The following is a 229,636-nucleotide window of genomic DNA, read 5'->3' on the forward strand; positions in this document are numbered from 1 at the left end:
ATGGGCGGATGCCCGGAGGGGATGCCCGCGGAGCGGAAGCGGCGGAAACCCTGTCCCGGGGTCACGCCGTGGTGTCGTGCTGAACCGACCGGCACGGGGCGGCTGCGTCACCAGGCCGCCCTCGTACGTGTTGAAGCGACATTAACCCGCCGGTAACTAGTGCGCCAGAGCGCGGAGATGTGACCTGTACCGCCCAAATGTACCGATCATCGATCATCGATCATCAATCGCGGGGAACGGCCCCTGGCGGCGGCCACGGCCCCCTAGGGTGGCCGGGTGAACGACGTGCTGGAGCGCCTGCGGGCGGAAGCCACCGGTTCGCCGGAGTACCCGGAGTACGAGACGCTGCTCGCCGCCGGCCCGGAGGGGCTGGCGGCCGCCCTGACCTCGGCCGGGCTGCCCCTGTGGGCCCGCGAACTGGCCGCGTACCGATTGGGGCTGGCAGGGGACCGCCGCGCCTTCGAGTCCCTCGTGCTGCTGCTCAACCACCGGGACCCGCCGCGCTGCGCGGCCGCCGCGGAGGCACTGGCCGTACTCGGCGACCCGCGCACCGCCCGCGCGGCCGCCGCACTCGCCACCAACGGCCTGCGCACCGCCTACGCCCTGCAGCCCGTCCGGCTGCTCACCGCCCTGCGCGCCCCGGAGTCGGTCCCCGCCCTGATGACGACCCTGTCCCGGCTGCTCTCCCCACACGATCCTTACTGGCGGGTCGCCCTGGCCTGCGTGGAGGGCCTCGGCGCCCTCGGCGACCCCCGCGCCCGGGAGCTGCTGACCCGCGCCCAGGCCCACCCCCGCCTCGCGGTGGCGGCCACGGCGGCGCTGCGCGCGCTCGGCTGACAGGATCGGCGCATGACTGATCACCAGACCGGCCACCTCACGCGCATACCCGCACCCGAGGGGGTCGCCCCCGCCACCGGCTACGCCCACGTCGTCCTCGGCACCGGGCGGTTCGTCGCCGTCTCCGGCCAGTGCGCCCTCGACGAGCGGGGCGCGGTCGTCGGCGAGGGCGACCCCGCCGCCCAGGCCCGCCAGGTCTTCGAGAACCTGCGGCGCTGCCTGGCGGCGGCCGGGGCGACCTTCGACGACGTCGTGAAGCTGACGTACTTCGTGACGGACGTCGCGCACCTCCCGGCGGTACGGGAGGCGCGCGACGCCGTCATCCCCGCCGACCGGCTGCCCGCGTCCTCGGCCGTCCAGGTCGCGGCCCTGTTCCGGCCGGAACTGCTGCTGGAGGTGGAGGCCTTCGCGGTACTGCCGGCCGGCTGATCCTCAGCCCCGGAAGCCGAGCAGGCCGTGCAGGGCGGCTCCGCCCGCCGAGGGCGGGACCGCGCGGGTCGCCGCGGTCGGCTTCGGGGCGGCCTGGGCGGGGCAGGTGGCGTCCGCGGCCCGGCCCGTCAGCAGATAGGACGCGACCTTCTCGTCCAGGCACTTGTTGCCGCTGAGCGAGATGCCGTGGTTGCCGCCGCCTTCCTCGACGACCAGGGCGGCGCCCTTCAGCTTCTCCCGCATGCTGAGCGCCCCCTGGAACGGGGTGGCCGCGTCCTCCGTCGCCTGGAGGAGGAGGGCGGGCGGGAGGTCGGCATTGGTCACGTCCGGCGCCTCGAGCGGCTCCGTGGGCCAGAACGCGCACGGAGCGTTGTACCAGGCGTTGTTCCAGGTCATGAACGGGGCCTCGGCGTGCGTGCGCCACATGTCCGCGCGCCACTGGTTCCAGTCCTTCGGCCAGGCAGAGTCGCGGCACTGCACCGCCGTGTAGACGCTGTAGCCGTTGCCCGCGGCGGGATCCACCGCACCGAACCGCTCGTACGCCGCCACCAGCGGCTTCGGGTCCTTCTTCACGGCGAACGCCGCGAACGCCTCGGCGAGGCTGGGCCAGTAGCCGTTGAAGTAGGCGCCCGGCATGTAGGTGTCCTCCAGCTCGGCCGGGCCCACCTTGCCGCCCGCGGGCGTCTCGCGCAGCGCCTCCCGCATCGCGTACCAGCGCTCCTCGACCTCCGCCGCGTCGGTGCCGAGCCCGTAGGCGGCGTCGTACTTCGCCACCCAGGCCAGGAAGGCCTTGTGGCGGGAGTCGAAGGCCCGGTCCTGCGCCAGGTTGTCCTGGTACCAGACCCCGCCCGGGTCGACCACGGAGTCCAGGACGAGCCGGTGCACCCGCTGCGGGTGGAGCTTGGCGTACACCGCGCCCAGGTAGGTCCCGTAGGAGTAGCCGAAGTAGCTGATCCGCTCCGCGCCGAGGGCCGTGCGCAGCAGCTCGATGTCGCGGGCGGCGGAGACGGTGCCGATGTGCGGCAGCACGTCCGCGTGCTCGGCCTGGCAGGACTCGGCGAAGGACCGCACCCGGTCCAGGTTGGCCCGCTCGGTCGCCGCGTCCAGCGGTACGGAGTCCGGCCGGACCGGCGTGAAGTGGCCCGCCCCGCAGTCGAGGGCCGGCTCGCTCTTGCCGACGCCCCGCGGGTCGAAGCCGATCACGTCGTACCGGGCGGCCACGTCCTTGGGAAGGGCGGACGCGATGAAGCCCGCCAGGGTGCGCCCGCTGCCGCCCGGGCCGCCGGGGTTGACCAGCAGCGGGCCGGCGGAGGTGGCGGCGGTGTGCGGGACCCGGGTCAGGGCGAGGGAGATCTGGCGTCCGGAGGGCCGGGCGTGGTCGAGGGGGACCTTGAGGGAGGCGCACTGGAGCGTCGGGTAGCGCGGGGTCGCGCAGTCGGTCCAGTGCAGCGCGGCCTGCTTCGGCGCGGCGGCCGGGGCCGCCGGGGCGGCCGAGACCGGGCTCGCGAGGACGGAGGCGACGGCGGCGACGGTGGAGATCGACAGCAGGACAGCGGCGCGCTTCTTCAAGGGGTGGAGCATGGGGCCTCCCAGCCGAGGGTTCTGGGCGGAATCGTCCCGGAAACCACGACCGGAAAGCGGGATTGGACCGCCTATTGGCCCGATGTGATGACCTCTCGGGGGTGACGGGCGTCAGAGGAGGGTGAGCTGGGCGGGCTCGGCGGCCGCCGGGCGCTCGGGGACGACGGTCCGGCGGGCCGGCCCGCGGCCGCTGGGGCCGATGCCGAATTCCGCCGCCAGCTCGTGGACTTGGCGGGTGATCTGCCGCTGGTACCAGGTGGGCGCGTACGAGCCGCCCGCGTACATCCGTTCGTACCGTTCCACGAGGTGCGGGTGGTGCTCGCCCAGCCAGGCCGTGAACCACTCGCGCGCCCCGGGCCGCAGATGGAGTACCAGGGGTGTCACGGAGGTGGCCCCGGATTCGGCGATGGCCCGGACGGTGTCCCGCAGCTGCTCCGGCGCGTCGCCGAGGAAGGGGATGACGGGGGCCATCAGCACCCCGCACTCGATCCCGGCGCCGGTCAGCGTCCGTACGGCGTCCAGCCGGGCGGCGGGAGAGGGCGTCCCCGGCTCCACGGTCCGCCACAGGCCGGTGTCCGTGAAGCCGACGGAGACGGAGATCCCGACCTCGGTGACCGCGGCGGCCTCCCGCAGGAGGGGGAGGTCCCGCAGGATCAGCGTGCCCTTGGTGAGGATGGAGAAGGGGTTGGCGCGGTCGCGCAGCGCCTCGATGATCCCGGGCATCAGCCGGTAGCGGCCCTCGGCGCGCTGGTAGCAGTCGACGTTGGTGCCCATGGCGATGTGCGCCCCGGTCCAGCGGCGCGAGCCGAGCTCGCGGCGCAGCAGCTCGGGGGCGTTGGTCTTGACGACGATCTGCGAGTCGAAGCCGATACCGGTGTCGAGGTCCAGATAGCCGTGGGTCTTGCGGGCGAAGCAGTACACGCAGGCGTGGCTGCACCCGCGGTAGGGGTTGACCGTCCATTCGAACGGCATGCGCGAGGCCCCGGGCACCCGGTTGACGATCGAGCGGGCGCGGACCTCGTGGAAGGTGATCCCGCGGAACTCGGGGGTGTCGATCGTGCGCGTCACGACGGCGTCGGCCCCGAAGAGCGCGGTCGGGCCCGTGGGCCCCTCGGTCAGGTTGTCCCAGCGCATCGGCGCCTCCCTCGGTAGCTGGGGCCGAGAATAGAACAAACGTTCCCATGATCGTGCCGGAGGTTCCCCGCCCGGCCCGTTCCCGGCGGCGGATTTGGGCGACTGACCCGGAGGTGGTTGGCTTCGGCGTGACGAGCGATCACAACTGCTGGAGGAACAGCTATGGCGCAGGTCGAGGCCACCACGGAGCGGATCATCGCGGCCGACGCGGAGACCGTGTTCGACGCGCTGGCGGACTACACCGGGACCCGCGGGAAGCTGCTGCCCGAGCACTTCAGCGAGTACGAGGTGCGCGAGGGCGGCGACGGCGAGGGGACCCTGGTGCACTGGAAGCTCCAGGCCACCAGCAAGCGGGTGCGCGACTGCCTGCTGGAGGTCAGCGAGCCCACCGACGGACAGCTGGTGGAGAAGGACCGCAACTCCTCCATGGTCACCACCTGGCTGGTCACCCCGGCCGGCGAGGGCAAGTCCAAGGCCGTGGTCACCACCGTGTGGAACGGCGCCGGCGGCATCGGCGGCTTCTTCGAGCGCACCTTCGCCCCCAAGGGCCTCGGCCGCATCTACGACACCGTGCTCGCCAACCTGGCCGCCGAAGTCGAGGCCTGAGCCCGGGCGCCCGGCGCGCCGGACGGCTCACCGGATCGGGTGGATTTCCCCCGGCCCGGTGAGCCGCCGTGCCGGGCGGCGCGGAGACGTGCCCCACGTCCCGGAGACCGCTTAGGCTGGGTCTCCGTCTCCGCACCGACCGCCCGGGGGCCCGATGAAGATCCTCATCTCCGCCGACATGGAGGGCGCCACCGGCGTCACCTGGCCCGAGGACGTGCTGCCCGGGGCGTCCCAGTGGGAGCGCTGCCGGGGGATGTTCACCTCCGACGTGAACGCGGCCGTGCTCGGGTTCTACGACGGCGGCGCCGACCAGGTCCTCATCAACGAGGCCCACTGGACCATGCGCAACCTCCTCCTGGAGAAGCTCGACGCCCGCGCCGAGATGCTCACCGGCCGCCACAAGACGCTCTCCATGGTCGAGGGCGTCCAGCACGGGGACATCGACGGGATCGCCTTCGTCGGCTACCACACGGGAGCCGGCTCCGAAGGGGTCCTCGCCCACACCTACCTCGCCAACTCCATCACCGGCGTGTGGCTCAACGGGACCCGGGCCAGCGAGGGACTGCTCAACGCGCACGTCGTCGCCGAGTACGGGGTTCCGGTCATCCTGGTCACCGGCGACGACCTGACCTGCGCCGACGCCGCCGGATACGCGCCGGACGCGGTGACCGTCGCCGTGAAGGACCACGTCTCGCGCTACGCCGCCGTCTGCCGGACCCCGGCCCGCACCGCCGCCGACATCCGCGCGGCGGCCAAGGAGGCCACGGCCCTGGCGGTCCGGCGCGATCCCGTGCCCGGCGCCGGCCCCTACACCGTGGAGGTCGAGTTCGACGCCGAACACCTGGCCATGGCGGCCACGGTGGTCCCGGGCGCCGAGCGGTGCGGCGAACGCAGGATCGCGTACAGCAGCGAGACGATGTACGACGGGATCCGCACCTTCAAGGCGGTCACGACGGTCGTCGCCGCGGCCGTGGAGGAGCAGTATGGCTGACATGCCCGCAGTCACCGTCGAGGTCGCCGCCGAGGTCGCCGCCGAGGTCCCCGACCAGGCCCAGGACCGCGCCCCGGCCGACGCCGTCGACGAGGCCGCCCTCGACGAGGCGGTCGAGTTCACCTCCGGCCTCATCCGGATCGACACCACCAACCGGGGCGGCGGCGACTGCCGCGAGCGCCCCGCCGCCGAGTACGCCGCCGAACGGCTCGCCGCCGCCGGACTGGAGCCGGTCCTGCTGGAGCGCACGCCGGGCCGCACCAACGTGGTGGCCCGGATCGCGGGTTCGGACCCGTCCGCCGAGGCGCTCCTCGTCCACGGCCACCTCGACGTGGTCCCGGCCGAGGCCGCCGACTGGAGCGTGGACCCCTTCTCGGGGGAGGTCCGCGACGGCGTGGTCTGGGGCCGCGGGGCCGTCGACATGAAGAACATGGACGCGATGGTGCTGGCCGTCGTACGGGCCTGGGCGCGGGCCGGTGTGCAGCCGCGCCGGGACATCGTGATCGCCTTCACCGCCGACGAGGAGGACAGCGCGGTCGACGGCTCCGGCTTCCTCGCCGACCGGCACCCGCACCTCTTCGAAGGCTGCACGGAGGGCATCAGCGAGTCCGGCGCCTTCACCGTGCACCCCGGCGACGGGCAGGCCCTCTACCCGATCGCCGCCGGTGAACGCGGCACGGCATGGCTGAAGTTGACCGCGCACGGCACCGCCGGACACGGCTCCAAGCCCAACCGGGCCAATGCCGTGACCCGGCTCGCCGCCGCCGTCGCCCGGATCGGCGCGTACGAGTGGCCGGTCCGCCTCACCGGCACGGTCGTCTCCTGCATCACCGAACTCGCCGCCCTCCAGGGCCTGTCGGTGGACCCCAGGGCCCCGGGCTTCGACCTCGACGGCGTCCTCGGCAGGCTCGGCCCGGCCGCCGCCCTCGTCGACGCCACCGTACGCAACAGCGCCAACCCCACGATGCTCACCGCCGGTTACAAGCTCAACGTGGTCCCGGGCCAGGCCACCGCCTACGTGGACGGCCGGATACTGCCGGGCGGCGAAGCCGAGTTCATCGCCACCCTGGACGCGCTCACCGGCCCCGACGTGCGGTGGGAGTTCCACCACCGCGAGGTCGCGCTCGAAGCCCCCGTGAACGGGCGGACCTACGGGATCCTGCGCGAGTCCGTCGAGCGGTTCGACCCGGACGGGCACGTGGTGCCGTTCTGCATGGCGGGCGGCACCGACGCCAAGCAGTTCTCCCGCCTCGGCATCGCAGGCTACGGCTTCTCCCCGCTCAAGCTGCCGCCCGGCTTCGACTACTGGTCCCTGTTCCACGGCGTGGACGAGCGGGTCCCCGTCGACGCCCTGCACTTCGGCGTCCGCGTCCTCGACCACGCGCTGCGGACCTTGTGAGCGGGACCCTGTGATGGCGGGGGCGACCAGGCCCTACGGAAGCTGGCCCTCACCCATCGCCGCCGAACTCGCCGCCTCCCTCGACGGGCGGCCCGAGTACGTGGGCACGGTCGGCCCCGAGGTGTGGTGGACCGAGCCCCGGCCGCGGGAGGGCGGCCGCCGCGCCCTGGGACGTGCGCAGCCGGGTCACCGAGTACGGCGGCCAGCCCTGGGCCGGAGCCGAACGGGCCGAAGGCGGGCCGCTGCTGGTCTTCGTGCACTTCGCCGACCAGCGGCTCTACGCCTACGAGCCGGACGCGCCCGGCGACGCGGCGAGGCCGCGGCCCCTGACGCCCGTCTCCGCCGTCGGCGGCGGACTGCGCTGGGCCGACCCGGTGCTGCGCGGAAGCGAAGTCTGGTGCGTGCTCGAGGAGTTCACCGGTTCCGCGCCGACCGACGTCCGCCGGGTACCGGTCGCCGTACCGCTGGACGGGTCGGCGGCCGAGGACCGGTCCGCCGTACGCGAACTGACCGACGACCGGTACCGGTTCAGCACCGGGCCCCGGCCCTCCCCGGACGGGCGGCACGCGGCCTGGCTGGTGTGGGACCACCCGCGGATGCCCTGGGACGGCACAGAACTGCGCCTGGCCGAGGTCACGCCGGACGGGCGGCTCGAGCGGGCCCGTACCGTACTGGGCGGCCCTGCCGAGGCCGTCGCCCAGGTCGAGTGGACGGCCGGCGGAGCCCTCCTCGCGGTGAGCGACCGCAGCGGCTGGTGGAACCCGTACCGGGTGGATCCGGCGACGGGCGACGCGGTCAACCTCTGCCCCAGGGAAGAGGAATTCGGCGGACCGCTGTGGAAGCCCGGGCTGCGCTGGCTCGCGCCGCTGTCCGGGGGCACCTCCCAGGCCGAAGGCTCCGGGGGAGGGCTGGTCGCCGTCCTGCACGGACAGGGCTCCTGCGTACTCGGCGTCCTCGACCCCGAGAGCGGGGACCTGGTGGACGCCGCCGGACCGTGGACGGCCTGGCAGCCGACCCTCGCCGTGAGCGGCACCCGCGTGTACGGGGTCGCCGCCAGCCCGCGCAGCGCGTACGAGGTGGTGGAACTGGACACCGCCACCGGGCACGCCCGGGTGGTCGGCGCGCACGGCGTGGATCCGGTCGACCCGGCCTACTACCCGGAGCCGCAGAGCCGGACCTTCCTCGGCCCCGACCACCGGGAGATCCACGCGCACGTCTACCCGCCGCACCACCCGGCCTGCCGGGCCGCCGCCGACGAACTGCCCCCGTACGTGGTGTGGGCGCACGGCGGCCCCACCGACCACGTGCCGCCCGTACTCGACCTGCACATCGCGTACTTCACCTCCCGCGGCATCGGCGTCGTCGAGGTGAACTACGGCGGCTCCACCGGCTACGGCCGCGCCTACCGGGAGCGGCTGCGCGAGCAGTGGGGCGTCGTGGACGTCGAGGACTGCGCGGCGGTGGCCCTGGCGCTGGCCGCCGAGGGCACCGCCGACCCGGACCGGCTCGCCATCCGCGGGGCCAGCGCGGGCGGCTGGACCGCGGCGGCCTCACTGGCCGCCACCGACCTGTACGCCTGCGCGGCGGTGATCTACCCGGTCCTGGACCTGCTCGGCTTCGCCGAGGAGACCCACGACCTGGAGTCCCGCTACCTCGACGGCCTGGCCGGACCGCCGCAGACCCTCGCCGTCCGCTGCCGCGAGCGCTCGCCGGTGGCCCGTGCCGACCGGATCACCGCCCCGTTCGTCCTGCTCCAGGGGCTGGAGGACCCGGTCTGCCCGCCCGCCCAGGCGGAGCGGTTCCTCGCCGCCATGCGGGGGCGGTCGGTGCCGCACGCGTACCTGGCCTTCGCGGGCGAGGGGCACGGCTTCCGCCGGGCGGACACCATGGTCCGCGCGCTGGAGGCCGAACTTTCCCTGTACACCCAGGTGTTCGGGATCGAACGCACCGACGTGCCCCGGCTGGACCTCGAGTTCTAGGCGGCGTGCAGCCAGATGCGGAGCGGGCCGAGCGGGGTGAAACCGGCGCGGACGGCGGCGTCGAGATCGTCCCCCGACTCGTAGCCGACGACCGGCAGTTCGGGCCAGCGGGCGGCGATCGCGTCGAGCGCGCCCGACCAGGCGGCGTCGGTGTCGGCTTCGTCGTGCGCGAACAGGTTTGACAGGCCGACCACCGCGCCGCTGCCCCGGTGCGCGACGGCCCCGGCGGCGATCCGGTCCCCGGCGCGGCCCGCCAGGAAGACGATGTCCCGGCTCGGCAGGGCCCGGTGGAACAGGCCGGTGCTCCGCTCGCCGTCCCAGGCGGCCTCCCACTCCTCCAGCCCGGCGGGGTCGGTGACCGCCGACCACTCCAGGCGGGAGCCGGACCCCGCGGCGGGCGCCGCGGTCGGGCGGTGGATCCACCGGGCCTCGAACAGCACCTCGAAGCCGTCCCCGGCCAGGTCCAGGTCGGCGAAGCTGTCCTTGACCGAGCAACCGGGGCCGTCCGTGTCGATCCCGGCCACCAGCGCCGCCGCCGAGGCGCCCGGGGCGAGGGTCACGGCGTCGGGGTACAGCGGCGGGGTCCGGCGCGCGCTGGTCCAGGCGTCCGGGGCGAACGCGCCGGCCGGTCCGTGGCCGCGCGCGACCGCGTCGCACCACTCGGCGTTGTCGCGCGCCGCGGCGAGCAGGAGTGCGTGAGTGTCGGGGTCGGTGATCACACCGGGGATCCTGTCACACCTCCTAACCTGGGCGGATGACCTTTTCCACGTACCTGCGGGAGGGCGCGAGGGTGGGCCTGCGGCCCTTCCGGCTCGCCGACGGGCCCGAGTTCACCGCACGCGCGCACGAGAGCCGCGCACTCCACCACCCCTGGCTGTTCCCGCCCGCCACCATCGAGGAGTACGAGCCGTACGCGACCCGGCTGACCGAGGGCGAGGGCGAGGGCCGGGCCGGGTTCCTCGTGTGCGAGCTCGGCACCGGCGCCCTGGCGGGCTTCGTCAACATCAACAACATCGTGCGGGGCGCCTTCGAATGCGGGGCCCTCGGCTACGGAGCCTTCGCGCACGCCGCCGGCCGGGGACTGTTCCACGAGGCGCTGCGCCTGGTCCTCGCGCACGCCTTCGCCCCGCCCGGCGGGGGAGGCCTCGGCCTGCACCGCCTGGAGGCCAACATCCAGCCCGGCAACACCGCTTCGATCGCGCTCGTCCGCGGCGCGGGCTTCCGGCTGGAGGGACTCTCCCCGGACTTCCTCCACGTCGACGGCGCCTGGCGCGACCACGAGCGCTGGGCCGTCACCGCCGAAATGCCGATCCCGTAAGCGGCTCGTCGGCCAGGATGGGGCCATGCGATCCCTCGTGCTTCTCGATGCCCCGTCCAACCTCGGCCTGCGCCCGCCCGCGCCCGGTACCGTACCCGGCGTCTACAAGCTCGCCGGAGCCCTGCGGGAGCAAGGGCTGCTGGCCCGGCTCGGCGCACGCGAGGGCGGGGTGGTGGTCCCGCCGCGCTACGACCGCGGGGACTGGAAGGAGGGCGACGGCGTGTTCCACGCCGACGCGCTCGCCGCGTACACCGTCACCCTCGCCGACCGGATCGAACGGCACCTGCGGGACGGCGAGTTCCCCGTGGTCCTCGGCGGGGACTGCTCGATCCAGCTCGGCGCCTCGCTGGCCATGCGCAGACTGGGCCGGTACGGACTGGCCGCCATCGACGGCTCCGCCGACTTCCGCCACCCCGGCAACGAGGCGGTGAACGGGCCGGTCGGCGCCGCCGGCGGGGAGGAGCTCGCCCTCGCGACGGGGCGCGGGCAGGCCGCTCTCAGCGATCTGGAGGGCCGCTCCCCGTACCTGCGCGACGAGGACGTGCGGCTCTTCGGGATCCGGGACGGCGACGCCGACCTCGCGGAGCTGCGCACGGCCGGGATCCGCGTCGCGACCGTCGGCGAGCTCCGCGAGCGCGGCCCCGGACCGGTGGCCCGGGCGGCGCTGGACGGGCTGCACCCGCCGGCCGCCGCCGGCTTCTGGGTGCACCTGGACGCCGACGTGCTGGATCCGAGCGTCATGCCGGCCGTGGACAGTCCCGACCCCGGCGGCCTGCTCCCGGACGAACTCGCCGAACTGCTGGGCGTATTGGTGAGCTCGCCGCGCTGCGTCGGGATCAACGTCACGATCTACGACCCGGATCTGGATCCGGACGGCCGTGCGGGCGCCCTGCTCGCCGACCTGGTCGCGGGCGCCTTCGCATAGGCCTTTGCGTAATCCTGACCGGTGGTGATCTGCGGAACCCCTGTGCAGAGGCCGCCGCTGCGTGTTCCATTTCCCTCATGGCCACCACCGTCCGACGCGCCGTACTGACCCTTCCCGCAGCCCCGTTGGGGCCCGAGAACCCGCTGCCCGCCCTGCGCGCGCCCGACGGGGTGCACGACCTGGGCGAACGGTCTCGCGACGGGCTGCCGCGCGACATGGCGCGGCAGATCGGGTACGAGCCGCTGCGCTCCCTGCTGCCGGTCCGGATCCGGGACGGGTACGGGCGGGAGCGGTCGGAGCGGGAGTTCGAGTCGGTCGTCATCGAGAACGAGCACCTGCGGGTCACCGTGCTCCCGGGGCTGGGCGGGCGCGTGCACTCCCTCGTGCACCTGCCCACCGGACGCGAACTGCTCTACCGCAACCCGGTGTTCCAGCCCGCCAACTTCGCCCTCAACGGCGCCTGGTTCTCCGGCGGCATCGAGTGGAACACCGGCGCCACCGGCCACACCACCCTCTCCTGCGCCCCGCTGCACGCCGCGCTCGTGCCGGCCCCGGACGGCGGCGTGATGGTCCGGCTGTGGGAGTGGGAGCGGCTGCGCGACCTGCCCTTCCAAGTGGACCTGTGGCTGCCCGGGGACTCGGAGTTCCTCTACGTCGGCGTCCGCGTGCGCAATCCGCACGAGCGGCCCGCGCCCGTCTACTGGTGGTCCAACATCGCCGTACCCGAGGCCGCGGACACGCGCGTCCTGGCCCCCGCCGACGAGGCCTGGCACTTCGGCTACGAGCGCTCGCTGCGCCGCGTCCCGGTACCGGAGTGGGAGGGCGCGGACCGCACCTACCCGCTCCGCAGCGGGTACCCCGCCGACTTCTTCTACGAGGTCCGGGACGGGGACCGGCCCTGGATCGCCTCCCTCGGCGCCGACGGGCACGGGCTGGTGCAGACCTCCACCGCGCGGCTGCGCGGGCGCAAGCTGTTCGTCTGGGGCGCGGGCGGCGGCGGCCGCCGCTGGCAGGAGTGGCTGACCGAGCCGGGCACGGGCGGCTACGCGGAGATCCAGGCGGGACTGGCCCGCACCCAGCTGGAGCACGTACGGCTCGAGGGCGGAGCCGAGTTCAGCTGGCTGGAGGCGTACGGGCCGCTGGCCGCGGAGGCCTCGGCGGTGCACGGACCCGACTGGGCGGCGGCCCGCGGCGCGGCGCAGGACGCGCTGGACGCCGTACTGCCGCGCGAGCGCGTGGACGCGGCGTACGAGGCGTGGCGCGGCTGCGCCGACACCGAGCCGGGGGAGCGGCTGGCGGCCGGTTCCGGCTGGGGGTCGCTCGAGGTGCTGTGCGGAGGCTTCAAGCTGCCGGGCATCCCGTTCGAGGAGTCGATGCTCTGCGAGGCCCAGGAACCGTGGCTGGAGCTGTGGCGCACCGGGGTCTTCCCGGCCCCGCGCCGGGCGGCGCCGCCGGGGCCGAGCCTGGTCGCCCCGCACTGGCGGGACATGCTGGAGACCGCCCCGGCCCAGCCGCTGACCGAGTACCACCTGGGCGTGGCCCAGTGGCACGCCGGAGACGTGGCCCAGGCGGTACGGAGCTGGGAGCGCGGGCTGGCGCTGGCCCCCTCGCGGTGGCCGCTGCTGCGCTGCCTGGCGGTGGCGGACGCACTGGCCGGCGACCTGGCACGGGCCGCCGACGGGTACGCCGCGGCCTTCGACGACCTGGCCGCGGAGAGCCGCGGCGGCGAGCCGTGGACGGCCGCGGAGTGCGCGCTCGGGCAGGAGGCGATGGCGGCCCTGCTGGCCGCCGGCCGCCTGCCCGAGACGCGCCGGGTCTGGGACCGGCTGCGGCCCGCCCTGCGCGAGCGGGGCCGCTTCCGGCTCCTCGCCGCCCGCCTCCTGGCGGCGGAGGGCCACGTGGCGGCGGCCCGGCGGGTCTTCGAGGACGGTTTCGAACTGCCCGACCTGCGGGAGGGCGAGGAAACCCTCGGCGAGCTCTGGTCGACGCTCACCGGCCGTCCGCTCCCGCCCCGCTACGACTTCCGCATGCGCCCGCCGGGCTGAGCGCCGTCGTACGGCGTCAGACGCGGTGCACGGTGTGCAGCTTCTGCGCGTACGTGCCCGTCCCGTCGAGCAGGGAGGCGCCGCCCAGGTCGGACATGGTCGGTCCGTTGCCGGTCTTGCGGCTGGAGAGGAAGCGGCGCTTGCCGGCGGCGTCCAGGCCGAGGTAGATGCCCACGTGGTCCACGGTGGCGGTCACCGTGTCGTCGCCGGAGTCGGCGTTGAAGAGGAGCAGGTCGCCGGGCTGGAGCAGCTGCGCGGCGGGCGGGTTCGTACCGGCGGTCTGGTCGATCCGCGCACCGGGGGCGTAGTCCACCATGTCGCGGGACTTGCGGGGGATGCGGGTCTTGGAGGTGTCCGCGCCGGCGGCCATCGGGACGCCCATGTGGTAGCCGTACACCATGCGCGTGTAGCCCGAGCAGTCGAGGTTGCCGACCTGCTTGCTGGAGGGCCCGGTGTAGGTGCCGTCGGGGAAGGTCCAGCCGAGGTTCATGTACTCGTGGAAGTCGGCGCCCTCGTAGCGGAAGCCCTGCGGGTCCAGGTAGCCGTATCCGGCCTTGCCCAGTGCCTGCTTGCCCGCGGCCGGGCCCGTCCCGGCGGTGACGGCCGGCGCCCCGGCGAGGAACATGGCCGCGTACGCGAGGACGTCCGGGGTGGTGGAGGCGGCCCAGCCGCGCACGGTCTGCTCCAGCTCCGGGGTCCAGGTCCCGTCGAAGGGCGCGGGCAGGACCCGTACCCACGTGGTGTGGGTGACGGCCGGCGGCTGCTGCCAGGTCGCGGCGTCCACCTGGAAGCGGCTGACCACCAGCTTGACCGGCAGGTTCGTGCAGCCCTGGTTGGCCAGCGCGCGCAGGCCCACGCGGCCCTTGGCGAATGTGGAGTCGGTGACGTCCGCGGCCCACGCGGCCGGCTCGGCGGAGTCCGTGCGCCAGGCCTTGACCTGGATGCGGGTGCCCTCGCGGCGTACGCGGACCGTCCAGTTCGTGCCCGCCGGAACGCCGGTGGCCAGGGTGGTGGCCGTGGTCAGCTGGGTGACGGTGTCGGCGACTTCCTTCTCCACGCGCAGTTCGACCGCGCCGGAGGTCAGGAAGGACAGCCTGGCCCGGTAGTTGTTGTGGGTGTCCTGGTAGCCGAAGGACAGGGCGTACGAGCAGGCCTGGCCGGTGGGCACCTTGTCGAACTTCGCGACCGCGCGGACGTCGACGTCGGTGACCTCGTCGTCCCGGAGGGTGGCGTGGCGGCTGGCGTAGTCGGTGGTGAGCGCGATGACCGCGCTGCCCGGCACCACCGAGTAGTCGGTGTCGGCCGGCCCGAGCGTGGACCAGCTGCCGCCGCCGGGCGAGGTGCCCCAGTACTTCCGGTCCGCGACCGGCAGCGTCAGGTCCGGGAGGGTGCGCTGGAAGTCGTCGGCGAAGGACTGCTTGTTCTCCGTGAAGGTCCGCTCGGGGCCGGTCACGACGACGGTGCGCGCCCCCTTGGTCAGCACGGCCACCCGGGTGCCCCCGGACGTGACCTCCGTGCGCTCGGGCGTTCCCGGCAGCACGTTCGCGGACAGCGGGCCGAGGGAGACCTGTGCGAAGTAGGACGGCTCCAGAGGCGGCATGCTGACCGAGGAGCGCGGCGAGGTGAGGGACGGCGGCACGGGCGCGCCCGCGAGCAGCGCCGGCGCGGCGGCGGGGACGGCGGCCGGCGCGGTTGTTCTGGGCGAGGCCGCGGCGGTCAAGGAGCCGAGTGGGACGGTGGCGGCCGCGGAAGCGAGGACGGCCAGGACGTTGCGACGGGAGGCAAGTGACATGCGGTCATGATCGGGCAAGGCGATAAATCGATACGGGTCGCCCCCGGCCGGCGTCCCGTATCGGGGCTCGCGAGGCATATGCCCCTGCGCGGTCCGGCTGGCAGGGCCGTGCGGGGGCGAGGAGAGTGGGCCTAGGGCCCGACCGAACGACGGGGCCTCAGGGGGAACGGAACGGTCACGCCAGGATGGTGGGAGCCATGCCGGAATCGCTGCTGGAGCAGCACGCCGAGGCGCTGAGGCTCTTCGGGGAGCGTCTGCGCGCCGTCGCGGACGGCCAGTGGGACGCCCCGACCCCGTGCTCGGAGTGGAGCGTGCGGGATCTGGTCAACCACGTCACCGGGGAACAGCTCTGGATCCCGCCGCTGGTCTCCGAGGGCCGCACGGTCGAGGAGATGGGCGACGCGTTCTCCGGCGACGTGCTGGGCGAGGACCCGGTCGCCGCCTGGGGCCAGGCCTCCGCGGCCGCGCACGCCGCGTTCGCCGCACCCGGTGCGCTCGACCGGACCGTCAGGCTCTCCTACGGGCCCGCGCTGGCGCGGGCGTACTGCTCCGAGCTGACCGCCGACTGCGTCGTGCACACCTGGGACCTCTCCCGGGCGATCGGCGCGGACGACCGGCTGCCGGACGGCCTCGTCGAGTTCTCCATCAAGGAGGTCATGCCGTACGCCGACGGGCTCGCGGCGAGCGGCATGTACGCCGCTCCGCTCGAGGTCCCGGCCGGGGCGAACGCGCAGACGAGGCTGTTGGGACTGCTGGGGAGGCGCGGCTAGCCCCGGCGGGAGGTCCGGAGGTCAAAATCGGGCGTAATGCCGTAATTAATCGTATAAAGGTCAGGGCTGGAGGAGTGCAGCGGGACGAGCGCGGAAGGCGGGCGACGGTGGAGGGGATGCAGCGCACGACGGCGGAGGGCCGCGGCCCGGTCCGGTACGGCCCGCCCCCGCCGGAACCCGGCCTGCCCGTGCTCCCCGAACTCGTCACCGTCCTCGCCGCGGCCGCCGGGCGCTCCGCCCCCGACCCCCCGGGCGGCGGGCAGTCCGTCCGCGAGGCCGCCTGCCGGCACTGGGGCCGCCGCGGGCTGGCCACCGCCCCGGAGAACGTGGCCGCCGGCCCCGGAGCCCCCGCGCTGCTGCTCGCGCTGCTCGGCGCGTACGGCGGCGACGTGATGCTGCCCCGGCCCTGTCCCGCCTGGTGGACCCCGCAGGTCCGGCTGCTGGGACGGCGGGCCTACCACGTGCCGACCCCGGCCGAGTGCGGCGGCATCCCGGACCCCTACGCCCTGCTGGAGACCGTACGGCGGGTACGGGCCGAGGGCGGCGACCCGCGCGTACTGCTGCTGTCGGTCGCCGACGACCCGACCGCGACCGTGCCGCCGCCCGAGATGCTGCGCGAGGCCTGTGAGGCCGCCGAATCCGCCGGACTCTTCGTCGTCAGCGACGAGAGCTGGCGCGACACGGTCCACCGGCCGCACGACACCCTGGTCCTGAGCCCCGCCGAGATGCTCCCCGACCAGGCGGCCGTCCTCGTCGACCTGTCCGGGGCGCTGCTGCCCGCCGGGTGGCCCGCCGCCGTGGTCCGCTTCCCCGACACCATGCGCGGGACCTGGCTGCGCGCCCGCACCCTCGACGTCCTGACCGCCACCGGCGCGCTGGTCGCGGGTCCCGTCGCCGGGGCCGCCGCGCACGCCCTCGACGAACCCGACGCCGTCGCCGGACGGGCCTGCGCGGCCGCCGCCCTGCACGGCGCGGTCGCTGCCGCCGTCCACCGGGAACTCCTCGCCGTCGGGGCGCTGGCCCGGCCGCCGCAGGCCGGCCGGCACCTCTACGCCGACCTGACGCCGCTGCGGGAGGGGCTCGCGCGGCACGGAGTCGGCGACGCCATGGAGCTGGAGGACTGGCTCGGCGGCCGGCTCGGCGCGCCCACCCCGGGAGGCCAGCGGTTCGCGGACGAACCGGTGGCCCTGCGCGTGAGGCTGTCGACCGGACCGCTGCTGGGCGCCACCCCGGGGGAGCGGCTGGCCGCGCTCACCGCCCGCGACCCGCTCGCACTGCCGCACGTCCGGCGCTCCCTGGACCTCCTCGGATCAGTCCTGGCCGGGCTGGCCTGATGCGAACGGAGACACTCCGATGACGGACCGGACGCGAACCCCCGCCGCCGCCCCGCTCCCGGCCGCCGCGCCCGCGCCGGTACGGGCCGATCCCGGCGTCCGGCAGCCCGTGGCGGCCCCGGCTCGGCGCGGCTCCGTGCGCCCGCTCGGTGAGCACCGGCACTGGCCGCGCTCCTTCGCGGACCGGCTCACCACCCCGCTTCCCGGGGTCCGCGGCTTCGCCCGGCTCGCCCGCGAGGGTGCCTTCCGGCCCGGCCCGGAAGGTCTGCGCGGCATCCCCGACCTGCCCTACGAGCCGGCCCCACTGCCCCCGGCGGGCCCCGGCTCGGTCTGCGTCACCTGGGCCGGGCACGCCAGCTGGGTGCTGCGGACCGGCGGGCTGACCGTACTGACCGACCCCGTCTGGTCCCGGCGGATCCTCGGCACCCCGTCCCGCATGACGCCCGTCGGGGTGCGCTGGGAGGACCTGCCGCCGGTGGACGCGGTGGTCATCAGCCACAACCACTACGACCACCTCGACGCGCCCACCCTCAGGCGGCTGCCGCGGCACACCGCCCTCTTCGTCCCGGCCGGCCTCGCCCGCTGGTTCCGCCGCCGCGGCTTCACCCGGGTCACCGAGCTCGACTGGTGGGAGTCGGCCGAACTGGACGGCGTGCGCTTCGAGTTCGTACCGGCCCACCACTGGTCGAAGCGCTCGCTGATCGACACCTGCCGGTCCCTGTGGGGCGGCTGGATCCTGACCGACACCCGCAGCCCCGCACCGCGCACCCTCTACTTCGCGGGCGACACCGGCTACGGCCACTGGTTCGGGGAGATCGGCCGCCGCCACCCCGGCATCGACCTCGCGCTGCTCCCCATCGGCGCCTACGCCCCGCGCTGGTGGCTCGGCGACGTCCACGCCGACCCCGAGGAGGCCGTCCAGGCCTTCCTCGACCTCGGCGCCCGGCGGATGGCACCCATGCACTGGGCCGCCTTCGTCCTCTCCGCCGAGCCGGTCATGGAGCCCCTGCACCGCGTCCGCGCCGCCTGGTCCCGCGCGTCCCTGCCCCGCGACAACCTCTGGGACCTCCCGATCGGAGCCTCCCGCAGCCTGGACGGGCCCTAGGCCGTCTCTTCCTTGCCTGACCCACGCCGCCGGCACCGCCGGAGCGCCGTCAGGGTGCTCACGCACCCCTCGTCCCGCCCGGGCGGATCCGGCGCCAGAGGGCCGGGCCCGCGCTGATCAGCAGGGTCAGGGCCACCGCCAGGGCGACGCCCTTCCACGGCTCCGGGAAGAGCGAGCCGCCCAGGATGCCGATCAGGCCGTACGCCGCCGCCCACGCGAGACAGGCCGGGCCGTCGCCGCGCGCGAAGCGGCGCAGCGGAAGCTGCGCCAGCAGGCAGGCCAGCATCACCGGGATGCGGCCCGCCGGAACCAGCCGGGAGACCACCAGGACCAGTACCCCGTGCTCGTCCAGTCGCGCCTGCGCCTGCTCCAGCCGCTCGGGCGTGGCCCGGCCGCGCAGCGCCTCCAGCCAGCGCGATCCGCCCCGCGACCGCACGCCGCGCCGCCCGAGCCAGTACAGCGCGATGTCGCCGGTGAACGCAGCCAGCGCCGACACCGCGAACACCAGCAACACTCCGAAAGGCAGCGAGTCCTGATGGAACGCCACCACCGCAGCCGAACTCACCAGCGCCCCCGTCGGGATCACCGGCACCAGCGCACCGAGCGCCACCAGCACGAACAACGCCGGGTAGCCCACCGCCTGCTGAGCGGTCTCCGGCGACACCTGCCCGGCCGCCGCCGCGACCTCGCGCCAGGTCACGGCAGCCGCACCGGTTCGCCGTGGGCCGGCACCCGTACCGTCACCTTCGGCGCGAGCCGCGCCGCGCGGTGCGCGAACTCCTCGCCCGGCGCGTGGAACTCGTGCGGGCGCACCGCGTCCATCCCGATCGGCCAGTACGTCCCGTAGTGCACCGGGACCGCCGCGGCCGGGGCCAGCTCGGCCAGCGCCCGCGCCGCCCGCCCCGCGTCCAGATGCCCCGGACCCAGGTACGGACCCCAGCCGCCCACCGGCAGCAGGGCCACGTCCACCGGTCCGACCTCCTCGGCCATCGTGTCGAACAGCCCCGTGTCCCCGGCGAAGTAGGTGCGGGCCGCGCCCTGGACCACGTACCCGAGAGCCGGCGCGTGCTGCGGCCCGAACGGCAGCCGCCGGCCGTCGTGCAGGGCGCTGACCGCCCGGACCCGTACGCCGGCCCGTACGGTCACCTCCTCGCCGGGGACCACCTCCGTCACCGTCAGCCCGCGCAGCCCCGCGATCCGGGCCAGCCCCGGCACCGCCCGCCGCGCACCCCTCGGGACCAGCAGCCGCGTACCGGGCGCCAGTTGCGCGAGCGAGGGCAGGTGCAGGTGGTCGGCGTGCAGGTGCGAGACCAACACCACGTCGGCCCGCGCCGCCTCGGGCGGCGGCACCGCGCCGCGCCGCCGGCGCAGATGGGCCAGGCGCCGCGCGAACAGCGGGTCCGTCAGCAGCCGAACCCCGGAATCCTCGACCGTGCACGTGGCATGACCCCACCAGGTGATCTCCACCGGCACCCGGCCCTCCCTCCCTCACCGCACCGCTCCCACGACCCTAAAGGCTGCCCCGCCGATCCGCCCGGAACCGGAACGCCGCCGCCCCTCCTCCCCGGCGGCGGATCGGAGTAGGGTCGGGCGGCATGGAAGAGCTGCGCGTGGCCGCGATCGCCAGCCTGGCCCCACTCGAGGAACTCGACGCCGACCCCTTCGCCGTCGACACCCGCAGCCAGCACGCCGTGTGCGCGCGCTGGGCCGCCGACCGCGGATACGTCGTCACGCGGCAACTCCTCGTCTACGGGCTGCGCGCCGACCACTGCGGACTCTGGTGCGACATCGACGCCGGGCAGGTCGACCTCTTCGTCGCCGCCAACCACCGGGTGCTGTCGCGCGCGCTGGGCTCCGTCGAGGAGTTCACCGCCGAGTGCGAGCGGCGCGGGGTGCGCCTGGAGACCGCCGGGCACCGGGAGCCCCCGTACACCTCGGCGATGAAGGCCGAGGTGCACCGCCGGCTGTCCATGCCGACCGCGGGCTACGACGGCACCTGAGCCGCGGGTCCTGCACATCCGTGCGCCGTCCGTGCCGCCCGGCCGGGTGAGCCGCGCTGTGCGAGCCTGGAGGGCGGGAGCGGCTCGCGGGAGGTTGCGGCGGTGTGGCGAGGACGGTGGCGGACCGCGGGCGGCGCCCTGGTGCGGGTGGTCCTCGTCTGGGCGGTGTCCACCCTGACGATGCTCGCGCTGGCCGGGATCCTGCCGGACTTCAGGCTCCAGTCCGGTGACGGCGACAGCATCACGCAGATCGGGCTGGCGGCGGCCTGGGGCGCCGGGGCCTTCGGCCTGCTGAGCGCGCTGGTCTGGCCGGTACTCGTACGGGCCCTGCTGCTGGTGCCCGCCCTGGTCCTCGGACTGCTCGTCTTCTTCCTCAACGGCTCCCTGCTGCTGATGGCCCTCAGCCTCGTCCCGGCGGGGCGCGGCGAGGTGGCCCCGGAGACCGCGGTGGTGGTGGCCGCCGTGATGTCCGCCGTGGCCTCCGCGACCTCGACCGCGCTCGCCGTGCGCGACGACGAGGCGTACCGGCGGCGCCTCTACCGCCTCGCCGACCGGCGCCGGCGCCGGCAACCGGGGGCACCTCCCGGGGGAGGCGGCCGGGGGAGGGCGGGCGCGCCGGGAGCCGACGCGTCCGCGCCCGGGCTGGTCTTCCTCCAGCTCGACGGGGTCGGGTACGAGACGCTGCGCCGGGCCGTGCGCAACGGCCTGATGCCGACCGTGGCCGGCCGGCTGGACGCCGGCCACCGCATCGCGTCGTGGCGCACCGACTGGTCGAGCCAGACCGGCGCCAGCCAGCTCGGCATCCTGCACGGCTCCACCTTCGACGTGCCCGCGTTCCGCTGGTACGAGAAGGAGACCGGCGAGGTGGTCGTCTGCAACCGCCCCACCAGCGCCGCCGAGCTCCAGCGGCGCGCCGTGCGGCGGACCGCGGACGGCGGGCTGCTCACCCTCGACGGGGCCAGCCGCGGCAACCTGTTCAGCGGGGGCGCGGACCAGCTGGCGCTGGTGCTCTCGGTGTCCGCCCGCCGGGGCCGTGCGAACCGGTCCCGCGCGGGCTACTTCGCGTACTTCTCCGATCCGGCCAACGCCGTCCGCACCGCCCTGTCCTTCGTCGCCGAGGTGGCCCGCGAGATGGGCCAGTCCCTCCGGGCGCGGATCCGCGGGGACCGGCCGCGGGTGGCGCGCGGCGGGCTGTACCCGCTGATCCGGGCCTTCGCGACCGTGGTGGAACGGGACGTGGTCGTGGCGGCCGTGATCGGCGACATGCTGGCCGGGCGCGCCGCTGTCTATGCCGACCTGGTCGCCTACGACGAGGTCGCGCACCACTCCGGCCCGCACGGCCGGGACGCCGACCAGGTGCTGGCGCGCCTCGACCGGAGCCTCGCGCTGATCGCCCGGGTCGCCGAGCACGCGCCGCGCGCGTACCGGATCGTGCTGCTCTCCGACCACGGCCAGAGCCCGGGCGAGACCTTCCTCGGCCGGTACGGACTGACCCTCAAGGACCTGGTCCGGGCGGGCTGCGGACTGCCGGTCTCCCGCCGGGCCGGCCGCACCCCCAGCGGTGCCGAGGCCCGGGCGGCCGTCCTGGCGGCCCTGCACCGGCCGGTGGAGGAGGGTGAGGAGGCCCATCCGCGGCGGGGGTCGGAACCGGTGGTCCTGGCCTCCGGCAACCTCGGGCTGATCTCCTTCCCGGCCGTCCCCGGCCGGGCTTCGCGCGAGCGCATCGAGCGCGCGCACCCGGCCCTGCTGGCGACCCTGGCGAACCACCCCGGAGTGGGCTTCGTCCTGGTGGACGGCGTGGTGCTGGGCCCCGGCGGGGCGGAGGCACGCCTCGACGTGCCCGGGGAGGCGGAGGAACTGCTCGCTCCGTACGGCCCCGGGGCGGCCGCGGCCGTGCGCCGGACCGACACCTTTCCGCACGTCGCCGACGTGATGGTGAACTCGGCCTACGACCCCGATACGGGCGAGGTGCACGCCTTCGAGGAGCAGATCGGCTCCCACGGGGGCCTGGGCGGGGAGCAGGGGCACCCGTTCCTGATGTGGCCGACGGAACTGTCGGACCCGGGCGGCGAGCTGGTGGGCGCCGAGGCGGTGCACGGGGTACTGCGCCGCTGGCTGCGCGAGGCGGACGGGCCCCAGATCCCGGTGATCCGGTCGGCGGGCCTGTCCGGCGAGGAGCCGGTGGAGGATCCACGGCCGGAGGCGGCCGTCGACGGAATACTTCCTTCCGCAGGGGACCCCGTGCCGGACGAAACCCGGTGATTTGGTGCGGCCTTGACCGTGGTCAACCATGTGGTGACCTGCCCACCATGTGAGACATCCAGAGGCGCACCACCGATGACCAGCACCGCAGCCCCGCCTACCGCGACTTCCAGGACGGCGGAGCCCCACCCGCACGGCGACCGGCGGTTCGGCCTGCCCGTCGCCACCTGCCTGGTCATGGGCAACATCATCGGCGGCGGAATCTTCCTCCTGCCGGCCTCGGTTGCACCCTTCGGCACCATCAGCCTCGTCGCCTTCGCCGTGCTCACCCTCGGCGCCGTCGCGCTCGCCCTCGTCTTCGGCCGCCTCGCCCAGCGGCACCCGCAGACCGGCGGCCCGTACGTCTACGCACGCGCCGCGTTCGGCGACTTCGCCGGCTTCCTCGCCGCCTGGAGCTACTGGATCACCACCTGGGTCTCCAACGCTGCCCTCGCGGTGGCGGCCGTCGGCTACCTCGCCGTCCTCTTCCCCGCGATCGGCACGCACAAGTGGTCCCTGTGCCTGGCCGCCCTCGCCGTGCAGTGGCTCCCGGCGCTCGCCAACCTGGCCGGCACCCGGTACGTCGGCGCCGTCCAACTCGTCTCCACCATCCTGAAGTTCGCCCCGCTGCTGCTCGTCGCCGTGGGCGGCCTGTTCTTCTTCGACCCGGCCAACCTCGGCCCCTTCCGCGCCACCGACCAGAGCGCCCTCGGGGCCGTCTCCGCCTCCGCCTCGATCCTGCTCTTCAGCTACCTGGGCGTCGAGTCCGCCGCCGTCAGCGCAGGCGAGGTGCGCGACCCCGCGCGCAACGTCGGCCGGGCCACCATCCTCGGCACCATCGGCGCGGCCACCGTCTACCTGCTGGGCACCCTCGCCGTCTTCGGCCTGGTCGCCCACGACACCCTCGTCTCCTCCCAGGCCCCCTTCACCGACGCCGTCAACGCCATGTTCTCCGCGGAGGGAGGGGCCGGCGGGACCTGGGGCGGCACGGTGGTCGCCTGCGCCGCCGTGATCTCGATGGTCGGCGCCCTCAACGGCTGGACCCTGCTCAGCGCGCAGACCCCGTACGCCGCGGCCAAGGACGGGCTCTTCCCGAAGGTCTTCGAGACGAAGCGGCGCGGGGTCCCGGTGGTCGGCGTGGTCGTCACCGTCGTCCTCGCCTCCGCGCTGACGGTCTACAACACCGCATTTCCCGGTGAGGGGGCCGGCTCGCAGGGGGTCTTCGAGATCCTGGTGCTCGTCACCACCTTCACCGCCACCGTCCCGTACCTGCTCTCCACCGCCGCCCAGCTCTACTTCCTGCTCTCGGGACAGTCCGAGCGCGTCCACCGCGGGCGCCTGATCCGCGACGGCGCCCTCGCCGGCCTGGCCTTCGCCTTCTCCATGTGGCTGGTGGCGGGCTCCGGCTACGCCGCCGTCTACCAGGGCGTGCTCTTCCTCTTCGCGGGGGTCGCGGTCTATGCCGTGATGGCCGCCCGCAGGAGGCGCGCAGCGGTCTCACCCGCGGGGTAATTTGGAAGGAGAGGACAGCAAGGGGGGCTCTAAGGGGTCGCCATGTCCGCGATCAGCAACACCATCGACATCGACCGCAGGCCCGAGGACGTCTACTCCTACGTCACGGACCCCACGCACCTGCCCGAGTGGCAGGACAGCGCCGTGTCCGCCGTTCCCATGGGCGACCTCCCCGTCCACGTCGGTTCGAAGGTCATCGTCACCCGGCAGATCGGCAAGCGCAGGATCCCCACGACCATGGAGTTCACGGAGCTCGACCCGCCGAGAAGCTGGCACATCCACGGCGTGGACGGGCCGGTCCGGCCGGACGTACGGGGCCGCATCGAACCCCTCGACGGCGGGGCCCGCTCCCGCGTCACCCTGTCCGTCGACTTCGAGGGCCACGGCATGGGCAGGGCCCTGGTCCCCCTCGTGGTCAAGCCCATGATGCGCAAGGAGATGCCCCGGGGCGAGGAGAAGCTCAAGCACCTGCTGGAGCACTCCGCGAGCTGACTTCCCGGCTGACTTCCCGGCTGACTTCCCGAGCTGACTTCCCGACCTGACTTCCCGACCCGACCCCGCACGTCGTCCCGGGCGCCTGAAAACGGGGTGCTTCGGGGTGCGTGGTGTGCCCACACTGGGCGCCCACGCACCCGGACTCCCGAGGACATCCACGCCCGTGCAGGCTGCCGTCACCGTCACTCCCGCCCAGATCCCCGAACTGCTCCTCGGCCTCGCCACCGTGCGGCCCGTGTTCCTCTGGGGCGCGCCCGGCATCGGCAAGTCCTCGCTGGTACGGAAGTTCGCCGACTCGCTCGGCCTGGAATGCGTCAGCCTGCTCGGCACCCAGCTCGCCCCCGAGGACCTGATCGGCGTACCGCAGGTCCGTGACGGCCGGTCCGTCTTCTGCCCGCCCGAGGCCATCGCCCGCGACGAGCCGTACTGCCTCTTCCTCGACGAGCTCAACGCCGCGGGCCCCGATGTCCAGAAGGCCTTCTACTCGCTGATCCTGGACCGCCGGATCGGCTCCTACGAGCTGCCCGCGGGCTCCATCGTCATCGGCGCGGGCAACCGCGCCACCGACAACGCGCTGGCCCGGCCGATCGCCTCCGCCCTCGTCAACCGCCTCACCCACGTCCACCTGCAGGTGTCCGCGCGGGACTGGCTGGTCTGGGCCGGCGAGAACGGCATCCACCCCTGGGTCACCGACTACCTCACGGACCGCCCCGACCACCTCTGGTCGCAGCCGCCCAAGACGGAAGAGGCGTTCTCCACGCCGCGCTCCTGGCACATGCTCTCCGACGCCCTGCACTCCTTCGGGACGGGCCTGGACGAGCAGACCCTGAAGGTCGTCGCGCACGGCACCCTCACCCCCGCGCACGCCGTCTCCTTCTGCGGCTACGCCAAGATCGTCCGCCATACCTTCGGCATCGAGGCGATCATCAAGGGCGACGCGAGCTGGCCGCGCCGCCTGGAGGACCGGGACCTGCTGTACTACCTGGCGGAGGCCTTCCGGGGGCGGCTGGTCAAGGAACTCCCCGCCGACAAGAGCCATGTCTCGCCCGCCCTGCGCGAGACCGCCTACCGGGCCAAGTCGCTGCTCGTGCAGCTCGCCGAGATCTCCGTCGAGGTCGCCCAGACCGTCATCGCCGACGACGCCGACGGTCTGCCGGTGCTGCCCGGCTGGTTCCTGATCGAGGCCGCACGCGACATGCCCCGCCTGGTCGAGGCCCGCCGGTGAGCCGGACCTCGCGGAGCAAGGCGGCCAAGGCGGCCACGGCCGATCCGGCCGCACAGGCCTTCGCCGAGGGCCTGGCCCTGGTCAAGCGGAACCCGGCGCTCGGTGCGGTGAACGGCAAGATCTGCCGCGGGACCGGATGCGCGGCCACCCCCGCCGGGGGGCTGGTCGCCGTCACCTCCAACGGCATCCTGCACGTCCACCCCACCAAACGGGCCGATCCCCGGGAATGGGCCTGGGCGATCGCCCACGCCCTGCTCCACCTGGGCTTCGGCCACGTCCCGGCCGCCAAGGAGGACGACCGCTCCCAGCCCGACCGCTTCGACCTCGCCGCGCGGTGCACCGTCGTGAACCGCTTCCTGCTGACCTTCCCGGTCGGCCGGGCCCCGGACCACCTCCCGGCCGAATACCCCGGCGGGGACGAGGAGCTGCTCGCCGCCCGCTGGCGCCGCGACGGCATCCCGCCCGCCTACGAGAACTGCGGCACCGCCGGGGACCACCCCGACCAGGTCCTGGTCGGCTGGCCGACCCCGGCCCTCGCGGTCCCCGACTGGGAGACCGCCTTCGCGCACGCCCTCACCCGGGCCGTCTCCGCCACCATGGCCGCGGCCGGCGGCCACGAGGGCCGCACTCAGCGCCCGTGGGACCGCGCGCTGAACTGGTTCGTCTCCTCGTACCCGCTGCTCGGAGGGCTGGCGGCCGGGCTGACCGTCGTCGCCGACGCGGACCTGGCCCGCGCCCAGGACATCGCCATCGCCGCCGTCAGCGCCACCGCCGGGGAGATCTACATCAACCCGCTGCGCACCTTCGACGACGAGGAGTGGCGGTTCATCCTGGCCCACGAGATGCTGCACGCCGCCCTTCGCCACGGCGAGCGCCGCGGAGCCCGCGATCCGTACCTGCACAACGTCGCCGCGGACTACGTCGTCAACGGCTGGCTGGTCGAGATGGGGGTCGGCAGCATGCCGGAGGGCCTGCTGTACGACCCGCTGCTGAAGGGGCTCTCGGTCGAGGAGGTCTACGAACGGATCACCGTCGACCTGCGCCGCATGCGACGGCTCGCGACGCTGCGCGGCAAGGGCGCCGGGGACATCCTGGGCGAGCCGCTCGCGCACGGCGCCGGGCGCCCGTACGCGGACCTCGACGAGTTCTACCGGCGCGGCCTGGTCCAGGGCTTCGACCTGCACGTGCACGGGGAGCGCGGCCTGCTGCCCGCCGGACTGATCCAGGAGATCCGGGCGCTGGCCCACCCGCCGGTGCCGTGGGACGCGAAGCTCGCCCGCTGGTTCGACGAGTACGTGCCGCGCCCCGAGCCCGTGCGGTCGTACGCGCGCCCGGCCCGCCGCCAGGCCTCCACCCCGGACATTCCGCGAGCGGGCAGGTACTTTCCGCCCCAGGAGCTGGCCCGCTGCACGTTCGGCGTGGTGCTGGACACGTCGGGTTCGATGGACACCGCCCTGCTCGGCAAGGCGCTGGGCGCCATCGCCTCGTACGCGGAAGCCCGCGACGTACCGGCCGCCCGCGTCGTCTTCTGCGACGCGGCGCCGTACGACGCGGGCTATCTGCCACCGATCGAGATCGCGGGCCGGGTGAAGGTCCGCGGCCGCGGCGGCACCGAGCTGCAGCCGGGCATCGACCTGCTGCACCGGGCGGAGGACTTCCCGCCCGGGGCCCCGGTCCTCGTGATCACGGACGGCTGGTGCGACACCCTGCGGATCCGGCGCGAACACGCCTTCCTGATCCCGCAGGGTGCCTCCCTGCCGTTCGCACCCCGAGGGCCGGTCTTCCGACTGGCCTGAGGGCTTAGTCGAGGTAGTCGCGCAGCACCTGCGAACGCGACGGGTGGCGCAGCTTCGACATGGTCTTGGACTCGATCTGGCGGATGCGCTCACGGGTGACCCCGTACACGCGGCCGATCTCGTCCAGGGTCTTCGGCTGGCCGTCGTTGAGGCCGTAGCGCATGGAGACCACGCCCGCCTCGCGCTCGGAGAGCGTGCCCAGGATCGACTGGAGCTGCTCCTGGAGGAAGGTGAAGGAGACCGCGTCGGCCGGCACGACCGCCTCGGAGTCCTCGATGAGGTCACCGAACTCGCTGTCGCCCTCCTCACCCAGGGGGGTGTGCAGGGAGATCGGCTCGCGGCCGTACTTCTGGACCTCGATGACCTTCTCGGGGGTCATGTCGAGTTCCTTGCCCAGCTCCTCCGGGGTGGGCTCGCGGCCCAGGTCCTGGAGCATCTGGCGCTGCACGCGGGCGAGCTTGTTGATGATCTCGACCATGTGGACGGGGATGCGGATGGTGCGCGACTGGTCGGCCATGGCACGCGTGATCGCCTGCCGGATCCACCAGGTCGCGTACGTGGAGAACTTGAAGCCCTTGGTGTAGTCGAACTTCTCCACGGCGCGGATCAGGCCGACGTTGCCCTCCTGGATCAGGTCCAGGAAGAGCATGCCGCGGCCGGTGTAGCGCTTGGCGAGGGAGACCACGAGGCGGAGGTTGGCCTCCAGCAGGTGGTTCTTCGCGCGGCGGCCGTCCTCGACGAGGATCTCCAGCTCGCGCTTGAAGGCGGGCTTGTGGTCCTCCTCCTCTTCGAGCTTGTACTCGGAGAACAGGCCCGCCTCGATGCGCTTGGCGAGCTCGACCTCCTGCTCGGCGTTGAGGAGCGGCACCTTGCCGATGAGCTTGAGGTAGTCCTTGACGGGGTCGGCGGTGGCGCCGGCCACCATGACCGTCTGCGCCGGGGCGTCGTCCTCGTCGTCGTCGGACAGCACGAAGCCCTGGGCGCCCCCGGTCTTGGGGGTCTCCTCCTCGGCCTCGTCGGCGAGGTCCTCGGCTGCCCAGTCCTCGCCCTCGACCGCGGGCGTCTCGCCCTCGTCGGCGTCCTTGGCGCTGGTCTTCTTGGCCGCCGTCTTCTTGGTGGCGGTCTTCTTCGCGGCGGTCGCGGTCTTCTTGACGGTGCGCTTCTTCGGCTCGGCGGCGGCCTCGGCCGTCGCCTCGTCCTCGGTGGCCGACGGAGCGGATATCGCCGCAGCGGTGGCCGGGGGCGCGGCGGCCGCGGTCTTGCGCGCGCCGATGGGGCGCGGCGCCGCGGCGGCCTTCTTGGCCACGGTGCGGGCGGGGGCGGCGGCTGCCTTGCGGGGCTTCTTGGCAGCAGCCTTGGTGGCGGGGGCGGCGCTGACGTGGAGGGCGACACCCTCCTCGTCCAGGACCTGGTTCAGGCTGCGCAGGACCCGCTTCCACTGGTCCACCGGGATGCGGCCGGCCTCGAAGGCCTGGCGCACGTCGTCACCGTTGATGTGACCCTGCTCGCGGCCGCGCTCGACGAGCGCGACGAGGGCCTCCGATTCGGCGATCTCCGGAGGGAACGTACGGGACGGGCTGAGCGACACAAGGAGCCTCTCGTTGCGAACAGATAAGGGTGGGCGGGACATCATCGCGCGAACTCGGGAAACAGACCCGAGGGGGGTCTGTATTCCGGGGCCGCGCGATGACACCTGTCGGTTCATCGCATGCCCGAGTCGATTCGTTACGCGCTGAATTGAGTGACCTGCGCCACGCTGTGCCCGCGCAACCAAATCCGAGCCCATCCGTCCGCCCCCGACGGTCGGCCCGTTGTGCGGGCTCCGACGCGGAAGCGGGCGGTGCGCGCGACGAACGGGCCTTCGCGCGCGATCTGTTCGTGCAGGTCGCGCAACCGGTCCCGGTACTGCCCGACCGTGAAGCCGGGCACCATCCAGATCACCTTCCGGAGAAAGTAGATCACGGCTCCGATGTCGTGGAACTCCGTGCGCAGCCGTTCCGCCCGCAGATCGACGGCTTCGAGGCCGGCCTTCGTGGCGTCGGTCACCCCGTCTCCCCCCCCAGCTACCTCCCCCGGGGAGCTGCCCGGGGGGCCGGGCCGCCGCCGACGGGGGCGGTGGACGCGTCATGCACCCATCGTCGCAGGTCGTGTGCCGGTGAGCCACCGGATGTGTCGACTACAGTGGATGCGGGCCGTGACTGGCGTTCGGGTGGATCACCACCGGGGAGCGGCCCGGCGTACGTCTCGTACGCCGACTGCCGCGCGCCTGGGCGAACCGCGAACCGCGACCGCGTACCGCAGCGACGTTCAGGAGACCCCGTGACGACTGCCCAGACTGCCCCTGCCTCTGCCCAGCTGATGGACGGCACCGCCCTCGCCCGCCGCATCTCGGAGCAGACCGCCGCCTACGCGGCGAAGATCACCGAGCGCACCGGCACCGCGCCCTGCCTCGCGACCGTGCTGGTCGGTGAGGACCCCGCCTCCGTGACCTACGTGCGCATGAAGCAGAACCGCTGCGCCAAGGCCGGGATCACCTCCCGCCACGTGGAGCTGCCGGCCGAGACCACCACCGAGGAACTGGTCGCCACCCTCACCGCGCTCTCCGAGGACCCGGAGATCAGCGGCATCCTGCTCCAGCACCCCGTCCCGCACCACATCGACGAGCGCGCCGCCTTCGAGGCCATCGCCCCCGGCAAGGACGTCGACGGGGTCACCATGCACTCCTTCGCCGCCATGGGCTTCGGACTGCCGGGCTTCGTCTCCTGCACCCCCGGCGGCATCATGCGCCTGCTCGCCGCCTACGACGTGGACCTCACCGGCAAGCACGCCGTGGTCGTCGGCCGCAGCGCCATCCTGGGCAAGCCGGCCGGGATGCTGCTGCTGGAGCAGAACGCCACCGTCACCTACTGTCACTCCCGCACCCAGGACCTTCCCTCGATCGTGCGCCAGGCCGACGTGCTGGTCGCCGCCGTCGGCAAGGCCGAGTTCATCCGCGGCGAGGACATCAAGCCGGGCGCGGTCGTCCTGGACGCCGGCTACAACGAGGGGAACGTCGGCGACGTGCACTTCGAGTCCGCCGCCGCCCGCGCCTCGCTGATCACGCCGGTACCGGGCGGGGTCGGCCCGATGACCATCGCCGTACTGCTCGAGCAGACCGTCCAGGCCGCCGCCGCGCAGGCCGGGCTGGCCCTCGCCGACCTCTGAGCCCAGCCGAGCCGAACGCCCCGGGCCCCTGGGTCCGGGGCGTTCCGGTCTGCTCAGATCCCGGCGGTGGCAGCCTCCCGGGCCGCGGCCACGATGGGGGAGGCGCGGAACTCCCGGGCCAGGGCGTCCAGCGGGCCGCTGTCCAGCCGGTGCGGGTCCGGGTGCCCGCCCTCCGCGGCGGCCGCCCGCCGCCGGCAGGCCGCGGCGAGCATGGCGGCGTCCGCGACCACGGCGGCCCGGGCCTCGTCCAGTCCCTGCCCGCGCGCCGCCTCGTACGCGGTACGCCGCACGGCGGGATCGAACCAGGAGGCCAGCGCCAGGATGCCGTCGTCGATCACGGACTCGCGGTGGACGAGGCGGATCCCGACCGGCGTCCACCAGACCAGCGGCACGGTCCGCGCCCGGGCGCCCGCGCACCCGCGCAGCGCCTTCCACAGCGGACGCAGCCGCCGGTACCGGCTGAAGTCCTGCCAGGCCGCCGACCCGCCGACCAGCGGCACGATGAACCCCGTACCGATCAACAGGGCCGCCCCGGAGGCCAGCGACAGGGCCACGTCCGCCGGGACCACCCAGTCCCGGCCGGCCCAGCAGGCCGCCACCGAGGCCCACTTCGAGGCGAGGTAGGCCAGGTCCAGCAGGCCGCCGCACACGATCAGCGCCAGCCCGGTGCGCAGCGGGCGCAGCGAACGGTCCGCGCGCCACAGCCACTTGCCGCACAGCAGGGTCAGCGCCGAGGTCCCGACGGTGTGGGCCAGCAGGAAGCAGACGATCATCTCGCGGATCCACGGCGTCGTGGCGTAGTACGTGTCCAGGTCCCGGACCCGTTCCACCGGCGCGTCGCCGATCACGAACAGCACGACGATCGCCACGGTCACCGCGCCGAAGACGGCCACCGTCAGCCGGGTGGCCCGCCGTACGGCCGCGGGCGGGCCGCCGCCCCACTGCAGGACCAGGACCACGCACGCCCCCGAGAAGACGGTGATCAGGCCGAACACCAGCGGCGCGGAGAAGTTCACCACGCCGGTGAGCCGGTTGACCGTGGAGATCGTCGACGGCGACGCCAGGAACGTGAGCGGGGCGCCCACGACGAGCAGCGCGCACGCGGCCCGGTTCAGCGGCTGGTCCCCGCCCCGCCGCAGCGTCGGCGCCTTGATCAGCAGGGCCAGGAGCATGACGGATCCCGGCAGGAAGCGCAGGATCCCCTCGCTCACCGGGCCTGACCGACGGGGTCGGCCGGGCCGACCGGGTCCACCGGGTCCACCGGGTCCACCGGGTCGGGCGCCACCGGTCCGGACGGGCCCGGCACCGGGCCGAGCCCGGCGACGGCCCGCTCGGCGGCGGTGAGCGGCGGGGCCTTGAGCGCGCCCCGATCAGAGGCGCGCAGTACGTGCCAGACCACCGACGGGTGGAGCCAGTGGGTGGGAGCGCTGCTCATGGTGAGCACCTTGAACAGGGCGGCGGTGAGCGCCTCGTGGGTGGTGGCGCCCGTCATCAGCCGGTTGACGTAGCCGTTGAGCAGGCCCGTCCCGGCGCGCGGCTTCATCCCCGTGGCCCCCGGATAGAGGATGTCCTGCGAGGTGGCGAGCTCCCAGGCGGTGCTCACCTGGGGGGCGATCGCGCGCTGCGCCTCGCGGCCGAAGCCGGGGTGGGCGAGCCCCTTCTGCCGGAGCAGGGAGCGGACGGCCAGCAGCCCCTGCGCGGCGACCGTCATGCCCTGGCCGTACAGCGGGTTGAAGGTGGCCACCGAGTCGCCCACCGCGAAGAAGCCGTCCGGCAGTTCGGCCTTCTCGAAGTAGATCCGGCGGTTGGCGGTGCCCTGGGTGACGGCGACGTCCGTCAGGGGCTTCTTCCCCTCGAGGAGTTCGCCGACGAGCGGGTCCCGGATGCCCTTCGCGAAGGGGATGAACCGGTCGGGGTCGCCGGTCGGCTGGCCGCCGCGGGTACCCGAGAGGGTGGCCTGCCACTGGCCGTCCTCGATGGGCACGATCGTGGCCGTCTGCCCGGGGACGGGCACCCTGGGGTCCGACTGCACGTTGACGATGGGGAAGCCCATCTCGTGGGCGCCGGCCGGGGCTTGGAAGATCCTCGTCGCGTAGACGAGGCCGGAGTCGACCTCGGCCTGCCGGATGCCGGTCACGCCCAGGGCCTGGAGCCAGGTCCGGGCGCGCGAGCCGCGCCCGCTCGCGTCGACCACGAGGTCGGCGGCCAGCAGAACGCCCGACTCGTCGGGGGTGTCGACCCGGACGCCGGTGACGCGGGCGGCGGTGCCCTCCAGCGCCCGGACCCGGCTCTGCTGGAGCGTGGAGACGCCCTTCAGGCCGGTCACCCGGGCGCGGACCACCGAGTCGAGGAGGTCGCGGCTGCAGGAGATGTTGAACTGCTTCTCCCCGACGCGCGGGATCCAGCCCTGCGCGGTCTTGGTCACCAGGTCGGTGGGCAGGCTGCGGCGGATGGCGCCCGCGCCCGTCCAGTCGTCGGTGATGCCGGGCAGGATCTTCTCGATGGCGCGGGCGCCGCCGGACCACAGGAGGTGGGTGTGCCGGGCCTGCGGGAGTCCGCGCCGCGGCGCCGGGCCCTCGGGCAGCGGGTCCGCGTCCACGACGGTCACCGTCGCGTACTCGGCGAGGACGGCGGCCGCGAGCAGGCCGGCCAGACTGCCGCCGATGACGACGGCGTGGCGGGGCGGGGAAGACTGGGGCATCGTGTCGTGCTCTCTGTCGGGGCCGTGCTGTGAGGGCATCGGCGCGAGGGGTGCGGCGGCTGGGCGGGCACCGGTCACCGTCGTGACACGGGGCTCCCCCAGCCGAGCGAGGTCTTGATGCGCTCGATCGCCTCGGGGAACTGCTCTTCCCGGGGTGGAGGCAGGTACGGCCTGAGGAGTTTGCCGAGGTGCAGGCCGAAGATCTCGGCCCGGATCTCCGCCGGATCGCCGTGGTCGGCCCGGGCGGCGGCCTGCCGGATGACCTCGGTCAGCCCGGCGTCGGAGTGCAGCAGTCCGGCGAGGTCGCCGTGGCGCCCCGTCAGGCGTGCGGCCACCGCCATGCCGGGCCCGTGGCTGTCGCAGGTTCCCTCGTCGACGTGCCACAACTCGTGGCAGGCGATGACGAGCTGGTGCTCGGGGCGGGTGCGCTCCTCGATGACGAGCAGGTCGCGCTCGGCCATCTCCAGCCACAGCCCGCTGGCGGTGTCGGGCGGGAAGGAGGCGAAACGGAAATCGACCTTCCGGCCGCCGCGGCGGCGGGCGTACGCGGCGCACAGGCGCCCGATGATCTCGCCGGCACCGGCCGGCGGCGTCAGGCGCACGTCCGCCAGCAGATCCCCGGCGAGCCCGCGCATCGCCCGTGTGGTCCTCATCGCGCTCCCCCCGCGGCGGCCGGGCCATCGGTTGTCGGGCCCTCGGTCGTCGGGTCCCCGGCCGCCGGATCCTCGCCGGTGCCGCCGCCGGCTGGCCGGCCGAGCTGGCCCTCCCGGGCGAGCAGGTCGTCCAGGTGGTCGGCGAGGGACTTCCAGCCCCGCGGGGAGAGCCGGCCGGCCCGGGTGACGATGCTCCGTACGTCGTGCGCCCGCAGCACGGCGAGCATCGGGTTCTCCTGCTGCCGCTCCACGCACTCCAGTTCGCGCACGATGTCGGTGAGCGCGGTGCCCAGCGCCTCGGTGTCGTCGGACAGCAGGAAGCCGCCCTCCACGCCGAAGAACCGCTGGATCCCGGCGGCCGCGGCGAGGTTCGGCAGGCCCTCGCCCTGGACGAGGCGGGTCAGCGACTGCCCGGAGGCGTCGAAGGACCTGGCGATGGCGGAGAGGGAGTGGGGCTGCCCGTCCTCCCGTACCCGGGTGCGGCGCAGGTGCTCGAACCGCTCGCGCACCTGCTCCTTCAACGGGAGCCCGGGCGGCCTGCCGTCGAGGGTGAGCCGGATGACCTGCGGGGTGATGCCGGTCAGGTGGGAGAGGTGCGCCAGATCGTCGCGACCCTCCGGGGTGAGGGCGAGCGCCCGTTCCACCGCGCTCTTGCAGTCGGCCAGCAGGAAGCCGGCGTAGACCCCGAAGAAGCGCTGCACGCCGGCCGCGTGACCCAGCCGGGGCAGTCCGGTCCCCGCGTTGAGGGGGCCCAGTGAGGCCCCGGGTGCGTCGAAGTCGTCGGCGATGGCGGCGAGCGGCCACTCCCGGCCGTGCTTGTCGCGGCGGGTGGCGCGCAGCCGCAGGAAGCGCAGGTGCACCCGTTGTTCCAGGGGCAGTTCGGCGACCCGGCCCGCGATGACCGCGGGTATCCGGCCGGGTTCGACGCCGGAGAGGTGACTCAGGCGGGGGATGGCCAGTAAGGGGGCCGGATCCTGCCCGTGCCGCTCCGACAGCTCCTCCACGCGCCGCCGGAGCGCGGCGAGATCGGGTCGGGCGGCGGCTCGCACCGGCTGCTTCTCCGTAAGTCGACAAGACGTTCGAGGGGCTGGGCTGCGTGAAGCCTAGCCGCCCGCCCCACGCCGAACCAGCGGTAACGCAACATTTCCTGCCGTACGGCTCAAAAAAGGTTGGCAAGCCACGGAGTTGGCACGCGGCAACGGAAGAGGCGCTCAGCAGGCCGGGACGGCCCGCTGAGCGCCTCTGTGGATGGTCAACGGATCAGCAGGGCATCTTGGATCCGTCCAATGCGGACTCCACGCTCACCACGAACCTCGCGGGTCCGGTGGACGAGACCCGGAGCAGCGCGGGTTCGCCCGCCACCTCCTTGCGGAAACAGACACCGCTGTCGCGGAACCTGTCCGGGGCCTGCGCCCGGGTACCGACCGCTTTCCAGCCGTCCTTCGCCGCGGTGTCCCAGTAGTGGGCTATCAGCGGCTGTGCGTCCCCGTCATGGGTGTAGGCGCTGTCCGCGGTGACCCAGGGATCTCCGCTGTCGTCCATGCACTCCACCGAGGTCGACTCCGCCACCGGCGTGGTACCGGCTGCGGCGGCGGGTGTCGCCGCCGCGACCTGAGCCATCCGCTCCACCGCCTTGTTCTCCTCGCACGAACCTTCCGAGCCGTAGAACAGGGCGTACAGCGATCCGGCCACCAGGGCGAGGGCGCTCACGCAGCCGAGGGTGACGGCCAGCCCGAGCATCAGCCCGCGCCGCGGGGATCGTGTCGGAATCACAGGCTTTCTCCTTTCCGGTCTACCAGTACCGCTTCAGGTAGCCCCACTTGAGGTAGAGGCGTGCCGTGAAGTAGAGGTTCGTCCAGAACCAGCCTGAGTAGTACCAGGCCGTCATGGCCCAGCGGTACCTGGTGGCGAAATACCGGGCGACGCTGTTGTTGTGCTGGTCGATCTTGGTGTCGTCCCCGGTCTGGCCCCATTCGTGCGCGTCTCCCAGCCGCTTGGCCGCTCGGGCGCCGAAGAAGAAGGTGAGACTCGCCTGCCACATGAAGTGCCGGATCGCGTTGTTGGTCCGGCCTTTCCTGAACGCCGCGAGCAGCATTCCGGAGATCGCCGAGGCGAGGGCGCAGCCGCGCCATCCGAGCGACATGCAGGCGTTGGCCTCGATGATCTTCTTGCGCCAGGACTTGGAGATCCGGCCGTCGAGGTCCTGCTGGTTGACCGGGTCGGCGTTGGCGTACTCGTACGCGTTCGCGCTGCCGCCGTAGACCGGGTCCGCGGAGAGGAAGCGGCCGGTGGACGGGTTGTAGAGACGGGCTCCCATCAAGGTCAGACCGCTCGGCGTCTCGCTGGAGCGCTGGTGCGCGCCCAGCCAGCCGTAGCGGGCCACGGCCTGCCCCGCGCGGGGCTTGCCGTACTCGTCGGCGTCCAGCGCCACGGGTGCCTGCGAGACGTTCAGCGGCAGCTGGACGGCCACCGAGCCCTGGATCGTCGTCAGGTGCAGGACGACGTCCCCCGTCTTGCTCGTGGTGGTCAGGCCGCCGGCGGTGGCGACGTTGCGGGTCACCGCACCGCTCGCGGTGTCCTCGACGATCCAGCGCGGGTTGTCCGCGTCGTCGCTGTAGTGGTTGACGCGGGAAGCGGTCTGGGTCCAGACGGAGCCGTTGTACGACTCCTTCGTCCACCCGCGGTAGCGCTGGGCGGCGTCGAGGCCCCAGGTCTGCCGCTGGTTGGACAGGGTCTGCTGGCGGGTGCGGTCGGTGTTGTAGTAGGCGACGGTCCCGTGCCCCGGGACGGTGGTGGTGCGCCCGAACTCGTCGTAGGCGTAGCCGCTGTCGACGAGCCGGTCGGCGCTGTCGTAGGTGTGGGTGGTGGTGGTTCCGCCGGTGGCCGGGCAGTCCGCGCCGGGGGTACCCGCCGCCGTGGTCAGGCCCGTGCGGTTCGAACGCCCGTCGAAGGTGTAAGTGCGACGGGTGCAGACGGTGTCCGCCGTGTCCTCGACGGACGCCAGGCGGCCCGCGGTGTCGTAGCGGAAGCGCTGGTCGGACAGACCGGCGTGCGCCGTGATCTGGCCGTGGACGGATTCGTTCACGGTGTCGCTGTACACGACGGTCGAGTCGCTGTCGCGCACGTAGCTGCGGTGCGTGACGTCACCGCCCGAGTCGGTGCTGACGTTGAGCGTGTACCCGCCGGGCAGCTTCTCGCTGCGGACGGCTCCCTCCGCGTCGAACGACGGCCGGAACTCGCCGGCGACCGAGTCGGTGGTCTTCGTCGGAAGGCCCCGGGGTTCGACGGCGTGGTCGTAGGTGTAGGTGACGGTCGACGGCACGCTGTCCGCGACCTTGACCGGCCGGTCGAGCAGGTCGTACTCGGTGGTGGTGACACCGCCGTCGGCATCGGTGTAGGAGATCGTCCGGCCGAGCTTGTCGAACTGCTTGACGATGGTCCCGCCGGTGGGCGAGGTGTTCTTGACGGCCCGGCCGGTCACCGCGTCGTACTCGGTGGTGGCCTCCGGGGCGGCCTGGCCGGAGCCGCCCGCCGTCGTGACCTTGGTCGTCCGTCCGGCCGCGTCGTACTCGGTGGTGGTGGTCCGCGTGGACCCGTTCACCGTCTCGATCCGCTTGGCCGGGTTGCCCCACCAGCTGTACTCGGTGGTGGTGGTCGGCAGCTTGGCCGGGTTCGACCCGCCTCCCGTGATGTCGCCGGCCGGACCGACCGAGCAGACCAGGTCGGCCCACTCGGGGCGGCCCTGGCAGGTGCCGGTGCCGGTCGCCGACCAGTACGTGGTGACGCGGGTGGCGGCGTCGCTTCCGTTCGCGCCGGGGAGGAGCTGCTTGGAGACCCGGTTCTTGCCGTCGTACTCGGTGGTCTCCGTGATGGCGAGGCCACCCGGGTCCCTGACGGTCCGGATCGGCAGGCCCCTGGTCCAGTCGTACACGGTCTCGGTGGCGCGGGGCTCGCCGAGTACCGTCGGGTGCTCGCGGACCTGGGCGCCGACGGTGGCCTTGGTCACCTGGTCCTTGACCTTGGCGGAGCCGTCGGTGGGTCGCCCGGCGTCGTACTCGAGGACCGACCAGTCGCGGGCGGTCACCGAGGTGCCGGCCGGGACCAGCAGGGTCGCTCCGTTCTTCAAGTCGGCGGTCAGGTCGACGCGGCGCAGCGGTCCGAGCTTCCCGAGCTGCCGCTCTCCGGCCGCGTCGAACGCGGTCGAGGTGCTCAGCTGGTGGGCGCGCTCGGCGCTGGTGAGCTGGCCGATGCCCAGGTTGGCCTGTGCTGCCTGGTCAGCGGGGCTCGTGCCGAGGGCGAGGGCCCGGTTGGCGGCCGAGAGCTCACGGACGGTGTTTCCGTACCGGTCGTACTCGGTGGTGGTGATGTGTCCGCCGGGCGCCGCGCTGTTGACGGGCCGTCCGGAGGCGCCCAGGTAGGTGATCGACGCCCGAGCGTAGGCCGAGGCGGCGAGTGACGTACCGGAGTGGGACGAGGGAACGGCGTCGGCGGGGAACACGGCGGTCGCGTCGGTGGGTGCGCCGGTCTGCCCCCATGCCTTCACGTCGGCCGCGCCCATCGGGTACGGGGCCGCGGCGCCGTTCAGCGGGACGCCGTAGACGATGCTGGTGGTCGCGGTGCCCAGTTCCTCGGCCGCCGTGCCCGGCTTCAGACCGGAACGGGAGGACTTGAGGAGCATGCCGTCACCGGCCGTGGGCGAGGATCCCGCCTGGCCGTACGTGAACGACCAGGGCAGTTCGGACTTGGCCTGCAGCCAGTTGATGCGGTCGGCCGCGTCGTAGGCGTACTGCGTCTGGGTGCTCTGCGCCAGGTTGGGGTCCCACTGCTGGCGGAGGTTGCCGCCTGCGTCGTAGCGGTAGGTGGAGACCGCCTTCGAGGTGGCGTTCGCGGCGCCGGGCTCGGTGGACCACAGCCGGATCTCCTTCACCTGGCCGGCGAAGTCGCCGAAGTCGGCGGAGGTGCTGTATCCGGTGGCGGTGGTGGCGGTCGCGTAGACGAACTCCAGCGAGCGGCAGCCCTTGGTCTGCGGGGTGGTCGCGCAGGCCGAGGCGGTCGCGGCGGAGGTCGGGGCGATGACCCGCTTGGGGCGGGCCAGCTTCTTGGTGTCGACGGTGACCGTTTCCGAGACCACGGTGGTCGTCGAATTCTCGACTCCGCTGACCAGGGTGCTGGCGACCTGCCAGGTGGTCATCGCCGGGTCCGCCCGGGTGAACTCGGTGACCGTACCGCCGTCGTCGGTCAGCGTGAACGAGCCGCTGACACTGCCGGTCAGGGTCATGCCGCCGGCGCCGGGCTCGGAGACCCAGCCGTTGCGCGCCGCGTTGGCGGTGAAGTGCAGCGCGTCACCCGAGGTGGTCACGACGTCCACGGCCGTGTCCGAGACCCGCGCGACGTGCGAGTAGTCGGACTGGACGATCTCGGCCGCCGTGCCGGAGGCCCACTCCTGGCCGAAGATCGCGGCCTGGCCCTCCTGCTTGGTGCCCTTGTGCGGGTCGCGCGAGGACGTGGTGCGGGAGACGGCCATGCCGAAGGCGTTCACGTCGGTGGCCGACACCTCGTAGTCGCCGGTGAGCAGGTTCAGCGAGCCCGGGCCGACCTGGCTGGTGGCGGCCCCGCTCGCGTTGCGGTCGACGACCACGACGAGGGGCTCCGTGGCGCCGGTGGCGCCACCCGGTCCGGTGAAGTCGGCCTTGATCTGGACGCTGCCGTCCGGGTCGACCGTGTCGGTGGCGTTCCAGACCAGGGCGGGGGTGCGTCCCGCGGTCAGGGACACGGGCCATACCGTCAGCGCCGTGCCGCCATTCGTGACGTGCCCCGGCGGGATCTGGACCCAGGGGTCTGCCTCGGAGCGGCGCCACGAGAAGGACGCCGCGTCGTACTTGGCGCCGTCGGCTTCGGCGGTCAGCGGGAGCCGACGGGCCGAGCGCTCGCCGTCCGCGGGCTGGACGAATCCACCCGGTCCGGCGTGGAAGGTGTACTCGACCGCCTCGGACTCGTTGTCGGCCTTGTCGACGGTGCGCACCAGGAGGGTGTGGGTTCCGTTCGACGGCGGGGTGACGGACAGGGTCCGCGTACCGGGGGTGCCGTCGGTGGGCACACGCGTCCACTCGGCGCCGTCCAGGGACCATTCGAGCCACTGGTGATCCGTGCCGGAGGGCGGGGAGACGGTGAAGTTGCCCGCCTGGCCGACGCCCTTGACCCAGGCAGCGGACGGGTAGTCCGTCGAGGTCAGCCCGTTGGGGGCGGAGGGGGCGGCGGTGTCGACGGTGAACGTCTTCAACGCCGACCAGCCCAGGTTGTAGTGGGTGCCGTCGTAGGGGGAGGAACGGAACTTGTACGTCTTGCCGTTGACGAGCACCCCGGCGGGGACGGTGACCGGGGCGGGTTGCCCGGACGGCACGAACGCGGAGCGCAGGATGTCGCCGACCTGGGTGTCGGTGGCCGAGTCGAAGATCTGGTAGGCGCCCTGGATCTTATCGCCGTTGGCGTCGACGAACGTGTCGCGCAGGGTCGGCGTCACCGTGTTCACCACGTAGGCGCCGCCGTAGGAGAAGAACGGCGGACCGGCCTCCTGCTTGGTGCCCGTGCGCGGCCGGTAGTTGTAGGTGACCGTCAGCTTGGGGACGTTGGAGGCGGCGTTGGCGGAGTTGACCCGCTTCCACTGCTTGATGTTGGCCTCGTCCGTGGCCCGCAGGCCCATGCCGGAGTACGCCCACTTGTTGTTGGACCAGTGCTGGACCAGGTTCGTGACGTCCGCGTTGACCCAGCCGTCGGGCTGCGTGCCGCAGCCCGGGTTGCCCTTGGTCTCGGTGGAGGTCGCCATCTTGGTGACCATCGCCGGCTGGTTTGTCCAGCGGGAGGCGGTGGAGGCGTTGTTGGCGGTCCACACCTCCCAGGGCTGGGCGGTGCAGTCGGTGTTGCCGGAGTGGAAGTTCCACAGCGACAGCTTCGCGTCCGAGATCAGTGCGTCGGCGACCGGGGCCGTGTTCCAGGTGATGAAGGAACGGGCGGTGCGGAAGGTTCCGTCGGCGTTCTTCGTGCCCGGATTGCCGAGGTCCAGCTCGGTGTCGTTGGACCAGTCGACGGTCTCGCCCTGCTGGACGTAGGTGTCGAACAGGTTGCCCAGCGCGGAGGTCGACGGGTCGACGGTCACCGGGTACTTCGTCGCCGGGTCCGCGAGGAAAGCGGCGTCGGGGGTGATGACGAGGTCGGCGCCGTCCTTGGTCGTGACGACCTTCAGGCCGACCTTGGCCCGCCGGGTGTGCTCACCGGAGGCGGCGTCGACGGTGGCGTCCCACATGACGGGGGCCGGCATGGTCGCGGTCTGCTTGGACTTCTTGTCGGTGAACAGCACGCTGCCGTCCGGCTGCTGCTCGACCTTCAGACCCTTGGTCTTCAGGGGCAGCGTGTAGCCGAAGCCCGCCTCGGGCTTGGCCTTGACCTCGACGAACTGCTCGAAGCCGGTACGGGTCGCCTCGACGATCACGTCCGCGCCCGGCACGGCGCCCTCGTACGTGGCCCGCGTGCCGTCCAGCTTCGGCGTCGGCAGACCGCCGCGCCACTGCAGCGTGATCGCCTCGTCGCCGGAGCCCAGCGTCACCAGATCGGTGGCCTCGGCAGGCTGCGCCGTCTTCAGGAAGGACACCTTCGCGGCCGTCTTCCCGGACAGGCGCAGGCCCTGCGGATGGGCCTTGGAAGCGACCGAACCGTCGGGCGCCGCCGCGAGGTTCACATCGACGTCGCGCCACTCGCCCGTGGCGGCGTCCTTGAAGCGGATCGGGCCCGCCGCGACCTCGGTGGTCAGCGACCCGTCCTGGTTCACCCAGGTCGTCGACGTCTCGGAACGCTCCGAGAGCGCCTCCACGCGGTGCTTGTACAGACGCGCGGCCACCCGGGCCGAGGGCACGTCCGCCGCGGACTGCGCGGTCTCCTTGGTCTGCTTCGCCTTGTCGGCCGCGGGAGCGGGGGCGGCGACAGCGGCCTCGGCTCCGTAGATCGTCGAGACGGTCATCACGACAGCCAGCGCCGCCGCCGTGGCACCCAGACCGGCCGGTGCCCTCAACGGCGAACGGACGCGCCCCGCGGGCCCGTCCGGTCTTCTTCGGTAACGCAAGATCCCCCCAGGGGATGACGATTCGACCGCCGTGCACGTCGCAAGCGATCACTGGCTTGAAAGTAGCCGCCCCTACAAGATCAAAAATGGTCACCAAGGGTGCGAAGTGATCGATTCCCGGAAGCGGAATGACATCTCATTTCGGTCACGGAGGCACCTGTTGGGCCGAGGTGCGCCCAACTCACGCAAAACTACTGTTCGGTACGTTCTCCGGTGCGTCCGTCGGGCCCGCCCGGGGCCGCGCCTTACCTCCGGGGTAATCGACCTGCCGGGGGCCGGGCCCGCACAGTGGAGGCATCGGGTTCCGGGGCCGCGCACTCGGTTCCGGGACCCGTAAACCCGTACTCCATCCCCGCGTTCGACCTCGACGGAGGCTGATTTCCCATGTCCGCAACCCTGCTCGGCAGCATCGCCCGCACCGCCGAGCCGCAGGCCATGCTGCGCCGCTTCCTCGCCCTCGACTCCGTGGTCACCACCGGCAACGGCCTGGCGTACGTCGCCTTCTCGGCCCCGCTGGGCCGGCTGCTCGGGGTCGGGCAGGGGCTGCTGCTGGAGCTCGGGATCCTGCTCGTCGCGTACGGCGCCGCCGTCGGCTGGCTTGCCTCCCGGAGGCAGCCGCCGGCCCTGCCGGTCAAGCTCGTGATCGAGACCAACTACGCCTGGGCGGCCCTGAGCCTGGCCGCCCTCGCCCTCTGGTTCTCGCCGACCGCCGCCGGGGCCGTGTGGATCCCGGCGCAGGCCCTGACCGTCGCCGGGTTCGCCCTGCTCCAGCAGCTCGCCCTGCGCTCAGCCGCCAAGTGAGCGCAGGTACTTCACCGTTGCCGGGTCGGCCGGGAGCATCGTCTCGATGGCCAGCTCGGCGACGGTCACGTCCATCGGTGTGTTGAAGGTCGCGATCGAGGACACGAAGGACAGCACGTGGCCGTCGTGCTCGATGACGAGCGGGAGCGCGATGTACGGGACGGGCTCGTCCGCCTCGCGGTCGTCCGGCCGCTCGGCGACCGGATAGGCGGACACCTCCTCGTACAGCGCGCGCAGCGGCTCGGACCGGGCCAGCGCGATCTGGCGCTCCATCTGCGCCAGCAGGTGTCCGCGCCATTCCCTGAGGTTGCGGATCCTCGGAGCCAGGCCCTCGGGGTGCAGGGTGAGCCGCATGGCGTTCAGCGGCGGGGCCAGCAGGTGCTCCGGCAGCCCGTCCATCAGCATCAGGACGCCCCGGTTGGCCGCGACGACGTCGTACGTGGCGTTCACCACCAGCGCCGGGTAGGGCTCGTATCCGGTCAGCAGCCGCTCGATGCCCTCCCGCAGCGTCCCCATCGACGGGTCGTCCAGAGCCGTCTGCGCGTAGTGCGGGGCGTAACCCGCCGCCAGCAGCAGGGCGTTGCGCTCCCGCACCGGCACGTCCAGGCGGTCGGCGAGCCTCAGCACCATCTCCTCGCTCGGCCGGGACCGCCCGGTCTCGATGAAGCTGATGTGGCGGGACGAGGAGTCGGCGCGGCCCGCCAGTTCCAGCTGGCTGATCCCGCGCCGCTCCCGCCACGTACGGAGCAGGGCGCCGACCGTGGGCATCGTGGTGGTCATGCGCCCGACGGTAGCCGAGCGCGTCCGGCGGGTCAGCCCAGATCGAAGGCGTTCCGCAAGCCGAGACGGTAGCGCCACAGGTCGTGCCGCTTGGCGGACTCGACCTCCGGAGCCCGGTACAGCGGTTGGACCGTGCACCGCGAGGCCTGCGAACCATCGCGGTCCAGCAGCGAGTTGACCGCTGCCCGGGCGGAGGCGTTGGCCCCCTCCATCGTCGCCAGGTCGATGTCGACCGCCACGTAGTCCCCGCTGAGGAAGAAGTTGGGGATGCGGGTGCCCGCGCTCGGCCGGTTGTGGAAGGTGCCGGTCGGGTGGATCAGCAGCTCGTCCTCGTTGGTCGGGTTCGGGGTGCCCAGCCCGTCCACGCCCGGGTCCAGGAACCACGAGTGCAGCGCGGAGTCGCTCAGCAGCGTCTTCCCGGTGTCGTTGAGGGAGGCCTTCAGCTGGGCCCACACCTCGCGCGCCACCTCCTCGCGGGTGCACTGCTTGGCCGTCTTCCCGTACAGGATCCCGGGCTTGTCCCATTCCGAGATGTCCACCGACAGGCAGTCGACCGCGGTGCCGTCGCCGTAGTCGGCGGGGAAGTCGCGGGCGGGCCAGTGCTCGGCCTGCTGGATCGCCGTCAGCGACCAAGCGGAATCGATGCAGTTGAGGTGGCCGTGCACCAGCGGGGCCCGTTCGGTGAGGTAGAACTGGATCCCGGTCATCCAGTCGGTCTCCAGCTTGTCGCAGCGCCCCAGCATCGGATCGGCGGCCCGCAGCGCGGCGCCCCAGGTCCGCCGCGCGTGCTCGACGGGCAGGGCGGAGACGTAGTGGTCCGCGGTGACGGTCTGCCGCGCGCCGGCCGGGTCCAGGACGGCGACCCCGCTCACCCGGCCGTTCCCGTACTGCACCTCCCGTACGGTCCAGCCGATCTTGAACTGCACGCCGAGGGTGCGCAGATGCGCCTCCCAGGGGTCGATCCACGCCTCGTTGGTGGGCAGGTTGAGGATCCGGTCCGGCGGGCCGTCGGCGCCGCGCCCCAGCAGGTTGAAGACGAAGGCCTCGCCGAGGGTGCCCACCGTACGGGTGGAGGCCTCCTCCGCCTTGGTCGCGACGATGTTGCGGGTGATGCCGACGGCGAGGATCCGCTGGTACTCGCCCGACATCTGCGCCGCGCGGACGAAGTCCCACCAGGGAGTGTGCTCCCAGACCTGGTCGCGCCGCTCGTCGCAGCTGGTGAGGAAGACCAGTACGCGGTTCACGAAGTACGCCGTCTCGTGCAGCGGCAGCCGTACCAGCGACTGCAGGATGCCGGTGAGGGCGCGCCGGAGCTCTTCGGGCGTCAGCTCGGCGGGGGAGTGCTCCGGCCAGGGGATCGGCGCGCGCAGGTCCTCGCGGCCGGCCGCCCGGGCGAACATCATCTCGCGCGGGGCGACGAGGTTGTCCCACACGCCGTTCGCGTTCCCGGGGAACGGGATGCGCCGCATCGTGTCGGGCAGGTTGTGGTAAATGCCCGGGATGAAGCGGAAGCCGTGCTCGGCGGGCAGCGGCCGGCGGCCGCCCCGGGCGCTGCCGGGCACGTCCATGCTGCGGGCCTTGCCGCCGAGCGCGCGGCGTTCGTACACGGTGACGGCGTAGCCGCGCTCGGCGAGTTCGTGCGCCGCGGTCAGCCCGGCCACCCCGCCGCCGAGGACGGCGACGCGCCGGCCGTTCGGCGCGCTCCCGGTTCCCGCTCCGGTCGCGGCTGCCGCCGGTGCTGCCGCCAGGCCCGCGGGCAAGGCGCCGCCGGCGGCGGCGGCCGCCGCGGTGCCCGCGATGAACGTACGTCTGGAACTGCCTGTGCTCACCATGGAGGTGTCGCCCCTTCGTCCCCTTGTTACCGCTGGTAACGGTCACGTCCGGCGCAGGAGCATAAGGGGGCCGGGTGGGGCGCGGAAGGCTCGGAAAGCACCCGCGCGCACTATGGCGCGAAAGGGTTGTTCCGGCGCGCACTGTGGGAACCTTGACTACACGTCACGGGCAAGGACGGAACAAAGGAGCCGGTGGATGCCGAGTGAACCGCTGTCGCAGAAGGAGATCGAGGACCGGTTGCGGGAACTCCCCGGCTGGGCCTTCGAGAACGACCGGATCTTCCGTACCTACCGGCTGGGCACGCACTTCGCGGCGAGCGCCCTGGTGGCCCACATCGCCTCGGTCCAGGAGGAGTTGAACCACCACTCCGACCTGACCCTCGGCTACAACACGGTCCGGCTGTCGGTGAACAGCCACGACGCGGGCGGCGTGGTGACGTCCAACGACTTCGAACTCGCCGAGCGCGTCGAATCCCTCGCCCCGGCGCACGGCGCGAGCTGATGCCGATACCGCGCCCGGCCGCCGAGACGGCTCCACGGGCCGCGGCCAGGACCGCAACCCCGCGCGGGCTCGCTACACCGGCTCCAGGCGCCACCACTGGGTCGGGGAGTCGGTGTCCTCGCCCTGGCGGGCGCGGCCCTGGGGGTCGGCCTCCAGGGGGAGGCCGCTGATGCACGCGATCAGCGAGACCACGCCCGGGGCGTCGAGGTGCTCCTCGACGATCCACTCCTGCGCGCCGAAGGCGTTGGCGCGCCACACCTGCACCCGGGCGCCGCTGTCCGTCGAGGCGTTCGCCACGTCGAGGCGGCGCTCGTTGTCCTCGCTGACCACGTGGAAGACGCCGCCGCCGCTGTGCACCGGCGAGATCCGCCACCGGCGGGCGGCCTCCGGCGCGGGCGGGCCGTCCGGTCCGACCCGTACCCGGGAGGCGCCCTCCAGCTGGAGCACCAGCCCACTGTCCACGTTGCGGATGCGGTAGAGCCCCTCGGGAAGTTTCACGTGGACTCCGCTCACACGTCGAAGACGGCCGGGTCCGGACCGATCCGCCGGGCCGCCGCGCCCGCGCCCAGGGCGTCCAGCGCGGCGACGTCGGCGGCGTCCAGCTCGAAGCCGAAGACGTCCAGGTTCTCCCGGATCCGGGCCGGGGTCACGGACTTCGGGATCGCCACGTTGCCGTGCTGGACGTGCCAGCGCAGCACCACCTGCGCGGCGCTGCGGCCGTGCTTGGCGGCGATCTCCGTCACCGCCGGGAGCGTCAGCAGCTCCTTGCCCTGGCCCAGCGGGGACCAGGCCTCGGTGGCGATCCCGCGCTCGGCGTGCACGGCACGCAGTGCGTCCTGCGGGAACAGCGGGTGCAGCTCGATCTGGTTCACGGCCGGCACCAGCGCACTCGCCGACGCCAGCCGGTCCAGGTCCGCCGGGCGGAAGTTCGACACGCCGACCGCCCTGGCCCGGCCGCTCGCCGCGATCTCCTCGAAGGTGCGCCAGATGGAGAGGAAGTCGTCGCGCATCGGACGCGGCCAGTGGATCAGGTACAGGTCGACGTGGTCGAGGCCCAGCTTGCCGAGCGAATCGTCGAAGGCGCGCAGCACCGCGTCCCGGTTCCAGGTCCGCTGCGGGCCGTTCCACAGCTTCGTGGTGACGAACAGCTCCTCGCGCGCCACCCCGGAGGCGGCAAGACCCCTGCCGGTGCCGGCCTCGTTGCCGTACACGGCCGCCGTGTCGATGCTGCGGTAGCCCGCCTCCAGCGCGGTCGCGACGGCCCGGTCCGCCTCCGCGTCCGGCACCTGCCAGACACCGAAGCCGAGCTGGGGCATGAGCGTGCCGTTGTTGAGCTTGACGGTGGGGACCTGGTTCACGTCTGGTCGTTCCCTCGGGTCGGTGGCGGGGGCGTACGAGGGGCCACAACCGGCCCCCCGTGCACCGTATTCCCGCCACCCCCGGACGGTTCACGCCGTCCCGAGGTACGCCTCCCGTACGAGCGGATCCGCCCGTACCTCGGCCGGCGGGCCCTCGGCGAGCACCGCTCCGAGGTCCAGTACGACCACCCGTTCGCACAGGTCCATCACGAAGGCCACGTTGTGCTCGACCAGCAGCACCGCGCAGCCCTCCTCACGCGCCAGCCGCCGGACGACCGCCGCGAGCTGCTCGCGCTCGGGGGCCGACATCCCGGACGCCGGTTCGTCCAGCAGCAGCACCCGCGGCGGATCGGCCACCGCGCGGGCCAGTTCCACCATCCGTCCCTGCCCGACGGGCAGCCCGCCGGCGTACGAGGTCCCCAGCGCGCCGATCCCGCAGTCGGCCAGCACCCGCTCGCCCCGCTCCCGGCGGGCCCGCTCCCGTGACCGCCGGGCCGGGAAGGCGACCAGGTCGGCGGCGAGTCCGCCCCCGCCGCCGCGCCACTCCTGGGCCACCAGCAGGTTCTCGGCCACGCTGAGCTGCCCGAACAGCTGCTGGCGCTGAAACGTACGGCGCATCCCGTGCCGGGCCCGCCAGACGGGGGAACGCCGGGTGATGTCCACCCCGTCCAGCAGCATCCGCCCCTGGTCGGGCCGCCGGATCCCGGACAGGACGTCGAACAGCGTGGTCTTCCCGGCCCCGTTCGGCCCGATGAGCCCGCACACCTCGCCCGCCCGGATCCCGAGGTCCACCCCGGTCAGCGCCCGGACCCCGCCGAACCGCACGCTGACGCCGTGGGCCTCCAGCACGTACGCGCTCCCGCTGCCGCTCATGTCGCCATCCCCAGGTAGGCCTCGGTGAGCCGGTCCGCCTCCACCTCGGCGCGCGGGCCGCACCAGGAGACCCGGCCCTGGGAGAGGTAGGCCACGGTGTCGGCGATCCCGAGGATCTCCGCCGCCTTCTCCTCCACCAGGAGCAGCGCGGTCCCGGCGTCGCGCAGTTCGGTGAGCAGGGCGTACACCTCCTCCACCACGCGCGGGGCGAGACCGAGCGAGGGCTCGTCGGCGATCAGCACCTCGGGCGGGCGCTGCAACAGCGGCGCCAGGGCCAGCATCTGCTGCTCCCCGCCGGACAGGGCGCCGGCGGCCACCCCGCGGCGTTCCGCGAGGCGCGGGAAGCGGTCGTACACGGCGGTCCGGGCGTCGGGCTCCCGCAGGTACAGCGTCAGGTTCTCCTCGATGGTGAGCGAGGGGAAGATGCCCCGGCCTTCAGGGGCGAGCAGCACCCCGGCACGCGCCCGCCGTACGGGCCCGTCGCGGGTGGCGTCCCGCCCGCGTACGCGGACCTCGCCGCTGGTGGCGGGCAGCAGCCCGGCGGCCACCCGGCAGGCGGTGCTCTTGCCGGCCCCGTTCGGCCCGAGCACGGCGAGGATCTCCCCTTGCCGGACGGCGAGATCGACCCGGTGCAGGACCAACCCCCCGTCGTACCCGGCCGCTACGCCGCGCAGCTCGAGGGCGGGCCCTGCGGGGCCTTCCCCCACCCCGCCCCAGACCCCGGCCCTCAAACGCCGGGCGGGCTGGAATCTCCCTCCGGGCAATTCAGCCCCGCCGGCGTTTGAGGCGCGGGGGTTCGGGGGCGGAGCCCCCGCCGGGTCCGGGGCGGAGCCCGGGGACGGGGGGCTGGGGGCGGAGCCCCCGGTTTCGGGAAGGGGCGGGGTGGGGGAGAGCCCCGCAGGGCCCCCGACCCCGGCCCGCCGCCGGGCCAGCCGCACCGGCACGGCCGCGCAGTACCCGTCGGGGTCATTGGCCAAGGCCAGTCCCGCCAGGCCGAACAGGATCACCGGCAGGTGCGCGGACGATGTCACGTAATCCGCGAGCAGCCTCGGGGCAACCGCGAAGACCAGCCCCGCCACCACGGCGTAGGCGGGCCGCCGGACCCCGGCCGCCACCACCACCGCCAGCCACACCAACCCGGTCATCGCCGTGAAGTCCGTCGCCGTGATACGGGTGTTGAACGACGCGTACATCACCCCGCCGAACCCGGCCAGCCCCGCAGACAGGGTGAACAGCAGCAGCTTCGTCCGCAGGACGGACACCCCCGAGGCCATCGCCGCCGCGGGCGCCGACCGTACGGCCAGCATCGCCCGCCCCGACGGGGAGCCCCGCAGCGAGCTCAGCCCGGCGGCCACCAGGGCGACCAGGACCACCAGGGCCACCCCCAGCGCCCGGTCGTCGGACAGGTCCACCGGCCCGAACACCGGCCGCGGGATCGGCCATCCCGAATCCCCGTTCCGCAGCCACCGAAGCTGGAACAGCACCTGGTCGGCCAGGAACGCCAGCGCCAGGGTCGCCAGTGCCAGCGACCGCCCGCCCAGCCGCAGCGCCGGCAGGGCGACCAGGGCCCCCAGTACGGCGGCCGCGCACGTCCCGACCGCCAGCGCCGCCACGAACGGCCAGCCCCGGCTCATCAGCAGTCCGGCCACCAGCGCCGCGCCGGTCACGAAGGTGCCCTGGGCCAGCGAGACCATCGCCCCCAGCCCGGTCACCACGGTGAAGGACATGAACACCAGCCCGATGGCCAGCCCCTGCGCCAGCAGCCCGCTCCAGAACGGCGTGGTCACGGTGTAGAAGGCCACGCACAGCAGCCCGCCGCCCGCTGCCCACACCCCCCACCGCCGCCCCCACGAGGCCCCGGCCAGATGGTCCACCGGCGGGGCGTCCACGGCCGCGACCCCCGCCGTCCGCGCCCGGCGCGTCAGCACCAGCAGGCCCCCGAACAGGATCAGGAACGGAACCGCCGTACGGAAGCCGGTGATGCCCTCGGCGAAGGACGCGTACCCGGCCACCAGGTTCTGCAGGACCCCGAGCCCCAGCCCGCCCGCGAAGGCGAGCGGCACGGACGCGAACCGCCCGATGACCGCCGCCGTCGCCGAGACGAACAGGAACAGCGTGAAGTCGTGCGCGGACAGCCCCAGCAGCGGCGTCGCCAGCACACCCGCCAGCCCGGCCAGCGCCGACGCGATCATCCAGGCCGCCGACGACAGCCGGTCGGCGCTGATCCCGCGCAGCTCGGTCAGCGAGCGGTTGTCGACGGCGGCCCGCAGCAGCAGCCCGAGCCGGGTGTGCCGCATCAGCACCCACAGGGCCACCGCCACCACCGCCGTCACCACCCAGGTGATCAGCTGGTCGGAGTCGATGCCGACGCCCTCCGCGAGCTGCCAGGACGTCGCCGGGCTCGGCCCGACCCCCGGCAGCCCGAACTGGTTCTCGGCGGGCTTCACGGGCGCGCCCGCGTCCGCCAGCAGCTCCACCACCCACAGCCCGGCCGCCGGCAGCGCCACCAGCAGCCCGATGGTCGCCACGATCTGCGCGGTCTCGCCGACCCGCGCGAGCCGCCGGAACATCAGCCGGTCCAGCCCCCAGCCGAGGCCGGGGGCGAGGACGAACACCACCAGCAGCGCCGCCGGGACGGCCGGCCAGCCCAGGCCCGAGTGCAGCTCGTAGAAGGTGAGCGCGCACAGGTAGGCGGTGGCCCCGTGCGCGAAGTTGAACAGCCCGGACGCCGAGTACGACAGCACCAGCCCGGTGGCGAGCAGTGCGTACAGGGCCCCGGAGACCAGGCCGCTCAGTACGAAGACGAGCAGATCTCCCATGCCGCGGCCCTACTTGAAGGGAATGGGCTCGTGGCACTTGAACGGGACGGAGACCTCGTACGTGCCGTTCTTCAGCTGTACGAGCGCCCCGCAGCCGAAGCTGTCCTTCTGCCCCTTCGGCTCCGCCCGGTCGCCGACGAGCGTGCCGGTGTCGGAGAAGCGCTGCGCGGCGGCCTGGAAGGACTCGACGGTCAGGTCCTTGCCCGCGGTCTTCGCGATGGACACGAACAGGTCGGCCGACATGTACCCGGTCAGCATGTGCATGTTGAGCGGCACGTCCTGCCCGCCCGCCGCGGCCTTGATGTCGGCCTTGAACTGGGCCATCCGCGGGCTGTCCGACTCGAAGGGCTCGAACTGGATCAGTACGTGCACCCCGTCCAGCGCCTGCTTGGTGGCCTCCTTGGCGAGCAGGCCCGGGTCGTAGTCGGTGGGGTCGGAGAGCAGCCCCTTGTAGCCGCCGCGCTTGAGCGCGGTGAACAGCCCGATGTTGTTGGGGGTCTGCATGACCGAGACCACGGCGTCCGGTGCCTTGCCGCCGTTGCTCCCCAGGATCTCCTTCACGTACGCCGACCAGTCGCTCGGCACGGCGGTGGCGGGCACCGAGGCCTTGGCGTAGGAGACGGTGAACCCGGCGCTGGCGAAGCCCTGCTGGAAGGTGCGGATGCCGAACTTCCCGGCGTCGCTGTCGTTGGCGATGACCGCTACGGACTTGCCCTGCGCCCCGCCGAGGAGCTGGCCGATGCCCTCGGGCCAGGTCTGGTTGAGGGTGCCGCCGGGCGTGGGGACCAGGCAGCCGTTGAAGCCGTAGATGTACTTGGGCCCGCAGAAGGAGGGAAGGGTGCCCCAGCCGAAGGTGGGAACCCTCTCCTGCTCCAGGAAGTCGGCGCCCGAGAACGTCACCGAGCTCATGGGGGAGACCGCGAAGACCTTGTCCTGCTGGACGAGTTTGCGGGCGGCCGCCATGTTCTTCGCGGGGTCCTGGCCGTCGTCCTCCGCGCCGAGGTAGTCGATCGTGCGACCGTTGACGCCTCCCTCGGCGTTGGCTCTCATGTACCGCGCCTTGGCGCCGAGATCGGTGTCCTTCTTGCTGTAGCCGCTCGCGGTGGTCATCGACACGATGCCGCCGACCTTGATCGACCCGGCCGTCACGCCGCGGCGGTCCCCGGGCGCGTCCCCGGAGCCGCCGGTCCCGTTGCCGTTGGTGGAGGCGGAGTTGCAGGCGGAGACGAGTGCGAGGGCCGCTGCCGCGGCGGCCAGGGTGCGGATCGGTCGCAACATCTGGGGATCCCCTCCGGTCGGAATCCCCGCATTCTGTGCGCGACCTGACGGATCGTCAATATCAATGGCAGGAGTGATGTGACGAACCGTCAGGGCTGGCGGGCGCGGCGGCCCGACCCCGGAACCGGCCTGCTCACGACTGGTACAGGGCCGCGACCTCCATCGCGTACGCCTTCTCGATCGCCCGGCGCTTGAGTTTCAGCGAGGGGGTGAGCAGCCCCCGCTCCTCGCTGAACTGCTCGGGCAGGACCCGGAAGGTTCGGATCGCCTCCGCCTGCGAGACCAGGGTGTTGGCCGCCACCACCGCCCGCCGGATCTCCGCCGACAGGTCCGTGTCGTGCACCAGCTCCGCCGGGGGCCGCTGCGGCAGACCGCGCATCGACAGCCAGTGCGCGATGCCCTCCGGGTCCAGGGTGATCAGGGCCGCGATGTACGGCCGGTCGTTGCCCACCAGCACGCACTGGGCCACCAGCGGATGCGAGCGGACCCGCTCCTCCAACGCGGCCGGCTGGACGCTCTTGCCGTTGGAGGTCACCAGGATCTCCTTCTTGCGGCCGGTGATGGTGAGGTAGCCGTCCGCATCCAGCCGCCCCAGGTCCCCGGTCGCCAGCCAGCCGCCGCGCAGCACCTCCTGAGTGCCGCGGGGGTCGCCCAGGTACCCGGAGAAGATGTGGCCGCCGTGCAGCCACACCTCCCCGTCGTCCGCGATGTGCACCGTGCCGCCCGGGATCGGCCGGCCCACCGTGCCGTACTTGGTCGCCCCCGGCGGGTTCGCGGTGGCCGCCGCGCAGGACTCGGTCAGCCCGTACCCCTCGAAGATCGTGATCCCGGCCCCGTCGAAGAACAGCCCGAGGCGGCGCGACATCGCGGACCCGCCCGACATCGCGTGCCGCACCCGGCCGCCCATCGCCGCGCGGACCTTCCCGTACACGAGCTTCTCGAAGAGCTGGTGCTCCATCCGCAGCCCGGCCGAGGGTCCCGGCCCGATGCCGAAGGCCCTCTGCTCGCGCGCCTCCGCGTACCGCACGGCCGTCTCCACCGCCCGGTCGAAGGGGGCCGTACGCCCCTCCGCCTCCGCCTTGCGGCGGGCGGCCGCGAAGACCTTCTCGAAGACGTACGGGACCCCCAGCACGAAGGTCGGCCGGAACGCGGCGAGGTCCGGCAGCAACTCGGCCGCCGTCATCACGGGCTGGTGCCCGAGCTTGACCCGCGACCGGACGGCGGCCACCTCCACCATCCGCCCGAAGACGTGCGCCAGCGGAAGGAACAGCAGCGTGGACGGCTGCTCGCCGGGACCGGCCTGGAAGACGGACTCCCAGCGGCTGACCATCGTGTCGGCCTCGAACATGAAGTTGGCGTGGGTGAGCACGCATCCCTTGGGGCGCCCGGTGGTCCCCGAGGTGTAGATGACGGTCGCGACCGCGTCCGGGGTCACCGCGCCGCGATGACGGTGCACGACGTCCTCGGAGACCCCGCGCCCGTCGGCGACGAGGGTGTCCACGGCCCCCGCGTCGAGCTGCCACAGCAGCCGCAGCTGAGGGAGCCGGTCGACGACCGAGCCGACCGTCATGGCCTGGTCCTCGTTCTCGACGACGCACGCCGTGCACGCGGAGTCGTGCAGGATCCACTGCACCTGCTCGGCGGAGGAGGTCGGATACACGGGGACGGGCTGGGCGCCGATCGCCCACAGGGCGAAGTCGAAGAGGGTCCACTCGTACCGGGTACGGGACATGACGGCGACCCGGTCCCCGAACCGCACCCCCTGGGCCAGCAGCCCCTTGGCGAGCGCCAGCACCTCGGCGGCCAGCTGCCCGGAGGTCACGTCCTGCCAGACGCCGCCGGTCTTGCGCCCGAGCACCACCCGGCCCGGTTCCTCGCGCGCATGCCGGAAGACGGTGTCGGCCAGCCCGCCGACGGGCGCGCCCGTGACGACCGGTGGGACGGTGATCTCGCGCAAGGCCCCGCTCCTCTCCGTGCGGCGCGGCGACGCTACCCCACGCCGGACGGCAGTTGATCAGCCCGCGGATACCTCCACAAGACCTCCTCAGCGGAACGGTTGTGCCCGGGCCGACGGGTCACCCCGTGCGGCTGAGGCGGTCCGCTCCCGAGAGGACGGCCGAGGCCAGCGCCTCGGCGGCGGCCGAGACGCGCGGGCCGCGCAGCAGCGCGAACTCCACCGAGCCCAGGTCGGGAAGTCCGCCGACCCGGACCAGCCCCGGCGGGATCAGCCCCCGGGTGTGGGCCATCACGCCCAGCCCGGCCCGGGCCGCCGCGATCAGCCCGCTCAGGCTGCCGCTCGTGCAGGCGATCCGCCACGGCCGGCCCTCCCGCTCCAGCACCTCCAGGGCCCGGGCCCTGGTGATCCCCGGCGGCGGGAAGACGATCAGCGGCACCGGGCGCTCCGGGTCCACCCGCAGCCCCTCCGCCCCGATCCACACCATCCGGTCCCGCCACACCAGGCGCCCCCGCTCGTCGCCCGGCCCCCGCCGCTTCGCCAGCACCAAGTCGAGGCGCCCCGCGTCCAGCCGCTCGTGCAGCGTCCCCGACAGCTCCACCGACAGCTCGAGGTCCACCTCGGGATGCTCCTGCCGGAACCCCTCCAGAATCTCCGGCAGCCGCGTCAGCACGAAGTCCTCCGAGGCCCCGAACCGCAATCGCCCCCGCAGCCGGGTCCCCGTGAAGAAGGCCGCCGCCCGTTCGTGCGCCTCCAGGATCGTGCGCGCGAAGCCCAGCAGCGCCTCGCCGTCCTCCGTCAGCTCCACGCTGTGCGTGTCCCGTACGAACAGCAGCCGCCCCGTCGCCTCCTCCAGCCGCCGCACGTGCTGGCTGACCGTGGACTGCCGTACGCCCAGCCGCCCGGCGGCCTGGGTGAAGCTGAGCGTCTGGGCCACCGTGAGGAACGTACGCAGCTGGACGGGGTCGTACATGCCTCACAGGCTATCCGTGCCCATCACGGAACGCGATGACAGTGAGTGCGGTGTACGGGTTTCCCGATCACCGTCCACCCCCGACCATGAGAGGAGACCGCCCGAGACGACCCGAGATCGTCCGAGACGCCCTCCCGAGAGCAAGTGAGCACCCCGCCCATGCGCCGCCCGCACCTGCCCGCCCGGCTGCCCCTGGACCCCTACATCCTGGCGCTCCTCGGCACCGTCGGCCTCGCCGCGCTGCTCCCGGCCCGCGGCCCGGCCGCCACCGTCGCCGACGGCGCCTCCACCGCGGCCGTGGCCCTGCTCTTCTTCCTGTACGGCGCCCGGCTCTCCACCCGCGAGGCCCTCGAGGGGCTGCGCCACTGGCGGCTGCACCTCACCGTGCTCGCCTGCACCTTCCTCCTCTTCCCCCTCCTCGGCCTCGCCGCCCGGAGCCTGGTTCCCGGGGTGCTCACCCAGCCGCTCTACAGCGGCCTGCTCTTCCTCTGCCTGGTCCCCTCGACCGTCCAGTCCTCCATCGCCTTCACCTCGCTCGCCCGCGGCAACGTCCCCGCCGCGATCTGCGCCGGCTCCTTCTCGAGCCTCGCCGGCATCCTCCTCACCCCCCTCCTCGCCGCCGGCCTGCTCGGCAGCGACGCGGGCGGCTTCTCCCCGGACTCCCTGCTCAAGATCGTCCTCCAGCTCCTGCTGCCCTTCCTCCTCGGGCAGTTGCTGCGCCGCTGGCTCGGCGGCTTCCTCGTACGCCACCGGCCGGTCCTCGGCTACGTCGACCGCGGCTCGATCCTGCTCGTCGTCTACGCCGCCTTCAGCGCGGGCATGACCGCCGGCATCTGGCACCAGGTCAGCCTCCCGCGCCTGGGCGGCCTGCTGGTGGTGGAGGCCGTGCTCCTCGCCGTCATGCTCCTCGTCAGCTGGTACGGCGCGAAGCGCCTCGGGTTCGGCCGCGCGGACCGCATCGCCATCCAGTTCGCCGGGTCGAAGAAGAGCCTCGCCGCCGGACTGCCCATGGCCAGCGTGCTGTTCGGGGCGCAGGCGAGCCTCGCGGTGCTGCCGCTGATGCTGTTCCACCAGATGCAGCTGATGGTCTGTGCGGTCCTGGCCCGCCGCCGCGCCCAGGACCCCGCGGATCCCGAACGCGCCGCCGACCGTGTGGCAGAGGTCTCGCCTCCGTCCCAACAGGCCACCGGTCAGGCCCGATAACGTTCGGTGGTGACCTGGATACGCCCGAACGGTGCCCACGCCGAACGCCCCTGCACCCTGGTGGTCTGCCGCGGCTGCTGCTGCGGCGACCCCCGCAAGAACCCCGGCTCCGACCACGCCGGCCAGCTCGCCCGGCTGCGCGAGGCCGCGGCCGCCTCGGAGGGCCGCCTCGCCGTCCGTACGAGCGACTGCCTCGGGCCCTGCGCCCAGGCCAACGTCATCGTGGTCCAGCCCACCACCGAGGCCCGGCGCCGCGGAGCCCGCGCGGCCTGGTTCGGCTGGGCCCTGGACGACACCGCCACCGACGAGATCATCGCCTGGGCCGCATCCGGCGGTCCCGGCGCCACCCCGGTGCCGCCGACCCTGGACCTCCACCGCATCGACCCGCCGGCCCCCGCCCCGCCCGCCCGCTCCACCCGCCGCACACGCCGCGGGCGCTGAGCCCGGCAGCCGCGCCGGCCCGGTGGTCACACCGTGATGCGCTCCTCGCCCGCGTAGATGTTCATGTTCGGGCCGCGCAGGAAGCCGACCAGGGTCAGGCCCGATTCCAGGGCCAGGTCCACCGCCAGGGAGGACGGGGCCGAGACCGCGGCCAGGATCGGGATGCCCGCCATCACGGCCTTCTGGGCGAGCTCGAAGGAGGCCCGGCCCGACACCAGCAGGACCGAGCCCGTCAGCGGGAGGCCGCCGGACTGCAGGGCCCGTCCGACGATCTTGTCCACCGCGTTGTGCCGGCCCACGTCCTCGCGCAGGTCCAGCAGCTCCCCCTCCGCCGTGAACAGGCCGGCCGCGTGCAGCCCGCCCGTGCGGTCGAAGACCTTCTGGGCCGCGCGCAGCCGGTCCGGCAGCATGCCGAGGAGGTCCGCGGAGATCCGTACGGGGTCGGCGGCCGTCGCCGGGAAGCGGGTCGCCGTGCGGACGGCGTCCAGGCTGGCCTTTCCGCACAGGCCGCAGGAGGACGTGGTGTAGACGTTCCGCTCCAGCGTGATGTCCGGTACGGGCACCCCGGGTGCCAGCTGCACGTTGACCACGTTGTAGGTGTTCGAGCCGTCCTCGGCCGCCCCCTCGCAGTAGGTGACGGCCCGCACGTCCGGGGCCGCGGCGAGCACCCCCTCGCTCACCAGGAAGCCCACCGCCAGGGCGAAATCGTCACCCGGGGTACGCATCGTGATGGCCAGCGGCTTGCCGTTCAGCCGTATCTCCAGCGGCTCCTCGGCGACCAGCGTGTCCGGACGGACCCCCACCGCGCCGTTCCGGATCCGGACGACACGACGGCGCTCGGTGACCCGTCCCATGGCGATCAGTCCACCCCTTCGGTTCTTGCCTGCGGCTCTTGCACGTATCCGACAACCTCATTGTCGCGGTTCCGCCTCCCGCACCGCCCCCGGCTGCCGGATCCTCGGGAATCTCCAAATTCCGGCCCCGGAATCCTGTCGGGTCACACGCACACGTACCCGTCAGTAGCAGGCAAAGCTGGGTGATCCTGCACTTCCGTACAAAGGGGGACCCCGCCCATGACCGGTTCACGCGTGGTGGCGCTAGGGCACTACCAGCCCGCGAAAGTGCTCACCAACGAGGACCTCGCGGCCATGGTCGACACCACGGACGAGTGGATCCGGTCCCGGGTCGGCATCAAGACGCGCCACATCGCGGGTCCGGACGAGCCGGTGGACGAGCTGGCCTTCCAGGCGGCGGGCAAGGCCCTGGCCGGCGCCGGCCTGACCCCGGACGACATCGACCTGGTCCTGGTCGCCACCTCCACCGCCATCGACCGCTCGCCCAACATGGCCGCGCGCGTCGCCGCCAAGCTGGGCATGGGCGGCGGCCCCGCCGTGATGGACATCAACGTCGTCTGCTCGGGCTTCACGCACGCCCTGGCCACCGCCGACCATGCCATCCGGGCCGGCTCCGCCTCCCGCGCCCTGGTCATCGGCGCCGACAAGATGACCGAGATCACCGACTGGAGCGACCGCAGCACCTGTGTGCTCACCGGCGACGGCGCCGGTGCGGCCGTCGTCGAGGCCAGCGACGAGCCGGGCATCGGCCCGGTGCTGTGGGGCTCGGTCCCGGAGATGGGCAACGCCGTACGGATCGAGGGTTCCCCGCCGGTCTTCGCGCAGGAGGGCCAGTCCGTCTACCGCTGGACCACCAGCCAGCTCCCGCCGCTCGCCCGCAAGGTGTGCGAGAAGGCCGGGGTCCTCCCGGAGGACCTGGCCGCCGTCGTCCTGCACCAGGCGAACCTGCGGATCATCGAGCCCCTCGCCGCCAAGATCGGCGCCGTCAACGCCGTCGTCGCCCGCGACGTCGTCGACTCGGGCAACACCTCGGCCGGCAGCATCCCGATGGCCCTGTCCAAGCTGGTGCAGCGCGGCGAGATCCCCACGGGCGCCCCGGTCCTGCTCTTCGGTTTCGGTGGCAACCTGTCCTACGCGGGCCAGGTCATCCGCTGCCCGTAAGCCGGGCGAGACGCATCGTCTCGCTATGCCCGTCGCTGTATGCGTGCAGGTCAGCACGGCGTGGCGGACCGCGGCGGCTCGGATAAGTGGTCGGAGGCCCGCCGATCCTTTGCTATTGTTGTCCATGTCGCCGCGGGAAACCGGGGCCGACCACCTGGTCCGGGTGGCGGAATGGCAGACGCGCTAGCTTGAGGTGCTAGTGCCCTTTATCGGGCGTGGGGGTTCAAGTCCCCCCTCGGACACAAAAGGTCAAACGACCAAACAGAGCCGGTCAAAGCGACATCATGTCGCTTTGACCGGCTCTGTTGTTGTGCCCGAACGTGATCTGGCCTCCCGGCATGGTCGGAGTGCGCACTGCAGCACGGTGTCGCCCGACGTGCCGGTGGTGGCGGCGATGCCGCCGCCCTCGGAGTCGCGGTTGGCCGAACGTGCCGCCGAGGCCCTCCGGTTCCTGCGCCGGCGGCAGCGCAGGCCCCAGGTACGTGCTCGTGCGGCATCATGGGCGCGAGTGGGCCAAGGGGAGCAACGTGTCGCAGGACGAGCCGCGCAACAGCAGTGTGATGGTCGGGCGTTACCGCTTGGGGAAGCGGCTGGGCAGGGGTGGGATGGGCACCGTCTGGGAGGCCTCCGACGAACTGCTCGGACGCTCGGTGGCCGTCAAGGAACTGCACGTCGGGGACGGAACGCAGTTCCGGGGCGCCGTGCGCGAGGCGCGCACGGTGGCGCAGATCAAGCATCCGCACGTCGTCGTGGTCCACGACGTCGTCGAGCACGAGGGGCGCCCCTTCATCGTCATGGAGCTCGTCGAAGGCCGTTCGCTCGCCGACCGGCTCGCGGCCGACGGGCCGCTGGATCCCGCCGAGACCGCCCGTACCGGGCTCGCCCTGCTCGGTGCGCTGAACGCGGCACACGCCCGTGGCGTGCTGCACCGCGACATCAAACCGGCCAACGTGCTCCTGGAGGCGGGAACCGGCCGGGTCGTGCTCACCGACTTCGGCATCGCCCGCCTCGCCGGATCCACCACCATCAGCGAGACGGGCGCCTTCGTCGGCTCTCCCGAGTACACCTCGCCCGAGCGCATGCAAGGTGCTGGCGCGGGCCCCGCGTCCGACCTGTGGTCCCTCGGCGTGCTCTTGTGCGCCGCGCTGACCGGGGCCTCGCCCTTCCACCGGGATTCGCTCGGCGGCGTCCTGCACGCCGTCGTGTACGACGAGATCCGGCCGCCGGAGCAGGCGGGGCCGCTGCTCCCGGTGATCCTGGGGCTGCTGGAACGCGACCCGGAGCGGCGGCTGGGGACGGTCCAGGCCGAGCGGCTGCTGTCGGCGTACGTGACCACCGGCACGCTGCCCCTCTCCGACCTCTCCGACCTCTCCGACCTGGTCTCCGGCCCGAAGCCGCCCCGGCCGGCCCGCCGCCGTACCTGGCTGATCGCGGCGGCGCTCGTCGCGGTGGCCGCCGCCGGTGGCGTGACCGCGGCATCCCTGGCCGGCGACCGTACGGCGGGCCGGGCGCCCGGGGCAGGCCCGAGCGCCCCCGCGACGGCCTCCGCGACTGCCGCACCCGCCTCGCCCGGCGCCGGTGCGCCCGTCCCGCAGGCACCGGCCGGGGCGACGCCCGAGCCCGCGCCCCCCGGATACCGGATCCGCGCCGATCCGCAGGGCTTCGCCCTCGCCGTACCCGAGGGCTACCAGCGCACCACCGACGACCAGCGGGTCTTCTACAGCTCCCCGGACGGGGCGATCCGGATCGGCATCAAGGTGAAGCCGTCGGCGCCCGAAGGCCCGCTCGGCGTGATGCGTCGCGCCGACGCCGCCGGCCCGGACACCAACCCCGGGTACCGCGACCGGTCGGTCCTCGCGACGACGCACAACGGACTGCCCGCCGCCCTCTGGGAGTTCACCTGGGACGGCTTCACGCGGGCCGAGGGAGCACGGCACACCTTCGACCTCTGCTGGGACGAGAACGGCCGCATGTACGACGTGTGGGTGTCCGCCCCCGTCAGCCGGCTCGCCGAGGCCCGGAGCCGCTTCGACGCGGCGCTGGACTCCTTCGTCCCGGCCGGGGCGGGGTCCGCGAGCCCTTGATCACGTGCCCAGGACCACCAGACCCGTCGGGGTGGCCAGGGTGCCCGGGGCGACCTGGGTGAAGGTGTGCGGCAGGGACAGGCACGGCTGGCCGGTGTCCGGGAGGGCGTCGAAGAGGTACGCCGCCGCGGAGCCGGTGTCGCTGACCAGGTGGGGGCCCGCGGGGGAGCCGGTCGACCCGGTGAGCGGGGTGCGGAAGAGCCGCCGGAGGTGGCGCAGGGTCTCCGGAGTCAGCGGCGCCCGCCTGGGCTCGGGCCGGGCCGGTGCGGCCGGGGGCTCCGCGCCCGGAGCGGCCGAGGCGCCCGAGGCATCCGCAGCGCCCTGGGCCGCCTGGGCCTCCGCGGCGGAGGGAGCCGCCGGGGCGTCCGGAGGGATCGCGCCCGACAGAAGCAGTGCCAGCAGCACCGGGACGGCCTTGCGGCGCAGGGCCTCGGTGGCGGAGGCCAGCCGGTGCGCATGGGCCGCGGGCAGCGAGAGCGCGAGGCTCCCGGCGGCGTCGCCGATGGCGATCGGGACCGCCGCGCAGACCACGCCGGGGGAGTATTCGAGCAGGTCGAAGACGGGCGCACCCGGTGCCACCGCGTCCAGGGCGGTGAACAGGGCCCGGCTGTCGGTGATCGTCCGCGGGGTGAGCCGGGCCGGGCGGTGCCGGGCCACGTGGTCGGCGCGGAGGTCGTGGTCGAGCTGGGTCAGCAGGCACTTGCCCACGGCGCTGGCGTGGGCGGCGGCCCGGAAGTCCACCCACTCCCGCACCGGCGGGGCGCCCGGCCCGTCCGCCATCTGCGTGATCCGCACCTCGCCGTCCGCGTACCGGCTCAGGTAGACGGCGGCGCCGGCGCTGTCCCGGGCCAGGGCCAGGGTGCGCTGGAGCTGGCCCGCGAGACCGTGGCCGCCCGGCGCCGCGAGCCGGTCCAGGGCGGGCCCGCGCGCGTACACCCCGGCGGCCGGGCGGTACGCGTACTCCTCCTCGCACAGCATCGACAGCAGCGGGCCGAGCTCCTCCTCGGTGAGGCCCGACGTCCGCGCGAGCTGGGCGGCCCGCACGCCCAGGGGGTGCTGCTCCAGGACCCGTACGACGGCCAGCGCCCGCCGGGCCTCCGCCAGGGCCTCGCCGGTCCCGGCCTGGACGACGGTCCCGCGCGCCGCCGCCGTCAGCGCCGGGTGGCGCAGCGGGCCGGCCGCGAGCGGCGGTGCGGGCACGGCCGCCGGGGCGGCGGCCGGGGCAGGGGTGGCCCATGCCGCCGGCGGCCGGAACGCGGCCAACACCCCGGGCAGCCCGGGCCGGGGCAGCGGCACCGGGCCCAGGTCGGGATCCTCCAGCTGGTCGACGTACCGCAGGACCGCGGCCTGCGCGCACAGCCGTACCTCGCGCAGATCCCGGCGGCCGCCCGGCCGGAAGCCGCGACGGCCCAGCTCGCGCGCCCACAGCCGGGCGTCGTGGTGCTCACCGCGCCGGGAGTGGTCGAGGAAGAGGCAGTACGCGGCGTGGGCGGTCCGCGCGCTGCCCGATCCGGCGGCGAACTGCCACCAGAACCGGGCGCCTTCGCGCAGCCCGGCCAGGTGCAGCAGACAGCCGAAGACGACCGCGCCGGCCAGGTCGGTGTGCCCGCCGGAGAGGAAGGAGCCGAGCTGTGCCTCGGCCTTGGGCGCGCACACGGAGGCCAGGCAGGCGGCCTTGAGGTCGCGCCGGGCCCGTTCCGAGTCGAGCGGGCAGTCCCGCGCCGGGTCGCTCCAGCCGAACACCGACCGGCGGCGGGCGCGGTGGCCGGGGGCGGGCGCGTGCGGGGTCGCGCGCAGCAGCCGGGCCTCGGCCGCGCCCAGGTCGTAGTGCGGATAGCGGTCGCGGACGCTCGCCCGGGCGAGGAACTCGGCCAGGGAGCGGGGGGTCGGTTCGCCGTTCTGCGATGGCCGGCGTTCGGTGGGCTTCATGATTCGGCTGATTCGGCTGATTCGGCTGGGTCGGCGGCGTCGGAGGCCTCCACGGACGTGTCGAGCAGCCGGGCCAGGCGCCGGTGGGCCTGGCCGAGGTACGAGCGGACCGTGGCCTCGTCGACGCCCATCACGGCCGCGGCCTCACCGGGGGAGCACTGGAGCCCGTACCGCAGGAGTACGGCGTCGCGCTGCCGCTCGGCGAGCCGGGAGACGGCGGAGTAGAAGCGGATGGTGTCGGTCAGCACCTCGTACTGGTCGGCGTGGGCCTCCTTGAGGGCCGCCTCGAAGGCGCTGATGTCCATCGGCTCGGGCCGGTGCGGCTGCCAGGGGTGGCGCCGGTGCTGGCGCTCGACCAGGCACTGCTTCAGCACGGTCCACGCGTAGGCGTCGAGCCGGTCCATGTGGAGCATGCGCAGCCACTCGCCCATGATCGAGTCGAAGGCGGCGTCCACCGCTTCCTCGGCCGCCTCGTCGGAGCCCAGCTGCAGATACGCGAAGCGCATGTACGCGGGCCGCCGATTGGCGTGGAAGGCCCAGTACGACAGGCGCGCCGTCGGATCCCACTGGCTCATGGGCGTCGGCCGACGGCGTCGGCTCGGCAGTCCCACGGCCCCACCGGACTCCTCCGGTCCGCCATCGCTCACCGTTCCACCTCATCCCCTGTGCCGCGGAACAGGAAATCAGCGCGGGCGCACTCGGAGGGCGCAGAGGAGAATCCTGGAAATATTACGTTCGGTGATGACCGACTCGTGATCGATGGCGATCGGGCAGGCGTGCAACCAGCGCGTATGCATATGCCGGTCGCAGATGGCAATGCACGGCGCGTGACGATCTCGGGGCCTGTAGCATGGGCGCCATCGCGAGGGCCGTGACGAAGAGGTCACCACCCTCGCTTTTGCGTTACGTCCACCCCGAAACAAATGCGGCGCGGGGCCTTTCGGCGGTTCGATACGATGAACCGCACTCACGATCCGTCACGTCACGTGGTACCGCACATTACGAAATGGAGCATCCGAGGATGGCTCGACACCTGATCACCAGCGCGCTTCCCTACATCAACGGGATCAAGCACCTGGGCAACATGGTCGGGTCGATGCTTCCGGCGGATGTGTACTCCCGGTACCTCCGCCAGCGCGGCCACGACGTCCTCTACATCTGCGCCACCGACGAGCACGGCACCCCCGCCGAGCTCGCCGCCAAGGAGGCCGGTCTGTCGGTCGCCGAGTTCTGCGCGCAGGCCCACGACGCCCAGAAGGCGGTCTACGACGGCTTCGAGCTGTCCTTCGACTACTTCGGCCGCAGCTCCTCGGAGCAGAACCGCGAGATCACCCAGCACTTCGCGCGCCGGCTCCAGGAGAACGGCTTCATCGAGGAGCGCGCGATCCGGCAGGTCTACTCGCCGGTCGACGGCCGCTTCCTGCCGGACCGCTACGTCGAGGGCACCTGTCCGCACTGCGGCTACGACAAGGCCCGCGGCGACCAGTGCGAGAACTGCACCCGCGTCCTGGACCCCACGGACCTGATCGAGCCCCGTTCGGCGATCTCCGGCTCCACCGAGCTGGAGGTCCGCGAGACCAAGCACCTCTTCCTCCTGCAGTCCAAGCTCCAGCACGAGGTCGAGGCCTGGGTCTCCGAGCACGAGGCCGAGTGGCCGCAGCTGGCCTCCTCCATCGCCCGCAAGTGGCTGACCGAGGGCCTGCACGACCGTGCCATCACCCGTGACCTCGACTGGGGCGTCCCGGTCCCGGCCGACACCTGGCCCGAGCTGGCGGCCGAGGGCAAGGTCTTCTACGTCTGGTTCGACGCCCCGATCGAGTACATCGGCGCGACGAAGGAGTGGGCGGACCTCGACGCCTCCCGCGGCGACTACAAGTCGTGGTGGTACGAGGCGGAGGACGTCCGCTACACGCAGTTCATGGCCAAGGACAACGTCCCGTTCCACACGGTGATGTTCCCCGCCACCGAGCTGGGCACGCGCGAGCCGTGGAAGAAGGTCGACTACGTCAAGGCCTTCAACTGGCTGACGTACTACGGCGGCAAGTTCTCCACCTCGCAGAAGCGCGGCGTCTTCACCGACCAGGCGCTGGAGATCCTCCCGGCCGACTTCTGGCGCTACTTCCTCATCGCCAACGCCCCCGAGTCCGACGACTCGTCCTTCACGTGGGAGCACTTCACCGCCACGGTCAACAAGGACCTCGGCGGCACCCTCGGCAACTTCGTCAACCGCGTCCTGACCTTCTCCCGCAAGAAGTTCGGCGACGAGGTCCCCGCCGGCAGCCCCGCCGGCGAGGCCGAGGCCAAGCTGGGCGAGCAGATCGCCGAGCTGCTCGCCGAGTACGAGGGCCACATGGAGGCGCTCCAGTACCGCAAGGCCGCGGCCGCGCTGCGCGCCCTGTGGTCGGCCGGAAACGCGTACCTCGACGAGAAGGCGCCCTGGCTGGAGGTCAAGACCGACCTGGAGGGCGCGGCGCTCACCCTGCGCACCGCGATGAACCTCATCCACCTCTACTCGGTGGTCTCCGAGCCGTTCATCCCGGCCTCGGCGCGCACCATGCGCTCCGCGTTCTCCCTCGCCGACGACACGGCGGCGTGGATCACGCCGGAGCAGGCGAAGTCGCTGGACGCGGTCCCGGCCGGTACGCCGTTCACCGTGCCGCCGGTGCTCTTCGCCAGGATCACCGAGGAGGACCTGGAGTCCTACCGCGAGCGGTTCGGCGGTTCCCCGGAGGCCTGAGCGCCGTAGCGCGAACGTCGTGAGGGGCGCGGCCTTTTGGTCGCGCCCCTCACGCGTTCCCGGTCCGGCCTTGACCTCAAGTGCGGTTGAGGCCGGAGGATTCCGTCACGGGCAGGACCACTGGCACCGAAGCCGGAGCCCGCAGCGGAGGGACGTACGCCATGAACACCGACTCCAGCACCGGCACCGACTTCGACAGCGTCTCGGGGGCCAAGGCCGAGGCCCGGCGCGGCATCGAGGCCCGGCCCCGCCTCGACCGGCCCGGAGTGGGCACGGTGATGGCCAGTACCTGGAGCGTCGGCACCCCCGAACGCCAGCGGGCCGCCGTCGACGCCATCGCCCGGGCCTGGACGAGCCGCCCCTGGCCGGCGGCCGGGCTGCTGTCGTACACGGTGCACATCGGTACGGACGGCGACACCTTGTTCCACTACTCGCAGTGGACGGACCGGGCCGCCTACGACGAGTTCTTCCGCAGCTCCCGGGACGACCGCAACGCGGAGATCGACGCGGCCGTGCCCGGCATCGAGCGGATCGCCCTCCACGAGTACACGCCGTACCGGTCCTTCCGGCCGGGCGCCGGCGCTGCCGTACCCGGGGCGGTGGTCGTCGTGGGCGCCGAGTTCGACGGCAGCGACCCCGACGCGCCGCGCGCCTGGGTCGACCTGGTGCTCGATGCCGTGGCGAGCGACCCGGCCCCGGCACCCGGCGGCATCTCCGCCGCCTTCCACCTGGGCACGGACGGCAGGCGGATGCTCAACTACGCGGAGTGGGAGAGCGTGCAGGCCCATGTGGAGGCGCTGGCCGCTCCGGGCACCGGCATCGGCTCCCAGACCCCCGAGTGGCGCAAGGTCCTGGCCTTCCCGGGCGTGACGGCCAACCCGTTCCACCGCTACCTGCCGGCCCTGACCCTGGCGCCCGGCGCCGAGTGACCCCCTGCCGGCTCGCCGCTTCCGCGAGCGGGCAGGGAACGCCGGCCGAACCGCGTCAGGCGGGGACGGTCTTCAGCTCCTGGTCCCCGTCCGAATCGAACGGCGGGTGGGTGACGGTTCCCCGCACCAGGCAGTCCTCGAAGAAGCCGAGGCAGCGCAGGTGGTAGGCGCGGGCCGCGTAGCCCAGGCTGATGTTGTGGCCGGCCTCCGGCTGCCGGTCGATGTGCACCCGGGGGGCGGCCTTGAGCCGCGATCGCAGCTCGGCCAGCGCGTCCCGGTCGTACCGCCACCACGGCTCGTGCTCGGCGAACGTGAACCGTACGGGCACGCGGACGCGGCCCGCGGCACTGCGGAAGACCTCGGGCCAGCGGGCGATGTCCGCCTGCTCCCGGGGCGGGACGGGGGCGACGATCGAGCCGCAGGTGGAGAAGGTGCTCGGCGGGTAGAGGCGCAGCGGCCCCCAGCTGCGCCGGCCTCCTCGGGACGCGCCCGTTCCCGTGAAGGCGTCCGGTGCGTAGCGGTGGCCGCAGCCGGAGACCTCCATGCCGAGCAGGTCGGGCGGGGCGTGGTCGGCGGCGGTGAGCAGGGCGACCTTGCCGCCGAACGAGTGGGCCAGGAGGAACGTGCCGGCCCCCGTCGGATACCGGGCGCCGAAGTCCCGTATGGCGGCGGCGAGGGCGGCCGCCTGCTCGGCGACCGGCTGTCCCTCGGGGAGCGCGTCCGCGGACCGGCCGTAGCCCGGCCGGTCGACGGCCACGACCGTGTACCCGAGCCGGGCTCCCAGGGTGAGCAGGGAGAAGTCGGGCAGGGCCTGGCTGTCGAAGTACCCGGCGCTCATGCCCGCGCCGTGGACGGCGACCACCGTCGCCCGCGGCGGGCCCCCGGAGGGTTCGCTGAGCAGGGCGGACAGGGCGGTGCCGCCGGCGTCCAGGTCGATCCGGCGCACCCCCGGAGACAGGCCGGCCGGTGCGGCGCTCATGCCGGCACCGCCCCGGGGCCCGTCTTCCGGATCGGGCCCGCGGTCGGCTCGGCGCCGACGATGATGACGTCCGTGTCCACGGGAGCATCCTGCGCTCGGATTGTCGTATTCATGACGTGACGCGCCGAACCCGATCCGATCTGCTCGGTCAATGATCTTGTCCGGTCTGCCGCGTGTCGAAGCGGGGCCGTGATCGTTTCTTCAGCCGTAACCCTCATGAACCTCATGGACCTCATGTGCGCTGCGGAGATCGGGAGGACACGCGGTGACCGCTTGGCAGTACCTCGCCGGGGCGGGCCTGGTGGCCGCCCTCTGCCCGTTGCACGGGCACGTGGCGGTCGCGGGCGACGGGCACGGCCGCGGCGCCCGGGTCGACGTGTGCGTGCCGGGCGGGGAACCGGGGCGGCCCGTGTTCCGGCCGCCCTCGGTACGGACGGGCGCGCCCGGAGCCGAGCGGCCCACCGTGCACCACCCGGGGCGGTCCCCGGAGCCGCCCGCCGCCGCGGACCGGCCCGAGCCGGCGCGGCCGCCCGCCGCGCCGGAGCCGCCGAGTCCGGCGGGGCCCGCCGCGGAGGCCCGGGCCGGGGGGACGCAGCCGCCGGCGCCCGCGCCCGATCCCGGGTCCGCTCCCGGACCGGACCGGGCGGACGCACCCGCCCCGCCCCGGCCCAGGGCCGCGGCCGCGCCCGTGAGCGCCTTCCACGTGCGTCCGTACCGCTCTGTCGCCCTGGACCGGCGCGGCCCCGGCGGGATGTCCACCGTGATGCTCATGGTCGTCGTCACGACCCCGGCCGTACTGGCGGCCGCCGCCCTGCGCCCCCGCTCCAGGAGCCGCGGCTGACCGACGCCGCACCTCCACGTACCGAACCACCCCACCGAGCCACCCCACCGAACCATCACGGGAGAACCCACGTGTCCGAATGGCTGGTCCTGGCCATCGCCATGGCGCTCGTCTGCGCCCTCGTCCTCGCCATCACCCTGATCCGGCACCGCCGGGTCGCGGACGACGAGGACACCAGCGAAACCCCCGATGTCATCGAGTACATGACCATGATGGTGGGCGTGGTCTACGCGATCGTGCTGGGTCTGGCCATCGCGGGCGTCTGGGAGGCGCGCGGAGCCGCCGAGGACAGCGTCCGCCGCGAGGCCCAGGCGCTGTACGAGGTCACCCAGCGCGCCGACGTCTACCCGGCCGCCGTCCGCGACCGGATCCGCGGCGAGGTGGACGCGTACGTCGCCCACACGGTCGCCGTGGACTGGCCGCTGCTGACCTCCGGGGAGGGCGCCTCGGCCGAGGGGGCGCAACTCCTCGGCAAGCTGCGCAGCGACGTCACCCACCAGAGCCCGGCCACCGAGCTCCAGGCGCAGGCCTACCAGCCGCTGCTGGACCACATCGCCGCGGCCGACGACGCCCGCCACTCGCGCACGCAGAGCTCGGATTCCACGCTGCCGAGCGTGGTGTGGTTCGGGCTCCTCGTCGGCGGGGTGGTCACGGTCGGGCTGATCTTCACCCTGCAGATCAGCCGCTCGGGGCGGGAGCTGCTGCTGGCGGGGCTGTTCAGCGCGCTGATCGTGTTCCTGCTGTTCATGGTGTGGAGCTTCGACGCGCCCTACGGCCGGGAAGGGAACGACTCCGCCGGCCCCTTCCAGGAGCTGTTCCCGGCGACGGCGGTGGCCGCCGCGCGCTGAGCGCACGGCCGTTGGGTCCGCCGCTCAGGCGTGGCCGCTCCCGGACAGCGCGGCCTGCTGCCGGACCGCCTGCACCACCGGCGAATGCCGCAGGGCGTGGGAGATCCGCAGCAGGTCGCGCGGCCCGTCCGCGGTGTCGAGCACGGTCTCCTCGCCGGCCCCGATGACCTTGCCCTCGGGGTCCGCCGAGCGGGCCTGTACGGCGGCCGCGACCATGGCGGCGTCGGCGACCGCACGGGCGGTCGCCTCGTCGGCCCCCTCCGCGAGGGCGCGCTCATGGGCCTCGTCGCGCAGCCGCCGGTCGAAGTACGGGCCGAGGTGCAGGAATCCGTCATGGATGTCCGACTCGCGCTGGATCACGCGCAGCTCGGCGGCGGACCACCAGGCCATCCGCACGGACGGGGTGCCGCCGGGCGCGGAGATCTGCACCTCCTGCCACAGCGAACCGAGCCTGCGGTACGTCGTCCAGGTCTCCCAGTTGTCCGACAGCCGCTGGCACACGAGCGGGAGCACGAAGCCGATCGCGCTGATCAGCGCTCCGACGGAGGCCAGCGGCGGGGCGACGAGCGTGCTGAGGAAGTCGAGGTCGTGGCCGGCCCAGCGGGCGATGACCGCGGACATCTTGGTGGCGTCGTAGCTGAGGTTGAACATGTAGCCCGCGACGATGATCATCAGGCCGACCCGCAGCCAGCCCCGCACCTGGAGGGACCAGCGCCAGCACATGGCCACCATCACCACCGCGGCCACGTTGTGCGCCGCCAGGTAGAGGGCGATCATCTCGCGGATGTACGGGGTGTTCGCGTAGTGGGTGTCGAGGTCGCGGAGCCGCTCCTCCGGAGCGTCGCCCAGGGCGAACAGCACGACCAGGGCCACGATCACGACGCTGTAGCCGAGGATCCAGCGCCGCGAGGTGCGGCGGGTCTCCTCGGGCGGTCCGCCCCGCCAGTTGACGACCAGCACCAGGCAGGACGCGCTGAACGCGGTGATCAGGCAGTACACCAGCGGGGCGGAGATGTTCGGCACCCCGGTCCAGCGGTTGACCGCCGCGATGGTGGGCGGGGCGGCGAAGGCGAACACGGCTCCGGCCAGCGTCAGCAGTGCGCAGACCGAGCGGAGCAGCGGATCACGCCAGTTGTGGCGCAGGGCCGGCAGCTTGAAGGCGAGCGAGACCGCCATCGCGGCTGCCGGTATGTAGTAGTCCTGGCCGTTCAACGATCGTTCCTGTGCCCCCGATAGCCCAGCGCTGCCTCGATCCGGCCCGCCAAATGGTCCCGCTGTGCCGGCGCCCGGTGGCTCGCCGACCCGGCGAGCCAGGTACGGCACCGGCTGCCCAGCAGTAAGCCGAAGGTCTCGGCCTCGCTCTCCTCCCGTACGTCGGCACGCGTGCGCGCGGCGACGCGGCGGACGGTCTCGCCGATGTCGGCCTCGTCGGACAGCAGCCTGGCGGCGACGGCGGCGCCGTCGACGTGGTGGCTGCAGTGGCCGGCCTTCATGTGCCACAACTCGTGGCCCAGGATCACCAACTGGTGGTCGGGTGCCGTGCGCTCCTCGATGACCACGAGATCGCGGTCCGCCATGTCGAGCCACAGGCCGCTGGCCGTCCCCGGCGGGAACGAGGCCATCCGGAAGTCCACCCGGCGGCCGCGGTGTCTGCTCATGCCCTCGCAGAGGGCGGCGTAGAGGTCCACGGGTTCCACGGGGGCGGTCAGCCGGATCCCGGCCACCAACTCCCCGCACAACCGCCGCTGCTCTCTGCCTATGCTCACCGTTCTCCCCGTCGGCGCGGATCCGGATCAGGACTCAAGGATCAGACCCAGATGTTTCGACTGGGTCAGGATTCGTTCGGTTTGACGCTTTCGAGGAGCATGTCCAGCCATTCGGTCACCTTGTCCCGGTGCTTGTCGCTGGGCAGTTGAGCGGCTCTCCAGGCGATGCCCCGCACACCGTGGTTCTGGAGGAGTCTTGCCAGCGGATCGCCCGCCGAAGCGGCTGCGGCCGGTACGTTTTCCCGCGCGCGGCCCGCGAAGTCCTGGAGCAGCTGCTGCTCGGTGCGCTGGAGCGCGTCGGTGAGGGCGTCCGCGTCGTGGGCGGTGAGGAATCCGGCGTGCACCCCGAAGAAGCGCTGGATCGCGTCGCAATGCTCCATGGTGGGGCGGCGGTCGCCGTTGATCAGGGCGCCTGCCTGCTGCCGGGACATCCCGGCGCCGTCCGCGATCTCCTGCTGCGTGTAGCGGCGGCCGTTGGGTTTGACCCGGGTGCGCCGCAGCAGGTCGAGGCGCTGGAGGAACCGGGTCTGGAGATCGGGTTCGCCGGCCGGCCTGCCGTCGAGCAGGATCCTGACCACGTCCGTGGGCACGCCGGACGCCTCCGAGAGACGCCGCAGGTCGAAGACCTGGTTCAGGTCGCGGCCCAGCTTGCCCGCGAGGTCGGCGACGCGCGTGACGGTGGCTGCCAGGGGTGCGTGGGCCACCGCGACGGGAGCCGGGAAGCCGTCTGTCACCAGGGGTTCTCCTAGTTCGCACGAAGTCGGTACGGGCACATGGTCGGCTTCTGGAATCTAGCCGTTATCGCCCCGAAGGGCTAGAACGTGCCACAGCTGTGGCGGGAATGAGCTGTCAAGAGGCTGGAATTGCCACAATAGTTGACACTCGAATGAAGTCGGTAGCAGGATCGCCACACGGAAATGAAGATCCAGACCGTGAGGAGGGGGAGCTCTCGGTGCCACATCTCGCAGCGGTGGGCCCGGCCGACGGCCTCGCCCGAGCCGGTGAGGAGCGCCTGGCGGGCGAGGAGTCCGCACGCGGCGCCGTGCGGTCGGAGCGACGCAAGGAGATTTTGCGCCAGCGCCGCGAGGAGCTGGGGCTGAGCCAGGAGGACCTCGCCGCTCGGCTGCGCATCAGCGTGCGCGCGTACGGCAATTGGGAACGCGGCCTGGTCAAGGAGTGGACGGACCGCAAACTGCTGGCCCTGGCAGAGGCGTTGGAGATGAGCGAGCGGCAGTGCTTCTGGCTCTTCCGCGTCATGGTCGACCGCGACCCCCCGCCCACCTGGCGGGCGGCCGAGGAGAACCGGCTGCCCGAGGACCCCGCGCAGCGCGACTACCTGTGCGACTACGCGGCCCTCATGGAAGCCGTTCCCTACCCGAGCTTCCTGGTGGACCACCGCTGGGACGTCGCGCTCACCAACTCCGCCTTCGACCAGCTCTTCCAGTCGGTCCGGCCGCATCCGACGGCCCTGCCCGACGACAACTTCCTGCGCTTCGTGCTGTTCCACCCGGACGCCGCGGCCGTGCTGGAGGACCACGAACCGGGCTGGTGCGTACCGCTGCTGGCCCAGTTCGCCACCGCGCTCGCCGCGGCCCCGGAGGACGAGGGGCTGCGCAGCATCCGCCAGGAGGTGGCCCGCGATCCGTTCATGGAGGCGGCCTACCGCTACGGGGTGCCGCACTGGCTGAGCATGCGCGGAGCCGCGGCGGCCGAACAGGACGGGGCGGTGCGGACCGTGCGCCACCCCGACCCGCGGCGGGGGCTGGTGCGCTGCCGGATGGTGGCCGAGACCAGTCGGATGCTGGACGGGATGGGGCTGACCCGGATCACCCTGATCCTCTCGGCGCCGCAGGGCGCGCCGCTGGGTCCGGTCCGGGGCGGCGGGACCGCCCAGCAGCAGGGCGCCAGACTGCGCGCCGTGCCGTCGCTGGGGGAGTGAGCGGCCGGGGGAGACTGGTCCCCGTAGGTCGCGCGCCGCGGACGCCGTGCCGGTCCCGTGTCGCCGATCGTGGCACTGGTGTCGGTGAAGGGCGGTAAGGGCGTGCGGCTGACGATCCTCGGCGGGGGCGGTTTCCGGGTACCCCTCGTCTACGGAGCGCTCCTCGGCGACCGCGCCGAGGGCCGGGTGACCGAGGTGACCCTGTACGACGCGGATCCGGCGCGGCTCGGCGCCATGGCCCGGGTGCTCGCGGACCAGGCGGCCGCCGCCGGGGTGCCCGACGCCCCGGCCGTCACGGCCACCGGCGACCTCGACGGGGCCCTGCGCGGGGCCGACTTCGTGTTCTCGGCCATCCGGGTCGGCGGTCTCGAGGGGCGGGCCGGCGACGAGCGGATCGCGCTGGCCGAGGGGGTGCTGGGCCAGGAGACGGTGGGCGCGGGCGGGATCGCGTACGGCCTGCGGACCGTGCCGGTGGCCCGGGAACTCGCGCGCAGGATCGCCCGTGGCGCTCCCGACGCCTGGGTCATCAACTTCACCAACCCGGCCGGCCTGGTGACCGAGGCGATGGCCGAGGAGCTCGGCGAGCGCGTGATCGGCATCTGCGACTCGCCCGTGGGGCTCGGCCGGCGCATCGCCCGGCTGCTGGGCGCCAGGCCGCAGGAGGCCTGGATCGACTACGTCGGCCTGAACCACCTGGGCTGGGTGCGCGGGCTGCACGTCGGCGGCCGCGACGAACTGCCCCGGCTGCTGGCCGACACCGAGGCGCTGGAGTCCTTCGAGGAGGGCCGGCTCTTCGGCGCCGAGTGGCTGCGCTCCCTCGGCGCGATCCCCAACGAGTACCTGCACTACTACTACTTCAACCGTGACACCGTACGGGCGTACCAGGAGGCCGAGCAGACGCGCGGGGCCTTCCTGCGCGACCAGCAGCGCGGGTTCTACGCCGAGGCGGGCCGGGCCGGGCTGCCGGCCGGGGCGGCGCTGGCCGCCTGGGACCGGACCCGGGCCGAGCGCGAGGCCACGTACATGGCCGAGAACCGCGAGGCGGCGGGTGTCGGCGAGCGCGACGAGAGCGACCTGGAGTCCGGCGGCTACGAGAAGGTGGCGCTCGCGCTGATGCGGGCCATCGCCCGGGACGAGCGGGCCACGCTGATCCTCAACGTCCGCAACGGTTCGACCCTGTCGGTCCTCGACGCGGAAGCCGTGATCGAGGTGCCCTGCCTGGTCGACGCCAACGGCGCCCACCCGGTGGGGGTCGCCCCGCTGCCGCTGCACGCGGTCGGCTTGGTGACGGCCGTCAAGGCGGTCGAGCGCGAGGTCCTGGCGGCCGCGGCCAGCGGCTCCCGGGCGGCCGCGGTGAAGGCCTTCGCACTGCACCCGCTGGTGGACTCGGTGGGGGTGGCCCGGCGGCTGCTGGAGGGGTACGCGTCCGAGCATCCGGGCCTGGCCTACCTGCGCTGACGCCCGCGCGGGGCGCTTCCTGCGGTCGGCCGTACGGCCCAGTGCCGCATGCGGCCGGGCGGGGAGGCTGTGAGAGTGCGAGGGTGACCACTGCCCCCGCCGAAACCCCTGCCGCACCGCAGGCCGCGCCCCCCGTGCTCGACCGGCGGCGGCGCAACGTCATCTTCGGCACGATCATGCTCGGCGTACTGCTGGCCGCCCTCGACCAGACGATCGTGGGCACCGCCCTGCCCACGATCGTGGCGGATCTCGGCGGCGGGGACCACATGTCGTGGGTGGTGACCTCCTACCTGCTCGCGGAGACCGTCGCGACGGTGCTGGTGGGCAAGTTCGGCGATCTGTTCGGCCGGAAGCTGATCTTCCAGGTGTCGGCCGTCATCTTCATCAGCGGCTCCTTCCTGTGCGGCCTGGCCGGCAACATGACGCTCCTGATCCTGTGGCGCGGAGTCCAGGGCATCGGGGCCGGCGGCCTGATGGTCACCGCGATGGCCCTGATCGCCGATGTGGTGCCGCTGCGGGAACGAGGCAAGTACCAGGGCATGATCGGCGCCGTCTTCGGCGTCGCCACCGTCATCGGGCCGCTCCTCGGCGGGCTGTTCACCGACCAGCTGAGCTGGCGGTGGTGCTTCTACGTCAACGTGCCGATCGCGATCCTCGTCGTCATCGCGGCCGCCCGGACGATCCCGTCGGTACGGGCCGCGGGCAAGCCGGTCATCGACTACCTGGGCATCGCCCTGGTGGCGGTCGGTTCGAGCGCCCTGATCCTGGCCACCAGCTGGGGCGGGAACGAGTACGCCTGGAGCTCGGCGCCGATCATCGGCCTGTTCGCGGGCGGCGCCGTCGCGCTGGCCCTGTTCTGCCTGGCCGAGACGCGGGCCGCGCAGCCGATGCTCCCCATGCGGCTCTTCCGCAACCCGGTCTTCTCCGTCTGCTCCGTCCTCAGCTTCGTCGTCGGGTTCGCGATGCTCGGCGCGATGACCTTCCTGCCGACCTACCTCCAGTACGTCGACGGGGACTCGGCCACGATCTCGGGCGTCCGGACCCTGCCCATGGTCTTCGGGCTGCTGCTCGCCTCGATCTTCAGCGGCAACGTCGTCAGCAAGACCGGCCGGTACCGGATCTTCCCGATCGCGGGCTGCGCCGTCATGGGCGTCGGCCTGTACCTGCTCTCGCGGATGGGGCCCGGGACGAGCACGCTGCTGGAGTCGCTGTACATGTTCGTGCTCGGTACGGGCATCGGCCTGTCCATGCAGGTGCTGACGATCGCCGTGCAGAACACCGTGGATTACGCCGACCTCGGCACGGCCACCTCAGGGGTCACGTTCTTCCGCACGCTCGGCAGCTCCTTCGGGACGGCGGTGTTCGGAACGATCTACGCGAACAGCCTGGGGCCCGAGCTGAAGGCGGGGGTCGCGGAGGCGGCGCGGCTCACCGGGGAGGACCCGGCGCAGCTGGCCGAGGCCGCGTCGAGCCCGCAAGGGGTGCACGGCCTCGATCCGGTGGCCGCGGGACCGGTGATCGACGCCTACGCGCAGGCCCTGCACACGGTGTTCCTCTGGACCGTGCCGGTGGCGGTGTTCGGGCTGGTCGTCGGGCTCTTCCTCAAGCAGGTCAAGCTGCGCGACAGCGCCCGCGCCGGGTCGACGGACATGGGGGACGGCTTCGCCTCGCCGACCACGGCCAGCGGGGATTCGGCCAAGCTGCTGGAGCTGGCGGTCGGCAAACTCGTACGGAGCATGGGGGCGGAGACGGCGCGCTCGATCGTCCACGCCTCCGACACCCGGCTGGACATGGCGGGCGCGTGGGCGGTGATGCAGGTGGAACTGATGACCCGGACGGTGGGCTACGCCAGCCTCGGCCTGATCGCCGGCCGCCGTTCCGTGCCGTCGGAGGTACTGCTCCCGGTCTTCGACCGGATGGTGGAGGAGGGCTACCTCACCCGCGAGGGCACCTTCTTCGCCCTCACGCCGGCCGGGCAACGGGAGGCCGGCGTCATCTCGGCGGCGTGGGCCGACTGGCTCGGCGACCAGTTGGAGAAGGACCGCGGCCGGCCGCGGAGCGCGGAGCTGCGGGTGGCGGCGGACGCGATCGCGAAACGACTGCTGGCGGAGGACCTGGGCGAGGGCAACTTCGCGCCGCGGGCGGTGGCGTAGCGGACGGAGGGGGGCGGGGACGGGAACCTGCGGTGGCCGTCGGGCGTCCTTCTTTGCGGGGAACGCGAGGAACGGGGGTATCGCTCATGGCCGTCACGCTGGCGGAGGAGATCATGCTGCTCTCCCTGGACGACGAGTCCGGGGCGGCGCGGCAGCGGCAGGCGGTGGGCTGGGCCGTGGCGGGCGGGCTCCTGCTCGAACTCGTCCTGGCGGGCCGGGTATCGGTGAAGGGCGCGTATCTGGAGCTGGCGGACGAGACGCCCACCGGAGAGGAACTGCTCGACGGCCGGCTCCGGTTGATCGGGACCTGGCTGCGCGGACGCAGCAAGCGCCGGGTGGCGGACTGGCTGACGAAGGACCAGGCCAAGGCGGTCGGCGCCGCCGTGGAACGGCTGCGGGCGCGCGGCGTGGTCGCGGTGGAGGAGAGCAAGGTGCTCGGGGTGTTCCCGCGGCGCCGCTACCCCGAGGCCGACGGCGCGGTCGAGCGGGCGCTGCGGGAGCGGCTCGCCGCCGTCGTGCTCGAGGGCGGCGAAGCGGACGAGCGCACGGCCGGTCTCGTCGCGCTGCTCCACGCGGCCAAGCTGCACGGGCTCGCCTTCCCTGACGTTCCGCGCAAGCAGGTCGCGTCGCGGATGGCGGAGATAGCCGCCGGCCAGTGGGCGGCCGAGAGCGTGCGCGCCGCCATCCGCGACATGCAGGCGGCGATGGCGGCGGTCACGGTGGTGACGGTCATCGCGGTGAGCTGAGGCGGTCGTCGTCCGGGCCTACGGCGTGGTGGTGGGCGGAGCCGGGGGCGTCGTCCCGGTCGCGGTCGCGGTCGGGTAGTCGTACGAGGGCTCCTGCGGCAGCGTCGTGAGGTCCGGGCGCCAGGTGTGCAGCACCCCCGCGGACGGCGCGTAGAGGGCCGCGGGGATGTCGGCCGGGGCGAACCACTGCCAGCGGGCGATCTTGTGCGGCTCGGTGACGGCGGGGACGCCGCGGGCCGTCGTGGTCACGGCGGCCGCCGTCAGGCGGGTCGGGCCCGACGTCGAGTCGATCCGCACGGAGAGGATCCGGATCCCCTCGGGGTCCGCCTGCAGAGCCGTTTCCTCGGCCAGTTCCCTGGCGGCGGCCTGCTCGAAGCCCTCCCCGGGGTCGACCTTGCCACCGGGCAGCTCCCAGCGGCCGTCGTGCGCCTGGCCGAGCAGGATCCGGCCGTCCGGGCCGACCACGACCAGGCCGACTCCGACGACGGCGTTGGGCTGCGGGGCGGCCCGCTCGGGGCGTTCGGGGCGCTCGTCGGTGGTGCTCATCTACGTCCTTCCGGTGAGGTGGTGGGCCTTGCGCGGACGTGGATCCGCTCGCCCTGAGGCCCGAAGAGGCTCAGGCACTCCGCCCCGTGCGGGCCCGCGTTGAAGAAGGCGTGCGGGGTGCGCGTGTCGAACTCGGCGACCTCCCCGGGGCCGAGGACGAGGTCGTGCTCGCCCAGCAGCAGCCGGATGCGCCCGGAGAGCACGTACAGCCACTCGTAGCCCTCGTGGACGCGCAGTTCCGGCACGGGGGGAGTGCCTTCGACGGCCGGGTAGACCTGTTTGAAGGCGTGCACCCCGCCGAAGTGGCGGGTCAGCGGCACGATGGTGGTGCCGTGGCGGACGAGGGGGCGCGGGCGGATCCGCGGATCCCCCGTCTCGGGCGCGCCGACCAGCTCGTCGAGCGCCACCCGGTGCGCCTTGGCCAGCGGGAGCAGCAGCTCCAGCGTCGGCCTGCGCTGTCCGGATTCGAGCCGGGACAGGGTGGAGAGGGAGATTCCGGTGGCCTCGCTGAGCTGGGCCAGGGTGGTGCCGCGCTCCTGTCGCAGGGCGCGCAGCCGGGGGCCCACGGCGGTCAGCACGCCGGCGAGTTCCTCGTCCTGCTTCTCGGTGGCCATGCTCCCATTTGCCGCTCCGGCAACAACATTTGTCAAGTGCGGTTCGCCGGGAAGATCCTCACCGGTATGGACGTGGACAGCGAGAAGGATGAAGACGCGATGACGGAACGGTTCGACGTGGTGGTCGTCGGCGGCGGAGCCGCCGGGCTCGCCGGGGCGCTGACCCTGGTCCGCGCCCGCCGCTCGGTGCTGGTGGTCGACTCGGGCAGCCCGCGCAACGCACCCGCCGCGCACCTGCACGCGTACCTCGGCCACGACGGGCAGAGCCCGGCCGACCTGCTGGCCCGGGGACGGGCGGAGGTCACCGGCTACGGCGGGCGGATCCGGCCGGGCACGGTCGTCGCCGCGGACCGGCTGCCCGACGGGGGCTTCCTGGTCCGCTGCGGGGACGGCTCGACCGTCCGGGCGGGGCGGCTGCTGGTCGCCACCGGCCTGGTGGACGAGCTGCCCGCCGTGCCCGGACTGCGGGCGCGCTGGGGCCGGGACGTGCTGCACTGCCCGTACTGCCACGGCTGGGAGGTGCGGGACGAGCCGGTCGCGGTACTGGCCGACGGCCCCCTCGCCGTGTTCCAGGCCGGCATGTGGCGGCAGTGGAGCGCGCGGACGACCCTGCTCTCGCACACCTGGCGCCTCACCGGCGGGGACCGGGAGCTGCTGGCCGCCCGGGGTGTCGAGGTCGTCGAGGGCGAGGTGACCGGGCTCCTCGTCGAGGACGACCGGCTGACCGGGGTGACCCTGGCCGGCGGGGGAGCGGCCCGGTGCGGGGCGCTCGTGGTGGCGCCCCGGTTCACCGCCCGTTCCGGAGTCCTGAGCGGTCTGGGCCTGCCGACGGCCGCTCTGGAGCGGGACGGCCACGTCATCGGGACCTGCGTCGAGTCCGACCCGGCGACCGGGGCCACCGCGCACCCGGGTGTCTGGGCGGCGGGCAATGTGACCTCCCCGATGGAGCAGGTCGCCGGCGCGGCCGCCCAGGGGGTGCGGGCGGCCGTCGCGATCAACACGGACCTGATCGAGGAGGAGACCCGGCGCGCGGTGGAGGCGTACCGCGCGGCGGGCGGGGATACGTCGGCCCCCCAGGTCTGAGCAGGCCCTGCGGGGCCTGCCCATGCCCGCCCCTCGGACAATTGTGCGGGTTTCGGACGGCCTTCGATCGTGCAGGCTCTGGGCGATGTGATCGTCGTACGGTTCATCGGCTCAGGGGGGCCCAATGGCACATGTACTGGTCATCGGCGGAGGTGTCGGAGGGCTGGCCACCGCCCTGCTCGCGGCACGGCAGGGTCACACGGCGGAACTGTTCGAGCGCGACACGCGCGCCCCGGGGACGGCGCTCGACCGCGACTTCTTCGGCTGGCGGCGCCCGACCGTGCCGCAGGCGAGCCAGCCGCACGCGCTGCTGGGGGCCGCGCGCACCGTCCTGCGCGAGGAACTGCCCGATGTCCACGCGGAGATGCTGAGGCTGGGGGCGCGCGAGCGGCACGAGCTGGACTGGTTCGACGAACGGCCGCCCGCGCGCTCCGGCGACGAGGACCTCGTCATGCTCCAGGCGCGGCGGATCCTCCTGGAGAGCGCGCTGGCCACCGCCCTGCGCGGCGAACAGGGGGTCGTCTCGCGGTACGGGGAACCGGTCACCGGGCTGCTCACGGCGGATGGCGCCGGGGCCGGGGCCGGGGCCGGGGTCCGGGTGACAGGAGTGACCACGGATGCCGGGCGCTACGAGGGGGACCTCGTGGTGGACGCGGGCGGGCGCCGCGGCGGGGTCGAGCGCTGGCTCACCGCGGCGGGCTGCCGCCCGCCGGTCGTGGAACGGCACCGCACGGGGCTCGCGTACTTCTGCCGCTGGTACCGGCTGCCCGACGGCATGGACGAGGGTCCGCGCCGCCCCTGGGCGGTGACGGGCGGCGCCTTCGCCGGGTGCGCGGTCTTCCCCGCCGACAACCGGGTCTTCGCCGTGACGCTGTTCGTGCACACCACGGACACCACGCGCTCGGCGCTGCGCGACCCCGCCGTGTTCGAGGCCGCGGCCCGTTCCTTCCCGCCCGGCGCGGCCTGGCTCGCACTCGGCGGCGCACCGCTGTCGGAGGTGCTGGCCACGGCGAGCCTCGACAACCGGTGGAGCGCGCTGGTCGACGAGCGGGGGCCGGTGGCGACCGGGCTGGTCCCGGTCGGGGACGCGATCACGCACACCAACCCGACCCTCGGGCAGGGCACCTCGCTCGCCCTGTGGGCTGCCCGCAGGGTGGCCCGTACGGCGCACCGGGACCCGGGATCGGAGGGGTTCGCCGCCGACCACCACGCCTGGGCGGTGCGCACCCTGAAGCCGTGGTTCGACTTCCAGGCCGTCGCCGACGCGGCCATCGGGGAGCGGTTCGCGACCCGGGTCGGGCGTACGGGGACGGCGCGCGAGGTGGCGGCGCTGTTCGACTGCGCGCTGGAGGATCCGGAGGTGATGCGGGCCCGGGCCAGGGTCCGGCACCTGGCCGACATGCCGGAGCGGGCGTACGCGGATCCGGAGATCCGCGCCAGGGTGGCGCGCTGGCTGGCCGCGCGGCCGGACTACGAGCCGAACGCGGCGGGACCGGACCGCGCGGAGTGGGAGAAGCTCACGGCGGGATGACTTCGCCGGTCGCCGGTCGCCGGTTGCCGTCCTCTGGGCGCTGATCAGCCGGCCGGGGGAGCGCCGAGCACCTCGGCGAGGTCGTAGCCGACGACCTCCTCCAGCTGGGCGTAGGTGCAGCTCTCCGGCGCACGGTCGGGCCGCCAGCGGCGGAACTGGGCCGTGTGCCGGAAGCGGTCGCCCTCCATGTGGTCGTACGACACCTCGAGGACCCGCTCGGGGCGCAGCGGCACCCAGGACAGGTCCTTCTTCCCGGTCCAGCGGCTCTGCGCGCCGGGCAGCCGGGCGCTCTCGTGGGCGGCCTCCTCGGCCCAGGCGGCCCACGGATGGCCCTCGGCGTCCGGCATGCGCAGGGGTCCGAGCTCCTCGACCAGCTCGGCGCGGCGCTTCATGGAGAACGCGGCGCACACGCCGACGTGCTGGAGCGCGCCGTGGCCGTCGTACAGCCCGAGCAGCAGCGATCCGACAATCGGACCGCTCTTGTGGAAACGGAAACCCGCGAGGACGACGTCCGCCGTACGCTCGTGCTTGATCTTGAACATGAGGCGGGCATCGGGCCGGTAGGGGAGATCGAGGGGTTTGGCGATCACCCCGTCGAGTCCGGCGCCCTCGAACCGCTCGAACCACTCCTGCGCGAGCGCGGGGTCGGTGGTCGCGGGCGCGAGGTGGACGGGGGGCCGAGCGGTGGAGAGGGACCGGGCGAGGGCGCTGCGGCGCTCGGTGAGCGGGGCGTCGAGGAGCGCCTCGTCGCCGAGCGCGAGCAGGTCGAAGGCGACGAAGCTGGCGGGGGTTCTCTCGGCGAGCATTTTCACGCGCGAGGCGGCGGGGTGGATGCGCTCGGTCAGTTGGTCGAAGTCGAGACGCGCGCCGTTGACGATCACGACCTCGCCGTCGACGACGCAGCGGTCGGGCAGGTTCTCCTTGAGGGCCGCCATCAGCTCGGGAAAGTACCGGTTCAGGCTCTTGCCGGTCCGGCTGCCGATCTCGATCTCCTCACCGTCGCGGTGCACGACGGCCCGGAAGCCGTCCCACTTGGCCTCGTACTGCATCCCGGGCGGGATCTTCGTCACGGACTTGGCGAGCATCGGTTTCACGGGCGGCATCACCGGCAGGTCCATGCCTCCGATTCTGCGGCGGTACGTCCCGGGCCGCCCGGTGTGCGCACCCGGCCGGACCCGCCTACCGTGGCGCACATGGGTGCTGCCGGCAATGCCATCGAGCTGGACGCGGGCGGGCGGACGGTACGGCTGTCCAGCCCGGACAAGGTGTACTTCCCCGAGCGCGGCCTCACCAAGCGGGACGTGGCCGAGTACTACCTGGCCGTCGCGGGCGGCATCACCCGCGCCCTGCGCAACCGGCCGACGACCCTGGAACGCTACCCGGACGGGGTGGAAGGGGAATCCTTCTTCCAGAAGCGGGCGCCGAAGAACCTTCCCGACTGGATCCCTACCGCCCACATCGCCTTCCCGAGCGGCCGCAGCGCCGACGAGATCTGCCCGACCGAGCCGGCCGCCGTCCTGTGGGCCGCCAACCTGGGCTGCCTCACCTTCCACCCGTGGCCGGTGCGGCGAGAGGACACCGACCGGCCCGACGAGCTGCGGATCGACCTCGACCCCCAGCCGGGCACCGACTACCACCACGCGGTGGCAGCCGCGCACGAACTGCGCGCCTTGCTCGATGAGTTGGGGCTGCGCGGCTGGCCCAAGACCTCGGGCGGCCGCGGTCTGCACGTCTTCGTTCCGATCGAGCCGCGCTGGACCTTCACCGAGGTCCGCAGGTGCGCCATCGCCCTCGGCCGCGAATTGGAACGCCGCATGCCGGGCAAGGTAACGACGGCCTGGTGGAAGGAGGAGCGCGGCGAGCGGATCTTCGTCGACTACAACCAGACGGCACGCGACCGCACGATCGCCTCCGCCTACTCCGTGCGCCCCCGCCCGCACGCCCCGGTGTCGGCACCCCTGCGCTGGGACGAGGTGGACGACGCGGAGCCGCGCGACTTCGACATCGTGACGATGCCGGCCCGCTTCGCCGAACTGGGCGACCTGCACGCGGACATGGACGACCACGCCTTCACCCTCGAGGCCGTACTCGAACTCGCGGCCCGCGACGAACACGAACACGGCCTGGGCGACATGCCCTACCCCCCGGACTACCCGAAGATGCCGGGCGAACCGAAGCGCGTCCAGCCGAGCCGCGCGAAGAAGCACGAGGACTGACCATGCTCACCACCGACTACGAGAACGGCTCCCCGAACTGGGTGGACCTCGGTACACCGGACATCGGCGCGGCCGCCGCCTTCTACAGGGGATTGTTCGGCTGGGACTTCCGGGCGGGCGGCGAGGAGGCCGGTGGATACGGCATGTTCCGCCTCGGCGACAAGACGGTCGCGGGCGGCATGGCCGTGCCCGCGGACCAGGGGCCGGCCGCCTGGCAGGTGTACTTCCAGACCGCCGACGCGGACGCGACGGCGGCCGCCGTGACCCACGCGGGCGGCACGGTGAGGTTCCAGCCGGCGGACGTCATGGACTCCGGCCGGATGGCGGTCTTCGCAGATCCGGAGGGTGTGGGCTTCGGGGTGTGGCAGCCGGGGAGCAACACGGGCCTGGGAGCGGTGACGGAGGTCGGCTCCCTGTGCTGGACGGAGCTGTACACGGGCGACATCGACGCGGCGGCCGAGTTCTACCACGCGGTCCTCGGCTGGCAGATCGGCGGCGTGCCGTTCGACGGCGGTACGTACACGACGGTCAGACCGGCCGGCACGACGGAGGAGGCGGCCGTCGGCGGCCTGGTCCCCCTCGCCACGGATCCCGTGGAGGACGCCGGAAGGCCGTACTGGACCCCGTACTTCGAGGTGGCGGACTGCGACGCGACCGCCGCGAAGGCGGAGGAGACGGGGGGCAAGGTCCGGATGACGCCGGTCTCCCTGGAAGGAGTCGGCCGCATGGCCAAGCTGGCGGACCCCTCCGGGGCGCGGTTCGCGGTCATCGCCAGCGTGCCGGCGCCACCGCCGGGGGGAGCCGCGTGACCTGGTGTTGATCGAGCGTTGATCGGACGTCCATCGAGGGCGGACAGGATCACCGGCATGTCGATGAACACCACTGCCGCCACCCCCACCGCCTGGTACGACCTCGCCCTGTGCGCCCAGACCGGCCCGGGCTTCTTCTTCCCGGAGCCCGGCTCGTCGCTGCGCGACGCGAAGCGGCTGTGCGGGGCGTGCGAGGGGCGTGCGGCGTGCCTGGAGTACGCCCTGGCCAATGACGAGCGCTTCGGCGTCTGGGGCGGCCTCTCGGAGTCCGAGCGCCTGGCCCTGCGGCCCCGCCCCAGCTGACCGCGTCCGCCGGCACCGAGGGGCCATGACGCGAAGCCGCCCCGGCAGAGCGCTGCTCTGCCGGGGCGGAACGACGTAGGACCGTCAGCCCTTGCGGGCCGCGAGGCGGGCCGCGCGGGCGGCCAGGCGCTCGTCGAACTTGCGGGCCTCGGAGTCCAGGCCGTTCATGAACAGGCCGAGCTCTTCCTGGGCCTTCTGGCCGTCCGGCCCGAGGCCGTCGATGTCCATGATCTTCAGGAAGCGGATCACGGGGCTCAGCACGTCGTCGTGGTGGATCCGCAGGTTGTAGACCTCGCCGATCGCCATCTGCGCGGCCATCCGCTCGAAGCCGGGCATGCCGTGTCCGGGCATCCGGAAGTTGACCACGACGTCCCGTACGGCCTGCATCGTCAGGTCCGGGGCGAGCTCGAAGGCCGCGCCCAGCAGGTTGCGGTAGAAGACCATGTGCAGGTTCTCGTCCTGCGCGATGCGCGCCAGCATCCGGTCGCACACGGGGTCACCGGACTGGTGGCCGGTGTTGCGGTGCGAGATGCGGGTGGCGAGCTCCTGGAAGGCGACGTACGCCACCGAGTGCAGCATGGAGTGGCGGTTGTCGGACTCGAAGCCCTCCGACATGTGCTGCATCCGGAACGCTTCCAGCTTGTCCGGGTCCACGGCGCGCGAGGCGAGCAGGTAGTCGCGCATCACGATGCCGTGGCGGCCCTCCTCGGCCGTCCAGCGGTGCACCCACGTGCCCCAGGCGCCGTTGCGGCCGAAGAGCGAGGCGATCTCGTGGTGGTAGCTGGGCAGGTTGTCCTCGGTCAGCAGGTTCACGACCAGCGCGATCTTGCCGATCTCGGTGACCTTGGACTGCTGGGGGTCCCAGGCCTCGCCGTCCTCGAAGAAGCCCGGGAAGTTCCGGCCGTCGCTCCACGGGACGTACTCGTGGGGCATCCAGTCCTTGGTGACCTTCAGATGGCGGTTGAGCTCCTTCTCGACCACCTCTTCCAGCGCGAACAGCAGCTTGGCGTCGGTCCACGCCTCAGAGCTGCCGAGGTGGGGAGAGGTGATCGTCACGGGTACTCCTGGGTGCAAAGCGAATTACCTACGGTTCCGTAGCCTACGGAGTCGTAGGTTAAGCGCGACATCAGGACCAGCCAAGCCCCAGGCAGGGGTATGACCGGTTACATCCAGTTATCTGTGCAGTTTGAAGGAGCCTTGAGGGGGGAATCTCAGGGCCAAAGTCACGCCACCAGGTGGTCCGCCGCTCCCGCCTTGACGGCCGAGATCAGGGCCCGGAGGGTGTCGACCGAGTCGGTGACGTACGCGGCGGACTCCGTCGTTCCGATGTAGGCCTTCCCTCGGTGTCGAGACCGAACCGGAAACAGTTCGCCCCCTCGCTGCAGAAGGCCCCGTCCCAGGAGATCTCGGCGGCGGAGGGGGAGGCCGCGGCGGTGGGGGCGGGGGTCGTTTCGGTGATCATGTCGTGGGATCCGGTCAGAGGTCCTGTGCGATCGCGTGGATGAAATCGCGGGAGGCGCCGGCCGGCAGCGCCAGCGAGCGCAGCCGCTCCAGCAGCCCGCGGTACCGCAGCAGCTTCATGTGCGAGTCCAGGAGCATCGAACCGTGCGAGCTGTCCAGCTGCACGGTGTCCAGCCGGCGCGTCGCGGCCACGGCGTACGTGAAGGACTGCCCCGCGCCCGGGAAGCCGCCGGCCGCGAAGGGAATGACCAGCACCGTGGTACGCGCCCGCTCCGACTGGGCCAGGACGTGCTCGAGCTGCGCCCGGGCCACCTTGGGCCCGCCGAACTGCATCCGCAGCGCGGCCTCGTGCACCACCGCCTCGTACAGCGGCGGCCGCTCCCGGGCGAACACCTGCTGGCGGCTCATCCGCAGGGCCAGCCGCGCCTGCAGGTCCGGCTGCGGCAGCGGCGGGTCGGCGGTGTCGAAGACCGCCTGCGCGTGAGCCTCGGTCTGCAGCAGACCGGGTATGTGCGTGGTGACGGCGGTGTGCAACTCGGCGGAGTGGTGCTCCAGTTCGCAGATGTCGAGCAGGGCCGGCGGCAGCATCCCGCGGTGCTGCTCCCACCAGCCCTTGTCCCGCTCCTGCGCCATCGCCGCGAGCAGGTCCACCAGGCCGGTGTCGGGGCAGTCGTAGTTGAAGGCGAGGGTGCGGACGCGCTCGGCGCTGATGCCGATCCGACCGGATTCGATGTTCGGGATGCGGGTGCGGTCCACCCCCAGGAGGGCCGCGGCCCACCCAGGAGCACGCCGACCGCGCGGCAGCAGCGGCTCGGCGCCGAGCTGCGCAAACTCCGCGAGGAGTCGGGGATGACGGTGCACCTACCCGGCCTGCGGTCGGTCCGCGAACCCGGGCGGATACCCCCCGAGGCGCAGAGGCTGAACTACTCGATAGGACTGCCGGGCGGCGCCTACTGCGCGGGAACTGCCCGCTCCGTCGTCCGCTCCCTGCTCACCCGGCACGGCCTGGCCGACCTGTGCGACACCGCGGCGCTCGCCGCCTCCGAACTCGTCGCGTGCGCACACCGCTTCACGCCCGACAAACAGCTGCTGCTCAAGCTGCGCTGGCAGTTCGACGCGCTGCGGATCGCCGTCCACGACCAGCACCCCGCGCACTCCTCGCCCGAGACGAGCGAGGAGTGCCGGCGCAGCCGCAGCCGCGGGATGTGGCTGCTCGCCGCAGCCGTCGAGGCATGCGGCGGGGGACTGGGGGCTGACCCCCGTCCTCACCTCCATGGGAGGAACCAAGTCCTGGGTGCTACTGCCCTGTTAGCGCCCACCGCGACGAACGCGCCGCCGACCACGGGTCCGCCGCCGGATCAGTCGTGCCACAGCGTCTCCCGCACCTCCTCGGCCGAGGCCGCCCGCAGCTCGCCGTCCAGCAGCAGCCACCGGGTGATGCCGATCGACTCCAGGAACGGCACGTCGTGGCTGGCCACCACGAGCGCCCCCTCGTACGAGTCCAGCGCGTCCGTCAACTGCCGCACGCTGGCCAGATCCAGACTGTTCGTCGGCTCGTCCAGCATCAGCAGCTGCGGAGCCGGCTCGGCCAGCAGCAGCGCCGCCAGCGCCGCGCGGAAGCGCTCGCCGCCGGACAGGGTCCCCGCTGGCCGGTCCGCCCGGGTGCCCCGGAACAGGAAGTGCGCCAGCCGCGCCCGGATCAGGTTGTTCGTGGCCTGCGGGGCGAACCGCGCCACGTTCTCCACCACCGACCGGGTCTCGTCGAGCACGTCCAGCCGCTGGGGCAGGAACCGCGCGGCCACATGGGTCACCGCCGCCCCGGACTCCGGCGCGAGCAGCCCCGCGACCGTGCGCAGCAGGGTGGTCTTGCCCGAGCCGTTGCGGCCCACCAGGGCGATCCGTTCGGGACCGCGGATCTCCCACTCGCCCGGTACGGATGCCCCGTGGGCCAGCCGCAGATCGCTCAGGGTCAGGACGCGCCGGCCCGGCGGGACCTGGGTGGCGGGCAGTTCGATCCGGATCGCATCGTCGTCGCGGACCGCCTCCACCGCCTGGTCCAGCCGTTCCTTCGCCTGGGCCAGCTTCTCGGTGTGCATGATGCGGTGCTTGCCGGCCGACTCCTGCGCGGCCCGCTTGCGGGCGCCCATGACGATCTTCGGCTCGCGCTTGGTGTCGTACATCTTCTGTCCGTACCGCTTGCGCCGGGCCAGTTTGACCTGGGCATCGGCCAGTTCGCGCTTCTGCCGCTGCACGTCGGCCTCCGCCACGCGGACCATCCGCCCGGCCGCCTCCTGCTCGGCGGCGAGCATCTCCTCGTAGTCCGTGAAGTTCCCGCCGTACCAGCGGACTTCGCCGTCGCGCAGATCGGCGATCTGGTCGACCCGCTCCAGCAGCTCCCGGTCGTGGCTGACCAGGACCATCACTCCGGTCCAGGACTCCACCGCCGCGTACAGCCGGCCGCGGGCCCGCAGGTCCAGGTTGTTGGTGGGCTCGTCCAGCAGCAGGACGTCGGGGCGCGCCAGCAGCAGGGCGGCCAGCCGCAGCAGGACGCACTCGCCGCCGGAGAGTTCGCCGACGGTCCGGTCCAGGCCGATCCGGGCGAGCCCGAGCTGGTCGAGCGTGGCCAGGGCCCGCTCCTCCACGTCCCAGTCGTCGCCCACGGCCGTGAAGTTCGCCTCGGTGGCCTCGCCCGCCTCGATGGCGTGCAGGGCGGTCCGGGCGGTCCGGATGCCGAGCGCCTCGTCCACGCGCAGGGCGGTGTCGAGGGTGATGTTCTGCGGGAGGTACCCGACGCTGCCGGCGACCGACAACTGGCCGTCGGTGGGCGTCAGTTCACCTGCGATGAGCTTCAGGAGAGTGGACTTCCCGCAGCCGTTGAGCCCGATCAGGCCGGTCCGGCCGGGGCCGACGACGAGCTGGAACCCCTCGAACACGGGGGTGCCGTCGGGCCAGTCGAAGGAGAGTGCGGAGCAGGTGAGATAGGCAGGGGCGTGGCTCATGGAGGCCTCCAGGTTGCGTGAATGGTGCGTGCAACGCGGGGAGACGGCCGGCTGTCAGACGGTGGTGGCCGGTGTCTCGAACCTCAGACGAGCAATGTCCTGCTCCGTTTCGACGGCAATGGGTCGATCACGAAGCTACGGGCGGCCGAGGCCGCCCGCAAACGAATTAGGGGCTCGGTGCCTCAGCAGGTGTCGCGCATCAGCTCGGCCAGGCTGTGGTCCATGTCGAGGTACAGGTGCTCCAGGCCGGGCGGGACCACCGTCGAGGCCCGCTCCAGGAACCGGTGCAGCTCGGCGGTGAGCATCAGGACGATCGCCACGCCCTCGGGCGCGTGGAACTCGATGGTGGTGCGGTCGCCGTCGTACGGGCGCACGCGCACGTCGCCGCAGCCGGACGGGCGGTCCAGCCCGGACTCCAGCAACTCGCGCGAGAAGGTCCAGGAGACCTCGATCCCCTCCAGCGTGGCCGGGGCGGGGAAGGCCATGCGCACGGCGAACGGATCCGCGCGGTCGTAGCAGAGGGTGACGGGAACGGTCTCGACCTTCGGCGCGGTGGCGACCAGACGGGCCTGTACGGCCTGCTCGATGACAGTGATCACGGCTCACTCCCTTGCGGCGGATCTGCTGCCGGGCTGTGGGGTGGAACCCGGCAACCCGATAGACGCCGGAATCGGCAAATCCGTGCATGGGAGCTGACGTGAGCTGTGTCACCGATTGGCCGGAACCTGTCTGTGTGATCGCACAGAGTGACCGTCGGGCGGGTGCGGCGGCAGGACGATCAGTCGGGGCCGCATGCTCCGGAGGGGCCGCAGAAGGGCTGGTTACCGCTCACTCCACAGGCGCAAAGCACGGCCCGGGCCTCCCTGCGGACCGTCCCGTCCGCGGTCGTCACGCTCAGTTCACCACGCGGCACCAGCCGTGCGGCCGGATCGCGTACTGCGGGGGCCGGACCGGTCCGGCTCCTGCGCTGGGCCGCCGGCGAGCCGGTACCGGAGCCCCGACGGGCAGCGCCGGAGCGCTGCGGGCGACGCACCCTGGACGGGGGATCGGGCGTGCGTTAGCTTCCGGCGCCATGAGACTTCTGGGAGTTGGCATGTGCGCGGCGGCTTTGGCGGTGGGCTTACTGGCCGCACCAGCCCACGCGTCCGCGGCCGGAGAGCCGGCGGAACTGCGCGGCGCGGGCTGGGCGCTGAAGGACACCGGCAAGCAGGTCCGCTTCCGCGGGCTGGCGGCGGTCAGCCGGACCACGGCCTGGGTCGCCGGTTCCAAGGGGACCGTCCTGCGCACGGTGGACGGCGGCCGCAGCTGGCAGGACGTCTCGCCGCCGGGCGCCGTCGCGGAGGGCCTGGAACTGCGCGATGTCGAGGCCTTCGACGCGCGGCGCGCGGTGGCCCTGTCGATCGGCGAGGGCGAGGCCTCCCGCGTCCTGCGCACCGAGGACGGCGGCGCGACCTGGACCGAGACCTTCCGCAACCCCGACCCGCGCGCCTTCTACGACTGCCTCACCTTCTTCGACTCCCGGCACGGGCTGGCGATGAGCGACCCGGTGGACGGCAGGTTCCGCATCCTGTCCACGGACGACGGCGGGCGGAGCTGGCGGGTGCTGCCCGACACCGGGATGCCGCCGGCGCTGCCCGGCGAGGCGGGCTTCGCGGCGAGCGGCCAGTGCCTGGTCAGCGCCGGCCCGCGCGATGTCTGGCTGGCCACGGGCGGCGGACCGGCCGCGCGGGTGCTGCACTCCGCGGACCGCGGGCTGACCTGGCGGGCCGCCGAATCCACCGTCCCGGCGGGCGACCCGGCGCGGGGCGTCTTCGCCCTGGCCTTCCGCGACCGTACGAGGGGCCTCGCGGTCGGCGGCGACTACCGCACCGGGCAGGCCTCCCCGCAGGCGGCGGCCGTCTCCACCGACGGCGGGCGCAGCTGGCGCCAGGCGGCAGCCCCGCCGCCGGCCTACCGGTCCGGCGCGGCCTGGTACCCGTACAGCCGCGGCACGGCGCTGGCGGTGGGGCCGACGGGCACGGACCTGACGCGGGACGGCGGCCGCACCTGGCAGCCGCTGGACGCCGGCTCCTTCGACACGGTCGACTGCGCCCCGGACACGGGCTGCTGGGCCTCCGGGGAGAAGGGCCGGGTGGCCCGCCTGGAACGCGGCTGATCAGGGGATCGGGGTGATCCGGTCCATGCCCGGGTAGCGGCCGGGGACGAAGCCCGCCGCCCGGTACACCGGTTCGCCGTCCGCGCTCGCGTGCAGCTGGACGTAGCCGATGCCGAGCCCCTCCAGCCAGCCCACCAGTCCGTCGACGATCCGGCGGCCGTGGCCCCTGCCGCGGGCCGCCTCGTCGGTCACGATGCCGTCGAGGTAGCCCCGCCGGCCGTCCGGCGACTGCGGACCGGGCAGGTGGTGGGTGATCCAGGCCATGCCGGTGGCCAGCAGCGGTTCCCCGGGTGCGCCGCCGACGACCAGGCAGCGCATGCCGGGCAGGTCGCCGACCCGCTCGGTGAACCAGTCGTACGCGGTCGTCCGCCAGGCCGCGTCCGGCGGGCCCGGGTCCATGCCCAGCGAGGCGAGGGCGACGGCGCGCAGCCGGATCAGCTCGGGTACGTCGGCGGGAACGGCGGTGCGCGGGTGCGGGCCGGCCATCCCTACGCCGCCGGGTTCTCGCGGACCGTCGCGAGGTCGGCCGAGGTCTTCGTGGCGATGAACTCCGTGATGCGGTAGGCGCAGACGCCCGCCACCGTGAAGGGGTCCTCGGCCGCGATCTTCTCGATCTCGGTGCGGGACACCCCGCCGGCCAGGATCACGCCCCCGTCGCGCGGGACCTTGCGTCCCGACGCGAGGAAGACCCCGGCGGCGTAGTAGCCGTCCAGCCACGCGATGTGGGCGTCCATGTGGTCTTCGACGGCTTCGACGGGCGCGGTGTAGGTGAGCTCCATGACGAACATGATCGCCAGGCTACTCTCGCTCCATCATGACGAGTACGAAGACCCCCGCCGACGAGGCCGAGGCCCGGGCGATACAGGACGAACTACGCCACCAGGTCGTGCTCACCGAGCCCGGCCCGCCGCCCGGCCGGGGGCTGGTCGCCGGAGTGGACGTCGCCTACGACGACGCGCGCGACCTGGTCGCGGCCGCGGCCGTGGTGCTCGACGCCGCCACCCTCGAGGTGGTCGAGGAGGCCACCGCCGTCGGGCAGGTCAGCTTCCCCTACGTGCCCGGGCTGCTCGCCTTCCGCGAGCTGCCGACCGTACTGGCCGCCCTCGACTCGCTGACCGCCGCGCCCGGCCTCGTCGTCTGCGACGGCTACGGGCTCGCCCACCCCCGCGGCTTCGGCCTCGCCTGCCACCTCGGCGTGGTCACCGGGCTCCCGGCCGTCGGGGTCGCGAAGAACCCGTTCACCTTCACGTACGGGGAACCGGGCGCCCGGCGCGGCGACTTCGCCCCGCTGGTCGCCGCCGACGGGGCGGAGGTCGGCCGGGCGCTGCGCACCCAGGACGGGATCAAGCCGGTGTTCGTCTCCGTCGGGCACCGCGTGTCGCTGGACAACGCCTGCGCCCACGTCCTCGCCCTCAGCCCCCGGTTCCGGATCCCGGAGACCACCCGGCACGCCGACTCCCTGTGCCGCCGCGCCCTGCGCGAGGCCGCGGGATCGGGCTGACCCCCCTTCAGCGGGCGTCCGCCACCCGGAAGGTGATACCGGCCTTCTGGAGGCGGGCGATCAGCGCGTCGCCCATCGCCACGGCCGTCGTCAGCTGTCCGGCGGCCTGCGGCAGGGCGTCGTAGGCCAGGCAGAGCGCGGACTGCGCCAGCATCTTCGCCGTCTCCCCGTACCCCGGGTCGCCGCCCGACACCTCGGTGAGCACGCGCCGGCCGCCGCCCTCGCCCACGAACCGCACGCTGAACCAGCTGCGCGCCCGCCGCTCGGCGTCCGGTCCGCGGCCCGGCTCCCAGCGGTTCATCAGCCACCGCCGGGCCGCCGGGACCTGGGCCAGGGCCGCCGTGGCGCCCACCGCCGCCGCACCGCCCACCGCGACCGGCAGGTGCTTGACCGAGGCGTAGTGCCGGTAGCGGAAGTCGGGGCCGTACCGCTCCAGCGCGGCCGCCGACCGGGCCACGATCCGCGGGTCCAGCGTGGGCAGCGGCAGCGCCCAGGCGCCCGTCTCCCGGCTGAACCGCGGCGAACCCACCGGCCCGCGCGCCCGGCGCCCCAGCAGCCGGGGTTCGTGCAGCCGCCGCTCCCGGGCGGCGGCCAGGGTCTGCGGGCCGCGGCCCAGCGCGGTCAGCGCCGAGGCCAGGGTGCCGCCGGAGAACAGGGCGTTGGACCGCATGAACCCGTCGACCCGCAGCGGCACCCCCTCGGGCAGCTGCCCCACCGTGAAGTACGCCCCGAGGTCGGCCGGGATCGAGTCGAAGCCGCAGGCGTGCACGATCCGCGCCCCGGTCTCCCGGGCCCGCGCGTCGTGCTCGACGTACATCCGGTCCACGAACTCCGGCTCCCCGGTGAGGTCCACGTAGTCCGTGCCCGCCTCGGCGCAGGCGGCGACCAGCTCCGCGCCGTACCAGACGTACGGGCCCACGGTGGTGGCCAGCACCCGGGTGGACGCGGCCAGCTCGCGCACCGACCCGGCGTCCGAGGCGTCCGCCCGCAGCAGCGGCAGCCCGGCGCAGGCCGGGTCGATGGCGGCCAGCCGCTCGCGCAGCCGTTCCAGCTTGGCGAGGTCCCGGCCGGCGAGGGCCCAGCGGCAGCCGGCGGGCGCGTGCGCCGCGAGGTATTCGGCGGTCAGCGCGCCCACGAACCCGGTGGCGCCGAAGAGCACGACGTCGTGGGCCCGCTCCTGCGGATGGTCCTGCCGAACCTGTGCGTTCATGACGGCTCCTCCCAGCTGGTGTCGGGGCGAGGCTAGCGTGCGGGCGGAACGGGCAGCGCCCCGGGGACGGCCTGGAGGCCTTCCCGGGGCGCTGGATCCGCCGGCTGCCGGTGGATCAGTCCTTGTCGTAGTAGCCGAACATGTCGACGACCATGTCGATGTCCTCGTCCGACTGGTTGAAGAAGTCGATGATGCCCGTGTAGCCCGTGCTCGCCTGCACCAGGTTCGGGACGGTCTTGCCCGGGGTGAAGTTGAGGGTGGACGAGCTGGGCGCGGGAGGCCAGGTCCACGAGCCGTTGTCGTACTGCCAGCGGTAGTTCGGATCCGGTGCGACCGCGACGAACCCGGGTGCGGCCGTGTTGGTCGCGGTGGTGTTCAGCACGTAGCCGGTGCGGTTGGGGGCCTTGGAGGCGAAGTCGATCGGGATGAAGTCGTAGGCCCACACGGGTGTGTTCTGGATGGGGTCGTTGGGGTCGCGGGTGTCGAACACACGGGTCGGCTTGAGGCGCAGGTACGCGCTCTCGCTCGCCTGGCTGTAGTAGCCGACGACGTCGACGATGACGTCGGTCCCGGCCCAGGCGCCGTTTCGCACGTTGATCTTGCCGTCGGCGCCGACCGGGACGATCACCGCGTTGGCGATGGTCTGCCCGGCGCTGAAGTTCACGTTGGAGGCGCTCGGCGCCGCCTGACCGCTCGGGTAGGCGGTCAGGTGGCCGGCCTCGCGCGGGTTGGTGACGGTCACGTTGAGCGCCACGGCGGTGATGCCGGAGGGCACGCCGCGGCTGCCGCCGATCTGGAGGCCGAACGACGACTGTCCGGCGAGCTGGCCCCTGGCCGTACCGGTGCCGTCGCGGGTGTCGGCGAAGCGGACCGGGGCGATCGGGGTGTAGCCGCTGGAGGCGGCCTTGGCGAAGTAGCCGGTGGCGTCGGCGATCAGGTCGATCGACTCCCAGCCGCCGTTGTACAGCTCCACGTAGCCGTCCGCGCCGACCGGCACGACCGACAGGTTCGGCACCGTCTGGCCGGGGGCGAAGTTGACGTTCGAGGTGATCGGGCGCTCCGCGCCCGAGGGGAACGCCGTGACGTGGCCGCCGCTGGTGGTGTTGGTGACCGTGAGGTTGAGGACCACGGCCGTGACGCCCGCCGGGATGGAGCCGTTGCCGGCGATCTGCACGCGGGCCGTGGTGTACGGGGCGATCTTGGCCTTGGCGGCGCCGATGCCGCTGCGGGTGTCCAGCAGACGGGTGGGGCCGTACGGGGTGAAGTCCGAGCCCGCGGTAAGGATCTCGACCGAGTTGGAGACGGTGGTGCCGTCGGCGCGGTCCTTCGCGGTGACCGTGATGGTGTAGGTGCCCAGCTCCGCGTAGTTGTGCGCGGTGGTCATCGTCGTGCTGCCGTAGGCGGTCTCGTTGCTGGTGGTGCCGTCGCCCCAGTTGATGACGGCGTCGACGTACCGGTTCGGATCGCTGGTGATGGTGGTGTCCAGCTCCAGCGAGTGGGCGGACACGTTGTAGGCCGCCAGCTCGACCGCGAGGTTCGCGTTGACCGCCGACTGCGCGGTCGCCTTGTCGCCCGCGGACGTGCGGACCGAGCGCTCGGCGGAGCTCTTGAAGGTCTTGAAGTTCTCCGCCGCGGCCTTGTCCAGGTCCACATCGGGTGCGGATATGCCCTTCTTGCCCGGCGCCACCGGATCCGCCTGGGCCGCCCCCGGTATGAGACCCATGCTCGCAGCCACGACGGCAGCGGAAATTACGAGTCGGCGATTGCGCACCGGCCCCCCCATTTTTCGTTTTTGAACTTGCTCAGGTTTGAAGCGTGCTCAGAGTACATAGCCGCATGCCGTGCCGCGAGGACTTTGATCAGCGGGTGGGGGTTAGCGTGAGGACCGACTCTTTGTGGGAGGCGTCGATGAAGGCTGCGGTGCGCAAGTGGGAGGCGGTGCGGGAGTTCGCCCGTGGGCTTCCGGAGGCCGTGGAGGAGTATCCCTGGGGTCCCGAGGACTGCGTGGTGAAGGTGAACAAGAAGATCTTCGTCTTCCTCGGGAACGCCGACGGGCCGCAACCGCCCGGACTGTCCGTCAAGCTCAAGGACGAGGCGCTGCACGGCCACGCGATGGCCGCGCCCGGCGCGGAGCCCAGCGGCTACGGCCTGGGCCGGTCCGGCTGGGTCTCCGTCCCGCTGGGGGAGAAGGGCGGGCCCTCCGCGCAGGTCCTGTGCGAGTGGGTGGAGGAGAGCTACCGCACCGTGGCCCTCAAGCGGCACGTCAAGGAGCTGGACGCCCGGATCGAGGCAAATGGCTAAGCGCTTGCTCTTGTGCTGAGTGGAACGCGTTCCTAGCATCGCTGGTGTTACATCAGTTGTGTCACACCGTGCGGCTACGAATGCTGGGGGCTCGATGGCAGTGACAGGTACCGGCCCGCTCGCCGGAGTGCGCGTCGTCGAACTGGCGGGCATCGGCCCCGGCCCGTTCGCCGCCATGCTCCTGGCCGACCTGGGCGCGGACGTCGTGCGCGTGGACCGGCCGGGCGGCGGCGGGCTCGCGGTCAACCCGGTCTACGACCTGACCAACCGCAACAAACGCTCCGTCCTGGTCGACCTCAAGTCCGCCGAGGGCCCCGCCCGCGTCCTGGACCTCGTCGAGCGGGCCGACGTGCTCATCGAGGGCTTCCGCCCCGGGGTCGCCGAGCGCCTCGGCGTGGGACCGGCCGACTGCCACGCCCGCAACCCGAAACTCGTCTACGGCCGGATGACGGGCTGGGGCCAGGAGGGCCCGCTCGCCCACACCGCCGGACACGACATCGCGTACATCGCCGTCACCGGCGCCCTGGGCATGATCGGCAACCCGGACGAGCCGCCGGCCGTCCCCGCCAACCTGGTCGGCGACTACGCGGGCGGCTCGCTCTACCTCGTCATCGGCGTCCTCGCCGCGCTCCAGCACGCCCGTACGCCCGGCGGCGCGGGCCAGGTCGTCGACGCGGCCATCGTCGACGGGACCGCCCACCTCACCTCGATGATCCACGGCATGGTGGCGGCGGGCGGCTGGCAGGACCGGCGCGGGGCCAACCTGCTCGACGGCGGCTGCCCCTTCTACGGGACCTACGAGACCTCCGACGGCCGGTACATGGCGGTCGGCGCCCTGGAGCAGCAGTTCTACGACACCTTCGTGGAGCTGCTCGGCCTCGGCGACCAGGCCCCGGCCCGCAAGGACCTCGCCCGCTGGGGCGAGCTGCGCGAGGCCGTCGCCGCACGCTTCAAGTCCCGTACGCGCGAGGAGTGGACGGCGGTCTTCGAGGGCACGGACGCCTGCGTCGCGCCGGTGCTCTCGCTGCGCGAGGCCCCGCACCACCCGCACCTCACGGCCCGCGGGACCTTCACCGACTTCGGCGGGATCACCCAGCCCGCCCCGGCGCCGCGCTTCTCGGCGACCCCCGCGGCGGTCACGAGCGGGCCCGCGCAGCCGGGCGCGGACACCGGATCCGTGGCCCGCGACTGGGACGTCCCGGCGCTGCTCGGGAAGGAGAGCTGATGGAACTGTCCATGATGCTCGACTACGCCGGAGATCCGCGCCGGGCCGCCGACGAGGTGGCGGCGCTGGAGTCGGCCGGGCTCGACGCCGTGTGGGTCGCCGAGGCCTGGGGCTTCGACTCTCCGACGATCATGGGCTACCTCGCCGCCCGCACCGAGCGGCTGAAGATCGGCTCGGCGATCATGAACGTCTACTCGCGCACCCCCGGCCTCATCGCCCAGACGGCCGCCGGACTCGACGCGCTGTCGGGCGGCCGGGCGCTGCTCGGACTCGGCGCCTCCGGCCCGCAGGTCGTCGAGGGCTGGCACGGGAAGCCGTACGACAAACCGCTCGGCCGGACCCGCGAGACCGTCGAGCTGTGCCGCCGCATCTGGCGCCGCGAGACCATCGACCACCACGGCATCACCGACATGCCGCTGCCGCCCGAGAAGGGCGGCCGGCACGGCAAGCCGCTGAAGATGCTCACCCGGCCGGTCCGCAGCGCCATCCCCGTGTACATCGCCTCGCTCGGCCCGGCGAACGTACGGCTGACGGCCGAGATCGCCGACGGCTGGCTGCCCACGCTCTTCATCCCGGAGAAGGCCCGCGCGGTGTGGGGCGGCCCCCTCGCCGAGGGCGCGGCCCTGCGGTCGCCGGAACTCGGCCCGCTCCAGACCGTGGCGGGCGGCCTGCTCGCCATCGGCGAGGACGCGGCCGCGCTACGGGACCTCGCGCGCCCGCAGATCGCCCTGTACGTCGGCGGCATGGGCGCGGTGGGCAAGAACTTCTACAACGACCTCGCCGTGGCCTACGGCTACGAGGAGGAGGCCCGGAAGATCCAGGAGCTCTACCTGGCGGGCCGCAAGCGCGACGCGGCGGCCGCCGTCCCGGACGAGTTCTGCGAGCTGATGACGCTGTGCGGGCCCGAGGGCTACGTACGCGAGCGGATCGAGGCCTTCCGCGAGGCGGGCGTCACGATGCTCAACGTCACCCCCGTCGGCCCCGAGCCGGCCCGCCTGATCGAAACCGTCAAGAACTGGCTTGAGGGAGCCCACTGATGCGAGCCGTCCGATGAAGCGCCAGATCTTCGACGCCGACCACGAGGCGTTCCGCGAGACCGTCCGCACCTTCCTCACCAAGGAGGTGCTGCCGCACTACGAGCAGTGGGAGAAGGACGGCATCGTCAGCCGCGAGGCGTGGCGGGCCGCGGGCCGGCAGGGCCTGCTGGGCCTCGCCGTCCCGGAGGAGTACGGGGGCGGCGGGAACCCCGACTTCCGCTACGCCGCCGTGATCGCCGAGGAGTTCACCCGGGCGGGCGCCCCCGGGCTCGCCATCGGCCTGCACAACGACATCATCGGGCCCTACCTGACCTCACTGGCCACCGAGGAGCAGAAGCGCCGCTGGCTGCCCGGCTTCTGCTCGGGCGAGACCATCACGGCCATCGCCATGACCGAGCCCGGCGCGGGCTCCGACCTCCAGGGGATCCGCACCAGCGCCGAGGACCGCGGCGACCACTGGGTGCTGAACGGCTCCAAGACCTTCATCTCCAACGGCATCCTCGCCGACCTGGTGATCGTGGTCGCCAAGACCACGCCCGAGGGCGGGGCGCACGGCCTGTCGCTGCTGGCCGTCGAGCGCGGCATGGAGGGCTTCGAGCGCGGCCGCAACCTCGACAAGATCGGCCAGAAGTCCCAGGACACCGCCGAGCTCTTCTTCCACGACGTCCGCGTCCCCAAGGAGAACCTGCTCGGCGAGCTGAACGGCGCCTTCGTCCACCTGATGACCAACCTCGCGCAGGAGCGGATGGGCATCGCCATGGCCGGCATCGCCGCCGCCGAGTACCTGCTGGAGATCACCACCCAGTACGTCAAGGAGCGCGAGGCCTTCGGCCGGCCGCTGTCCAAGCTCCAGCACATCCGCTTCGAGATCGCGGAGATGGCCACCGAGTGCGCGGTCACCCGTACCTTCCTCGACCGGTGCATCACCGACCACGCCAACGGCGAACTGGACCACGTCCACGCCTCGATGGCCAAGTGGTGGGCCACCGAACTGCAGAAGCGGGTCGCCGACCGCTGCCTGCAACTGCACGGCGGATACGGATACATGACCGAATACCGGGTCGCGCGGGCCTTCACCGACGGCCGCATCCAGACCATCTACGGCGGAACGACCGAGATCATGAAAGAGATCATCGGCCGCTCCCTCCTCGGCTAAGACCCCCGCCAAGACCCCTCGGCCCACAACCGGACCTTCCGAAAGGCTTGACCAGTGAGCACCGAAGCTTACGTATACGACGCGATCCGCACCCCGCGCGGCCGCGGCAAGGCCAGCGGCGCCCTGCACGGCACCAAGCCGATCGACCTGGTCGTCGGCCTCATCCACGCCCTGCGCGAGCGCAACCCCGGCCTCGACCCCGCCACCATCGACGACATCGTGCTCGGCGTCGTCGGCCCGGTCGGCGACCAGGGCTCCGACATCGCCCGGATCGCGGCCATCGCCGCCGGGCTCCCGGACACCGTGGCGGGCGTGCAGGAGAACCGCTTCTGTGCCTCCGGCCTGGAGGCCGTCAACCTGGCCGCCGCCAAGGTCCGCTCCGGCTGGGAGGACCTGGTCCTGGCGGGCGGCGTGGAGTCCATGTCCCGCGTCCCGATGGCCTCCGACGGCGGCGCCTGGTTCAACGACCCGATGACCAACTGGGACGTCAACTTCGTCCCGCAGGGCATCGGCGCCGACCTGATCGCCACCATCGAGGGATTCTCCCGGCGCGACGTGGACGAGTACGCCGCCCTCTCCCAGGAGCGGGCCGCCGCGGCCATCAAGGACGGGCGCTTCGCCAAGTCCGTGGTCCCGGTCACCGACCGCAACGGCCTGGTCGTCCTGGACCACGACGAGTTCGTCCGCCCGGGCACCACCGCGGACACCCTCGCCAAGCTCAAGCCCTCCTTCGCGGACATCGGCGAGCTCGGCGGCTTCGACGCCGTCGCGCTGCAGAAGTACCACTGGGTCGAGAAGATCGACCACGTCCACCACGCGGGCAACTCCTCCGGCATCGTCGACGGCGCCTCGCTCGTCGCCATCGGCTCCCGCGAGGCGGGCGAACGCAACGGCCTCGCCCCGCGCGCCCGGATCGTCTCGGCGGCCGTCTCCGGCTCCGAGCCCACCATCATGCTCACCGGCCCCGCCCCGGCCACCCGCAAGGCCCTCGCCAAGGCCGGGCTGACCATCGACGACATCGACCTGATCGAGATCAACGAGGCCTTCGCCGGCGTCGTGCTGCGCTTCGTCAAGGACATGGGCGTCTCCCTCGACAAGGTCAACGTCAACGGCGGCGCCATCGCGCTCGGCCACCCGCTCGGCGCCACCGGCGCGATGATCCTCGGCACGATCGTCGACGAACTGGAGCGCCAGGACAAGCGCTACGGCCTCGTCACCCTCTGCGTCGGCGGCGGCATGGGCGTCGCCACCATCGTCGAACGCATCTGATCCGTCCTGATCCCTGATCCCACCTCTGACACGGAAGTAGCGAACATGAGCGAGTCCACCACGATCCGCTGGGAACAGGACGAGACCGGCGTCGTCACCCTGGTCCTCGACGACCCCGACCAGTCCGCCAACACGATGAACCAGGCCTTCAAGGACTCCATCGCGGCCGTCGCCGACCGCGCCGAGGCCGAGAAGGACTCCATCCGCGGCATCATCTACACCTCTGCCAAGAAGACCTTCTTCGCGGGCGGCGACCTCAAGGACATGATCCGGCTGCGCCCCGAGCACGCGCAGCTGGCCTTCGACGCCGGCACCGAGATCAAGCGCTCCCTGCGCCGCATCGAGACCCTCGGCAAGCCGGTCGTCGCCGCCATCAACGGCGCGGCCCTGGGCGGCGGTTACGAGATCTGCCTCGCCTCCCACCACCGCGTCGCCCTCGACGCCCCCGGCTCCAAGATCGGCCTGCCCGAGGTCACCCTCGGGCTCCTCCCGGCCGGCGGCGGCGTCACCCGCACCGTGCGCCTGATGGGCATCGCCGACGCGCTGCTCAAGGTGCTGCTCCAGGGTACCCAGTACAGCCCGCAGCGCGCCCTGGAGAACGGCCTGGTCCACGAACTGGCCGCCACCCCCGAGGAGATGCTCGCCAAGGCCCGCGCGTTCATCGACGCGAACCCCGAGTCGAAGCAGCCCTGGGACGTACCCGGCTACAAGATCCCGGGCGGCACCCCGTCCAACCCGCGGTTCGCCGCCAACCTCCCGGCCTTCCCGGCCAGCCTGAAGAAGCAGCTGAACGGGGCCCCGTACCCGGCCCCGCGCAACATCCTGGCCTGCGCCGTCGAGGGCACCCAGGTGGACTTCGAGACCGCGCTGACCATCGAGGCCCGCTACTTCACCGAGCTGGTCACCGGCCAGACCGCCAAGAACATGATCCAGGCGTTCTTCTTCGACCTCCAGGCCGTCAACGCGGGCCGCAGCCGCCCGCAGGGGACCGAGCCCCGCACGGTACGCAAGGTCGCCGTCCTCGGCGCGGGCATGATGGGTGCGGGCATCGCCTACTCCTGCGCCCGCGCGGGCATCGAGGTGGTGCTCAAGGACGTCAGCGCCGAGGCCGCCGCCAAGGGCAAGGCGTACTCCGAGAAGCTGCTCGACAAGGCCCTGTCCCGCGGCCGTACCACCGAGGCCCAGCGCGCCGAGCTGCTCGCCCGGATCACCCCCACCGCCGACCCGGCCGACCTGGCGGGCTGCGACGCCGTCATCGAGGCGGTCTTCGAGGACACCGCCCTCAAGCACAAGGTGTTCCAGGAGATCCAGGACGTCGTCACACCGGACGCGCTGCTCTGCTCCAACACCTCCACCCTGCCCATCACCGGCCTGGCGGAAGGGGTCTCCCGCCCCGCCGACTTCATCGGCCTGCACTTCTTCTCGCCCGTCGACAAGATGCCGCTGGTCGAGATCATCAAGGGCGAGCGGACCGGCGACGAGGCCATCGCCCGCGCCTTCGACCTGGTCCGCCAGATCAACAAGACCCCGATCGTGGTCAACGACTCGCGCGGGTTCTTCACCTCGCGCGTCATCGGCCAGTTCATCAACGAGGGCGTGGCCATGGTCGGCGAGGGCATCGAGCCCGCCTCGATCGAGCAGGCCGCCGCCCAGGCCGGCTACCCGGCCAAGGTGCTCTCGCTGATGGACGAGCTCACCCTCACCCTCCCGCGCAAGATCCGCAACGAGACCCGCAAGGCCTTCGAGGCCGAGGGCCGCGCGTGGGCCGAGCACCCGGCCGACGGGGTCATCGACCGGATGGTCGACGAGTTCGACCGCCCCGGCCGCAGCGGCGGGGCCGGCTTCTACGCCTACGACGAGGCGGGCAAGCGCGCCGGCATCTGGCCCGGCCTGCGCGAGCACTTCACCAAGCCGGGGTACGAGATCCCGTTCGAGGACATGAAGGAGAGGATGCTCTTCTCCGAGGCCCTGGACACCGTCCGCTGCCTCGACGAGGGCGTGCTCACCTCCATCGCCGACGCCAACATCGGCTCCATCATGGGCATCGGGTTCCCGGCCTGGACCGGCGGCGTGATCCAGTACATCAACGGCTACGAGGGCGGCCTGCCGGGCTTCGTCGCCCGCGCGCGCGAACTCGCCGCCACGTACGGCGAGCGCTTCAACCCGCCGGCCTCCCTCGTGGAGAAGGCCGGGCGCGGCGAGACGTACAGCGACTAGTGCGGTGACCGGGAAGGCCGGCCGGGCTGCTCCGGGCCGGCCTTCCCGCGCCTCGCGGCGGAGGGTCAGGGCAGGGTCCAGAACTGCTCCGTCACCAGGTAGAAGACGGCGGCCCAGAACCCGAGCGTCGCGGTGACGATGCCGAGGCCGGCGAGGTTGGTCCGCGCAGGAGACTCGTCCGGTACGGGGGGCCACAGCCACCGCTTGAGCAGCCGGTTCACGTAGTGGGGCATCGTGAGGAAGCTCATGATGAAGCTCGACAGCAGGTTTCCCACGAGCAGCCCGAGCCAGAACGGCATGCCCAGCGGATGCAGGAGCAGCGTCAGCACCACGACGGTCGGGTAGAGGCCTACCCAGACCGCGAGGGAGGTCTTCGTCTCCGAGGGCGGCGGCGCCTCCCTGCCGTTCTCCTCGAAGGCGAACCAGCTGCCGAACGAGTTGTCGATGGTGCGCAGTTCGAAGTCGCTGAACTTCTCCCCTTCGGCGAGGAGCTCCCGCCGCCTCTCCGATGTCAGCCAGGCGTCGAGGTGTTCGGCGTTGTCGTAGCGGTACAGGGTGGTCCACTCGTCCTGGAGGCCCTCGACGGGGCGGAAGACCTCGGTGCCGCGGAACCCTTCGAACTTGCCCTCCTCCTGCCTCATGCGGCGCTGCCATGCGAGGAAGTCGTCGACCTGGTCAGGGCGGACGCGGTGGGTCACCACGACGGTCACGAGCGGGTCCGCCGGCTGCGTGCCGCCGCTGATCACCTGCTGGGTGGCGGGACCGTCGAAGTACTTCTCGCCGATGTCCAGCAGTCGCTGCCGGGTCGCGCCGTTGATCCACGCCTGCAGGTGGGCCACCGAGTCGAACCGGTAGACGACGACCCACTCGGGTTGCCGCTCCGTCGGCGGGGACACCTCGGCGCCGAGGTGGCCGGCGTACCGGGACGCGGCGGTGTTGACGTCCTCCTGCCACTTCGCGTATTCGCGCTCCATGCCGGGCCGGACCTTGCGGCCGATGATGACCGTCGCCGCCGCGTCCGGCTGCTTCCCGGTGGTCATCGTCTCGGGCCCGTCGCCGCCGGCCGGCTCTCACCCAGCCTGCTGTAGATCCTTTCCGGCGTGAGGGGCAGCTCGCGGTAGCGGACGCCCGTGGCGTCGTGGAGCGCGTTCGCCAGGGCGGGGGCCACCGGGTTGATGCAGCACTCCGCCATCCCCTTCGCCCGCATGGGCCCGACGGAGTCCGAGGAGCCCACGAGGAGCAGGTCGGTGCGGGGGACGTCGGCGTAGGCGGGGATCCGGTAGTTGCGCAGGCTCGGGTTGGCCATGACACCGTCCGCGTCGACCCGGAAGTTCTCGGTCAGCGCGAATCCGATGCCCTGGGCGACACCGCCGTCCACCTGGCCGCGGACCTGCTCGGGGTTGATGACCACGCCGGCGTCGGCCGCATGGACGCTGTAGAGGATGCGGATCTCGCCCGTCACCCGGTGGACCGCGATGCGGAAGCCCTGGGTGTTGGAGGTGACGCTGCGGGGCGAGCCGTAGGCCTTGCGGGCGGCGGCGAAACGGATGCCGCGGGCCCGGGCCAGGGCGACGAGCTCGGCCAGCGGGACGCGCTCGTCCCCGCAGACGACGTGGTCGTCGTCCATCGAGCACATCACGAGGTGGACGCCCGTGTGCGCGGCGGCGAACTCCAGGACGCGGTCGCGCACGGCGCCCGCGGCCCGGAGCACCGCGTTGCCCGCCACGAAGAGTCCGGCGCTGGCGAAGGCGCCCGTGTCGAATCCCGTGCGGTCGGTGTCGGACTGCACCAGGCGGATCCGCGACGGCGTCGTCCCCAGCTGGTCGGCGGCGATCTGCACGTGCGCGGTCGACGTGCCCTCCCCGAACTCGACCGTGCCGACGGCCAGTTCGTACACGAGGTCGTCGCCGAGCGTGAGCCAGGCCTCGGAGAGGTGCTCGGTCGGCGGCGCGGTCTCGTGCAGGGAGCCGGCCACGCCGACCCCGACGAGCCACTCGGGGCCGGGGGAGGGCTGATCGGCCGTACGGGCCAGGGCGCCGGCGACGAGGTCGATGCACTGGGCGAGCCCGTCCTCGTTGAACATCACGTCGTCGGGGCCTTCGTGCATCGCGACGAGCGGATCACCGGGGCGCACGATGGTGCGGCGGCGCAGTTCGAGCGGATCCATGTGCAGGGCCAGGGCCAGCTCGTCCATCGCGCACTCCACGGCGAAGGCCGGCTGGGTCATTCCGTAGCCGCGCAGCGCGCCGCTGGGCACGGTGTTCGTGTAGACGGAGTAGGCGTCGTACTTCTTGTTGGGGCAGCGGTAGATCATGACCGCGGCGCCGCCCGCGTAGAGCGTCTCGCCGCCGTGGTTGCCGTAGGCGCCCGTGTTGGACACGTTGCGGACCTGGAGGGCCGTGAGCGTGCCGTCCGCCTTCGCGCCGAGCTTGACCGTCAGCTTCATCGGGTGCCGGGGCGAGGCCGTCGTGAACTCCTCCTCGCGCGTGTACTCGAAGCAGACGGGCCGCCCGGTGTCCAGCGCGGCGAGCGCCACCAGGTCCTCCGAGACGACCTCCTGCTTGCCGCCGAAACCGCCGCCGACGCGCTTGCAGAACACGCGGAGCTGGTCCGGGCGCAGCGCGAACAGGTAGGCCAGTTTGAGCTTCGCGATCGACGGGGACTGCGAACTGGTGCGGACGTTCAGCCGGCCGTCCTCCATCCAGGCGATCGAGCCGTGGGTCTCGAGGTGCGCGTGCTGCACGCGCGGTGAGAAGTACGTGCCCTCGTGGATCACGTCGGCCGCGGCGAACCCCATGTCGACATCGCCGACGTGCGAGTGGATCTCCGTCAGGAGGTTGTGCACGCAGTCGCGGACGAACGGGTCCTCCGAGCGGTGCAGTTGGGGCGCTCCGTCGGCCATGGCCTCCTCGGGATCGAAGACCGCGGGCAGCACCTCGTACTCCACGGCGACCTTCCGGCAGCCCTCCTCGGCAGCCCCGACCGTGTCGGCGAGGACGACGGCGACGCGCTGGCCGACGAAGCGGACCGTTTCGTCGAGGATGTATGTGTCGTCCGGATCGACCAGGTGGTCGGTGTGGATCGCCGTGGTGAACCGCCTGCGCGGCACGTCCTCCCAGGTGTAGACGCGGTGCACGCCGGGGACCGCCAGCGCCGCGGACTTGTCGATCGACACGATCCGGGCGTGCGCGTGGGGCGAGTGCAGCACTTTGAGGTGCAGCATGCCCTCCCTGTGCGTGTCCATCGTGAACTCGGCCCGACCGGTCACCACGTCCTCGGCCGCCGGCGCGCCGACGCTCGTTCCGACGGCCCTTCCGGGCGCGGCGCTCTGCACGGAGGCGACGCCCCGCACGGCGTCCTCGATCGACCGGTAGCCGGTGCAACGGCAGAGGTTTCCCTTCAACGACCTTGGCAGGTCCGCCTTCTGGGCCTCGGTGAACGCCGCCGCGGTCATGATCATTCCGGCGGTGCAGAAGCCGCACTGGAACCCCGGGGCATCGCGGAACCGGCGCTGCACCGGATGCAGGTCGCCGGGGGTGCCGAGACCCTCGATCGTGGTCACCTCGCGGCCCTCCGCGCGGAAGGCGGGGGTGATGCAGCTGTGCACCGGTGTGCCGTCCAGCCACACCGTGCACGCACCGCAGTCACCCGCGTCGCACCCCTTCTTGACGCCGAAGTGGCCGAGTGCGCGCAGGAACGTGCGCAGGCACTGGCCGGGCTCCGGTTCTTCGCCGAAGCTCCGTCCGTTCACGAGGTAGGTCATGCCGGGCCCCCGGCGATGAGTTCGCCGCGTATCTCTTCGGCGAAGTGCCGCGTCAGGTGGCGGCGGTGGTCGGGGGTCCCGTTGGGGTCGGCGAACCACATGTCGGCGGGGACGGCGTCGATGTTCTGCCGCAGGGTGCGGGCATCGGGCACGGAGTCGAAGGCGAACCGGATCGGCCGCGTGGTGCCGGCGGTGACGGTGAGCAGCAGATTGCCGGTCCCGGGTGTGTGCGTACCGATGAGGAACACGGTCGACCGGCCCAGGCGGGTCAGGGTGAAGCGGCGGTGAGCGGGGCGTTTCCGTAGAGCGTGTGCCGGAATGCGGATGCGGCGCAGGATCTCGCCGGGCGCGAGGATGTTGCGGTTGTTCCCCGTCACGAAGTCGAGGGCGTCGACGGTGCGCACGGAGCCGTCGGGCGCCCACAGTTCGTAACGCGCCTCCAGGGCCACCGTGAGCGTGATCATCGGTCCGGCGGGCAGGGACATGCAGATGTTCCCGCCGACGGTCGCCGCGTTCCACACCTTGAACGAGGAGAGGAACGCCTCGCAGGACATCGGGATGAGGCCCGCCGCGGTCCAGTCCTTCGGCGGCGCGAAGGCGTACAGGTCGCGGATGGTGCACGTGGCCCCGATCTCGAGGCCGGCGTCGCCGGGGACGAGCGGGTCCCACGGCAGCGACGTCAGATCGACCAGGCGGCGCAGGCCCGGCTGCTCGGCGGAGAACAGCCAGGTCCCGCCCGCGAGCCAGGCGTCCCCCTCGCGCCAGTCCGCCCCCGGCCGGTCGGCCGGCCGCCGCACGACTTCGGTGATGGTGTTGAGGTCCATGGGAATCGATCTCCCTCACGAAGGCGCTCGTGGACTGTACGAGGGAGGACCGGCCCGGTGCGCAGACGCCTTTTCAGCGTACCCAGGAGGGGCGTGCCCCGCCCGGTCAGGAATCCGCGCCAGACGTCTCGCCGGAGACGAAAGCCGCCCGCAGTTCCTCCCGGAGCGACCGCTGGAAGGCCGTCACCAGCGCCTGCACCACCATGGGCTGCATGTGCGCGGACAGCGCCTTCATCGACTCCACCCGCTCCGGATCGCTCTCGCCCTGCGTGAACGGCCCCCACACCTCGTCGCGGAACAGTGCCGTCAGCTCGTGCGCCGCCGCCCTGGTGTGCTCCATCAGCACCGTGCGCGCCGCCAGGATCGTCTCGTGCGCGATCGGTACGTCGAGCAGCGCGACCCCCAGCCGCAGCAGACCCACGTCCACCCGGAAGCCGTCCCCCGAAGCGGCGAGCACGTTCATCGCCGTCAGCCGCCGGACGTCGGTGTCCGACAGGCTCCGCCCCGCCCGCTTCTCCAGCTCCGCCCGTGAGACCTCCTGGGCCGCGTCCGGAGCCCAACTGGCCACCAGGGCCCGGTGGATCGCCAGATCGTGCGCGCTCAGGTCGTCGGGCAGCGCGTCCAGATAGCGCTCGATGGCGGACAGGGTCATGCCCTGGTGCTGCAACTCCTCGATCAGCGCCAGCCGCGAGAGGTGCTCCGGGCCGTAGTGCCCCACACGACGCGGGCCGATCACGGGAGGGGGCAAAATCCCGCGCGTGCTGTAGAACCGTACGGTGCGGACGGTGACGCCCGCCCTGGCCGCCAGCTCGTCCACGGTGAGCATCGGCTCGGGTGCCTGGTCGGCCATCGTCTGCGCCTCGCTCTCTGATCCACAGCTTGGGTTCAACAGTATTGCTGTCGCACCAACGATGTGAAACGGCCAGGAGCTGCCCATGACCACGAACCTGCGACTGCCCGGACGACCCGAGGAGCTCACCCTCCCCGCCCTGCTGGCCCGCAACGCCGCCGAGTACGGCGAACTCCCCGCCCTCTCGTGGCGCGCCGGGCCCGAAGCGGCGCCGTGGACGACCCTCACCTGGAGCGAGGTGCGCCGCCAGGTCGCCGTCCTCGCCTCCGGATACGCCGCCCTCGGAGTCGAGCGCGGCGAGCACGTGCTGATGATGATGGGCAACCGCCCCGAGCACTGGCTCAGCGACCTCGCCCTCGTCCATCTCGGCGCCGTCCCCGTCACCGTGTACGGGACCTCCGCGCCCGAGCAGATCGCCCACATCGCCCGCCACAGCCGGGCCAGGGTCGCGGTCGTCGAGGGCGCCCGCGAGCTCGTCCGGTGGGAGCCGCTGCTGGCCGACGCCGACGTGCCCCTGGAACGGCTGGTCGTGGCGGAGGCCGCGGAGGCCGGTACGCACCGCAGCTACGGCTCCCTGTACGCGAGCGGGGCCCGGCTGCACCGGGCCGACGCCTTCGAGAAGGCCTGGCAGGAGACCGGCCCCGAGGACCCGCTGACCGTCGTCTACACCTCCGGTACCACCGGCGACCCCAAGGGCGTCCGCCTCACCCACCGCAACCTCATGCTCCAGGCGGTCCACCTCGACCGGAACGTGGACCTGCCCGAGCACGCCGAGCACATCTGCTACCTGCCCTTCGCGCACATCGCGGAGCGGGTCCTGGGCATCTACCTGCCGCTGTTGCGCGCCGCGCACGTACGGCTGTGCGCCGACCCGACCGCCGTGGCCGGGGCGGTCCGCGAACTGCGCCCGGTGCAGTTCTTCGGCGTGCCCCGGGTGTGGGAGAAGCTCGCCGCCGGGGTCAAGGCGGTCCTCGGGACCCTTCCCCAGGAACAGCGGGCGGCCATCGAGGCCGCGAACGACCTCGCCCGTGCCCGCGCCGGCCACCGGGAGCGCGGGGAGGCCGTACCGCCCGCGCTCGAAGCCTCGTACGCCACGGCGAAGGAGCGGGTGCTGGACCCGCTGCTGGGCCTGGCCGGGCTGGACCGCCTCGTCTGGACGGCGAGCGCCACCGCCCCGATGCCGATCGACGTGGTCCGCTTCTGGGCGGGCTGGGGGATCACCATCATGGACGCCTGGGGCCTGACCGAGACCTCCGGCGTGTGTACGGTCAACAGCCCGGACGGCTTCCGGCTGGGCTCGGTGGGACGCCCGATCGAGGGGCTCGAGCTGCGGCTCGCCGCGGACGGGGAGATCCTGACGCGCGGCGCGACCGTCTTCGGCGGCTACCTGCGGCCCGACGGGTCGGTGGAGAGCGCGGCGGACGGCGAGGGCTGGTTCCCGACGGGGGACATCGGGCGGCTCGACGAGGACGGGTTCCTCTGGCTGACCGACCGCAAGAAGGAGTTGATCATCACCTCCAACGGCAAGAACGTCTCGCCGGCGCTGGTGGAGAACACCGTCAAGGAGCACCCGCTGATCGGCCAGGCCCTGGTCCACGGCGACGGCCGGTCCTACCTGGTCGCCCTGCTGGTCCTGGACCCGGAGCTGGCCCCGGCCTGGGCGGCGGCCCGGGGCATCGAGGCGGCGTCCCTCGAAGCGCTCGCCGAGGACCCCGCCGTCCGGGCGGAGGTCGCCCGCGCCGTGGAGAGCGCCAACGCGCGGCTCAACCGGACCGAGCAGATCAAGAGGTACCGGGTGCTCACCGAGGAGTGGGGACCCGAATCGGGGGAGCTCACCCCGTCGCTGAAGCTCCGCAGGCGGGTGGTCCGCGAGAAGTACGGACCGCTCATCGACGGGCTGTACGAGGACGGGCAGCGCGCGAAGGCGTGACGCGCGCGACCGCGGCCGGGCCGTGCGACCCGGCCGCGGTCGCGGTCGCACGGCCGACGCGTGCTAGCGCCCGATCACCGGGTAGTGGTCGGAGAGGTTGGCGTACGTGTAGGAGGTGCCCCAGCTGGAGACCGTCCACGGCGCCGACTGCTCCAGGACCACGTTGTTCTCCCAGCCCGCCGGACGGGCGTTGCCCTTGCGGTACAGGACGTAGTCCAGGTCCTCGCGCGGGTCGGTCGGGTAGCGGTACTTCGCTATCGAGTTCATCGCGGTGTCGAAGGAGTACGGGTGGCCCGTGCGCGTGTCCGAGCCGGCCAGGTCCGCGTTGGCCAGCATGGCGGCGAGCTCCGGCGTGCGGGAGTCGACGTTCAGGTCGCCCGCCACGATGACCTGCTCGTTCGCCGGGATGTTCTTCCCGTCCAGGAAGGCGTCGACGGCGCGGAACTGGCGGGCGCGCATCTCCGCCGCCTCGCCCGCGGCGCAGCCCGGGTCGGTGGACTGGGCGTGGGTGCCGACGACGTGCACCTTGGCGCCGTTCACGTTCAGCACGGCGTAGGCGAAGCCCTTGTTGGACCACCAGTCGGCGCCGCAGGCGTCCTTGTAGACGACCTGCTCCTTGCGGACGATCGGCCACTTGCTGAGGATCGTGACGCCGCCGTCCTCCGGGGTGGTGGAGGAGTACGCGCCGCCCGTGGCGTCCCAGCCGGTCTTGCTGCGGCCGACGACCGGGGTCTGGTACGGGTACTGGGCGGCCGAGTTGGCCTTCAGCGCGTCCGAGGCGGCGTTGTCGAAGGCCTCCTGGAGCACGACCACGTCGTGGCCCTGGTAGAAGGAGGCCTTGGGGATCTCCGCGGCCCGGTGGTCCTGGCCCCAGTTCGGGTACAGGTTCTTGCTCATCAGGAACACGTTGTACGAGAGCACGCTGAGCCGCGGGGCGGCGGACTCGGCGGCGGTCGCGGCCGGCGCCGTGGTGGCGGCCAGGGCGCCCGCGGCGACCGCGGCGACGGCAGCGGCGGCGGCCCGGTGGCGGCGGGGAGAGGTCTGCGGCATGGGGAACTCCATCGTTCCTGCGGGAAAGATCGGATCGGCTTCGCCATCCAAGCAGCCGCGGTTACCTCTGGGTAACACCCGTGCAGCGACTTTCTGTCCAGCCCGCGACAACGTGGGGGGGCGCGGGCGCCGACGAGGGCGGGCGGGACGGCCGCGGAAGGCTCGAACCGCAGGTCATACTGGGATTACGGCGAGTTCGACACCTGGGGGCACGTGCATGACCACGACGGAACGTCCGGCCGCGGGAACCGCCCGCGGGGCCGACCCGGCGCCGCCTCCGCCCGGCGGGGTGCTGTGGACCCGCGCCGGGGACGTCAGGTCCCTGCTGACGCTGCCCGCCGCCTTCACCCTCCAGGTCGCGCACCCCGCCGTCGGAGCCGGCGTCGACCAGTACTCGGTCTTCCGCACCGATCCCTGGGGGCGCGGCGAGCGCTCGCTGCGCTCCGTCCAGCTGTGGGTGTACGGCGGGGACGAAGCCGCAGCCGAGGGCCGCAGGGTCCGCCGCGTGCACCGGGAGATCCAGGGCACCGACACCCGGGGGCGCCGCTACCACTCGCTCGACCCGGCCTGCTACGCCTGGGTGCACGCCACCGGATTTCCCGTCGCCCTGTACGCCGGGCGCTATCTGTTCCGCCGCATCAGCCCCGCCAACGAGCGGCAGCTCTATCAGGAGTGGCTCCGGGTGGGACGGATCCTCGGCTTGCGCGACCGGGACATGCCGCAGACCGTGGAGGAGTTCTGGCCGTACTACCGCCGGATGCTGGCCGAGGAGATCGAGCCCACCGCGGTCGCCCGCGAGCTGGTCGCCACCGACGTCGCGCTGCCCCGCCCCGAGGGCGGCGGGCCCCTGGTCCGGCTGCTGCTGCGGCTCACCTGGCCGGCGCTGCGGGCGGCCTTCCTGCGCTTCCGCGCCTTCGTCACCGTCGGGTACATGCCGCCCGAGGCGCGCGCGGCCATCGGGCTGGAGTGGAGCCCGGCCCAGGAGCGCAGGCTCCGGCGGTTCAGCACGGCCGTACGGCTCCTCGTACCGGTGCTGCCGGAGCGGCTGCGGTACCTGCCCATCGCGCGGGCGGCGCGCGCCCGATGGCACGCCGCCGCCCGCTGACGGACGTCAGTGCGCGTCGTGCCCGTCGTGCCGGTGGATCGTGTTCGTCTCCGCGATCTTCTTCCAGGACTTCGGCTCCGCCTTCTGCGCCGGGGCGGAGAAGGACCGGGCCGCGGGGTCCGCGGCCGCGAGACCCAGGGCGGAGGCGTCCGGCTTGCCCGGGGTGTACAGCCAGGTCTCGAACAGCTGGGCCAGCGGCTTGCCCGACACCTTCTCCGCGTAGCGGACGAAGTCGCCGACCTTGGCGTTGCCGTACGCCCGCTCGGCCGGCCAGCCCTTCAGGATCTCGAAGAACTTCTCGTCGCCGATCTCGTTGCGCAGCGCCTGCAGGGCGATGGCGCCGCGGTCGTAGACGGCACCGTGGAACTGGTTCTCCGGACCGGGGTCACCCGGCTTGACCTGCCAGAACGGGTCCTCGGCCGGGCGGACGGAGTAGGCCCAGCCGGCCAGCTCCTGCGCGGTGCCCTCGCCCTCCTTCTCCGACCACAGCCACTGGCTGTACCGGGCGAAGCCCTCGTTGATCCAGATGTCCTTCCAGCCGTCGACGGACACGCTGTCGCCGTACCACTGGTGGGCCAGCTCGTGCACGACCACCGAGACGTTGGCGCCGTTCTGGAACTGGCGCGGCCCGTAGAACGGACGCGTCTGGGTCTCCAGTGCGAAACCGGCGGTCACGTTCGGCACGTATCCGCCCAGCGCGTTGAAGGGGTACGGACCGAAGACCCCCTCCAGCCACTCGGCGACCTCGGCGGTCCGCTCCACGCTCGCCCGCGCCGCCCCCGCGTTGTCGCCGAGGTCCTTGCTGTAGGCGTTGAGGACCGGCAGACCGCCCGCCGTCTTGTCGGTGGTGATGTCGAACTTGCCGACCGCGAGCGTGGCCAGGTAGGTGGCCTGCGGCTTGTTGGAACGCCAGTTGTACCGGGTCCAGCCCAGCCGCGAAGTCTGCGACTGGAGCACGCCGTTGCTGATCGCCTGGGTGCCGTCCGGGACGTTGACCGACACGTCGAAGGTGGCCTTGTCGAGCGGGTGGTCGTTGCTCGGGAACCACCAGACGGCCGAGTCGGGCTCCTGCGCCGCCACTCCGCCGTCGGGCGTGCGCATCCAGGCCGTCCAGCCGTCCACCTTCACCTCGGAGGGCTTCCCGGCGTACTTGACGACCACGGTCAGCGGGGTGTTGCGCGCCAGCGGCTTCGCGGGCGTGACCTCCAGCTCGTGGGAGCCGGAGGTCGCGAACTTCGCCTTGGCCCCGTTGACCCGGACCTCGCTGACCTTCAAGCCGAAGTCCAGGTTGAAGCGGGACAGGTCCTGCGTGGCGGTGGCGAGGAGCGTGGCGGTGCCTTCGAGCAGGTCCGTCTGCGGCTGGTACTTCAGGCGCAGGTCGTAGTGCGACACGTCGTATCCGCCGTTGCCGCTGGCCGGGTAATAGGGATCGCCGATACCCGGGGCGCCCGGACCGGAACTCGCCGCCGACGCCGGGATCACCAGCAGCAGGGAAGCGGCGAGCACGCTCGGGGCGATGACTTTGCGGTGCACGAAGGGCTCCAAGTGGTAGAGGAGACAGATCGGTTCAAGCGCTTGTCGCTCGACCGTATTCACCCTTGATGCCCCACGTCATGTCCATGGCCCCTGCTGTCACACGATCGCCATTCGGCCGTCACAGGCGAGGAAAGGCCGAAAGGCGCGGGTCGGCGGCGCGGTCGGGGATCAGGTCGGCAGGGACCGGCCTACCGGACATACCAAGCAGTCGGTAACCTGCCGCCATGACCCTTCCTCCGCTCGCCGCCCGGCACTGTTGGCACGCCGCGATCAACCCGCTGCACTCCACCGTCTACTTCTCGCCGGACACCACCAAGGAGTTCGCGGGCCTCGGGATCACCGACCCCGTCGCCGTCAACCTCGCCCACCGCTCCGCTGCCATGGGCGCCGTCGCAGCGGGCACGGTGACCGCGACCTTCTACAACTACCGCCACGACCTCATCGCCCGGCACCTCCCCGCCGTCTGGGACACCGCCACGCCCGAGCAGGTCCTCGCGGCCCGGCTGCGCGCCGCCGACGCCACCCTGCGCAGGCTCCTCGGCGACGAGACCGTCGAGTCGCCCGGGCTCGCCGAGGCCGCCGATCTGGCGATGCGCGCCACCGAGGCGTGCACCCGGCACGCCCGTACCCTCTACGCGGCCCACGCCGACCTCCCCGTACCCGAGGAGCCGCACCTGCGCCTGTGGCACGCGACCACGCTGCTGCGCGAACACCGCGGCGACGGCCACCTCGCCGCCCTGCTCATCGCCGGCCTGGACCCGCTCGAGGCTCTGGTCAGCCACACCGCCACCGGCAAGGGCATGGCCCCGAAGTGGCTCAAGGCCGGCCGCGGCTGGGAGCAGTCCGACCTGGACGCCGCCGCCGACCGGCTCCGCGCCCGCGGGATCCTCGACGCCGAGGGCGAGCTCACCGAGCAGGGCAAGGCCGTGCGCGAGAGCCTCGAGGCCGACACCGACCGCCTCGACGCGGCCCCGTACGAGCACCTCGGCGCCGACGGCCTGGCCCGCCTCGCGGAACTCGGCGGCGGCTTCGTGATGCAGGCGGTCACGGCCGGAGCCTTCCCGGCCGACCTGCGCGGCAAGGCCTGACGGAACCCCGGCCACGGCGGTAGGGGCGGCCTTACCGCGCCTTGTCACGGCCACCTGCCACAATTGGCAGCCTTCCAGTGCAAACGAAGGCAGGCGGGACCCGATCGTGACGATGTCCATCGAAGGCAGGATCGCCGAGGAGCTCGGCGTACGGGAGCGGCAGGTCAAGGCCGCCGTCGAGCTGCTCGACGGCGGCTCCACCGTGCCGTTCATCGCGCGCTACCGCAAGGAAGCGACCGAGATGCTCGACGACGCGCAGCTGCGCACGCTCGAGGAGCGGCTGCGGTATCTGCGCGAGCTGGAGGACCGGCGCGCGGCGATCCTGGACTCCGTGCGGGAGCAGGGCAAGCTCGACGCCGAGCTGGAGGCGCGGATCAACGCGGCCGACACCAAGGCCCGGCTCGAGGACATCTACCTGCCCTTCAAGCCCAAGCGGCGCACCAAGGCGCAGATCGCCCGCGAGGCCGGCCTGGAGCCCCTCGCCGAGGGGCTGCTCGCCGACCCCTCCGTGGAACCGGCCGCCGCGGCCGCCGCGTTCGTCGACGCCGACAAGGGCGTCGCCGACCCGGCCGCGGCCCTGGAGGGCGCCCGCGCCATCCTCACCGAGCGGTTCGCCGAGGACGCCGACCTGATCGGCGAGCTGCGCGAGCGCATGTGGGGCCGGGGCCGGCTCGCCGCGAAGGTCCGCGAGGGCAAGGAGGAGGCGGGCGCCAAGTTCGCCGACTACTTCGACTTCGCCGAGCCCTTCACCGCCCTGCCCTCGCACCGCGTCCTCGCGATGCTGCGCGGTGAGAAGGAGGAGGTGCTCGACCTCACGCTGGAGCCGGAGCCGCCGAGCGAGACTTCGGGCCCGTCCACGTACGAGGGCATGGTCGCCCGCCGCTTCGGCATCGCGGACCGCGACCGCCCCGGGGACAAGTGGCTGGCCGACACGGTCCGGTGGGCCTGGCGTACGAAGATCCAGGTGCACCTCGGCATCGACCTGCGGACCCGGCTGCGCGCGGCCGCCGAGGACGAGGCCGTACGGGTCTTCGCCGCGAACCTGCGCGACCTGCTGCTCGCCGCCCCGGCGGGCACGCGGGCGACGCTCGGCCTGGACCCGGGCTTCCGCACCGGTGTGAAGGTCGCCGTCGTGGACGCCACCGGCAAGGTCGTGGCCACCGACGTGATCTACCCGCACGTGCCCGCCAACAAGTGGGACGAGTCCCTCGCCAAGCTCGCCCGCCTCGCGAAGGAGCACGCGGTCGACCTGGTCGCCATCGGCAACGGCACGGCCTCCCGCGAGACCGACAAGCTCGCCGGGGAGCTGATCACCCGCCATCCCGAGCTGAAGCTCACCAAGGTGATGGTCTCGGAGGCGGGCGCCTCCGTGTACTCGGCCTCGGCCTTCGCCTCGCAGGAACTGCCCGGCATGGACGTGTCGTTGCGCGGTGCGGTCTCCATCGCCCGCCGCCTCCAGGACCCGCTCGCCGAGCTGGTCAAGATCGACCCGAAGTCGATCGGCGTCGGCCAGTACCAGCACGACCTGTCCGAGGTGAAGCTCTCGCGCTCGCTCGACGCGGTGGTCGAGGACTGCGTGAACGGCGTCGGCGTCGACGTCAACACCGCTTCGGCGCCGCTGCTCTCGCGGGTGTCGGGCATCAGCGGCGGACTCGCCGAGAACATCGTCGCCCACCGTGACGCCAACGGCCCCTTCCGCAGCCGCAAGGGCCTCAAGGACGTGGCCCGCCTCGGTCCGAAGGCGTACGAGCAGTGCGCGGGCTTCCTGCGGATCCGCGGCGGGGACGACCCGCTGGACGCCTCGGCCGTGCACCCCGAGGCCTACCCGGTCGTCAGGGCGATGGGCAAGACGGCGGGCGGTGAGGTAGCGGCCCTGATCGGCAACACCTCCGTACTGCGCTCCCTGCGCCCCGAGCAGTTCGTGACCGATGCCTTCGGTCTGCCCACGGTCAGCGACATCCTGCGCGAGCTGGAGAAGCCGGGCCGCGACCCGCGCCCCGCCTTCAAGACCGCGACCTTCAAGGAGGGCGTGGAGAAGATCGGCGACCTGGCCCCCGGGATGATCCTGGAGGGAGTGGTCACCAATGTGGCCGCCTTCGGCGCCTTCATCGACATCGGCGTGCACCAGGACGGGCTGGCGCACGTGTCGGCGCTGTCGAAGACCTTCGTCAAGGATCCCCGGGACGTGGTCAAGCCGGGCGACATCGTCCGCGTGAAGGTCATGGACGTGGACATCCCGCGCAAGCGGATCTCGCTGACCCTGCGGCTGGAGGACGAGGCCGGGGCGGAGCGCGGCGCGGGCGCCCCGGGGCAGGAGCGGCGCGGCGGAGGCCGTCCGCCGCAGCAGCGCGGCGGAGGCGGCCAGGGCCAGCGCGGCCAGAGCCAGGGTCAGAGCCAGGTCCAGGGCCAGCGCGGCCAGGGCCAGCGCCAGGGCGGTCAGGGCCAGCGCGGCGGCGCCTCCGCCCCCGCGCCCGCCAACAGCGCGATGGCCGACGCCCTGCGCCGCGCCGGTCTCACCGGACCCGAGGAGCGCCGCAAGCGGTGACCGCTCGCGGTGACCGCATGCATGCGGCCATCCGGCGCGTGAGGGGCTGGTCGGCGATGGCCGAATAGGTTCCCCACCAGGTGACTTGCCTTGCCAACTCCCGTACAAGATCTGTAGGCATGGTGGAACGCCCGTTCGTCACTCGGCGGACGGGCTTCCGCATTTCCCCTCAGGACCGCATTCCCCGAGGCCGCCTTCGAAGGCACAGGACGCCATGCCCATGCCAGCACACGCCTACCGACGCTGCCCGAGAAAGGGTCCGAAGAGGGATCACATGTCCCACCGGCAACTCAGCCTGCGCAAACGATGCGAGAACATTCTCAGCCATCTGGATCTGACCCATCCGTTCTCGCTCGACGCGCTGTGCGGTCGCATAGCCGAGCAGCGCGGACGCCCCATCAAGCTCCACCCGCTGCCCAAGGAGGCGGCGGAGTCGGGCGTCTGCGGACTGTGGGTGGGCACGGCCAGCGTCGACTACGTCTTCTACGAGGCGCAGACCACCCCGCTCCACCGGGAGCACATCGTGCTCCACGAGCTCGGCCACATCCTCTTCGGCCACCACTCGCTGGAGGGCGAGGAGGCCGACGGCGCCGCCCCGATCGTGCTCGGGCGCACCAACTACACCACCCGCCAGGAGCAGGAGGCGGAGATGCTCGCCAGCATGATCCGCATCCGCACGGCGAACGCCGGCCCGGCGTCGGCGGCCCGCGCCCGGAGCACCCTGGCCCGGCTCGAGTCCGCCATGGGTTACGAGCGGGGGAACGATGGCAGCTGACCTGACCGCCTTCGGGAACTGGCTGGCCGTTCCCAGCGTGGTGTGCCTGTGGATCGCGGTCCTGCTGCGCGCCCCGGGCGCCCTGCGCTCCCCGCAGCAGCGCGGCCTGTGGCTGGCCGTGGCCACCGCCGCCGCCGCGATGACCCTGAACCTCCCCGACGTCGTCGCGTACGCGATGACCCGCGGAGCCGGCTACGCGCACACCATCGGCCTCGTCCGCAACCTCATCGGCGTCTTCTCCGCCGGTGCCGTCCTCTACTTCGTGGCCGACGCCGCGGGCGGCCGCCGGCTCCGGCTCGTCTCCTGGACCGCCACGGTCGGGTGGCTCGCCGCACTCGTCGCGCTGGACGTCGCGGCGCCCGCGCACGGCACGCACACCATGCCGCCGGTCGGCGACCCGGTGCCCTCCCTCGCGTACTGGCTGGTGCTGATCTCCGCGCACGTGGCCGCCAACACCCTCTGCGTGGCGCTGTGCTGGCGCTACAGCCGCCGCACCGACAGCCGGGGACTGGCCGCCGGGCTGCGGCTCTTCGGCCTCGGTACCGCGCTCGCCGGCCTGTTCTGGCTCGCGTACCTGCTCAAGGCGCTGTTCGGCAGCACCTGGGCGATGCCCGCCCTGCCGCTGCTGATGAACCTGCACGGTCTGCTGCGGGCCGCCGCCATCCTCGTGCCGACCCTGTTCACGTTCCGCCGGACCGCTGCCGACACCGCCACCGCCTGGCGGCTCTGGCCGCTGTGGCGCGACCTGGTGCAGGCCGTCCCGCACGTGGCCCTCAACAAGCCGCGTGCCGGACGGATCGTGGAGCTGCTGTGGCCGCCGGTCCCGCGCAACCTGCTCGTGTACCGCAAGGTGATCGAGACGCGCGACGCGATCCTGATCCTGGGGGAGTACGTCGCCGCGGGCGCCCTGGAGGACGCCCGCGGCCGCGTCGCCGGGCGCGGGGTCCCCGAGCAGCGGCGCACCGCGGCCGCGCTGGCCTCCGTACTGAAGGATGCGCGGCGGGCGAAGCTCGCCGGAGTCCCCGGGCGGCCGGGCGAGGCGGCCGGACTTGAGCTGCCCGCCGCCATCCAGACCTCGGCCGAGGGCGGGGACCTGGCCGAGGAGGCCCGGTTCCTCGTCGACGTCGCCCACGAGTACACCCGGGAAGTGAAGCCGTCGTGACCACCGTACTGATCACCGGGGCCAGCGCCGGACTGGGCGCGGCCTTCGCCCGGGGCTTCGCGGCCAAGGGCGCCGACCTGGTCCTCGTGGCCCGCGACAAGGAGCGGCTGGAGGCGGTCGCGCGGGAACTCGGCCGGGAGTTCGGCACCGCGGCCGAGGTGCTGCCCGCCGACCTGCTCGACGCGGGGGACTGCGCGGCGGTCGCCGCACGCCTCGCCGACCGGATCCGGCCGGTGGACATCCTGGTCAACAACGCCGGCTTCGGGCTGCCCGCGCCCTTCCCGTACAGCCCGGTCGAGGACGAGGAGCGGATGCTCGACCTGCTGGTCAAGGTCCCGCTCCGGCTCACCCACGCCGTACTGCCGGGCCTGCGCGAGCGCCGCCGGGGCGCGGTGGTCAACGTCTCCTCGGTGGCCGGACTGCTGCCGACCGGCACCTACGGAGCCGCCAAGGCCTGGGTCACCGCGTTCAGCGAGTCCCTGCGGGTGGACATGGAGCCGTACGGCGTCCGGGTGCTGGCGGTGGTGCCGGGCTTCACCCGCACCGAGTTCCAGGAGCGCGCCGGGATGGACGTCAGCGCCTTGCGCGAAGCGGTCTGGCTGGAACCGCGGGCCGTGGTGGACCAGGCCCTGAAGGACCTCGCCCTGCGCCGCCCGCTCAGCGTCACCGGCCGCCGCTACCAGGCATATGCCCTGGCGGCCCGCCACCTCCCGCGCACCTTCGTGGCCCGCAGGATGGCCCGTACCCGCCGGGCCCCGGCGGACGGGAGCTGAGGCAGGCGCCGCCTCAACCCGATGCGCGGCCCGGTGACGGGGCCGCGCACGCCTGAGGTGAGGGGAAGAAACGAATCAGCAGTCGCCGTGGCCGTGACCTCCGTGACCTCCGTGACCTCCGTAACCGTGACCTCCGTGACCTCCGTGACGTCCGTAGCCGTTGTCGTCATCGTCGTCCCAGCCGCCGTGGTGCCCGTAGCCATCGTCGTCCCAGCCACCGGCGACATAGCTGACGTGTTGGGCAGGGGCTGCCGCCGAAGCGGTGCCCGCGGTGGCGAGGGCGGCCCCGCCGGCCATCAGAAGACCGGCAGCGGAGACCGCGAAGAGGCGCTTCGCTCTCTGTGCAAACATGAGGAATTTCCCTTTCCTTCCACCCTCCTCGCACCTCTACGAGGCATGCGGGAGGTGGAACCGCGGCTGCAGGCCAAACATGCGCAGCGCGGATCGGATACAGGGCCGCGGGAAGTGCGGAAGCATATGTCCTGTCACCCCCGGCTGCGTCCAACTCCGGCCGTGGGGGCCTGCTCCGCGGATGCGGCTCTCACTCACACAGGCTAGTCGCGCGCCGGCCGGTCGGCACCTTGGGCGGGCCCTGGTCTAGACCTCGGTGACCCTGCCGTCCTCGACACGGAGGCGGCGGGTCACCGAGACGGCGTCCAGCATGCGGCGGTCGTGCGTGACCAGGAGCAGCGTGCCCTCGTACGCCTCCAGCGCGGACTCCAACTGCTCGATCGCCGGGAGGTCCAGGTGGTTCGTGGGCTCGTCCAGGACCAGCAGGTTGACGCCGCGGCCCTGGAGCAGGGCGAGGGCGGCGCGGGTGCGCTCGCCCGGGGAGAGGGTGGCCGCCGGGCGCAGGACGTGGGCCGCCTTGAGGCCGAACTTGGCCAGCAGGGTGCGGACTTCGGCCGGCTCGGTGTCCGGGACGGCCGCGCAGAACGCCTCCAGCAGCGGTTCGTCGCCGAGGAACAGCCCCCGGGCCTGGTCCACTTCGCCGATCAGGACCCCGGAGCCGAGGGTGGCGGAGCCGGAGTCCGGAGCCACCCGGCCGAGCAGGACGGCCAGCAGCGTCGACTTGCCCGCGCCGTTGGCCCCGGTGATCGCCACCCGGTCCGCCCAGTCGATCTGCAGGCTGGCCGGCCCGAGACGGAAGTCCCCGCGCTTGACCGCCGCTTCGCGCAGGGTGGCGACCACCGAGCCGGAGCGCGGGGCCGCCGCGATCTCCATGCGCAGCTCCCACTCCTTGCGCGGCTCGTCGACGACCTCCAGCCGCTCGATGGCCCGCTGTGTCTGGCGGGCCTTGGCGGCCTGCTTCTCGCTGGACTCGCCGCGCAGGTTCTTGCCGATCTTGTCGTTGTCGCTCGCCTTGCGGCGCGCGTTGCGCACGCCCTTGTCCATCCAGTTGCGCTGCATCTGGGCCCGGCCCTCGAGCGCGGACTTCTTGCCCGCGTACTCCTCGAACTCCTCGCGGGCGTGGCCGCGGGCGCGCTCGCGTTCCTCCAGGTAGGACTCGTACCCGCCGCCGTAGAGGTTGATCTGCTGCTGCGCCAGGTCGAGCTCGAGGACCTTGGTGACGGTCCGGGTCAGGAACTCGCGGTCGTGGCTGATGACGACCGTGCCCGCGCGCAGTCCCTTGACGAACTGCTCCAGCCGCTCCAGACCGTCCAGGTCGAGGTCGTTGGTGGGCTCGTCCAGCAGGAAGACGTCGTAACGGGAGAGGAGCAGCGAGGCCAGGCCCGCGCGGGCCGCCTGCCCGCCGGACAGCGCGGTCATGGGCAGGTCCAGACCCACGGTGAGGCCGAGCTCGGCGGCGACCTCCTCGGCCCGCTCGTCGAGATCGGCGCCGCCGAGGTTCAGCCACTGGTCCAGCGCCGTCGCGTACGCGTCGTCCGCTCCCGGCGTGCCGTCCACCAGGCCCTGCGTGGCCTCGTCCAGCTCCGCCTGCGCGGCGGCCACTCCCGTACGCCGCGCCAGGAAGTCCCGTACCGACTCGGCGGGCCGGCGCTCCGGCTCCTGCGGGAGGTGGCCCACGGCGGCGGTGGGCGGGGAGAGCCGCAGCTCACCGGTCTCCGGGGTGTCCAGCCCGGCGAGCAGCCGCAGCAGGGTGGACTTCCCGGCGCCGTTCACGCCGACGAGGCCGATGACGTCACCGGGTGCGACGACGAGGTCGAGATCGGCGAACAGCGTGCGCTCACCGTGGGCGGCGGTGAGCTTCTTGGCGACGAGGGTTGCAGTCATGATGTGCCGATCCTATCCGGGCGGGTGCGGGCCGCCGGCGATGGCCGGATAGGTGGGAAGCCCGTCATTGCGGCCATGGGGTGCGGCGTCACACCATGAGGCCATGTCGTTGCGAAACGTGCTCGTCGTCCTCTACGACGGGGTGCAGAGCCTGGACGTGACCGGACCCGTGGAGGTGTTCGCCGCCGCGGCCCGGTTCCCGGGGCGCCGCGCCTACGAGATCCGGACGGTGTCTCCGGGCGGTACGCCGGTCCGTACGAGCAGCGGGCTGACCCTGGTCCCGGACGGGGACCTGGACGGTGCCCGGCCCGGCCGGGGGACCACGCTGCTGGTGCCGGGCGGGCGGTACACGGCCGACTTCGAGCCGCGGCTCACCGACTGGCTGCGCGCCCACGGGGGAGACGCGGGGCGGCTGGTGTCCGTGTGCACGGGAGGACTGCTGCTGGCCGAGGCGGGACTGCTCGGCGGGCGGCGGGCGACGACGCACTGGTACGTGTGCGAGCAGATGGCGCGGGACTACCCGGACGTGGTGGTGGAGCCGGACCCGATCTACGTACGGGACGGGCCGGTCGCCACCTCGGCCGGGGTCACGGCGGGCATCGACCTCGCGCTCGCCCTGGTGGAGGAGGACCACGGGCGGGACGTGGCGCTGACCATCGCGCGGCACCTGGTGGTGTTCCTGCGCAGGCCCGGCAACCAGGCGCAGTTCAGCGCGCAGCTGGCCGCCCAGACGGCGCGGCGGGAACCGCTGCGGGACGTGCAGCAGTGGATCACGGAGCATCCGGACGGCGACCTCAGCGTCGAGGCCCTGGCCGCCCGGGCCCGGCTCTCGCCGCGCCACTTCGCCCGTGCCTTCCAGGCCGAGACGGGGGTCACGCCCGGGCGGTACGTCGAGCGCGTGCGGGTGGAGCATGCGCGGCGGCTGCTGGAGGACAGCCGGGAGGGCATCGCCGGGATATCCCGCGCCTGCGGCTACGGCACGCCGGAGGCCCTGCGCCGGGCTTTCGTCAGGACCCTGGGCCAGCCCCCGGCCGAGTACCGCCGCCGCTTCGGCCCCACCGCCGGCCGCTGAGCAAGCTCCCCAGACCCAGACCCAGACCCAGACCCAGACCCAGACCCAGACGACCCAGACCCAGACCCAGACCCAGACCCAGAACCGCCGTCCCGACCCGGGCCGGCGTCGTGATGCGCCCACCGCTCCGGAGGAGAACATGCAGATCGCCGTACTGCTCTACGACCGCTTCACCGCCCTCGACGCCATCGGGCCCTTCGACACGCTCGGCCGGCTCCAGGGGGCCGAGACGGTCTTCGTGTCCGAGCGCCCCGGGCCCGTGCGGACCGACAACGGGTCGCTCGCGCTCGTCGCCGACAAGGCGCTCCACGAGGTGACCCGTCCCGACATCGTCCTCGTGCCCGGCGGACCGCACCCCGAGGTGGAGATGAAGAACCCCGCCGTCCTCCAGTGGCTGCGGGACGTCGACGCCACCACCACCTGGACGGCCTCCGTCTGCACCGGCTCGCTGCTGCTCGCCGCCGCCGGGCTGCTCGACGGGCGGCGGGCCGCCGGCCACTGGCTGTTCCTGGACCAGCTGCCGCGGTTCGGGGCCGAGCCCACCGGCGAGCGGGTGGTCTTCGACGGGAAGTACGTCACCGCGGCGGGCGTCTCCGCCGGGATCGACATGGGCCTCACCCTGCTCGGCAGGATCGCCGGTGACGAGTTCGCCCAGACCGTCCAGCTGATGACCGAGTACGATCCCCAGCCGCCCTACGACGCCGGTTCCCCGGCCAAGGCCCCGGCCGAGCTCGTCGCGCGGCTGCGGGCGGTCAGTCCGCTGTAGGCCAGCGGAAGACGGGCGCCCGGCGCTCCAGGAACGCGGCGACACCCTCCGCGGTGTCGCCGCTTCCGGCCGCCTGCGCCGCCCAGTGGGCGTCCCGGTCCGTCCGCCCGTCCGCGAACTCCTTGGCCGCCGCCTGCGTCAGCTGCGACCGCGAGACCAGAACGCGCGCGAACTCCGCCACCCGCTTGTCCAGTTGGCCCGCCGGCAGCAATTCGTCCAGGAAGCCGGTCCGCAGCGCCCGGTCCGCGTCGATCAACTCCGCGGAGAAGAGGAGGTACTTGGCGGCGGCCGGGCCGACCAGCCGGGCCAGCCGCCTGGTCGAGGAGGCCGGGTAGACGATGCCCAGCTTCGCCGGGGTCACCCCGAACGAGGCCCCCTCCTGCGCGAACCGCAGGTCGCAGGCGGCAGCGAGCTGGCTCCCGCCGCCCACGCAGTACCCGCGGATCGCCGCCAGCGTCGGCTTCGGGAAGGCGGCCAGCGCCTCCTCGGCCGCGACGGCGAGCGCCTGCGGGTCCTCCCCCTCGTCCCCGGTCAGGGAGGAGATGTCCGCGCCCGCGCAGAACGTCGCTCCCGCCCCGGTCAGGACGAGCACCCGTACGGCCGGATCGGCCGCCAGTCCCGGCAGCAGTTCCGGCAGGGCCCGCCACATCGCGGCCGTCATGGCATTGCGCTTGGCGGGGTGCGAGATGACGACGGTGGCGACCCCGTCGGCGACGGTGTGGAGGAGGGCTGCGTCCCGGGCTGCGTCCATGCGCCGGATGCTATCCCGGGGCGCCGATCCTATGATCAAGGGGAGTCCGTCCCGGGGGGTGCGAGGAGGTGGCACGTCCATGGGCGCAGACCGTACCCAGGGCAAGGGCCGGGAGCCGCAGCAGGAGAAGAAGCAGCTCAGCCGCAGCTTCGGGCTGCTGGCCGTGCTCGGGGTGATCCTCGTGCTGGCCGGTCTGGTCGGTCTGGTCTACACCGGCGTGGCCACCCTGACCTCGATGTTCCTCTTCGGCTGGCTGCTGCTGATCGGCGGTCTGGTGGGACTGCTGCACGCGGTCCAGTCCCGCAAGGGCAACTACTTCTGGCTCGCGGTCATCGTCGCCGCCATGAACCTGGCGGCCGGCTTCGTCATCCTGCGCCGGCCCGAGGCGAGCGCCGAGGCGCTGACCATGTTCGCCGCGCTGCTCTTCCTCACCGGCGGGGTGTTCCGGCTCGCCGGCGCGCTCGTGGTGCGCGGCGCGAACTTCGGGCTGTCGCTCGTCCAGGGCGCCTTCGGCGTGCTGCTCGGCGTCCTGATCCTGTCCAACTGGCCGGGGAACAGCCGCTACGTGATCGGAACCTTCTTCTCCCTCGCCCTCCTGTTCGACGGGCTGAGCCTGGTGGCCGTGGGCATGGGTGCCCGGCGCATCCTGGGCTTGGTCAGCGACGACGTGGTGGAGCCGGAGGCCGCCGGCGCGGACCGGGCCGGCGAGGCGGCCGAGAAGCGTCCCACAGAAGATCAGGAACAGTCGAACAACTGACTCTGTCATACGCCATTGGTCAGAAAGTGTCCGATTGGCGCTGACTTATGGTCAGCGGCGCGGGCCGGATCGGGCTGTTCCCCACTCTTGGCGTGTGGAGACGATCGAGCGCCGCGAAGACGGGGGACGGAAGATGGATGTCAGCGGGAATGTCCCGCAAGCCCGGGAGGCGGAGCCAGAGGTCCCGGCCGACCCCCTCGCGTACGAGGGAGTGTGGAGGTTCACGGCTCCCGCGGTAGAAGAATCCGTTCCCCAGGCACGCCGCGCGGTCCGGGACCTGCTCGGACGCCAGGGGGTGGCGACCCGGCAGGACCTCGTGTACTCCCTGCTGCTGATCGTCTCCGAGCTGGTGACGAACTCGGTCCGGCACGCGGCCCTGCTCTCCCCGGAGGTCGCCGTCGAGGTCGCGATCGGCCGCGAGTGGGTACGGGTGGCCGTCGAGGACAACCACCCGTACCGCCCCAAGGCGCTGGAGGCCGATTTCGGCCAGACCGGCGGCCGGGGTCTGCTCCTGGTACGGGAGATCACGCTGGAGGCCGGCGGGGTCTGCGACGTCGAGCACACCTCGACGGGCGGCAAGGTCATCTGGGCGGCCCTGCCGCTCACCGCGCCGGCCGCACCGGCGACCCCCGTCGTGTGAACCAGGTGCCGGCGGGCTACCAGCCCGCGGCATCACCGGTCAGCTCGCGGATCGCGGGCCGCGCCGCGTCCAGCACGGTCATGAACCACGCCGAGAACGGCACTTCGGCGTGCCGCTTCGCCAGCTCCTCGGCGGTGACGAAGGCGGTGTCCCCGACCTCCTCCGGATCCGGCCGCGGAGCCGACTGGGCCAGTCCCACGAAAAGGTGGTTGAACTCCTGCTCCACCAGGCCCGACGCCGGGTCCGGGTGGTTGTAGCGGACCGTCCCCGCCGCCGCGAGCAGCGAGGGCGACAGCCCCAGCTCCTCGTGGGTCCGCCGGGCCGCCGCCGCGAACGGCGACTCGCCGGGGTAGGGGTGGCCGCAGCAGGTGTTCGACCAGACGCCGGGGGAGTGGTACTTCCCGAGGGCCCGCTGCTGCAGCAGCAGACGGCCCCGCTCGTCGAAGAGGAACACGGAGAACGCCCGGTGCAACTGCCCGGGTGCCTGATGAGCGGAGAGCTTCTCCGCCGTGCCGATGGTGTTGCCGGACTCGTCGACCAGTTCGAGCAAGATCGGTTCTTGAGTTCCGGTGCCGTTGGTCGCGCTGTTCGCGGCGGTGGCTGGTGGTGTCGGCATACCCATCCTTCGCTTCGGACTCCGGCCTTCAGTCTGCCGTACAAAAGGGGCTTGTCCGCACTTCGGAGATCCGCGCATGTCTGCCCCCCGTCGCGTGATAAGCGACGGGGGGCAGATCACTTCGCGTCCTGCGCCCGCGGCGTCAGATCCCGAACGGCCCCGGATACCTGATCGTGCCCGCGGGCACCGGAACGGAATCGTCCAGCACCAGCGCCATCACGGCCTCGTCCGGAACCTCGAAGGGCGCCCGGATCCCGAAGCGGGAGGCCGGGACGAAACCGAAGCGCGGGTAGTACTCCGGATGGCCCAGCACGAGGACCAGGAACTCCCCGCGCTCCTTGGCCGCCGCGAGCACGGCCCGCACCACCGAGCTGCCGGCGCCCGAGCGCTGGAGCGCCGGATCGGTGGCCACCGGGGCCAGCGCGAGCGCCCGTACCCCGTCCACCTCGCACACCGTGAGCAGCGCGTGGGCCGCCACCGACCCGTCCGGGCCCTCGGCCACGTACGACAGTCCGGGCACCCAGGCGTCGTCCGCGCGCAGCGCGTCCACGAGATCCGCCTCCAGCGGGGTCTCGAACGCCGCCAGGTTGACGGCCCGTACGGCGGCCACGTCGGCCGGGGTCTCCGGCCGGGCCGGCCAGGCGCCGCCGTCCCCGGCGGTCACCGGGCGCAGGACGTAGCCCGTGTAGCCGTACTCGTGCCCGTGCCGGGCCCGTACGTCGAGCTCCTCGCGGGTGGCGGCGAGCGCGGCCGCCGTCGCCGGGTCCCCGGCGACGGGGTGGGCCCTGACCCGCTCGGCGAGCGGGCCGTAGTACTCGGCCCAGTCCGAGTCGGGCAGGTGGTGCACGCCGAGCACCCGGTACCCGGCGGCCTGGGCGGCCGCGAGGTTGCCGGCGGTGGAGCGCAGAGGGCACTCCTTGTCCCAGAAGGCGCGGGCGCCAGCGGACGGCTCCTCGACGGTCCACTGGCACTCGGTCAGCACCAGGGTGCCGCCGGGGGCGAGCAGCCGCTTCCACCGCGCGAGCGCGGTGTCGAAGCCGATGACGTAGGCGGAGCCCTCCGCCCAGACGAGATCGAAGGAGCCGTCCTCGAACTCCCCGCCGGGGAGCGCGCCCATGTCCGCCCGGACGGTGCGGACCCGGTCGCCGAGCCCGCGGGCCCCGGCAGCCGTGCGGAGCTCCTCGAGGAACGGTGCGTAGAGGTCGACGGCGGTCACCTCCGCGCCGCCGTGTCCGCCGGCCTCCGCGGCGAGCAGCAGGGCGCTGCGGCCCGGACCGCAGCCCAGGTCGAGGACGCGCGGCCGCTCGGGCAGCGGTCCGCACAGGGACAGCAGGTGACGGGTGCTGGCGTCGGAACCGGGAGCCTGCCGGGGCAGGCCGCGGTGCAGAGTGAAGAAAGCCTCGATGAAGGTGTGGTCGGTCAACGTGAACCCTTGAACAGGGGACACCGGCCGACGGGGACTGTCAGGCGATGATCAGGCCCGGCCGGATGCCCGGAGGGAATGGGGGATGCACCGGAGTTCGCTGCGCATGGCCGCGACCACTGCGACGGTCATCAACCCACCTCTTCCCACTCGACACGATCAGGGGCGTGTCCACCGTAACATCCACGCCGTTTGTGGTATCGCGCCGTGATCGTCAATGATGATCACGCCCCGGCCCGGGGCCGGGATATTCGGCTTATCAGGGCGTAAACGGGTGGTGAACCCCAGCTTCCATTCATCCGATAGCCTCTGCCGACGTGCCGCCGCCCCGTGAGGCGTCCCGTCCGGAGCCAGTCCGGACTTCGTTGCAAGGAGTGAGTTCGTCTGCCGACCGTCATCCTCACCGGCCTGCCGGTCCCCGGATCACCGCTCGCTGACGAGCTGCGCTCACTCGGCTTCGAGGTCCGCCCCGCCGCCGGTCCCCAGGACGCCGCCGCCGCCCTGTCGGCCGTACCCGCCGACCAGCGGGTGGCCGTCGTGGACAGCGCCTTCGTCGGGCACGTGCACGCGCTGCGCCTCGCGCTGACCGACCCGCGCTTCGACGCCTGCGCGGTCACCGGCGCCCTCGCCGTCCAGCCCGCCGCCCGCGAGGCACTCGACAAGGCCGCCGCCGCCCCGGGTGACGGTGCGGGCCCCTACGCCGACCGGCTCGCCGCCGCGGTCGAGTCCTCCGGGACCCCCGTCCAGCACCCCGAGCTCGGCACCCTCGTCGCCGCCGTCCCCGCCACCGCGGCGGACCGGGACGCGGCCGTCGCCGCCGTCGCCGCCGTCGACGACGAGGCCGTACGCCTGCGGACCGCCGTGAAGTCCCGCGACGGCTTCTTCACCACCTTCTTCATCAGCCCGTACTCGCGCTACATCGCCCGCTGGTGCGCGCGCCGCGGCCTGACCCCGAACCAGGTCACCACCGCCTCGCTCGCCACCGCCCTGATCGCGGCCGGCTGCGCCGCCACCGGCGAGCGCTGGGGCTACGTCGCGGCCGGGGTGCTGCTCCTCTTCTCCTTCGTCCTGGACTGCACCGACGGGCAGCTGGCCCGCTACTCGCTCCAGTACTCGACGATGGGCGCCTGGCTCGACGCGACCTTCGACCGCGCCAAGGAGTACGCCTTCTACGCGGGCCTCGCCCTCGGGGCGGCCCGGGGCGGCGGCCATGACGACGTATGGGCGCTCGCGCTCGGCGCGATGATCCTCATGACCTGCCGGCACGTCGTGGACTTCTCCTTCAACGAGGCCAACCACGACGCGACCGCCAACACGAGCCCCACCGCCGCCCTCTCGGACCGGCTCGACAGCGTCGGCTGGACGGTCTGGGTCCGCCGGATGATCATCCTGCCGATCGGTGAGCGCTGGGCGATGATCGCGGTCCTGACCGCCGTCACCACCCCCCGGACCGTCTTCTACGCCCTGCTCGTCGGCTGCGCCTTCGGCGCGCTCTACACCACCGCCGGGCGGGTCCTGCGCTCCCTGACCCGCAAGGCGACCCGTACCGACCGGGCCGCCCAGGCCCTGTACGACCTCACCGACTCCGGCCCGCTCGCCGAGCTCCCGCGCCGCCTGCTGAAGGCCCGGGGGCCGGCCGCGAGCTCCGTGTGGATCGCCGCCTTCGCCGCCGTCGCCCTCGTCGGGTTCGCCCTGAGCCGCCCGTACGGCGACCCGGCGCTGATCGCCGTCGCCCTGCTCTACGCCGCGGCCGCCGGCGAGGCCGTCTCGCGGCCCCTCAAGGGCGCACTGGACTGGCTGATCCCGCCGCTGTTCCGGGCCGCCGAGTACGTCACGGTCCTCGTGCTCGCCGCCAAGGCGGACGTCCCCGGGGCCCTTCCGGCGGCATTCGGCCTGATCGCGGCGGTCGCCTACCATCACTACGACACGGTGTACCGCATTCGCGGCGGCACCGGCGCGCCCCCGCACTGGCTGGTGCGGACGATCGGCGGCCACGAGGGCCGGGTCCTGGTGACCACGGTGCTGGCCGCCGTCCTCGCGACGCGCGCATCGGACTTTCCCGTCGCGCTCACGGCCATGGCCGTGGCCGTGGCACTCGTGGTGCTCGTGGAGAGCATCCGCTTCTGGGTCTCCTCCGGAGCACCCGCCGTACATGACGAAGGAGAACCAGCATGATCGGCCTTGTACTCGCTGCCGGTGCCGGACGCCGTCTGCGTCCCTACACCGACACCCTGCCCAAGGCCCTCGTGCCCGTCGGTCCCGAGGGCCAGGAGGAGAGCCTCACGGTCCTCGACCTGACGCTCGGCAACTTCGCCGAGGTCGGCCTCACCGAGGTCGCCATCGTCGTCGGCTACCGCAAGGAAGCGGTCTACGAGCGCCGCGAGGCCCTGGAGGCCAAGTACGGCGTCAAGATCACGCTGATCGACAACGACAAGGCCGAGGAGTGGAACAACGCCTACTCCCTGTGGTGCGCGCGTGAGGTCCTCAAGCAGGGCGTGATCCTCGCCAACGGCGACACCGTCCACCCGGTCTCCGTCGAGAAGACCCTGCTCGCCGCCCGCGGCAACGGCCAGAAGATCATCCTCGCCCTCGACACGGTCAAGAACCTGGCCGACGAGGAGATGAAGGTCGTCACCGCCGACGGTGCGGGCGTCCAGAAGATCACGAAGCTGATGGACCCGGCCGACGCGACCGGCGAGTACATCGGTGTCACCCTCATCGAGGCCGAGGCCGCCGAGCAGCTGGCCGAGGCCCTGAAGACCACCTTCGAGCGCGACCCCGACCTCTACTACGAGGACGGCTACCAGCAGCTCGTCAACGACGGCTTCACCATCGACGTGGCCCCCATCGGCGACGTCAAGTGGGTCGAGATCGACAACCACGACGACCTCGCCAAGGGCCGGACGATCGCATGCCAGTACTGACGAGGCTCATCCCCTCGCCCGTCGTCGTCGACATCGCCAGCGGAGCGATGGACGACCTGGCCGGCCTGCTGGCCGACCAGCGGATCTCCGCGTCCGGCAAGCTGGCGATCGCGATCAGCGGGGGTTCGGGCGTCGCGCTGCGCGCGAAGCTCGAGCCCGTGCTGCCGCACGCCGACTGGTACGCCGTGGTCGACGGCACCATCGACTCCGCGGTCAAGCTGGCCGACGACATAAAGGGCCGCCGCTACGACGCCGTCGTGGGCCTGGGCGGCGGCAAGATCATCGACGTGGCGAAGTACGCCGCGGCGCGGGTCGGGCTGCCGATGGTGGCAGTCGCCACCAACCTCTCGCACGACGGCATCTGCTCGCCGGTGTCCATCCTGGACAACGACAACGGCCGCGGCTCCTACGGCGTGCCCACGCCGATCGCCATGGTGATCGACCTCGATGTGATCAAGGAAGCCCCGGTGCGGTTCATCCGCGCCGGCATCGGCGACGCGATCTCCAACATCTCGGCGATCGCCGACTGGGAGCTCTCCCGCAAGGTCACCGGCGAGCCCGTCGACGGCCTGGCCGCCGCCATGGCCCGTACCGCCGGCGAGTCCGTACTGCGCCACCCCGGCGGCTGCGGTGACGACGAGTTCCTCACCGTGCTCTCCGAGGCGCTGGTCCTCTCCGGCATCGCCATGTCGATCAGCGGGGACTCCCGCCCGTCGTCCGGCGCCTGCCACGAGATCAGCCACGCCTTCGACCTGCTCTACCCGGGGCGCTCCGCGCTCCACGGCGAGCAGGTCGGCATCGGCGCCGCCTTCGCGATGCACCTGCGCGGATCCGACGAGCAGTCCGGGCTCTTCATCGAGGTGCTGCGCCGGCACGGCCTGCCGGTGACCCCGGAGGAGATCGGCTTCAGCATCGACGAGTTCGTCACGGCCGTCGAGTACGCCCCGCAGACCCGCCCGGGACGCTTCACGATCCTGGAGCACCTCAACCTGTCCGCCGCCGAGATCAGGGACGCTTACGCCGACTATGCCAAGACCATCCGTAGCTGAACTCCGGCCCGTCGTTCACCCGGCGGGCGTGAAGGACCGGGTCAGCGGCGAGCACTGGGGCGGTCGCCTCTACATGCGCGAGATCTCCCTGCGCATCACCCGCTACCTGGTCACCACCAAGGTCACGCCGAACCAGCTGACCTACCTGATGACGCTCGCCGGTGTCCTCGCCGCCCCCGCCCTGCTGGTGCCGGGCGTCTGGGGCGCCGTCCTCGGCGTGGTCGCGGTCCAGCTGTACCTGCTGCTCGACTGCGTCGACGGCGAGGTCGCCCGCTGGAAGAAGCAGTTCTCGCTGTCCGGCGTGTACCTGGACCGGGTCGGCGCCTACCTGTGCGACGCGGCGGTGCTGGTCGGCTTCGGCCTGCGTGCCGCGGACCTGTGGGGCGGCGGCCGGATCGACTGGCTGTGGGCGTTCCTCGGCACCCTCGCGGCGCTCGGCGCCATCCTGATCAAGGCCGAGACCGACCTGGTCGGTGTCGCCCGCCACCAGGCCGGCAAGCCCGTGGTCAAGGACGCCGCGGCCGAGCCGCGCTCGTCCGGCATGGCGCTCGCCCGCCGGGCCGCCGCCGCGCTCAAGTTCCACCGCCTCGTCCTCGGCATCGAGGCGTCCTTGCTCATCCTGGTGCTGGCCGTCGTGGACCAGGTCCGCGGCGACCTGTTCTACTCCCGGATCGGTGTCGCCGTCCTCGCCGCCATCGCGCTGCTCCAGACCGTGCTGCACCTGGTGTCGATCCTTGCCTCGAGCAGGCTCAAGTGAGTACGCCGATGCGGCTGGGCGCCGTGATCATCACCATGGGCAACCGGCCCGACGAGCTCAAGGCGCTCCTCGACTCGGTCGCCCGCCAGGACGGCGACCCCGTCGAGGTGGTCGTGGTGGGCCAGGGCGTCCAGGTCTCGGGCCTGACGGACCTGCCGCCGGGCGTCCGCACCGTCGACCTGCCCGAGAACCTGGGCATCCCCGGCGGGCGCAACGTCGGCATCGAGGCCTTCGGCCCCGGCGGCAGTGAGGTCGACGCCCTGCTCTTCCTGGACGACGACGGCCTGCTGGAGCGCACCGACACCGCCGAGCTGTGCCGGCAGGCCTTCGCGGAGGACCCGGAGCTCGGGATCATCAGCTTCCGGATCGCCGACCCTGAGACCGGTATCACGCAGCGCCGGCACGTGCCGCGGCTGCGGGCCTCCGACCCGATGCGCTCCTCGCGGGTGACCACCTTCCTGGGCGGCGCCAACGCGGTCCGCACGACGGTGTTCGAGCAGGTCGGGCCGCTGCCGGGAGACTTCTTCTACGCGCACGAGGAGACCGATCTGGCCTGGCGCGCGCTCGACGCGGGGTGGCTGATCGACTACCGGGCGGACATGGTGCTGCTGCACCCGACGACGGCCCCCTCCCGGCACGCGGTCTACCACCGTATGGTGGCCCGTAACCGGGTGTGGCTCGCCCGCCGCAACCTGCCCGCTCCGCTGGTTCCGGTCTACCTGGGCGTGTGGCTGCTGCTGACGCTCCTGCGCAGGCCTTCGGTGCCCGCGCTCAAGGCCTGGTTCGGCGGGTTCGGGGAGGGATGGACCACTCCCTGCGGACCCCGCCGTCCCATGAGATGGCGTACGGTCTGGCGGTTGACCCGACTGGGCCGACCTCCTGTCATCTGACGAGCCCGCGTCTGGGAACATGGCGCGATCACGGGCTTCGCGCCACCAGCCTGATGCCCCTCCTGCCGCATCTTGAAGACGAAAGTTTCAACTTGTGAGTGACACAACCCACGACGGCGCCCTTGCCACGAGCAGGCGGCCGTCCGAAGACGCGGGGCTGAGCCCCGCGGAGCTCGCCAGGAAGTACGGCCTCTCGGTCAGCGGCGCCCGGCCCGGTCTGGTCGAGTACGTGCGGCAGCTCTGGGGCCGGCGCCAGTTCATCATGGCCTTCTCGCGGGCCAAGCTGCTCGCGCAGTACAGCCAGGCGAAGCTCGGCCAGGTGTGGCAGGTGGCGACCCCGCTGCTGAACGCGGCCGTCTACTGGCTGATCTTCGGCCTGATCCTCCAAGCGGGCCGGGAGATGCCGTCGGGCGTCTACGTCCCGTTCTTGATGATGGGCATCTTCATCTTCACCTTCACCCAGAGCTCGGTGATGGCGGGTGTCCGGGCGATCTCCGGAAACCTGGGGCTGGTGCGGGCGCTGCACTTCCCGCGAGCCGCCCTCCCGGTGTCCTTCTCGCTCCAGCAGCTCCAGCAGCTGCTGTACTCGATGATCGTCGTCTTCGTCATCGCCGTCAGCTTCGGCAACTACCCGCGGCTGTCCTGGCTGCTGGTGATCCCGGTCCTGGCGCTGCAGTTCGTCTTCAACACCGGCCTCGCCATGATCTTCGCGCGGATGGGCTCCAAGACCCCCGACCTCGCGCAGCTCATGCCGTTCGTGATGCGCACCTGGATGTACGCCTCGGGCGTCATGTTCCCCATCGGGATCTACCTCAAGGACCAGCCGCAGTGGATCAGCGACGTGCTGCTGTGGAACCCGGTGGCGATCTACATGGACCTCATCCGGTTCGCGCTGATCGACGACTACGGCAGCAGCAACCTGCCCCCGCACGTCTGGCTCTTCGCAGTGGGCTGGGCCGCCGTGATCGGCCTCGGCGGCTTCGTGTACTTCTGGAAGGCTGAGGAGCGTTACGGCCGTGGCTGACAACACCAAGGGGCGCGTCCCCACCGTGATCGCGGACGACGTCCACATCGTCTACCGCGTCAACACCGGCAGCGCCGGCAAGGGCGCGGCCACCGCCGCGCTCGGCAGGATAATCCGCCGGGGCAAGGGCGACGCGCCGGGCGTGCGCCGGGTCCACGCCGTGCGCGGGGTCTCCTTCACCGCGTACCGGGGCGAGGCGATCGGCCTCATCGGTTCGAACGGCTCCGGCAAGTCGACCCTGCTGCGGGCCATCGCGGGCCTGCTGCCCTGCGAGGCCGGCAAGGTCTACACCGACGGCCAGCCCTCGCTGCTGGGCGTCAACGCGGCCCTGATGAACGACCTCACCGGCGAGCGCAACATCGTCCTCGGCGGTCTGGCGATGGGCATGAGCCGCGAGCAGATCAGGGAGCGCTACCAGGGCATCGTCGATTTCTCGGGGATCAACGAGAAGGGCGACTTCATCTCCCTGCCGATGCGCACCTACTCCTCGGGTATGGCGGCGCGCCTGCGCTTCTCCATCGCGGCGGCCAAGGACCACGACGTCCTGATGATCGACGAGGCCCTGGCCACCGGTGACCGCAGTTTCCAGGTGCGTTCCGAGAACCGCATCCGCGAACTGCGGGAGAAGGCCGGCACGGTCTTCCTGGTGAGCCACAACAACAAGTCCATCCGCGACACCTGCGACCGGGTGCTGTGGCTGGAAAAGGGCGAGCTCCTGATGGACGGGCCCACGGAGGAAGTCGTCTCGGCCTACGAGAAGGCCTCCAACGGCTGACCACCGGAGCCCGCCGCCCCGGCCGGATTCGCGAGGCCCCCGCCGCTCAGCGCGGCGGGGGCCTCGGCGTGTCCCGGCATGCGCGGCCGCTTTCGGATGGTGACATTCGGCGGCGGCATTCCGCGGCGGCACGGGGTGGCGACATTCGGTGGCGCGGCGAATACCCCAGAGGCCTCGGCGGCGTTGTACAGCGTAAGCTGAAGCAGTCCTGAATCGCGGCAAGAGGGGACGATTCCCCGCAGGTGAACGGCCTGCCGTACCCCCGGGGAAACTCAGGCGGCGTGTCCGAAATAGGATGTATTGGGTCGGCAGTGTAGAACGGGAGATGTGACGGCAATGGCTATGGGAATTCTCCGGCCCCCAGGCGCGACGGCCGTCCCCGCACCGGGCGGCGGGCGGTGACCCCGGGGGACGGCATCCGCCCCCGGTCCGACACGGTCCACGCACGCGCCACCCTCGGCAAGGCCGCCGCGGAGAACTTCCCCGTGGCCCCGGCGTTCCTGCCCCGCGCCTGGCGGGACGGCCTGATGGCGGTCTACGGGTACGCCCGCCTCGTCGACGACATCGGCGACGGGGACCTGGCCCCCGGCGGACGCGACGCCGTGCTCCTCGGCCTCGACCCCGCCGCGGTGGACGACCGGCTCGCCGTGCTCGACGCCTTCGAGGCCGACCTGTGGCGCGTTTTCGGCGGTACCGACGGTCCGCCGCGCCACCCGCTGATGCTGGCCCTCCAGCCCGTCGTGCGCGCCCACCGGCTCACCCCCGAGCCGTTCCTCGGACTCATCGAGGCCAACCGCCAGGACCAGCGCGTCGCGCGCTACGAGACGTACGGGGACCTCCTCGGCTACTGCGAGCTCTCCGCCAACCCCGTGGGCCGACTCGTGCTCGCCCTCACCGGAACCGCCACCCCCGAGCGGATCCGCCGCTCCGACGCCGTGTGCACGGCCCTGCAGATCGCCGAGCACCTCCAGGACGTGGCCGAGGACCTCGGCCGGGACCGGATCTACCTGCCCGCCGAGGACATGCGGCGCTTCCACGTCGCGGAGACCGACCTCAAGGCACCGTCCGCCGGCGCGTCCGTACGCGCCCTGATCGCATACGAAACCGAACGCGCACGGGAGCTGCTGAATGAAGGCACCCCCCTCGTGGGTAGCGTGCACGGCAGACTCCGGCTGCTGCTCGCGGGCTTCGTGGGAGGGGGGCGTGCCGCCCTGAGAGCCGTCACCGCCGCCGGCTTCGACGTACTGCCCGGCCCTCCCAAGCCCACCAAGAGCGGCCTGATCCGCGAGGTGGCCGCCGTCCTGCGCACTGCGCCGAGAAAGGGGTGAGCCCGACCGTGGAGGGCCCCACACACGTGTCCGCGCCGGTCCTGGCGGCGTACGGCTACTGCGAGGCCGTCACCGGATCGCAGGCGCGCAACTTCGCGTACGGCATCCGGCTGCTGCCCGCCGACAAGCGGCAGGCGATGTCCGCGCTGTACGCCTTCTCCCGGCGGGTCGACGACATCGGCGACGGCGCGCTGGCGCCCGGGGCGAAGCTGGCGCGGCTCGAGGAGACCCGCGCCCTGCTCGGGCGGATCCGCGCCGAGGAGGTCGACGAGGACGACACCGACCCCGTCGCCGTCGCCCTCGCGCACGCCGCGCGCCGCTTCCCGATCCCGCTGGGCGGCCTCGACGAGCTCATCGACGGCGTCCTGATGGACGTGCGCGGCGAGACGTACGAGACCTGGGACGACCTCAAGGACTACTGCCGGTGCGTGGCCGGGGCCATCGGCCGGCTCTCGCTCGGCGTGTTCGGCACCGCCCCGGGAGTCCCCGACTCCGCGCGCGCCGCCGAGTACGCCGACACGCTCGGCCTGGCTCTCCAACTCACCAACATCCTGCGGGACGTTCGCGAGGACGCGGCCAACGGGCGCACCTACCTGCCCGCCGAGGACCTCGCCAAGTTCGGCTGCTCCGAAGGCTTCCACGGCGACCGGGCCCCGGCCGGCTCCGACTTCGCCGGACTCGTCCACCACGAAGTGAGGCGCGCCCGGGCCCTGTTCGTCGAGGGCTACCGGCTGCTGCCGATGCTCGACCGGCGCAGCGGCGCCTGCGTGGCCGCCATGGCCGGCATCTACCGGCGCCTGCTCGACCGCATCGAGCGGGAACCGGAGGCGGTCCTGCGGGGCCGCGTCTCGCTGCCGCCGCACGAGAAGGCGTACGTCGCCGTGCGCGGCCTGTCCGGCCTCGACGCGCGGACCATCTCCCGTCAGACCACCCGGAGGCGGACCTGATGCCCCCGACCACACGGCCCGCGGCGGCGGGCCTTCCCCCGCACGGCCCCGCCCGGGCAACCCAGGCGCGGGCCGACGCGTCTCTTCCTGCGGGCGCCGGGCGGGCCGCCGGGCCCGGTGCGCTCCTGCCCGAGCGGCACCGGCCGACCGGATCCGAGGGCCACCGCACCACCGGGGAGGATGCATGAGCGACAGCGGCAACCGCGCGGTCGTCGTCGGCGGCGGCCTCGCCGGCGTCACCACCGCGCTCGAACTCGCCGGCGCCGGGCTCCGGGTGACCCTGCTGGAGGGCCGACCGCGGCTCGGCGGCCTCGCGTTCTCGTTCAAGCGCGGCGACCTCACCGTGGACAACGGCCAGCACGTCTACCTGCGCTGCTGCACCGCCTACCGGTGGTTCCTCGACCGGATCGACGGCGCCGCCCTCGCGCCCTTGCAGGACCGGCTCGACGTACCCGTCCTCGACGTCGCCCACGCCAAGGGCCCGCGCCTCGGCCGGCTGCGCCGCAGCGCCCTGCCCGTGCCCCTGCACCTGGCCGGATCACTGGCCCGCTACCGGCACCTGTCCCTCGCCGAACGCGCGAGCGTCGGCCGCGCCGCCCTCGCGCTGCGCCGGCTCGACCCCGCCGACCCGGCGCTGGACGGCCTGGACTTCGCGACCTGGCTCGGCCGCTACGGCCAGTCCCCCCGGACCATCGAGGCCCTGTGGGACCTCGTCGGCATCGCGACCCTCAACGCCACCGCCGAGCACTCCTCCCTCGGCCTGGCCGCCATGGTCTTCAAGACCGGCCTGCTCTCCGAGAACGGCGCCGCCGACATCGGCTGGGCCCGCGTACCCCTCGGCGACCTGCACGACACGCTCGCCCGCAAGGCGCTGGACGCGGCCGGCGTCCGGACCGAACTGCGCACCCGGGTCACCGCCATCTCCCGTGCGCCGGAAGGGAACTGGCGGGTCGACACCGACGACGAGTCCCTCGACGCCGCCACCGTCGTCCTCGCCGTCCCGCAGCGCGAGGCGCACGGACTGCTCCCGGCCGGGGCGCTCGCCGACCCCGACAAGCTGCTCGACATCGGCACCGCGCCGATCCTCAACGTGCACGTCGTCTACGACCGCAAGGTGCTCAAGGCACCCTTCTTCGCGGCGCTCGGCTCCCCGGTGCAGTGGGTCTTCGACCGCACCGACTCCTCCGGGCTCCCCGACGGCGGCCAGTACCTGGCCCTGTCCCAGTCCGTCGCGCACGACGACATCGACGAGCCCGTGTCCGTCCTGCGCGCCAAGTACCTGCCGGAGCTGGAGCGGTTGCTGCCCGCCGCGCGCGGCGCCAAGGTACGGGACTTCTTCGTCACCCGGGAGCGGACGGCCACCTTCGCCCCCACACCCGGCGTCGGCCGGCTGCGCCCCGGGGCGCGGACCGACACGCCGGGGCTGTATCTGGCCGGTGCGTGGACTGCCACCGGTTGGCCCGCGACCATGGAGAGCGCCGTCCGGAGCGGACTGAGTGCGGCACACGCCGCACTGGCCGCGCTCGGCCGCCCCCGCGAACACCCTCTGCAGGAGGCGGCATGACGACCATCAGCACGAACGCAGCACGTACAGGAACAAGAGGAGAGCCAGTGAACCCGGGGAATCCGGCTGTCGAGAACACGGATGCCAGTGTGGGCACCGCCGGAGCGGGCGTGGAGAAGGCGGACACGGTCGCCCTTCTGGAGCGCGGCCGTACGCTGTCGACCCCCGCGCTCCGGGCCGCCGTGGACCGCCTCGCCGCGCCCATGGACACCGTCGCCGCCTACCACTTCGGCTGGATCGACGCCCAGGGCAACCCCGCGGACGGCGACAGCGGCAAGGCCGTCCGGCCCGCCCTCGCGCTGCTCTCCGCCGAGGCCGCGGGAGCCGCCGCCGAAGTCGGCATCCCGGGCGCCGTCGCCGTCGAGCTCGTGCACAACTTCTCGCTGCTGCACGACGACCTGATGGACGGCGACGAGCAGCGCCGCCACCGCGACACGGTATGGAAGGTGCACGGGCCGGCCCTGGCGATCCTCGTGGGCGACGCGCTCTTCGCCCTCGCCAACGAGGTTCTGCTGGAGCTCGGCACCGTCGAGGCGGGCCGCGCGGCGCGCCGGCTCACCACCGCCAGCCGCAAGCTCATCGACGGCCAGGCCCAGGACATCTCCTACGAGCACCGCGAGCGCGTCAGCGTCGAGGAGTGCCTGGAGATGGAGGGCAACAAGACGGGCGCGCTGATCGCCTGCGCGGTCTCCATCGGCGCGGTGCTCGGCGGCGCCGACGACCGTACGGCCGACAAGCTCGAGGAGTACGGCTACCACCTGGGCCTCGCCTTCCAGGCCGTGGACGACCTGCTCGGCATCTGGGGGGACCCGGAGACCACCGGCAAGCAGACCTGGAGCGACCTGCGCCAGCGCAAGAAGTCCCTGCCGGTGGTCGCCGCCCTCGCGGCCCAGGGGCCCGCCGCCGAGGAACTCGCCCAGCTGCTCGCGGCCGATGCCAAGAGCAACGACTTCGAGAACTTCTCGGAGGAGGAGTTCGCGGCCCGCGCGGCGCTCATCGAGGCGGCCGGCGGACGCCAGTGGACCGCCGACGAGGCGCGCCGCCAGCACGCGGTCGCGATCAAGGCCCTGGACGACGTGGACATGCCGCAGCAGGTGCGCGACCAGCTGGTGGCCCTCGCCGACTTCGTCGTCGTGCGCAAGAGGTGAACGCCGCCCGGAAGCGGATATGACTCGCGAGTCGCCGGCCGACGCCGCCGCCCCCGACTGAGGGCGCGCGCGTCGGCCGACGGCAGACCCCAGCACAGCAGAGGACAGACTGCACGAAGGGGAAGCCATGACAGCGACGACCGACGGCAGCGCGGAGAGCGCTGGCGCTGGCAGCGAAACCACCCCGGGCGGTCCGGGCCCGGGCCCGTCCGGGCCCGAACGGACCCGCCCGGTGGCCCAGTACGGCCCGATGGGCGGGACAGCGGGGGTCGGCGGCGCCCGGCCGGCCCGCCCGAGGGCCGAGCCGGACATCGGCCGCGGCGGGGTCCGTGCCGCCACCGCGGACCCGCCCGAAACGCCGGACGGCAACCGGTTGCGGGAGGTGCACGAGGCCGCCGCGCGGGCGACCCGCAACCTGCTGGCGCGGCAGGACGCCGAGGGGTGGTGGAAGGGCGACCTGGAGACCAACGTCACCATGGACGCCGAGGACTTGCTGCTGCGGCAGTTCCTCGGGATCCGGGACGAGGCCACCACCCGCGCCGCCGCCCTCTTCATCCGCGGCGAACAGCGGGACGACGGCACCTGGGCCACCTTCCACGGCGGACCGCCCGAACTCTCCGCCACCATCGAGGCGTACGTGGCCCTGCGCCTGGCCGGTGACGCGCCGGACGCCCCGCACATGGCCCGCGCGTCGGCCTGGATCCGGGCCCACGGCGGGATCGCCGCCGCCCGGGTCTTCACCCGCATCTGGCTGGCCCTCTTCGGCTGGTGGAAGTGGGACCACCTGCCCGAACTCCCGCCCGAGCTGGTGTTCCTGCCCCCCTGGGTGCCGCTGAACATCTACGACTTCGGCTGCTGGGCCCGCCAGACCATCGTCCCCCTCACGATCGTCTCCGCGCTGCGCCCGGTCCGCCCGGCCCCCTTCGCCCTCGACGAGCTGCACACCGACGCCCGGGTGCCCAACCCCGCCAAGCGGCCCGCCCCGCTCGTCAGTTGGGACGGCGCCTTCCAGCGGATGGACAAGGCCCTGCACGTCTACCGGCGGTTCGCCCCGCGCCGGCTGCGCAAGGCCGCCATGGCCGCCGCATCCCGCTGGATCGTCGAACGCCAGGAGAACGACGGCTGCTGGGGCGGCATCCAGCCGCCCGCCGTGTACTCGGTCATCGCCCTGCACCTGCTCGGCTACGACCTCGGGCACCCGGTGATGCGCGCCGGACTGGAATCCCTCGACCGGTTCGCGGTGTGGCGCGAGGACGGCGCCCGGATGATCGAGGCCTGCCAGTCCCCGGTCTGGGACACCTGCCTCGCCGCGATCGCCCTGGCCGACGCGGGCCTGCGCCCCGATCACCCGGCGCTGGTCAAGGCGGCCGACTGGATGCTCGGCGAGGAGATCGCACGCTCCGGGGACTGGGCGGTACGGCGGCCCGGACTCGCCCCCGGCGGCTGGGCGTTCGAGTTCCACAACGACACCTACCCCGACATCGACGACACCGCCGAGGTCGTCCTCGCGCTGCGCCGCATCAGGCACCCCGACCCGGCCCGGGTCGAGGCGGCCATCGCCCGCGGGGTGTCCTGGAACCTGGGCATGCAGTCGAAGAACGGCGCGTGGGGCGCCTTCGACGCCGACAACACCAGCCCCTTTCCGAACCGGCTGCCCTTCTGCGACTTCGGCGAGGTCATCGACCCGCCCTCGGCCGACGTCACCGCCCACGTGGTGGAGATGCTCGCCTTCGAGGGCAAGGCGGGTGATGCGCGGACCCGGCGCGGCATCGCCTGGCTGCTCGCGGAACAGGAGCCCGACGGAGCCTGGTTCGGCCGCTGGGGCACCAACTACGTCTACGGCACCGGGTCGGTGGTTCCGGCCCTCACCGCCGCCGGCATCGCTCCGGCGCATCCCGCGATCCGGCGGGCCGTGCGCTGGCTGGAATCCGTACAGAACGAGGACGGCGGCTGGGGCGAGGACCAGCGCTCCTACAAGGACCGGTCATGGGCCGGAAGGGGCGCCTCCACCGCCTCGCAGACGGCGTGGGCGCTGATGGCCCTGCTGTCGGCGGGCGAGCGGGACGGCAAGGCCGTCGAGCGGGGCATCGCCTATCTGGTGCGGACCCAGGAGGCGGACGGCTCCTGGGACGAGCCCTACTTCACGGGTACCGGCTTCCCCTGGGACTTCTCCATCAACTACCACCTGTACCGGCAGGTGTTCCCGCTCACCGCACTCGGCCGCTACCTGCACGGGGAACCGTTCGCGCCCGCCGGGGCATCCTGATGTCCGCCGCCCGGGGGGACAGAGCGGCGCACCCCGTCCCGCTGCTGGTGGCCTGCGCACTGCGCATCGAGCAGACCGCGCTGCGCAGCGCGGGTCGCGGGGACCACGCCCTGCTCCGGACCGGCATGGGCCCGCGCGCCGCCGAGCGGTCCGTCGGCCGGGCGCTGGAGCGGCCGGGCATGGAGCGGGCGGCCGTCCTCGCGACCGGATTCTGCGCGGGGCTGGTTCCCGGCATGCACCCGGGCGACCTGGTGGTCGCCGAGGAGACCCGGGACCCGCACGGGGTGGTCGTCTGTACCGGGACCCTCCTGCTCGCCGAGGCACTGGCCCGGGCCGCCCCCGGCCGGACCGTACACACCGGCGTACTGACCGGATCCGACCACGTCGTCCGCGGCCAGGAGCGTGCGCAGCTGCGCGCCACCGGCGCCGTCGCGGTCGACATGGAGTCCGCGGCCACCCTGTGGGCCGCCACCCGCGGCGAGGGCCGCTCCTCGCAGGACGGACGCCCGGTTGCGGCCGTCCGGGTGATCGTGGACGCTCCGGAGCATGAGCTCGTCCGTATCGGCACGGTCCGCGGTGGAATATCGGCCTTCCGCGTACTGCGTGCCGTACTGCCCGCGTTTTATGACTGGCACCGTTCTTTGCTGCTCCCCAGGAGGTGAGCCAGATGGCCATGCCGCTGCGCCAGACCATCAGGGTCGGGACGTATTTGCTCGAACAGAAGCTCCGCAAGCGTGAGAAGTTCCCGCTGATCGTCGAGCTGGAACCGCTTTACGCCTGCAACCTGGCCTGTGAGGGGTGCGGAAAGATCCAGCATCCGGCCGGGGTGCTCAAGCAGCGCATGCCCGTCGCCCAGGCGGTCGGCGCCGTGCTGGAGTCGGGCGCGCCCATGGTGTCCATCGCGGGCGGTGAGCCCTTGATGCACCCGCAGATCGACGAGATCGTGCGCCAGTTGGTAGCGAAGCGGAAGTATGTATTCCTCTGCACCAACGCGATGCTGCTGCGCAAGAAGATCGAGAAGTTCACCCCGTCCCCGTATTTCGCCTTCGCCGTGCACATCGACGGACTGCGCGAACGGCACGACGAGTCGGTGGCCAAGGAAGGCGTCTTCGACGAGGCCGTCGCGGCCATCAAGGAGGCGAAGAGGCGCGGGTTCCGGGTGACCACCAACTCCACCTTCTTCAACACCGACACCCCGCAGACGATCATCGAGGTGCTCAACTACCTCAATGACGACCTCCAGGTGGACGAGATGATGATCTCGCCCGCCTACGCCTACGAAAAGGCCCCTGACCAGGAGCATTTCCTGGGCGTCGAACAGACCCGGGAACTCTTCAGGAAGGCCTTCGCGGGCGGCAACCGCAGGCGCTGGCGGCTCAACCACTCGCCGCTCTTCCTGGACTTCCTGGAAGGAAAGGCCGATTTCCCCTGCACGGCCTGGGCCATTCCGAATTACTCCCTCTTCGGCTGGCAGCGCCCCTGCTACCTGATGAGCGACGGCTACGTGCCGACGTACCGGGAACTGATCAACGACACCGACTGGAGCAAGTACGGCCGCGGCAAGGACCCGCGCTGCGCGAACTGCATGGCGCACTGCGGTTACGAGCCCACCGCCGTCCTCGCCACCATGGGCTCCCTCAAGGAGTCCCTGCGGGCGGCCCGGGAGACGATCGGCGGGAACCGGGAGTCCTCGCGAGGACCGGCGTGACAGCGCAGCCACGGGACGGGGGCGGCCGGGGCAAGGGCTTCGACCTCGGCGCCCTGCTGGCCGAGCGCGGCGGGGAGCGGTACGAGCTGCACGCCAGGCACCTCAACCACCAACTGCCGCGGATGCTGCACACCATCGGCTTCGACAAGGTCTACGAGCGGGCCGAGGGAGCCCATTTCTGGGACGCCGAGGGCAACGACTACCTCGACATGCTGGCCGGGTTCGGCGTCATGGGCCTGGGCCGGCACCACCCGGTGGTCCGCCGCGCCCTGCACGACGTCCTGGACGCCCAGCTCGCCGACCTCACCCGCTTCGACTGCCAGCCGCTGCCCGGGCTGCTGGCCGAGAAGCTGCTCTCGTACAGCCCGCACCTGGACCGCGTCTTCTTCGGCAACAGCGGCACCGAGGCGGTGGAGACGGCCCTGAAGTTCGCCCGGTACGCCACCGGACGGCCCAGGATCCTCTACTGCGACCACGCCTTCCACGGGCTCACGGCCGGCTCGCTCTCGGTGAACGGGGAGGACGGCTTCCGGGACGGCTTCGCACCGCTGCTGCCCGACACGAAGATCCCCCTCGGGGATCTGGGCGCCCTGGAGCGGGAACTCCGCAAGGGGGACGTGGCGGCCTTCGTCGTCGAGCCGATCCAGGGCAAGGGGGTGCTCGCCGCCCCGCCCGGGTTCCTGCCCGCCGCGCAGGAACTGCTGCGCCGCCACAAGGCGCTGCTGATCGCGGACGAGGTGCAGACCGGCCTGGGACGGACCGGGGACTTCTACGCGTACCAGCATGAGCCGGGCGTGGAGCCGGACCTGGTGTGCGTGGCCAAGGCGCTCTCGGGCGGCTACGTGCCGGTCGGCGCGACCCTGGGCAAGGACTGGATCTTCAGACGGGTCTACTCGTCCATGGACCGGGTCCTCGTGCACTCCGCGAGCTTCGGCTCCAACGCCCAGGCGATGGCGGCCGGGCTGGCCGTGCTGTCGGTCATGGAGGACGAGGAGGTCGTCGCCAATGCCCGGGCCACGGGCGATCTGCTGCGCGGGCGGCTCGCGGCCCTGGTGGACGAGTACGAGCTGCTGCACGAGGTGCGCGGGCGCGGGCTGATGATCGGCATCGAGTTCGGCCGGCCGTCCTCGCTGGGGCTGCGCAGCCGGTGGGCCGTGCTCCAGGCGGCCCGCAAGGGGCTCTTCGCGCAGATGGTCGTGGTGCCGCTGCTGCAGAAGCACCGGATCCTCACCCAGGTGTCCGGAGACCACCTGGAAGTGATCAAGCTCATCCCGCCGCTGATCGTGGACGAGCGGGACGTCGACCGGTTCGTCGGCGCCTTCCGCGAGGTCATGGACGAGGCGCACGGCGGCTCGGGGCTGATGTGGGAGTTCGGCAGGACCCTGGTGAAGCAGGCCGTCGGCAACCGGTGACGGCCTGCCGGGTCACTGCGGCACCAAGCGGTCTCTGGGAAGCGGGCGCGGAGACGTGCCCCGCTTCCCGGGGACCGCTCGGCCTCAGTCGAGCAGCTGCCCGCGCAGGCGGTCGAGGGCCTGGGGGGTGAGCCCGAGGCCCTGCGCCAGGTAGCGGTCCACTCCGCCCCAGGCCTCGTCGATGGTGTCGAAGGCCGCGGTCAGGTACTCGGCGCGGGCGTCGAAGAGCGGGGCGAGGAGCTCCATCACCTCGGGGGAGCGGGCCTCCTGCGCCTGGCTGCTGCGGCGCACCCGGTAGCGGCGGTGCGGGGCGTTCGACTCCAGGTAGTCCACCACGATCGCCTCGCGCTCGACGCCCAGCGCCAGCAGGACGACGGCGATCGACAGGCCCGCCCGGTCCTTGCCGGCCGCGCAGTGCAGCAGGGCGGGGACGCTGTCCTCGGCGAGGGCGTGCACCAGCCGGCTGTGCTCGGCGGTGCGGTGCCGGATGATCGTGCGGTACGACTGCGACATCCGGGCCGCGGCCTTGCCGTCGCCCAGGATCGAGCGGAGCTGGTCGAGGCCGCCGTCGCGGACCAACTTCCAGAACTCCCGGCCGTCGGCCGGGTCCGAGAGCGGGATGTTGACGTTCCGCACGCCGGGCAGTTCGACGTCCGGCCCCTCCAGGGCGTGGTCGGCGCCGTTGCGGAAGTCGAAGACGGTGTGGAGCCCGAGTGATGCGAGGAACTCTGCATCGGTTTCGGTGGCATGTGCCAGATGTCCGCTTCGGAACAGTCGTCCCGGCCTGACCTGTCGTCCGTCAGAAGTCGGCAATCCGCCCACATCGCGGAAATTGCGCACTCCGGACAGTTCCGGCTCCTGTATCCGCTGGGTCAAAGGAACTCCTCCGGTTCGTGGTGGGACATCTGTCCGAATTGAGCTGGTTGGCTCCAACTTGCCATATCCGGCGGCGAGATCGGACGCGGCCCCGTGAGCCAGATCATACGGTGACCGTGAGTGCCTGATCGCGAAAGCCGAATGGCCCGGCCGGGGCGGTTGTTGACGGCGTGGAATGGACAGAGGGTGACCGGAATTCCGTCGGACCCTCATCCCGGTGATTCCTTTGGGGAATTCATGGCTTGTTCCCTACGGCCTGACTCGATTACCTTCGCGATCGATCCGGGTGGACCGCCTAATCCTGCCGCCTCCCGGAAACCGCACCCGACTATTCACGCGCGCGGCAGGAGCGGGGGAACCAGGTAAGCCGCTGTTCCGGATCTTTCCTCCGGAACGGCTAGGGGTGAAGTCGTATATGTTCCGTTCATGTACGGCCGGACATCTCCAGTCCGAACCCGACAGCTCACCTCGCAGGCGACGGAGAGGAATTCGCCATGCCTGCAAAGGGTAAGCACCGCCGTCCCAAGTCCCGTTCGCTTTCCCGTGGTCTCGCCGTCGCCGGCACCGGTGGTGCGGCTCTCGCGCTGCCCCTGATGGGTGCCGCCGGCGCCGGCGCGGCCACCGCTCCGGCCGCCGCTCCGGCCACGGCCCCCGCCGTGGCCCCGCAGCTCCCGCTCTCGCTCCAGGCCGCTCCCGCCGCCGTGGAGGCCGCGCCGACCGTGTACACGGTCGTGCCCGGCGACTACCTCTCCAAGATCGCCGCGGAGCGCCACCTCGACGGCGGCTGGGAGCGGCTGTACGCCGACAACCGCGAGGCCGTCGGCACCAACCCCTCCCTGATCCACCCGGGCCTGAAGCTGACCCTCGGCGCGAAGGCCAAGGCGGCCCCGGCCCCCGCCCCGGCTCCGGCTCCGGCCGAGCGGTCCTCGACCGGTTCTCCCTCCGCCGGCGAGGGCTCCTCCGGCGAACAGGACGCCCCGGCCCCCGCCCCGCAGCCGAAGCAGAAGCCGCAGAGCAGCGGCTCCTCCACCGAGGCGAAGGCTCCCAGCGGCGCCGGATTCGTGGCCCCGGTCAGCGGTGGGATCTCCACCCAGTACAAGGTCGCGGGCGCCATGTGGTCCTCGGGTTACCACACCGGCGTCGACTTCATCGCCAGCTCCGGCACCACGGTCAAGGCCGTCGGCGCGGGCACCGTGGTCTCGGCCGGCTGGGCCGGCGCGTACGGCAACGAGGTCATCGTCAGGCACGCGGACGGCAACTACTCGCAGTACGCCCACCTCTCCTCGCTGTCGGTCTCGGTGGGCCAGAGCGTCACCGCCGGCCAGCGCCTCGGCCTCTCCGGCTCCACCGGCAACTCCACCGGCCCGCACCTCCACTTCGAGATCCGCACGACCCAGTCCTACGGCTCGGACATCAGCCCGGTGAACTACCTCCGCTCGAAGGGCGTCACCATCTGACGGCAGCCGCCGTCGGAGCGCGAACACACGTCAGGCCGGGGCCCGAGGGGGGTCCCGGCCTGGCGTGTACTTATTCCTTATCCCTCGCGTGGTATAGATCACGGTCCGTCAACCCCTGCTTACGTTGGCGTAGGTCGTGTGCGCGGGTGAAGGATGTCGCTTTGTGGCAGCGACGACGACGACACTCAAGACCATCGGCTCGTACGCGGCGATCGGGGACAGCTTCACCGAGGGCGTGGGGGACCCGGGACCCGGGGATTCTTATCTCGGCTGGGCGGACCGGCTCGCCGTGCTCCTGGCCGACCAGCGTGACGAACACGACTTCCGGTACGCGAACCTGGCCGTGCGCGGCCGGCTCCTCGACCAGATCGTGGCCGAGCAGGTCCCGCGGGCCAAGGAGCTCGCCCCGGACCTCGTGACCTTCTGCGCGGGGGGCAACGACATCATCCGGCCCGGCACCGACCCCGACGACGTGGCGGAGCGGTTCGAGGCCGCCGTCGCCGACCTCACCGGGGCCGTCGGCCTGGTCATGATCACCACCGGCTTCGACACCCGGGGCGTGCCCGTCCTCAAGCACCTCCGCGGCAAGGTGGCGACGTACAGCGCGCACGTGCGCGCCATCGCCGACCGCTACGACTGCCCGGTGCTCGACCTCTGGTCGCTGAAGTCCGTACAGGACCGGCGGGCCTGGGACGCCGACCGGCTGCACCTGTCGCCCGAGGGGCACACGCGGGTGGCGCTGCGCGCGGCGCAGGTGCTCGGACTGGAGGTGCCCGCCGACCCCGACCAGCCGTGGCCCCCGCAGCGGCCGCGCGGCTCGGTGGACGTGACCCGGGACAACATCCAGTGGGCCCGCGAGCACCTGGTGCCCTGGATCGGGCGGCGGCTGCGCGGAGAGTCCTCCGGCGACCACGTCGAGGCGAAGCGGCCGGACCTGCTGCCGCTGTAACGGGCGCCGCAGAGGGGGGACGAGGGCCGCAAGCGGAATCCTTGGGGGCATGTGCGCGTTGGGAAGGTCGTAGACCGACGACCGTCCCGACCCCATCCTCCCAGGAGGCGCCTTGACCGGCTCCCGTCCCCCGCGTCCCCTGCGTCCGCGGCTGCGTGCCCTGCGGCCCGAAGCCTTCGGCGCGGACCCGTCCGGCAAGCGGCTGGAGCGGATCCACCGCTCGCCGAACTTCGCCGACGGCGTCTTCCAGAACCCGCTCGGGGCCCGGACCAGGCCCTCGGGGTCGATGGCGGAGTTCGCCAAGATCTACTTCCACCGGGAGCAGCGGGTGCGGCGCACCCCCGGCGCGCCGATCCCCGTGTACCCGACGACCCTCGCGGAGCTGGCCAAGCCGCCCGCGAGCGGACTGCGGATCACCTGGATGGGGCACTCCAGCGTGCTGGCGGAGATCGACGGGCGACGCGTGCTGTTCGATCCGGTGTGGGGCGAGCGGTGCTCGCCCTTCCCGTTCGCCGGGCCCAAGCGGCTGCACCCCGTACCCGTGCCGCTGGCCTCGCTGGGCCCGGTCGACGTCGTGGTGATCTCGCACGACCACTACGACCACCTCGACCTGCCGACGATCAAGCAGCTGGCCGGTACGGACACGGTGTTCGCCGTCCCGCTGGGCGTCGGTGCGCACCTGGAGCGCTGGGGCGTGCCGGCCGACCGGCTGCGCGAGCTGGACTGGAACGAGAGCACCAAGATCGCCGGGCTCTCGCTCACCGCGACGCCCGCCCGGCACTTCTGCGGCCGCGGGCTGCGCAACCAGCAGCACACCCTGTGGGCCTCCTGGGTGGTCGCCGGGGACGAGCACCGCATCTACCACAGCGGGGACACCGGCTACTTCCCCGGATTCAAGGAGATCGGCGCCGAGCACGGGCCCTTCGACGCCACGATGATCCAGATCGGCGCGTACTCGGAGTACTGGCCCGACATCCACATGACGCCCGAAGAGGGCATGCGCGCCCACCTCGACCTCCAGGGCGGCACGCCGCACGGCACGATGCTGCCGATCCACTGGGGCACCTTCAACCTGGCCCCCCACCCGTGGGACGAGCCGGGCGAGGGAACCCTCACCGCTGCGGCGGGCGCCGGAGCCGCGATCGCCCTGCCGATCCCGGGCCAGCCCTTCGAGCCGGGCGCCGCCGGCCTTCCGGACCAGCCGTGGTGGCGGCCGTTCGTGGTGGGCGGCCACGCCGCGGCCGAAGTGTCCGTCGCGGCGGTGACCGCCGGCCGGGCGGCGGGCGTGATCCGCGAGGAGCCGGAGGCCGTCGGCTCCTGACGGCCGGTCGGCCGGACGGACGGCCGCCTGCCGCCGGGCGGGCCCGCAGCCCGGGGGCCGGGCGGCCGCGGCGGGTCCGGGGCAGGGGGCGGCGCCCCGGCTCTCGGGGGCGCGCGGTCGGCGGGGCATTCGCCGGAAGGCGACCCGGGAGATTCGGGCGGCTGTACGAGCGCTCCACCGGGAGCGGGAAGCACCCCCGGGAACTTCGCCAACTGGGCGTCCGGGGCGGGACGGTGCGGTCTAGCGTGGGTATCCGGTGATCAACACCGGGCCCCGGGATCGCTGGGGGCCGGGCCCCACGTACCGAGGACGCCGATGTCCGGACTCCGCGCCGCCCGCCACGCCCCGTCGAGACACGCCGTCACCGGGCCGGGTCGGCAGATACGCCCCCAGCTGGTCCGCGCCGCCGTCCTGCCCACGCTCGCCGCCGGGCTCAGCGGCGCCGCCGCGGTCATCTTCACCCTCCAGCTCGGCGGAGGAGCCGGGGACCGGGACGCCCGGCTCTGGCCGGTGCTCACCGGCTGCGCCCTGCTCGTCCTCGGGGCCCTCGCCGCGGCGCTGCTCGGCGCGCAGCGCGCCGCCAAGGCCGTACGGGACCGGTGCGAGGCGCTGCGCCGCTCCAGCGTGCGCGGCCGCCAGGAGCTGCGCGGCGTCGCCGACCGGCTGGAGCGCGGCGAGGCTCCGCCCCGTCCGGTGCGGGGCGGCCCGACCGGGCCGCCGGCCGGCGTCGACCCGGCGGTGGTGGACGAGTTCTGGCTGCTGTCGCAAGAGCTGCGCGGGGCCCGTGAACAGGCCCACGCGACGCTCGTACGGCTTGCGGGACCGGCCGCTCCGTCCGACAGCGAGCGGAAGGTCGAGGTCTTCGTCAACCTCGCGCGCCGTCTGCAGTCCCTCGTCCACCGCGAGATCTCGCTGCTGGACGAGCTGGAGGACACGGTCGAGGACCCGGACCTGCTCAAGGAGCTCTTCCACGTCGACCACCTCGCGACCCGTATCCGCCGCCACGCGGAGAACCTCGCCGTGCTCGGCGGCGCGGCCTCGCGGCGCCAGTGGACGCGGCCGATCGACCTGAGCGAGGTGCTCCGCTCCTCGGTCGCGGAGGTCGAGCAGTACACGCGGGTCAAGGTCGTGCCGCCGGCGGGCGGCAGCGTGCGCGGCCATGCCGTCGCCGATGTGGTGCACCTGCTGGCCGAACTGGTCGAGAACGCCACGGTGTTCTCCGCCCCCGACACGGATGTGGTGCTGCGCGCCGAACGGGTCACCGCCGGGATCGCGGTCGAGGTGGAGGACCGCGGGCTGGGCATGCCGGCGGAGGAACAGCACCGGATGAACGCCCTGCTGGGCGACCCCGACCAGATCAGCGTCCGGAACCTGCTCGCGGACGGGCGGATCGGGCTGTTCGTCGTGTCGGCGCTGGCGCGGCGGCACGGGATCGCCGTCGAGCTCAAGTCCAACATCTACGGCGGAGTGCTCGCCGTACTGGTCCTACCGCAGGAGCTGCTGGGCGCGGAGGCGCCGAGCGCCGCCGATGCGGCGGGTGGCTCCCGGGCCACCTCCTGGGGCACCGGGCGCGCGGCTCCGATGCCGCCGCCCCTGGAGCCCGTGCGCGCAACCCCGCCGCGCCCGCAACCGCGCGACCCGCTGCCGGAGCGCGAGCGCGAGCGGGAGCCGTGGCCGGGGGCCGCTCCGACGGCCCCGGCGGGCCCCGCGCACGGGCCTGCACCCGTTCAGGGCGCCGGTGGCGCCGGTGCGGCAGCCCCGGCGGGGTCCGGTCGTGGGCCGGCGACCGGACAGGCATCTGAGCCCGGGCCGGGGGCCGTTGCGTGGGACGGGCCGGCAGCCCCGGCCGGACCGGCGCCGGGTCTCGGGCTTGACTCCGGGAACGGGCCTGCGCCCGGGACGGGACATGGCCTCGAGCCCGGGCAGGCGTCCCTGCCCGGGCAGGCGTCTGCGTTCGGGCCGGGGGCCGCGTTAGGGCAGGAGTCTGCGCCCGGGCAGGTGTCCGCGCCCGGACCGGGGGCCGTTGCGGGGGACGGGTCGGCAGCCCTGGACGGGCCAGCGTCGGGTCTCGAGTTCGTGTCCGAACACGCGTCTGTGCCCGGGCCGGGACACCGGCCGGCGCCGGGTCATGGGTTCGGGGACGGGCCGGGGGCCGAAGCCGTTGCCGGGCCCGGACAGCGGCCGGCGAGCGCGGCCGTGCACGTGCCCGGGCCCCGATCCGGAGACGAGACCGAGTCGTGGCCCGAGTGGGGGTCCGCGCCCGTATCCGCAGCCCCGGCACCGGCCGGGGGTGAAGCGCAGCTAGGGCAGGCCGTGCCGCAGCCGTGGGCCGCCGCGTCCGCATCCGCAGCCGTTGGCGCGGCCCCAGCCGGGACCCGCACTCGGCCCGCGGCCGAAGCCCAGCCCGTGCCGCGGCCCGATGCCGGGCCCGGGCCCGCGCCCGCGGCCGTCACCGTGGCCCCCGCCCCGGCCGAGGCACCGGCACCAACCCCGGTCGGGAGCGGCACGTGGCCCGGGGCAGAAGCGCAGCGGCCGTCCGCGCCCGAGCCGTGGCCCGTGCCCGCAGCCGGGACCGGCACGCCGGCCCGGGCCGAAGTCCAGCCCTGGTCGTGGGCCGAGCCCGGGCGGGCGCCCGCAACGGCAGCGCCGGCCGGGAGCGGCAGCCGGGCCGTCCCCGCAGCACAGCCTGTGCCGGAGGGGCCCGCGGCAGCGGAAGCGCGGCCGCCGTTGCCGCGGCGGCGGGCCCAGCAGCACCTTGCGCCCCAGCTGCGCGAGGCGCCCGCTCCGCGACGGGCCGCGGATCCCGAGCAGCCCGTACACGACCCCGGCCTGATGGCCGCCTTCCAACGGGGCTTCGGCCTCGCCCAGTCGGAGAACCAGGTATGACCCCGACCCCTCACCTCAGCAAGGAGCGCACCCCCATGGGCGGCGAAGTGGCAACGAAGACCGGCAGCCGGCTCTCGGACCTCGACTGGCTGCTCAGCGGCCTGGTGCAACGCGTGCCGTACACCCGCAGCGCCGTCCTGCTCACCGCCGACGGCCTCGTGACCTGCGTGCACGGCCTGGACGCGGACAGCGCCGACCACATGGCGGCGCTGGCGTCCGGGCTGTACTCGCTGGGCCGCAGCGCCGGCGCGCGCTTCGGGGACGGCGCCGAGGTCCGCCAGGTCGTCGTCGAGCTCGACACCGCACTCGTCTTCGTGTCGGCCGCCGGCTCCGGTACCTGCCTGGCCGTCCTCGCCGACCGCGAGGCCGACGCCGGCGTGCTCGGCTACGAGATGGCGATGCTGGTCAAGAGCGTACGACCGTACCTGGCGGCCCCGCCGCGGCGGCCCGTCGCCGACCCGGAGCGATGAGGACCCGCGCGACGGGGGCGTCCGCGAAGGGGGCGTACGCCACGGGGCGGGACACCCCCTGGCTCGACGACTCGGCGGGCCGGGTGATGCGCCCGTACACCGCCAGCGGCGGGCGGACCCGGCCCGGTGTCGCACTCGACCTGCTCTCGCTGATGACCGCGACCGGCGTGCGGCCGCGCGTACCGCTGGGGGCGGAGCACACGCTCGCCCTCCGGCTGTGCGCGGGCGCCGCGGCGGTCACGGTCGCCGAGGTCGCCGGCCAACTGCGGCTGCCCGCTGTGGTGGTGAAGGTGCTCCTGTCCGATCTGATGGAATACGGGGCCGTCATGGCGCAGGCCCCGCGGTTCCCGGGCGGCAGGTCCTTCGCCGCCGATGACCAGTCCCTGCTCCGGGCGGTGCTCGATGGCCTCCACAAACGCTTGTGACGCGCCCGCCCCGGGGTTCGCGCCCGCGACGCTGAAGATCCTCGTCGCGGGCGGTTTCGGGGCGGGCAAGACCACCTTCGTGAGCGCGGTGAGCGAGATCGAACCGCTGAGCACGGAGGAGCTGCTGAGCGACCTCAGCGAGACCGCGGACCCGCTGGACGGCGTCGAGGCGAAGAGCACGACGACCGTCGCGCTGGACTTCGGCCGCATCACGCTCGACCAGCGGCACGTGCTCTACCTCTTCGGGACGCCCGGGCAGCACCGCTTCTGGTTCCTGTGGGAGGAGTTGTGCGCCGGCGCGCTCGGGGCGGTGGTGCTCGCCGACACCCGCCGCCTCGCCGACTGCTTCCCCGCCGTGGACTTCTTCGAGCGGCGCGGGATCGGCTTCATCGTCGCCGTCAACGAGTTCGACGGCGGTCACCGCTACGGGCCCGACGAGGTCCGCGAAGCGGTCGGGCTGGGGCCCGAGGTGCCCGTCGTACGGTGCGACGCGCGCCTGACCAGCTCCGGGACGGGGACGCTGGCCGCCCTCGTCCGCCATCTCCTGTGCACGGCCACAGGGGCCACCGTCAGATCTTCGTCTTCGGAGTCGGGGGAACCGTCATGACGTACTACGAATCGACCGGACACCTGCTGCTCACGCCCGTGGACCGGGAGGCGCCCGCGCGCGTCGTCCGGCTGCGGGAGCTGGGCCTGGGCGAGCGGGCGGACCCCGCGCTGGACGCCTTCGCCCGGCGGGTCGCGGATGTGCTGGCCGCGCCGTACGCGGGGGTCAACTTCATCGGCGAGGAACGGCAGTTCTTCGCCGGGCTGCACCACGCCGCCGAGGCGCCGGCGAGCGACTACCCGGCGCGGGTGCTGGCCCGCGACCACGGCTACTGCCCGCACGTGGTGGTGCGGCGCCGGGCGCTGGTGCTGGAGGACGTACGGGACTTCGCGCGCTTCGCGGGCAACGCGGTGGTGGACGAGAGCGGGGTGCGCTCGTACGTGGGCGCGCCGCTGACGGACCGGCACGGGACCGTCCTGGGCACCGTGTGCGCGGTGGACGTGGTGCCGCGCCGGTGGGGCACGGAGGGCCTCGCCACGGTGAAGTCGCTGGCGGCGGAGCTGGTGGAACTGCTCCACGCCCGGGAGGACCGGCGGCGGACGGCGTAGCACGGCTCTTCCCCCAGCGGAGCCCGGAGCCCGGCTCGGCGGGCGCGGGGCGCGGGGCGCGGCGGATGTCAGTGGCGGGGTCTACGGTCGTGGCATGGGTACCACCGCGCAGGACGTCCGTACGATCGCGCTCTCGCTCCCGGACAGCAGCGAGAAACCGGCCTGGGGCATGCCGACCTTCCGGGTGGGCGGAAAGATCTTCGCCGCACTGGCCGATGACGACACCTCGATCGGGATCAAGTGCCCCAAGGAGGAGCGGGCCGAGCTGATCGCGGCGGAGCCGGAGAAGTTCTTCGTACGCGAGGGCCACGACGACAACTACGCCTGGCTGCGGGTCCGGCTGGGGGCGGTGGAGGACCGGGCGGAACTGCGCTCGATCCTGATCGACTCCTGGCTCCAGGCGGCCCCGAAGCGGCTGGCGGCAGCCCATCCGGAACTCGGCGACGGCGGCGCGGGCGGCGGGGGCTGAGCGCGGCGCGGCGGCACGGAGACCGTGCCGCCGCCGCGATGGCGAGGACAGGATTCGAACCTGCGTCCACCCGGAGAATCGAGCCGGGCGCTCCTCCGCAGAGCTTCCTCGCCGGGTCCGATCCTCGCGGGAGCCGGTCCGGGCGGTCAACTCCATTCTTCGGCGGCGGCCCGCTTGCCGCGGCCCGAGAACACCCCGGCCGACCGCAGGGCGCTCGCCATCAGCGGGTCGCGCACGGCCACCCCGTGCACCAGCTCCGGCGTGGCACGGAAGGCGACGGCCTGAGCCGCCGGGCGGGCCGCCGTCCAGCCGGTGGCCACCGGATCCACCCGGTGCCGCGCGCACGCGGCCTCCACCAGGGCCCGCGGGCACTCGGCCTCGCCCCGGAGCACCTCCCAGGGCAGCGGCAGCTCGGACCACACGAAGGTGTCCGGGTGCAGCCCGCGGCCCCGCCTGAGGTGCCCGTAGGCGACGTCCGCCGCCATCAGCCGGGGCACCTTCCCGGGGCAGTACCGGTCGAGGATGCCGTCCTCGCCCAGCTCGGTGAGCAGGGCGAACCAGTGGTTGCGGGCCGTGGTCCAGGCCTGCGCGGCCTGGTTCCAGGTGGAGGAGTCGTTCCCGCGCCGCACGATCATCGTGCCGCGCTCCAGCGGAGAGCGGTTCCAGGCCTCTTCCAGCACGGCCGCCACCTCGCGCAGCACCCCGTTCCAGTGGACCAGCAGCCGGCCGAGGCTCCGGTCGTCGAGGTGGCCGAGCACCTCCGCGACCGGATGGACATGGGCGATCGCGTACCAGGCGGTGGACTCGGGGGCCGCGCGCAACCGCTCGAACAGGGCCGCGGCCACTTCGTCGTACGGCCTGGGCTGCACGTCGAAGGTGAACCTGCTGCGCATCCTTGCCCGGGCGGTCATGTAGGCGACGAAGGCGGCCGTGCCCGGGTCCGCGGCGAAGACCTCGTACGGCATCCGATGGGCCAGCGCGCCCTTGCCGGTGAGCACGACCTCGCGCCGGCGCTGTTCCGCCATCAGCCGGGCCAGCTTGGCCTCCATCCGCACGAGCAGCCGGAACCGCTTGTTGTACAGGCGCTTGGAGACCCCGCCCAGTCCCGCCTCGGCCCGCTCGGCCCGGTCCAGCCGGTCCGTGCCGAAGTCGTTCTGCCCGTAGGCGCGTTGGATCTCCTCACCGGCCAGCCGGATCACGGCCTCGATCCGGCCCGGATCGTCCCCCGCCTCGTCCGGCAGCGCGGGTACCGCAGGGAAGAGTGCGGCGGCGCGCGCCAGTTGGCGCTGGGCCCCGCAGGGCGCAGCGAACTCCTCCCGCATCGACGTGTATCCGTGCCACAGGCTGCGCAGGGAGACCGCGGTCGCCTTCGCGAGTGCCGTACGCGTGGCGGTGTCCAGGTCGGTGCCCTGGGCGGCGAACAGATCCTGGACAAGGTGCGCGATGTCCTCGGGACGCTTGCGTCGGCCGAGCGAGGCGTGCAGCTCCCGCAGGAGCTGTTCGACCGGGGGGTCTTGGGCGTGCGGCATGCGGGCGAGCCTGCCATCGGGGCGGCCCGTGTTCCACCGGTTATCGCACCGCCGGCTGCAGGAAGCCGGTGATGCGCTCGCGCAGGGAGCGCGGATCCAGGCCGTGGGCCGCGGTGTGCTCGTCGATCGTGCCGTAGCGGCGCAGCTCCGCGCGGCCCACGCCCAGGCCCAGCACCCGGTGGGGCGTATCGGCCAGGGCGTCGTTCGCGGCGGTCGTGGAGGTGCCGGCGAGGTAGGGCTCGACGAGGGCGATGCCGGCCGTGGAAGCGCTCCGGACGGCCTCGCGCAGGCTCGCGTCGTCGAAGGGGCGCACGGTCGGGGCGTACAGCACGGTCAGGTCCAGGCCCTCGGCCGCCGCCAGGACGTTGTCGAGCAGCGGCCCGACGGCGAGGACCACGCCCGCGCGCCCCTCCCGTACGGTCTGGAACCGCAGGCCCTCCACCGGGCGCGGCGCCGCGTTCGACTGCTGGGAGAGCCGGACGTAGACCCTGTCGTCCCCGGCGGCGTAGGCCTGCCGCAGCAGCGCCTCCGCCTCGTCGGGGTGGCCGGGGACGTGGACGGTCCAGCCGTCGAGGGTGTCCAGCAGCGCCACGTCGCCCGGCGCCATGTGCGTGAACCCGCCGGACGGCCAGTCGTAACTGGCGCTCGCGCTCACCAGCACGCCGCCCGTGCCCTGGTGCCCGAAATCCAGCTTGACCTGCTCGAACGGCCGCTCCACGAGGAAGCTGGCGAAGGTGTGCACGACCGGCCGCATGCCGGTGAGCGCGAGGCCGCCGCCGACGCCGACGAGCAGCTGTTCCCGGATCCCGACGTTGATCACCCGGTCCGGGTGGCGCCGCTGGGCGGGGAGGAACCCGTCCATGCTGATCTCGGCGAGCACGAGGGCCAGCCGGGGGTCCTCGTCGAGCAGGCGTGACGTGACGGAGATGAATCGTTCCCGCATGGTGTCCATGTAGATCTCGGCTCCCCTGTTCCCTCTGCTACTGCTTCTTCTCGACACGGGCGACCACGACGTGCGGCCGGCCGGGGTGCGGCGCGGTGAAGGCGGCGTGGAGCGCGGCGTGGTCCCGCCCGTCCACGGTGGCCGTGGACCATCCGGCGGCCTCGAAGCGGGCCGCGATCCCGCCGGGCCAGCCGTGCGTCGCGGAATCGTTGTCGATCACCACGGTGTGCAGCCCCTCCAGCCCCGCGGAGCCCGCGTACGCGAGCGCCTCGTGGTTGCTGCCCTCGTCCAGCTCGGCATCCCCGATCAGCACCCACACCGCCGGCTCGGCCAGCCCCTGGGCGCGCAGCCCGAGCGCACTGCCCACGGCGAGCGGCAGCCCGTGCCCGAGCGACCCGCTGCCGATCTCCACGCCGGGTATCAGGGTGCGGTCCGGGTGGTGCCCGAGCGGCGACGCGTACGACCCGAAGCCGGGCAGCCACTCGACGGGGAAGAACCCCTTCGCGGCGAGCACGGCGTAGTACGCCATCAGCCCGTGCCCCTTGGACAGCAGGAACCGGTCCCGCCCGGCATCCCCGGCGGTTCCGGGCGCCACCCGCAGCACCCGGTCGTAGAGCACCCACAGCACGTCGAGCGTGGAGGTGGCGGCGGGCCCGTGCTTCTCGGCCCCGGTCATGAGGCCGATCAGCCGGCCCAGGTCTTCGTAGCGGAACTCAGCGTCCGCGGTTGCCTGCGTCATGCATCGATCGTGCAACCTCAAGCACGCTCGAGGTCAAGAAGATCCCGGCCCGGATCGGTGACCGGAAAGGCGCGCGCGGCCACCCCGCGAAGTGCGGTATTGTTCTCCTGCGCGTTCAACCAGGGGAAACCCCAGGTCAGCGCGCATCGGGACGTGGCGCAGCTTGGTAGCGCACTTGACTGGGGGTCAAGGGGTCGCAGGTTCAAATCCTGTCGTCCCGACTCGAAAGAGTCGCAGGTCAGGGGCCGTTTCAGAGCAATCTGGAGCGGCCCCTTGATCGTTCTTGCGGTGTCAGCGGCCGGGGATCGCGAAGGGCAGTTCTGCTGCTTGAAGTGGCTCATGTGTAGGGCGGTCCGTAGGGTGATCCTGCCTCGGCCGTCCCGCGTCCGCCCACGCCGCCGCCAACGCCGTTCCGGTCGGCCACGGCATGGGAGCGGACGCAGGCGAGCTCCCTTCGTCGCGTGGAACATCCTGCTCGACGAAGGGAGCCTCGAACCATCGACGCTACGCGTCGGCCCCCAATGTCCCGGGTACGACGTCGCCGAGTGTCACAACGAATTGCCCGTGTGCCGCCGGCGTCGTGCGGAAGCCGAAGCCTTCAACGAACGCCCGCAACTTCCTTCCTGACAGTACGCGTGCGTAGCTTGCATCCCCGAACGTCTTCTGGAGCAGGATGCCGAGATGCAGGGATGTGACGGTCGCCGATCCTGATGCGGACGACACCAGATGGTCGATCACAAGCCGGTAGGCCTCGGGCTCGTCCGTGCCTGCGATTGAGTGGGCCCTCTCCTGGATGTCTGGGGGCACGGCTAGAGCCTGAGGGGTCGGAGCGTCGCTGCCCCGTTGAGAGAACGCCACTTGCGAGGGCAAGGGGGGAGGGGTGACCTTGACCGTTCGGATCTCCGCGTCAGGGCGCCGCAGGAGCCGGGCTTCCTCGGCTACCTGCACGCGCCATGCCCGAAGTCCGTCCTGCGCGAAACCGAGGTCGAATTCGACGACCTTGTTGATGTCCCTGTGCTTGAGGAAGTCCTCCCTGGGCACGAAGAACGCCTCGATGTCCCCGTCTTCGACCGCGAGCCACCCTGCTTGCTGGCCCTCGATCTTCCTGACGACGCCCCGCACCCGTCGGCACACGCCTTCGGAGTTCTCCCAGTCGTAGGTTGTCGGCTGGCGCTCCCCGAGGTCCGAGAAGTGAGCGAGGCGAGGCCCCCCGTTTCCGTCCTTGTCAGACCCTTCCTTTGCGACCCACTCGTAGCTGAATGCCTTGCGGCGGCCTTGCATCAGTTGCTTCGCCTCCGCCAGGTGGTGCTCCACCGCGTCCTGCTTCAGTTCGTCGCCGTTGAGCCACCGCATGAAGCGCAGAACGTACAGGTAGTAGCGGCAGACCGGGCTGGGCCGGGAGGATGCGATGGCGGAGAAGCGGTCGAGGGCGGTGAGCTCGTCGTACTCGGGAAGCCGGCGGTAGCACCGGAACCACAGCTGGAGGTCGTGCTCGGAGAGGTCGCCCGTTTCGTCGAAGGCAGCGTCGTAGAACTCCACCGCGGTCCGGAACACCTCCGGGGAGGTTTCCCGCCAGTCGTCGCTGTGCTCGCGGAGCAAGGCCCTCGCCAGGACCAGAGCCACCCGCGAGTGGCTCCGTGACGCGACGATCAACTCGCGCCACGCACTGACCAGGCTCTGCACCCCGCCGTGCAGGTCGTCGAGGCTCACCTTGCAGGAGCTGAGATAGGAGCTGTCCTGATGGTCGGGTCGCGCCAGTTCGCACTCGTCCAGCAGCAGCTCGGCGATGCTCAGCTGCTCGCTCGCCCAGTCTGCCGCCGGCCCCCCGGCTCGGATCAGGTCGATCAGGTTCTTGTGGCGTGAGATGCGGCGAAGGTTGGTCAGGACGGTGACGATCATCTGGACGGGCGTCACGTAGTTGTGTTCGTCGATGCCGTTGAGCTGCCTCGCCCTTCCGAAGACCTGGAGCGCTTCGGAATACCGGTCCTGGATGAGGCCGATGGCCTCGTCCTCCCGACCGGACTTGCTGCCGATCGGGCCGAGTTCGTCCCTCACCCACTCGCGGTGCAGCATCGCCAACGAGTGGAACGGAACCGGGTCCAATTCGTCCGACAGCTCGATCGCCCTTTTGATGAACGTCTCTGCCTTGCCGTCCAGGTGGCCTCGCACAGAGAGGTGGAAACGCCCCAAGTGAAGCCAGAAGTGCGGTTCGCTCGGGCATCGGCGCGTGAGCTCCTCCAGTACCCGGTACGCCTGATCCTTGTTTTTGAACTCGTGAATGAACTCGGCGAACCTCTGAGAGTTCGCCGAGGGCCCTGACCACTTGTCGCGCCGAATGAACAGATCCTGAAGGATGTCCTTCGTCCACTCGTTGTCCGGACCGAGATGACCGGATACCTGGCCGATGAACTCTATGGCCGTGTTGGCCAGCAGGAACTCCCAGGACCTGTCCGTGCGGTCGGAATCCAGGGTGGCCTCCAGGACCTTCTCTGCCACCGACGGGTGCAGGATCCGAACCTCCTCGTCATTCTCGACGATGAGGTGGCGGAGGTCCTCTCCGAGCGTCGACCTGAGGTCCGCCTGATACGCCGCCGCGGAGGCAGCCTGCCCTCCCCAGGCTCCGGTGAGCCAGCGCCGGACGAGGAAATAGGGGAGCCCGTTCTGCGTGAACCGGGTCACGAGCGACAGATAGCTGGCGACGTGGCGCTGCAGGTCGCTGAAATGGGCCACGTGAGCGTCCACGTAGCGGCGGGTTCCCTCGAAGTCCTCCTCGAAGGCGGACAGGCCGAAATAGAACGGGGACAGGTGCTGAGCCGGGGCCGAGCCCGGAATGAGGCGCTCCACGGCCGCTCTTGCGCGGGGGGAACGAGCCCGGGCTCCGAAGATCGCCCGGAAGTCCCGCGCCTCCTGTGCGGACAAGGGGTCTTTGAGGTAGAACTTGTTTTCGCTCTTGTTGCCGTTGTCCGAAGCCGAGCCGCTGGAACGCTCATTGGACCGGTTGCCCCGTGTCACCCAGAGAAGGACAGCCGGCGTATTGCGTTCGTGGAGTTTGTAGTAGAGGTCTTCGCGCTCGCTCTGTTCGAGGATGGCGCTTTCCACCACCACCAGGACGGACTCCTTGGTGGCCCGGTAGATGTCGTCGATGCGCTCGACGGTCTGCTGGCTGTAGTGGTGCAGGAGAACCACGGGGTGATCGCTGTACAGGTCCCAGGCGATCCGCCGGGCCAGTGTCGTACCTCCGGCCCCCGGGCTGTGGAAGATCTCGAAGGTGGCGGAGCCGTGCTTCGTGAGCACCCGGCTGACAGCTTCGCTGATCACGAGTTGCGTATCGCGCGGCACGTCCAGGCCTGCATCCAGGTCCACCCAGCTGGCAGGGCGGCCGCGCCAGAACTCGTCGACCGGTTCCTCGCCCAGTTGGTCGACGAGGATCTGGGAGTGGAGCACGACCAGATCGGCCGCCAATCGCACCAGTTGGTCCTGGTCGAAGGAGACGGGACCGTCCTTGCCCGGCATGGTGGCCAGCCGGTCCGTCCGGGGGATCGCACGCGACCTTCCGAAGGCTTCGAGCAATGCCTGGAACTCGCCGCTCCCGCCGGCCACGTGGACGAGCTCCGTCTGTTCATAGCGGATTTCGGTGTCCTCGACGACCCGCTCGGAACGCTGGTCCATTTCACTGCCGGAGGAAATGCAGAGAACGGCCGCAGCCCGGTTCACGCTTGCCCCGCTGAGCCGACCAAGGACACGCTGCACGATCGGCTGGTGGGACCTCCGCCAGGCCCGAAAGTCCGCTGGAGCCGCCTCGCCTCGGCTTTCCCAACCGCCCGCCATGATCCAGGTGACGGTGTTGCGACCGGAGGAGGGCGCCTCGTGCAGGCCGAACATCACGGTCTGCCGCTCGGCGGTCTCGGGTTCGAAGTGACCCGCCAGACCGCGTCGTTCGCTCTCCGGGCTGAGGTCGACGATCACCGTCCACGCCGACGCGAGCAAGTGGACGAGCTCAGGATGATCGACACCGTCCTCGACGATGAGGATGCGGTCGTATCCGCTGTGCGCCGCCGCCAGGAAGGGCGCGAGCTGCTCCGTCAGCGCTGCGATGTCCGTCGGTGCCGCCGGGGCCGGTACGCAGTGCTGCGGAGAGCGCGGGGACTGGGCTTGTTCGAGTACGTGCTCCCGCAGTTCGGGATGGTATTCCTTGAGGAGGTTATGAGTGATCCAGCCGGCGAGCTGGTACGCCGTGACGCGGTCCCTCTCGGGCATGTTCTTGGCCGCGTAGTTCAGTGCTGCGCCGAGACGGGCCAGTAGGTACTGGTGGGTCAGCGAATCCACGCGGCCGGACTGGAGCCGATCGATCGTTGCCTGCGTCCCGTCCCGTACGGCACGCACGGCGCTCACCAGCCCCTGCCACTCCAGGCCGGCTGTGCTGGGAAGACCGTCGCATTCCTGGAGCACCGCGAGCGAGACCGGCCGACGGAGCCGAGACTGCATGCTGATGAGGGCGGCCGTCTCCAGGTATGCCTGGTCGTACAGCAAAGGCGTCTGCTGGTCCCAGTTGACGTCGATCAGCCAGTACGAGTCCCGGTAACTCCGGGTCGCGTCCAGAAGAATGTTTCGGAGGTGGAGATCGCCGTGGTTGAAGCCCATCAGGACCATGTCCGCGCGGCCGGTCAGGTCGTTCTCGTGGTCCAGTACGGAGATGGGGTCGGGTAATACCTCACCGTGGAAGACGAACGTGCTGCCATTGATCCCGGCCATGTGGCGGGTCTGCCGCAGCGCCTCCCCACGCCGTGCCCGGAGGAAGTCCTCGCCCAGCCAGGCCTCCAGAGTCCGCCCGGCCGGCATGCGCGCCCCTGCACACCCGTCCAGCTGGGCTTCGAGCAGCTCGGCGCTCACCTTGCGGCACGCTGCGAGAAGCCTGGGGCTGTGGGCCACTTCGGCCGCCCCCACGTTGCGCAGGCTGCCACCGGCGATCTCGTAGACGTCGACGCGCAGGCCGTCACCGTCTGCGGAGAGCCGCAACCCCGGCACGTGCGTGGCGGCGAAATCACCCAGCGCCGCGACGAAGTTGTCGTGGGCTTCATGCTGGCGGTGCTTGCCGTCGGCAGACACCTTCACGATGAACTGGCCGTCCAGTCCACCGGGTCCGGCCCCCATGAAGTCACAGCGAGCGACAAGTGCGTCGGTGTAGCCGTCGTTGAGTTCTTGCAAATACGTGATGGACACGTTCGCGCCCAACTCGCTCTGAATGATCTTGTCCGCGCTCTGGCGCAAGGACGACTGCCGGGCCCGATGGGCGGCGTCCTCATGATCGGAGGCATTGCTCATGCGCACAGATCGTAAGGCTAGCCCGCTGGTGCGGTGGGGTGAATCGGAGAGCCAGTGACCCAAAGATCGAAGCTGGGTGCCGACTGGCGCTTCGCCGTCGCCGCCGTCCTCCAGGGCCTGGGCTGGACCGCGTTCATGACCTTCAAGATCACCTCGGTGGCCTTCCGCCAACAGCTCTGCCCGGAGCCGCTGCTGGGCCGGATGACGGCAACGTTCCGCTTCGTGGTGTGGGGATCCATGCCCCTCGGCGCGCTCATCGGAGGCATCCTGGGACAGTGCTTCGGCGCCCGGACGGCCCTGTGGGCCGGGGCCCTGGGCGAACTCCTCGCCGTGCTCCCGCTCCTGCTCCCGCTCCTGCTCCCGCCGCTGCGGACCGCACGTGAGCTCCCCGGGTAGCGTCGGCCCCGTGCACTATCACCACGTCAACGTCTTCACCGGCCACCCCTACAGCGGCAACAGCCTCGCGGTGTTCCCCGATGCCGATGCGCTCACCGGCGCACAGATGCAGACCATCACCCGGGAACTGCGGCACTTCGAATCCGCCTTCCTGATCCGCGACGGCGCATCGGAGCGCACCCGGCGGGCGCGCGTCTTCGACCTCACCGGGGAACTGGACTTCGCCGGCCACCCCCTCATCGGCGCCGCCGCCGTTCTGCACGCCCTCCACGGCACCGCGAACCGCGAGGCCTGGACCCTGCACCTGCCGGCCCGGACGGTGGAGGTCGCCACCGAACGCCGCGGCCCGGGCCGGTACGCGAGCCTCCTCGACCAAGGCACCGCCGACTTCCTCGGCCGCCCAGACCCGGACGGCCTCGCCGCCCTGTTCGCCCTCGAACCGGCCGACCTGGACCCCGCCCTGCCCCCGGAGATCGTCTCCACCGGCCTGCGGTACCTGGTGCTGCCCGTACGCGGCGACGCCCTGGCCCGCGCCCGCATCACCGCGCCGCTCGACGTGCCCCTGGCCCGCCTCGGCGCCCAGTTCGCCTACCTCCTCGACGCCGCCGCCCTCGAGGGGCGGCACTGGAACAACGACGGAATCCTCGAAGACGTCGCCACCGGCAGCGGCGCGGGCTGCGCCGCTGCCTACCTGCGCAGCCACGGGCGCATCGGGCCCGGCGAACAGACCCTCCTGCACCAGGGACGCTTCACCGGGCGCCCCAGCGAGATGACCGTCAGTGCGGACGGCCACGGCCGGGACATCCGCTCCGTGCGCGTCGGCGGCAGCGTCGCCTTCGTCGCGGACGGGCGCCTCCACGAGCTCCCGCCGGTGTAGAAACCGGCACCAGTGGGCACCGCAGGTGCCGTCGGGGTGTCAGCGCCGGGTCTGGATGAAGCCGATCTTGTCGATCTCGTCGCCCGAGCGGCCGTGGAAGCCGGTGATCTGCCAGCCCGGGGGAGCGGTGTGGGTGGCGCAGTCGGGGGTCGTCGTGCCGCCGGCGAGGGTGCGGCCGAGGTTCGTCGTGAACCTGGCGTGGAAGATCCTGGTGTGGCCGTCCTTCTGCGCGCGGCACAGGTGCGCGGTGGTCAGGTACTCACCGCTGCCCAGCGTGAGCGAGGAGGCGGCGCCGCCGGTGCTGCCGTGGGCGAGTGCCGTGCCGTCGTCCAGGGTGATGCTCATGCCGTCGATCCGGGCGCCGGCGCGCAGGGCGATGGTGGTGGCGCGGGCGCCGGCGGAGACCCGGTCGATGTCGTTGAAGTGGTCGCCGTGCGGTCCGCCGAACTGGTCGCTCAGCTGGAAGGCCGGGTTGCGGGACCAGGAGAAGCCCACCGCGACCGGGTCGTGGTCGGAGAGCATGAGTCCGTCGCCGGTGAGGTACGAGGCGTGCTCGTTGTTGTAGGAGGAGGCCTCCAGCGAGACGAGCTTGCTGCCGCGGTAGAGGACCTTGTCCACGACCTCGCAGGTGTTGGGCACGGTCGGCAGGGACTGGTCGCAGACCAGGGCGTCGCTGCCCTTGGCGGGCGGGATGCCGCCGCGGACCAGCTCGACCCAGGGGTCCGAGAGGTGGTTGGCGGCGGCGAACTCGGCGATGGTGTCGCCGGTGCGGGTGTAGCGGGTGTTGGTGTCGCCCATGACGACGACCGCGTTGCCCGCCGAGCGGGTCCTGATGAAGGCGGTGAGCTGGTTCAGGTTGTCGGCCCGTGCCGCCAGGTCCCCGGCGCTCGTTCCGGCGTTGGTGTGGAGGTTGTAGAAGTCCACGTACACGCCCTCGGCGAGGCGCTCCCGCATGAAGGTGAAGCCCTTCGGGGTCAGGCAGTCGCCCGAGTCGAACTGGCACGACCCCCAGCGCACCCGCTCGAAGTCGTCCTCGTCGTACGGGATCCTCGACACGGTGTTGAGCCCGCTGCCGAGGCCCGCCCCGCCGCTGGTGGGCGTGCGGTACGGGTGGGTGGTGTCGGCGGCGTACAGGCGGGCGTGGTAGTTGAAGTCCTCCTGGACGTGGACGATGTCGTACGGCGCGATGCGCCGGCCGATCTCCGTCGTGCTCGGTTCACGTGGTGTCGGGGCGCTGGAGAGGCTCTCGGGAAGGCCGGCGACGTTGTAGGTGAGCACCCTGAAGGCGCCCGAGTCGGCGGCCGACGCCGGTGGCGCCATCGCGGTGAGTCCGGCCAGAGCGGCTACCGCCGCCGTCAGGCAGGCGAGGAGTCTGCGCATGGGTGTCTCCTGGTGGGTGGAGGGGGAGCCGGCCGTGGTGCGGCGCCGGCCAGGCCGGGCGGAACCGTCCGCCCGGCCTGGCCGGCAGCTCCTTCGACGTGCGGATCAGGCGCAGGCGCTCCCGTTCAGCGCGAAGGCCGTGGGGGAGGGGTTCGCGCCGGTGAGGGTCCCCTGGACTCCGAAGCTCGCGGTCGCACCGGGGGCGATCGCCCGGTTCCAGTCGGCGTTGCGGGCGCTGACGTTGGTGCCGTTGTGGGTGACGGTCGCGTTCCAGGCGCTCGTGACGCGCTGGCCGCCCGGGTAGGCCCAGGTCAGCTGCCATCCGTCCACGGCCGTCGGACCGGTGTTCCGGACGGTGACGGTCGCCGTGAAGCCGGTGCTCCAGGCGTTGTTCACCGTGTACGTCACCGCGCAGGCCGCGGTGGGCGGTTCGCTGGTGGAGGTCCGCTCGGCGGCGTAGGCGGCGAGCCAGGCCAGAGGGGCGTTCCAGTTGACCGCCACCTCGTTGGTGGAGTACGAGCCGATGTCGTCGACGTAGCAGGCGGCCGGGGCGCAGCCGGTCAGCTTCTCCTGGGCCACCGGGTCCTGGAGCGCGCTGTTGGGCCCGCCCGCGAGGGACCCGGCCGGAGGGTGGGGCAGGGAGGCGTCCAGCTGGTGTGCCCAGAAGCGGTGGTGCTGGTTCTGCGCGGACGTCTCGCCGTAGCCGGTCACGTAGGACAGGCCGAGGGCGTTGCGGCCCAGCAGGTAGTCCAGCGCCTCCAGCGCGCCGGCGCGGTAGCGGGCGTCACCCGTCAGCTCCCCGGCGACGGCCATGACCACCGCGTCGTTGGCGACCTCGCCGTTCGAGCCCCAGAAATACCCGTCCGCCGGGACCGGCACCGCGTATCCCTGGTCGGCCATCCTGGACAGGTAGCCGTCGGCCGCCGCGGTCACCGAGGCCCGGACACGGGCCACTTCGGAGGCAGGCAGCCCGTTGGGGACCGTGGCCAGGACGAGCCGGCCGAGCGCGGCCGTGTCCGCCCAGCCGAAGCCGTACGGGCTGAAGGCGCCGGCGGAGGTGTGCCAGGACGAGGAGGTGACCGCGTCCCGGTAGGCGCTCTCGCCGGTCGCCGCGTACAGCTCGGCGGCGGCCCAGTAGAACTCGTCGGTGACCTGCGTGTCCCCGTAGGCCCCGCCGCCCGTGCCGTCCGAATCCGGCGCGTACACGGCCGGGTTGGCCTGCGCCGCCGTCCAGGCCCGGCGGGCGGACGACAGGCAGCGGTCGGCGTACGCGGAGTCGTACGGTCGCAAGACCCGGGCGCACTGCGCGGCGGCCGCCGCGAGGTTCAGCGTCGCCGCCGTGGACGGGCGGTGCAACTCGCGCGGCTCGGCGTCCTGTTCGGGCCGCATCGGCATGCCGGTCCAGGCCGCGTCATGGACCTTGTGGAAGGCCATGCCCGCGTACGGCTTGCCCTCGGGCACCTGCATGCGCATCAGGAAGTCGAGCTCCCACCGGGCCTCGTCCAGGACGTCCGGTGTTCCGTTGCCGCGCTCGGGGACGCGCAGCGTCGAGTCGCCGAGCGCCGCGTCCTTGCCCGCCCGCTTGGCCCGCTCGAAGGAGTTGACGACCAGCCAGGTGGAAATGCCGCCGTTCACCACGTACTTGCCGTGGTCGCCCGCGTCGTACCAGCCGCCCCGGACGTCCTGGGCGTAGTCGCACACGGTGGCCTGGCAGGGGACGGAGACGTCGCCCTTGTTGGGCGCGACGTTGAGGTGTCCGGCGGGGCGGGCGTAGGCGGAGCCCACCAGAGAGGCGTCGATCGCGATGCCGCTGCGCTGGTGGTGGAAGAACGCCATCGAGTCGGCGCGCAGCGCGTCGTAGAGGTCCGCGCGGATGTCGAACGGCGCGCTGCTGCTGCCGTCCACCGCCAGGACGTATCCCGAGCCCGTGCTCCGGTACGAGGAGAAGTCGGCCACCTGGACCGACTGCCCGGACGGCGCGTCCGCGCCGCGCGGGACGGTCGATCCGGAGGCGACCACGGTTCCGGACGCGTTCCGCAGCTGCCAGGTGAGCGCCTGCGCCGCCGTGGTGGCGACGGTGGCGCGCTTGGGCCCGTCGGGCAGGTAGCCGACCTGGTTGACGCGTACGGCCGTGGTCGCCGCCGCCGCGGCGGACACGCCCGCGGCGGCCGGTGCGGTCATGAGACCGCCGAGGAGGAGAGCGCCCGACAGCAGGGCGGCGGAGAGGCGCACGGGGCGACGTAACGGCGGGATGGCTCCGGGCATGAGCGGCTCCTGTGTGTCGTCGTGGGTGGTCAAGAGGGTGTGCTGGTCTGGGTGAGCAGGCCCGTCCACCGGGGAAGACGGAGGTGGTCGCCTCCGGCGCGGCCGGCGAAGGGTTCGTTGTCCGGGGCGGCGAGGGGCGTCCAACCGCGCTCAGCGGTTGAACGTCAGCCGCGGTGCCGCGTTGCGGGCGAGCGTGTGGGCCTGGTCGGGCCACCAGGTGCCGGCGGGCGGGTCGACGATGCCGTACTCGGGGTCGATGGCGCCGCCGGTGTTGCGCGTGCAGCTGCCGTCGGACTCGCCGGGGATCTTGATCCACAGATAGGCGTCGACGAGCGGGACACCGGTGTCGGCGGTGGGGCGCGGGCCGAGGCCGCGGCCGGGCGCGTTGCACCAGGCTTCCGGGTCCCCGCTGTACTTGCCGGGCTCCGGGGTCCAGGCGCCCAGACCGTTGCGGCTGGTGTCGATGACGAAGTGGTGCAGCGCGTCGGCGGGCGGGGTGCCCGCGTTCTGGTCGAACCAGGCGTCGGTCCAGCGCCAGGTGGTGGGGTCGGCGGAGTCGACGGCGTTGCCGGGGGCGCCGTCGTTGGGCGCGGCGGGCGAGTAGTACTGACTGGCGCACCAGTCGGTGTGGCCGCGAGCGTGCTCCGGTCCCTCGGTGGCGAACCACATGCACTTCGCCATCCAGGTGCCGTACCTGGCGTTGTGGTCGGTGGGGTGGGTGTTGGACACGTTGAGGGCGAAGCCGTCGCCGTACCGGACCCCGGCGTCCAGCAGCCGCCGCGCCATGTCGCCGACGGGCCGCCACAGGACGTTGCCCGCGTCCAGGTAGACCGCGGTGCGGGGCCTGGACTTGATGGTCTTGACGGCGTACTCGAGATCGGCGATACGGGTGGCCGTGAGTTCGCCGGTCGGGTCCACGTCGGGCCCGCAGTCCCTGGGAAGGAGGGCCAGGCCGTCGGGCTCGACCACGACCGCGGCCTTGCTGTCGCCGATCCCGGCGGCGAAGGCGTCGATCCACTTCCGGTAGGCGGCGGAGGACGCGGCTCCGCCGCTGGAGTACTGCGTGCAGTCCCGGCCGGGCACGTTGTAGGCGACCAGGACGGGGGTCCGGTTCACGGCCCGGGCCTTGCGGACGAGTTGGTTCGCTTTGACCCGCACCTCCTCGGGCGTGCCCTCGGTGAACCACTCGGCCTGCGGCCAGCTCGCGGCCTTGGCCATGTTCGCGGCGTTCGCGAAGTCGCCGTTCGCGAAGTCGACGAGAGTCTGCTTGGCGGCCTTGCTGTGCGGGTCCACGTAGAACTTCGTGGCCGGGGTGATCGCGTCCGCGGTGGGTGCGGCCTGTGCCTGCCCCTGAGTCGCTGTGAGGACGGCACAGGCCGCGAGCGCCGCGATGGCGGCGATCGCACGGCGCCGTAGGCTGCGTGGCTTCATGACGGCTCCTGGTCGAAGGATGGATGAGCGGCAAGCCGGTGGTCCCTGTGGCCGCTCGCGGGGCGGGAAGGTGCCGGGCCACAGCAGTCCGGAGTCAGTAGCCGTAGATCATCTTGTAGGCGGCCTCGGGGAGGAACTGTCCGGCCGAGGAGCCCGCTCCGACGCCGCAGTTGCCGTCGGACTCGCCCGGGGCCTTGATCCACAGGAGCATCTCGGCGCCGCCTCCCCGCTGCGTGGGGGTGCCGATGCGGCGACCCGCCGCGTTGCACCACTCGCCGTTGGAGCCGTTGCCGTTGCGGCTGGTGTCGACGACGAACGGCTTGGTGTAGCCGTAGCGAGCGCCCAGTTCGCTGTTGACGGCGTTGCCGTAGGCGGTGTTCTGGGCGGTGGTGTAGTAGTTGGAGATGTTGAGGGAGAAGCCGTGGGCCTGCCGGAGGCCGGCTTCGTGGAGGCGCTGGGCCATCGTCGCCGCGCTCACCCAGCCGGGGTTGCCGGCGTCGAGGTAGACCCATGTGTGGGGCGCCTGGCGGTTGAACTCGGCGAGGGCGCCGGTGATCATGCCTTCGCGTTCGCGGATCTGGGCCTGGTTCATGCAGCCGTAGTCCGCGATGGCGTCCGGTTCGAGGATGACGACGGCCGGGCGGTCGGCGATCCCGCCGGCGAACTGCGCGATCCACGTCGCGTAGGCGGACGGGGAGGCGGCTCCGCCCGAGGAGTGCCCGCCGCAGTAGTCGCGGTGGTAGATGTTGTACGCGACGAGGATGGGCAGCTTGTCCCCGGAGTCCGCCGCTCCCGCGTACGCACCCGTGGCGGTGCCGATGGTGCCGCTCCAGGAGCCGAACCAGCGGGCCATCGGGGTATTGGCCAGGGACGCGTTGATCGCGGGTGCCCGGCCGTCACCGGGGTTGGCGGCGACCCACTGCTTCGCGCTGGAGTTCGGGTCCACGTAGAACCCGCTGGTCATGGTGGTCGGGTCGGCCGCGTGTGCGGACGGCGCGACGGCGAGCGCCAGTGGCAGCGCGAAGACGGCTGCTGCGAGGGCGCGGATTCGGCGGCGCATGGCTGTACCTCGGTTTCCTGGCGGCGGATGCGCTGCACGCTCTCGTCCCGAGCGGGCGGCGCACTGGGGAAGTGCGGTGGTACGGCGTCCCGTGTGCCGGTGGCTCTCCGACGGGGACGACGACACACCTCGGACCTGCGAAGACGCTTGGGAGCGCTCCCATTGGTAGCGGTCCCAGTGAGCACTCCGCACGCCTGGGGTTGTGGCCGGTATCGTGTGACGCCTTGCCCGACCTGTCAAGTACCGCCGCGTAACGCGCACTTCACGCGACGGCGGGAAGGGTTTACAGTCCTGAAACTGGAAGCGCTCCCAGTTTTCCGGTCCTCGAGCACTCGCGCCTGTTCACTTCGCCCGACGGGCCGGGCGGGGGACAAGGCCGGGGGCGCGGCCGTCGGGCCGCGAGAGAACGGGACGGGTTCATGGCGGAAGGTGTGCTGCGCCGGCAGTCGACACTCGACGAGGTGGCCGAGTTGGCCGGTGTCTCGCGGTCGGTCGCCTCCCGTGTGCTCAACAACGCCCCGCACGTCAGCCGCGCCAAACGGGAAGCGGTCGAACGGGCCGTCCACCGACTCGGCTACGTACCGAATCCGACCGCCCGCGCGCTGGCGACCCGGCAGACCGGCGCGGCCGCCCTGGTCGTCTCGGGAGAGGATCCGTCGATCTTCGCGGATCCGTTCTTCGCCCAGGTGATCGTGGGGGCCTCGGCTGCCCTGGAAGACGCCGATCTGCACCTGATGCTGTGCTTGGCCGCCTCCGACCGGGGCCGCAGGCGTGTGGAGCAGCTTCTGCGGTCCAAGGGCGCCGACGGCGTGATGCTGATGGCGCTGCGCGAGGACGATCCGCTGGCCCGTATGGCCGAGGAGGCGGAGATGCCCGTCGTGTTCGGCGGGCGTCCGGTCGGCTTGGACCCCCGGTGGTACGTGGATGTCGACAACGCCGGTGGAGCGCGCGCGGCGACCGAGCACCTGATCTCGGCCGGCCGGACCCGGGTGGCCACGATCTGCGGGCGTCCGGACACCGAGGTCGGGCGCGCCCGATATCGCGGCTACCGGGATGCCATGCTGGCCGCGGGCCTCGATCCGTACCCGCCGGAAGCCGGGGACTTCACCGAGTCCAGCGGAGCCGCCGCCATGGCCGCACTGCTGGCCAGCCATCCCGACCTGGACGGGGTGTTCGCCGCCAGCGACAACATGGGGGCCGGGGCGCTGCGCACGCTGCGTGCGGCCGGCCGGCTGGTCCCCGCTGACGTCGCCGTGATCGGCTTCGACGACCTGGCCGCGGCCCGGATCGCAGATCCGCCGCTGACCACGGTCCACCAGCCCATAGAGGGTCTCGGCCGGGAGATGGCGCGCATGCTCGTCGCGCTCATCAACGGACAGGACCCCACTCCGCTGATCCTCCCCACACGCCTGGTGACCCGCGCCAGCGCCTGACCTGCGGCTCGGGAGGCGACGCCGGCGGGGCCGAGGCCCGGATGGTCAGCCGGGCGGCCTGCCCGCGCCGACCAGCTGGGCGGGGTGGACGGGGTCGGTGACGTGCTGGTGGGTGTGGCACCAGCCGCCGGAGACTTCGGCAGCGCCGGCCAGGTGCGGGTGCTCGGGGGCGAGATCGGTGTGGACGTGCGGGACTTCGGCGCCGTCACCGGCCGGCCACAGCCTTACGGCGAGCACGGCGGCCGCGAACGCGATCGAACCCAGGGCGATGACGGCTGCTTGGAGTCCGGCGGCCGCACCCAGCCAACCGGCCAGCGGATAGGTCAGCAGCCAGCACGCGTGCGAGAGGGAGAACTGAGCGGCGAACGCGGAGGTGCGCTCCTCGGGCGGGGCCGAGCGGCGGATCAGCCGCCCGGTCGGAGTGAGCACCATGGAGCACGCCGCACCGAAGGCCGCCCACGCACCGAGGAGGGCGGGCCAGCGCCAGCCGCCGCCTCCGGCAGCGGTGATCCCGCCCAGGGCGGCGAACACCAGCGCCAGCAGCAGAGCCCCGCGCAGCATGACCGCGCGGTCGGCGATCCGGCCCAGGACGCGCGGGAGGAGCAGGGCAACCGCCATGGAGCCGGCGCCGTACGCCCCGAGTGCGAGGGCGACATCGCCGGTGCTGCGGGAGAGGTGGTTCCGTACGTACACGACGGTGTTGACGGTGACCATCGCGCTCGCGGCGGCGACGGCGAGGTTGAGGAAGAGCAGGGACCGCAGGCGCGGGATGGTGAAGAACAGCCGGCTGCCCGCAGTGGCCTTCGTGTACGCGCCGCCCTGGCGCCTGGGCGCGGGGGCCGGTTTGGGCAGAACGGCCGAGACGACCAGGACGGCCGAGGCGAGGAATCCGCCGACGGTTCCGAGGAAGAGCCAGTTGTAGCTCATGAAGGTCAGCAGGGCGGCCGCCAGCGCCGGGCTGAACAGGCTCTCCAGGTCGTAGGCGAGCCGGGAGAGGGACAGCGCCTGCGTGTAGTCGCGCTCCTCGGGAAGGATGTCGGGGATGACGGCCTGGAAGGTGGGGGTGAAGGCCGCCGACGCGGCCTGCAGGGCGAAGATCAGGACGTAGACCTGCCAGACCTGATCGACGAACGGCAGCGTCAGCGCCACCGCAGCACGGATCAGGTCGGCACTCACCATCAGGGCCCGGCGCGGGATCCGGCCGGCGAGCGCGCCGACCACCGGGGCTATGCCCACGTACGCCACCATCTTGATCGCCAAGGCAGTGCCCAGCACGGACCCGGCCTGGGCGCCGGCGATGTCGTAGGCGAGCAGACCGAGCGCGACGGTGGCCAGGCCGGTGCCGATCAGGGCGATGGCCTGGGCGATGAAGAGGTGCCGGTAGGTGCGGTTGCGCAGTACGGACAGCATGCGGAGTCCTTCGCCGGGCGGAGGGGCTACCACTCGACTGTACCGTCATGTGCGCATCTGCGCACATGACGAAGAAGGGATCTGCGGGCGAGCTGGTTTCCGGTCGCGGAGGCCTACTCTGGCCTCATGTCTGTGAGCGAATCTGTCCCACCTGCGGTTCATGCGCATCTGAGCGCCCCGGACAGTGCCCGCCTGGCGGAGGCTGCCGAGGTCTTCGCCCTCTTGTCGGACGCCACCCGGCTGCACCTGCTGTGGCTCCTGGCCCAGGCCGAGTCGGACGTCGGCTCGCTGGCCGAGCAGTGCACGGCCTCCCGGACCGCCGTCAGTCAGCATCTGGCCAAGCTGCGGCTGGCCGGCCTGGTGGAGACCCGCCGTGAGGGCCGGTACGTCCACTACCGCCTGAGCGACGGCCACCTGCGCCGACTCGTGCTGGAGGCGCTGAGCCACGCCGACCACCGCGTGACCGGCGAAGCGCCGCACGACTGACCGTCTGCGGCGCATCGGCTGACGGCTTGGGTGCACGCAAAGCGCGTGTGAAGAAGCGCCTCGGAACGCAGGCGAGTGGCTCGGTCCTTCCCGTTCCTCCCCGCTTCTGTACGTCGCCCGCACGCGGGGACTCTTTAGGGGGCTGGGTAGAGCGAAGGTTCGGATATGCCGGCCGTCTCATTCCACGGCGCCGCACATGTCCTCTCGCCGAGTATGGGTCCTGTCATGACGGCCTGTTCCTTCTGGTTCACCTCAACTCCCCTTCCTCCGTTCGCTTCGGCGACCGCAAGAGGAGTGGTGAGGGCTGCCGCGCGGGCACTGTTCGCCGCCGACACCGCCTGCTCGTGGTTTGTGAGCGCGGTGCAGGAGGGGCTGGGCTCCTTGGCGGTAGGCCTGCGCGCTCTGTTCGTCCCCTGGATCACCCCCAACGCGCAGGATCCACGGCCGTTCGCCGGCCCTCGAAACAGCCAGACGGGTACATCCCCTCACGAAGTCCGCCTGGCCGACGCGGTGGTGCGCCGAGGGCCGCCTCGGCGTCGCCGCCCGTGGCCGCCTGACGCTTCGGCAGCCGTGCGGCCCTAGGCGCCCACACAACCCGACCCGCTTCGCCATCGAGCAGGCTCGGCTGAGGGAGAACCCTCCCGGCTCGCGACGACGCCGAGGCCATGCCTGAGCGCCCGTTGTCCTCGGCCCGGCCGTGACCCACCACTCATGTGCCGGCAGATCGGCCACGGCCCCGTAAGCAATCCGAGCAGCAGGAGCTCAAGTGACCACCCAGCGCATCAACGTGATCCAGCCTGCCGAGATGAGCCCGGCAGACGTAGAGCTGTGGAGCGAGCTCCGGGCGACGACGGCACCCGTGGCCAATCCCTTCATGAGCCCGGAGTTCTGCCAGACGGTCGGCCGTGTCCGGCCGGGTGCCAGGGTCGCGGTGGTGCGCCAGGACGGCGAGCCCGCCGGCTTCTTCCCCTTCGAGCGCGGCCGGTGGGGCCGTGGCCGCGCGATCGGCCTGGGCGTCTCCGACTGCCAAGGCGCCGTCCTCCACCCTGACCTGCACGTGGATCCGCACGAGCTGCTGCGGGCCAGTTCCCTGACCGTCTGGGAGTTCAACCATCTCGAAAGCGGCCAGGACCTGTTCTTCCCCTTCGCGACCGGGCGATTCGCCTCGCCCGTCATCGACCTCACCGGCGGCTACACGCCCTACGAAAACCTGCTCCGAACACGCTCCCGCAAGTTCCTGAAGTCGACGCTGGCACAGGACCGCCGCCTGGGACGGCAGGTCGGACCGCTGAAATTCGTCTTCGACGAACGGAACCCGGCGGCCTTGCGGACGCTGATGGCGTGGAAATCTGCGCAGTACCGCCGAACAGGCCGACGCGACCGGTTCGCCCAGCCCTGGATCAGCAACTTGGTGCGCATCCTCGCCGAGACCAACGCACCCGCCTGCTCGGGCGTGCTATCGGTGCTCTACGCAGGTGACAGGCCTGTCGCCGCCCACTTCGGACTGCGCTCCCGCACCGTCCTGTCGTGCTGGTTCCCCGCGTACGACCGGAACTTCGCCACGTTCTCCCCCGGCCTTGTCCTCTATCTCCGCATGACCCGGGCGGCCGCCGACGCCGGCATCGAAATGCTCGACCTCGGCAGGGGGGACGCCGCCTACAAAGACTCCCTCAAAACACGCGAGCTCACGGTGCACGAAGGCGCCCTCCTGCGGCCCGGGCCCGGTGCGGTGCTCCACTGGCTCAGCCGCGAACCGTCACGTGCTGTCCGCCGCTTCGTGCGAGAGCGGCCCCAATTCAAGGCCGCAGCCGTACGCACCCTGGAGACCATCGGCAAGATGCGCGACACCCGCACCTGAACCCGGTCGACGACCTGGCCCGCCGACTGTCAGTACCGGCTGCGACGATCGAAAGATGACTGATCGTTCTGCTCGGATCACCGACTACTGGGACGCCGCTGCGCCGGCGTTCGACGACGAGCCCGACCACGGACTGCGCGACCAGCAGACCCGTGCCGCGTGGGCCCGGCACCTCAACTCCTGGCTGCCTTCCGACCCTGCGGCCGTACTGGATGTGGGATGTGGCACCGGCTCGCTCTCCCTGCTGGCGGCCGAGGCCGGCCACCGGGTCACCGGGGTCGACGTGGCACCGCGCATGGTCGAGCAGGCACGCCGGAAATTCGAGAGCAGCGGATTTCACGGCAGCTTCCTCGTCGGTGACGCCATGCGGCCCCCGACCGATGAGCAGAAGTTCGATGTCCTGCTGTCGCGACACCTGTTGTGGACCCTGCCGGACCCGGAAGCCGCACTGCGCGAGTGGGTTGCCCGCCTGCGGCCCGGCGGTCGGCTGGTGCTGGTCGAGGGCCGCTGGCGTGAGGCCGGCCAGAGCGGCATGCCGTACGTCGCCGGCGCCGACTCGCTGCCATGGCACGGCGGAATCGGCGCCGGCGACCTCGCTGCGGCCGTACGTCCGCTCGTTGCCGACCTGCGCGTCGAACCGCTCAGCGGCGAACCGGACTTGTGGGGGCGGCCCGTAGACGATGAGCGGTATGCCCTGATCGCGACCATGTGACCGGACAAGGAAACGACCCGTCCGCGCCGGCCTGCGGAGCGGGCAGTGACAGGGAGAGCCGCAATCCGCCGGTGGCCCGGGGCGGGAATGCGGGGACAGGAGTCGGCGGCCCGTCGGCAGCCGGTATCCACCCTTGTTTGGGGGTGGCCCGTTCGGGCAGGCGCGGTGGTGAGCGGTGGACCGCTTGCGGGTGCACGCGGACCGGCCGGGACCGCGGGGTGCCGCCACTCCACCGTGGGGAGAGGCCTGCGGCCCCACGTCAAGGAGGAAGCCATGAGCAAGAAGGTCCGAGAGATCATGACCGGCACGCCGGCCGAGGTCGGCAAACTCAGCTCCCTGCACGAGGCCGCCCGCCGGATGCGGGACGACGACATCGGCGACGTCCTGGTCATGGATGACGGCCACCTCGCCGGACTGCTCACCGATCGGGACCTGGTCGTGCGCGCCATGGCGGACGGATTGGACCCGGAACAGACGACGGTGAGCGAGATCTGCAGCAGGCAGATGGTCACCATCGGGCCCGACGAGGACGCGGAGCGGGCCGTGGAACTGATGCGGGAGCACGCCCTGCGCCGACTCCCCGTCGTCGAGGACGACCGCCCCATCGGCATCGTGTCCCTGGGCGACCTCGCCATCGACCGCGACCGCCACTCCGTACTCGCCGACATCAGCGCGGCCCGGCCCAACACGTGACGGGGGAGGGAGGGGCCATGGCGACCGACGTACCCGGTGCCGCGGCCCGAGGCGGAGCGGCGGACGCGCTGATCGCAGCATCGGCCGGCGCGGAGCTGCTGGTCGTGGCTCACGATCGACCGGATGACCGGATGTGCACCATGACCGGAACGAACAGCGGCCCGCCTACCCATCCCTTCCCGCGGGACCCGGGAGATCCGCATCCAGCGCCTCCCACTCACCCCTGGCCGGGAGATCCCCAGACACCGCGACCGGTACCGAAGCCCGTGCCGGGCGGACCGAATCCGCTGCCCCCGGCACCGCCGCAGCCGGGTCCGTCGCGGAAGGGCAGCAGCCATCGTGCGCGCGGGGTGCTTCACTGAAGAGGAGAGCAGTGGCGAACTCGGTGGTCACCGGGACCGCTGCCAGCGGTGACAGGCGGTGACCGCCGTGGACGGTACGGACTTCTCGGATCTGCTGAGCTCACTGCTGGACGTCTCCCAGCGGGTCACCCCCGCCGAGCTGCCCGAGCTGGTGCAGGACACCACCCGGAAGCTGGGTTTGCTCGACGCGGTGATCTTCCTGGCCGATGTCCAGCAGATGAGGCTCACCGCGCTTACCGGAGCGCATGCGCACGCTTCTGGTGTCGCCGACGGTGACGCGGGTCTGCCGGTGGACGGCACCCTCGCCGGCTGGGCCTACCGGACCGGGGCCACGGAGCTGACGTCCGGATCCGAGCTGGTGATGTGGATCCCGCTGGTGGACGGCGTCGAGCGGATCGGAGTCCTGCGGCTCACCGCCCCGGCGTTGGATGCCGACAGGCTGGAGCAGTGCCAGTGCCTGGCGGCACTGGTCGCCAAGGTCGTCATGTCCAAAGTCGGCTTCAGCGACATGCTCATGCGCAGCATCCGCACCCAGCCCATGACCCTCCAGGCCGAAATGGCCTGGGCGTTCATGCCGCCGCGGACCATCGGCACGCGCAGCGTCACCTCCAGCGCCGTGCTGGAGCCCGCCTACGAGATCGGCGGCGATGCGTTCGACCACAGCCTCACCGCCCGCACGCTGCACGTGACCGTCGTCGATGCCATGGGGCACGACCTCGCCTCGGGGCTGTGCGCAGCGGTGGCGCTGGCCGGCTGCCGCTCCACGCGGCGTTCCGGCGGCGACCTCACGGACATCACCGCGACGGTCGACGAAGCCTTGAACCAGTGGCTGCCCGAGCGGCTGCTCACCGCGATCTTCGCCGACCTCGACGTGGAAACGGGCGATCTCAGCTGGGTCAACTGCGGCCATCCGGCGCCACTTCTGATCCGTCGCCACCACGTGGTGGCCGGCGCCCTCCAACGCGAAGCCCAACTCCCGCTCGGCATCAGCCCCCACCATGCCCCACGCGTGCCGAGCATCATCCATCACGCCCACCTGGAGCCGGGCGACCGGATCCTCATCCACACCGACGGCGTCACCGAAGCCCGCTCGGATACCGGCGAGCAGTTCGGAGAGGAGCGGCTGATCGACACCGTCGTACGTGCCACAGCCGCCGGCGAGGCCGCCCCCGAGGCCCTGCGCCGCCTCGTACGCGGCATCCTCGACCACCACCACGGCCACCTCCGGGACGACGCGACCATCCTCCTCGCCGAATGGCACCCGCCCTCGGAAGGAAAGGCCGGGTGAGCATCTGCCCGCGAGGGACGAGGGCGGCGCCCGCGGCCGGCGCGGCAGGCGGGCTTGCCGCCCGCCGCGGCGGGTAGCCGCCTGGCAGGAGCCGCTGCGGAGGAGGCGCACCATGAACGCGTCCGTTCCCCTGATCACCACGACCAGTGGCCAGCTCCTGATCCCCGCCGACCAGGTCACCTCCCTGCTGCGGCGCCTCGCGGTCGGCTGGCTGCACGCGGTGTACGAAAGCGAGGCGCAGCTCGATCCGCCGACGACCCTCGGCCTGGCCGCCATGCTGGCGGAACTCGCCGACCGGATCGACGCGGAATGCATCGCGTTCCTGCCGGTCCGAAGCGAGTACGACGGGTGACAGCGGGATGTGCCCGGCCGGGCACGGAACGTGCCGCAGGCATGGGAAGCGGGTGCCGGCGCTGACCGGCTGGCCGTATCCGTGCCCGGAGGGAACTGCTTTCCCTCCGGGCACGGGACCACCGTCGGCTTGCCCCGGGACGGCCGCTTCGCCGGGATCGCCGCCATCTCGAACCAAGCGGTCAGTCCGCTGTCGGCTCCGGTGCGAGGAAGTGGAAGCCGGGGTGCGGGTGCATCAGGAAGTCGTGGTGCGAGATGTTCCAGGCGTAGGCGCCCGCGAGGGCGAAGGCCACGCGGTCGCCGGCGCGCAGGCCGGGGGCGGGGACGTTGCGGGACAGCAGGTCCTTCGGAGTGCAGAGCTGGCCGGTGAGGGTGACCCGGTCCGCCGTGGCGGCCGGCCGGGGCCAGGGGTGGGGCCACTCGGGCACGGGCAGGACCGTGCAGGGCTGGTCGTGGCCCTTGGTCGCCGGGGTGCGCATGTGGTGGGTGCCGCCGCGGACCACGGCGAACTCCTCGCCGTGGCTGTGCTTCACGTCCAGCACCTCCGTGGCGTACCAGCCGCAGTAGGCGGTGAGCGAGCGGCCCGGCTCGATGCGCAGGGTGAGGTCGGGGTGGGAGGACATGAGGCGGGCGAGGCCGGCTCCGTACGCCGTCCAGTCGAAGCGCTGCTCCGGGGCGGCGTAGTCGACGCTCATGCCGCCGCCCACGTTCACCTCGGCCAGGCGGACGCGGTGGCGGGAGGCGAGGTCGGCGGCCCAGGCGACGACCGATTCGGCCACCGCGAGCTGCTCCGCGGCGTCGAGGCCGCTGGCCAGGTGGGCGTGCACGCCCAGCAGCTCGAGCTGCGGGCAGGTGCCGTCGGTGAGCAGGCGGACGGCCGTGTCGGCCTCGGCCGGGTCGAGGCCGAAGGGGGTGGGGCGGCCTCCCATGGCCAGCGAGCTGCCTTCGAGGGAGGCGGCGGCCAGGGGGAGGTTGAAGCGCAGCAGGACTCCGGGGACCGGCCCGTCGCCGGGGGCGGTGCGCGCGGCGAGGGCCGCCAGCACGCGGAGTTCGTGCAGGCTCTCGACGTGGAAGCGCTCCACGCCCAGTTCGAGGGCGGCCGCGAGCTCGGCAGGGGTCTTGCCGGGGCCGCTGAAGGCCAGCGGGCGGCCCGGCACCGCCTTGGCCACATGGGCGAGTTCGCCGCCGGAGGAGACCTCGTAGCCGTCGACGTACGGGCCGAGGGCGGCCAGGATCTCCGCCTCCGGGTTGGCCTTGGCCGCGTAGTACAGCTCGACCCGCTCCGGGAGCACGGCCCGGACGGCTGCGGCGTGCTCGCTCAGGGCGGTCAGATCGTAGAGGTAGGCGGGGAGGTCGGTGCTGTCGAGAGTGAGGAGGCGCTCGCGCACCGCAGGGGTGGGGGTGGTCATCGGGCGCTCCGGAGGTCGTGGTCGAGGTCGTCGTCGGCGTCGTGCTGCAGCGCCTGGGACAGCACGTCCTCGGCGAGCGGAGAGGCGAGCCGGACGTAGCCGGCATCGCGGTCGGCCTTGCGCTCCCAGCGGGTGAGCAGGTTGGCCTTGGCGGGCAGCGGCACCCCGGCGAGCAGGGCGGCCAGCCGCGGCGGGCAGCCGTTCAGGTCGGCGTACCTCTGGAGGGTGGCGCGGACCTCGGCCCACAGCGCGGCCTCGGACTGCGGGTGCAGGTCGGCGAGGGCGGCGAGCACCTCGGCGACGTGGTTGACCAGCAGGCAGTACACGACCCGGTCCCAGCCGCGCTGGGCGTCGTACGTCATCGGGTCCGCGACCTCGGCCGGCAGGGACGCGAGGAGCTCCGCGTGCTGCTCGGGGACCAGCTTGGTGCCCTCCAGATCGCGGAACAGGACCTGGGCCGGCATGCCCTCCCCGTCGACGCAGACGACGACGTTCTGCAGGTGCGGTTCGAGGACGAGTCCGTGGTCGAAGTACGCGGCCATGACCGGCGGGACGAGCAGCTCGAGGTACGCCGTCCACCAGTCGAGCGCGGACTGCGCGGAGGAGTCCGCGAGCAGGCGGGAGATGTGCCCGGGCCCGGTCGGGTACTCGTCGGCGACGGCCGCGGCGAGCAGCGGGGTGGTTCCGGGCATGAGCCGGGCGAGCAGCCCCTCGCGGACGATCACGCCGAACCCCTCGAGGAGGGAGCGGTCCGGGGCGCCGTCGGGGCCGGGCAGGGCGAGGCTGCGGTAGGCGGGCTCGCGGAGCATGGCGGTGCAGGGGAAGCGCGTCTCCAGGTCCGCGAGGACCGGGGCCAGCAGGCGGGTCAGGGCGACCGCGCCGGAGAGTTCGTAACTCGCGTTCTTCCGGAGGCAGTTGGTGATACGGATGTTGAGGCTGAACTTCAGGAAGGTGGCCCCGTCGTACAGGGTGCGCACCGAGGCGGTGGCGGCGAAGGGCTTGCCCGCGAGACCCAGGTCCAGAATGTCGCCCCGGTCGAACGCCGCCCGGAACTCCGGGTGTTCGCGCAGCATCTCGTACTGCCACGGGTGTGCGGGCAGCAGCCGGTAGCCCTCGGGCACATCGGCGCGGAGCTGGTCCAGGGCCTGCGCCGCACCCTCGGCGGCGGTCTCCTGGGCGATCAGGTGCTCGCGGACGGCGAGGTGGCGCAGCTGGAAGGAGGCGCCGGTCTCGGGGGCGTACGCGAGCCAGGAAGCGGTGTCGCCGGTGCGGGCCTTGGGGGTGGGGTGGAAGCGGTGGCCGAAGAGGAGGGACTGCTCCGACTCCAGGTAGGCGGCGAGCCCGTCGCCGTCCCCGACCACGGTGCCCGTGGCGGGCCGCTCGGCGCGTACGGCGAGCGCGGCCGACACGGCCTGGTGGCTGGAGGCGATCTGCTCGAGGAACTCCTCGTTGCGTACGTCGGTCCGCAGGGCCAGCTCGTCCTGGACGTACTCGGCGAGGCGGCGCCAGCCGACCTCGGCCCAGCCGCCCTCCCGCTGCTCCCGCACCGGTCCGGTGAAACGGTGCGCGCCCAGCAGCGACGTACGGCGCAGGGCGGCGCGCAGGAGTACTCCGCGGCGGGGCAGCCACAGCGCCAGGTGGCCGTCCGCGACCGCGGTCTGGTGTTCCGGTCCGGACAACTCGCGCAGCAGGCAGTTCAGCAGGGTGTGCGCGACTGCCTCGTCGGCCGTGGGCAGCCCGGCCGGAGCGGCGGAGGTGGCGACGGAGGCGGTACCGAATGCATCGGTCAGGGACATCAACGGCTCCAGCGGGTGCGGAGAGAGCGGGGGGAGCGGAGGTTCAGGGTCGGCGCGGCGGTGGCGCAGACCGTGAGCAGCGCCACGGCGGTACCGGTCAGCACGGGCGCGGTCGGTCCGTACAGGCTGTTGCCCGCGGCGGCTGCGAGGCCGGCGACGACCGCGCCGGCCTTGGAGAAGAATTCGATCGAGCCGAACAGCCCGCCGGGCGCACGGCCCTTGGCGCACTCGGAGGCCATCACGGAAAGGCAGACCAGGCCGAGGGTGAGGCCCGCGCCCAGCAGCAGGCGGACGGCGACGAGCGTGGCGAGCGAGTGGGCCAGCCCGTGCCCGGCCAGCCCGAGGGCTATGCAGGCGAAGCCGAGCACCACACCGAGGCGGGGGCGCCGGTGGAAGGACGAGTGCACCCACATCGCGGCGGCGAGGTAGCACAGGTGGGGCAGGGCGAAGAGGACGCCGGAGACCACCGGGGAGGTACCGGGGATCCGGTCCTCGATGAGGGAGATCAGGTAAGGGAAGGAGATGACCGTGGAGAAGACGAAGGCGAACTCCAGGGCGTACAGGCCGTGCAGGGAGGTGGTGCGCTCCGTGCGGGCGTCTTCCTCCTGCTTCCCGGCCGCCGCGGCGCCGGCCGCCGGATCGCCGGCGGCCTGCTCGCGGGGCTCCGCCGGCACGCCGCGGGATTCCGGCAGCGCGGCGATCAGCACGGCGGCCGTCAGCGGAAGGACGGCGAGCAGGGCGTACTGGCGGTGCGGGGACAGCCAGGGCGAGAGGCTGCCCACCACGATCGGGGCGAAGACCAGCGCGGCCCGGGCGGCGCCCTGCATCAGGGTGAGCGCTCTGGACAGGTCCGGGCCCTGCAGCGCGGCGCCCAGGTAGCCGTTGGAGGCGGCGAAGGTGCCGCCGAGGATGCCCTGGAGGACCAGGGCCACGGTGAAGGCGGCGATCGAGTCGGCCCAGCCGGCCAGCACGAAGGAGAGCGCCAGCCCCAACTGGGCGCGCAGCAGCAGCCGCTTGCGGCCGAACCGGTCCGCGAGCCGGCCCCACAGGGGGGCGCCGACGGCCGCGAAGACGGTGGGGACGATGTAGAGCACCCCGGCCCAGCTCGCGTCGGGGTCACCGAGCTCCGGGAGGATCTCGGTGAGGAAGGGGGGCAGGCCGAGCGCGGCGAAGGAGGCCACGAAGTAGCATCCGGCGACCGCGTGGACCTGCCTGCGGCCGAGGGTCGGGCGGGGCTCGGGGACGGTGTCGGCCGCCGCCTCGCGCCGGTCCGGGGGAGCGCTGGCGCTCACTGGGAAACCTCCGGCCGCAGCAGGTAGTTGGGGCCTGTGGTGTAGTGCTTGTTGATGTCGGCGGCGCCCGAGCGTTCCTTGCTGAGCAGGGTTCCGGCGCTGACCATCGCCTTGACGGGCAGCTGCGCGGCGTCCAGGACGTGGGCGCGCAGCGTGGCGCCGGGCCCACCCGGTCCGGTGCCGAGCCGTTCGACGGCCTCGGTGAGCCGGTCGCGTACGAGGTCCAGCAGGGCGCCCGTCTCGGCGCGCCCGTGCCGGGCCAGCCCGAAGGCGTACGAACCGGCGCACAGGTGCAGGGTGATCGTCGTGAACAGGTCGGTGAGCGGGCGGTCGTCGTCGCAGAAGGCGCGGGCGTCGTCGAAGCCGAGCGGGGCCTCGGCGCCGAGCGTCGCGCGGACGCGGGCCGGGTGGACGCGGGGGCCGTCGTCGTCCTTGAACAGGAGCCGGACCCGGGTGTCACCGGCCGGACCGCGGTCGAGGACGAGGGAGACGTTCTGCTGGTGCGACTCCAGGGCGATGCCGTAGCCGAACAGGGTCGTCTGCCAGTCGAGGAGCAGCCGCAGGTAGGCGTCGAGCAGGGCGATCGGGTCGCCGCCGTAGAACCGGTCGGCGAGGTGGTCGATCAGCAGCCGGCCGCCGGGGGCTTCGGCGAGCAGCGCCGCGAGCGGGGTGACGACGGAGTTCTCGAGACCTGCCGGGTAGCGGCGGCAGAGCGCGGCGAGGAGCTCGTGTCCGGCGTGGGCGTAGACGGTCTCGTCGGCGTGCAGGATCACGCCCTGGAACCGCGGTTCGCGCGCGACGACGGCTTCTATCAGGCGCTGGCCCGCGACCCCGTCGGCGAGGAAGCCGGGCCGGATGATCCGGCGGTTGCGCAGTCCCAGGGTGGCGGTGGCCATCGGGACCTTGATGTGCAGGGTGGGGTCGTCGGTGACGGCGACCGTGCGCATGGACAGCGTGGGGACGACGTCGAGGTACGGGCGCTCGGCGAGGACGGCCCGGTCGGCCAGGCCGGCGGCGCTCAGCGCCTCGCGCAGCGGGGCGCCCACGGTGAGCGGGTGGACGGGCAGGGCGAGGTGGCTGTGGTCGAGCTCGGGCAGGCCGAGCGCGCCCGGCGTGGGCCAGGCGGAGGGCAGCGCGGCCGGGCCGCCGGCCACCGTGAGGTCCCGCTGCGGCACGGCGATCCAGCGCAGCGCGAAGCGCGGGTGGAACTCCGGTGCGTAGGCGCGCAGTTGGCTCTCGTCGAGGCCGGAGCGGCCGCGCGCGGTGGGGTACACCGGGTGGTCGAGGCGCGCGGCGAGGGTGTCGTACGCGAGCCCGCCCGTGAGGCCGGTCCAGTCGGCGGGGTCGGCGCCGCGTCCGGAGGCGAGGGTGGTGGCGGCCAGGACGGCGGCGACCTCCTCCGCGGTCTCGGCGTGCAGCCGCATGGTGGCGAGGGTCTGGCGGCACTCTTCGGCGAAGGCGTCGAAACCGCCGCGGTCGACGGGATCGGCGAGCTCGCCCAGGGCGTCGAGGACCTCGTCGTGGGTGGTCAGTTCGCGGCCGTCCGACTCCCGGGTGAGCAGCGGCAGCCGGGCGGCGTACACGCTCTGGTAGCCGTCTTCGACGACCGGCAGGAGCAGGGCGTCGCCGTCGTCCGCGGGCAGTCGCAGCCAGCGGCCGTCCGCGCGGTCGACGGCGGTGGTGCGGGTGCGCAGGCCGACGACGTCCTCGCGCAGGAGCGCACCGAGGACGCGGAGCAGCAGCTCCGCCTCGGTGGCGTCGGCGTCCGTGGCGTCGGCGTGCGTGGGGGTGGCTTGCGTGACGGTGGCGGCCTGGGCGGTGGTGGTCACGGGGTGAACTCCCAGCGCAGGCCCGCGAGGTAATCGGCGGCGACCCGTTCGACGGTCTTCTGGTCCTGGCCGAAGGCGCGCAGCACTCCGACGTAGTCGCGGTTGGTCTGGTACAGCTCGTGCCGCTCTCCCACCGCACGCAGCGGCCGGTACGTCAGTTCGACGCCGTCCACGGTGAGGTCGGCGGCCTCGGGCGCGGCCGTGAGCGTGCCGGCGCTCTGGGCGCAGGGGTAGTCGACGACGGCGGCGCCGTCCGTGCGCGCGCCCAGGTCGGCGGGCAGCGGCTCACCCAGGTGGGTGCGCAGGACGTGCTCGAAGAGCGGGATGTCCAGCAGCCGGGTCAGGAGCAGGTCCATCTGGTCGCCGATGGCCCGGTAGTTGACCTCGATGATGCGGGCGCGGCCGTCGTGCACGACGAACTCGGTGTGGCAGATGCCGAACCCGACGCCGAGGGCGTCGAGCTGGGCAAGGACCTGCTCGACCACCGGTTCGGGGTGGTTGGGGACGTAGACCAGCTGCTCCTCGATGAAGTACGGCGGCGCGGACAGCCGGGTGTGGAAGCCGCTCAGGACGTGGCGGACGTGTCCGTCGCCGAGCGTCTCCAGGGTGTACAGCTCGCCGGTCAGGTACTCCTCGACCACCAGGGACGCCTGCGGCCGGCGGGCCTGGATCTCCTTGCAGCGCAGGACGAGTTCCTCGGGCCCCTCGACCAGCACCACGTCCTCACTGGCCACGCCTTCCCGGGGCTTGACCACGCACGGGTACGGCACGTCCAGGGCGGTGAGGCCGGTCGGGTCCTGACCGGCGGACAACTCCGTCGACCACACCGCGTCGAGTCCGCTCGCGGTGAGGTGGCGGCGCATCTCGGCCTTGTCCTTGACACGCAGCGTCGTGCGCCAGTCCTTGGCGGGGAGGCCGAAGTAGTCGGCCGCCTGGGCCGCCTGGGTCTGGAGGTGATCGCTGTTGGTGAACACCGCGTCGGGCGCGTGGTGGGTCGATATCCGGGTGATGACCGCGCGGAAGTCGCGTACGTCGCACTCCAGGACCTCGACGTCCGGCGCCACCGACCGGCGGTGCGCGTCGGGCTGGTCGGTGAGGACGGTCACGTCGAGGCCGAGCCGGGACGCGGCGGGGAGGAACCCCTCGGTGACCGAATCCGTGGGGTTGAGTGCGAGCAGGTACAACCGCATTGGGCTGGGCCCCTTCCGAAATCGTGAGCAGTGGGGGTGGCGGTGACTGTTTTCCGGCACGCCTCAGAGCCGACGGATTCCCATCCACCGGCGAAGGTCAGCTTAGGTTAGCCAACCCTTAGTCTCAACTCAGGCTCGAGTGGCGTGGCGTGGCCTGATGTCGTGATCCTAAACCATTGGGTTAAGGTAAGCCTTACCTACTCTCCCGTAACCGGAGTTTCCGTGCCGCACCTGATCGAGAGCCGATGACCACGGCCCCGCGCATCGCGTCGCCCGAACGTCCAGACCTGGATGGCGCCGCCATGCTCGCGCGCACCTACGGCCGCCTCGCGGCTGTCTGCGAGGCGTTGGACGTCCGGGTGGCCACCGCTGCCACCCGGCCCGGACGGTGGGTCAGCGGCGCGGAACTCGCCGAACTCTCGGAATCGACGGAACCGACGGAACCGGCCACGGGCCAGGCGGCCTTGGATGCCTTCGTCGCCGCCGAGGCCGCCCGCATCCGGGCGGGGCACGGGCATGACCCGCGCCCCGACGTGGCCGCGTCGCGTGCGCTGCACGACTACCTCTGGTCCGTCAGCCTGCTGATGAGCGGCGCGTGGTACCTGGAACGGCGCGTACCGCGCATTCGCCCCCGCGAAGTGCGCGTGGACCTCTCGACGGGCGCTTTCGAGATCGTTCCTGCGGCCGGATTCGCTTGCCTGCCCGGCGATGCGGCGGCCCGCCTGCCGGGCGCCCGCGTGGTGGCCGACGAGGAGGCGCTGCGCGCCGAACTGCGTGCGGCCGTCGCCGATCACGTACGGCCGCTGCTGGCCGCGATCGGGCCGCGGGTCCGGCGCCGGGACCGGGCCCTGTGGGGCATGGTCGCCGACGACCTCGTCTCCGGGATCTGGTACCTCGGCCGCGTCCTCGGCGAGGAGGAGCAGGCCGTACGCGCGGCGACCGATGTGCTCCCGGCCGCGATGGCGCCCTTCCCCGGCGGCGCCGACTTCAGGCGGCTCGCGGGCCGCGCCGGGCACTCGCATCCGACCCGCACCCGCCTCGGCTGCTGCATGTACTACACCCTGGACGCGGCCCGGGCCTGTACGACGTGCCCCCGGACCTGCGACGCGGAGCGGCTGCGCCGCATCGAGGACGAGGGCTGAGCCGGCGGGCGAGCCCCGCACGTCCCCCGTACACGCCAAAGGGTCGGCCCCGGCCGCGTACTTCATCAGTACGCGGCCGGGGCCGACCCGTCGGGGAAGAGCGGCGCCGCCTACTTGGCGGGGTCCACCTGGAACGCCTTCGCCAGGTCGTCGAGGACCATGTCCGCGCCCTGGAGGGAGACCGAGGTCATCCACATGGAGTCCTCGACCTCGTGAACCTGGTTCTTCTGGACCGCGTTCAGGCGCTGCCACAGCGGGTTGGCGAGGAACTTCTTCTTGCGCTCGTCACCGCCGGAGAAGGTGGTCATGAAGATGTGGTCCGCATCGGCCTGCTGGATCTGCTCCTCGCTGATCTCGATGTTGAACTTCACCTCGTCGCGCTGGTTCTCCGGCCGCGTCAGGCCCATGTCGGTCAGGATGATGCCGCTGAAGGTCTTGGGCAGCATGATGCGCGTCGGGCCGTCGAGGAAGCGGACGATCGAGAAGGTGGGCTTGCCGCCGTCCTTGCCGCCGCCCTTGGCGTTGATCGCGTCACCGATCTTCTTGGCACGGGTCTGGTACGCCGTCAGCTTGGCCGCGGCCTTCTCCTCCTGACCCAGCGCCTGGCCGAGGAAGGTGATGTTCTCCTTCCAGATCGGGCCGGTGGTCTTGACGAACACGGTCGGCGCGATCTGGCTCAGCCGGTCGTAGAAGTCGGCGTGACGGACCGTCGCCGAGACGATGAGGTCGGGCTTGAGGGCCGCGATCGCCTCGAGGTTGGGGTTGTCGAGCGGGCCGACGTCCTTGGTTTCCTTCACCGCGTCACCGAGGTAGGCCGGGAAGCCCTTCTGGTCGCGGTACGATCCGATGCCGCCGACCAGCGGGGTGTCGAGCGCGACGACCGCCTCGACCAGGCTGTTGTCCAGCGCCACTACGCGCTTGGGCTTGGCCTTGATCTCGGTCTGGCCCTTGTCGTGGGTGACCGTGCGGGGGAAGCCGGCCGACTCGGCGGCGGCCGACTTCGACGACTCGGCGGCCGGCTTCTTGTCGTCGCTGCTGCCACCGCAGGCGGCCAGCGAGAGGGCCAGGGCTGCCGTGAGAACGGCAGCGGCGATCCGGCCCGGCCGGCGACGCTGAGTGAAGGTGTTCATCGGTTCTCGGTTCTCCAGAGGGAACATGTGTTGTTAGGTAAGGCTTGCCTGAGTAAATGCGTGGTGAAGACTAGCGGCTCTTCGTGGCCAAATCCAGACGGGGGGTGCGCGATAGATTCGGTTAGGCATCCCTTACCTTGTGTGGGTGTCTCTTAAGCCCGTCACCGCCGACGCCGCCGCGGTCTCCGCCCCAGCTGTCCCGCCGCCCCGGCGCGTTCTCTCCCGGACGTTCGTACTCACGGCGCTGCTCGCCCTCATGGCCGCCATGGCCTGCGCGTCCCTCGCGATCGGCACCAAGGCCGTGCCGCTGTCGGACGTCGTGGCCGCGATCTCGGGCAGTGACGCCGGCGACGCCGTGGTGGTACGCGAACTGCGCATGCCCCGTACGTTTCTGGGACTTCTGGTCGGCCTCGCGCTGGGCGCCGCGGGCGCCGTGGCCCAGGACATCACCCGCAATCCGCTCGGCGACCCCGGCCTGATCGGCATCAGTGCGGGCGGCTCGTTCGCGGTCGCGGCGAGCATCGGCATGCTGGGGCTGACGAGTTCGTACCAGTACATCTGGTTCGCCTTCCTGGGCGGGGCGCTGGCCGGGCTCATCGCCTACGCCGTCGGCGGCACCGGCTACGGCGGCGCCACCCCCGCCAAACTCGCCCTGGCCGGCGCGGCCGTGACCGTACTGCTCGACGCGGGCACCAACACCCTGATCCTGCTCGACGTGAGCACCCTGGACCAGTACCGCTTCTGGGCGGTCGGCTCGCTGGCCGGACGCGACGCGCAGCTCGGCATGGAACTGCTCCCGTTCGTCATCGTCGGACTCGCCCTCGCCCTCGGGCTGAGCGGCCGGCTCAACAGCCTCGCCCTCGGGGACGACGTGGCCAGTTCGCTGGGCACCCCGGTCAAGTCGACCCGCGCCCTGGGCGCGCTGGGGGTCGTCCTGCTGACCGGCGCGGCCGTCGCCGCGGCCGGCCCCGTGACGTTCGTCGGCCTGGTCGTCCCGCACGTCGTACGGGCCTTCACCGGGCCCGACGCCCGCTGGCTGGTGCCCTGTTCGGCGCTGGGCGGTGCCTCGCTGATGCTCGCCGCCGACGTGGTGGGCCGCATGGTGGCCCGGCCCGGCGAACTGGAGGCGGGCGTGGTGACCGCGCTGCTCGGCGCGCCGTTCCTCGCGCTGCTGGTCAAGCGCGGCAAGCTCAAGGAGCACACCCGATGAGCACCATGAGCCGTCACAAGACCGTGCGCCGGCTGAAGATCGAAGCCGGACCCGTCGGTGTGGCCGTCCGGCCCCGGGTCGCTCTCGTGGTGCTCGCCCTCGTGCTGACCGGGTTCGCGGGCCTGATCGCCTCCGTCTCGCTGGGCACGTTCGCGATCCCGGTCGGCGACGTACTGGGCGCCGTACTCGGCACGGGCTCCGGCGCCGCCGACCTCATCGTCCACCAGCTCCGGCTGCCGCGCGCCCTGACCGCCCTGCTGGTGGGGGCCGCGTTCGGACTGGCCGGCGCCGTGTTCCAGGCCGTCACCCGCAACCCGCTCGCCAGCCCGGACCTGATCGGCATCGCGGCGGGCGCCGGGGCCGGCGCGGTGGGCGCCATCCTCATCGGCGGAGTCACCGCGGCGGGCGCCGGAACCTTCGCCGCGGTTCCGTTCGGGGCCCTCGTCGGCGCCCTGCTGACCTCGGTCGCCATCTACCTGCTGGCGTACCGGGACGGCACCATCACCGGCTACCGCTTCGTCCTCGTCGGCCTCGCAGCGAACGGCGCCCTGATCGCGCTGACCCGCTGGATGCTGGCCCGCGCCGACATCGACCAGGCCTCCCGCGCCATGGTGTGGCTGACCGGCAGCCTCAACGGGCGCGGCTACGAACACGTCCAGTGGGCCGGGCTGGCACTGGCGGTGCTGCTCCCGCTGACCCTGGCGCTGGCCCGCCCGTACCAACTGCTCCAGTACGACGACGACACGGCGCGGAGCCTGGGCATCCCGCTGCGGCACGCGCGGATCGCGCTGCTGGTCCTCGCCACGTGCCTCACCGCGCTGGCGACGTCGGCGGCCGGGCCGATCGCCTTCGTCGCCCTGGGCGCCCCGCAGATCGCGCGGCGGATCTCCGGCACCGCCGGGATCCCGCTGGTCACCAGCGCGCTGACCGGAGCGGTCCTGCTCATCGTCGCCGACCTGGCCGCGCGGCTCGTCATCGCCCCGACCGAACTGCCCGTCGGCGTGCTCACCGGCGCCGTGGGCGCCCCGTACCTACTGCTACTCCTCGCCCGTACCAACCGGGCCGGAAAGGGAGGCTGACATGACCGCCGCGCTGACCGAGACCCAGCCCACCGGCACCTCTCCCACCGCGCTGCACGCCTCCGGGCTGCGCCTGGGGTACGGCGACCGCATCGTCTCCGAAGACCTCGACCTCGACATCCCGGCCGGGCAGGTGACCGCCCTGGTCGGACCGAACGCCTGTGGAAAGTCCACCGCCCTGCGGGCCCTGGCCCGGCTGCTCAAGCCGGCCGGCGGCGCCGTCCACCTGGACGGCGAGGACATCGCGGGCCTGTCCGCACGGGAGTTCGCGCTGCGGCTCGCCCTGCTGCCGCAGACCCCGAGCGCGCCGGACGGCATATCCGTACGCGACCTGGTGGCGCGCGGCCGTACCCCGCACCAGCGGTGGTGGCGGCAGTGGTCCTCCTCCGACGAGGCGGCGGTGGACGCCGCCCTGGCGGCGACGGGCTCCGCGGAGCTGGCGACCCGTTCCATCGACGAACTCTCGGGCGGCCAGCGCCAGCGCGTGTGGATCGCGATGGCGCTGGCCCAGCACACGCCGGTCCTGCTGCTGGACGAACCGACGACGTACCTCGACCTCGCCCACCAGGTCGACGTACTGGAACTCGTCGCCGACCTCAACCGCACCGAGGGCCGCACGGTGGTCATGGTCCTGCACGAGCTCAACCTGGCCTGCCGCTACGCCGGACACCTCGTCGCCATGCGCGACGGCCGGCTGATCGCCGCCGGTCCGCCCTCCGAGATCGTCACGCCCGACCTGGTCCGCGAGGTCTTCGGCCTCGAGGCCGCGGTCATCGAATGCCCGGTCGCCGGTACCCCCCTCGTCATCCCGATGGGCGGACGCCGCACCGAGATCGCCTGACCGCCCTCCGGGGCGGACCGGGCCGTGGCCCGGCCGCCCCCGGAGGAACCGGAGGAAGGCGTCAGGAGGACTGGTCCGTCAGGATCGCCGGGTCGGACAGGCCGGCCGCGCCCGTTTCGACCTTGCCCGCGAAGCGGCGCAGGAAGTCCGGTGCGCCGGACGCGGTGACCGTCACGTCGTACCAGCGTCGCGTGTTCTTCAGCGGGACGCTGTACGTGACGGTGGCGCCACGGGCGACGGTCAGCTGCTTCGGGCCGCCGCCGTAGGCGTTGGTCACGGTGAGCGCGGCGGTTGACCCGCCTGCGTTGGTGCAGGTGAGGTCCAGGTTGCCGGTGGCGGCGTTGTGGCGGGCGGTGACCTCGGGGCCGGGGGTGGTGCCGGGGTTGCGGAAGCCGCGCAGGAAGCCGTTGGGGCCGTGCACGGTCAGGTCGGTCACCCCGGCCGAGTAGCGGGTGTTCCAGGCGTCCGAGATCGACGTGCCGGCCCCGGTGGTGTAGGTCCACGGCGCGTCGGTGCGGTTGCCGGAGGTGACGTAGAACTGTGCGCCCAGGTGCGGGCCGCCGCCGAACGTCAGCCGGAACGCGCCCTCGGCGGTCAGCGCCGCACCGTCCACGTACGGGGCGTACTTCAGCGCACGGGTCGGACGCAGTCCCTTCTCCTGACGGGGCATGGAACCGACGGCCGGGGCGGGAGCCCTGAAGTCGGGGTGGCGCTCGCGGTCCTGCGGCTCCCAGGCGCCGGTGTCGGGCAGCTGGACCGCGCTGGTGTCCTTGCGGCCGAAGTCGAAGGCGGAGGTGAGGTCGCCGCAGACGGCGCGGCGCCAGGGCGAGATGTTGGGCTCGCGCACACCGAACCGCTGCTCCATGAAGCGGATGATGGAGGTGTGGTCGAAGGTCTCGGAGCAGGCGTAGCCGCCGGTGCTCCACGGGGAGACCACGAGCATCGGCACGCGCGGGCCCAGGCCGTACGGTCCGGCGACGTAGCCCGCCTTGCCGGGGAAGACGTCCAGGGCGGTGGGCGTGGTCGACAGGCCCTGGCCGGCGTCGGCGGGTGCGTACGGCGGGACGACGTGGTCGAAGAAGCCGTCGTTCTCGTCGTAGGTGATGAACAGGGCGGTACGGGCCCACACGTCGGGGTTGGAGGTGAGCGCGTCCAGCACCTGCGCGATGTACCAGGCGCCGTAGTTGGAGGGCCAGTTGGAGTGCTCGCTGAACGCCTCGGGTGCGGCGATCCAGGAGACCTCGGGCAGGGTGCCGGCGGCCACGTCCGCGCGCAGCCGGTCGAAGTAGCCCTCGCCCGCCTTGGCGTTCGTGCCGGTGCGGGCCTTCTCGTAGAGCGGGCTGCCCGGCTCGGCGTTGCGGTAGTTGTTGAAGTACAGGAGCGAGTTGTCGCCGTAGTTGCCGCGGTAGGCGTCGTTGATCCAGCCCCAGGAGCCGGCGGCGTCGAGGCCGTCGCCGATGTCCTGGTAGACGTTCCAGGAGATCCCGGCCGCCTCGAGCCGCTCGGGATAGGTGGTCCAGCCGTAGCCGGCCTCGGCGTTGTTGAGGACCGGGCCGCCGCCCGAGCCGTCGTTGCCGGTGTGGCCCGACCAGAGGTAGTAGCGGTTCGGGTCGGTGGAGCCGATGAACGAGCAGTGGTACGCGTCGCAGATGGTGAACGCGTCGGCGAGGGCGTAGTGGAAGGGGATGTCGTCCCGCGTCAGGTAGGCCATGGTCGTGGGCGTCTTGGCGGGCACCCAGTTGTCGTACTTGCCCTTGTTGAAGGCGCTCTGGCCGCCCGCCCAGTCGTGGTTGAGGCCCTGGAGGAACTCCATGCCGAGGTCGTCGGACGGCGGCCGGAAGGGCAGCGTCTCCTTCGTGCCGTCGGACTGGTGCCAGACGGACTTGCCGCTGGGCAGGGTCACCGGGCGCGGGTCGCCGAAGCCGCGGACACCGCGCAGCGCACCGTAGTAGTGGTCGAAGGACCGGTTCTCCTGCATGAGCACGACGATGTGCTCGACGTCGGCGATGGTGCCGGTGGTCCCCTGCGCGGGGATGGCGGCGGCGCGCGCGATGCTCTCGCCCAGCATCGTCAGGGCGGTGGCGCCACCGGCGAGCTGCAGGAAGCGGCGGCGGTTGAGTTCTGCCATGGCGGTATCGACCTCTGCGGGTTGAGGGGTGCTTGAGCGTCCCCAGCACAACGCGCCCGGGGGACCGAACAGGGAGCCTGACGTGACGGTTCCGGGTACACCAGCCGAACGGCAGTCGGATGTCGGAGGAGTTCGGCCAAAGACGGAGCGGGGCGGGCCGTGGGGGCGCTGCAGGCTGTTGCCCACCGCGCCCGCTCCCCTACAGTGCGTGATGCCCGCACCGGTCCGTGACGACGGACAGTCGCCGAACAGGAGCAGAACCGTGGTCATCCACGCCCGCCCCGGCCCCCTCCCGAGCCCGTCCCCGGCGGGCCGCCCGGTCCCCGAGCTGGACCCCGCCCTCATCGGGCAGTGGCAGGCCGGGGGAGGGGACCTCATCGACCTGTTCGCCCAGGCCCGCGAACGGCTCGGCGGCGTCGCCGGGCTCCGGCTCGGTCCGCGCCCGACCGTCCTGGTCACCGATCCCCGGGCCGTGCAGCACGTGCTCGCGCTCCACCCGGGCCGGTACGTGAAGCGCTCGCACCGTGCCCGACTGCTGATCGGCGACGGCATGCTGGCCGCGACGGGCGAGGCCTGGCAGCGGCAGCGGCGGCTGCTGCAGTCCCAGTTCACCGGACGGGGCATGCGCCGCTACGAGCAGCGGATCACCCGGGCCGCCCGGACAGCCGCCGCGCGCTGGGCTTCGTACGCCCGGACCGGACAGGTCTTCGACGTCGGGGACGAGATGCGCCGCTTCGCCCTGGACACCATCTGGCGGTCCCTGACCGGCCATCCCCTCGACCCCGGTACGGAGCGCGAGCTGGCAGCCGTGCCCGCCGTGGTGGCCGCGCTGCCCAGCCTGCCCGCCGAGGGCGCCGCCGCCCAGGGGGCCGTCGCCGCCGACCTGGCCAGGATCGACGCCGTGGCGGGCCTCGCGATCGCCGCCGCCCGCGACGGCGAGGCGGGACCGGACGGGCCCGGCCTGCTGCACGTCCTGATCGAGGCGGCCGGTACGCGCCCCGAGTACACCGACCGGCTGATCCGCGACGAGCTGGTCACCCTGCTGGTCGCCGGTCACGAGACCACCGCCTCGACCCTGACCTGGCTCCACCTCCTGCTGGACCGGAACCCGCAGGCAAGGGAGCGGGCCCTGGCCGCGGGCGCCGAGGGCTCACCTGAGCGGAGCCAGGCCGTCCAGGCCCTCGTCCACGAAACCCTGCGCCTCTATCCGTCCGCCTGGATACTGCCGCGCTGCGCCGCGGAGGGCGACATCCTCGCCGGATATGCGATCGAGGCCGGCACAGACGTGCTGGTCTGCCCCTACCTCACGCACCGGGACCCGGAGCTCTGGGAAGACCCCGAGCGGTTCGACCCGGGGCGCTTCACCACCCCGGGCCGACGCCCCACCCACCCGGGGAGCTACTTCCCGTTCGGTGTCGGGCCCCGGGCCTGCCTGGGTCTGCAGTTCGCGCTCCGGGAGTCGACGGTCCTCCTCGAGCACCTGCTGCCTGCCCGCGTCCCGCACTTCCGGTCCGTTCCGGACAAGGCGGCCTACGGCATCACCGTCCGCCCGGACGGCCCGACCCCCGCGACGCTGGGACACTAGGGCCTGCCTGCGGTTATCGCGCAGGGTAAGGGCGTGGTCGCGTTGCGCGGAATCCTTTTACCAGCATCGATTTCCGGCGTCAAGATACGTATTCCAGGGGCATGACTCAGCTTCTCCATCCGGGTTTATTTGAAGCAAGCACCGACGGTGAATCCCACCGAAGGACGAGCCAAACGATTCACATCCCGAATGGAGAAAATGATGAAGATTTCCCGCAAGCTCGTAGTGGCCGCAGCCTCCATCGCCATGGCCGGCGGTGTCGCCCTGCCGGCCACCGCCATGGCGGCCCCGGTGCCCCAGTCGGCCCAGGCCATGCTGAGTGCGCCGCATCTGCTGACGGACAATACCCCGAACACGCCGAATACCCCGAACACTCCGGGCGGTGGGAACAACACCCCCAACACCCCGAACACCCCGAACACTCCGGGCGGTGGCGGTAACAACACCCCCAACACCCCGAACACCCCGAACACTCCGGGCGGTGGCGGTAACAACACTCCGAATACCCCCAACACCCCGAACACTCCGGGCCGTGGTGGGAACAACACCCCCAATACTCCGAACACCCCGAACACTCCGGGCCGTGGCGGTAACAACACCCCGAACACCCCCAACACCCCGAACACCCCCGGCCGTGGCGGTAACAACACCCCCAATACTCCGAACACCCCGAACACTCCGGGCCGTGGCGGAATCAACACCCCGAACACGCCCAACACCCCGAACACCCCCGGCGGTGGGGGTAACAACACCCCCAACACCCCCAACACGCCCAACACCCCTGGTGGTGCCGGAGCCAACACCCCGAACACCCCCAACACCCCGAACACCCCCGGCGGTGGGGGTAACAACACCCCCAACACCCCCAACACGCCCAACACCCCCGGTGGTGCCGGAGCCAACACCCCGAACACCCCCAACACCCCGAACACCCCCGGCGGTGGGGGTAACAACACCCCCAACACCCCCAACACCCCGAACACCCCCGGTGGTGCCGGAGCCAACACCCCGAACACCCCCAACACCCCCAACACCCCGGGGTGACGCACCCAACACGTGACGGCGCCGCGCAGTGGAGACACTGCGCGGCGCCGCCGCGTGTGGTGAAGAGTCGAATCGGACAGGCCTCGGTCTCGGGCCGGTCCTATGGCGCTTTCAAACGCCGGGGGTGTTCGGGGTGTTCGGCGTATTGGGCGTGTTGGGCGTGTTCGGCGTGCCGGGGCTGTTCGGGGTGTTGGGGGTGTTCGGGGTGTTCGGGGTGTTGGGCGTGCCGAGGCTGTTGGGGGTGTTGGGGGTGTTCGGCGTATTCGGGGTGTTGGGCGTGCCGGCGCCGTTGGGCGTGTTCGGCGTGTTCGGCGTGTTCGGGGTGTTGGGCGTATTCGGCGTGCCGGAAGCGTCGAGGGCGTACGCCGCGTAGGGCGCGTACGGCGCGTACATGGCGTACGGCGCGTAGGGCCCGTACGGGTTCTGCAGTGACGTCGTCGTGGCAGCGGCGGCAGCGGCGGCGGCCTGCGGAAGCTGAGGCAGTTGCGGGAGCCGGGGCAGTTGCGGCAGCGGCGGCAGTTGCGGCAGTCGAGGCAGCCCGCTCCGCACGGCGATGTCCTGGGACGACCGGCCGCCGGGGCCGCCTGCTTCATCGGCGTGAGCGCTCCCCGCGCCCAGGGCGGCCAGACTCCCCGCCGCCACAGCGGCGATCAAGACCTTGTGGAGCTTGTGCATCAATACCCTCCGTGCCTCTGCTTTTCGAACGTGCCCGATCACTTGCTGCAAGCACTCGATCACTAAAAGTACCCGCTGGGTGGGATCCGTCCTTGCCGCCGAGGACGCGTCGCCCCTGCATCACCCATTCGTTCTCCTCTCACGGGCAGTTGGCAGGGTGATCATGTGATCAATCGGCGGGCCGTTCGCGGCGAAAAAACACGTGGACTGCGCGGGCGCCGTCGCGGGACACTGCGGACCTTGTCCTTCTGGTCCGACAAGGCAGGGTTGGGATGGGATCGCCCGAATCGCACGAAGGTTCGCCGGGCAGGGGCTCCGTGCTCCTCGCGCTTCGTTACTACGCAAGGGAGTTGGCCCGACTTCGGTGGCTGACGGCTCCCGCGATGCTGTGCCCGGCGCTGGGCAACATCGGCATCAACTACATCGCGCCGCTGGTCGTCGCGAAGCTCGTCGGCCGCATCGCGGGGGACGCCGATACCGACATCGGCTCCATGCTTCCCTACGTCCTGGCCTTCGCCGGTGCCCTGCTGGCCGGTGAGGTGTTGTGGCGCATCGGATTCCACTGCCTCAACCGCGTGGATGCCCGCGGCATCGAGCACCTGTACGTGATCGGCATGGAGGAGCTGTACGCCAAGGACGCCGCGTTCTTCCACGACAACTTCGCCGGATCGCTGACCAAGCGCGTCCTCAGCTTCGCCTCCCGCTTCGAGGAGTTCGTCGACACGCTGACCTTCTCCGTCATGGGCAGCTTCGTGCCCCTCGTGTTCGCCTCGGTGGTCCTGTGGCAGTACGACCCGCTCCTCGTGGCCGGGCTCCTGACCCTGATCGCGTTCACGGGGCTGTGCGTCGCACCCCTGATCCGTCGCCGCCAGGTGCTCGTCGCCCAGCGCGAACGGGCGATCGCCCGGGTGTCGGGCCACGTCGCCGACAGCCTGATGAACATGGACACGGTCCGCGCGTTCGCCGCCGAGGAACGCGAGGCCGCCGAGCACCGCTCCCGGGTCGCGGAGTCGCGGCGGCTCACCCTGCGGTCGTGGGACTACGGCAACCTGCGCATCGACACGGTGGTCGCGCCGATGTCCGTACTGACCAACGTGCTGGGCCTGCTGCTCGCCGTCGCGCTCGGCGCGGGAGAACACGGCGTGGAGGCGGTGATCGTCGCCTTCACCTACTACGCCAGTGCCACGCGGATCATGTTCGAGTTCAACCAGATCTACCGCCGCCTGGAGAGTTCGATGACGGAGGCCGCTCAGTTCACCGAACTGCTGATGCGACCGCCGACCGTGCTCGACCCGGCATCCCCGGAACCGCTGCCGTCCCCGGCGGCGGCCGCCGATGTGCGGTTCGAGCAGGTGACCTTCGCCCACGGGGGCGGGAAGCCGCTCTTCGAGGGCCTCGACCTGGCCGTGGCCGGCGGGACGAAGATCGGTCTCGTCGGCCGGTCCGGCGGGGGCAAGACCACGCTCACCCGGCTGCTGCTGCGGATGACGGACATCGACGCCGGCCGGATCCTGATCGGCGGGCAGGACATCAGCAAGCTGTCCCAGGCCGACCTGCGCAGCCTGATCGCCTACGTGCCGCAGGACCCCGCGATGTTCCACCGCACGCTGCGGGACAACATCGCGTTCGCCCGGCCGGGCGCCACCGACGCCGAGATCCGCCGCGCGGCCGAGGCGGCGCACGTCACGGAGTTCGCCGACGCGCTGCCGGACGGGTTCGACACCATGGTGGGTGAGCGCGGGGTCAAGCTGTCCGGCGGACAGCGCCAGCGGGTCGCCCTCGCCAGGGCGATCCTGCGCGACGCGCCGATCCTGCTGCTCGACGAGGCGACCAGCGCCCTGGACTCCGAGAGCGAGGTCCTCGTACAGGACGCGCTGTGGCGGCTCATGGACGGGCGGACGGCGCTCGTGGTGGCGCATCGGCTGAGCACGGTGGCCGGCATGGACCGGCTCGTCGTCCTCGACCGCGGACGGATCGTCGAGCAGGGCTCGCACCAGGAACTGCTCGACGCGGACGGCGCCTACGCGAAGCTGTGGCAGCACCAGTCGGGCGGCTTCCTCGACGACGCGCCCGCGCCGGCCGACCGGCATTGAACCCACCGTGCGGCGCTCACCCCGACGGGCGGCCAGCGTGGAGTTCCAGGGGGCCCGTCCCCGTGGCGCGCGCGGTGAGGGCGGCCTTGATACGGCGCCGGAGGGAGGGTTTGACCAGGTCGCGGAGGTCCGCTGGGGAGACCGTGCGCCAGGCGAGGAGCTCCGCGGGATCCAGCCGGACGCGGCCGAGGGCGCGCGCGTCGAGGACGCCGCCGTCATAGAGGAAGCGGACACGCGCCAGGCGGCCCGGTTTGTGGGACCAGTCGACGGCCAGCAGGCGTCCGGGGGCGAGGTCGAGGCCGATCTCCTCCCGGACCTCCCGCCGGGCGGCGGCGCGCGGAGTCTCGCCCAGGTCGCTGTCGATGCCGCAGCCGGGCAGCTGCCAGCGACGGGTGTTCCCGTAGGCGGGCCGCACCAGCAGGATCCCGCCGCCGGAATCGGTGAACAGCACGCTCGCCGCGGTCGTGGCCTTGGGGCGGCTGGCGCGGTGACCGGCGGCGTCGAGGGCGCCCGCGTGCTCCAGGGCGCCCCGGTCGGCCGGGTCGAGGCCCGCCGGGGAGCCGGGCTGGGGCACGCCGTCGACCAGGTGGGCCAGGGAGCCGGTGTGCAGGGCGGCCAGTGCGGCGCGCAGCCGGGGCGCGATCCGGGCGGGCAGGGCCGCGCAGGCCTCCTCCGGCCGGAGCCAGTGCGCCTCGACGATCTCGCCGTCCGGGAAGGAGATCGCGGCGGCCTCCTCGGGTCGCAGCGGGCCGACGAGGTGGACGTGCACGACGAGGGAGCGGCCGAGTCCGCCGGGCGGGCAGGAGTCCACCGCGAGCAGCCGGCCGACCGGCAGGCCGAGGTCCAGCTCCTCCTTCAGTTCGCGCGCCAGCCCTTCCTCAGGGGTCTCGGCGGCCTCGACCGTGCCGCCCGGCAGTTCCAGATCCGCCTTGTACGAGGTCGTCAGTACGAGCACCCGCCCGCGCGTGTCCATGACGATCCCGGTGGCTGCCACGAGCGGGGCGGGCTGGGCGGCGTAGTACGCCCGCACCGCGTCGGGGGAGGGGCGGTCGGGCACGGCGGGCTCCAGTGGTCGGTCGGTCAGGCGCGGGCCAGCAGCAGGCCGCCCATGGTCACCATGGTCGCCGCGACCAGGCCGTCCAGCACCCGCCACGCGGCGGGACGGGCCAGCAGTCCGCCGAGCAGCCGGGCGCCGTAGCCCAAGGTCCCGAACCAGGTCAGGCTCGCCAGCCCGGCTCCGATGCCGAAGGCCCAGCGCAGGTCGCCCCGGTCGGCCGCGAGGGAGCCGAGGAGCAGCACGGTGTCCAGGTAGACGTGGGGGTTGAGCCAGGTCATCGCCAGGCAGGTCAGTACGGCCCGGCGGCCCGACCCGGTGGCGGCACCCTCCGCGCTCAGGGCGGCGCCCGGTACGGGCCGCAGCACCCGGCGGGCGGCGAGGATCCCGTAGCAGATCAGGAACCCGCCCCCGGCCAGTCCGACCGCGGTCAGGGCGGCGGGCCAGGCGGTGACGAAGGCTCCGACACCGGCGACGCCGAGGGCGATCAGGAGCGCGTCGGACACGGCGCAGATGGCGACCACGGCGAGGACCGCCTGGCGGCGCGCGCCCTGGCGCAGGACGAAGGCGTTCTGCGCGCCGATGGCGACGATGAGGGAGAGTCCGGTGCCGAAGCCGGCGAGGGCCGCCGTGATGATGCCGTGTGTCATGTCTTCGACCGTAGGCAGCGCTGCCGGTTCAGTACAGCTAAAGGTTTTTACGTACCATTAGCGCTCGTGATGGACGAGCTTCCCCTGGACCAGGTACGGACGCTGCTGGCGGTGGTGGACGAGGGCACCTTCGACGCGGCGGCGGCCGCGCTGCACGTGACCCCGTCCGCGGTCAGCCAGCGGGTCAAGGCGCTGGAGCAGCGGACCGGGCGGGTGCTGCTGATGCGGACGAAGCCGGTGCGGGCGACGGACTCGGGGGAGGTGGTGGTCCGGTTCGCCCGGCAGCTTGCGCGGCTGGAGCGGGACGCGCGGGCCGAGCTGGGGATGGCCGAGGGGATGGGCCCGGTGCGGCTGCCGATCGCGGTGAACGCCGACTCGCTCGCGACCTGGTTCATGCCGGTGCTGAGCCGGGTGCCGCAGGATCCGCCGGTCTGCGTCGAGTTGCACCGCGAGGACGAGTCGCACACGACCGCTCTGCTGCGGGAGGGCCAGGTGATGGCGGCGGTGACCTCCTCGCCGGACCCGGTGGCCGGGTGCAGCGTACGGATGCTGGGACTGGCGCGGTACCTTCCGGTGGCGAGCCCGGAGTTCGCGGCCCGGCACCTCACGGGGGCGCTGGAGCAGGACCTGCGGCGGGCGCCGACGATCGTCTTCGACCGCAAGGACGAACTCCAGGACGTCTTCGTACGGTTGCTGACGGGGGCACGGGCCGGGTCGCGGGCGGTGGACGCCGGACCGGTTCGGCACCACGTACCGACCTCGGAGGGGTTCCGCGACGCGGTGGTCGCGGGCCTGGGGTGGGGGCTGGTGCCGGAGCAGCAGGCGGGGCCGCTGGTGCGCACGGGCGAGCTGGTGCTGCTCGCGCCCCGCCGGCCGATGGACGTGCCCCTGTACTGGCAGCAGTGGAAGCTGGACTCGCCCGCGCTGTCGCTGGTGGCGACGCTGGTCGCGGAAGCGGCCGGGGAGGCGCTCCGCAGGCCTCCGGCGGGCACGTCCTAAGCTGCGGGGCAGGCGGTCCTGCCCGATCGGCCGGGCGGCTCGGCTGCCGGGCCGCAGCATCGAGTGGGCCCGTCCCCCGGGGCGCTCGCGGCGCCGACGGACTCGCGGCGCGATGGCAGACTGGCCGCTGATCAGCCGAAAGAGGAGCACGTCGTTGTCCATGTTCAGCACCTTCCGCCGGGTCGTGCGCCGCGGCTACCGTCGCGCCGTCGACCTCAGCCACCCCGCCCGCTCCCCGCTCGGCAGCGCCGTGGTCAACTGCGTGGTCTACCGGGACGGCGCGCGCCAGGACGGCTGCGCGGAGGTCGAGGAGGCACTGCGGAGGGTCCGCAAGGCGGGCAGCGGCTTCGTCTGGATCGGCCTGCACGAACCGGCGGAGTCGGAGCTCGCAGGGCTCGCCGAGCTGTTCGGCCTGCACCCGCTCGCCGTCGAGGACGCCGTGAACGCGCATCAGCGCCCCAAGGTGGAGCGGTACGACAACACGCTGTTCTCCGTCTTCAAGACCGTGCGCTACGTCGAGCACGAGGAACTCACCGCGACCAGCGAGGTGGTGGAGACCGGCGAGCTGATGGCCTTCACCGGTGAGGACTTCGTCATCACCATCCGGCACGGCGGCCGCGGCACGCTCGGCCCGGTCCGCGAGGAGCTGGAGGCGTCCCCGGAGCACCTGGCCCAGGGGCCGGCGGCCGTGCTGCACGCCATGGTCGACCATGTGGTCGACGACTACGTGGCCGTCACGGACGCGGTGCAGAACGACATAGACGCCGTCGAGACCGCGGTGTTCAGCGAGGCGGGCGGGCGCGGCGACGCCGGCCGGATCTACCAGCTCAAGCGTGAACTCCTGGAGCTGCGGCGGGCGGTGGCGCCGCTGGGCCGCCCGCTCGAGCAGCTGGCGACCCAGCCGATACCGGTGATTCCGGCCGACTTCCGTGCGTACTTCCGGGACGTGGCCGACCACCTGACCCGGACCACCGAGCAGATCGGCGCCTACGACAACCTGCTCGATTCCATCCTCCAGGCGCATCTGGCGCAGGTGACCGTCGCGCAGAACGAGGACATGCGCAAGATCACGGCGTGGGCGGCGATCGTCGCCGTGCCGACCATGGTCTGCGGGGTCTACGGCATGAACTTCGACCACATGCCCGAGCTGCGCTGGACGTACGGGTACCCGCTCGTGCTCGGGGTCATGGCGGTCGCCTGCTTCGTCATCCACCGAGGCTTCCGGCGCAACGGCTGGCTCTGAACCGGCCGAGGGGGTTCCCGGGGCTTGAGATGCCGTCAAGTCTGGTAGTAAAGTTTCTTAACGAAACCGGGAAGCCTCAACTCCCCTCTGGAGGCCTTGTGTTCACCCCCCGCCGCAGGACACTGGCGATCGGTGCCGTGCTCGGCAGTGCGCTCTTAGCCCTACCGGTGACGGCCCAGGCGACCGCCGTCGACGCCGCCGCCTCCGCGAAGGCGAAGGCGAAGACGGAGGCGGCCGCCGCCGTCGGGCTCGACGATCCGGCGAAGAAGGAAATCGCCATGAAGCTCGTCTCCAGTGCGGAGAACTCCTCGCTGGACTGGAAGGCGCAGTACAAGTACATCGAGGACATAGACGACGGCCGCGGCTACACGGCCGGCATCATCGGCTTCTGCTCCGGTACCGGCGACATGCTCGACCTCGTCGAGTACTACACCCAGGTCAAGCCGGGCAACGTCCTCGCCAAGTACCTCCCCGCCCTGCGCCGCGTCGACGGCACCGACTCCCACTCCGGCCTCGACCCGAACTTCACCAGGGACTGGGCGAAGGCGGCCCGGGACGCCGAGTTCAGGAAGGCCCAGGACCGCGAGCGCGACCGGGTCTACTTCAACCCGGCGGTCAAGCAGGGCAAGTCCGACAAGGTCGGCACCCTCGGCCAGTTCATCTACTACGACGCCATCGTCATGCACGGCGACGGCACGGACTCCACCAGCTTCCGCAACATCCGGGCGCGCGCGCTGTCCAAGGCCAAGCCCCCGTCTCAGGGCGGCAGCGAGACCGCGTGGCTGGGCGCCTTCCTCGACGCCCGCGTCTGGGCGATGAAGCAGGAGGAGGCGCACAGCGACACCAGCCGCGTCGACACCGCGCAGCGGGTCTTCCTGCGCAAGGGCAACCTGAACCTCAACACCCCCCTGGACTGGAAGGTGTACGGGGACTCCTTCCACATCGGCTGAGGCGAGCCCGGCCGGGGCGCGGCCTCGCAGCGCGGTAACGATGTGGACACTGATCAACGCGGGTTCCGTGGTGCGGAGTAGGCCTGTGAGGTGGACGATCCGGACTTCCCGGGACACGGCGCCGCTCCGCACCCCGGCCACCGCTCATCCGGTGCCGGATATCGTGCCGTGTGGCCGAATTTGGGCCCTGGGGAAGTGGCTTGACCCCGCTGTAAGGGGGGCATAAGTTCTGCCCCGGCTTGCTCCAGCAGGACGGGCCGCACTTCCGTCCTCTGGGGGGACCCCGTGAACCACTACACCGACGTTCTGAAGAAGTACGCAGACTTCTCCGGCCGCGCCCGCCGCCAGGAGTACTGGATGTTCTCCCTCATCCAGTCGATCATCGCCATAGCCCTGGTGATCCTCGACTTCGTGCTGGGGACCCTCCCGATCCTCACCGTCGTTTACGCCCTCGGCACCATCCTGCCGAGCCTTGCGGTCACGGTCCGCCGCCTGCACGACATCGGCAAGTCCGGCTGGTGGTACTTCATCGGCTGCGTCCCGTTCATCGGCTTCATCTGGCTGCTCGTCCTGACGGCCACCGCCGGTCAGCCGCAGCCGAACGAGTACGGCGCCGACCCCAAGGGCTACCACGCCTGACCTGGGACTTGACCCGCAGTGCCTGAGCGCCGCCCCGGCCGGAGACAGCCGTGGGCGGCGCTTTCGCCGTTCCCGGGGCCCCGCGTGACCCGGATCTCCCCCGGCTCGTGGCAGGGGGCTGTCCAGACCGGCCCGATCACGAGATATCTTGATGTCGAGCAATGTTGCAGACGAGAGACGCAGACTGTGGAGCGGAGCATCCGGTGACTGACTCGACCATCATCTACACGCACACTGACGAGGCCCCGGCCCTCGCGACGTATTCGTTCCTGCCTGTGATCCAGGCGTACGCGTCGACGGCCGGTGTGAATGTCGAGACCCGTGACATCTCCCTGGCCGGTCGGATCATCGCCAGCTTCCCCGAGCACCTCGAGGAGAGCCAGCGGATCGCCGACGCCCTCGCCGAGCTCGGCGAGCTGGCGAAGACCCCCGAAGCCAACATCATCAAGCTTCCCAACATCTCGGCCTCGATCCCGCAGCTCAAGGCCGCGGTCGCCGAGCTCCAGGGCCAGGGCTACGCCCTCCCGGACTACCCGGACGACCCGAAGACCGACGAGGAGCGCGAGGTCCGCGCCCGCTACGACAAGATCAAGGGCAGCGCCGTCAACCCGGTCCTGCGCGAGGGCAACTCCGACCGCCGCGCCCCCGCCTCGGTGAAGAACTACGCCAAGGCCCACCCGCACCGCATGGGCGCTTGGGTCCCCGACTCGAAGACCAACGTCGCGACCATGGGCGAGAACGACTTCCGCTCCACCGAGAAGTCGGCCGTCATGGCCGAGGCCGGAACGCTGCGCATCGAGCACGTCGCCGCCGACGGCGCCACCACCGTGCTGCGCGAGTCCGTACCGGTCCTCGCGGGCGAGGTCGTGGACGCGTCCGTCCTGCACGTCGACGCGCTGCGCACCTTCCTGAACGACCAGATCGCCCGCGCCAAGGCCGAGGGCATCCTGTTCTCCGTGCACCTCAAGGCCACGATGATGAAGGTCTCCGACCCGATCATCTTCGGCCACGTGGTCCGCGCGTTCTTCCCGAAGACCTTCGCGAAGTACGGCGAGGCCCTCGCGGCCGCCGGCCTCTCCCCGAACGACGGCCTCGGCGCCATCCTGAAGGGCCTGGACGGCGTCCCGAACGGCGCCGAGATCAAGGCCTCCTTCGAGGCCGAGATCGCCGAGGGCCCGGCCCTCGCGATGGTCGACTCGGACAAGGGCATCACCAACCTGCACGTCCCGAGCGACGTCATCGTCGACGCCTCCATGCCGGCCATGATCCGCACCTCCGGCCACATGTGGGGCCCGGACGGTGCCGAGGCCGACACCCTCGCCGTCCTCCCGGACAGCAGCTACGCCGGCGTCTACCAGGTCGTCGTCGACGACTGCCGCGCGCACGGCGCGTTCGACCCGTCCACCATGGGCTCGGTGCCGAACGTCGGCCTCATGGCCCAGAAGGCCGAGGAGTACGGCAGCCACGACAAGACCTTCGAGATCGCCGCCGCGGGCACCGTCCGCGTCGTCGACGCCTCGGGCGCCGTGGTCCTGGAGCAGGAGGTCGCCGCCGGTGACATCTTCCGCGCCTGCCAGACCAAGGACCTGCCGATCCAGGACTGGGTCAAGCTCGCCGTCACCCGCGCCCGCGCCACCGGCGTCCCGGCCGTCTTCTGGCTGGACGAGGGCCGCGCGCACGACGCCCAGCTGATCGCCAAGGTCAAGACGTACCTGGCCGACCACGACACCGAGGGTCTGGACATCAAGATCCTGTCCCCGGTCGAGGCCACCGCCTTCTCCCTGGAGCGCATCCGCCGCGGCGAGGACACCATCTCGGTGACCGGCAACGTGCTGCGCGACTACCTGACCGACCTCTTCCCGATCCTGGAGCTGGGCACCAGCGCCAAGATGCTGTCGGTGGTCCCGCTGATGAACGGCGGCGGCCTCTTCGAGACGGGCGCCGGCGGCTCCGCCCCGAAGCACGTCCAGCAGCTGGTCAAGGAGAACTACCTGCGCTGGGACTCGCTCGGCGAGTTCCTCGCGCTGGCCGTCTCCTTCGAGCACCTCGCCACCACCACCGGCAACGCCCGCGCCCAGGTGCTGGCCGACACCCTGGACCGCGCCACCGGCAGCTTCCTCAACGAGGACAAGTCGCCGAGCCGCAAGCTGGGCGGCATCGACAACCGCGGCAGCCACTTCTACCTCGCCCTGTACTGGGCGCAGGAGCTGGCCAAGCAGACCGAAGACGCCGAGCTGGCCACCGCGTTCGAGGCGCTCGCCAAGACGCTGGGCGAGCAGGAGCAGACCATCGTCGGCGAGCTCATCGCCGTCCAGGGCTCCCCGGCCGACATCGGCGGCTACTACCAGCCCGACGCCGCCAAGGCCGCGGCGATCATGCGCCCGTCCGCCACCTTCAACCAGGCGCTGGCCATCCTCGGCTGACACCTGTGGTCCACGCGTGACGTGCTCCGCCCCGGCCGGCCCCGTGCCCGGCCGGGGCGGACCCGTGTCCGCGGTCTTCCGGAACCGCTGGCCGGGAGGTGGGGCCTGCGCTAACGTTCACCGCCGGTGATCTGTGGGGGGTTCTGTGGCACGCCGTTCCGACACGTCCTGCGGCGGCATCGGCTGCGCCGCGCTGCTGCTCGTCCTGTTCGTCCTGCCCACCGTGGGGTACCTGCTGGCGGTGCCGCTGGCGCTGCCCGACCTGCTGGCGGAGCAGACGCCGCCGCAGGAGCTGCGGGGGGCCGGGCAGTACCTGATCACGTACGCCATCCCGGTCGTGGTGGCCCTGGTCCTCGCGTTCTTCGCCGGCCGGCGACGGCGGTTCGTGTGGTGGCTGGTCCCGGCCCGGGCCGCGGCCCTGCTGGTGCTCGTCGCCGTGGCGCTGTGGTGGACCGAGGGCAAGGTCGGGGACCATCCGCTGTGGAACGTGCGGGCGACGGCCGAGAGCATGGCCGCCGGGCTCGTGGCCCTCGCCTTCGTCGCCGCCGTCCGCCGGTGGGACACCTCCCGCGCGGACACCTTCCGCGGCGGCCCGCGCAGGCCCGCGACCGTACGCACCCACCGGCCGGCGCCGGGGGAGATCTGGCTGGCCATGGTGCCGCTGCGGGAGGATCCCACCCGGCAGCTGCGGCACTACTGCGTGGTACTGGCCGCCCACGCCGACCATGCGGAGGTGGCCCAGATCACCAGCAAGGACAAGGACGGGCGCTCCGACTACCTCCCGATGCCGAACGACGGCTGGGACAAGGTCTCCGGCCGCCCCCACTGGGTGGAGTCCGGGCGCCCCCCGCGCCGGGTCGAGTACCCGCTGTTCCTCAAGTCCCGGCCGCAGGGCCACTGTCCGGCCCCGGTGTGGCACCAGCTCAGCCGGCAGGCGGGCTGAGGTTCCGCACGCCTCACAGCCGGTGGACCCGCTCCTCCTCGAAGGCCAGCGGATGGCGGCCGGCGGCCAGCAGCCGCAGGCCCGGCGCGCGGGACAGCAGGTCCCGCAGCCAGTCCAGGGCCGCCGGGGTGAGCCGGTCGCTGCCGTCGAGGACGAGCAGCATGTCGCGCTCGGCGAGCCAGGAAGCGGCAGGGGCCGTCCCGTACGGCAGGACGGGCATGCCCGGAACGCAGCCCAGGGCAGCCGTCATCTCCCGCACGCCGAAGGCGTGGTCCAGGTCGACCACGGCCACCCCGTCGTAGAAGTTGGACGAGAGCCGCCGGGCGATCTCCCGTACCAGCAGGCTCCGCGGCTCGCGGAACCTGCCCGTCACGGTCAGTACGCGCCCCCGCCGGACGGCGGTCAGCAGCCGCGACATCTCGGCGGATGTCGCGGGCAGTGTTCCGGACGCCGCCGCGGACGCCCCGGATTCCCCCATCGGCACGATGCCCCCCATTGCATGCGTGACCAAGTGCGGCTAGAGGGTTGTTTCAAGCCGCATGACGACGATTATGCGCCGCTTGCGCCGTAAGACCAGGGGAACGTCGTATTCCTGCGAAGGCACCTGCCGACCCGCAGGTCAGGCCCACGCGGCGCGGTGCGGGGCCGCGGGAAGCCGGCGGCCCCCGCCGCCCCGCGGGTCCGGGGCGACCGCGCCCGCCGCCGCGGACCGGCGGTGCGCGTGGTGGCGTACGAGGTCCTCCTCCCGGTAGCGCCGCGTCTCGGCATGCCAGACGGCGATGCCCGTCATCCACTGCTTCAGCTCCTCGGCGCTGCGGTCCAGGGCCGCCCGGGCCGCCGCGTCCAGGCCGTGGTCGGCATACATCACGGGGAGTTCCTTCTCCACGACGTGCTCGAACTGCTTCATCCGCGAGGTCATCAGGTCGTTCGCGATGCGGAGCGCCGTCGGGTAGTCGCACTGGAAGAAGGTCTCCGCGACGAGCACGAAGTTGTGCAGCTCGCCCTCGTACTCCACCTCCTTCTGGTACGAGTACACGTCGTTCATGACGGCCGAGTAGTCGCAGGCGGCCTGGTACATCGACTGCATGGCCGAACTCTCGTAGACCTCGTCCGGCACGACGTCCATGTGCGCCAACCGGGCGAGCGCGGTGGTCATCGGCGAGCCGAAGGTCAGCCGGCGCATCTCCAGGTAGTCCACCGGATCCGGCACCCGGTTGTGGAACTGGTTGTCCAGCTCCCAGTGCCAGCTGTCCACCATCTGTTCCACGCCCGCCCGGAACAGCTCCCGGCCGCGCGGAGGCATCGGCGCGGCCGTACGCCGCCACAGGTCGGCCAGGCCCCGTTCCATGGCGTTCGACGGGGGTGGCGGAGCCGAGAGGTCCAGCGGCATGCAGGCGAACAGCCGCTGGGTCTGCTCCTTGGCGGCGGCCAGGCTGCGGCTGGTGCCGAAGACCAGCGGGTACAGGTCGTCGGCGTACGTGCCCCAGCTCAGCCAGCCCGCGCTGATGTCCAGCGCCTCCGCGGAGGCCTCCGGGTCGATGCCCGCCGAGCACAGTGCGAAGTCGTAGTCCCGCGCCTTCTCCTCCCACCACAGGCCCTCGTCGAAGAAGCCCATCCGCCGGTTCCACTCGATGAGCCGCTCCCGGGCGCCGGCCAGGTGCGGATTGAGGACGTTGCGGTACGGCAGGTAGAACTCCGGGATCACCGAAGGACCCACCCGGTGCGGGACGTTGCCGTGCCGGCGCACCCGCTGCGCGCCGCCGGTCAGGCCCAGCAGCGCCCTGATGTTGGCACCGGTGGTCCCCAGCCCGGTCGGGCCGCGCAGCCATCCCGGCAGCCCCGTTTCCGCCGGCCCCGTCTCGTTCCGCCCCGGACGGCTGTTCATGTAGCGGCTGGAGCGCATGTGCCACTCGTGGCCGCCGGACTGCCAGTCCTGGAGCCCGCGGGCGTAGGTGAGGACCGCGAGGATCCCGGCCGGGTCCAGGGCCTTCTCCGCGAACAGCACCGGCAGTTCGGTGAAGAAGGTGCTCTCGAACTGCTGGAGCCGCGAGGTGAGCATGTTGTTCAGCTGGTCGGCCGCCTCCTGGGTGGTGCAGCCGAAGAACCGCTCCAGGACCAGCACGCCGTTGCTGAGCTCGCCCTCCTTCCCGATCTCCCGCTCGTAGGAGAACAGGTCGTTGCGGAAGTGCACCGAGTCGGCGAAGCAGTCGCGCAGGACGCGCAGCGCCCGCTCCCCGGAGACGGAAGGGGGCACCTCCGCGCCCACCGCGTGCTCGATGATCCCCGCCGACCAGGGCGCGCCGCCCACCTTGCGGCGCTGTTCGACGTACTCCATCGGGTTGGACACCCGGCCGATGGTGATGTTGTCGAGCTCCCACAGCGACTCGTGGAGCAGGTTGCGGGTGCTGACGGTGAACCGCGTGATCCAGTCCGCCGAGTGACCGGGCACGGTACGCCGCCACAGGTCGGCCAGGCCCGCCTCCACCGGATTGGCCGGCTCGGGCATCGGCGCGCCGGGGTCGGCCGGCATGAACGGCGCCAGCCGCTCCAGCGCGTCCCGGCCGGCCGCCCGGTCGCCGGAGCGCTTGAAGCGCTCCAGGAACCAGTCGTCGAAGAAGAACACCCACACGTACCAGTCGGTGACGAGCGAGAGCGTCGGGCCGTCGCACTCGGGATGGGTGTAGGCGCACAACAGCGCGTAGTCGTGGGCCTCCAGGTCGGCCGGACCCCAGACGCCCGAGCCTTCCAGCATCCCCAGCTCCGCGGCCCACGTGCGGGTGTGCGTCCGGGCCTCCTCCAGGTGGGGGTTGAGGCGGGCGGGATGCGGGAGGTAGAACTCGGGCAGCTCGAAGGGCTGCCGGGAGACGTTCTCCTGCCGAGCGGTCATGTCCTGGACCCCCTCAGATATCGAAGCTCAGTCGTCGAAACGCGAGATCTCGACGTTCTCCAGCACCCCGACGGCGTCGGGCACGAGGATCGCGGCCGAGTAGTAGGCCGTGACCAGGTAGGAGATGATCGCCTGCTCGTTGATGTTCATGAAACGGACGGACAGGCCCGGCTGGTACTCGTCGGGCAGCGCGACCGGGTGCAGCCCGACGACCCCGTCGTTGTCCTCGCCGGTGCGCAGGACCAGGATCGAGCTGGTCCGCTCCGGGGTCACCGGGATCTTGTTGCAGGGCAGCAGCGGCACCCCCCGCCAGGACGGGACCCGGTTCCCCTGGAAGTCCACGCTGTCCGGGTACAGGCCCCGCCTGCTGCATTCGCGGCCGAAGGCGGCGATGGTGCGCGGATGGGCCAGGAAGTACTGCGACCCGCGCCGGCGGCTGAGGAGTTCGTCCATGTCGTCCGGGGTCGGCGGCCCGGTCCGGGCGTAGATCCGCTGCTCGTAGTCGGCGTTGTGCAGCAGCCCGAACTCGGCGTTGTTGACCAGTTCGCTCTCCTGGCGCTCCTTCAACGCCTCGATGGTCAGGCGCAGTTGCTGCTCCGACTGGTTCATCGGCTGGTTGTAGAGGTCGGCTACCCGGGAGTGCACGCGCAGCACGGTCTGGGCCACGCTCAGCTCGTACTCGCGCGGGCTGAGGTCGTAGTCGACGTACGTGCCGGGCAGCATCACCTCGCCGGTGTGTCCGGCGGACAGGTCCACGGCGTCGCTGCCCCGGCGGCCGACGCGCTCCGCCTCCAGATAGGCCTCCGCGTGCCGGCGCAGCGCGGCGGAGCTGTTCAGGGCCGCGTCCCAGTCGCCGCGGTTGAAGGTCATCGTCACCACGTCGGTCTGGGCGCGGGCGGTGAACTCCCAGCGGGCGTCGGGGAGCGGATGGTGGCCGAAGTGGTCGCCGTCGCTGAGCACGTCCAGGCTCGCCTCGTCCCCGTACGCGCCGACGCCCAGCCGCTCGATGCGGCCGTGGGCGATGAGGTAGATCTTGTCGACGGGTTCACCGTGCCGGACGATCACGTCGCCCTTGCGGAACTCCTCCTTGACGAACCGGTCGGCGATGGCCTTGACCACCTGGTCGTCGGGGAAGTTCCGGAGCATGCCGAGCTCGCGCAGCATGGCCGGGATGACCCGCAGTTCGGAGCCGGTCTTCACGAAGGTGATGCGCCCGTCGCCGAGGGTGTAACTGACCGTGCGGTTCACCCGGTAGGTGCCGCCGCCCGTCTGCACCCACGGAAGGATCCGCAGCAGCCAGCGCGAGCTGATCCCCTGCATCTGCGGCGCGGACTTGGTGGTGGTGGCCAGGTTGCGGGCGGCCTCGGTGCTCAGGCTCTGCCGGGCGGCGGCGGTCAGGTGCTCGGCGCCCACTTCGGCGCTGGGGTCGACGGACATGGCGGGCCTTCCTCTCGGTCGGTCTTCCTGTGGGCTGCGCGGATGCTCGGCGCGGGGGCGGCCTGCCGGTCAGTGCTCCCGCCGGGTGATCAGCTCGCACAGCGACACCAGCTCGGCGGTCGCGGCCGGATCGGGGACGGCCTCGGCCAGGCACTCCAGCGCCCCCGCCGCCCGTACGGAGGCCTCGTGCTGCGCCCAGTCCCGTCCGCCGGCGGCTTCGACCAGGGTCGTCGCGCGGGCGATCCCGGCTTCGCCGAGCGGGCGGGTGCCGTCGTACAGGGCGGCGAGTTCGGCGCCGGCGTCGGTGCCCGAAAGCAGGGCCGCGACCACCGGCAGGGACTTCTTGCGGGAAGCGAGGTCGGCGCCCACCGGCTTTCCGGTGAGCTGCGGATCGCCCCAGATGCCGAGCAGGTCGTCGATCAGCTGGAACCCGATGCCGATGCCGCGCCCGAAGGCGTCGAGGGCAGCCGTGACCTGCGGCGCGGCGCCCCCGTACAGTCCGCCGAGGGCGCAGGCGGAGCCCAGCAGGGCGCCCGTCTTGGCCTCCGCCATGGCCATCACCTCGGCCAGGGTCACCGCCGCGCGGGCCTCGAAGGAGCAGTCCTCGTACTGGCCCTCGCACAGCTCGACCACGCAGTCCGACAGCCGGACCACCGCGTCGGCCCGGTCGGCGACCAGCCGCACCGCGAGCGAGGCCATGGCATCGCCCGCGACGATGGCCTGGGCGCTGCCGAACACCGTCCACGCCGTGGGACGGTGACGGCGCGTCGGGTCCCGGTCGATCACGTCGTCGTGCAACAGCGTGAAGTTGTGCACGAGTTCGGTGGCCGCGGCCGCCCCGAGGGCGTCCTGCTCGCGGCCGCCGACCGCCCGCGCCGCGGCCAGCACCAGGGCGGGGCGTATCGCTTTGCCCGCCCCGGCGGCGGCCGGGGCACCGGTGGGGTCGCGCCAGCCCAGGTGGTACTCGGACACCGCCCGCACCCCGCCGGGCAGCGAGCGCACCGCCGCGCGCAGCAGGGGCTCCACGGCCGCCCGGCTGCGGCCGAGGACGGCGGTGGCGGCGGGGTCGTGCTGCACGTGCGGGACCTGCTGCCCGTGCGGGGCGGGGTCCACGTGCGGGGCGTGCTTCACGTGCGGAGTCATGGGGCGTACGCACCTCCTGCGCGGCGGGCCGAGTGCGGGGGCGGGGGCGGCGTGCGGGAGTGACCGGAAGGAACGATCCCGCTCCGTGTGATCTGCCGTGCTCCCGTACGCCATGGCCACACGGTGTGACCGCACGCCGCCGAGCGCACACGTCTTAGTTAGGGGCAGGACGGCCTCACCCGGTACATCCGCCTCCGCCCCTCCGTGTTGAATGTCCGACCGCGTTGAATGGATGGACACGTGTACGAGCTGGGCGGTCCTGATGGCCAAGCGTGAACCCAACGGACGACTCCGCACCCTCCTCACCGACGCGCGCTGGAGCGGGCAGGACTTCGCGCGCGCCGTCAACTCCGTGGCCGCCGAAACCGGCCTCACCCTGCGTTACGACCGGACCTCGATCTCGCACTGGCTGGCCGGCACCCGGCCGCCCGCACACGTCGTCGCGCTCGCCGCCGAAGCGCTGAGCCGGCGCACCGGGCGGCGGATCAGCCCGTCCGACACCGGGCTCGCCCGGCCCGCCGGCGCCCGGGCGCGCGAGCGCCCCGACGCCGAACCGCAGGGCACGGACGTCCTGGCCCTGCTCGGCGAGATCCCCGTCTACTCCTCCGCGTGGCGGCCCCCGGGCTGGCCGCCGCCCGGCGGGGCCGGAGCCCCCGCGCGGCCGTCCGGGCGGATCGGGGCGGAGCACGTGGAGGCGGCCGAGGCCGTCCTACCGGTCTTCCGCAACGCCGACATGACGTTCGGCAGCGGCCTGGCCCGGCCCGCCCTGACCCGCTACCTCGCCACCACCGTGGCGCCGTGGCTGCGGGCGGGCGCCGCGCCCGCCGTACGGCACCGGCTGCTGGGCTGCGCCGCGCGGCTCGCGTACACCGCCGGGTTCCTGTGCTTCGACGGCAACCAGCAGGGCGTGGCGCAGGCCTACTACCGGGCCGGGCTGCGGCTCGGCCAGGAGGCGGGGGATCCCGGGTGCTGGGCGCCCGTGCTCCGCGCCATGAGCGTGCAGGCCCACCACCTCGGCCACCGGAAGCAGGCGTGGGAGCTGGCCGAGGCGGCCGCCCGGGAGGCCGGACGGCTGCCCGCCCTCCAGGCCGCCTTCGTCACCGGGCAGCTCGCCGTCGCGGAGGCCGCCTGCGGTGACCGGCGGGCCGCGGTGGCCCGCCTGGCCGAAGCCGAACGGCTGTTGGAGCGCTCGGACGGGCAGCGGGTGGCCATCGGCGACTACCACCACGCCGCGCTCGCCCATCAGCAGGCCGAGGCGCTGGCCGCCCTCGGGGACGTGCGCGGTGCGATCGCCGCGCTCGGCACCTCACTGCGCCGCCGGCCGCCGGGCGAGCGGCGGGCGCGCGCCGTCACCCTCGCCCGGCTCGCCGAACTCCACCTGAACCAGGGCCATGTGGAACGGGCCTGCGCCACCTGGCACGAGATGCTGGACGCGGTGCCCCAGCTGGACTCCGCGCGGGTGGACGACGCCCTGCGCCGGCTGCGCGGCCGCCTCCAGCCGGTGCGCGGCAACCGCACGGCGCGGGCCCTGCTGGCCCGCGCCGGCGCGCTCGCGTGACAGGTGGCTCAGGCCGGTCCGCGGTAGCGGGGGGTCGTGGCGTGCCACTCCTTCGCTCCGCCCATCCAGTTCCAGACCCCCTCCAGGAAGCGGCCCAACGCGGGTGAGCCGAGGGCGGCCAGGGCGGCCGACTCCGCCTCGACCGTGCGCATCACCTCGTCGTGGATCGCCGCCGTGCGGTTCACCGCCTCCTGGAGGGAGCAGTGCTCCTCGGCCGCGATCAGGCGGGGGAGGTTGGTGTCGGCGGGATCCTCCCGGGCCATCGAGTACAGGTCGTTGAGCAGGCAGGTGGCCACGCCCGCGTACATGTACGTACGCCGTACCCGGGCGTCCGCGAACTCCGGCGCGGGCACCTCGTAGCCGCCGACCGGATCGGTCAGCGCCATGCAGGGGAAGAAGCCGTTCTCGTACCGGTGCACCAGGTACTCCCAGACCGGCGGCCGGCGGCCGGACATCCGCCACTCGGCCTCGTGGTTGTAGCCGACGAACATCACGGCCAGCTGGTAGCGCAGGCGGGTCACCTGGGTCGGGGAGGCGAACGAGGCGAGGTGCTCCAGGCTGGAACGGAAGGCGCGCAGCACCGGCTCGGCCGCCACCCGCTCCTCGAACCAGCGCTCGTAGCCCGCCGGCAGGCGCACCGGATCGACCACGGCGTGCGCGAGCGCCGTGCGCAGGCCGAGCAGGCCGGGATCCGCGTCCTCGCCCTCGTCGGCCCAGTGGTCGTCCACGGACCACTCGGAGAGGCCGCACTTGGCGGCCGCGAGGAGCCGGTCGGGGTCGTCGCAGTCCGGGTGCGCGAGCATCATCAGGCGGCCGAAGTGGCAGGCGCGCAGTGCGTCCAGGCGGCCCGCGTAGATGCCGGTCTCGGCGGCCCACAGGACGAGCCGGTCGTTGACGGCGTCGGCCAGCGCCGGGTCGTCCCGGACGGCGTCGGGGCAGTACAGCGGGGGGATGACGATTCCGGTGTCCACGTCCCGGTCCGGGTCCGTGTCCTTGCGCGCGCACCGGCCGCCCGGGCCGGTGCGCGGCGGCGCGGTGCCCAGGTAGCTGCGGCCGTCGAGCAGCCGGCGCAGGACCTCCGCCGGATCGGAGCCGGCCGCGCGGGCACGGCCCGGGGCAGGGGCGGGGGCGCGGTCCATGGATCCTCCTGCGGGTCGGCACACCCACCCATGGAGCGCGGGCCGCAGCCGGATCCGCCAGCCCCCGCGGCGCCCGGGCCTGTTGAAGATCCGGGGGCGTTGAAAGCCCGTACGGCAGTGCGTGCACCCGCCCCCTCGTACAGGCGTGCAGGGCTTCAACCGGCCGGGATTTTCAACAGGCGCCCGGACCGGTCCGGCTACCGCAGGCGACGCCCGGCACCCCACCGTGGGCGTGCAGCACGCTCCGCGCGACCGACGCAGGGAGGAACCCCGCATGACCGCAGAGGCGCAGCCACCCCTGACCCCCGCCGACGACCGGCAGCTGAGCCTGAGCACCGCCGCGGCCCGCAACCTCGCGACGACCACCAAGTCCGTGCCGCAGATGCAGGGCATCAGCTCCCGCTGGCTGCTGCGCATGCTGCCCTGGGTGGACCTGGGCGCGGGCACGTATCGTGTCAACCGCCGCCTGACCCATGCCGTCGGGCGCGGCCGGGTCTCCTTCGTCCAGGCCGGCGCGGACGACGTACGCATCCTCGCCCCCACCCTCACCGAACTGCCCACCCTCAAGGGATACGAGGACACCGCCGTCCTGGAGGAGCTGGCCCTGCGCTTCGTCAAGCGCGACCTGCGCGCCGGCGACGTGCTCGTGGAGCCGGGAGCCCCCGTCGACGAGGTGTTCATCATCGCCCACGGCCGATTCGAGAGGCGGGCCGAGGGCAAGTACGGCGGCGCCGAACTCCTCGGCGTGGTGGCCGACGGCGACCAGCTCGGCGACGACGCCCTCGGCCAGACCGACCCGCGCTGGGGGTACGGCGTACGGGCCGCGACAGCCGGGACCGTCATGGTGCTGCGGTGGAGCTCCTTCCAGGAGGTGCTCGGCCGCGCGGCGAGCCTGCGCACCCACCTGGAGCAGTACGTCGAGAACGGCCGCCGCCCCGTCAACCGGCGCGGCGAGGCCGACATCGAACTCTCCTCCGGCCACGCGGGGGAGGCCCAGCTGCCCGCCACCTTCGTCGACTACGAACTGCGGCCACGCGAGTACGAACTGAGCCTCGCCCAGACCGTGTTGCAGATCCACACCCGAGTAGCCGACCTCTACAACGACCCGATGAACCAGTTCGAGCAGCAACTGCGCCTGACGGTGGAGGCGATGCGCGAACGGCAGGAGTCCGAACTCCTCAACAACCGCGACTTCGGCCTCCTGCACAACGCCGACTACGGACAGCGCATCAGCACCTGGTCCGGCCCGCCCACCCCCGACGACATGGACGACCTGCTCAGCATGCGCCGCGGCACCAGGTTCTTCCTCGCGCACCCCAAGACCATCGCCGCCTTCTTCCGCGAGTGCAACAAGCGCGGCCTCGCCCTGGACACCGTGGAGGTCCACGGCAAGCAGGTGCCGTCCTGGCGCGGCATCCCGGTCCTGCCCTGCGGCAAGATCCCGGTCGTCGGCGGCCACACCAGCTCGATCCTGGCCCTGCGCACCGGCGAGGACAACGGCGGCGTCATCGGCCTGCGCCCGGCCGCGATCCCGGAGCAGATCGAACCCGGCCTCAACGTCCGCTGCATGGGCATCGACCAGAAGTCGGTCATGTCCTACCTGGTCAGCTCCTACTACTCGGCGGCGATCCTCGTCCCCGACGCCATCGGAATCCTGGAGAACGCCGACATCGCCGCCACCCGCACCTAGGCCGTCCCCGCCGGTGGATAGATCCGAAGGAAAGGGCGTCAGAAGTACAGGACTTCCGCTCCCGCGGCGCAGGTGCCCACGTAGATGTTGCCGTCGCCGCCGCGGTACAACAGGCACTCTTTGAGCTCGATACGGCGCACGTTCCCCGCGAAGGTGTACTCGCCGATGCCCACGACCGCCTGGTTGCCGCGGGTGTTCCAGACCTGCACGTCGCGGGTGCCGCCGTCCGAGTACACCGCGTGGATCTTGAGCGCCGCGCCCTTGCCGTCGCTCGCCGTGTCCTTGAGCTCGCCGCGCAGGTGGACCCGGCCGTCGGCTGCCTTTCCGTAGTCTCCGTGCGCCCAGGCGCCGCCGATGTCACCGCCGGTGCCGGTGACATCGAAACCGGAGCCGGCAGAGGCCGGCCCCGCGGCCAGCAGCAGCGCGGCCGGGACCGCGGCAAGGGTCAGGGCGGCCTTCGTCGTGAGCTTCATCGTTCCTCCGTCGTCTGGTCCACGTCGCACGGGACGGCGGAAATGTAGCCCCGGCGGCGGAGCCGTCTCGACCCACCCAGGGTTGGTCTTCGGGCCCACCACGGGGGTAGCCGGCCTACCCCCTGCGGTGTACCCGGCCGGGCCCAGCGTCGTATTTCGGTTGACCTGGGACCCGGTCCGATCCCGGGAACGGTTGTCCGGAAGCCGGTCATGGGCTCTACTGCTGTGCAGCCCCCACCGGGGGCCTGTGCGGGGGAGGGACCAGAAGATGAGAGCGGACCGGCGGACGGACCGGCGGACGGACCGGCCGGCATCGCACCGGCGCCGAACGGGATTCCGCGGCCGCAGGCCGCTGTTGACCCTGCTCGTCTCCGCCTTCCTCCTCGTCGGGGTGTGCGCGGCCACCCGAATCGCCTGGGACCCCTTCGGCGCGACCTCCGCACACGGCGGTTCCGCCCCGGAGATCAGCGTCCCGTGGTCCACCGGCCCGGGCGCCGGGCCCGCGCCCGGCGACCCCGGACCGGCCGCCCCGCCGTCCGCCGGAACCCCGCCGCCGGCCAAAAGCGCGCCCGCCAAGGCCGACCCGGGGGGTGCGACGGACCCCGGGGCGGCGCGCCCCGCCGGCGCCCTGCCCTTCGACATGCCCCAGCCGGCCGCCCTGCGCTCCGGCGCGGCGGGCAAGAAGCTGGTGTTCGCCCACTACTTCACCCCCTACCCGCTGTCCCTCGACAACGCGCGCGCGGACGGCGACTACTACACCCGCCACTACCTGAACCCGGACGGCGAGAGCGGCAAGCACGGGACGTACGGCGGCCTGCTGCGCGACCGGCCGCTGCCCGTCGAACCGAAGTCCGGCGACTGGGAGTACGCCAACCTCCAGCAGGAGGTGCGCACCGCCCGCGCGGCGGGCATCGACGGGTTCACCCTCGACGTGCTCTCCTTCTCCGGGCGCAACTGGGACCGATGCAACCTGCTGATGGCGGCGGCCCGTTCGGTGGATCCCGCCTTCAAGATCATGCTGATGCCCGACATGACCTCGCTGAAGACCGACGACCCGGGCGTCCTCGCCGACGCGATCGCCACGCTCGGCTCCGCCCCGGCCGCCCACCGGCTCCCCGACGGCCGGCTCGTCGTCTCCCCCTTCAAGGCGGAGGAGAAGAGCGCCGCGTGGTGGACCGAGGTCCTCGAGGTCCTGCGGTCCCGGCACGGCGTCCGCACCGCCTTCGTCCCGCTCTTCCTCGACTTCGCCGCCCACAACGGCGCGTTCGCCCCCATCAGCCACGGCTTCTCCGAGTGGGGCAGCCGCAGTTACGTCGGCCAGGAGGGCAACACCCGCGACGTCCGGCGGGCGCACGACATGGGCAAGATCTGGATGCAGCCCGTCTCGGTCCAGGACGCGCGCCCCAACCAGGGCATCTACGACGAGGCCGGCAACACCGCGACCCTGCGCTCCACCTGGACACACGCCATCGAGGACGGCGCCGACTGGGTGCAGCTCACCACCTGGAACGACTACTCGGAGGGCAGCCAGTTCGCGCCCTCCCTGCACAACGGGTACGCCTACCTGGACCTGACCTCCTACTACCTCACCCGGTTCAAGACGGGCGGCTGGCCGAAGATCGTCCGGGACACGCTGTACCTCACCGCCCGCACCCAGTTCGCGGCCGCCGACCCGACGGGCGACCAGTCGCTGCTGATGGCGCCGCGCAAGGGCAGCGCCGCGCCCCGGGACACGGTGGAGGTGCTCAGCTTCCTCGCCGAGCCCGCGGTCGTCCGCACCTCCGTCGGATCCGCCCAGGACACCCATCAGGCCCCCGCGGGGCTGCACTCCGAGCTGTTGCCGCTGAAGGCGGGCGCCGCCTCGGCCGCGGTGGTGCGGGACGGCAAGGCCGGTGCGGAAGTGCGGCTGCCGTACCCGGTGGACCGCACGGTGGAGGTCCAGGACCTCCAGTACTACGCGGCGACCAGCGGCCGGGAACGCTGACGGAGCCGCAGCCCCGGCCGCGGCACGGGGCAGGCCACCCTGTCGCGATTGGCCTTGTCGGGCCGGGCGCCGCCCTTGCATGATCCGGAGCAGCCCGCCGCACCCGTCACCCGGAGGCACCGTGACCGAGCCCGCCACCCCGACCGCCTTCCCCGGCGGCAGCGCCCTCTTCCGGCTGGATCCGGCCATCGCCCACCTCAACCACGGCTCCTACGGCGCGGTCCCCGTCCCCGTCCAGGAAGCCCAGGAAGCGCTGCGCACCGAGGCCCACGCCGACCCCGACGCCTTCTTCAACGGGGTCGGCGACCGCCTGGCCGGGTCCCGGGGCCGGATCGCGGCCCGCCTTGGGGCGGATCCCGAGGGGATCGCCTTCATCTCGAACGCCACCGAGGGCGCCAACCTCGCGCTCGACGCCATCCCGCTCGCCGACGGCGACGAGATCCTGGTCACCGACCACGGCTACGGCACCGTGACCGCGGCGGCCGCCCGCCGCGCGCCCGTCACCACGGTGGCCCTCGACCCGCGGCTGCCCGACGAGGACGCCGTGCGCGAGGTCGTGCTGGCGGCGCTCACGCCCCGCACGAAGGTGGCCCTGCTCGACCACGTCAGCTCGCCGACCGCCCGCCTCGTCGCAGGCCCCCGGCTCCTCGCGGACCTCGCCGCGCGCGGGATCACCACCGTCGTCGACGGCGCCCACACCCCCGGCACCCTGGCCGAGCCGATCGCCGCCGGAGCCGACTTCTGGTTCGGGAACCTGCACAAGTGGGGCTACGCCCCGCCCGGCAGCGCCCTCCTCGCCGTGGCCCCCGCCCACCGGGCCCGCGTCAGGGCCCTGGTGCCCTCCTGGGAGGACCACCGGGGCTTCCCCCGCTCGGTCGAATACCGGGCCACCGCCGACTACACCGGCTGGCTGGCCGCCCCCGAGGGCCTCGACCTGATCGACCGCCTCGACGCCGCCAAGGTGCGGGCCCACAACAGCGAGCTCGCCGCCTACGGCGCGGACCTGCTCGCCCGGCTCCCCGGGTTCACCGTCCTCCCGCACACCCCGGGCCTGCCGATGCGCTCCCTGCTGCTCCCGCCCGGCCTCGCCGAGACCCAGGAGGCCGCGCGGGCCCTGCGCGAGGAACTCGCGTCGAAGCTCCGCACCCGGGTCCTGGTCTGGCCCCGCCCGGGCGGCGGGGGCCTGCGCGTCTGCGCGCAGGTCTACAACCACCCCGAGGAGTACGAACGCCTCGCCGCCGCCCTGCCCGCCTTCCTGTCCCGGTGACAGGCCGAGGTCCTAGGCGCGCCGGAGCAGGTAGGTGTCCATGATCCAGCCCTTGCGGGCGCGGGCCTCGGTGCGCAGCTCCTCGATCCGCCCGGCGACGTCGGCGAGCCTGCCCTGGACCAGGATCTCGTCCGGGGTGCCGACGTAGGCCCCCCAGTAGATGAACAGGTCCTGGTCCAGGTGCGCGGTGAAGGCGTGCCGCGCGTCCAGCATCACCACCACGTCGTCCACGCCGTCCGGCCAGCCCTCGGCCAGCCGGCGCCCGGTGGTGATCTGGACCGGCCGCCCGACCCGGTTCAGGTTGGTCCGGTGGCGTGCCAGCAGCGCCGAGACGCTGCTGATGCCCGGGACCACCTCGTGCTCGAAGGCCACCCGGCCCCGCTCCAGCACCTCGTCGAGGATCGCGAGCGTGGAGTCGTACAGCGAGGGGTCGCCCCACACCAGGAACGCCCCGGTCTCGCCCTCCGCCAGATCCTCCGCGATGAACCGCTCGAAGAGCTCCGCCCGCGCGCTGCGCCAGCCGTCCACCGTCGGGGTGTAGTCGGCCGGGGTGCGGTCCCGGTCCGGGTCGCGGCCCTCCACCAGCCGGTGGCCGGGCCGGGCGTGCTCGTCGAGCATCGCGCGCCGCAGCCCGGTCAGGTCCGCCTTCTCCTCGCCCTTCTCCAGGATGAGGAATGCGTCCGCCGCGCCGATCGCCCTGACCGCCTGGAGGGTCAGGTGGTCCGGGTCGCCCGCGCCTATGCCGATCACTGAGAACTTCTTCACGGCGCTATTGTGCCCGTCGGGCGCGCCGCCCTGTTCGCCGGTCGTGCGCGGTCACGCCCGGCCGACGCCGCAGCGTCCCCAACTCCGGCCCCCCGGCGCACAATGAGGGCATGTCATCCCACATCGCCCTCACCGCCCTCGTGGTCCACGACTACGACGAGGCCGTCGACTTCTACACCCGCGCCCTCGGGTTCGAGCTCGCCGAAGACACCCCGCGCCCGGACGGGTCGCGCTGGGTGGTGGTCCGGCCGCCCGGTGCCGAGGAGTCCGCGCTGCTGCTGGCCCGGGCCAAGGACGAAGCCCAGCGCTCCCGCGTCGGCGACCAGACCGGCGGCCGCGTCGGCTTCTTCCTGTACACCGACGACTTCGCGCGCGACCACGCCCGGATGACCGCCGAGGGCGTCCGCTTCCTCGAGGAGCCCCGCCACGAGGCGTACGGCTCCGTCGCCGTCTTCGAGGACCTGTACGGAAACCGCTGGGACCTGCTGGAGCCCGCCGCGTAGGCCCCCGGGCGGTCAGGCGGGGCCGGGCCGCCCGGTGAGCACGGGAGCTTCGCCCGCGGCGTCGATGTGCTCCCCGGCCGCCACCCGCCCGGCCAGCTCCCGGGCCCATCCGACCAGCCCCGCCACGTCGATCCCGTACGCGTCCTCCCGCCCGGCCAGGGCATCGGCCCCGCGCCGCAGCAGCCGCGCCCCGCCCACCGCGTTCCCGCGCGCCGCGTGCGTCAGCCCGACCGCGAGCTGCGCGAGCCCCCGCCAGAGCGGGGCCGCCTCCTCGGGCCCCGACTTCCAGGCGTCCTCGAACACCTCGTGCGCGTGGAACGGCATCCCGGCGTCCAGCAGCCGCTGCGCCTCCCCGACCGTCTCCGCGGGCGGGCGCACCACCCCCTCGGGCTGCCGCTCCACTCCGGCCTCCCCGTACGGCAGCGGCCGCCCCAGCCCGTCCCTGGGCCGCGCACTGCGCGCCCGCCCCTCGCCGTCCCGATCCCGAACCCGATCCCGATCCCGTGCGTTCACCACCTCATCTTCGCCCCCGCCGATTACCGGTGCATGAACACCCCTCGGCGTGGGGTAATGTTCTGCATGTGCCGCCGCGCAGGGGGAAACCCCAGGTGGAAGGCACAACGGGACGTGGCGCAGCTTGGTAGCGCACTTGACTGGGGGTCAAGGGGTCGCAGGTTCAAATCCTGTCGTCCCGACTTTTCGAAGTCGCAGGTCGTGGGGCCGTTTCGGAGCAATCCGAAACGGCCCCGCGGTCGTTTCGGATCCGTTCCGCAGTGGCGTCCCCCGCCGCCGCGCCCGGCCCCCCCCGAGGCGGATCCCCGCGGCGTCAGGGCAGGTGCAAGAACAGGACGGAAGGGTGATGCCGGATGGTTCCGGGAGCGGACAATGAGCGCTTCACCGTCGCGGTGCAGACCGTGGACGGAGCCGTCGTCCTCGAGCTGGCGGGGGAGCTGGACCACGACACGGCCCAGCCCCTGCGGGAAGCCCTCGACGCGGCGGCTTGCCGGGGTAGCCGGCTGCTGGTGGACCTGACGGGGCTGGGATTCTGCGATTCCACCGGGCTGAACGTGCTCCTGCAGAGCAGGCTCACGGCCCTGGAGGCCGGCGGCAGCGTGGAACTCGCCGGACTGCGCGGTTCCGTCGCCCGCATGTTCCGCATCACCGGCGCCGACGGGGTCTTCCCCGTGTACACCGATGTGGCGCAGGCGCTGAGCGGGGCGGACGGACCGCCGGGTTAGTGCCTCCGCCAGACGCGGTGGGCGGGTACGGCTACGGCACGTCGACACGAGGAGTCAGAGCGTCATGGAGCAGCGGGGGTCACCCGACCGGACCTGGTACCTGGTACTGGACGGGGCCACCGATGTCGTGACGCGCAGCCGGGACTTCGCCCGCCGGGCGCTGACCGCCTGGCACTGGCTGCCGGCCGCCACCCAGGAGGACCGGGACACGGCCGACGACGTGCTCCTGCTGGTGTCCGAGGTGGTGTCCAATGCCTGCCTGCACGGCGGCGGGCCGGGAGCGCTGCTGCTGGACTGCGACGACGAGCGGCTGCGGATCGAGGTGACCGACGGGAACCCGGCCCCGCCGGTCCCCGTGCGGGCGGGGCCGGGTGCCAAGCGCGGACAGCCCGGCGGGCACGGGCTGCTGATCATGGACCGGCTGGCCCGCAGCTGGGGCTCCCGGCCGGGTCCGGACGGCAAGTGCGTGTGGCTGGAGGTGGCCGCGCCCGCAGGGGTCAGGAGCCCGGGGCCGTGATGATCTCCCGGCCGGCGCCGACCTTGCCGGCGCGCGGGAACTGCCGCGCCGGCGCAGCGGGCCATCCTCAGGGGCGGCCGTAACGCAGCAGCACGACGCCGTTGCCGAACGTACGGGTGCCCTCCAGGCGCAGCGGCACCGGGCCGCCGTCGACCGGCGGGAAGAGCGGCTTGCCGCGCCCGATCCGCACCGGGTGCACGTAGATCCGGTACGCGTCCACCAGATCGTGGCGCAGGAACGCGGCGGCGATCCCGGCGCCGCCGAGGCACAGGTCACCGCCCGGGGCCGCTTTGAGCGCGGCGACCTCCTCCGGCACGACCTCCCGGACGATCGTGGCGTTCGGGCCGACCCGCTCGAGCGTGCGCGAGTACACGTACTTCGGCTTGTCCCGCCAGATGCCCCCGAACTCGGCCACCGGCCCGGCGTTCGCGGGGTCGTCGTCCACGGTCGACCAGGAGGCCTCCATGAGCTCGTACATCACGCGGCCGTGCAGGAACCCGCCCATCGCGCGGGCCTCGTCGTTGGCGTGCTGGTGCAGCTCGTCGTCGACGACGTGCCAGTCGATCTCGCGCTCAGGACCCTCGATGAATCCGTCGAGGGACACCGACATCCAAAGGATGATCTTCCGCATGCCGGTCCACGTTACATACTGACCGGTGTGAAGACCCACGATGACACCGTCCTGTTCGACATCGAGGGCCGGACAGGGGTGATCACCCTCAACCGCCCCAAGGCCCTCAACGCGCTCACCCACCCGATGGTGCTGCGCATGGCCGAAGCGCTGGCGGCCTGGGAGGCGGACCCCGCCGTCCACCAGGTGCTCGTCCGCGGCGCCGGTGAGCGGGGGCTGTGCGCGGGCGGTGACATCCGGGCCATCCACGACGACGCCAGGGCCGGGACGACCGCCTCGGCGGAGTTCTGGCGCGACGAGTACCGCCTCAACGCCCGCATCGCCCGCTACCCCAAGCCGTACGTCGCCCTCATGGACGGCATCGTCATGGGCGGCGGAGTCGGCGTCTCGGCCCACGGTGGCGTCCGCGTCGTCACCGAGCGCTCCCGCGTCGCCATGCCCGAGACCGGCATCGGCTTCGTCCCCGACATCGGCGGGACCTGGCTGCTCGGCCGCGCGCCCGGCCGGCTCGGCACCCATCTCGCCCTCACCGGCGCCGCCGTGGGCGCCGCCGACGCGCTGCTGTGCGGACTCGCCGACCACTTCGTCCCCGCCGCGCGCCTTCCGGAGCTGACCGCCGCCCTCGCCGCGGACCCCGTTCACGAGGTGCTGCCGCGGTACGCCGCCACTCCTGCGCCCGGGGAACTCGCCGACCGGCGGGCATGGATCGACCACTGCTACGCGGCGGACACCGTCGAGGAGATCGTGGAGCGGCTGCTCGCCGACGGCGACCCGGCCGCCAAGGAGGCCGCCGAGACCGTCCTGGCCAAGTCCCCGACCGCGCTGAAGGTCACCCTGGCGGCCCTGCACCGCGCCGCGGCCCTCGGCTCGCTGGAGGAGGTGCTGGTCCAGGAGTTCCGGGTCTCGTGCAACGCCCTGGCGTCGCCCGACCTGGTGGAGGGCATCCGCGCCCAGGTCGTGGACAAGGACCGTACGCCGCGCTGGTCGCCGCCCGCCCTGGCGGACGTGACCGGCGCGGACGTGGAGCGGCACTTCGCACCCCTCCCGGGCGGCGACCTGGTGCTGTGACCGGAAGGGCCGGCGAACCCTTTCCGTCCGTGGCACCAGGCGTCTAGCGGTAGCCGGTGGTGTCCGCCGGGCGGCCCGGGTCCTGCACCTCGACCATGTACCGCCAGCAGTCCGGGCGGCTGCCGTCGAGATCGGTGAAGCCGTAGACCCCGGCGAGCTGCCCGCTGGACAGGGACTGCCCGTTCCAGCGCGCCCGCTCCGGGTCGGCGGCGAGCGCCGCGACCGCCCGGCCGACGTACGACGGGGTCTCGGAGATGGCGAAGTGCGGGACCTTGTCCAGGGCGTCCCGCCAGTTCTCCTCCGTCACACCGAAGTTGTCGAGCATCATCTCCGAGCGGAGCCAGCCCGGGGTCAATGCCACCGCCGCGGCCCCGCGCGGCCCCAGCTCGTGCCCCAAGGCGAACGCCATGCGCAGCACCGCGGACTTGGCGAGGTCGTAGAAGAACGACACCCGGTAGTTCCGCGCGTTGTACTCGGCGGTGCCGTCCGTCATCTCCACCACCAGCCCGCCCGGCCGGCGCAGCAGCAGCGGCAGCGCGAAGTGGCTGGTGACGGCGTGGGTCTCGACCGCGAGGCGCAGCAGCCGCAGCCCCTTGTCCAAGTCGTGCTCCCAGACCGTGCTGTCCCACTCGAAGAGCAGCTCCCCGCCCCAGATGTCGTTGACCAGGACGTCGAGGCGCCCCTGCTCGCCGTCGATCCGCCCCACCAGCGCCTCGACCTCACCCGGAACCAGGTGGTCGGCCACCACCGCGATGCCGCGGCCGCCCGCCGCCGTCACCAGCTCGGCCGTCTCCTCGATCGTCTCCGGGCGGTCGTACTCCGAGCGCCCGCCGCGGGAGCTGCGCCCCGATACGTACACGGTCGCGCCCTGCGCGCCCAGCTGGACCGCGATCCCCCGGCCCGCGCCCCGCGTCGCCCCGGCCACCAGGGCGACCCTGCC

At 72.6% G+C, this 229,636-nt stretch carries 189 protein-coding genes, 4 tRNA genes, 3 pseudogenes and 2 riboswitches (1 of these 198 only partly in view); of the genes and pseudogenes, 114 read left to right on the top strand and 82 right to left on the bottom strand.

The annotated features are described in order from the left end of the window. Positions 1-276: 276 nt before the first annotated feature. Both ACIPUC_RS16420 and ACIPUC_RS16425 read left to right on the top strand, forming a co-directional pair. Positions 277-837 (top strand): adenylosuccinate lyase, encoded by a 561-nt coding sequence (locus ACIPUC_RS16420; protein ID WP_446590045.1) that lies wholly within the window; start codon positions 277-279, stop codon positions 835-837. Between the two features lie 12 nt (positions 838-849). Beyond that, entirely contained in the window at positions 850-1,266 is a 417-nt protein-coding gene (locus tag ACIPUC_RS16425) for a RidA family protein (RefSeq protein ID WP_446590046.1), read from the top strand. 3 nt (positions 1,267-1,269) lie between these two features. On the opposite strand, the gene ACIPUC_RS16430 is transcribed toward ACIPUC_RS16425, so the two are convergent. Further along, entirely contained in the window at positions 1,270-2,847 is a 1,578-nt protein-coding gene (locus ACIPUC_RS16430) for an alpha/beta hydrolase (RefSeq protein ID WP_446590047.1), read from the bottom strand. A 111-nt stretch (positions 2,848-2,958) separates the two neighbouring features. Beyond that, a complete protein-coding gene (locus ACIPUC_RS16435) occupies positions 2,959-3,981 on the bottom strand; it encodes an Rv2578c family radical SAM protein (protein ID WP_446590049.1) in 1,023 nt (340 codons plus the stop codon). A gap of 162 nt (positions 3,982-4,143) precedes the next feature. On the opposite strand from ACIPUC_RS16435, the gene ACIPUC_RS16440 reads away from it, so the two are divergent. From ACIPUC_RS16440 to ACIPUC_RS16455, 4 genes and pseudogenes are all read left to right on the top strand, one after another. Then, the gene (locus ACIPUC_RS16440) at positions 4,144-4,587 is read left to right on the top strand and encodes an SRPBCC family protein (protein WP_446590051.1); all 444 of its coding nucleotides are present in this window, start codon (positions 4,144-4,146) and stop codon (positions 4,585-4,587) included. A gap of 154 nt (positions 4,588-4,741) precedes the next feature. Then, positions 4,742-5,578: a M55 family metallopeptidase gene (locus ACIPUC_RS16445; RefSeq protein WP_446590052.1), complete on the top strand. Its 837-nt coding sequence runs from the start codon at positions 4,742-4,744 to the stop codon at positions 5,576-5,578. Between the two features lies 1 nt (position 5,579). Next, positions 5,580-6,977, top strand: a complete 1,398-nt coding sequence (locus tag ACIPUC_RS16450) for a M20/M25/M40 family metallo-hydrolase (RefSeq protein WP_446590440.1) — start codon at positions 5,580-5,582, stop codon at positions 6,975-6,977. Positions 6,978-6,990: 13 nt separating this feature from the next. Beyond that, positions 6,991-8,956: pseudogene (locus tag ACIPUC_RS16455) on the top strand (prolyl oligopeptidase family serine peptidase). On the opposite strand, the gene ACIPUC_RS16460 reads toward ACIPUC_RS16455, so the two are convergent. Then, the gene (locus ACIPUC_RS16460) at positions 8,953-9,672 is read right to left on the bottom strand and encodes a hypothetical protein (protein ID WP_446590441.1); all 720 of its coding nucleotides are present in this window, start codon (positions 9,670-9,672) and stop codon (positions 8,953-8,955) included. The pseudogene ACIPUC_RS16455 and the gene ACIPUC_RS16460 overlap by 4 nt on opposite strands. 38 nt (positions 9,673-9,710) lie before the next feature. Between ACIPUC_RS16460 and ACIPUC_RS16465 the strand changes: the two genes are divergently transcribed. The 3 genes from ACIPUC_RS16465 to ACIPUC_RS16475 all read left to right on the top strand — a co-directional run bounded on the left by ACIPUC_RS16465 (position 9,711) and on the right by ACIPUC_RS16475 (position 13,244). Then, complete coding sequence (locus ACIPUC_RS16465) at positions 9,711-10,274, top strand: GNAT family N-acetyltransferase (protein ID WP_446590054.1); 564 nt, start codon at positions 9,711-9,713, stop codon at positions 10,272-10,274. Positions 10,275-10,299: 25 nt separating this feature from the next. After that, positions 10,300-11,199, top strand: coding sequence for an arginase family protein (locus ACIPUC_RS16470; protein ID WP_446590055.1), 900 nt, complete (start codon positions 10,300-10,302; stop codon positions 11,197-11,199). Between the two features lie 77 nt (positions 11,200-11,276). Then, complete coding sequence (locus ACIPUC_RS16475) at positions 11,277-13,244, top strand: DUF5107 domain-containing protein (RefSeq protein ID WP_446590056.1); 1,968 nt, start codon at positions 11,277-11,279, stop codon at positions 13,242-13,244. Positions 13,245-13,260: 16 nt separating this feature from the next. On the opposite strand, the gene ACIPUC_RS16480 is transcribed toward ACIPUC_RS16475, so the two are convergent. After that, entirely contained in the window at positions 13,261-15,036 is a 1,776-nt protein-coding gene (locus tag ACIPUC_RS16480) for an NlpC/P60 family protein (protein ID WP_446590058.1), read from the bottom strand. Positions 15,037-15,233: 197 nt separating this feature from the next. Here ACIPUC_RS16480 and ACIPUC_RS16485 point away from each other — a divergent pair, with 197 nt between their 5' ends. The 3 genes from ACIPUC_RS16485 to ACIPUC_RS16495 all read left to right on the top strand — a co-directional run bounded on the left by ACIPUC_RS16485 (position 15,234) and on the right by ACIPUC_RS16495 (position 18,245). Further along, positions 15,234-15,806, top strand: coding sequence for a TIGR03086 family metal-binding protein (locus ACIPUC_RS16485; RefSeq protein ID WP_446590060.1), 573 nt, complete (start codon positions 15,234-15,236; stop codon positions 15,804-15,806). A gap of 116 nt (positions 15,807-15,922) precedes the next feature. Next, a complete protein-coding gene (locus ACIPUC_RS16490; RefSeq protein ID WP_446590061.1) occupies positions 15,923-17,140 on the top strand; it encodes an aminotransferase class I/II-fold pyridoxal phosphate-dependent enzyme in 1,218 nt (405 codons plus the stop codon). 19 nt (positions 17,141-17,159) lie between these two features. After that, positions 17,160-18,245, top strand: a complete 1,086-nt coding sequence (locus tag ACIPUC_RS16495) for an MBL fold metallo-hydrolase (protein ID WP_446590062.1) — start codon at positions 17,160-17,162, stop codon at positions 18,243-18,245. Positions 18,246-18,303: 58 nt separating this feature from the next. On the opposite strand, the gene ACIPUC_RS16500 is transcribed toward ACIPUC_RS16495, so the two are convergent. Together ACIPUC_RS16500 and ACIPUC_RS16505 are read right to left on the bottom strand one after the other, a co-directional pair. Beyond that, complete coding sequence (locus tag ACIPUC_RS16500; protein WP_446590064.1) at positions 18,304-18,945, bottom strand: DedA family protein; 642 nt, start codon at positions 18,943-18,945, stop codon at positions 18,304-18,306. Further along, complete coding sequence (locus ACIPUC_RS16505; RefSeq protein ID WP_446590065.1) at positions 18,942-19,718, bottom strand: MBL fold metallo-hydrolase; 777 nt, start codon at positions 19,716-19,718, stop codon at positions 18,942-18,944. The genes ACIPUC_RS16500 and ACIPUC_RS16505 overlap by 4 nt, the downstream gene beginning before the upstream one ends. 122 nt (positions 19,719-19,840) lie before the next feature. On the opposite strand from ACIPUC_RS16505, the gene ACIPUC_RS16510 reads away from it, so the two are divergent. The 6 genes from ACIPUC_RS16510 (at position 19,841) to ACIPUC_RS16535 (ending at position 27,514) form a co-directional block, all read left to right on the top strand. Next, complete coding sequence (locus ACIPUC_RS16510; RefSeq protein ID WP_446590066.1) at positions 19,841-20,245, top strand: hypothetical protein; 405 nt, start codon at positions 19,841-19,843, stop codon at positions 20,243-20,245. Between the two features lie 102 nt (positions 20,246-20,347). Next, positions 20,348-22,507 (top strand): phage holin family protein, encoded by a 2,160-nt coding sequence (locus ACIPUC_RS16515; protein ID WP_446590067.1) that lies wholly within the window; start codon positions 20,348-20,350, stop codon positions 22,505-22,507. 75 nt (positions 22,508-22,582) lie between these two features. Continuing rightward, positions 22,583-23,998, top strand: a complete 1,416-nt coding sequence (locus ACIPUC_RS16520) for an amino acid permease (RefSeq protein ID WP_446590069.1) — start codon at positions 22,583-22,585, stop codon at positions 23,996-23,998. Between the two features lie 42 nt (positions 23,999-24,040). Then, positions 24,041-24,490 carry an SRPBCC family protein gene (locus tag ACIPUC_RS16525; RefSeq protein ID WP_446590070.1) on the top strand — a complete coding sequence of 150 codons (450 nt, stop codon included), beginning with the start codon at positions 24,041-24,043 and terminating at the stop codon, positions 24,488-24,490. Between the two features lie 166 nt (positions 24,491-24,656). Continuing rightward, entirely contained in the window at positions 24,657-25,718 is a 1,062-nt protein-coding gene (locus ACIPUC_RS16530; protein ID WP_446590071.1) for an ATP-binding protein, read from the top strand. Then, complete coding sequence (locus ACIPUC_RS16535) at positions 25,715-27,514, top strand: vWA domain-containing protein (protein WP_446590073.1); 1,800 nt, start codon at positions 25,715-25,717, stop codon at positions 27,512-27,514. Before ACIPUC_RS16530 ends, ACIPUC_RS16535 begins: the two co-directional genes overlap by 4 nt. A 4-nt stretch (positions 27,515-27,518) precedes the next feature. Here the strand turns inward: ACIPUC_RS16535 and ACIPUC_RS16540 are convergent, their stop codons facing one another. Together ACIPUC_RS16540 and ACIPUC_RS16545 are read right to left on the bottom strand one after the other, a co-directional pair. After that, the gene (locus ACIPUC_RS16540) at positions 27,519-29,102 is read right to left on the bottom strand and encodes an RNA polymerase sigma factor (protein WP_446590075.1); all 1,584 of its coding nucleotides are present in this window, start codon (positions 29,100-29,102) and stop codon (positions 27,519-27,521) included. A 227-nt stretch (positions 29,103-29,329) separates the two neighbouring features. Further along, positions 29,330-29,599: pseudogene (locus tag ACIPUC_RS16545) on the bottom strand (SAM-dependent methyltransferase); the annotation flags it as partial. 99 nt (positions 29,600-29,698) lie between these two features. Then, positions 29,699-29,793: riboswitch (ZMP/ZTP riboswitch) on the top strand. A gap of 79 nt (positions 29,794-29,872) precedes the next feature. Here ACIPUC_RS16545 and ACIPUC_RS16550 point away from each other — a divergent pair. Then, complete coding sequence (locus tag ACIPUC_RS16550; protein ID WP_446590443.1) at positions 29,873-30,718, top strand: bifunctional 5,10-methylenetetrahydrofolate dehydrogenase/5,10-methenyltetrahydrofolate cyclohydrolase; 846 nt, start codon at positions 29,873-29,875, stop codon at positions 30,716-30,718. 53 nt (positions 30,719-30,771) lie between these two features. Here ACIPUC_RS16550 and ACIPUC_RS16555 read toward each other — a convergent pair whose 3' ends face one another. From ACIPUC_RS16555 to ACIPUC_RS16580, 6 genes are all read right to left on the bottom strand, one after another. Further along, positions 30,772-31,929: a DUF6545 domain-containing protein gene (locus ACIPUC_RS16555; protein ID WP_446590076.1), complete on the bottom strand. Its 1,158-nt coding sequence runs from the start codon at positions 31,927-31,929 to the stop codon at positions 30,772-30,774. Further along, a complete protein-coding gene (locus ACIPUC_RS16560; RefSeq protein ID WP_446590078.1) occupies positions 31,926-33,419 on the bottom strand; it encodes an NAD(P)/FAD-dependent oxidoreductase in 1,494 nt (497 codons plus the stop codon). Before ACIPUC_RS16560 ends, ACIPUC_RS16555 begins: the two co-directional genes overlap by 4 nt. Positions 33,420-33,493: 74 nt before the next feature. Beyond that, entirely contained in the window at positions 33,494-34,072 is a 579-nt protein-coding gene (locus ACIPUC_RS16565) for a toxin-antitoxin system, toxin component (RefSeq protein WP_446590080.1), read from the bottom strand. Further along, entirely contained in the window at positions 34,069-35,121 is a 1,053-nt protein-coding gene (locus tag ACIPUC_RS16570) for a hypothetical protein (RefSeq protein WP_446590082.1), read from the bottom strand. Before ACIPUC_RS16570 ends, ACIPUC_RS16565 begins: the two co-directional genes overlap by 4 nt. A 211-nt stretch (positions 35,122-35,332) precedes the next feature. After that, positions 35,333-35,845: a hypothetical protein gene (locus ACIPUC_RS16575; protein WP_446590083.1), complete on the bottom strand. Its 513-nt coding sequence runs from the start codon at positions 35,843-35,845 to the stop codon at positions 35,333-35,335. A gap of 19 nt (positions 35,846-35,864) precedes the next feature. Beyond that, positions 35,865-42,083: a DNRLRE domain-containing protein gene (locus ACIPUC_RS16580; RefSeq protein WP_446590085.1), complete on the bottom strand. Its 6,219-nt coding sequence runs from the start codon at positions 42,081-42,083 to the stop codon at positions 35,865-35,867. A 486-nt stretch (positions 42,084-42,569) separates the two neighbouring features. Between ACIPUC_RS16580 and ACIPUC_RS16585 the strand changes: the two genes are divergently transcribed. Further along, positions 42,570-42,986 carry a hypothetical protein gene (locus tag ACIPUC_RS16585; RefSeq protein WP_446590087.1) on the top strand — a complete coding sequence of 139 codons (417 nt, stop codon included), beginning with the start codon at positions 42,570-42,572 and terminating at the stop codon, positions 42,984-42,986. Here ACIPUC_RS16585 and ACIPUC_RS16590 read toward each other — a convergent pair. Both ACIPUC_RS16590 and ACIPUC_RS16595 read right to left on the bottom strand, forming a co-directional pair. Beyond that, positions 42,972-43,766 (bottom strand): helix-turn-helix domain-containing protein, encoded by a 795-nt coding sequence (locus tag ACIPUC_RS16590; protein WP_446590088.1) that lies wholly within the window; start codon positions 43,764-43,766, stop codon positions 42,972-42,974. The genes ACIPUC_RS16585 and ACIPUC_RS16590 overlap by 15 nt on opposite strands. A gap of 32 nt (positions 43,767-43,798) precedes the next feature. Then, on the bottom strand, positions 43,799-45,598 hold the full coding sequence (locus ACIPUC_RS16595) for a hydroxysqualene dehydroxylase (protein ID WP_446590089.1): 1,800 nt from the start codon (positions 45,596-45,598) through the stop codon (positions 43,799-43,801). Positions 45,599-45,794: 196 nt separating this feature from the next. On the opposite strand from ACIPUC_RS16595, the gene ACIPUC_RS16600 reads away from it, so the two are divergent. Continuing rightward, positions 45,795-46,100 carry a 4a-hydroxytetrahydrobiopterin dehydratase gene (locus ACIPUC_RS16600; protein WP_446590090.1) on the top strand — a complete coding sequence of 102 codons (306 nt, stop codon included), beginning with the start codon at positions 45,795-45,797 and terminating at the stop codon, positions 46,098-46,100. 72 nt (positions 46,101-46,172) lie between these two features. Here the strand turns inward: ACIPUC_RS16600 and ACIPUC_RS16605 are convergent, their stop codons facing one another. The 7 genes from ACIPUC_RS16605 to ACIPUC_RS16635 form a co-directional block, all read right to left on the bottom strand. Then, positions 46,173-46,598: an RICIN domain-containing protein gene (locus ACIPUC_RS16605; RefSeq protein WP_446590092.1), complete on the bottom strand. Its 426-nt coding sequence runs from the start codon at positions 46,596-46,598 to the stop codon at positions 46,173-46,175. Positions 46,599-46,609: 11 nt separating this feature from the next. Continuing rightward, positions 46,610-47,458, bottom strand: coding sequence for an aldo/keto reductase (locus tag ACIPUC_RS16610; protein ID WP_446590093.1), 849 nt, complete (start codon positions 47,456-47,458; stop codon positions 46,610-46,612). Positions 47,459-47,548: 90 nt separating this feature from the next. Then, complete coding sequence (locus ACIPUC_RS16615; protein WP_446590094.1) at positions 47,549-48,331, bottom strand: ABC transporter ATP-binding protein; 783 nt, start codon at positions 48,329-48,331, stop codon at positions 47,549-47,551. Then, positions 48,328-51,150, bottom strand: coding sequence for an ABC transporter permease subunit (locus tag ACIPUC_RS16620; RefSeq protein WP_446590095.1), 2,823 nt, complete (start codon positions 51,148-51,150; stop codon positions 48,328-48,330). Before ACIPUC_RS16620 ends, ACIPUC_RS16615 begins: the two co-directional genes overlap by 4 nt. Positions 51,151-51,159: 9 nt before the next feature. Further along, the gene (locus tag ACIPUC_RS16625; RefSeq protein ID WP_446590097.1) at positions 51,160-52,428 is read right to left on the bottom strand and encodes an ABC transporter substrate-binding protein; all 1,269 of its coding nucleotides are present in this window, start codon (positions 52,426-52,428) and stop codon (positions 51,160-51,162) included. Between the two features lie 133 nt (positions 52,429-52,561). Beyond that, complete coding sequence (locus ACIPUC_RS16630; protein WP_446590098.1) at positions 52,562-54,385, bottom strand: AMP-dependent synthetase/ligase; 1,824 nt, start codon at positions 54,383-54,385, stop codon at positions 52,562-52,564. Positions 54,386-54,503: 118 nt separating this feature from the next. Further along, a complete protein-coding gene (locus tag ACIPUC_RS16635) occupies positions 54,504-55,355 on the bottom strand; it encodes a LysR substrate-binding domain-containing protein (RefSeq protein ID WP_446590100.1) in 852 nt (283 codons plus the stop codon). 159 nt (positions 55,356-55,514) lie between these two features. On the opposite strand from ACIPUC_RS16635, the gene ACIPUC_RS16640 reads away from it, so the two are divergent. Continuing rightward, complete coding sequence (locus tag ACIPUC_RS16640; protein WP_446590444.1) at positions 55,515-56,558, top strand: bile acid:sodium symporter family protein; 1,044 nt, start codon at positions 55,515-55,517, stop codon at positions 56,556-56,558. Positions 56,559-56,567: 9 nt separating this feature from the next. After that, entirely contained in the window at positions 56,568-56,999 is a 432-nt protein-coding gene (locus ACIPUC_RS16645; RefSeq protein ID WP_446590101.1) for a (2Fe-2S) ferredoxin domain-containing protein, read from the top strand. Between the two features lie 26 nt (positions 57,000-57,025). Here the strand turns inward: ACIPUC_RS16645 and fdhD are convergent, their stop codons facing one another. Beyond that, entirely contained in the window at positions 57,026-57,853 is an 828-nt protein-coding gene (fdhD, locus tag ACIPUC_RS16650) for a formate dehydrogenase accessory sulfurtransferase FdhD (protein WP_446590102.1), read from the bottom strand. A gap of 219 nt (positions 57,854-58,072) precedes the next feature. Here fdhD and ACIPUC_RS16655 point away from each other — a divergent pair, with 219 nt between their 5' ends. The 3 genes from ACIPUC_RS16655 (at position 58,073) to ACIPUC_RS16665 (ending at position 61,098) form a co-directional block, all read left to right on the top strand. After that, positions 58,073-59,014, top strand: a complete 942-nt coding sequence (locus ACIPUC_RS16655) for a beta-ketoacyl-ACP synthase III (protein ID WP_446590103.1) — start codon at positions 58,073-58,075, stop codon at positions 59,012-59,014. A 157-nt stretch (positions 59,015-59,171) separates the two neighbouring features. Next, positions 59,172-59,256: transfer RNA gene (locus ACIPUC_RS16660), tRNA-Leu, on the top strand. 318 nt (positions 59,257-59,574) lie between these two features. After that, on the top strand, positions 59,575-61,098 hold the full coding sequence (locus ACIPUC_RS16665; protein WP_446590446.1) for a protein kinase domain-containing protein: 1,524 nt from the start codon (positions 59,575-59,577) through the stop codon (positions 61,096-61,098). Between the two features lie 384 nt (positions 61,099-61,482). On the opposite strand, the pseudogene ACIPUC_RS16670 reads toward ACIPUC_RS16665, so the two are convergent. Beyond that, positions 61,483-62,202: pseudogene (locus ACIPUC_RS16670) on the bottom strand (IclR family transcriptional regulator domain-containing protein); the annotation flags it as partial. 821 nt (positions 62,203-63,023) lie between these two features. Further along, positions 63,024-63,674, bottom strand: coding sequence for a sigma factor-like helix-turn-helix DNA-binding protein (locus tag ACIPUC_RS16675; protein WP_446590104.1), 651 nt, complete (start codon positions 63,672-63,674; stop codon positions 63,024-63,026). Between the two features lie 374 nt (positions 63,675-64,048). Between ACIPUC_RS16675 and metG the strand changes: the two genes are divergently transcribed. Next, positions 64,049-65,764 carry a methionine--tRNA ligase gene (gene metG / locus ACIPUC_RS16680; RefSeq protein WP_446590105.1) on the top strand — a complete coding sequence of 572 codons (1,716 nt, stop codon included), beginning with the start codon at positions 64,049-64,051 and terminating at the stop codon, positions 65,762-65,764. 161 nt (positions 65,765-65,925) lie between these two features. Continuing rightward, the gene (locus ACIPUC_RS16685) at positions 65,926-66,693 is read left to right on the top strand and encodes an antibiotic biosynthesis monooxygenase (protein ID WP_446590106.1); all 768 of its coding nucleotides are present in this window, start codon (positions 65,926-65,928) and stop codon (positions 66,691-66,693) included. 55 nt (positions 66,694-66,748) lie between these two features. Here ACIPUC_RS16685 and ACIPUC_RS16690 read toward each other — a convergent pair whose 3' ends face one another. Further along, entirely contained in the window at positions 66,749-67,672 is a 924-nt protein-coding gene (locus ACIPUC_RS16690) for an alpha/beta hydrolase (RefSeq protein WP_446590107.1), read from the bottom strand. A gap of 265 nt (positions 67,673-67,937) precedes the next feature. Here ACIPUC_RS16690 and ACIPUC_RS16695 point away from each other — a divergent pair, with 265 nt between their 5' ends. Further along, a complete protein-coding gene (locus tag ACIPUC_RS16695) occupies positions 67,938-68,513 on the top strand; it encodes a hypothetical protein (RefSeq protein WP_446590108.1) in 576 nt (191 codons plus the stop codon). Between the two features lie 71 nt (positions 68,514-68,584). Beyond that, positions 68,585-69,361, top strand: coding sequence for a bestrophin-like domain (locus tag ACIPUC_RS16700; protein WP_446590110.1), 777 nt, complete (start codon positions 68,585-68,587; stop codon positions 69,359-69,361). Positions 69,362-69,385: 24 nt separating this feature from the next. Here ACIPUC_RS16700 and ACIPUC_RS16705 read toward each other — a convergent pair whose 3' ends face one another. From ACIPUC_RS16705 to ACIPUC_RS16715, 3 genes are all read right to left on the bottom strand, one after another. After that, positions 69,386-70,573, bottom strand: a complete 1,188-nt coding sequence (locus ACIPUC_RS16705) for an MAB_1171c family putative transporter (protein ID WP_446590111.1) — start codon at positions 70,571-70,573, stop codon at positions 69,386-69,388. Beyond that, positions 70,570-71,127, bottom strand: a complete 558-nt coding sequence (locus ACIPUC_RS16710) for a toxin-antitoxin system, toxin component (protein WP_361752715.1) — start codon at positions 71,125-71,127, stop codon at positions 70,570-70,572. Before ACIPUC_RS16710 ends, ACIPUC_RS16705 begins: the two co-directional genes overlap by 4 nt. Positions 71,128-71,192: 65 nt before the next feature. Next, positions 71,193-71,861, bottom strand: a complete 669-nt coding sequence (locus tag ACIPUC_RS16715) for a helix-turn-helix domain-containing protein (protein WP_446590113.1) — start codon at positions 71,859-71,861, stop codon at positions 71,193-71,195. Positions 71,862-72,079: 218 nt separating this feature from the next. Here ACIPUC_RS16715 and ACIPUC_RS16720 point away from each other — a divergent pair, with 218 nt between their 5' ends. The 4 genes from ACIPUC_RS16720 to ACIPUC_RS16735 all read left to right on the top strand — a co-directional run bounded on the left by ACIPUC_RS16720 (position 72,080) and on the right by ACIPUC_RS16735 (position 77,423). Beyond that, the gene (locus tag ACIPUC_RS16720; protein WP_446590114.1) at positions 72,080-73,066 is read left to right on the top strand and encodes a helix-turn-helix domain-containing protein; all 987 of its coding nucleotides are present in this window, start codon (positions 72,080-72,082) and stop codon (positions 73,064-73,066) included. 102 nt (positions 73,067-73,168) lie between these two features. Beyond that, positions 73,169-74,524 carry a 6-phospho-beta-glucosidase gene (locus ACIPUC_RS16725; protein WP_446590448.1) on the top strand — a complete coding sequence of 452 codons (1,356 nt, stop codon included), beginning with the start codon at positions 73,169-73,171 and terminating at the stop codon, positions 74,522-74,524. Between the two features lie 83 nt (positions 74,525-74,607). After that, on the top strand, positions 74,608-76,677 hold the full coding sequence (locus ACIPUC_RS16730; protein WP_446590115.1) for an MDR family MFS transporter: 2,070 nt from the start codon (positions 74,608-74,610) through the stop codon (positions 76,675-76,677). An 86-nt stretch (positions 76,678-76,763) separates the two neighbouring features. After that, positions 76,764-77,423, top strand: coding sequence for a GOLPH3/VPS74 family protein (locus ACIPUC_RS16735; protein ID WP_446590117.1), 660 nt, complete (start codon positions 76,764-76,766; stop codon positions 77,421-77,423). Between the two features lie 18 nt (positions 77,424-77,441). Here the strand turns inward: ACIPUC_RS16735 and ACIPUC_RS16740 are convergent, their stop codons facing one another. Further along, the gene (locus tag ACIPUC_RS16740) at positions 77,442-77,969 is read right to left on the bottom strand and encodes a nucleotide triphosphate diphosphatase NUDT15 (protein ID WP_446590118.1); all 528 of its coding nucleotides are present in this window, start codon (positions 77,967-77,969) and stop codon (positions 77,442-77,444) included. Then, positions 77,966-78,583, bottom strand: coding sequence for a helix-turn-helix domain-containing protein (locus tag ACIPUC_RS16745; protein WP_446590120.1), 618 nt, complete (start codon positions 78,581-78,583; stop codon positions 77,966-77,968). The genes ACIPUC_RS16740 and ACIPUC_RS16745 overlap by 4 nt, the downstream gene beginning before the upstream one ends. A 66-nt stretch (positions 78,584-78,649) precedes the next feature. Between ACIPUC_RS16745 and ACIPUC_RS16750 the strand changes: the two genes are divergently transcribed. Together ACIPUC_RS16750 and ACIPUC_RS16755 are read left to right on the top strand one after the other, a co-directional pair. Then, a complete protein-coding gene (locus ACIPUC_RS16750; protein ID WP_446590449.1) occupies positions 78,650-79,666 on the top strand; it encodes an NAD(P)/FAD-dependent oxidoreductase in 1,017 nt (338 codons plus the stop codon). A gap of 124 nt (positions 79,667-79,790) precedes the next feature. Further along, positions 79,791-81,197 (top strand): NAD(P)/FAD-dependent oxidoreductase, encoded by a 1,407-nt coding sequence (locus tag ACIPUC_RS16755; RefSeq protein ID WP_446590121.1) that lies wholly within the window; start codon positions 79,791-79,793, stop codon positions 81,195-81,197. 44 nt (positions 81,198-81,241) lie between these two features. On the opposite strand, the gene ACIPUC_RS16760 is transcribed toward ACIPUC_RS16755, so the two are convergent. Beyond that, positions 81,242-82,315, bottom strand: a complete 1,074-nt coding sequence (locus tag ACIPUC_RS16760; protein WP_446590122.1) for an ATP-dependent DNA ligase — start codon at positions 82,313-82,315, stop codon at positions 81,242-81,244. A gap of 75 nt (positions 82,316-82,390) precedes the next feature. Between ACIPUC_RS16760 and ligD the strand changes: the two genes are divergently transcribed. The 3 genes from ligD to ACIPUC_RS16775 are packed head-to-tail and all read left to right on the top strand — an operon-like array spanning position 82,391 to position 84,525. Next, on the top strand, positions 82,391-83,413 hold the full coding sequence (gene ligD / locus ACIPUC_RS16765; protein WP_446590123.1) for a non-homologous end-joining DNA ligase: 1,023 nt from the start codon (positions 82,391-82,393) through the stop codon (positions 83,411-83,413). Between the two features lie 2 nt (positions 83,414-83,415). Continuing rightward, a complete protein-coding gene (locus ACIPUC_RS16770; protein ID WP_446590124.1) occupies positions 83,416-84,222 on the top strand; it encodes a VOC family protein in 807 nt (268 codons plus the stop codon). A 57-nt stretch (positions 84,223-84,279) separates the two neighbouring features. Then, on the top strand, positions 84,280-84,525 hold the full coding sequence (locus ACIPUC_RS16775; RefSeq protein ID WP_446590125.1) for a WhiB family transcriptional regulator: 246 nt from the start codon (positions 84,280-84,282) through the stop codon (positions 84,523-84,525). Between the two features lie 84 nt (positions 84,526-84,609). Here the strand turns inward: ACIPUC_RS16775 and ACIPUC_RS16780 are convergent, their stop codons facing one another. From ACIPUC_RS16780 to ACIPUC_RS16795, 4 genes are all read right to left on the bottom strand, one after another. Then, on the bottom strand, positions 84,610-85,581 hold the full coding sequence (locus tag ACIPUC_RS16780; RefSeq protein ID WP_446590127.1) for an acyl-ACP desaturase: 972 nt from the start codon (positions 85,579-85,581) through the stop codon (positions 84,610-84,612). 420 nt (positions 85,582-86,001) lie between these two features. After that, positions 86,002-86,847 (bottom strand): DUF5753 domain-containing protein, encoded by an 846-nt coding sequence (locus tag ACIPUC_RS16785; protein WP_446590128.1) that lies wholly within the window; start codon positions 86,845-86,847, stop codon positions 86,002-86,004. Between the two features lie 497 nt (positions 86,848-87,344). Then, the gene (locus ACIPUC_RS16790) at positions 87,345-88,985 is read right to left on the bottom strand and encodes an ABC-F family ATP-binding cassette domain-containing protein (protein ID WP_446590130.1); all 1,641 of its coding nucleotides are present in this window, start codon (positions 88,983-88,985) and stop codon (positions 87,345-87,347) included. 182 nt (positions 88,986-89,167) lie between these two features. Next, complete coding sequence (locus tag ACIPUC_RS16795) at positions 89,168-89,584, bottom strand: SsgA family sporulation/cell division regulator (RefSeq protein WP_446590131.1); 417 nt, start codon at positions 89,582-89,584, stop codon at positions 89,168-89,170. Between the two features lie 473 nt (positions 89,585-90,057). Here ACIPUC_RS16795 and ACIPUC_RS16800 point away from each other — a divergent pair, with 473 nt between their 5' ends. Beyond that, complete coding sequence (locus ACIPUC_RS16800) at positions 90,058-91,140, top strand: WD40/YVTN/BNR-like repeat-containing protein (protein ID WP_446590132.1); 1,083 nt, start codon at positions 90,058-90,060, stop codon at positions 91,138-91,140. Here ACIPUC_RS16800 and ACIPUC_RS16805 read toward each other — a convergent pair whose 3' ends face one another. Continuing rightward, positions 91,141-91,626, bottom strand: a complete 486-nt coding sequence (locus tag ACIPUC_RS16805) for an N-acetyltransferase family protein (protein ID WP_446590133.1) — start codon at positions 91,624-91,626, stop codon at positions 91,141-91,143. 2 nt (positions 91,627-91,628) lie between these two features. Next, positions 91,629-91,928 carry a YciI family protein gene (locus ACIPUC_RS16810; protein ID WP_446590135.1) on the bottom strand — a complete coding sequence of 100 codons (300 nt, stop codon included), beginning with the start codon at positions 91,926-91,928 and terminating at the stop codon, positions 91,629-91,631. A 26-nt stretch (positions 91,929-91,954) separates the two neighbouring features. On the opposite strand from ACIPUC_RS16810, the gene ACIPUC_RS16815 reads away from it, so the two are divergent. Continuing rightward, entirely contained in the window at positions 91,955-92,641 is a 687-nt protein-coding gene (locus tag ACIPUC_RS16815; RefSeq protein WP_446590136.1) for an endonuclease V, read from the top strand. Between the two features lie 7 nt (positions 92,642-92,648). Here the strand turns inward: ACIPUC_RS16815 and ACIPUC_RS16820 are convergent, their stop codons facing one another. Both ACIPUC_RS16820 and ACIPUC_RS16825 read right to left on the bottom strand, forming a co-directional pair. After that, positions 92,649-93,851, bottom strand: a complete 1,203-nt coding sequence (locus ACIPUC_RS16820) for a saccharopine dehydrogenase family protein (protein ID WP_446590138.1) — start codon at positions 93,849-93,851, stop codon at positions 92,649-92,651. Positions 93,852-93,966: 115 nt separating this feature from the next. Beyond that, complete coding sequence (locus tag ACIPUC_RS16825) at positions 93,967-95,574, bottom strand: hypothetical protein (protein WP_446590139.1); 1,608 nt, start codon at positions 95,572-95,574, stop codon at positions 93,967-93,969. 185 nt (positions 95,575-95,759) lie between these two features. On the opposite strand from ACIPUC_RS16825, the gene ACIPUC_RS16830 reads away from it, so the two are divergent. The 6 genes from ACIPUC_RS16830 to ACIPUC_RS16855 all read left to right on the top strand — a co-directional run bounded on the left by ACIPUC_RS16830 (position 95,760) and on the right by ACIPUC_RS16855 (position 103,056). Beyond that, the gene (locus ACIPUC_RS16830) at positions 95,760-96,152 is read left to right on the top strand and encodes an MmcQ/YjbR family DNA-binding protein (RefSeq protein ID WP_446590141.1); all 393 of its coding nucleotides are present in this window, start codon (positions 95,760-95,762) and stop codon (positions 96,150-96,152) included. A 94-nt stretch (positions 96,153-96,246) separates the two neighbouring features. Further along, positions 96,247-97,377 carry a CaiB/BaiF CoA transferase family protein gene (locus tag ACIPUC_RS16835; RefSeq protein ID WP_446590142.1) on the top strand — a complete coding sequence of 377 codons (1,131 nt, stop codon included), beginning with the start codon at positions 96,247-96,249 and terminating at the stop codon, positions 97,375-97,377. Next, entirely contained in the window at positions 97,377-98,414 is a 1,038-nt protein-coding gene (locus ACIPUC_RS16840) for an LLM class F420-dependent oxidoreductase (RefSeq protein ID WP_446590143.1), read from the top strand. The genes ACIPUC_RS16835 and ACIPUC_RS16840 overlap by 1 nt, the downstream gene beginning before the upstream one ends. A 13-nt stretch (positions 98,415-98,427) precedes the next feature. Next, entirely contained in the window at positions 98,428-99,570 is a 1,143-nt protein-coding gene (locus ACIPUC_RS16845) for an acyl-CoA dehydrogenase family protein (RefSeq protein ID WP_446590145.1), read from the top strand. Between the two features lie 54 nt (positions 99,571-99,624). Further along, positions 99,625-100,839 (top strand): acetyl-CoA C-acetyltransferase, encoded by a 1,215-nt coding sequence (locus ACIPUC_RS16850; RefSeq protein WP_446590146.1) that lies wholly within the window; start codon positions 99,625-99,627, stop codon positions 100,837-100,839. A gap of 45 nt (positions 100,840-100,884) precedes the next feature. After that, positions 100,885-103,056 carry a 3-hydroxyacyl-CoA dehydrogenase NAD-binding domain-containing protein gene (locus tag ACIPUC_RS16855; protein ID WP_446590147.1) on the top strand — a complete coding sequence of 724 codons (2,172 nt, stop codon included), beginning with the start codon at positions 100,885-100,887 and terminating at the stop codon, positions 103,054-103,056. 65 nt (positions 103,057-103,121) lie between these two features. On the opposite strand, the gene ACIPUC_RS16860 is transcribed toward ACIPUC_RS16855, so the two are convergent. The 4 genes from ACIPUC_RS16860 to ACIPUC_RS16875 form a co-directional block, all read right to left on the bottom strand. Next, on the bottom strand, positions 103,122-104,096 hold the full coding sequence (locus ACIPUC_RS16860) for an antibiotic biosynthesis monooxygenase (RefSeq protein ID WP_446590148.1): 975 nt from the start codon (positions 104,094-104,096) through the stop codon (positions 103,122-103,124). After that, complete coding sequence (locus ACIPUC_RS16865; RefSeq protein ID WP_446590149.1) at positions 104,093-106,819, bottom strand: molybdopterin-dependent oxidoreductase; 2,727 nt, start codon at positions 106,817-106,819, stop codon at positions 104,093-104,095. The genes ACIPUC_RS16860 and ACIPUC_RS16865 overlap by 4 nt, the downstream gene beginning before the upstream one ends. Next, positions 106,816-107,643: an FAD binding domain-containing protein gene (locus ACIPUC_RS16870; protein ID WP_446590150.1), complete on the bottom strand. Its 828-nt coding sequence runs from the start codon at positions 107,641-107,643 to the stop codon at positions 106,816-106,818. The genes ACIPUC_RS16865 and ACIPUC_RS16870 overlap by 4 nt, the downstream gene beginning before the upstream one ends. Positions 107,644-107,749: 106 nt before the next feature. Next, a complete protein-coding gene (locus ACIPUC_RS16875; RefSeq protein WP_446590152.1) occupies positions 107,750-108,493 on the bottom strand; it encodes a MerR family transcriptional regulator in 744 nt (247 codons plus the stop codon). Positions 108,494-108,578: 85 nt separating this feature from the next. On the opposite strand from ACIPUC_RS16875, the gene ACIPUC_RS16880 reads away from it, so the two are divergent. Further along, positions 108,579-110,423: an AMP-dependent synthetase/ligase gene (locus ACIPUC_RS16880; RefSeq protein WP_446590154.1), complete on the top strand. Its 1,845-nt coding sequence runs from the start codon at positions 108,579-108,581 to the stop codon at positions 110,421-110,423. A 63-nt stretch (positions 110,424-110,486) separates the two neighbouring features. Here the strand turns inward: ACIPUC_RS16880 and sph are convergent, their stop codons facing one another. Then, entirely contained in the window at positions 110,487-111,473 is a 987-nt protein-coding gene (gene sph, locus ACIPUC_RS16885) for a sphingomyelin phosphodiesterase (protein WP_446590156.1), read from the bottom strand. Positions 111,474-111,690: 217 nt separating this feature from the next. On the opposite strand from sph, the gene ACIPUC_RS16890 reads away from it, so the two are divergent. Continuing rightward, positions 111,691-112,578, top strand: a complete 888-nt coding sequence (locus ACIPUC_RS16890; RefSeq protein WP_446590158.1) for an oxygenase MpaB family protein — start codon at positions 111,691-111,693, stop codon at positions 112,576-112,578. A 6-nt stretch (positions 112,579-112,584) separates the two neighbouring features. On the opposite strand, the gene ACIPUC_RS16895 is transcribed toward ACIPUC_RS16890, so the two are convergent. Further along, a complete protein-coding gene (locus ACIPUC_RS16895; protein ID WP_446590160.1) occupies positions 112,585-114,111 on the bottom strand; it encodes a M1 family metallopeptidase in 1,527 nt (508 codons plus the stop codon). 227 nt (positions 114,112-114,338) lie between these two features. On the opposite strand from ACIPUC_RS16895, the gene ACIPUC_RS16900 reads away from it, so the two are divergent. The 5 genes from ACIPUC_RS16900 (at position 114,339) to ACIPUC_RS16920 (ending at position 120,457) form a co-directional block, all read left to right on the top strand. Next, entirely contained in the window at positions 114,339-115,202 is an 864-nt protein-coding gene (locus ACIPUC_RS16900) for an SCO6745 family protein (protein WP_446590162.1), read from the top strand. 106 nt (positions 115,203-115,308) lie between these two features. Continuing rightward, positions 115,309-117,747 (top strand): Tex family protein, encoded by a 2,439-nt coding sequence (locus tag ACIPUC_RS16905; RefSeq protein WP_446590163.1) that lies wholly within the window; start codon positions 115,309-115,311, stop codon positions 117,745-117,747. Positions 117,748-118,021: 274 nt separating this feature from the next. After that, a complete protein-coding gene (locus ACIPUC_RS16910; protein ID WP_446590164.1) occupies positions 118,022-118,522 on the top strand; it encodes a hypothetical protein in 501 nt (166 codons plus the stop codon). Continuing rightward, a complete protein-coding gene (locus tag ACIPUC_RS16915; RefSeq protein WP_446590165.1) occupies positions 118,512-119,684 on the top strand; it encodes an MAB_1171c family putative transporter in 1,173 nt (390 codons plus the stop codon). Before ACIPUC_RS16910 ends, ACIPUC_RS16915 begins: the two co-directional genes overlap by 11 nt. Beyond that, positions 119,681-120,457, top strand: coding sequence for an SDR family NAD(P)-dependent oxidoreductase (locus ACIPUC_RS16920; protein ID WP_446590167.1), 777 nt, complete (start codon positions 119,681-119,683; stop codon positions 120,455-120,457). Before ACIPUC_RS16915 ends, ACIPUC_RS16920 begins: the two co-directional genes overlap by 4 nt. A 597-nt stretch (positions 120,458-121,054) precedes the next feature. Here the strand turns inward: ACIPUC_RS16920 and ACIPUC_RS16925 are convergent. Then, on the bottom strand, positions 121,055-122,692 hold the full coding sequence (locus ACIPUC_RS16925) for an ABC-F family ATP-binding cassette domain-containing protein (protein WP_446590168.1): 1,638 nt from the start codon (positions 122,690-122,692) through the stop codon (positions 121,055-121,057). Positions 122,693-122,795: 103 nt separating this feature from the next. Here ACIPUC_RS16925 and ACIPUC_RS16930 point away from each other — a divergent pair, with 103 nt between their 5' ends. Continuing rightward, entirely contained in the window at positions 122,796-123,764 is a 969-nt protein-coding gene (locus tag ACIPUC_RS16930; RefSeq protein WP_446590169.1) for a GlxA family transcriptional regulator, read from the top strand. A 139-nt stretch (positions 123,765-123,903) separates the two neighbouring features. Continuing rightward, a complete protein-coding gene (locus tag ACIPUC_RS16935) occupies positions 123,904-124,530 on the top strand; it encodes a DJ-1/PfpI family protein (RefSeq protein WP_446590171.1) in 627 nt (208 codons plus the stop codon). Here the strand turns inward: ACIPUC_RS16935 and ACIPUC_RS16940 are convergent. Then, entirely contained in the window at positions 124,517-125,281 is a 765-nt protein-coding gene (locus tag ACIPUC_RS16940) for an enoyl-CoA hydratase/isomerase family protein (RefSeq protein ID WP_446590172.1), read from the bottom strand. The two genes, ACIPUC_RS16935 and ACIPUC_RS16940, sit on opposite strands and share 14 nt — an antisense overlap. A 79-nt stretch (positions 125,282-125,360) precedes the next feature. Between ACIPUC_RS16940 and ACIPUC_RS16945 the strand changes: the two genes are divergently transcribed. Next, a complete protein-coding gene (locus ACIPUC_RS16945; protein ID WP_446590174.1) occupies positions 125,361-126,038 on the top strand; it encodes an HdeD family acid-resistance protein in 678 nt (225 codons plus the stop codon). A 133-nt stretch (positions 126,039-126,171) separates the two neighbouring features. Then, positions 126,172-126,678 carry an ATP-binding protein gene (locus ACIPUC_RS16950; RefSeq protein ID WP_446590450.1) on the top strand — a complete coding sequence of 169 codons (507 nt, stop codon included), beginning with the start codon at positions 126,172-126,174 and terminating at the stop codon, positions 126,676-126,678. A 16-nt stretch (positions 126,679-126,694) separates the two neighbouring features. On the opposite strand, the gene idi is transcribed toward ACIPUC_RS16950, so the two are convergent. Further along, the gene (gene idi, locus ACIPUC_RS16955) at positions 126,695-127,294 is read right to left on the bottom strand and encodes an isopentenyl-diphosphate Delta-isomerase (protein WP_446590175.1); all 600 of its coding nucleotides are present in this window, start codon (positions 127,292-127,294) and stop codon (positions 126,695-126,697) included. Positions 127,295-127,436: 142 nt separating this feature from the next. Continuing rightward, entirely contained in the window at positions 127,437-128,717 is a 1,281-nt protein-coding gene (locus ACIPUC_RS16960; protein ID WP_446590176.1) for a GNAT family N-acetyltransferase, read from the bottom strand. A 384-nt stretch (positions 128,718-129,101) separates the two neighbouring features. Here ACIPUC_RS16960 and ACIPUC_RS16965 point away from each other — a divergent pair, with 384 nt between their 5' ends. The 15 genes from ACIPUC_RS16965 (at position 129,102) to ACIPUC_RS17035 (ending at position 146,509) form a co-directional block, all read left to right on the top strand. Further along, positions 129,102-130,892 (top strand): DUF5941 domain-containing protein, encoded by a 1,791-nt coding sequence (locus tag ACIPUC_RS16965; RefSeq protein WP_446590451.1) that lies wholly within the window; start codon positions 129,102-129,104, stop codon positions 130,890-130,892. Next, a complete protein-coding gene (locus tag ACIPUC_RS16970; RefSeq protein WP_446590177.1) occupies positions 130,889-131,641 on the top strand; it encodes a phosphocholine cytidylyltransferase family protein in 753 nt (250 codons plus the stop codon). Before ACIPUC_RS16965 ends, ACIPUC_RS16970 begins: the two co-directional genes overlap by 4 nt. Further along, positions 131,629-132,690 carry an iron-containing alcohol dehydrogenase family protein gene (locus ACIPUC_RS16975; RefSeq protein ID WP_446590178.1) on the top strand — a complete coding sequence of 354 codons (1,062 nt, stop codon included), beginning with the start codon at positions 131,629-131,631 and terminating at the stop codon, positions 132,688-132,690. The genes ACIPUC_RS16970 and ACIPUC_RS16975 overlap by 13 nt, the downstream gene beginning before the upstream one ends. After that, positions 132,668-133,447, top strand: a complete 780-nt coding sequence (locus ACIPUC_RS16980) for a CDP-alcohol phosphatidyltransferase family protein (RefSeq protein ID WP_446590179.1) — start codon at positions 132,668-132,670, stop codon at positions 133,445-133,447. The genes ACIPUC_RS16975 and ACIPUC_RS16980 overlap by 23 nt, the downstream gene beginning before the upstream one ends. An 8-nt stretch (positions 133,448-133,455) precedes the next feature. Then, entirely contained in the window at positions 133,456-134,337 is an 882-nt protein-coding gene (locus tag ACIPUC_RS16985) for a glycosyltransferase family 2 protein (RefSeq protein WP_446590453.1), read from the top strand. Between the two features lie 94 nt (positions 134,338-134,431). Then, a complete protein-coding gene (locus ACIPUC_RS16990) occupies positions 134,432-135,361 on the top strand; it encodes an ABC transporter permease (protein WP_446590181.1) in 930 nt (309 codons plus the stop codon). Beyond that, positions 135,354-136,136: an ABC transporter ATP-binding protein gene (locus ACIPUC_RS16995; RefSeq protein WP_446590182.1), complete on the top strand. Its 783-nt coding sequence runs from the start codon at positions 135,354-135,356 to the stop codon at positions 136,134-136,136. Before ACIPUC_RS16990 ends, ACIPUC_RS16995 begins: the two co-directional genes overlap by 8 nt. 398 nt (positions 136,137-136,534) lie before the next feature. Next, complete coding sequence (gene hpnC, locus ACIPUC_RS17000) at positions 136,535-137,464, top strand: squalene synthase HpnC (protein WP_446590183.1); 930 nt, start codon at positions 136,535-136,537, stop codon at positions 137,462-137,464. After that, positions 137,461-138,411: a presqualene diphosphate synthase HpnD gene (gene hpnD, locus ACIPUC_RS17005; RefSeq protein ID WP_446590184.1), complete on the top strand. Its 951-nt coding sequence runs from the start codon at positions 137,461-137,463 to the stop codon at positions 138,409-138,411. The genes hpnC and hpnD overlap by 4 nt, the downstream gene beginning before the upstream one ends. A 184-nt stretch (positions 138,412-138,595) precedes the next feature. Beyond that, a complete protein-coding gene (gene hpnE / locus ACIPUC_RS17010; protein WP_446590186.1) occupies positions 138,596-139,975 on the top strand; it encodes a hydroxysqualene dehydroxylase HpnE in 1,380 nt (459 codons plus the stop codon). A gap of 47 nt (positions 139,976-140,022) precedes the next feature. Continuing rightward, on the top strand, positions 140,023-141,123 hold the full coding sequence (locus ACIPUC_RS17015) for a polyprenyl synthetase family protein (RefSeq protein ID WP_446590188.1): 1,101 nt from the start codon (positions 140,023-140,025) through the stop codon (positions 141,121-141,123). Between the two features lie 127 nt (positions 141,124-141,250). Next, a complete protein-coding gene (shc, locus tag ACIPUC_RS17020) occupies positions 141,251-143,389 on the top strand; it encodes a squalene--hopene cyclase (RefSeq protein ID WP_446590189.1) in 2,139 nt (712 codons plus the stop codon). Continuing rightward, positions 143,389-144,051 carry a phosphorylase family protein gene (locus ACIPUC_RS17025; RefSeq protein WP_446590191.1) on the top strand — a complete coding sequence of 221 codons (663 nt, stop codon included), beginning with the start codon at positions 143,389-143,391 and terminating at the stop codon, positions 144,049-144,051. The genes shc and ACIPUC_RS17025 overlap by 1 nt, the downstream gene beginning before the upstream one ends. Before the next feature lie 5 nt (positions 144,052-144,056). Continuing rightward, positions 144,057-145,097: an adenosyl-hopene transferase HpnH gene (hpnH, locus tag ACIPUC_RS17030; RefSeq protein WP_446590193.1), complete on the top strand. Its 1,041-nt coding sequence runs from the start codon at positions 144,057-144,059 to the stop codon at positions 145,095-145,097. After that, positions 145,094-146,509: an aspartate aminotransferase family protein gene (locus ACIPUC_RS17035; protein ID WP_446590195.1), complete on the top strand. Its 1,416-nt coding sequence runs from the start codon at positions 145,094-145,096 to the stop codon at positions 146,507-146,509. The genes hpnH and ACIPUC_RS17035 overlap by 4 nt, the downstream gene beginning before the upstream one ends. 84 nt (positions 146,510-146,593) lie before the next feature. On the opposite strand, the gene ACIPUC_RS17040 is transcribed toward ACIPUC_RS17035, so the two are convergent. After that, positions 146,594-147,385, bottom strand: a complete 792-nt coding sequence (locus ACIPUC_RS17040; RefSeq protein ID WP_446590196.1) for a tyrosine-protein phosphatase — start codon at positions 147,383-147,385, stop codon at positions 146,594-146,596. A 315-nt stretch (positions 147,386-147,700) separates the two neighbouring features. Continuing rightward, a riboswitch (cyclic di-AMP (ydaO/yuaA leader) is annotated at positions 147,701-147,877 on the top strand. Between the two features lie 2 nt (positions 147,878-147,879). On the opposite strand from ACIPUC_RS17040, the gene ACIPUC_RS17045 reads away from it, so the two are divergent. The 9 genes from ACIPUC_RS17045 (at position 147,880) to ACIPUC_RS17085 (ending at position 156,517) form a co-directional block, all read left to right on the top strand. Beyond that, positions 147,880-148,842, top strand: coding sequence for a M23 family metallopeptidase (locus tag ACIPUC_RS17045; protein WP_446590197.1), 963 nt, complete (start codon positions 147,880-147,882; stop codon positions 148,840-148,842). A gap of 163 nt (positions 148,843-149,005) precedes the next feature. Further along, positions 149,006-149,791, top strand: a complete 786-nt coding sequence (locus tag ACIPUC_RS17050; RefSeq protein WP_446590198.1) for an SGNH/GDSL hydrolase family protein — start codon at positions 149,006-149,008, stop codon at positions 149,789-149,791. 112 nt (positions 149,792-149,903) lie between these two features. Continuing rightward, complete coding sequence (locus ACIPUC_RS17055) at positions 149,904-151,112, top strand: MBL fold metallo-hydrolase (RefSeq protein ID WP_446590199.1); 1,209 nt, start codon at positions 149,904-149,906, stop codon at positions 151,110-151,112. A 315-nt stretch (positions 151,113-151,427) separates the two neighbouring features. After that, positions 151,428-153,998 (top strand): ATP-binding protein, encoded by a 2,571-nt coding sequence (locus tag ACIPUC_RS17060; protein WP_446590201.1) that lies wholly within the window; start codon positions 151,428-151,430, stop codon positions 153,996-153,998. 35 nt (positions 153,999-154,033) lie between these two features. Next, positions 154,034-154,468 carry a roadblock/LC7 domain-containing protein gene (locus ACIPUC_RS17065; protein ID WP_446590454.1) on the top strand — a complete coding sequence of 145 codons (435 nt, stop codon included), beginning with the start codon at positions 154,034-154,036 and terminating at the stop codon, positions 154,466-154,468. Beyond that, complete coding sequence (locus ACIPUC_RS17070) at positions 154,465-154,893, top strand: DUF742 domain-containing protein (RefSeq protein WP_446590203.1); 429 nt, start codon at positions 154,465-154,467, stop codon at positions 154,891-154,893. The genes ACIPUC_RS17065 and ACIPUC_RS17070 overlap by 4 nt, the downstream gene beginning before the upstream one ends. Beyond that, a complete protein-coding gene (locus ACIPUC_RS17075) occupies positions 154,871-155,500 on the top strand; it encodes a GTP-binding protein (protein WP_446590205.1) in 630 nt (209 codons plus the stop codon). The genes ACIPUC_RS17070 and ACIPUC_RS17075 overlap by 23 nt, the downstream gene beginning before the upstream one ends. Next, positions 155,497-156,048 carry a GAF domain-containing protein gene (locus ACIPUC_RS17080; protein ID WP_446590206.1) on the top strand — a complete coding sequence of 184 codons (552 nt, stop codon included), beginning with the start codon at positions 155,497-155,499 and terminating at the stop codon, positions 156,046-156,048. The genes ACIPUC_RS17075 and ACIPUC_RS17080 overlap by 4 nt, the downstream gene beginning before the upstream one ends. 94 nt (positions 156,049-156,142) lie before the next feature. Continuing rightward, complete coding sequence (locus tag ACIPUC_RS17085; protein WP_446590208.1) at positions 156,143-156,517, top strand: MmcQ/YjbR family DNA-binding protein; 375 nt, start codon at positions 156,143-156,145, stop codon at positions 156,515-156,517. A 39-nt stretch (positions 156,518-156,556) separates the two neighbouring features. On the opposite strand, the gene ACIPUC_RS17090 is transcribed toward ACIPUC_RS17085, so the two are convergent. The 4 genes from ACIPUC_RS17090 to ACIPUC_RS17105 all read right to left on the bottom strand — a co-directional run bounded on the left by ACIPUC_RS17090 (position 156,557) and on the right by ACIPUC_RS17105 (position 159,728). Continuing rightward, positions 156,557-156,630 (bottom strand) — tRNA-OTHER (locus ACIPUC_RS17090). 33 nt (positions 156,631-156,663) lie between these two features. Further along, a complete protein-coding gene (locus ACIPUC_RS17095; protein WP_446590209.1) occupies positions 156,664-158,046 on the bottom strand; it encodes a hypothetical protein in 1,383 nt (460 codons plus the stop codon). A 40-nt stretch (positions 158,047-158,086) separates the two neighbouring features. After that, positions 158,087-158,998 (bottom strand): transketolase family protein, encoded by a 912-nt coding sequence (locus ACIPUC_RS17100; protein WP_446590211.1) that lies wholly within the window; start codon positions 158,996-158,998, stop codon positions 158,087-158,089. A 28-nt stretch (positions 158,999-159,026) separates the two neighbouring features. Then, on the bottom strand, positions 159,027-159,728 hold the full coding sequence (locus ACIPUC_RS17105) for a transketolase (RefSeq protein ID WP_446590213.1): 702 nt from the start codon (positions 159,726-159,728) through the stop codon (positions 159,027-159,029). Between the two features lie 147 nt (positions 159,729-159,875). Between ACIPUC_RS17105 and ACIPUC_RS17110 the strand changes: the two genes are divergently transcribed. After that, a tRNA-Pro gene (locus ACIPUC_RS17110) sits at positions 159,876-159,949 on the top strand. 283 nt (positions 159,950-160,232) lie between these two features. Here the strand turns inward: ACIPUC_RS17110 and ACIPUC_RS17115 are convergent. Beyond that, positions 160,233-165,050, bottom strand: a complete 4,818-nt coding sequence (locus ACIPUC_RS17115) for a hypothetical protein (RefSeq protein ID WP_446590214.1) — start codon at positions 165,048-165,050, stop codon at positions 160,233-160,235. A 54-nt stretch (positions 165,051-165,104) separates the two neighbouring features. On the opposite strand from ACIPUC_RS17115, the gene ACIPUC_RS17120 reads away from it, so the two are divergent. Continuing rightward, positions 165,105-165,446: a hypothetical protein gene (locus ACIPUC_RS17120; RefSeq protein WP_446590215.1), complete on the top strand. Its 342-nt coding sequence runs from the start codon at positions 165,105-165,107 to the stop codon at positions 165,444-165,446. Between the two features lie 10 nt (positions 165,447-165,456). Continuing rightward, entirely contained in the window at positions 165,457-166,323 is an 867-nt protein-coding gene (locus ACIPUC_RS17125; protein WP_446590217.1) for a PhzF family phenazine biosynthesis protein, read from the top strand. A 39-nt stretch (positions 166,324-166,362) separates the two neighbouring features. Here the strand turns inward: ACIPUC_RS17125 and ACIPUC_RS17130 are convergent, their stop codons facing one another. The 4 genes from ACIPUC_RS17130 to ACIPUC_RS17145 form a co-directional block, all read right to left on the bottom strand. After that, positions 166,363-167,703 (bottom strand): jacalin-like lectin, encoded by a 1,341-nt coding sequence (locus ACIPUC_RS17130; RefSeq protein ID WP_446590219.1) that lies wholly within the window; start codon positions 167,701-167,703, stop codon positions 166,363-166,365. Positions 167,704-167,808: 105 nt separating this feature from the next. Next, complete coding sequence (locus ACIPUC_RS17135) at positions 167,809-169,968, bottom strand: glycoside hydrolase family 9 protein (protein ID WP_446590220.1); 2,160 nt, start codon at positions 169,966-169,968, stop codon at positions 167,809-167,811. 150 nt (positions 169,969-170,118) lie between these two features. Beyond that, the gene (locus ACIPUC_RS17140) at positions 170,119-171,399 is read right to left on the bottom strand and encodes a glycoside hydrolase family 6 protein (protein WP_446590221.1); all 1,281 of its coding nucleotides are present in this window, start codon (positions 171,397-171,399) and stop codon (positions 170,119-170,121) included. A gap of 94 nt (positions 171,400-171,493) precedes the next feature. After that, a complete protein-coding gene (locus ACIPUC_RS17145; RefSeq protein WP_446590222.1) occupies positions 171,494-172,459 on the bottom strand; it encodes a glycoside hydrolase family 6 protein in 966 nt (321 codons plus the stop codon). 419 nt (positions 172,460-172,878) lie between these two features. Here ACIPUC_RS17145 and ACIPUC_RS17150 point away from each other — a divergent pair, with 419 nt between their 5' ends. Further along, the gene (locus tag ACIPUC_RS17150; protein WP_446590223.1) at positions 172,879-173,892 is read left to right on the top strand and encodes a LacI family DNA-binding transcriptional regulator; all 1,014 of its coding nucleotides are present in this window, start codon (positions 172,879-172,881) and stop codon (positions 173,890-173,892) included. Between the two features lie 45 nt (positions 173,893-173,937). On the opposite strand, the gene ACIPUC_RS17155 is transcribed toward ACIPUC_RS17150, so the two are convergent. Further along, positions 173,938-175,302: an MFS transporter gene (locus ACIPUC_RS17155; protein WP_446590225.1), complete on the bottom strand. Its 1,365-nt coding sequence runs from the start codon at positions 175,300-175,302 to the stop codon at positions 173,938-173,940. 126 nt (positions 175,303-175,428) lie between these two features. Here ACIPUC_RS17155 and ACIPUC_RS17160 point away from each other — a divergent pair, with 126 nt between their 5' ends. The 6 genes from ACIPUC_RS17160 (at position 175,429) to ACIPUC_RS17185 (ending at position 181,053) form a co-directional block, all read left to right on the top strand. Continuing rightward, complete coding sequence (locus ACIPUC_RS17160) at positions 175,429-175,788, top strand: ArsR/SmtB family transcription factor (protein WP_446590226.1); 360 nt, start codon at positions 175,429-175,431, stop codon at positions 175,786-175,788. A gap of 766 nt (positions 175,789-176,554) precedes the next feature. Beyond that, a complete protein-coding gene (locus ACIPUC_RS17165; RefSeq protein WP_446590227.1) occupies positions 176,555-177,646 on the top strand; it encodes a GNAT family N-acetyltransferase in 1,092 nt (363 codons plus the stop codon). A 55-nt stretch (positions 177,647-177,701) separates the two neighbouring features. Beyond that, positions 177,702-178,358: a class I SAM-dependent methyltransferase gene (locus ACIPUC_RS17170; protein ID WP_446590229.1), complete on the top strand. Its 657-nt coding sequence runs from the start codon at positions 177,702-177,704 to the stop codon at positions 178,356-178,358. 273 nt (positions 178,359-178,631) lie between these two features. Then, entirely contained in the window at positions 178,632-179,051 is a 420-nt protein-coding gene (locus ACIPUC_RS17175; RefSeq protein ID WP_446590230.1) for a CBS domain-containing protein, read from the top strand. Between the two features lie 420 nt (positions 179,052-179,471). Next, on the top strand, positions 179,472-180,701 hold the full coding sequence (locus ACIPUC_RS17180; RefSeq protein ID WP_446590232.1) for a PP2C family protein-serine/threonine phosphatase: 1,230 nt from the start codon (positions 179,472-179,474) through the stop codon (positions 180,699-180,701). Positions 180,702-180,813: 112 nt separating this feature from the next. Beyond that, positions 180,814-181,053 carry a DUF6213 family protein gene (locus ACIPUC_RS17185; protein ID WP_446590233.1) on the top strand — a complete coding sequence of 80 codons (240 nt, stop codon included), beginning with the start codon at positions 180,814-180,816 and terminating at the stop codon, positions 181,051-181,053. 181 nt (positions 181,054-181,234) lie between these two features. Here the strand turns inward: ACIPUC_RS17185 and ACIPUC_RS17190 are convergent, their stop codons facing one another. The 5 genes from ACIPUC_RS17190 to ACIPUC_RS17210 are packed head-to-tail and all read right to left on the bottom strand — an operon-like array spanning position 181,235 to position 188,568. Beyond that, positions 181,235-182,461, bottom strand: a complete 1,227-nt coding sequence (locus ACIPUC_RS17190; RefSeq protein WP_446590234.1) for a type III PLP-dependent enzyme — start codon at positions 182,459-182,461, stop codon at positions 181,235-181,237. Then, positions 182,458-184,257 (bottom strand): IucA/IucC family protein, encoded by a 1,800-nt coding sequence (locus ACIPUC_RS17195; RefSeq protein WP_446590235.1) that lies wholly within the window; start codon positions 184,255-184,257, stop codon positions 182,458-182,460. Before ACIPUC_RS17195 ends, ACIPUC_RS17190 begins: the two co-directional genes overlap by 4 nt. Further along, positions 184,257-185,549 (bottom strand): MFS transporter, encoded by a 1,293-nt coding sequence (locus ACIPUC_RS17200; RefSeq protein WP_446590236.1) that lies wholly within the window; start codon positions 185,547-185,549, stop codon positions 184,257-184,259. Before ACIPUC_RS17200 ends, ACIPUC_RS17195 begins: the two co-directional genes overlap by 1 nt. After that, positions 185,546-187,378: an IucA/IucC family protein gene (locus ACIPUC_RS17205; RefSeq protein WP_446590237.1), complete on the bottom strand. Its 1,833-nt coding sequence runs from the start codon at positions 187,376-187,378 to the stop codon at positions 185,546-185,548. The genes ACIPUC_RS17200 and ACIPUC_RS17205 overlap by 4 nt, the downstream gene beginning before the upstream one ends. Then, a complete protein-coding gene (locus ACIPUC_RS17210; protein ID WP_446590238.1) occupies positions 187,375-188,568 on the bottom strand; it encodes an ATP-grasp domain-containing protein in 1,194 nt (397 codons plus the stop codon). The genes ACIPUC_RS17205 and ACIPUC_RS17210 overlap by 4 nt, the downstream gene beginning before the upstream one ends. A gap of 245 nt (positions 188,569-188,813) precedes the next feature. Here ACIPUC_RS17210 and ACIPUC_RS17215 point away from each other — a divergent pair, with 245 nt between their 5' ends. Further along, the gene (locus ACIPUC_RS17215) at positions 188,814-189,710 is read left to right on the top strand and encodes a (2Fe-2S)-binding protein (protein WP_446590239.1); all 897 of its coding nucleotides are present in this window, start codon (positions 188,814-188,816) and stop codon (positions 189,708-189,710) included. A gap of 110 nt (positions 189,711-189,820) precedes the next feature. On the opposite strand, the gene ACIPUC_RS17220 is transcribed toward ACIPUC_RS17215, so the two are convergent. Beyond that, positions 189,821-190,840, bottom strand: a complete 1,020-nt coding sequence (locus ACIPUC_RS17220) for an ABC transporter substrate-binding protein (protein ID WP_446590240.1) — start codon at positions 190,838-190,840, stop codon at positions 189,821-189,823. 145 nt (positions 190,841-190,985) lie between these two features. On the opposite strand from ACIPUC_RS17220, the gene ACIPUC_RS17225 reads away from it, so the two are divergent. From ACIPUC_RS17225 to ACIPUC_RS17235, 3 genes are read left to right on the top strand one after another with little or no spacing between them, the layout of a single operon-like run. After that, positions 190,986-192,050, top strand: coding sequence for a FecCD family ABC transporter permease (locus ACIPUC_RS17225; protein ID WP_446590242.1), 1,065 nt, complete (start codon positions 190,986-190,988; stop codon positions 192,048-192,050). Then, complete coding sequence (locus ACIPUC_RS17230) at positions 192,047-193,129, top strand: FecCD family ABC transporter permease (RefSeq protein ID WP_446590243.1); 1,083 nt, start codon at positions 192,047-192,049, stop codon at positions 193,127-193,129. Before ACIPUC_RS17225 ends, ACIPUC_RS17230 begins: the two co-directional genes overlap by 4 nt. A 1-nt stretch (position 193,130) precedes the next feature. After that, on the top strand, positions 193,131-193,970 hold the full coding sequence (locus ACIPUC_RS17235) for an ABC transporter ATP-binding protein (protein ID WP_446590244.1): 840 nt from the start codon (positions 193,131-193,133) through the stop codon (positions 193,968-193,970). Positions 193,971-194,031: 61 nt separating this feature from the next. Here ACIPUC_RS17235 and ACIPUC_RS17240 read toward each other — a convergent pair whose 3' ends face one another. After that, positions 194,032-196,098 carry a phosphocholine-specific phospholipase C gene (locus ACIPUC_RS17240; RefSeq protein ID WP_446590246.1) on the bottom strand — a complete coding sequence of 689 codons (2,067 nt, stop codon included), beginning with the start codon at positions 196,096-196,098 and terminating at the stop codon, positions 194,032-194,034. Positions 196,099-196,360: 262 nt separating this feature from the next. Here ACIPUC_RS17240 and ACIPUC_RS17245 point away from each other — a divergent pair, with 262 nt between their 5' ends. Both ACIPUC_RS17245 and ACIPUC_RS17250 read left to right on the top strand, forming a co-directional pair. After that, complete coding sequence (locus tag ACIPUC_RS17245; RefSeq protein WP_446590248.1) at positions 196,361-197,683, top strand: cytochrome P450; 1,323 nt, start codon at positions 196,361-196,363, stop codon at positions 197,681-197,683. Positions 197,684-197,884: 201 nt separating this feature from the next. Beyond that, complete coding sequence (locus ACIPUC_RS17250) at positions 197,885-198,727, top strand: hypothetical protein (RefSeq protein WP_446590249.1); 843 nt, start codon at positions 197,885-197,887, stop codon at positions 198,725-198,727. A 111-nt stretch (positions 198,728-198,838) separates the two neighbouring features. Here ACIPUC_RS17250 and ACIPUC_RS17255 read toward each other — a convergent pair whose 3' ends face one another. Further along, on the bottom strand, positions 198,839-199,402 hold the full coding sequence (locus ACIPUC_RS17255) for a hypothetical protein (protein WP_446590250.1): 564 nt from the start codon (positions 199,400-199,402) through the stop codon (positions 198,839-198,841). Positions 199,403-199,674: 272 nt separating this feature from the next. Here ACIPUC_RS17255 and ACIPUC_RS17260 point away from each other — a divergent pair, with 272 nt between their 5' ends. Further along, entirely contained in the window at positions 199,675-201,495 is a 1,821-nt protein-coding gene (locus tag ACIPUC_RS17260) for an ABC transporter ATP-binding protein (protein WP_446590252.1), read from the top strand. A gap of 16 nt (positions 201,496-201,511) precedes the next feature. Here ACIPUC_RS17260 and ACIPUC_RS17265 read toward each other — a convergent pair whose 3' ends face one another. Both ACIPUC_RS17265 and ACIPUC_RS17270 read right to left on the bottom strand, forming a co-directional pair. Continuing rightward, positions 201,512-202,552 carry an NUDIX domain-containing protein gene (locus tag ACIPUC_RS17265; RefSeq protein ID WP_446590253.1) on the bottom strand — a complete coding sequence of 347 codons (1,041 nt, stop codon included), beginning with the start codon at positions 202,550-202,552 and terminating at the stop codon, positions 201,512-201,514. 23 nt (positions 202,553-202,575) lie between these two features. Continuing rightward, complete coding sequence (locus tag ACIPUC_RS17270; protein WP_446590254.1) at positions 202,576-203,199, bottom strand: LysE/ArgO family amino acid transporter; 624 nt, start codon at positions 203,197-203,199, stop codon at positions 202,576-202,578. 69 nt (positions 203,200-203,268) lie between these two features. Here ACIPUC_RS17270 and ACIPUC_RS17275 point away from each other — a divergent pair, with 69 nt between their 5' ends. The 6 genes from ACIPUC_RS17275 (at position 203,269) to ACIPUC_RS17300 (ending at position 210,396) form a co-directional block, all read left to right on the top strand. Then, entirely contained in the window at positions 203,269-204,198 is a 930-nt protein-coding gene (locus ACIPUC_RS17275) for a LysR family transcriptional regulator ArgP (protein ID WP_446590255.1), read from the top strand. A 160-nt stretch (positions 204,199-204,358) separates the two neighbouring features. After that, positions 204,359-205,441: a magnesium/cobalt transporter CorA gene (corA, locus tag ACIPUC_RS17280; protein ID WP_446590256.1), complete on the top strand. Its 1,083-nt coding sequence runs from the start codon at positions 204,359-204,361 to the stop codon at positions 205,439-205,441. 98 nt (positions 205,442-205,539) lie between these two features. Next, positions 205,540-206,391, top strand: coding sequence for a chitosanase (locus tag ACIPUC_RS17285; RefSeq protein WP_446590257.1), 852 nt, complete (start codon positions 205,540-205,542; stop codon positions 206,389-206,391). 285 nt (positions 206,392-206,676) lie between these two features. Then, positions 206,677-207,030 carry a DUF805 domain-containing protein gene (locus ACIPUC_RS17290; RefSeq protein WP_446590259.1) on the top strand — a complete coding sequence of 118 codons (354 nt, stop codon included), beginning with the start codon at positions 206,677-206,679 and terminating at the stop codon, positions 207,028-207,030. Positions 207,031-207,233: 203 nt separating this feature from the next. Beyond that, a complete protein-coding gene (locus tag ACIPUC_RS17295) occupies positions 207,234-209,453 on the top strand; it encodes an NADP-dependent isocitrate dehydrogenase (RefSeq protein ID WP_446590260.1) in 2,220 nt (739 codons plus the stop codon). A gap of 145 nt (positions 209,454-209,598) precedes the next feature. Next, on the top strand, positions 209,599-210,396 hold the full coding sequence (locus ACIPUC_RS17300) for a hypothetical protein (RefSeq protein WP_446590262.1): 798 nt from the start codon (positions 209,599-209,601) through the stop codon (positions 210,394-210,396). Between the two features lie 13 nt (positions 210,397-210,409). Here the strand turns inward: ACIPUC_RS17300 and ACIPUC_RS17305 are convergent, their stop codons facing one another. From ACIPUC_RS17305 to ACIPUC_RS17320, 4 genes are all read right to left on the bottom strand, one after another. Then, positions 210,410-210,880: a hypothetical protein gene (locus tag ACIPUC_RS17305; RefSeq protein ID WP_446590263.1), complete on the bottom strand. Its 471-nt coding sequence runs from the start codon at positions 210,878-210,880 to the stop codon at positions 210,410-210,412. A gap of 135 nt (positions 210,881-211,015) precedes the next feature. Then, positions 211,016-213,283: a terpene synthase family protein gene (locus tag ACIPUC_RS17310; RefSeq protein ID WP_446590265.1), complete on the bottom strand. Its 2,268-nt coding sequence runs from the start codon at positions 213,281-213,283 to the stop codon at positions 211,016-211,018. A gap of 27 nt (positions 213,284-213,310) precedes the next feature. Next, entirely contained in the window at positions 213,311-214,720 is a 1,410-nt protein-coding gene (locus tag ACIPUC_RS17315; RefSeq protein ID WP_446590266.1) for a family 2B encapsulin nanocompartment shell protein, read from the bottom strand. Between the two features lie 69 nt (positions 214,721-214,789). Continuing rightward, a complete protein-coding gene (locus tag ACIPUC_RS17320; protein WP_446590268.1) occupies positions 214,790-215,863 on the bottom strand; it encodes a polyprenyl synthetase family protein in 1,074 nt (357 codons plus the stop codon). A 262-nt stretch (positions 215,864-216,125) separates the two neighbouring features. Between ACIPUC_RS17320 and ACIPUC_RS17325 the strand changes: the two genes are divergently transcribed. Further along, a complete protein-coding gene (locus ACIPUC_RS17325; RefSeq protein WP_446590269.1) occupies positions 216,126-217,421 on the top strand; it encodes a tetratricopeptide repeat protein in 1,296 nt (431 codons plus the stop codon). A gap of 8 nt (positions 217,422-217,429) precedes the next feature. Here the strand turns inward: ACIPUC_RS17325 and ACIPUC_RS17330 are convergent, their stop codons facing one another. Then, a complete protein-coding gene (locus tag ACIPUC_RS17330) occupies positions 217,430-218,560 on the bottom strand; it encodes a family 2 encapsulin nanocompartment cargo protein terpene cyclase (protein ID WP_446590270.1) in 1,131 nt (376 codons plus the stop codon). A 274-nt stretch (positions 218,561-218,834) separates the two neighbouring features. Between ACIPUC_RS17330 and ACIPUC_RS17335 the strand changes: the two genes are divergently transcribed. Further along, entirely contained in the window at positions 218,835-220,250 is a 1,416-nt protein-coding gene (locus ACIPUC_RS17335; protein ID WP_446590271.1) for a family 2B encapsulin nanocompartment shell protein, read from the top strand. A gap of 38 nt (positions 220,251-220,288) precedes the next feature. Here the strand turns inward: ACIPUC_RS17335 and ACIPUC_RS17340 are convergent, their stop codons facing one another. Beyond that, positions 220,289-220,723 carry a hypothetical protein gene (locus tag ACIPUC_RS17340; protein WP_446590272.1) on the bottom strand — a complete coding sequence of 145 codons (435 nt, stop codon included), beginning with the start codon at positions 220,721-220,723 and terminating at the stop codon, positions 220,289-220,291. Positions 220,724-220,991: 268 nt separating this feature from the next. Between ACIPUC_RS17340 and ACIPUC_RS17345 the strand changes: the two genes are divergently transcribed. After that, positions 220,992-222,707, top strand: coding sequence for a glycoside hydrolase family 71 protein (locus ACIPUC_RS17345; RefSeq protein ID WP_446590274.1), 1,716 nt, complete (start codon positions 220,992-220,994; stop codon positions 222,705-222,707). Positions 222,708-222,828: 121 nt separating this feature from the next. Further along, a complete protein-coding gene (locus ACIPUC_RS17350; protein ID WP_446590275.1) occupies positions 222,829-223,974 on the top strand; it encodes an aminotransferase class V-fold PLP-dependent enzyme in 1,146 nt (381 codons plus the stop codon). Between the two features lie 12 nt (positions 223,975-223,986). Here ACIPUC_RS17350 and cobF read toward each other — a convergent pair whose 3' ends face one another. Beyond that, complete coding sequence (gene cobF, locus ACIPUC_RS17355; RefSeq protein ID WP_446590276.1) at positions 223,987-224,739, bottom strand: precorrin-6A synthase (deacetylating); 753 nt, start codon at positions 224,737-224,739, stop codon at positions 223,987-223,989. A gap of 110 nt (positions 224,740-224,849) precedes the next feature. On the opposite strand from cobF, the gene ACIPUC_RS17360 reads away from it, so the two are divergent. Then, complete coding sequence (locus tag ACIPUC_RS17360) at positions 224,850-225,242, top strand: VOC family protein (protein WP_446590277.1); 393 nt, start codon at positions 224,850-224,852, stop codon at positions 225,240-225,242. 12 nt (positions 225,243-225,254) lie between these two features. Here ACIPUC_RS17360 and ACIPUC_RS17365 read toward each other — a convergent pair whose 3' ends face one another. Then, entirely contained in the window at positions 225,255-225,755 is a 501-nt protein-coding gene (locus ACIPUC_RS17365) for a DUF309 domain-containing protein (RefSeq protein WP_446590278.1), read from the bottom strand. 108 nt (positions 225,756-225,863) lie between these two features. On the opposite strand from ACIPUC_RS17365, the gene ACIPUC_RS17370 reads away from it, so the two are divergent. From ACIPUC_RS17370 to ACIPUC_RS17380, 3 genes are all read left to right on the top strand, one after another. Continuing rightward, a tRNA-Pro gene (locus ACIPUC_RS17370) sits at positions 225,864-225,937 on the top strand. A 171-nt stretch (positions 225,938-226,108) separates the two neighbouring features. Then, the gene (locus tag ACIPUC_RS17375; protein ID WP_446590280.1) at positions 226,109-226,480 is read left to right on the top strand and encodes an STAS domain-containing protein; all 372 of its coding nucleotides are present in this window, start codon (positions 226,109-226,111) and stop codon (positions 226,478-226,480) included. Positions 226,481-226,544: 64 nt separating this feature from the next. Beyond that, positions 226,545-226,997, top strand: coding sequence for an ATP-binding protein (locus ACIPUC_RS17380; RefSeq protein WP_446590281.1), 453 nt, complete (start codon positions 226,545-226,547; stop codon positions 226,995-226,997). A gap of 67 nt (positions 226,998-227,064) precedes the next feature. Here ACIPUC_RS17380 and ACIPUC_RS17385 read toward each other — a convergent pair whose 3' ends face one another. Beyond that, positions 227,065-227,628 (bottom strand): dihydrofolate reductase family protein, encoded by a 564-nt coding sequence (locus ACIPUC_RS17385; RefSeq protein ID WP_446590282.1) that lies wholly within the window; start codon positions 227,626-227,628, stop codon positions 227,065-227,067. A 27-nt stretch (positions 227,629-227,655) separates the two neighbouring features. On the opposite strand from ACIPUC_RS17385, the gene ACIPUC_RS17390 reads away from it, so the two are divergent. Continuing rightward, positions 227,656-228,696: an enoyl-CoA hydratase/isomerase family protein gene (locus ACIPUC_RS17390; protein ID WP_446590283.1), complete on the top strand. Its 1,041-nt coding sequence runs from the start codon at positions 227,656-227,658 to the stop codon at positions 228,694-228,696. A gap of 43 nt (positions 228,697-228,739) precedes the next feature. Here ACIPUC_RS17390 and ACIPUC_RS17395 read toward each other — a convergent pair whose 3' ends face one another. Further along, a protein-coding gene (locus tag ACIPUC_RS17395) for an SDR family oxidoreductase (protein WP_446590285.1) crosses the window boundary here: on the bottom strand, positions 228,740-229,636 show its 3' portion. Its footprint extends 27 nt past the window's final position; 897 of the gene's 924 nt are visible here — the last part of the coding sequence; its start codon lies beyond the right edge, outside the window — the gene reads right to left on this strand; its stop codon occupies positions 228,740-228,742.

Source organism: Streptomyces sp. LARHCF249, assembly GCF_052871255.1.

Excerpts from the sequence above, each read along its gene's own strand:
- ACIPUC_RS16790 (WP_446590130.1), bottom strand. The coding sequence starts at position 88,985 with ATGAGCCACGCCCCTGCCTATCTCACCTGCTCCGCACTCTCCTTCGAC.
- ACIPUC_RS17220 (WP_446590240.1), bottom strand. The coding sequence starts at position 190,840 with ATGAACACCTTCACTCAGCGTCGCCGGCCGGGCCGGATCGCCGCTGCC.
- ACIPUC_RS16855 (WP_446590147.1), top strand. The coding sequence starts at position 100,885 with ATGAGCGAGTCCACCACGATCCGCTGGGAACAGGACGAGACCGGCGTC.
- ACIPUC_RS17140 (WP_446590221.1), bottom strand. The coding sequence starts at position 171,399 with ATGAAGCCACGCAGCCTACGGCGCCGTGCGATCGCCGCCATCGCGGCG.
- ACIPUC_RS16830 (WP_446590141.1), top strand. The coding sequence starts at position 95,760 with ATGAAGGCTGCGGTGCGCAAGTGGGAGGCGGTGCGGGAGTTCGCCCGT.
- ACIPUC_RS16740 (WP_446590118.1), bottom strand. The coding sequence starts at position 77,969 with ATGAGCACCACCGACGAGCGCCCCGAACGCCCCGAGCGGGCCGCCCCG.
- ACIPUC_RS17045 (WP_446590197.1), top strand. The coding sequence starts at position 147,880 with ATGCCTGCAAAGGGTAAGCACCGCCGTCCCAAGTCCCGTTCGCTTTCC.
- ACIPUC_RS16930 (WP_446590169.1), top strand. The coding sequence starts at position 122,796 with ATGTCGTTGCGAAACGTGCTCGTCGTCCTCTACGACGGGGTGCAGAGC.
- ACIPUC_RS17255 (WP_446590250.1), bottom strand. The coding sequence starts at position 199,402 with ATGCACAAGCTCCACAAGGTCTTGATCGCCGCTGTGGCGGCGGGGAGT.
- ACIPUC_RS17130 (WP_446590219.1), bottom strand. The coding sequence starts at position 167,703 with ATGCGCAGACTCCTCGCCTGCCTGACGGCGGCGGTAGCCGCTCTGGCC.
- ACIPUC_RS16480 (WP_446590058.1), bottom strand. The coding sequence starts at position 15,036 with ATGTCACTTGCCTCCCGTCGCAACGTCCTGGCCGTCCTCGCTTCCGCG.
- ACIPUC_RS16475 (WP_446590056.1), top strand. The coding sequence starts at position 11,277 with ATGGCCACCACCGTCCGACGCGCCGTACTGACCCTTCCCGCAGCCCCG.
- ACIPUC_RS16900 (WP_446590162.1), top strand. The coding sequence starts at position 114,339 with ATGACCCTTCCTCCGCTCGCCGCCCGGCACTGTTGGCACGCCGCGATC.
- ACIPUC_RS16820 (WP_446590138.1), bottom strand. The coding sequence starts at position 93,851 with ATGAACGCACAGGTTCGGCAGGACCATCCGCAGGAGCGGGCCCACGAC.
- ACIPUC_RS16470 (WP_446590055.1), top strand. The coding sequence starts at position 10,300 with ATGCGATCCCTCGTGCTTCTCGATGCCCCGTCCAACCTCGGCCTGCGC.
- ACIPUC_RS17085 (WP_446590208.1), top strand. The coding sequence starts at position 156,143 with ATGGGTACCACCGCGCAGGACGTCCGTACGATCGCGCTCTCGCTCCCG.
- hpnH (WP_446590193.1), top strand. The coding sequence starts at position 144,057 with ATGGCCATGCCGCTGCGCCAGACCATCAGGGTCGGGACGTATTTGCTC.
- ACIPUC_RS17240 (WP_446590246.1), bottom strand. The coding sequence starts at position 196,098 with ATGGCAGAACTCAACCGCCGCCGCTTCCTGCAGCTCGCCGGTGGCGCC.
- ACIPUC_RS17210 (WP_446590238.1), bottom strand. The coding sequence starts at position 188,568 with ATGCGGTTGTACCTGCTCGCACTCAACCCCACGGATTCGGTCACCGAG.
- ACIPUC_RS17105 (WP_446590213.1), bottom strand. The coding sequence starts at position 159,728 with ATGACGCAGGCAACCGCGGACGCTGAGTTCCGCTACGAAGACCTGGGC.
- ACIPUC_RS16875 (WP_446590152.1), bottom strand. The coding sequence starts at position 108,493 with ATGGCCGACCAGGCACCCGAGCCGATGCTCACCGTGGACGAGCTGGCG.
- ACIPUC_RS17360 (WP_446590277.1), top strand. The coding sequence starts at position 224,850 with ATGTCATCCCACATCGCCCTCACCGCCCTCGTGGTCCACGACTACGAC.
- ACIPUC_RS17070 (WP_446590203.1), top strand. The coding sequence starts at position 154,465 with ATGAGGACCCGCGCGACGGGGGCGTCCGCGAAGGGGGCGTACGCCACG.
- ACIPUC_RS16590 (WP_446590088.1), bottom strand. The coding sequence starts at position 43,766 with ATGACCACCACGATGCCCACGGTCGGCGCCCTGCTCCGTACGTGGCGG.
- ACIPUC_RS17330 (WP_446590270.1), bottom strand. The coding sequence starts at position 218,560 with ATGGACCGCGCCCCCGCCCCTGCCCCGGGCCGTGCCCGCGCGGCCGGC.
- metG (WP_446590105.1), top strand. The coding sequence starts at position 64,049 with ATGGCTCGACACCTGATCACCAGCGCGCTTCCCTACATCAACGGGATC.
- ACIPUC_RS16770 (WP_446590124.1), top strand. The coding sequence starts at position 83,416 with ATGCTCACCACCGACTACGAGAACGGCTCCCCGAACTGGGTGGACCTC.
- ACIPUC_RS17320 (WP_446590268.1), bottom strand. The coding sequence starts at position 215,863 with ATGACTCCGCACGTGAAGCACGCCCCGCACGTGGACCCCGCCCCGCAC.
- ACIPUC_RS17345 (WP_446590274.1), top strand. The coding sequence starts at position 220,992 with ATGAGAGCGGACCGGCGGACGGACCGGCGGACGGACCGGCCGGCATCG.
- ACIPUC_RS17380 (WP_446590281.1), top strand. The coding sequence starts at position 226,545 with ATGGAGCAGCGGGGGTCACCCGACCGGACCTGGTACCTGGTACTGGAC.
- ACIPUC_RS16490 (WP_446590061.1), top strand. The coding sequence starts at position 15,923 with ATGCAGCGCACGACGGCGGAGGGCCGCGGCCCGGTCCGGTACGGCCCG.
- ACIPUC_RS17270 (WP_446590254.1), bottom strand. The coding sequence starts at position 203,199 with ATGACACACGGCATCATCACGGCGGCCCTCGCCGGCTTCGGCACCGGA.
- ACIPUC_RS17155 (WP_446590225.1), bottom strand. The coding sequence starts at position 175,302 with ATGCTGTCCGTACTGCGCAACCGCACCTACCGGCACCTCTTCATCGCC.
- ACIPUC_RS17335 (WP_446590271.1), top strand. The coding sequence starts at position 218,835 with ATGACCGCAGAGGCGCAGCCACCCCTGACCCCCGCCGACGACCGGCAG.
- ACIPUC_RS16815 (WP_446590136.1), top strand. The coding sequence starts at position 91,955 with ATGACGAGTACGAAGACCCCCGCCGACGAGGCCGAGGCCCGGGCGATA.
- ACIPUC_RS17170 (WP_446590229.1), top strand. The coding sequence starts at position 177,702 with ATGACTGATCGTTCTGCTCGGATCACCGACTACTGGGACGCCGCTGCG.
- ACIPUC_RS16810 (WP_446590135.1), bottom strand. The coding sequence starts at position 91,928 with ATGTTCGTCATGGAGCTCACCTACACCGCGCCCGTCGAAGCCGTCGAA.
- ACIPUC_RS17310 (WP_446590265.1), bottom strand. The coding sequence starts at position 213,283 with ATGACCGCTCGGCAGGAGAACGTCTCCCGGCAGCCCTTCGAGCTGCCC.
- ACIPUC_RS16440 (WP_446590051.1), top strand. The coding sequence starts at position 4,144 with ATGGCGCAGGTCGAGGCCACCACGGAGCGGATCATCGCGGCCGACGCG.
- ACIPUC_RS17190 (WP_446590234.1), bottom strand. The coding sequence starts at position 182,461 with ATGACCACCCCCACCCCTGCGGTGCGCGAGCGCCTCCTCACTCTCGAC.
- ACIPUC_RS17260 (WP_446590252.1), top strand. The coding sequence starts at position 199,675 with ATGGGATCGCCCGAATCGCACGAAGGTTCGCCGGGCAGGGGCTCCGTG.
- ACIPUC_RS17080 (WP_446590206.1), top strand. The coding sequence starts at position 155,497 with ATGACGTACTACGAATCGACCGGACACCTGCTGCTCACGCCCGTGGAC.
- ACIPUC_RS16615 (WP_446590094.1), bottom strand. The coding sequence starts at position 48,331 with ATGAGCGGCAGCGGGAGCGCGTACGTGCTGGAGGCCCACGGCGTCAGC.
- ACIPUC_RS16465 (WP_446590054.1), top strand. The coding sequence starts at position 9,711 with ATGACCTTTTCCACGTACCTGCGGGAGGGCGCGAGGGTGGGCCTGCGG.
- ACIPUC_RS16940 (WP_446590172.1), bottom strand. The coding sequence starts at position 125,281 with ATGGACGCAGCCCGGGACGCAGCCCTCCTCCACACCGTCGCCGACGGG.
- ACIPUC_RS16825 (WP_446590139.1), bottom strand. The coding sequence starts at position 95,574 with ATGGGTCTCATACCGGGGGCGGCCCAGGCGGATCCGGTGGCGCCGGGC.
- ACIPUC_RS16925 (WP_446590168.1), bottom strand. The coding sequence starts at position 122,692 with ATGACTGCAACCCTCGTCGCCAAGAAGCTCACCGCCGCCCACGGTGAG.
- ACIPUC_RS16685 (WP_446590106.1), top strand. The coding sequence starts at position 65,926 with ATGAACACCGACTCCAGCACCGGCACCGACTTCGACAGCGTCTCGGGG.
- ACIPUC_RS16565 (WP_446590080.1), bottom strand. The coding sequence starts at position 34,072 with ATGAGGACCACACGGGCGATGCGCGGGCTCGCCGGGGATCTGCTGGCG.
- ACIPUC_RS16595 (WP_446590089.1), bottom strand. The coding sequence starts at position 45,598 with ATGGTGAGCACAGGCAGTTCCAGACGTACGTTCATCGCGGGCACCGCG.
- ACIPUC_RS17115 (WP_446590214.1), bottom strand. The coding sequence starts at position 165,050 with ATGAGCAATGCCTCCGATCATGAGGACGCCGCCCATCGGGCCCGGCAG.
- ACIPUC_RS16880 (WP_446590154.1), top strand. The coding sequence starts at position 108,579 with ATGACCACGAACCTGCGACTGCCCGGACGACCCGAGGAGCTCACCCTC.
- ACIPUC_RS16970 (WP_446590177.1), top strand. The coding sequence starts at position 130,889 with ATGATCGGCCTTGTACTCGCTGCCGGTGCCGGACGCCGTCTGCGTCCC.
- ACIPUC_RS16975 (WP_446590178.1), top strand. The coding sequence starts at position 131,629 with ATGCCAGTACTGACGAGGCTCATCCCCTCGCCCGTCGTCGTCGACATC.
- corA (WP_446590256.1), top strand. The coding sequence starts at position 204,359 with ATGTTCAGCACCTTCCGCCGGGTCGTGCGCCGCGGCTACCGTCGCGCC.
- ACIPUC_RS16840 (WP_446590143.1), top strand. The coding sequence starts at position 97,377 with ATGGAACTGTCCATGATGCTCGACTACGCCGGAGATCCGCGCCGGGCC.
- ACIPUC_RS16665 (WP_446590446.1), top strand. The coding sequence starts at position 59,575 with ATGGTCGGGCGTTACCGCTTGGGGAAGCGGCTGGGCAGGGGTGGGATG.
- ACIPUC_RS17185 (WP_446590233.1), top strand. The coding sequence starts at position 180,814 with ATGAACGCGTCCGTTCCCCTGATCACCACGACCAGTGGCCAGCTCCTG.
- ACIPUC_RS16625 (WP_446590097.1), bottom strand. The coding sequence starts at position 52,428 with ATGTTGCGACCGATCCGCACCCTGGCCGCCGCGGCAGCGGCCCTCGCA.
- ACIPUC_RS16910 (WP_446590164.1), top strand. The coding sequence starts at position 118,022 with ATGTCCCACCGGCAACTCAGCCTGCGCAAACGATGCGAGAACATTCTC.
- ligD (WP_446590123.1), top strand. The coding sequence starts at position 82,391 with ATGGGTGCTGCCGGCAATGCCATCGAGCTGGACGCGGGCGGGCGGACG.
- ACIPUC_RS17315 (WP_446590266.1), bottom strand. The coding sequence starts at position 214,720 with ATGTCCGTCGACCCCAGCGCCGAAGTGGGCGCCGAGCACCTGACCGCC.
- ACIPUC_RS16635 (WP_446590100.1), bottom strand. The coding sequence starts at position 55,355 with ATGTACGACCCCGTCCAGCTGCGTACGTTCCTCACGGTGGCCCAGACG.
- ACIPUC_RS16450 (WP_446590440.1), top strand. The coding sequence starts at position 5,580 with ATGCCCGCAGTCACCGTCGAGGTCGCCGCCGAGGTCGCCGCCGAGGTC.
- ACIPUC_RS17145 (WP_446590222.1), bottom strand. The coding sequence starts at position 172,459 with ATGCGCCGCCGAATCCGCGCCCTCGCAGCAGCCGTCTTCGCGCTGCCA.
- ACIPUC_RS16750 (WP_446590449.1), top strand. The coding sequence starts at position 78,650 with ATGGACGTGGACAGCGAGAAGGATGAAGACGCGATGACGGAACGGTTC.
- ACIPUC_RS17275 (WP_446590255.1), top strand. The coding sequence starts at position 203,269 with ATGGACGAGCTTCCCCTGGACCAGGTACGGACGCTGCTGGCGGTGGTG.
- ACIPUC_RS17215 (WP_446590239.1), top strand. The coding sequence starts at position 188,814 with ATGACCACGGCCCCGCGCATCGCGTCGCCCGAACGTCCAGACCTGGAT.
- shc (WP_446590189.1), top strand. The coding sequence starts at position 141,251 with ATGACAGCGACGACCGACGGCAGCGCGGAGAGCGCTGGCGCTGGCAGC.
- ACIPUC_RS16945 (WP_446590174.1), top strand. The coding sequence starts at position 125,361 with ATGGGCGCAGACCGTACCCAGGGCAAGGGCCGGGAGCCGCAGCAGGAG.
- ACIPUC_RS17060 (WP_446590201.1), top strand. The coding sequence starts at position 151,428 with ATGTCCGGACTCCGCGCCGCCCGCCACGCCCCGTCGAGACACGCCGTC.
- ACIPUC_RS16935 (WP_446590171.1), top strand. The coding sequence starts at position 123,904 with ATGCAGATCGCCGTACTGCTCTACGACCGCTTCACCGCCCTCGACGCC.
- ACIPUC_RS16430 (WP_446590047.1), bottom strand. The coding sequence starts at position 2,847 with ATGCTCCACCCCTTGAAGAAGCGCGCCGCTGTCCTGCTGTCGATCTCC.
- ACIPUC_RS16550 (WP_446590443.1), top strand. The coding sequence starts at position 29,873 with ATGGACGGCACCGCCCTCGCCCGCCGCATCTCGGAGCAGACCGCCGCC.
- ACIPUC_RS17235 (WP_446590244.1), top strand. The coding sequence starts at position 193,131 with ATGACCGCCGCGCTGACCGAGACCCAGCCCACCGGCACCTCTCCCACC.
- fdhD (WP_446590102.1), bottom strand. The coding sequence starts at position 57,853 with ATGGGACGGGTCACCGAGCGCCGTCGTGTCGTCCGGATCCGGAACGGC.
- ACIPUC_RS16495 (WP_446590062.1), top strand. The coding sequence starts at position 17,160 with ATGACGGACCGGACGCGAACCCCCGCCGCCGCCCCGCTCCCGGCCGCC.
- ACIPUC_RS16870 (WP_446590150.1), bottom strand. The coding sequence starts at position 107,643 with ATGGACCTCAACACCATCACCGAAGTCGTGCGGCGGCCGGCCGACCGG.
- ACIPUC_RS17025 (WP_446590191.1), top strand. The coding sequence starts at position 143,389 with ATGTCCGCCGCCCGGGGGGACAGAGCGGCGCACCCCGTCCCGCTGCTG.
- ACIPUC_RS17230 (WP_446590243.1), top strand. The coding sequence starts at position 192,047 with ATGAGCACCATGAGCCGTCACAAGACCGTGCGCCGGCTGAAGATCGAA.
- ACIPUC_RS16445 (WP_446590052.1), top strand. The coding sequence starts at position 4,742 with ATGAAGATCCTCATCTCCGCCGACATGGAGGGCGCCACCGGCGTCACC.
- ACIPUC_RS16980 (WP_446590179.1), top strand. The coding sequence starts at position 132,668 with ATGCCAAGACCATCCGTAGCTGAACTCCGGCCCGTCGTTCACCCGGCG.
- ACIPUC_RS16525 (WP_446590070.1), top strand. The coding sequence starts at position 24,041 with ATGTCCGCGATCAGCAACACCATCGACATCGACCGCAGGCCCGAGGAC.
- ACIPUC_RS17150 (WP_446590223.1), top strand. The coding sequence starts at position 172,879 with ATGGCGGAAGGTGTGCTGCGCCGGCAGTCGACACTCGACGAGGTGGCC.
- ACIPUC_RS16690 (WP_446590107.1), bottom strand. The coding sequence starts at position 67,672 with ATGAGCGCCGCACCGGCCGGCCTGTCTCCGGGGGTGCGCCGGATCGAC.
- sph (WP_446590156.1), bottom strand. The coding sequence starts at position 111,473 with ATGCCGCAGACCTCTCCCCGCCGCCACCGGGCCGCCGCCGCTGCCGTC.
- ACIPUC_RS16775 (WP_446590125.1), top strand. The coding sequence starts at position 84,280 with ATGTCGATGAACACCACTGCCGCCACCCCCACCGCCTGGTACGACCTC.
- ACIPUC_RS16800 (WP_446590132.1), top strand. The coding sequence starts at position 90,058 with ATGAGACTTCTGGGAGTTGGCATGTGCGCGGCGGCTTTGGCGGTGGGC.
- ACIPUC_RS17065 (WP_446590454.1), top strand. The coding sequence starts at position 154,034 with ATGGGCGGCGAAGTGGCAACGAAGACCGGCAGCCGGCTCTCGGACCTC.
- ACIPUC_RS16435 (WP_446590049.1), bottom strand. The coding sequence starts at position 3,981 with ATGCGCTGGGACAACCTGACCGAGGGGCCCACGGGCCCGACCGCGCTC.
- ACIPUC_RS16835 (WP_446590142.1), top strand. The coding sequence starts at position 96,247 with ATGGCAGTGACAGGTACCGGCCCGCTCGCCGGAGTGCGCGTCGTCGAA.
- ACIPUC_RS16640 (WP_446590444.1), top strand. The coding sequence starts at position 55,515 with ATGCGCCGCCCGCACCTGCCCGCCCGGCTGCCCCTGGACCCCTACATC.
- ACIPUC_RS16985 (WP_446590453.1), top strand. The coding sequence starts at position 133,456 with ATGCGGCTGGGCGCCGTGATCATCACCATGGGCAACCGGCCCGACGAG.
- hpnE (WP_446590186.1), top strand. The coding sequence starts at position 138,596 with ATGAGCGACAGCGGCAACCGCGCGGTCGTCGTCGGCGGCGGCCTCGCC.
- ACIPUC_RS16845 (WP_446590145.1), top strand. The coding sequence starts at position 98,428 with ATGAAGCGCCAGATCTTCGACGCCGACCACGAGGCGTTCCGCGAGACC.
- ACIPUC_RS17160 (WP_446590226.1), top strand. The coding sequence starts at position 175,429 with ATGTCTGTGAGCGAATCTGTCCCACCTGCGGTTCATGCGCATCTGAGC.
- ACIPUC_RS16620 (WP_446590095.1), bottom strand. The coding sequence starts at position 51,150 with ATGGGAGATCTGCTCGTCTTCGTACTGAGCGGCCTGGTCTCCGGGGCC.
- ACIPUC_RS16745 (WP_446590120.1), bottom strand. The coding sequence starts at position 78,583 with ATGGCCACCGAGAAGCAGGACGAGGAACTCGCCGGCGTGCTGACCGCC.
- ACIPUC_RS16915 (WP_446590165.1), top strand. The coding sequence starts at position 118,512 with ATGGCAGCTGACCTGACCGCCTTCGGGAACTGGCTGGCCGTTCCCAGC.
- ACIPUC_RS17175 (WP_446590230.1), top strand. The coding sequence starts at position 178,632 with ATGAGCAAGAAGGTCCGAGAGATCATGACCGGCACGCCGGCCGAGGTC.
- ACIPUC_RS16580 (WP_446590085.1), bottom strand. The coding sequence starts at position 42,083 with ATGACCGTCTCGACGATCTACGGAGCCGAGGCCGCTGTCGCCGCCCCC.
- ACIPUC_RS16560 (WP_446590078.1), bottom strand. The coding sequence starts at position 33,419 with ATGCCCCAGTCTTCCCCGCCCCGCCACGCCGTCGTCATCGGCGGCAGT.
- ACIPUC_RS16805 (WP_446590133.1), bottom strand. The coding sequence starts at position 91,626 with ATGGCCGGCCCGCACCCGCGCACCGCCGTTCCCGCCGACGTACCCGAG.
- ACIPUC_RS16520 (WP_446590069.1), top strand. The coding sequence starts at position 22,583 with ATGACCAGCACCGCAGCCCCGCCTACCGCGACTTCCAGGACGGCGGAG.
- ACIPUC_RS16860 (WP_446590148.1), bottom strand. The coding sequence starts at position 104,096 with ATGACCACCGGGAAGCAGCCGGACGCGGCGGCGACGGTCATCATCGGC.
- ACIPUC_RS17250 (WP_446590249.1), top strand. The coding sequence starts at position 197,885 with ATGAAGATTTCCCGCAAGCTCGTAGTGGCCGCAGCCTCCATCGCCATG.
- ACIPUC_RS17135 (WP_446590220.1), bottom strand. The coding sequence starts at position 169,968 with ATGCCCGGAGCCATCCCGCCGTTACGTCGCCCCGTGCGCCTCTCCGCC.
- ACIPUC_RS16890 (WP_446590158.1), top strand. The coding sequence starts at position 111,691 with ATGACCACGACGGAACGTCCGGCCGCGGGAACCGCCCGCGGGGCCGAC.
- ACIPUC_RS16760 (WP_446590122.1), bottom strand. The coding sequence starts at position 82,315 with ATGGACCTGCCGGTGATGCCGCCCGTGAAACCGATGCTCGCCAAGTCC.
- ACIPUC_RS16755 (WP_446590121.1), top strand. The coding sequence starts at position 79,791 with ATGGCACATGTACTGGTCATCGGCGGAGGTGTCGGAGGGCTGGCCACC.
- ACIPUC_RS17325 (WP_446590269.1), top strand. The coding sequence starts at position 216,126 with ATGGCCAAGCGTGAACCCAACGGACGACTCCGCACCCTCCTCACCGAC.
- ACIPUC_RS16865 (WP_446590149.1), bottom strand. The coding sequence starts at position 106,819 with ATGACCTACCTCGTGAACGGACGGAGCTTCGGCGAAGAACCGGAGCCC.
- ACIPUC_RS17340 (WP_446590272.1), bottom strand. The coding sequence starts at position 220,723 with ATGAAGCTCACGACGAAGGCCGCCCTGACCCTTGCCGCGGTCCCGGCC.
- ACIPUC_RS16950 (WP_446590450.1), top strand. The coding sequence starts at position 126,172 with ATGGATGTCAGCGGGAATGTCCCGCAAGCCCGGGAGGCGGAGCCAGAG.
- ACIPUC_RS16735 (WP_446590117.1), top strand. The coding sequence starts at position 76,764 with ATGGCCGTCACGCTGGCGGAGGAGATCATGCTGCTCTCCCTGGACGAC.
- ACIPUC_RS16485 (WP_446590060.1), top strand. The coding sequence starts at position 15,234 with ATGCCGGAATCGCTGCTGGAGCAGCACGCCGAGGCGCTGAGGCTCTTC.
- ACIPUC_RS16510 (WP_446590066.1), top strand. The coding sequence starts at position 19,841 with ATGGAAGAGCTGCGCGTGGCCGCGATCGCCAGCCTGGCCCCACTCGAG.
- ACIPUC_RS16425 (WP_446590046.1), top strand. The coding sequence starts at position 850 with ATGACTGATCACCAGACCGGCCACCTCACGCGCATACCCGCACCCGAG.
- ACIPUC_RS17195 (WP_446590235.1), bottom strand. The coding sequence starts at position 184,257 with ATGTCCCTGACCGATGCATTCGGTACCGCCTCCGTCGCCACCTCCGCC.
- ACIPUC_RS17075 (WP_446590205.1), top strand. The coding sequence starts at position 154,871 with ATGGCCTCCACAAACGCTTGTGACGCGCCCGCCCCGGGGTTCGCGCCC.
- idi (WP_446590175.1), bottom strand. The coding sequence starts at position 127,294 with ATGCCGACACCACCAGCCACCGCCGCGAACAGCGCGACCAACGGCACC.
- ACIPUC_RS17095 (WP_446590209.1), bottom strand. The coding sequence starts at position 158,046 with ATGCCGCACGCCCAAGACCCCCCGGTCGAACAGCTCCTGCGGGAGCTG.
- ACIPUC_RS16655 (WP_446590103.1), top strand. The coding sequence starts at position 58,073 with ATGACCGGTTCACGCGTGGTGGCGCTAGGGCACTACCAGCCCGCGAAA.
- ACIPUC_RS17385 (WP_446590282.1), bottom strand. The coding sequence starts at position 227,628 with ATGCGGAAGATCATCCTTTGGATGTCGGTGTCCCTCGACGGATTCATC.
- ACIPUC_RS17100 (WP_446590211.1), bottom strand. The coding sequence starts at position 158,998 with ATGGACACCATGCGGGAACGATTCATCTCCGTCACGTCACGCCTGCTC.
- ACIPUC_RS16585 (WP_446590087.1), top strand. The coding sequence starts at position 42,570 with ATGTCCGCAACCCTGCTCGGCAGCATCGCCCGCACCGCCGAGCCGCAG.
- ACIPUC_RS16600 (WP_446590090.1), top strand. The coding sequence starts at position 45,795 with ATGCCGAGTGAACCGCTGTCGCAGAAGGAGATCGAGGACCGGTTGCGG.
- ACIPUC_RS17375 (WP_446590280.1), top strand. The coding sequence starts at position 226,109 with ATGGTTCCGGGAGCGGACAATGAGCGCTTCACCGTCGCGGTGCAGACC.